Consider the following 230,686-nt stretch of genomic DNA (forward strand, 5'->3'; position numbering starts at 1 on the left):
ACTCCATTCCTTAACGGTTACCGTCCACAGTTCTACTTCCGTACAACTGACGTAACTGGCGCGATTTCTTTGAAAGAAGGCGTTGAAATGGTTATGCCTGGTGACAACGTAGAAATGTCAGTAGAACTAATCCACCCAATCGCAATGGACCCAGGTCTACGTTTTGCGATCCGTGAAGGTGGTCGTACAGTTGGTGCTGGTGTAGTTGCTAAAGTAACTGCATAATCATAGAATAGAAAATAAGCTGGAGTTTCGGCTCCAGTTTATCTACAGGCCAGTAGTTCAATTGGTAGAGCGTCGGTCTCCAAAACCGAATGTTGGGGGTTCGAGTCCCTCCTGGCCTGCCAAGTTTTTTTCAAAAGACGCTTGATGTCGGCAAAACTGGTCATATAATAAGTCGCGAAACCTACGACGAGTACAAAAATGTCGAATGATAAATCACGCGACGCATTAAGCGAAGCGGCAATTCCTCAAAGAAATAATCCTGCTGTAGATGTAAGTTCTGGTTCTCCATTAGACATTGTTCTATGGGTTATCGCCTTGATTTTATTGGTCGGTGCTATGATGGTAAACCAATATTTACCTGCATACTGGGCGCCTGCGAATGATATTTGGGTGCGCATTGGGGTAATTTTGGCTTGTATCGTTGTGGCATTCGGTTTATTATACGCCACCCATCAAGGCAAAGGCTTTGTTCGTCTTCTTAAAGATGCACGAATCGAGTTACGTCGAGTGACCTGGCCTACCAAACAAGAGACTATGACCACATCTTGGCAAGTCCTTGCTGTTGTAGTGATTGCAGCCATTGTTCTATGGTGCTTTGACTATGTTTTAGGCTGGTTAATGAAGTTTATTATCGGGTAAGAGAGCTATGAAACGTTGGTACATTATTCATGCCTATTCAGGTTATGAAAAACAAGTGATGCGTTCGCTTAATGATCGAATCCAGCGTAGCGCTGTTGCCGATAGCTTTGGTGAAGTCCTTGTTCCTACCGAAGAAGTGGTAGAAATGAAGGATGGTAAGAAGCGTAAATCAGAGCGTAAGTTCTTTCCTGGCTATGTATTAGTCGAAATGGAAATGAACGATGACACTTGGCACATCGTGAAAGAGTGTCCAAAAGTGCTTGGTTTTATTGGTGGTACGGCTGAAAAACCGGCTCCAATTACGCAAAAAGAAGCTGATGCAATCCTTGCACGTGTACGCAATACTGGTGAAGCACCGCGTCCTAAGACCATGTTTGAACCAGGCGAAGAATTACTCGTAATTGACGGTCCATTCACTGACTTTAAAGGTGTGGTGGAAGAAGTACTTTACGACAAGTCACGCTTAACGCTGACCATTAACGTATTTAACCGACCAACTCAGGTTGAACTGGAATTTCGTCAAGTCGAAAAAACAGTTTAATTTGTTCGGGTTGAAAACGCCTGATTTGCGTGCAAATCAGGCATTGTTGTTGTAACGGTATCGTTACTTGAAATCATTGGGGAGCCTAGCGGCGTTTGCACCCAGAGGTAATTTGAAATGGCTAAGAAGATTGACGGCTATATCAAGCTGCAAGTTCCAGCTGGTAAAGCGAATCCATCTCCACCGATTGGTCCTGCACTAGGTCAACGTGGTGTTAACATCATGGCATTCTGTAAAGAATTCAATGCTGCTACACAAAAAGTTGAAGCTGGTCTGCCAATTCCAGTCGTGATCACTGTGTACAACGACAAGTCGTTCACATTCATCATGAAAACTCCACCTGCTGCTGTTCTTCTTAAGAAAGCTGCTGGTATCCAAAAGGGTTCTTCTGTACCTAACAAAACTAAAGTTGGTAAGTTGACTCGTGCTCAATTGGAAGAAATCGCGACTACTAAAGAACCAGACTTAACTGGTGCTGATTTAGACGCGCGTGTACGTACCATCGCTGGTTCTGCACGTTCTATGGGCTTGGAAGTGGAGCTATAAGACATGGCAAAGTTAACTAAACGTCAAAAAGCCATTGCTGCTGCTGTAGAAGCACAGAAAGTTTACACTTTAGAAGAAGCTGTAGAAGTTCTTACTAGCCTTCCAGCTGCGAAATTCAAAGAATCTTTGGACATCGCTGTAAACCTGGGTGTTGACCCTCGTAAATCTGATCAGGTTGTTCGTGGCGCGACTACTCTTCCTGCAGGTACTGGTAAAACTGTACGCGTAGCTGTATTTGCTCAAGGCGCTGCTGCCGAAGCTGCGAAAGAAGCTGGTGCAGACGTTGTTGGTTTCGACGATCTTGCTGAAAGTATCCAAGGCGGAAACCTTGACTTCGACGTAGTGATTGCTGCTCCTGATGCAATGCGCGTTGTTGGTAAACTGGGTACGATTCTTGGTCCACGTGGCTTAATGCCAAACCCTAAAGTGGGTACTGTAACTCCTGACGTTGCGACTGCAGTTAAAAATGCAAAAGCTGGTCAAGCGCGTTACCGTGTAGACAAAGCAGGTATTATCCACGCTGCGATCGGTCAAGTAGGTTTCTCTGCTGAAGCTGTTCGTCAAAACGTTGAAGCTCTTGTAGCTGACCTTAAGAAAGCAAAACCTGCTACTTCTAAAGGTGTTTACATCCAAAAAATCACTCTAAGCTCTACTATGGGTCCTGGTCTGATCGTTGATGTAGCAAACGTTTCTAAATAAGTTTTAAACTTATACAGAATTTTAAAGCCCTGAGTAAGTTTTAAAGCACTGCTTTAAAACTTACGCAAGAAGAAACCGTTTTCGGACTGCTTGCGGACTTAGGCAGACTTTGAATTGATAAATGTAAATTTATCAGCGTCAAAGACCTCAGGCGAGGGGAGTTTTATGCTTTTCTCTTAATACTCCAGCCTGCGTAGACGCGGTGGTGTGATTTGTTCATCCTCCGCGTGTGATTTCAGAGATGAATTCACGAATTGGGAGTGTGCTTGTGATCAGGCACATAAATCACCGTTAGGAGGTTTTACAATGGCTCTTCTTATTGAAGGCAAAAAACAGATCGTAGCTGAAGTAAGTGAAATTGCTTCTACTGCATTTGCCGCTGTTGTTGCTGACTACCAAGGTTTAACAGTTGAGCAATTAACTGCTCTTCGTGTTGAAGCTCGTAAACTAGGTGTTAAAACACGTATCGTGCGTAACACTCTGGCTAAACGCGCTCTTCAAGATACTCAATTCAATATCTTGAACGACAGCCTTGTTGGCCCAACAATCTTAGCTTTCTCGACTTCTGAAGACGACATGGGTGCAGCTGCACGCTTGTTCGAAGAATTCGCAAAAACTAACAAAGCATTCGAACTTAAAGCTGCTGCATTTGATGGCAAAGTTTACGAAGGTGCTGAAGTTAGCGTAATCGCGAACCTTCCGAACCAAGAAAAAGCGCTTACTATGCTTGCAAACGTTCTTCAAGCTCCTATTTCGAAATTGGGTCGCCTTATTACTGCGCTCAAAGAGAAAAACGAGTCAGAAGCTGCATAAGCTTAAATTTATTTCCACACCATTCAATTTCCATTTGGAGTTATTCTCATGGCTTTAACTAACGAAGAAATCCTAAACGCAGTTGCAGAAAAAACTGTTCTTGAACTTGTTGAACTAATCTCTGCTTTCGAAGAGAAATTCAACGTATCTGCTGCTGCTGTTGCTGTTGCTGCTGCTCCTGGCGCTGCTGCTGCTGCTGAAGAACAATCAGAATTCAACGTTGAGTTGACTTCTTTCGGTGGTAACAAAGTTGCTGTAATTAAAGCAGTTCGTGAAGCTACTGGTCTTGGCTTGAAAGAAGCTAAAGACATGGTTGAAGGCGCACCTACAGTTCTTAAAGAAGGCGTTTCTAAAGAAGAAGGCGAAGAGCTTAAGAAAAAACTTGAAGAAGCTGGTGCTACAGTTACTCTTAAGTAATTTCTTAAAGGAGCCGGTTTTTTTATAATCGGCTCCAAAAATTGGCTGATGGCTCTTGGGTCATCAGCCTTTTTGCGTTACAATAATCGGCTCGATTTTTGTTTGCATGATATAAAATTCATACAAATTAAAAATAAACATAATGAACAAACGCTTACCAATATTTTTCATTAAAAAAATATTGTTAAGCGTTTTAATACCACTAAAAATTGCAGCATTTGTAAAGAGTGGTGGCCATATCGGCCAGCGTAATTCCTTCTGAGCCCGTTCTGCAGGCGGGCTTGGTTTACACTTTCCGAGGACTCCAGATGGCATACTCATATACCGAAAAGAAACGGATCCGTAAGAATTTTGGTAAATTGCCTAGCGTCATGGATGCTCCGTACCTGCTCGCGATTCAAGTCGACTCGTACAGAACATTCTTACAAGATGGCAAATCACCAAAAAACCGCGAAGATATCGGTCTCCAAGCCGCATTTCGTTCAGTTTTTCCTATTGAAAGTTATTCTGGCAATGCTGCTTTAGAATTCGTTGAGTATAGTCTTGGTAAGCCTGAGTTTGATGTACGCGAATGTATCCTTCGTGGCTCAACTTATGCAGCACCAATGCGCGTAAAAATTCGTTTGATCCTGAAAGATCGCGAAACTAAATCAATCAAAGACGTACGTGAACAAGAAGTCTACATGGGCGAAATGCCGCTTATGACAGACAACGGTACTTTCGTAATTAACGGTACCGAGCGTGTAATCGTATCGCAATTGCACCGTTCACCGGGCGTATTCTTTGACCACGATAAAGGCAAGACTCACTCAAGCGGTAAAGTCCTTTATTCAGCACGTATCATTCCTTACCGTGGTTCATGGTTAGACTTTGAATTCGATGCCAAAGACCTGGTCTACGTACGTATTGACCGTCGTCGTAAATTGCTTGCGACTGTGGTGCTTCGTGCGCTGGGTTATGCCAACGAACAAATTCTCGACATGTTCTACGAGAAAGTACCTGTGTATCTGGACATGGGTAGCTACCAGATTGACCTTGTTCCAGAGCGCCTGCGCGGCGAAATGGCACAGTTCGACATTGCTGACAAAGACGGCAAAGTCATTGTTGAACAAGGTAAACGTATTAACGCACGTCATGTACGTCAAATGGAAGCATCTGGTCTTGAGAAGCTTTCTGTTCCTGATGAGTACCTGTACGAACGTATCACTGCTGAAGACATCCCACTGAAAGATGGTGATGTGATTGCAGCCAATACTGTTCTGAGCCATGAAATCATGGTGAAAATTGCAGAAGGCGGCGTGAAACAGTTCAATATCCTGTTTACTAACGATATCGACCGTGGTCCGTTTATTGCGGATACATTACGTGCTGATACCACAGTAAGCCGTGATGAAGCGCTTGTAGAAATCTACAAAGTCATGCGTCCAGGTGAGCCACCAACAAAAGAAGCTGCTGAGAACCTGTTCAATAACCTGTTCTTCTCTTCTGAGCGTTATGATCTGTCTCCAGTGGGTCGTATGAAGTTCAACCGTCGTTTGGGTCGTCCTTACGAAGTGGGTACTGATCAGAAGTCACGCGAAGTTGAAGGCATTCTCTCGAATGAAGATATCACTGATGTATTAAAAACATTAGTAGAAATCCGTAACGGTAAAGGTGAAGTCGACGATATCGATCACTTGGGTAACCGTCGTGTTCGTTCTGTGGGTGAAATGACCGAGAACCAATTCCGTGTAGGTCTGGTTCGTGTAGAGCGTGCTGTTAAAGAACGTCTGTCTCAAGCTGAAACTGATAATCTGTCTCCGCAAGACCTGATCAATGCGAAGCCAGTGGCTGCTGCAATCAAAGAATTCTTTGGTTCAAGTCAGTTGTCTCAGTTCATGGACCAAAACAACCCGTTGTCTGAAATTACACACAAACGTCGTGTATCAGCACTTGGGCCTGGTGGTTTGACTCGTGAACGTGCGGGCTTCGAAGTACGTGACGTACATCAAACTCACTATGGTCGTGTATGTCCAATTGAGACTCCTGAGGGTCCAAACATTGGTTTGATCAACTCGCTATCTGTTTACGCAAAATGTAACAACTTCGGTTTCCTGGAAACTCCATACCGTAAAGTGGTTGATGGTCGCGTAACTGATGACGTTGAATACCTATCTGCGATTGAAGAAGTAGGTACTGTGATTGCACAGGCCGACTCTGCAGTAGATAAAGATGGCAACCTGTCTGAAGAATTCGTTTCTGTACGTCACCAAGGTGAATTCGTACGTATGCCTCCTGAAAAAGTGACGCATATGGACGTATCTGCACAACAGGTTGTATCTGTAGCAGCATCACTGATTCCGTTCCTTGAGCACGATGACGCCAACCGTGCATTGATGGGTTCGAACATGCAACGTCAGGCTGTTCCTACGTTAATTGCTGATAAACCACTGGTTGGTACCGGTATGGAAGCGAACGTAGCACATGACTCTGGTGTATGTGTAATCGCGAAACGTGGTGGTCGTATTGAATTTGTTGACGCTTCGCGTGTCGTGATTCGTGTCAACGAAGACGAAATGGTTGCAGGCGAAGCAGGTGTAGATATCTATAACCTGATCAAATACACACGTTCTAACCAAAACACTTGTATCAACCAGAAAGTTCTTGTGAACCTGGGCGATAAAGTAGGTCGTGGTGACGTTCTGGCTGACGGTCCATCAACTGATGGCGGTGAGCTTGCGCTTGGTCAAAACATGCGTGTAGCGTTCATGACCTGGAATGGTTACAACTACGAAGACTCGATCTTGTTATCTGAGCGTGTTCTTCAAGAAGACCGTTTAACGTCTATTCACATCCAAGAACTTTCATGTGTTGCACGTGATACCAAATTGGGTGCTGAAGAAATTACTGCCGATATTCCGAACGTGGGTGAAGCAGCGCTTTCTAAACTGGACGAGTCAGGTATCGTTTACATCGGTGCTGAAGTGACTGCGGGTGACATCCTGGTAGGTAAAGTAACGCCTAAAGGTGAAACTCAGTTAACTCCTGAAGAAAAACTGCTTCGTGCAATCTTCGGTGAAAAAGCGGCTGATGTAAAAGATTCTTCTTTACGTGTTCCATCGGGTACTAAAGGTACTGTGATCGACGTTCAAGTGTTTACACGTGACGGTCTTGAGAAAGACGAACGTGCTCAGGCAATTGAAAAAGCTCAGCTGGATGCTTACCGTAAAGACTTGAAAGAAGAATACAAAATCTTCGAAGAAGCAGCACGTGAACGTATTGTACGTCTGTTGAAAGGTCAGGAATCTAACGGTGGCGGTACTACTAAACGCGGTGACAAACTGTCTGAAGAATTGTTATCTGGTTTAGAGCTGGTTGATCTGCTTGATATCCAACCAAGTGATGAAGCAATTGCTGAACGTTTAACTCAAATTCAAGTGTTCCTGAAAGAGAAGAGCCTTGAAATTGATGAGAAATTTGCTGAGAAAAAACGCAAACTTTCTACAGGTGACGAACTGACAACTGGCGTATTGAAAGTTGTTAAGGTTTACCTGGCCGTTAAACGTCGTATCCAGCCTGGTGATAAGATGGCAGGTCGTCACGGTAACAAGGGTGTAGTTTCTAACATCCTGCCTGTTGAAGACATGCCGCACGATGCCAATGGTGTACCAGTAGATATCGTACTGAACCCGCTCGGTGTACCATCACGTATGAACGTGGGTCAGATTCTGGAAACTCACTTGGGTATGGCTGCTAAAGGTCTTGGCGATCAAATCGACAAGATGCTGAAAGAACAGCGTACAGTTCTTGAACTGCGTGATTTCCTAGACAAGATTTATAATAAGGTTGGCGGTCAGCAAGAAGATCTTGACAGCCTGACTGATGAAGAAATCTTGAAACTGTCTGGTAACCTGCGTAAAGGTGTTCCTCTGGCAACTCCAGTATTTGATGGTGCTGAAGAAGGTCAGATCAAAGAATTACTTGAGCTTGCTAGCTTGTCACGTACGGGTCAAACTGTATTGTACGATGGCCGCACTGGTGAACGTTTCGACCGTCCTGTAACTGTAGGTTACATGTACATGCTGAAACTGAACCACTTGGTTGACGACAAGATGCATGCGCGTTCTACTGGTTCTTACTCTCTAGTAACGCAACAGCCGCTGGGTGGTAAAGCACAATTCGGTGGTCAGCGTTTCGGTGAGATGGAAGTCTGGGCACTGGAAGCATACGGTGCAGCATATACGCTTCAAGAAATGCTTACTGTGAAGTCGGATGACGTTGAAGGTCGTACCCGTATCTATAAGAACATTGTAGATGGTAACCATTATATGGACCCAGGTATGCCTGAATCGTTCAACGTATTGACCAAAGAGATCCGTTCTTTAGGTATCAACATTGAACTGAAAAATGGTGACTAAGAAATCTCCCCCGACCCCTCTTTAAGAAAGAGGGGAGAAAGTCCCCCTTTATAAAGGGGGATTTAGGGGGATTCTTGAGATTCCCGAATTTCAGTAAAAAACAATATTTGTGACCCAGTCGGGAAGTGAAAATCTCCTCGACACACGGAGAAAAAAATTGAAAGACTTGCTCGATATCATGCGCAAAAAGACGGATTCCGACGGTCATGCTCCAGTAGAGTTTGATCGCATCCGTATTGGTCTTGCGTCACCAGAAATGATTAAGTCGTGGTCTCATGGTGAAGTTAAAAAGCCAGAAACCATTAACTACCGTACCTTCAAACCAGAACGTGACGGTTTATTCTGTGCCAAAATCTTTGGTCCAGTAAAAGATTACGAATGCTTGTGTGGTAAATACAAGCGCATGAAATACAAAGGCGTCATTTGTGAAAAATGTGGCGTTGAAGTAACAACTGCGAAAGTTCGTCGTGAGCGTATGGGTCACATCGAATTGGCTTCTCCAGTTGCACACATCTGGTTCTTGAAATCACTTCCTAGCCGTATCGGTCTTTTATTAGACATGACGCTACGTGATATCGAACGCGTATTGTATTTCGAATCTTATGTTGTCACTGACCCAGGTATGACTCCATTTGAGAAATACCAACTTCTTAACGATGAAGAATACTTCAATGCGTTAGAAGAACACGGTGATGAATTCACTGCGAAAATGGGTGCAGAAGCGGTTCAAGACTTGCTTAAAGATATCGATCTTGAAGCTGAAATTGCGCGTCTTCGTGAAGAAATTCCAAATACAACTTCAGAAACTAAGCTTAAAAAAGCCTCTAAGCGTCTGAAATTGATGGAAGCATTCAACGATTCGAACAACAAGCCAGAATGGATGGTGATGAACGTACTTCCTGTACTTCCACCAGATCTTCGTCCGCTTGTACCACTTGAAGGTGGTCGTTTCGCGACTTCTGATTTGAACGACCTTTACCGTCGTGTGATCAACCGTAACAACCGTTTAAAACGTCTTCTTGACCTTGCAGCTCCAGACATCATCGTACGTAACGAAAAACGTATGTTGCAAGAATCTGTAGATGCATTGCTGGATAACGGTCGTCGTGGTCGTGCGATTACTGGTTCTAACAAACGTCCTCTTAAATCTTTGGCAGATATGATCAAAGGTAAACAAGGTCGTTTCCGTCAGAACTTGTTGGGTAAACGTGTCGATTACTCTGGTCGTTCGGTAATTACCGTAGGTCCAAGCCTTCGTTTACACCAATGCGGTCTTCCTAAGAAAATGGCGCTTGAACTGTTCAAGCCATTCATCTTTGCGAAACTGCAAGCATCTGGTCAAGCAACAACCATTAAAGCTGCGAAGAAAATGGTTGAGCGCGAAACTCCAGAAGTTTGGGACGTTCTTGCCTCTGTCATCCGTCAACATCCAGTGATGTTGAACCGTGCGCCGACACTTCACCGTCTAGGTCTTCAAGCATTTGAACCTATTCTGATTGAAGGTAAAGCGATCCGTCTTCACCCACTCGTATGTGCTGCGTTCAACGCCGACTTCGATGGTGACCAAATGGCGGTACACGTTCCATTAACACTTGAAGCTCAATTAGAAGCTCGTGCGTTAATGATGTCGACCAACAACATTCTGTCTCCAGCGAACGGTGAGCCAATCATCGTACCGTCTCAGGACGTTGTCTTGGGTCTTTACTACATCACTCGTGATGCGGTAAATGCCAAAGGTGAAGGCATGGTGTTCGCGGACACTGACGAAGTAAACCGTGCGCTTGCGACTGGTCAGGTGGATATGCACGCTCGCGTGAAAGCACGTGTACACCAAACCGTGATCAACGAAAACGGCGAACGTGAACAGCAAACGATTATCGTAGATACGACTCCTGGTCGCTGTCTGCTTTGGGAAGTTGTGCCTGAAGGTATGGACTTCCAGCAAATTAACGTTGAGATGACCAAAAAGAACATCTCTAAGTTAATCAACTCTTGCTACCGTAAACTGGGTCTGAAAGACACTGTTATCTTCGCTGACCAATTGATGTACCTTGGTTTCCGTCAAGCGACTCGTTCTGGTGTTTCTGTTGGTATGGAAGACATGGTCATTCCACCACAAAAACAAGCGATTATCGGGAAAGCTGAAGCTGAAGTTCGTGAAATCGAACAACAGTTCGAACAAGGTTTCGTAACTGCCGGCGAACGTTATAACAAAGTTGTCGATATCTGGGCGCGTACAAACGACCAGGTAGCAAAAGCGATGATGGACAACTTGTCATTCACGACTGTTAAGAACAAACAGGGTGAAGACGAGAAACAGAAATCATTCAACAGCATCTACATGATGTCTGACTCTGGTGCCCGTGGTTCCGCAGCTCAGATTCGTCAGTTGGCTGGTATGCGTGGTCTGATGGCGAAACCGGATGGTTCGATCATTGAAACGCCTATTAAAGCGAACTTCCGTGAAGGTCTGACAGTACTTCAGTACTTCATTTCAACACACGGTGCACGTAAAGGTTTGGCCGATACAGCACTGAAAACAGCGAACTCTGGTTACCTTACTCGTCGTCTGGTAGACGTTGCGCAAGACTTGGTCATCACTGAGCCGGATTGTGGTACGTTGTCTGGTCTTGTCATGACTCCGTTCATTCAAGGCGGTGACGTGATCGAGAACCTGGGTACTCGAGTACTGGGTCGTGTAGTTGCTGAAGATGTGAAACGTGCAGGTACTGAAGAAGTTATTCTGCCGCGTAACACATTGATCGACGAAAAACTTGCAAACTACCTGGAAGAGCAAGGTGTCGATGAAGTTAAAGTACGTTCAGTCGTATCTTGTGAATCTACTTTCGGTGTTTGTGCGAAATGTTACGGTCGTGACCTTGCACGCGGTCACTTGGTAAACCCAGGTGAATCTGTGGGTGTTATGGCTGCTCAGTCGATTGGTGAGCCGGGTACACAGTTAACCATGCGTACATTCCACGTAGGTGGTGCTGCGAGCCGAACTTCTGCTGCAAACAGCGTACAAGTTCGTAACAAAGGTACTGTACGTTTCCACAATGTGAAAACTGTACAACATGCCAAAGGTCACTTGGTATCAACTTCACGTTCAGGTGAAATCGGTATTGCAGATGACTTAGGCCGTGAACGTGAACGTTACAAACTGCCATACGGTGCGTTTATCTTGCTGAAAGATGGCGAAGCTGTAGAAGCAGGCGGTATCGTAGCAACTTGGGATCCGCATACACATCCACTGGTTACAGAAGTTGCCGGTAAAGTTCGCTTCAGCCAAATCGCTGATGGTGTAACTGCAACATCGAAAACTGATGATGCAACTGGTATGACCACTGTTGAAATCTTGCCTGTAACAGCTCGTCCTGCGTCTGGTAAAGATTTACGTCCAGCTGTTGTGCTTGACACAGTAGACGGCGGCGAACAGTTCTACTTCTTACCACAAAACACTATTCTTTCTGTCCGTGATGGCGAAACAATTGGTGTGGGTGACGTAATTGGTCGTGTACCACAAGAATCTTCACGTACTCGTGATATTACCGGTGGTCTGCCACGTGTTGCTGACTTGTTCGAAGCGCGTAAACCGAAAGAACACGCAATCCTTGCAGAAGTGTCAGGTGTTGTAAGCTTCGGTAAAGAGACCAAAGGTAAAAACCGTCTGGTGATTACTCCGGATGATGGTTCTGAGATCTACGAAGAGCTGATTCCGAAATGGCGTACCATTAACGTGTTCGAAGGCGAACATGTGAACCGTGGTGAAACCATTTCTGATGGTCCACAGAACCCGCATGACATCTTACGTCTGAAAGGTGAAGTGGCGTTGACCAACTACATCGTGAACGAAGTTCAGGACGTTTACCGTCTGCAAGGTGTAAAAATCAACGATAAACACATCGAAGTGATCGTACGTCAAATGCTGCGTAAAGTGGACATCACTGACGGTGGCGATACAAGCTTCATCAAAGGCGAACAAGTGGATTACATCCGTGTGATGCAAGAGAACCAAGCTGTTCTTGCGCAAAACAAGTTCCCTGCGAAATTTGAACGTCAATTGATGGGTATTACCAAAGCGTCGCTTTCTACTGACTCGTTCATCTCTGCTGCATCGTTCCAGGAAACCACTCGTGTGTTAACTGAAGCTGCTGTAACAGGTAAAGAAGATGATCTACGCGGTCTGAAAGAAAACGTAGTTGTAGGTCGTCTGATCCCAGCGGGTACAGGTCTGGCTTACCACTTAGAGCGTCGTCGTCAAGAAGCAGAAGCTGCAGAATTTGAACTGCACAATGACTTCTCTGATGTAGACCAAGCGTTGAGCCAAGCATTCAGCGATGAATTTAACGGTCTGTAATTAGCCGCTAAATCATTTTAAAAAAGCCACCTTCGGGTGGCTTTTTTATTTCTCAAATTATATATATTTATATTGCTAGAAAAGATCAGATTATCTGGTAGTTACTTGTCCTAAATATGGAGAAATCATCAATAAAACATGATCTTTCATGCGCTCTTTACAAAATAAATCATGAAGGTTTCAAGATTTAACATCTTGTTATGAATCGCTCCTTAAAATCAGGTTAATCTTAAGTCAAAGCACGAAGGAAGGCCAAGATCATGAAAAAGTTAATGAGCGTAATGGCTGTTGCAACTATCTCCACTTTTATGTTGGCAGGCTGTGAAAATATGTCTGCTAAAGATCAGCGTATTGGCGCAGCTGCGCTCGGTGGTGCAGTGGGCGGTGGTGTAGGTAACAGAGTAGGTGGTGGTGTTGGTGCAGCAGTTGGCGGTGGTGCCGGTGCAGCAGTCGGTAGTAAAGCTCAAGGTGGTTCAAACCGTAATGCGACCTATAGTGGTGTCGGTGGTGCTGTAGGTTCTGCAGTGGGTAAAAGCATCTTTGGCGGTACAGGTGGGGCTGCAATTGGTGGTGCCATCGGTGGTGGTGCTGGTGCAGCGATCGAACAGAATAACCGTCGTCGTTAATCGACAGAACTATCCTCCAGATAGATTTAAAAGCGCCTCCATGGCGCTTTTAGTTTATTCAATTTCGTTATTTAGCTTCTCGAAGCTTGCCTTTGCTCTGTTTAAGGCGGATATAAACGGTCTTTTGTACCTCAGCGATACGCACACCGGAATCATCATAAATATTGAGCTGATACTGGCGATAAACCGGACTATGGTCAGCTGCCAGTTCTTTTACTGTTTGTATTTCCTGCCTGGAAATCCGGATGTCCGCATAGACCGTTCCACGTCCTGGCGCTAGAAACTGAATGGTAGAGCTTTTATCCCAGACAATGTATTTCGGACCCAGATGGTGCATCAGCAATAACATATAAAAAGGATCGACCATGGAATACAGGCTGCCACCAAAATGTACTCCGACAATATTCTGATTTTTGCGAGTCAGTGGCATTTTCACGCGAACGTGATAATTGGCAAAATCCATTTCATCAATGACAATGCCTGCTCCACGATAAGGGGCATAGCGATTCAGGATAAATTTGGATAACAAGGGCAGTTGCTGAATTTTTCGTAATAGGCTCATGCGGATATTCTTTTTTCTGGTCTTGTATGCATACTAGAACAACAAAAATAAGCTGGCATTGATAAATCGTGCCTATTTCAACAATAAAAGAGTCAATCAGCGAATAAGGATACATCTATGCAAAGACATAGCCAGTGGGTAGATACCAGCGATCATCAACGTCTCTATGTGAAAACCTGGGGCGAGCCTGAACAACCGGCTTTAATGCTGGTTCATGGTTATCCTGACCATCAGGATGTCTGGGAAGCGGTGATTTCTCACCTTGTTCAGGATTATTTTGTGGTGACCTATGATGTGCGCGGAGCAGGAGACTCCAGCGTTCCCAAGAAAATTCGGGATTATCGTCTGGAACGTCTGTGTACAGATTTAGAGCAAGTGGTCGATCAGGTCTTGCCAGGACGAGCTTTCCACCTTGCGGCTCATGACTGGGGTTCAATCCAGGCTTGGGAAGCGGTCACCGAACCTAAATTTAAAGGCCGGATTTTGTCTTTTAGCACCATGTCAGGTCCATGTCTGGATCATGCTGCTTTCTGGATGCGTGAACAGTTTAAACAGCATAAGCCCAAGTTCTTTAAACAGATGACCAGGTCCTGGTATATCGCGGTATTCCAGTTGCCTTTTATAGCGCCTACCGCATGGAATTTCTTTAATGCAGAACGTTGGGGCAAAATGATCAGTCAGCTGGAACAGCAGGAAAATCTGCCGCTAAACCAGAATATTGTCAAAGACGGAAAATATGGCGTTAATCTGTATCGGGCGAACTTTTTACCGCGTTTATCTCGACCTAGACAGCGTTTTGCAGTCTGTCCGGTACAGGCAATTGTGCTCAAGAAGGACCAGTTTGTTGGCCCAGATCTGATTGATGAAATGCCAAAATGGGTAAAAGATTTTTCCCGGGTAGAATTAAATGCCAATCACTGGGCGATTTTGAGCCAGCCGGAACAGGTGGCTCATCTAATCCATAATTTTATTCAGCAGAAATTAACAGCGACCACTTAATACGGAGATTGGGAACGTGACTCGGCAAGGGATAAGTGGAAGAATTTTTATCCGGATTTTCTGATAAAATAGCCGTTTTCTCTCATTCCCAATTCATTATGTTCGCAATTCTTGCTGCTATTGGAGTCATGTTTGGACTCTCATTGGCACGTGTACCTGTGGTTTTCGCCCTGGTCATTGGTGCTGTTACGGGTGGTTTGCTGGCAGGTCTTGGCCTCCAGGGAACTTTAGACGCATTTAACAATGGTCTGGGCGGTGGCGCTAAAATTGCCTTGGCTTATGGCATCTTGGGTGCCTTTGCTTTGGCCTTGGCACGTTCCGGTTTGCCTGACTTGCTGGCCTATAAAATGATCACTACCTTAAAAGGTGAGGCATCAGAAAAGGCACAGAATAAGGTTAAATATCTGATCTTTTGTACAGTCGCATTGGCTGCCGTTTTCTCGCAAAACGTGATTCCAGTGCACATCGCCTTTATTCCGGTTCTGATTCCACCGTTATTGCTGGTATTTAACCATCTGAAGCTGGATCGCCGTTTGGTGGCCTGTCTGCTGACCTTTGGTCTGGTGGGAACATATATGCTGGTTCCAGTTGGTTTTGGTGCCATCTTCCTGAATGATATTCTGGGCCATAACATCAATACCTTTGGTAAACCCTACGGATTTGAGATTACTTATGACCAGATTCCCGCTGCGATGGCAATTCCGGTCTCAGGTATGTTCGTGGGTTTGCTGGTAGCCATGTTTATCAGCTACCGTAAGCCACGTCTTTATAAAGATATCCATGTGGAACAGCAGCAAAGTATCTCTGCTGAACTGGGTGTAGAACAAAAATCAGCGAAACCGCAAATTGCCAAACTGACCATCTGGATGGCAGCGATCGCGGTGATTGCAACCCTTGTGGTACAGCTTTATTCAGATTCGATGATTCTTGCCGGTCTGGTCGGTGTCGCAATCTTGAGTTGTGCCGGAATCTTTAAATGGAAAGAAGCAGATGATGTGATCATCACCGGTATGCGTATGATGGCTCTGGTTGGCTTTATCATGATTGCCGCGCAAGGTTTTGCTGCCGTGATTGAGGCAACAGGACAGGTTCCTGCGCTGGTTGAAGCGTCGGTTGACTGGATTGGTAATAGCCAGGCACTTGCCGCCTTTTTAATGTTGTTGATTGGTCTGCTGATTACTCTGGGTATCGGTTCATCATTCTCTACCATTCCGATTCTGGCGATTATTTATGTACCGCTCTGTATTCAATTTGGTTTTAGTCCTGCAGCAACTATTGCGATCATCGGGACTGCGGCTGCTTTGGGCGATGCTGGCTCTCCAGCATCAGATTCAACTCTAGGTCCAACATCCGGTCTGAATATGGATGGTCAGCATGACCATATGAAGGATAGTGTGGTTCCAACCTTCATTCATTTTAATATTCCGCTTATCATTTTTGGCTGGATTGCAGCCATGGTTCTGTAAGTCCTTTTTATAATCTGCTCTGATATAAATCGGAGCAGATTTGCCTAGATTTAAAAGGCTTTGTTGCATAAAGGTTTGAAAGGCTGAGTTCCCTTAAGCTACTCAAATTTAAGAGACAACTTGGGTATGAGGGCGACCTAATTCTGTGAATTTATTCAAGACTGCCATGCGTGCATGGATCTCATTCACCTGACTTGGAAAACTCCGCGCTGTTAATTTATCGCCTAATAATTTGATGCAATGCATCTTGGTTTCAACCAAACTTCGACGGTGATAACCAGACCACTTTTTCCAAAGCGATCTGCCTAGCCGTTTGACTGTCTTTAATAATTCGTTCCGCTCTATAGACCTCGCTTGCTGATCCTTCCAAGGCTTTGCATTCTTTCTAGGTGGAATGATCGCATGTGCATCTCGATCTAAAATGACTTGTCGGCAGTGCTTTGTGTCATAAGCACCATCTGTATAAACAGAATCAATTGGTTCATCCAAGGGAATTTGAGCAAGTAAATCTTCGAGTACTTGAGAATCACTGACATTATTTGTGGTGAGTTGTACTGCACGTATTTGCAGGGTTTTAGCATCTATAGCAATGTGAAGCTTACGCCATTGGCGACGATATTCAGCCCCATGTTTCTTGCGTTTCCATTCACCTTCACCAAGAAACTTCAAACCAGTAGAGTCTACGAGTAGATGCAGTCCATCACTACTTTTTTGATAGCTAATCGCAATATCAATATGCTTTTGTCTACGACAAAGGGTGGAATAATCCGGAGCTGTCCAATCTAATCCAGAGAGTTTAATCAGACTTTGAACAAAACCTGTGACCATACGTAAAGAGAGTCGGAATAGTAATTTGATCATTAAGCAGCATTGAATCGCTGTATCGGAGTAGGTTTGATTTCGACCTTGCTTGCCTTGTGATTGTGCATACCACTGAGTCTTTGGATCAAACCAAATGGAAATATTACCTCGGTTAATTAAGGCTCGGTTATAGGATGACCAATTGGTTGTACGGTAGATTTTAGAGGCAGGCTTATTCATTTTGAAATTATATTGCTGAATAAGCTTTTGATGCTAGGTTTGTGCAACAAAGCCGATTTAAAATAAATTATAAGATGTATTTAAAATATATGTTTAAATAAAAAATTAATATAAACCTGATTATTTTGCTCTGAATATTATTATTTTAATCTGATTAATTTACTGGGTATTTAAAACCAACCAATATAGTCAATTTAAAATAAATATATAATAATTACATGTATTTAAATAATAAATGAAATTTAGTTTTATAATATCTATTGCATATTAATTTAAGCCGTGTTTATTATTAATTAAGAAATATTTTCTTAATAATTATTCTTCCCTTGGGGGTATTTTAAAATGTTAAAGCAAGTAGCTCTAATTGCATTAATGGGTCTTTCAGCATCTGCGATGGCAGGGCAATGGCAAGTGAAAGTGGGGGCTTCTGTATTAGCACCTACTCAGGAAACTGACCTGATTCCTGGTGTGGTTGAAGATGCTAAAGCAAGTAGCGAACTCAATTTTACTCCTTCAGTCGAATATTTCTTCAATGACAATATTTCAGCCGAATTATTATTGGCTACCCCGTTTAAACATGATGTTGAGATGGCGGGTGATGTGAAAATTGCATCATTAAAACATCTACCACCAACGATCACAGCCAAATATAATTTTAAAAATTCAAGCCGCTTTACTCCCTATATCGGCGTAGGTGCTACAGTATTCATTCCATGGGATGAAGAATTTAGCCAAACTGCAAAAGACGCATTAGGTGTATCAAAGCTTGATGCAGATGTTGCTTATGGTGTAGCTGGCCAAGTCGGCTTTAACTTCCAGCCAGCGGATGCAAAAAACTGGGGTGTATTTGTTGATGCACGTTATGCAGACTTAGATACAGATCTGGAAGCAAAGACTGCTGATGGTACAAAAATTAATTTGGGTGAATTTGGAATCGATCCTTGGGTTTATACGATCGGTTATAGCTATAAATTCTAAGCTCTAATTTTTTGGTTTACTTTTTCCAAAAGCCTCATCAAGAATGGGGCTTTTTTTCAAAATAACAACGATTTATAACGTATTGAAATTGAGCAGATTGGCAATACTCAAATATATTAAAACGAATAAAGTAAATATTAATTGAATACGACTTAATAATAAGGAAGATCAAAGCATGAGTTTTTTGTCGAAGAGCCTTTTGATCTTCAGCACGCTGTTTATTTCACAGAGTTATGCTGCCAGTTTTAATTGTCAGAAAGCGACAACCGCGACTGAGAAAACAATTTGTGAACATCGTTTGCTGAATGATGCGGATGTCAAAATGAGTACCAGCTATAACATCTTGCGCCGTATGGTGCCGATGGGAACACGTTCGGTGATTCAACGTGATCAGGTGAAATGGCTGCAGTTCCGTGACCGCTGCCAGGAATCCGTATCCTGCTTGAGCCAGGTTTATAACATGCGTCAGCAGCAGCTTGATCTGCATTTTGATCGTATCTATAAAATGGGGCCTTATTAAGTCTTGTCCATCCCATCAATTAAACTGATAAAAATGAAAGCCATAAAAATATTTTTTGCGAAAAAATTATTTTGAAGCTATTGAAAATTATTGAACTCACTCCATTCATATAGGCAACAGTTAACATCTGTATCTAAAATAATAGGAGTGATTCATGAGCGATTTAAGCGTACAAAAACACAGTTTCCAGGCTGAGGTAGCGCAGTTACTGCACCTCGTGACCCATTCGCTTTATTCAAATCCTGAAATTTTCCTGCGTGAATTGATTTCTAATGCTTCAGATGCGTGTGACAAATTACGTTTTGAAGGGATCAACCATCCTGAATATTATGAAAATGATCCTGATCTCCGCGTTCGTGTCAGCCTTGATCCAGAAAATAAAACTATTACCATTTCAGATAACGGGATCGGTTTAAGCCAGCAAGAAGCCATTGAAAATCTGGGGACAATTGCCAAATCAGGGACCAAAGACTTTATGTCAAAACTGACGGGGGATCAGAAAGCTGATGCGCAGCTGATTGGCCAGTTTGGTGTCGGCTTCTACTCAGGCTTTATTGTGGCTGACAAGATTACCGTAGAATCACGCCGTGCCGGTACGGATGCCTCAGAAGGGGTGCGCTGGATTAGCGGTGGTACCGGTGAATTCGAAGTTGAACAGATCACCAAAGAAGGCCGTGGTACCGATATTATTCTGCATCTGCGTGAAGATGCATTGGATTATCTGCAAAGCTATAAAGTCAAACAGATCATCAATAAATACTCAGATCACATCAGCCTGCCAATCCAGATGCAAAAAGAAGTCTGGCAGGAAGAAGAAGCTGCTGAAGGGGAAACACCAAAAGGCGGTCAATATGTGAAGACCGATGAGTGGGAAGCGATTAACTCGGCCAGCGCATTGTGGACTCGGAATAAATCTGAGATTACTGAAGAGCAATATACCGAATTCTATAAAAACCTGACTCATGATTTTGCTGCACCATTGGCTTGGGCGCATAACCGTGTTGAAGGTAGTACTGAATACACCCAACTGCTTTATATCCCAAGCAAGGCACCACAGGATATTTTTACCCGTGAAGCCAAAGCTGGCATCAAGCTGTATGTGAAACGTGTCTTCATTATGGATGATGCGGATAACCTGATTCCAAACTATCTGCGCTTTGTACAGGGCGTGGTAGACAGTGCCGATCTGCCATTGAACGTGAGCCGTGAATTGCTGCAGGAAAGCCGTGATGTGAAAACCATCCGTGAAGGCAATACCCGCCGTATTCTGACCACTTTGGATAATCTGGCAAAATCTGAAGATGAAAAAGATCAGGAAAACTTCAAAACTTTCTACCGCGAATTTGGTGCGGTGCTGAAAGAAGGTTTAGGTGAAGATTTCGGTAACCGCGAACGCATCTTGAAACTGCTGCGCTATGCGACTTCAACCAATGATGAAGTAAGCACTTCATTGGCGGACTATAAAGCACGCATGAAAGAAGGCCAGAAAGCGATTTACTACATTACCGCTGAAAGCCTGAATGCTGCGAAAAACTCGCCACAACTGGAAGTGTTCAAGAAAAAAGGCATTGAAGTATTGCTGATGTCAGAGCGTGTCGATGAATGGGCAATGAACTTTGTGCATGAGTTCGATGGTACACCATTGCAAAATGTCTCTAAGGGTGCAGTGGATCTAGGTGATCTGCAAGATGCGGAAGAGAAAAAAGCACTTGAAGCGGCTGCTGAACAGTTTAAACCTGTGGTTGAAAAGCTAACAGATTCTTTGAAAGACAAAACCAAAGAAGTACGTGTAACAACTCGTCTAGTCGACTCTCCAGCCTGCCTGGTTACAGGAGAAGGGGAGCTTTCTCCACAACTGATTCGTATGCTGAAAGATGCAGGTCAGCCTGTACCGGATGTGAAGCCGATTCTGGAGATTAACCCGGAACATCCACTGGTGAAAAAACTGGAAGGTTCTGCCCAGTTTGATGATCTGGCCAATGTGATCTTTGATCAGGCAATGATTGCAGAAGGTGGACTACCAGAAAATCCGGCTGAGTATGTAAAACGTATTAACAGCCTATTATTGGGTTAATTTTTATATTTCAAAAATCCCTCTACGGAGGGATTTTTTATGTTCTGAATTTAGCGTTTAAAACTTGAATTCCCCCTTTAATGATTTAAAAAAGCGATAGCCAGAATAAAAAAATACCTTTAGGTTTTGAATCTAAAAAATAGATAATAATTAAAATATTAATTTATAATAACGATTATTAAGTTAAGAGAATTCTCCCATGAAAAAATCACTGATGATGAGTCTGAGTACAATCATTCTGGTATCAATGAGCGCAGCCACAATGGCCGATACTGAGTCCAAAAAAGTGACTCGTAGTGATCATATTAGTTTTCAGGCACCCATGAAAAAAGAAGCGCCAAAGGTAAAACGAATGCAGCGTACAGACCGCGCAGTATGGAATATGCCACAGATGGAACAGCCTTCTTTGCAGCAAAAACGTGTGATTCGTAGTGATCGAATTACCTTTACGACGGTTGAGCACCGCCAATAAAAACTCATTGGATTCAGACATTAAAAAGCCCATATTTTATAGGCTTTTATAGTTTCGGATTTATTCAAATTTAGAAAATAGCCTCAAGACGTACCATCGCACCCAGATAATGGCTGCGGTCCAGTCGGTCATCATTCAGGTAATTTAGGTCGCCCTGGACAAAGAACCATTCACGTAAAAAAGGTTGCCTCCAGGACACATAAGGTCCCCAGCGATTTAAGCGTAAGTCTTTATCATCCAGATAGCCGCCCGTATAAATACCATAGTTAAAGCGGTTGCCCTGGAAAAATTGATGCTGCCTGAAAGTATAGTTATCCCAAGTCAGATCGTCTTCTTGCTCATCTGCATAGGTCAGACTTAACTGATTGGAAAAAAAGGCCTCATTGGGACGGGCATGAATCAGTTCCAGGTTGGTTCGCAAATAGTTTTCACTCTGCAATCCATAACGATAAATCTGTTCAGCATGAAAAGAGAAGTCATTCTGCATCGCCCAGTCTTTACTGATTTTGGCCCGTACATAAATATCATCCCCAGAACGTACCCCCAGATCCAGATCGCTATCGAAAGGTAGGCCATTTGAAAATTCTGACCAGCGTAGTGCAAACGAGCTGTTATTTTCACGGGTACGGCGAATATCCAGATTTTTATCCCGGGCATTGCCAGGATTTTCATTGGTAATTGCGACATTGGTGTCCAGTTCGTTATCCAGACTGTCATCACCAAAGACCAGACTTAACCTTTGTTCCAAGGTTGGAAGCTTGATTTTTCCTCGAATCCTCGGCTTGATTTCATAGTTTTCATATTTGTCCCAGCTATTATCCAGGATGATTCGCAAAGTCGCAGTTGCTGGCTCATCCGGGTTGGTCTGGCCAAACCAGTTATCAATCTTATGTGCGGTGCGGTCTGCCCATTCACGGATTCTTTTCTGCTTTTTGTCAGCCCAAGATTTATCTTCTGTTTCCTCAGTGGTGGGCACCATCGCTTCGTCTGACTGTTCAGGTAAAATCGTGGGCGTGGCATCGATCAAGCGTGGAATCTGATCTAAAATACCTGTACCTGTACCTGTACCTGTACCTGTACCTGTACCTGTACCTGTAGGCTGTTCTGTTTCTATAGGAGATACTTCTGCCCAAACTGGGCTACTACTTAATCCCACGCCAAATGATAGCAATAAGATTCGAGTAATTTGGTTTATTCGCATGAGTTGATTCTTGCTCTTATCGTATTTTATTTACTGCGCTAGTTTTCTAAAAAATAAGGAAAAAAAGCAAGGATAAACTACATAACTACATCAATTATTTAATGATTTGTGCCTGAATTGCCATATAAAGATCTAAAACCCGTACCGGCTGTGACAATCCTAAAACAATTTGATGAATTTTTTGCCAATTCAAATCCTTATCTCGTTTGAGCATTAAATAAGGATAAGCGATTTCCTGATCGGACAATGCTAAGCGGCGTTCCCCATGAATCACCCGAATTTTCTGATGTTCCTGTAGTAATAAAATTGGAGTAGAAAAATCAGCGGACGCTTCTTCAAAAATGATAAATTTCTTTTGATGAATACACCGAGCCGGAATATAGGCATAGCTTTCTTCAGGTATCCAGACCGTTTCGGCTTGTTGCAGATACATTTCACTGAAAAGATCTATCTGGTCAAGACAGGCACCTAAAGCTGCCCATGATATGGATTTTATCTCTATACAACGCCGTCCACGCTGCGTGCCCCAGTACTGGATACAGGAATTGGCCTGCAAGAGACTCGGTGCGCCCAAGAGCATCAGATATTTCAGACCTTGCCCTTGCTGATCGGTCTGCATGACAATATAAACAGGACGTGTCTGCCAGTGGTCTTCCTCAGCATAATATAGTGCTATTTCCAGATCAGCCGGTTGGGAAGCAGCCGGTTGTAATTCCAGGGCGCAGAGACGCCGTATAGTCGCTCCAGTATGTTCTAAGGGGTGCAGCAGGGCAGAGAATTCACCTAGCTGTATAGATTCAGGGAAAGTAATGTGTTCATCTAGCACCGGACTAGAGGATGAATTATCCGTATTGTTTATTTCTATAGACAGTTCAGCTGTTTTAACTTCTATTTCGCTGGTTGCTCTGTCTAAATCAGGTTCGATTGTTTTAGACAGTTGAGGTGCAGTGATCTTGGTCCGGATCTGCAAACTGCCCTGATGATAGCACGCGATTTCTAGGGTAAGCGTATCGAATTCGGCATCCTGAACAGATAAGGCCGGAATATCCAGTTGAGGATCGAGAGGAAAATATGCGCCTTGTTGCTGTTGCTGCAAAAGCCAGTGATGGCAATTTGCTAATTCATCCCATTCACCATGTAAAAAATCAGATTGCTCTACAGGACCCAGCCAGATTTGCCAGCCTTGTTGTGGCTGATGCAAAAAGGCCCAGCCTGTTTCTCTATGTGCAATCAGTGCCTGTTGCAGCTGGACAGGATCCTTAAAATAACCGCGATAACAATGATGAAACTGAGTGCTTGCTGCAAACTGATGTGCTGTCAGCTCAGGCTGAACACGGGATTTAAAACTTAAAATCTGATTTTTAAAAACAGGTTCATCACAGAGATGAAAAATATCCTGGAGTCGTTTTTTGGTTCGGGCGGCTTCATATAAACTGAGGGATTTATGTTCTAATTGCTGCCCCAATTCGTTTAATTCTTTAATTAATTTTGCTTTTTCTAAAGCATTCATTTTAGCTCTCTAGATATATTTGAGTGCTTTATCCAGTGTTTTGGCCATGATCATATTGACCGCAAGTTCTACCAGTTTGTATTCGGTAGAGTTGGGATCTGGATAACGCTCAGCCATTTCAATCAAAAAATCCACAGAAACCGCCTGCGGAGAAATTTTTCCCTGTATTAATGCTTGAAGCTGGTTCATAACAAGAAAGTCTGAAATCCATAAAAGATCAGGTTCTGATTATAAGCATCTGATTGACAAAATACTTGATTATTTTGAGTATTTTTTAAGCGAATTTGGTAGTTGTTTTTGAATAAAAAGTGAACGAAATCAAAATAAAATAAAAAATAATGAGGTTTTTAATGCTCGCTAAACAGAAGAGCAAGTTAGATTTTTAAAATCCGGAAATAAAAACAGGCTGAATAATTCAGCCTGCTGGGAGATTTCGCTTAAAGACTTAAGCCGCTTTTTCAGTTTCTGCAGTCGCAGTATCTGTTGCTACAGTTTCAACTGGTGCTTTGCTCACAGGGAAATCTGGAAGATAAACCACTTGAGCCATTTGTGCTGAAGCTTGTAGAGAAAAAGCCATCACAGTTGCTGCGCATAAAAATTTAACAGTTTTCATAACATGACCTTTTGATATCTGGGTGTTCAAGAGCTTGAACAAGAAAAAAGTTAGTCCTAAATCACGTGAAAATAATATCAAATGGCAATTAATAAAAAATGATCAAATCGGCAAGAAAAGCAACTAATTCTAGATAAAATACTCTATAAAACAATATATTAGAATATTTGCTCTAGATGGTTTTGGATTGTTTTTTATACATTTTTTAGATGCTTTAGAAGATTCTGGGTGAATATTTCTTTTGCGATTATTTAAAGCTAAAGGTCTCGATTTAAATTTTTTAAAGCAGTAAGGGCAGATTAGTATTTGTTCATTCCCTGTAAGTTTTTGCTATTGCTTGTTTACTACGAGCTGTAGAGAAATTTAAATCAACTAAGATAAATGCTTCTATCTTCACAGAGTGAGTGTTGAATCATGGCAATTGCAAAAGTGGTAGAAGTCAATTCAAGCAGTAGTAAAAGCTTTGAGGATGCAATTCAAAGTGGCATCGCGAAAGTCACAGAAACGATTAAAAACGTTCAAGGTGCCTGGATCAATGAACAGAAAGTCGTGATTAATGACAATAAAATTACCGAATATCGTGTCAATCTAAAGATCAGCTTCTTGGTTGACTAATCCAATCATCTATAAAAAAATCCCCATCTCGAATGGGGATTTTTTCATTTTCTTCAATTTCAATGTTTATTCAGGCTGGGTCGGAACATCACAAGCATCTGTAGAACACTGATCAGCTGCTGGCTGTTGCTCTGGCTCCTCTAATGCTTTTTCAAGGACTTGCAAGAAAACTTCCTTCGGCTGAGCACCTGCCAAAGCAATGCGTTGATCAAATACAAAGAACGGAACACCGGTAACTTTGAGCTGGTCACGTGCTACTTCCTGGTCAAATTTAACAAAGTCGGCAAATTCTTCTGAGTCCAGTACATCATCCACTTCCACCGGATTCAGGCCGATACGGGCCGCGACATCTTCCAGCGTTTCACGTTCGCCAATCGCCAGACCTTGGGTCATGTAGCTATAGAAAAAAGCTTCCTGTGCTTCGTTGCCCAAGCCTTTGCTTTGCGCGAGGTGGATGATGCGGTGCGCATTCAAGGTGTTACCTGAGTTGGCACCTTCCCAGTTAAATTCAATCCCTTCAGCTTTGGCCATTTCAGCAATATTGCGCTGCATGTCTTCAACTTCTGCGACTGAACGGCCGTATTTTTGTGCCAAGCGCTCAGAATTGGAAATTTCCTGACGTACTGGTGCTTCAGGATCTAACTGAAAACTATGCCAATGTACTTCAAGCTCAATCCCTGCTTCTTGTGCAGCGGCTTCCAGACGTTTTTTACCAATATAGCAGAAGGGGCAGACCACATCTGACCAAATATCTACGCGCATGTTATGTCTCTAATCTTAGTCTTGTTGCAAGTATGAGGGTGAAGAATCGGAATTTAAAGCCCTGCGTTCAGACTAAGCGCAGTTTAATCATTCAAAATATTTAACAAGTTTGGACTGAGGGGATCTTATGCAGATGATCACGGTCATTGATCCCACATTCACCTATAAAAAAACGCCCCGTAGGGCGTTTTCTGAAACGGTCAATTATGCAGTTTTTACCGCAGCTTCTGCTGCAAGCATGTGGCCATTTTCTTCAAAGTTAGAATGCCAAGACAGCGCTTCACGAAGCAGGTGAGGAGTATGGCCGCCTTTTGCACATGCACGGTCAAAGTAATCATTCAACGCATCGCGGTACATTGGGTGCGCACAGTTATCAATTACTGCACGTGCACGCTCACGCGGAGCCAGACCACGAAGATCTGCCAGACCTTGTTCTGTTACCAGGATGTCAACATCGTGTTCAGCATGGTCTACGTGAGACGCGAATGGAACTACTGAAGAGATGTCGCCACCTTTCGCGATTGATTTGGTCACGAAGATTGCCAGGTGTGCATTACGAGCGAAGTCACCTGAACCACCGATACCGTTCATCATTTTGGTACCACAAACGTGAGTTGAGTTCACGTTACCGTAAATATCGAATTCAAGCGCAGTGTTGATACCGATAATACCTAAACGACGTACCAGTTCAGGGTGATTAGAGATTTCTTGTGGACGTAATACAAGTTTGTCTTTGTAGTGCTCAAGGTTGTTAAATACTTTCTCGCCGTATTTTGCAGAAAGTGTAATTGAAGAACCTGAAGCAAACTTCATTTTACCGGCATCGATCAATTCAAAGGTACAGTCTTGTAGTACTTCTGAGTACATGATCAAGTCTTCGAAGTTTGAATCTTTCAGACCCGTCAATACGGCGTTTGCAATGGAACCGATCCCTGCTTGAAGAGGGCCAAGGTTTTTCGGTAAACGCTCTTCAGCTACTTCTTTTTCAAAGAAAGCGATCAAATGGTTAGCAATGCTTTGAGTCTCATCATCTGGTGCAGTTACAGTTGATGGAGAGTCATGCAATTCATTGTTGAATACGATACCCACGATTTTTGAAGGATCGATATTGATTGCATGTGTACCGATACGCTCATCCACTTGAGTCAATGGAATTGCTTGACGTGTTGGACGGTAAGTCGGGATATAGATGTCGTGCAAGCCTTCAAATGCAGGACTTAAATTCGTGTTGATTTCAACAATTACTTTTTCAGCAAAAATTGCAAAGCTTGCTGAGTTACCTACAGAAGTTGTTGGAATGATGCCGCCATCTTCAGTGATCGCAACTGCTTCAATTACCGCTACATCAGGTTTTTTCAACTGCTGGTTACGCATCTGTTCAACTGTTTCAGACAAATGCTGATCGATGAACATCACTTCGCCTTTGTTGATCGCTTTACGTAAAGTGCTATCTACCTGGAATGGTAAACGACGTGCCAATACGCCTGCTTCAGTGAGTTGCTTGTCCAAATCGTTACCGAGTGATGCACCTGTGATCAACGTGATTTTCAGTGGATTTGCTTTTGCGCGTTGTACCAAAGCTAAAGGAACCGCCTTCGCTTCACCAGCGCGAGTAAAGCCACTCATACCCACAGTCATACCATCTTCGATGAATTCAGCAGCTTGTTCAGGGCTGATGACTTTGTTGTGTAGGGAGGCTAAACGGATACGATCTAAAGACATTTCAACTCTCATAAATTCTTAAATAATGATACGGATTGTACCGATCAAAAAATGTATTTTGCATAGGTGTTAGGCTAAGGTCTAATTTTTTAGCTAAATGTAGGTATAATGAAAAATGATGTTTTTTAAGTGGTTGAATTATTGAAAATTAAAATGAATTATATAGAAATACTAAAAAGTCGTTTGTTGCTTTTATGATCACTTACTAGAAGTGATCAGTGAGCGTTTGACGAATTTTATCCAAGGTGGTTGGGGTAGCAGGTGCCTCTGAATCTGCTGTTTTCAGGGGTAAGGCGATAATGGCTTCCAGACCGCCTTCAGGCCGATTCTGGATATGCAGCTCACCTGAGTGAATATCAACAATACGTTTGACAATGGCCAGACCCAGACCACTGCCTTGTACGGTACGTGCGGAATTTCCACGAACAAAGGGTTGCATCAGCGCTTCAATCTGGTCTTCCGGAATCCCTTCACCATGATCGGCCACACTGATCATCAGTTTATGATCTTGTACATAGGCAGCAAGCTCGATCGGTTCAGCACCATAACGTTTCGAGTTATTGATCAGGTTGCCAATCAGGCGTTTCAGCGACATGCTGCGTACCTCAACCAGTGGTATCTCTTGAGGTGTAAAGCGGATATCAAGTGGCTTAAACTGCTTGACCAGTTCCTGCAACAGCACATTGACATTGGTTTCTTGCAGCTCTTCATCGGAGCCATCCCGCATATAGGAAATGAACTGGTTCAGAATGGCATCCATATCCTCCACGTCATAAATCAGACCTTCCTTGAGAAAGTCTTCATCCGGCATCATTTCTGCGCTAAGACGAATACGGGTCAACGGTGTACGCAGGTCATGTGAAATCCCCGCGAGCATGATTCGACGATCACGTTCGGTTTGATCTAAGGTATAAATCATCTGGTTAAAGGCATGATTCACCTGACGGATTTCCAGCGGACCATGATTAGTATCCAGATAAGGAGCGGAACCATTTTTACTATAGCTGTTTGCTGCATTCTGCAAGCGGCGTAAAGGACGGTTCAGCTGACGAACCAAGGTCAGAATAATAATGCCGGCAATGAGTGGCGTACCCAGTAGCCAGCCTAGAATCAGTTCAGGACTATAGTTGGCATAGGTTTTAAGAGGTTCACGTACCCAGTTGCCGTTCATTTCAGGGGTTTGAATCCAGATGCGTGGACTTGGCTTGAACTGGAAATAAACGGTCGCCTGTTCGATTCTTAATTCTTTGGCCAGTTTGGTTTCAATCTGGTTGGTAAAGAATTCGGCAATAACCTTGTCTTTTACATTGGGGTATTCAGCTGGATTGGTGACATATTCGATTCCGATCCGGTTTTTGAGCCAGGTATCAATATCGACTTCCTGTTCTTTATGATAAAGACGCAGGTCCGGATTGTTGAGAATCTCCAGCTCCATGGCCAGATAACGCGCGTGTTGCTGAATTTCAGGTAAATAAAGCGTACGCCAGAAAAACCAGATTGACATGAACAGGCTGAAACAGACCACAAAGACCACCAGTACAGTGGTTCGCATCGCTGCGGAGCGCGGTTTGATTTTGTCCAGAAAGCGTTCCCAAGGGGTACGTTTTTTTTCTGAGTAGGTGACAAAATCGGTAAATTTTTGTGGGTCGATGGGGTCGAGTTTCACTGAGCAATCCTGTGCTATGACTTCAGCAAATTATTATGAGTTGATTAAAAGGCCTTATCATACCGGAGTCAAACCATCTGTAATTTAGATATAGGTTAAAACCTTCGGTTCGACCTACTTTTGTTTCGGCAAAAGTAGGCAAAACCATCTTGCAGAGCAGTGCTCCTCATCGCAAAACTCGTCAAATTGGGGCAAGTAATCAATTTATCGCAGAAACATTAGAGATGAATACCTCCTGCCTCAAACAGTTGCGAATGAATTTGTCACATAATTCAAAACTAGATTTATAGATGGACGACTATTTTACTTTCTTCTAATAAGAAAATTATTCAGCACCATCTGGAACAAACACATAACCGACACCCCAAACGGTTTGAATATAACGCGCACGGGCAGGGTTTTCTTCAATCAGTCGACGTAAGCGTGATACCTGAACGTCAATTGAACGTTCCATCGCACCCCATTCACGGCCACGTGCCAGATTCATCAGTTTGTCACGCGTTAAAGGTTCACGTGGATGCTGAACCAGCGCTTTCAATACCGCAAATTCACCAGTGGTCAGGGTCACTACCTGGCCCTCACGAGTCAGAGTACGAGTGGACAGATCCAGTGACCATGGGCCGAACGACACCACTTCCATTTGCTGGCTAGGAGCGCCTGGCACTTCACGAACTTGACGACGCAAAACTGCACGGATACGTGCCAGCAATTCATTTGGATTAAATGGCTTAGGCAGGTAATCATCGGCACCGGCTTCCAGACCCGCAATACGATCCGAATCGCTACCACGTGCAGTGAGCATAATAATTGGAATATCAATATTCGACTGGCGTAGGCGACGACAGATGCTGAGGCCGTCTTCTACAGGCAGCATAAAATCGAGCACAATCAGAGAAAACAGTTCCCGCTGTAATAGTCGATCCATCTGGGTAGCATCATGCGCAGTTTTAACGACGAAGCCTTTATCTTCAAGGAAACGTTGTAACAGGGTACGCAGACGCACATCATCATCGACAACCAGGATGCGCTCGACCCGGTCGGTTTCGGTATGTACAGCATCGGGTTTTTCAGCAGGTACCACTAAACTCATGAGGTGCTCCTTTATTCTTTATTGTCGTCATAAACAAAAAATGAAATATGCTTTGAGTATACGATTCATTACTATTAATTGACTATGCTCTAAAGCATCAAATATTGCAGTTAAAATCAAGACATAGATACCAAATATATACATCTATATGCGAAAAAAATCGTCTCGGAACAAGAATAAAATGCAAAGTTCATGCAAACTTTAGTGGAAAAACTGGAAAACGATCGTATACGGTTATCTGAAGCTTATATAAATTAATAAAAACAATGGTGGATTTTATAGACCTGGTCTTTATAATCATGCCATTTAGTACTTATCCTTGTGGGATCAAACACGATGACTGACTTAGTTCAGCAGTTGGCAAAAGAACTTGCCGTACGTCCAAATCAAGTAGAAGCTGCCATCAAACTGATTGATGAGGGTGCCAGCGTTCCTTTCATTGCACGTTACCGTAAAGAAGTAACGCAGGGCTTAGACGATACGCAACTACGCCAGCTCGATACACGTTTATCGTATTTGCGTGATTTGTATGAACGCCGTGAAAAGGTGATCGAATCACTAAAAGAACAAAATAAATTATCTGATGATTTATTGGCACGGGTGAACGCGGCAGAAACTAAAAATGCCCTAGAAGAAATTTACGCACCATACCGTCCAAAACGTACCAGCAAATCGTTTAAAGCCAAAGAAGCCGGTTTAGGTCCGATTGCAGAAAAAATCTTTACTGAAGCCGTGGATCCAGCAGAAGCATTAGCGGGCTTTAGCCATGAAGATTATCCAGATCAGGAAAGCCAGCTTGATGCAATCCAGCACATCCTGATTGATGACTGGGCACAGAATATTGCGTTGACCACTGAGCTTAAAGCAATGTTTGCTAAAACGGCTGTGTTGAAAAGTCTGGTCGCTAGTGAAGAGAAAAAAGAAGTTGGTAAAAAATTCCGTGATTACTTCGATTTCTCTGAAAATCTGAACAAGGTACCTTCACACCGCTTATTGGCAATGCTACGTGGCCGTCAGGAAAATGTACTGGGCCTTAAAGTAGATGGTGAAGATGATGCACCATTGGCACGTATTGAAACTGAATACAACCTGGATACCATTCAGCCGCAATCTCGTCAGGATTTCTTAAAGCAAACTGCGAAACTGTTCTGGCTTGGTAAAGTTCGTCCAACGATCGAACATTCATTATTGACTGAAAAACGTCTGGCTGCTGAAGCTGAAGCAATGCAGGTCTTTGCTGAAAACCTGCGTCATTTACTGCTTTCTGCGCCTGCAGGTGCCCGTACAACTCTGGGTGTAGACCCTGGCATCCGTACTGGCGTTAAACTGGCAGTGGTGAATGAGTCTGGCGATGTATTGGCACATAGCACCATTTACCCATTTGCACCAAAAGATGATAAAGAAGGTTCACTGGCTGAATTAGCACGTCTTTGCCGCGAATTCAATGTTGACCTGATTGCAATCGGTAATGGTACGGCAAGCCGTGAAACTGAAGCATTGGTTGCTGAAATGATGGCTGCAAATGGCGACCTGAAATTGACTCGTGTTTCTGTTTCAGAAGCGGGTGCTTCTGTTTACTCAGCATCTGAACTGGCTTCTCAGGAATTGCCTGAACTGGATGTATCGATCCGTGGTGCAGTATCAATTGCACGCCGTCTGCAAGATCCATTAGCAGAACTGGTGAAAATCGATCCTAAATCCATTGGTGTAGGTCAGTACCAGCATGATGTGAACCAGACCGGTCTGGCAAAAACCCTTGAAGCAGTGGTTGAAGACTGTGTGAACTCGGTCGGTGTGGATGTAAATACTGCATCTGCTGCAATCCTGGGTTATATCGCAGGTCTGAACAAATCAATTGCACAGCAAATCGTGGACTTCCGTAAGGAAAATGGCCGTTTTGACAACCGTCAGGACCTGAAAAAAGTGCCACGTCTAGGCGAGCGTACTTTTGAACAGGCAGCGGGTTTCTTGCGTATCCAGCAAGGTTCAGAACCGCTAGATGCCTCTGCAGTTCACCCTGAATCTTATCCATTGGTATCTAAAATTGTTGAAGCGAAAGCAACGACTGTTAAAGACATCATTGGCAATACTGAAATCATTCGCCAGGTCAATGCTGAAGAGTTTGTCGATGATAAATTCGGGCTGCCAACCGTTCAGGACGTTTTGGCTGAACTGGAAAAACCTGGCCGTGACCCGCGTCCAGAATTCCGTACCGCAAAATTCCGTGATGATATTACTGAAGTGGCTCAATTGACTGAAGGCATGCAGCTGGAAGGCGTAGTCACCAATGTGACTAACTTCGGTGCTTTCGTGGATGTTGGTGTACATCAGGATGGTTTGGTCCATATTTCTGAATTAGCCAATGAATTTGTGGCTGATCCGCATAAAGTGGTAAAACCAGGTCAAATCGTACAAGTTCGTGTACTGAACGTTGATGTGGAACGTAACCGTGTCAATCTGTCGATGCGTCCTGAAGGTTCGGAAGCGCCAGCGAAAGCACCACGTCAACCACGTCGTGACAATGAGCAACGCGGTGAGCGCAAGCCACAAGGCAAACGTCCACAGCATGCGCGTCCGCAAGGTGATCGCCCACATGGCAAGAAACCTCAAGCGGCTAAACCACAAGAAAATAAAATTGGCGGTTTAGGGGCATTGTTATTGCAAGCAGGGATTAAAGGTTCGAAATAATCTTTAGGCTCTAAACGAAAAACCTCCCTTTTGGGAGGTTTTTCTTATTAAAAACATTTAAAAAATCTCAAAGAATCTAAAAATGCTAAGAAGTTATTATCAAAGTTCCATCCAAGATTTTTTATCTAGCTCAAATGACTTAATCTTAGGTAATTTGGCACAGCATCATGAATTTGCACTTGAAGATTTACAGAAAAATGCTTGGTTAGCACAAATAGATATTTTAAAAGCAACTTTAGTTGGTATAGCAAAGGGTCGTCTTTACTTTGAGTACAGCATTCCTCGAATGGGGAAGCGTGCTGATAATATTTTGATTATTCGTAATTTAATCTTTGTTATTGAGTTTAAGGTTGGGGAAAGTTTTTATTCTGCAACTGCAAAAAATCAGGTGATTGATTATTGCTTGGATTTAAAGAATTTTCATTCACAAAGTCATGATAAAAAAATTATTCCAATTCTTGTAGCTACTGAAGCGGATACAGAAGAGATCATTTGGGAGGATGTAGATGATCTTGGAGCGCCCATTTGTTGTCATCAGTACAATTTAAACCAAATGATTCTACAGGTTCTTGCGCATTATGATGTGGGTATGGACATTAATATCCAAGAGTGGAATCAAGCCAGCTATAGGCCGACACCCACAATCATTGAAGCAGCGAAAGCACTTTATCAAGGACATCAAGTTGAAGATATTTCCAGAAGTGATGCAGGGGCGATTAATTTAAAAATAACTTCAGCACGTATTGAACATATTATTGAAACAACAAAAGAAAAACGACATAAGGCAATTTGTTTTCTTACAGGAGTACCGGGTGCTGGAAAAACATTAGCAGGGCTGAATATTGCTAACCAGCGACTAAAAAAAGACGAATCAGAACATTCAGTTTTTCTCTCGGGCAATGGCCCACTTGTTGATGTGCTAAAGGAAGCACTGATTCGACAAACAGTTGAAACAGCAAAAACTGAAGGTCAACTTGAAACCAGATCAAGTGCTGAAAGAAAAGCAAAAGCTTTTATTCAAAATATCCATCACTTTCGAGATGAGTACTTAAGGTCATTAGAAGCTCCTATTGAAAAGGTGGTGGTATTTGATGAGGCACAAAGAGCTTGGCGCAAAGAACAAGTTTCTAACTTTATGAAGCAAAAAAAGGGAATTCAGAACTTTGATAAATCTGAACCACAATTTTTGATTGAGGTAATGGATCGGCACACGGATTGGTGTGTGATTATTTGTTTGATTGGTGGCGGTCAAGAGATTAACACTGGAGAAGCAGGGGTTATCGAATGGTTAGATGCTTTACAACAGCATTATCCTGAATGGCAGATTTATTATTCTGAGAAAATTTTAGAGGATCGTGTCTATATACAAGATCAAAGCCAAAAGCATCATTTAATTCAGCATGGCAATAAAGAACCTGATTTACATTTGGCGGTATCAGTAAGGTCGTTTAGAAGTGAAAGAGTTGCTGAACTTGTCCAAGCAATTTTAGATGGTGATGCGATGAAAGCACAGCATGTTTATAGCCAAGTTGTAGAATCCTATCCAATTGTTATAACAAGGAATTTGGAACAAGCTAAGTCATGGCTAAAACAACAAGCCAAAGGGACAGAGCGTTACGGCATGATTGCGAGCTCAGGCGCAAGAAGACTCAAAGCAGAGGGGATTGATGTTAAAAATAAAATCACACCATCTGATTGGTTTTTGAATTCTACAATTGATGTACGTTCTTCATATTACTTAGAAGATGTCGCCACAGAATTTGATGTTCAGGGATTAGAATTAGATTACTGCTGTGTTGCGTGGGATATTAATTTTTACTTTAAGGATGGTTGGTGTTATCAAGCATTTAAAGGAACAAAATGGCAGAACATCAATCAGATGGAAAAGCAAAAATATCTACTGAATACTTATCGTGTTTTGTTGACTCGTGCGCGTCAAGGAATGGTGATTTACCTACCGAATGTAGATGATAATGATTGGACCAGACCGAGTGAATTGTATGATTCAACATATCAATTTTTAAAAGCCTGTCATCTCAAAGAAATTTAAAAAAAGCCTCCCAATCGGGAGGTTTTTTATTTTGGATTAACTATTAATAATCGGAACAATCCAGCTGGTAATAATCAATAAAATACCCAGATGTCCCAGTTTACGTGTCACATAAACCAGTTTAGACGGTGGTTGTTCCAGCTGTTTGGCATACTCTTCCATGGTGATGCCTTGTTTGCCTTTACTGGTATATAAAAACACACCCAAATCCAGACAGATCAGAATGGTGCCAATATCTGCCACCAGTTCCATCAGCTCAAATTGCTGTGTATACAGCGACATGGTAACGCTATAAATCAGATAAAGTCCAAAGGCTATACATGCATATTGCAGGATCACTAAAAATTTCTGCATAAATCTCAACAGTTCAAAAAATTAAGGCAATTATACAAACAATTCGGACAGACTGCGCCCATTACAGACTTTGCATCACATCGGCAAAATTCTGCTTCTCGACTAGTTCCAGAAATTCATCTCCCAAGCGCTGACTTTCTGCAATACATTGCTTCCAGAGCTGAATCCGCTGGGCTTGATCTAAACCCTTCAAAGTGAAGTCCTTACGATCTGGTAAACGACCCAAAGGCAAACTTTGCAGATATTCCTGAGAGGGTGAAATTAGCAAAGTTCGTGCCTGATTTTCCGGGCTTGCCGTGCGTTTAAACAGTTTATCGAACCAGCCGGGAGTAATGCTGTCAGTAAAATGCGGATACAGCACGATGCCTTTGCTCTGAAACGGCAGGTCAATATGATAGTCAATCAAGCCACCATCACGATAATAACCTTGTGGTGCATCTGGAATATTATTGACCGCTGCCATCACGCCTGGAATAGAAGCAGAGGCCATCAGCCAGGACAAAACACTTTGCTCAGTCAAGGCATGATAATGTGTGGTAAATCCATCATCGGCAATTTTAAACTGTTCACCTGTATTCGGCTGGCTGATCACACGTTGCATAAAATGGCGGCTATGTTTACGCGCTACAGCGGTAGTTCCCACAATGCCAGCTACAGAGGCGAGTAGGGGGAGCGCCTTGTCACTCTGGAAAATGTGCTGGGCTTTAATCGATAGTACCGTCAAATGATAATCCGGATGATTCACCAGATCGGTTTCTTTGCCTTGTACCAGATCCAGCAGCATACCACGACAGACGTCACTGACTTCTTGGCGAGTCATTTTCTTGTGAAAGTACAGATGGGTATACAAGTCGGCAAGACGTTCAGTGCCTGCTTTGGCTCCCCACGCCGCGACACTGGCAAAACGCCAGCTACCAATGGATGAACCGACTAAGGTTCTACGCTGAGGAGCACGTGGGAAAAACTCGCCAAAAATAGCCTGATCCAGTCCCTGAATACCAATACCTTTGGGTCCACCTGCGGCACCTGGCACGATATCAATCTGTTCGGGTTGCAAACCTTCTTTCAAAATCAGCTCACGAGCCTGATGCCCAGCGCGGATTTTCAGAGCAGGCGCATGTTTTTGTAAAATCTGCATAAAGGTTCAACCCATATTTGGCCAATGAGGACATATTTTAAGCATTTGGTCACAGAGCCCAATGGCAAGATGTACCCTAAGGTGACTTAAGAGTCATGGCATCGGGTTAATATAAGTCAGCATAAGTTTTTTATTACGTGAGCGTATTAGAGCAAGACTTGAGCTCACAAGAATTAAGGTCGACATCGGGTAATTTGCAACAGTATAGTTATTGATCAAATAAAAACTAAACCCACAAAAAATCCATACTGCCAAAACTACTATGAGTTTTTGCTGCTTTATGAGAAATAAGCAGAAGAGGGGCATGAAATTGAATAGCGTCATCAGCCAAAAGGATGGGCTATTGATCATGCGGAATGATATTGAGTCGGTAGTGGGTATCTCAGTTAGCCATCGAAATCTATAGTTGAGATAAGTTATCAAGTCTAAGAGGGGTAAGAAACTATAAAGCAAACTATACAAAAAGGCCGACAAAGATTTTTCGCGATAAATAGCCCATAAAAAGCTATATTTCATTTGGATATTCTTGTTTTATTTTTTCAATAATTTAAGCATAAAAAAGCCTGACGAATCAGGCTCTTTAAAAATTATTTCGCAATCCGCCAGACAGCAAGTATGCTTGCCAGCACAATCAGAATCACTGACACAAACCATGGTGAAATAATCGCAATCGAAAGCAGAATGGCCATGATGCTGCCAAAAATCCAGCTACGTTTTTGCTGATGTTCCATTTGCAGGCGCATGCTTTGTAATTCATTGAGCTGTTTGGCATGCCAGGCGGACTGGTTTTTCAGACCATTCAGGCTGTCGATCATCAGGGTCGGTAAATCCTGCGCACCCAAAAGCAGATCCGGGATTTTTTGTCCCAGTTCTTTAATATTCTTTTGCGGATTCATCTGGGCTTTGACCCAATCGGTGAGGATTGGTTTAGCCAGGCTCCAGATATCCAGCTCAGGATACAAGTCTGTTCCCAGACCTTCCACATGTACCAATGTTTTCAGTAACAACATCAGTTGTGGCGGGATCTCCAGATGGAAACGACGGGCGATGTCCATGACCTGAATCAGAATCCCGGCAAAATCCAGCTCATGCATCGGCTTGGAGACCATTGGACCCACGGTACGACGCATTTCGCGTGCTAGCGCGTCCTGATCGGTACCCGGTGGAATCCAGCCGGCCTGATGCACAATCTGAATCAGCTGCATGAAGTCGCTGTTCATGACCGCCAGCAGCATACGTGCTACGGTCATCTGGTCATGCTTAGACAGCTCTCCCATAATCGCACAGTCCAGCGCAATAAAGCGCGGATTGGCCGGATTGATAGTTTCGACAAAGACATTGCCTGGATGCATGTCCGCATGGAAGAAGTTGTCACGGAAGACCTGAGTAAAGAAAATCGTCAGACCTTTACGTGCCAGATCCGCACGGTCCATACCCAGTTCATCAAAGGTGGCAATATCCGAAATCGGAACACCGGTAATCCGTTCTGCTACCAGCACGTCCTTACTGTCCATATAAACTTCAGGAACATACATCATGCTGGAGCCAGTGAAGTAATGACGCATACGGCGGGTATTGTCTGCTTCCAGCGTCAGGTCCAGCTCATTCAGAATGATCTGGCGATAGTCCTGAATAATTTCAGACAAGTGTAAAGCACGCGCTGCTTCCAGACGCTTTTCCAGAAAATCACCCAGCCAGCTTAGAATCTCAAAATCCTGCAAGATCTGTTGACGAATATTGGGGCGGGTCACTTTGACCACTACTTCACGGCCATCATGCAGGGCTGCAGTATGCACCTGTGCAATCGAAGCGGCTGCCAGTGGCTGAACATCAAATCGGGCGAACAGGGTATTTACATCGGCTTTTAATGATTCCTGAATACGCATCTTGGCGACATCATTATCAAAAGGCTTAACCTGATCCTGTAACAGGACCAGTTGTTGCAGCACTTCAGGCGGAATCAGGTCACGACGGGTCGAAAGCAACTGACCCAGCTTGATTGCCAGAGGTCCCATTTCTTCCAGTGCCAGTTTCAGCTTGAGCGGGTTTTTACGCTCACGGCTGGACCAGGCTGCCGGATGCATACGGATCAAAGATAAAATATGTCGGGCTTTCTCAGGAAGTTCTTCCGCAGGAAACAACGTGTCGAGTCTATAGTGCGCGGCGATGCGCCAAAGTTCGAGTAAACGTGAAACATGCGGAATCATAAAGCGGTGTACCTAGTATTGAGAAGGAATATGAGGTGTAGCAGGAGTAAATGGCTGATCAGTAGAATCGTCAGATTCAATCTGTGCCTGAAGCTGACGGATTTTGGCTTCGACGCGATCTAAATTCTGGTTCAGGATACGGGTATCCTGATTCAGGTCATCCATTTGCCAGCGCGGGGCAAAGAGACCACTATCTTCTTTCAGGGCATCTTCAGCGAAAAATAATTGACTTTGTAAAGTGCGTTTTAAATGCTTTGGAGCCAGCTGCAACTTGCCAATTTCATGTGCCAGAGCAGGGCCAATCCAGGGACTTAAATGCGCCGCCAGATCAAATTCAGCCTGCTGCATGATGCGCTGGATTTCTTGCAGAAGTTTGTAGTCGCCTTGCAGCGGAATATTACCGACTTCATTAGCAAGCAGCAGCTTGAGCAGCTCTACGACATTGCTCACCTGTAGCGTCGCCGTTGCTTCAGGAGTTTGAGCATTATTGGCTTCATAAGGGCGCTGTTCAAAAATCGAAGAGTCTTCAGTATGGCCGGTTGGCGTTGGTTCCAGACGAACCTTGCCCTCATCAAAGAAGACATCGATGGACAGCTGCGGTGAGGCAATGACCACCCGCAGCATTTTGCCGGCCAAAGCATTGAGCTGAATGCGGGTAATCGCATCCAGATCAATCATATGATGAATCAGGCGTTCAACGGCACCGAGTGCAAGAAGTGACCACATATCGGGTACGACCCTTAAAGCTTGAAGCCACGGTGAACGGCAACGATACCGCCGGTCAGGTTGTGGTAATCACAGTTCTGGAAGCCAGCATTTTCCATCATGCCTTTTAAAGTACGCTGGTCTGGATGCATACGGATTGATTCAGCCAGGTATTTATAACTTTCTGAATCATTCGCCACGATTTTACCCATGATTGGTAAAGCGGTGAATGAATACAGGTCATACAGTTTTGAGAATGGCTCAAAGACTGGTTTAGAGAATTCCAGAATCAGTAAACGACCGCCTGGCTTAAGCACGCGATACATCGCAGCCAATGCTGCATCTTTATCAGTAACGTTACGCAGACCAAACGAAATGGTCACCAGATCAAAGCTGTTGTCAGCAAATGGTTCTAGAGTTTCTGCATTCGCCAGAACGAAATCGACATTGGTACAGCCGGCATCAATCAGACGGTCACGGCCAACATTCAGCATGGATTCGTTAATATCAGACAGTACTACATGACCGGTAGGGCCCACTTCACGGCTAAATACTTTGGCCAAGTCACCTGTGCCGCCTGCAATATCCAGCACATGCTGGCCACGGCGTACGCCTGACATATTAATCGCAAAACGTTTCCATAGACGGTGAATACCGAATGACATCAGGTCATTCATGATGTCGTATTTGCTGGCCACCGAATGGAATACTTCAGCCACTTTTTGGGCTTTTTCGTCACTACTTACGGTCTTGTAGCCGAAGTGCGTGGTTGGACCGACGTTACCGGTATTGGCACCGCGTGGCAGGTTATATTTAGGGACAGTTCCAGTTACAGGCGTATCGGTCAGGCGTTGTTCTAGAGATTGTTGCTGACCTTGTGGAGCGCCTTGCGGAAGTGGGGTGGTTAAGAATGGGCTCACTTTGTCTGTCTGTTGTGCCGACTCGGGTGTAGGGGTAGGCGTTTGATTTTCATTCGACATTGGAGTCACTCCTAACATATCAATCGGGTTAATCTTGCATTGCCTGCATAATGACAGATTCTTGGATGTTATTCAGCAATCATGATGCAATTGTTATGAATAATATACAGAAAAATAGGAATATGGGCGGAAATCTTCACTGCCAGTGATCGAATAATTCATATGATTTATCACTGGCGATGGCCTGCCTAAAAACCTGAAAATATCAGGATCAGGCAGGACCGCAAGCCTTACTCATCATAGATGGGAAAGGAATCTATTATTGGAATGGTGCAGGATCGCCTGAATGCACCTTATCAATAATGCCACGTTCAATCGCAGTAAAGTCATGCACGAATTTTTCTGCCGATTTTAACGGTTTCATGGCCTGGAAACCGTCCTGCATAAACTCATACATCACCTGAAAATGATATTTATTGGCTGCACCTTTACACATCTTGAAAGCGGTATAAACCACAAAGGAACGCATATATTTATCCAGGCTAACACCTAGCTGATCCAGCAATGCCAGCTGTTTCAAGCGCACCTCACCCTGATCCAGTTTCAGATAGGTCACGCGCATCATTTCATCGGTCAGTGGTGTGTTGGCAGGATAATCCTCTAAAAGCTGGATTGCGACCTGTTCATCCAGTTGCACGGCCAAGATCGCCAGTTCTACGCCTGAGGTTCCGGTTTTCAGGGCATTTTCCGGAATCATTTTTTCTGCCTTGTGCGCATATTTCATCAGTCGGGCAATCTGTTCGGCCAGTGCGTCAAAGTCTGGGCCGCCATAGAGCCGATTCAGGAAATATTCGGCCATCAGCTGGTTATTTTTTTCAGAAAAATGCTGATGATGGCTGCGCTGCATCCGTGCCTTTTGCCATGCCTGCACATCCTGTAAACGGCTTAAAATTTCAGGCTGAGTGTGATACTTCAGCTGATAATACTGTTCTAAGAGTTCATCTAATCGGGCAAGTTTGGACATGTATTTTCAAATATGATTTTTCGATCTCAGAATCTTAGAGGGTGTGGCGCAATCTCGCTATGACAAATTGATCAATGATTCCTTATTTGAATGTCAATTTGCTGTTTAAACAGACAATCTAATCGTGTGAAAAACGTTGCTAACGCTATTTTTGCCTTCAAACTCCTCGCTATACTGCCCACAAGAATAAAAGATGAGGGATCTCCATGCGTACAGAAGAACAAAGTTTCCAGTTAATGGATGAAGACAAGCTATCCCTTGCGCTGATCAATGCCCAGTATGATCTAAGGAAAACCCAAGGTCAGAAAAATGGCAAAAGCCTGATTGTTCTGGTCAATGGAATTGAGCTGGCGGGTAAGGGCGAAGCAGTCAAACAGTTACGTGAGTGGGTAGATCCCCGTTATTTGCAGGTGAAGGCCGATCAGCCGCAAGTATTAGGAGAGAAACAGACCTTCTGGCAACCCTATACACGGTTTATTCCGGCCCAAGGCCAAATCATGGTTCTATTTGGCAACTGGTACAGCGATCTGCTCAGAACCACCATACAGACTGGTGCCATTGATGATGCCCAGTTTGATGCCTATCTGGAAGATATGCGTGTCTTTGAGCAGGATCTAAAAAATAACTATGTTGATGTGGTCAAGGTCTGGTTCGACTTGTCCTGGAAAGTGCTACAAAAACGCCTGGATCAGATTGATCCGAGTGAAATGCAATGGCACAAACTGCATGGCCTGGACTGGCGCGACAAAAAAAAGTACGACACCGTGCAGCGTTTGCGAGAGCGGTTTACTAAAGACGAAGACTGGCTGATCATTGACGGGGAAGATGAAAAACAGCGTGACCAGCAGTTTGCACAGCATATTTTGCAAGCTTTAAAACATTGTCCGAATCATCCGGTCCGGGCCAAGGGACGATGGAAACAGGCCAAAATTCCAGAATTATTGCAGCATCCTTCGCAAGAGCTTGCCAAGACAGAGGACTATAAGGCGGAACTGAAAAAACTGTCTCCTCAGGTGGCCAAGGCGCTGCGCTCAGACCCACGCAATGTGATTTTGCTGTTTGAAGGGATGGATGCAGCGGGCAAGGGTGGAGCGATCAAGCGGATTGTGAAAAAGCTGGATCCCCGTGAATATGAAATTCAGACCATCGGGGCACCGGAAAAATATGAACTGAATCGTCCTTATTTATGGCGTTTCTGGAACAAGCTGCAAACCGATGATGATATCTGTATCTTTGACCGCTCCTGGTATGGCCGGGTGCTGGTAGAACGGGTAGAGGGTTTTGCCAGCCCGGCAGAATGGCAGCGGGCCTATGATGAAATTAACCGATTTGAACAGAGCTTGATTAACCATCAAACCGTGATTATTAAATTCTGGCTGGCGATTTCCCAGGAAGAACAGGCCGCTCGTTTCAAGGCGCGTGAAGACACCCCGCATAAGCGCTTTAAAATCACCGATGAAGACTGGCGTAACCGGGAACGTTGGGATGATTATTTAAAAGCGGCAGCCGACATGTTTGAACGTACATCGACAGAACAGGCGCCATGGCACATTATCGCCACTGATGATAAAAACACCGCTCGGGTTGAAATTTTAAAAACAATTTTAAAGCAGCTTCAGGCAGATTAATCTGCCTGAATTTTGAAAAGTTTGGGGATAAAAAATGGGGCGGGAAATTTATTTGCTTTGAGCAATCTGTTTTTGCTGAATATTTTTTGCAGTACGATAGCAATCTTCAACATGTGCTTCAGCAATTTTTTTCATGACAAAATAACCGAGGCTCGCAGCTACCAGTTGACCACCGAGTGGAATGAATTTTGTGACTTGCTTTGTGATCACTTTCGCTGCAACATTGTTCAAAGATTTTTTGACTGCTGTACGTGCCACCACCAGACCGGAAAACTCGATTCCGCGTTTACGCAGTTCATTCCAGTGCACCTGTTTGGTTGCAGGATCAAACACACTGATCTGTTCAGGGGCCAGACCAAAGCGGGCATTGATCTCCGGAATCAGTTGCGACAGAATGCCGACATCAATGACCACGTCCAGAAATGGCACCGGAATCACAGCTGCTCCGGCAGAATAATAGGCACGTTTTTTGGTTAGCTCTAAGCACTCGTTGCGAATTCTGTCTAAATCTAAACTTGGATCGATACGATCTGGAATTTTGTCTAATTTCATGGGCATTACCTAAAGCTAGATGTTGTTTTTTTCTGTTCAAACATCAATAAGATGCTTTTTTCAAAGAACTTTTTTGACTGAAGTATGAGTTTTAAAGTGACATAGACAGTTCAGTAAGTATAGTAAATAATCTTTATCATTTTGTAGTACTGCTCCATCTCATTTTTCAGGGGAAACGATGGCAATTCATGTTATTCAGAGTCAACGCATTGATGTGCTTTTGGATAGTATGCTGCGTATCGTCAACCAGAGCGCAAAAAATCCCTTGGCCGTGTTACAGCCGCGGCATTTTATTGTACCGTCTCCTGCAGTCGAGGCCTGGCTGACCCAAAAAATTGCCGAGAAAAAGGGCATCAGTGCCAATACCCAGTTTCATCACCGGATCCGTGCCTTTCAGTGGACTTCCTATCAGTGGGTGCTGAATAACCCCAAAGAAGTTGAACAGATCCGTGAAGCCAATATTCCCCGAATTATTATTAAATGGCGGGTATTTCAGGCATTACGTAAATGTATTTTGCCTGAGCAGATTCCATTAGAGGTCGATCATCCGCTGTATTCGATTATCAAACGGATTTATGACAGCGCAGATCGTCTGGAACAGGGCACAGAGAAGCAGCTGAAAAAACAAAGCATGCTGTATTGGGTATCCGAACAGGTCTCGCGCCTGTTTAGCCACTATATGGATTACCGTGGCTATTGCGCGCGGAATTGCCCACCACAGGAATGTCGTTGTCCGACCAACTGGCTGGCGTCCTGGGGGCAGGATATTGCGCTCGATCTTGAGCAGATGATCTATATTCCTAAAGATGAAAATGGCCATGAAATTCCGGTGGCGGACTTCGTCAAGATTCAGGCACGTGAACTGGAAGCCTGGCAGCGCTGGCTGTGGCAGCATGTCTTTCAGGATGATTATGCCAAGATTCTGGACATCGAACAGATGTACTGGGAACGTCTAGAGAATGAAGATACCCAGGCACAGGCTTTAAAACGCTTACCACAACAGGTCGTGGTCTTTACCTTGCTAGAATTGCCACCGAGTCAACTGGATTTCTTGCGCCGTCTCGGTCAATACATCGATATTTATATTTTCCACTTTAACCCATCACAGGAATACTGGGCCGATAGTGTCGATCCGGACTGGAAAGCACGTTATGACCTTGGCGTGCAGGAACGTTTCATCAAGAAATTTGAAAAATCTCAGGGACGTTTGCCGACTGATATCGAAATCCAGCATTTCTTTACAGCCTTTCAGCTGAACTTTAATGCCGAAGACCGGGAATCGCGGCATCCACTGTTGACGCGCTTTGGCAAGCAGGCACGTGATCATTTCTCGTTATTGTCTAAACTGTCTTCAGGTGAAGAAGGTCTCTGGGCCGATGCTTTCGTCGATGAATATCAGGATAAGTTACTGGCCAAAATCCAGTCGGATATTCTGTACCTGCTGGAACCGGAAAAACACCAATATCCGCTCAAACCAGACGATGATTCGGTGCAGATTCATGTCTGCCATTCTTCACTGCGCCAGCTGGAAGTTTTAAAAGAACAGATGATTCACTGGCTGGCTCAAGGTACCGAAGATGTCCCACGTCAGCCGAGCGATATTCTGGTGCTGGCCCCGAACCTGAAAGAGCTGGAGCCGGCGATTCGGAGTGTCTTTGCACCCCCCCCACGAGAACGGGAAGGCAATAGCCAGCGTCTGCAAAAAGATAATCTATATTTACCGATTCAGATTGCCGGGGTGTCCCGACTCGATGTCAGCAATGCCTGGCGCGCGGTACTGGGCCGGATTCAGCTGGTGCATCGACGTTTCAGTATTGAGGATTTTGCCGACTGGCTCAGCCTGAATGCCACCCAGCAACTTTATGCGCTGGACTATACCCAAGTTGAGCGCATGTTACAGTTATTGGGTGAAGCGGGCTTTAAACGCGGTCTGGATCAGCAGCATTTACAGCAAAGCCTGACTGCCGGTGATGAAGACTACCGCTTCAGTTTTAAATTTGCATTGGATCGACTGGCACTCGGACTCGCAGTGCCAGAACATGTCCTGTTTCAGGACACCTTAAGTTATGCTCAGGTCTTGAGTAGTGATTTCCCTCTCATCTCGACTTTAATTCAGATTTATCAGGATCTGGTGCAGCGCCGTGACTGGCTGATTTTGCATGAACAGGGCCAATGTACCCCGGTAAAAACCTGGCTAGAATATCTGCGTGAAGATCTGAATGAATTCCGTGAAGCCGGGGTTGAGTCCTTAAAGACGGTTGCAGAGATTATCGACAAGCAGATGCGGATGCTGACGCTGGCCGATTATCACGATCAGGATGATCCGCAGGCCAGCCAGGAGCTGGTCGCCTTAAGTCTGCCATTGCCTTATGTACTGGAAGAAATTCAGAATACACTGGAGATGCAACTCGATCAGGCTGAACCGACCGGACAGATTACCTTTAGTCAGATCGGACAGATCCGTCCGTTGCCATATAAACTGGTGGTGATGCTGAATCTGGATACCGGTAAATTTCCGAGCCGGAATCAGCAGGTGCCATTTGACCTGATGGGCAGTCTGAAGCCGCAACTAGGGGATCGTTCCCGTCTGGATGATGACCAAGGCGCTTTTCTGGATGCATTGCTACTGGCGCAGGACAATTTATGGCTGTTCTATAATGGCTTTGATGTTGATGACGGGGAAGCGCGTGATCCATCCACTTCATTGCAGGAATTAATCCAGCATATTGCCTTGATTTGCCAGTCAGATCAGCCCGATGCTGAAGTCGATGAAACGGTTGAGATGAATAGTTTGAGTGTCGCCAAGCATATCCGTCAACTCTATCATGTACATCCATTACAGCCTTTTGACCCGATCGGTTATGTAGAGTCTCATACCCCACGTTATCAGACCCAGTGGTTTGCTGTGGCCGAATATATTCGCAGTGCAGAGGGCAAGCGCAGCAGCTGGATCAATGCCCATTATCCAGCACTGATGCAGAAAGAAATCCGGGTGCTGAAAGGGGATGAGTGGATTCGTGACATGATTTTCCCGGCACGTTTGTTCCTGAAAAGTGTCGGTATTTCCAGTGTGAGATATGCCGATCTGCCAAGTTCCCGAGAACCGTTATTGCTGAATAAACTGGAACAGTATCAGGTTCGTGATTTTCTGCTGCAACAGGATCAAGAGATTGAGCCACAGCTGATGCTGGACCGCTTGCCGGTGGGAAAAACTCAGGAAGCGACCTGGCTCAGCAGTCAGCAGGAACGGCAATCGCTAAAAGAACGTTTATTGCAGCTGAATAAAGAGCTGACGCCTGTTACTCAGCAAACTTGGCAATATAATCCTGAGCTGCTGATTCATATTACCTTGCCACAAGTACCGCACAGCAGTTACTGGCTCAGCATGCAGTCTTCCTCCGCTTCAGAAAAACGTCGGGCACAGGTCTGGCTAGAATATCTGCTCTGGTTGGCCTATCTGAATAATGATGAATTGTCTCCACAGCTGGAACGAATTGTCATTTTCAGTAATAAAACCCTGAAATTTTCCGGACTGCGTTCTAGTCAGGCACGTCATCATTTACAGGCCTGGCTGCAAGCCTGGGAAGTCGGACAGACCCAGCCGCTAGTACTGCCAGCCGAATTGCTGATGAAAAAGGCCTGGGAATGGACCGAAAATGAACAGGGACAAATCACTATTGCCGAGATGCAGGAACTGCTAAAGGCCTGGAACAACAGCTATGAAAGTGCCAAGCCTTTGGCCAGCGATGAATCCAGCCAGTTGCATCAGGACTGGCAGTTTATTTTGCAGGATCAGGACCCGGATCTGGCCTTGCAACGCTGTTGCCATGATTTTGCCCATGCGTTATATGCACCGATTCATGAACATCTGGAATGGATAAAAGAATAATGACCATGTTACCCAACCAGAACAAAAAGATTTCAACCAATCCGATTCAGGACATGCGCTTTAGCGGCCTGCACTGGATTGAAGCTTCGGCGGGAACCGGTAAAACCTATACCTTATCCAGCCTGATGGTACGGATTTTTCTGGATCAGTATTATCCGCATCAGGTCATTGCGACGACTTTTACTCGCAAAGCCACAGCTGAACTGAAAAACCGGGTGCGTCTCAGAATTGAAGAAACCTTGGCCTTTATTCAGCGTCATCAGGAGCTGAATTCGGTCGAAATCACCGCCAAAATCCAGACTGAATCGGATCCACTATTTCAGCAGGTATTAAAAGATTATGGCTCACGCATGGATTATGCCCGGCGCCGTCTGCGTCTGGTACTGAACCAACTAGATGAGCTGTTTGTCGGGACACTGGACAGCTTTAGCCAGAAATTATTGCGTGAATTTGCCTTTGAAAGCGGCAAGATTGAACGGGCGGAACTGACTGAAGATCAGGACCTGTATATCCAGCAGCTGATTCATGATGTACTACGAGAATGGATCCAGCAGCAGCCGCAATATATGGTCAATCACCTGTATCTGCAGAACCTGTTGAAACCAGTAGAACACTATACCGGGCTGGTCCGCGATGCTTTAAATTTCCGTGTGCAATACTTTCAGAAGGTAGAAAAAGTCGAATGGGATCTGGCTGAACTAGAGCACTGCATCCAGCGCCTGTTCAATGTACATGAACATGAAATTGAGATCATTCGGGAGTATTGTCAGAATTCTCCGAAGTATTTTCATAAAAGTTTTTTCACCAGATTAAGCGATGTCTGTGAAAACTTTATGACCTGGATGGCGGCACTGAAAACCAAAGGTGTGATGAGCTTTTTTGATCCAGAACTGCATACGATCTTATTGAATCTGTGTTATTTGCGCCGTAAAAAAACCGATTTTCAGCCGACGACACAAGTGTTTAACAAAAGCTGTCCGGAAGCAGAGCAGCAGCAGATTCTACAAAATAATCTGATTCAGGCCATTGATGGATTGTGTGAAGTCAAAGAGAAGATGGATGCCCAGTTGAAGCAGCTGATGACCTATCTTGAATATCATATTATTCGCAGTGTGCAGAACCGTCTGCCACAAACCCTGCAAAAACAGGGTGAAACTACATTTTCCCAACAAATTCGTACCCTGGCTGAAGCTTTACAGGGACAGCAAGGTCAGCGTTTTGCCCAGTTTGTACAGGCCCGCTATCCACTAATTCTGGTCGATGAATTTCAGGATACCAACCAGGATCAGGATGATCTGCTGGCTAAAATCTGGCGTGATCCGAATCGGGTCAAAGCCGGCTGTATGATCATGGTGGGCGATCCGAAACAGGCGATTTACGGTTTCCGTGGTGGCGACATGCTGACCTATAACAAGGCGCGTGCCGACGTGCGGCAAAAGCAGGGTCGTGAATACACCTTGATCCAAAACCATCGCTCGATAAAACCTCTGGTCGAGGTGGTAGACGCGCTGTTTCAACGCCAGATGGATTTTGGTGAGCAGGTGCATTACACCCTGATTCAGGCGGGAAGCCGGCTACATCCGGATTTAATCGATAAAACGCTGAATAATCCGCATCCATTACGCTGGATTCAGCTCGGTGAACAGGATGTTGAAGCCGATCAGGTAGTCTGGAAAATCCGCCAGTTATTGAATCAGTCTGAACAGCAGCAACTGTATTTCCAGCAGGGTGACAACGTTCAGCACTTAAAAGCGGATGATATTGCAGTCCTCAGTTTTGGCCATTATGCGCTGGAACAGGTTAAACAGCGTCTGCAACGCATGGGTATTCCCTGTTATAAGGAATCCAAGCAGAGCGTCTTTGCCAGCCCGGTGGCTCAGGATGTTGCAGCTGTTCTGACTGCGATTATGGAACCTTTTAATGAAGCCAAAGTTAAACGTGCCTTATTGACCCGTTTATTGGGCTTTAACCTGAAAAAGCTAATCGAACTGCAAGAGCAGAGTGAAGGTCTGAGCCGTTATATTGCTGATTTTGATGCCATCCGGGAAATGTGGTTTGAAAAAGGGTTTCTGACGGCCTGGAATTATGCTTTAAACCTGTTTCAGGTCTGGACCAATCTGGTTGCGAGCCAGAGCCTGGACAATGAACGGGTAGTGGTGAATTTACGTCATCTGACCGAAATTCTGTGCCAGCAAAGTGAATATTATCAGGGTGCTCAAAAGCTGTATCACTGGTATCTGCGTCAATTGCAATCACCTTCCGGCAAGGACAACGAAAAAGAACGCAAACTCTCTGGCGATCATGGGGTACAGCTCTTAACCATCCATGCTTCCAAGGGACTGGAATTCAAAGTCGTATTCCTGTTGGGTGCCGATGTACCTTTTGATGTAAATAAGGGGAATCTGAACTTTTCCCTGTCAGCTGCGGAAAATGTACTGGAACAATCCCGGGTGATTGCAGTTAATCATAAGGACTTGCATGAGCAGGCAATTTTGCAAAATGCAGCCCGGAATGCCGCAGAAAATCACCGGCTTTGGTATGTGGCACTGACCCGGGCCAGTCACCGGGTTTATGCCATGCTGCAAGATCAGAGCGGACAGGTGGATTCAGGCTTGGCATTCTGGCGTGGACAAGGTGAGGCGGTCTTTCAGCATGCCTTAAGTCTGCTGGAACCACCTCTGGCTTCTGAGCCGCCTAGAATTGTGGCACAACAGACAGACGCACCGTTACAGATGCAGGCTCATCCTTTACCGGAGCGCCAGTTCTATCCGCGGACTAAAACCAGTTTTACTGCACTATCACAGCATCTCCCGCATCAAGCGATATTGCAGGATGATCTGGTCATCGCTTCTGAACGTCTGGACAGTGCCGCAGATGAAATGAATCTGCTGGAACTGGAACAGCAATCAGCCAGTCAGCCACTGGACTGGATCAAGCTGAATTTTCCTAAAGGCACGGTGGCCGGAACTTTCCTGCACAGTATTTTTGAGCATATCGATTTTCAGGATCGCAGTTACTGGAATCTGGAAATCCGTCGCCGTTTTAAAAATACGGCGCCACAAATCTGGCAGGAACTAAAGGAGAAATTTCATCAGGCCTTTCATGTTCGTCCATTGTTACAGCAGGCATTTACTCCGGGCTATCAGACAGCCTGTGTGAATTTACAGACCCTGTTCAGGCAGATGGCTCGTCAAGGTCAAATGCAGCCGGAGAAATTGCAGCAGAGTATGCAAAAAGTACTCTCCAGCCTGAATTATAAAATCCTGACTGGAATTCGCCTGCATGATCAGAGTGAAGCTTATCGTCAGGAATGGCAGCAGTTTTTCCGTTCAGCTCAAACATTCGATCACTCTGAATGGTTGAACTTCTTAGGACAGTTTCAGCGCTATTTTACAGAACTGGATGATGAACCTTTTATCCAGTTTTTCGAACAGGAAATGGCGCAGATGACGCCTGCTGAGACAGCAGCGCAACTGGATGTAGAAGCCGTTTTTCAGCAGGCATTCGATCATTTCATTGATGAGATGATTGAAGATCTTCTGCTCAATCGGGTTCATGACTGGCTCAAAGAAATTCTGGCTGCACCCCTACAGGCAGAGTTCAGCTTGGAGCAGTTGCAGCAAGGCGCTTATCTGTCCGAATTCCCGTTTTACCTGTCTTTAACCGATGCGCCCTTACAGATTCGTCAGATCCAGCAACTGTTTGCCGAGCATGATATCCTCATGCCTGATTTTAATGAGGCAAAATCAGCACGCTATCTGACCGGGTCTATTGATTTGGTTTATTTTGATGGCCAGCGCTATCATATTGCCGATTATAAAAGCAATTTTCTCGGACCGGATCAGCAGCATTACACGGCTGAGGCCATCCAGCAGAATATGACTCACTCCAGTTACTGGCTGCAAGCGGCCTTATATCTGGTGGCATTGCATCGTTATTTAAGCGTGAACATGCAGGGGTATCACATACAGCAGCATCTGGGTGGGGCGACTTATCTGTATTTGCGCGGTATGAATGGTCAGGCTGAACAAGGTGCTTATCACTGGCAGCCCAGTCTGGAATTTATTCTGAAACTGGATGAAATTCTGGGCTATTTTGAGCAGAAAAAAACAGCATAATTTTGATGATTTATAAAATTTTAAGAGTTTAAACAGAAGATTATCCTGTGGATAACTTTGAGGATAACTGTGTGGAAAATGAGCAAATTCACGTGTCTCAGCAATCAGCCCATTTAATGGCCTGGATTGATTATCTATGTCAGCCACCATTCAGTTCGGCGACTTTTGATGCTGCCGCAAAAATGCTGATTCAGCAGCTCCTTGAAGCGATGCAGGAGGGCAATAGTTGTATTCCGGCCAGTGCCGAGCAAACCGCTCTATTGCATCATTTGGTGCTGGATCGGAGTCAGCAGGCTCAGGGTATTGCGCCCTTTATTTTTGAAAACCAGCAATTGTATTTATACCGCTACTGGCAGCTGGAACAAGCGGTCGCCACCCAGATCGCCCGGATCAAGTCACAAGCCATCACGCCAGTAAATTTAAGTGAGCGTGATCGTAACCTCCTGACAGATCCACAGCAAAAGCAAGCGCTGGAAATGGTCGCCAAGCAGGGGCTGAATATTATTACCGGTGGGCCAGGAACCGGTAAAACCTACACCTTGGCACATATGATTGCGGTGCTACATGAAGCCCTACCCAATATCCGGATTGCGATGGCTGCTCCGACGGGTAAAGCGGCGCAGCGGATGCAAGAGGCCTTGCAAAAAGCTCTACATAGTGAAAAGTTACACGCTTTTGAACTGGAGGCTTTAAAGCAGGTTCAACCCGTTACTTTGCACCGCTTACTGGGCTTGGGCCGGTTGGGACGCCCACGGTTTCATGCCAAGCAGCCTTTGCCCTATGATGTGATCGTGGTCGATGAAGCATCCATGCTGGACTTAAGCCTGTCACAGATGCTCCTTGCTGCAGTGCCAGATTCAGCCCGCTTAATTCTGTTAGGCGATGCAGACCAACTGGCCTCGGTGGATGTTGGCAATGTATTGGCAGACTTGCAGCAGACTTCTGTTCTGGCGGATAACCGGGTCAATTTAATCACGACGCGCCGTTTTGCTTCAGGCGCCCGGATTGGTGCAATGGCACACTTTATCCAGCAGGAGCATGTTCCAGCATCAGTTTTAAACCAGTTTGAACAGCAAGTGGTTGCTGCGAGTGAGCTGCAAGCGATTGCACTGGACCAGGTGGAAATTGACCAGCTGCAACTGCAATACCTGCCAGAACTAAACCCAACTACAGGTCTACAGTTAGATCAATATTATGATCAACTGATGTATGGCTATCAGGCTTATGCGGACGCGATCAAGCAGGCTCAGGATCAGACTGATTTCGAGCAATATGTGCAGCAGGCAATTCAGCACTTTGATCATTACCGGATTCTCACCGCAATCCGGCATGGTGATCTGGGTTTGAATAAAATCAATCAGCAGATTGAACAGCGTTTTCTAGCTAGTGTAGGCAAGTTAAAACAGGGCGACTGGTATACCGGCCGGCCAGTGATGATGACTTATAACGATTATCAGCTGGGTTTGTCCAATGGTGATATCGGGATCTGTTTCTGGAGAGAACAACAAGGACAGTCACAATTTGAAGTGTATTTCCCGAGTCTGGAAAAATGGGTGCTGGCGACCCGCCTGCCAAAAAGTATCGAAACAGCTTTTGCATTAACCATTCATAAATCGCAAGGTTCAGAATTTACTCATACGGCTGTAGTACTTGATCAACAGGCTAAAAATTTGCTGAGTAAGGAACTGATTTATACAGCGATTACTCGGGCCAAAAAAGTTGTGAGCTTGCTGGTAGATCGCGACGCGTTTACACAAGCACTATGTGTCAGAACCACACGAAAGAGTGGCTTAAGCGGAAAAATACTTGAACATTGCAACAATTTATTGGCAAAAAATAAATAACTTTTGTAGGTAAATGCTTACATGGATTCAGGAAATTGGCGCATGGAGCTTTTACTCGGTTTTTGAGAAGATTGGTCACACAAAAGAACTCAACACGGAAAGTTGGGTATAAATCGCATAATAAGAACAAGAATGTCACCAGACAGCGAACTTACAGTGAAGTAAGTGAAAGAGGAAACTTACAGCCGCTAAGCCTTGTAGTTTTGGGAGAGACTGCAAGGCTTTTTTATATCTGCCGTTAATGGAATTTTGCCGTAATCTTATAGAGCGATAAATTTGGCAGAATAAGTAAATTTAAGTAAATAGCGTAATCAAAAGATGTATAAGTGTAATATTTTGCAAATTTCCATGACAATTTTGTACGCAATGGCTTACAGCGAGTGAGGATAAATGCCTCTATGAGCATTTCGACAATATGGCAAAATCTACCACACAAGGAAGTTATTTTTAGTCAGGAAGATTTGAAAATAATAAAGCGTAAAACGCACTAAAAAAACAATAAATAAAAAATGATAATAGAAGAAACTACAGCGCGAAAAAGCCCGAGTTTACTCGGGCTTTTTTTTATCATTTATTTCTAAGCTCTACCAGAAATATTTTAAATATAAAAAGATCAGTTAATTTCTGCAGTTATCTAAATAGCTACTCGTAAGCCAGATCAGGTCCAATTCCTGAAATTATGTGTAAATTGAACCATATGGGATTTCTTCATATCAGCAAATAACCAAAGACATCTGGCAGCCGACACCATCAAAATTCATGATCTATTTTTGCAATCTGACGCAATTTCCCTTAAAATATGCAACTTGCTGTAGTGATGCACGGCAGTCAATGTATTGAATTCTCATTACTTTGATTTTTATCAAGATATATAAGCATCTCGGAGAAATCGAATGGCTTTAACAAACGCAGATCGCGCAGAGATCATTGCTAAATTCGCTCGCGCTGAAAACGACACTGGTTCACCAGAAGTTCAAGTAGCTCTTTTAACTGCTCAAATCAATGACTTACAAGGTCACTTCAAAGAGCACAAACACGACCACCATAGCCGTCGCGGTCTGATCCGTATGGTTAACCAACGTCGTAAGCTTCTTGACTACCTAAATGGTAAAGACCACGGTCGTTATGTTGCATTGATCGGTGCTTTAGGTTTACGTCGTTAATTCGATTTAAACTTTATTTTCGGGTTTATTGCATGCCTTGTGCTTTATTACTGAAAACTAAAGTCGGTTTAGCCTTTGGCTAGATCAGGGGAAGGGGCGAATGTTCGCTCCTTCTTTGTGTTTAAAAATAGTGTTTATTTCTGGTGAGGTCGGCTTCTAAGCTTTGTCATTTACCCGTCCATTTGGATGTGAATGCCAAACCTTAGGGGTCTCCACTAGAATAAAATCAGGAAAAAATAAAACATGTCGATGTTTAATATTGTTCGTAAAGAATTCCAATTTGGCCAACATCAGGTTGTCCTAGAAACAGGTCGTGTTGCGCGTCAAGCCAATACTGTATTGATTACCATGGGCGGCGTAACTGTATTAGTTGCTGTTGTTGCTCAGCCAACTGCTAAAGCAGGTCAAGACTTTTTCCCACTGACTGTTAACTATCAAGAAAAACAATACGCAGCTGGCCGTATTCCTGGTGGTTACGGTAAACGTGAAGGCCGTGCATCTGAAGCTGAAACTCTGATTTCACGTCTGATCGACCGTCCAATCCGTCCATTGTTCCCAGAAGGTTACTATAACGAAATCCAGGTCACTGCGACTGTTGTATCTTCTGACAAGACTATGGAAGCTGACATTGCAGCAATGCTGGGTACTTCTGCAGCACTTGCGATTGCAGGTACACCATTCCGTGGTCCAATCGGTGGCGCACGTGTGGGTTTGATCAACGGTGAATACGTTCTTAACCCGAACCATGAACAATTAAAAGAGTCTGATCTTGACCTAGTTGTTGCGGGTACTGAATCTGCGGTATTGATGGTTGAATCTGAAGCGAAAGAACTTTCAGAAGACCAAATGCTGGGCGCAGTATTGTTCGGTCATGACGAAATGCAAATTGCGATTCAAGCAATTAAAGAATTTGCTGCTGCAGCTGGTGCGAAAGAATCAACTTGGGTGGCTCCTGAGAAAAATGAAGAACTTAGTGCAAAACTGAAAGAAGCATTTGAAGCAAAAATCTCTGAAGCATATACCATTGCGGTGAAACAAGACCGTTATGCTGCACTTGATGCAATTCAAGCAGAAGCAATTGCTCAATTCGTTCCAGAAGGCGACGAAACTGGTCTTGCTGATGACGTAAACGAATTATTTGAAGAGCTTAAATACCGTACCGTACGTGACAACATCCTGTCTGGTAAACCACGTATTGACGGTCGTGATACCAAAACTGTTCGTGCCCTTGATGTACAGGTTGGTGTACTAGACCGTGCTCACGGTTCTGCATTATTCACACGTGGTGAAACTCAGGCATTGGTAACTACCACTCTGGGTAATACTCGTGATGCGTTGATGGTGGATACCCTTGCTGGTACTAAAACTGACAACTTCATGCTTCACTACAACTTCCCTGCATATTCTGTAGGTGAAACAGGTCGTGAGTCTGGTCCTAAACGTCGTGAAATTGGTCATGGTCGTCTGGCTCGTCGTGGTGTTCAAGCCGTGCTTCCAGCAGCTGACCGCTTCCCGTACGTGATCCGTATCGTATCTGACATCACTGAATCTAATGGTTCATCTTCAATGGCGTCTGTATGTGGTGCTTCTCTATCATTGATGGATGCCGGTGTTCCACTTAAAGCACCAGTTGCGGGTATCGCAATGGGTCTGGTGAAAGAAGGCGAACGTTTCGCAGTTCTTTCTGACATCCTGGGTGATGAAGACCATCTTGGTGATATGGACTTTAAAGTGGCGGGTTCTGCTAACGGTATTACTGCGCTGCAAATGGATATCAAGATCGAGGGTATTACCGAAGAGATCATGGAAGTTGCATTGAACCAGGCTTATGCAGGTCGTATGCACATCCTGAACGCGATGAATCAAGTGATTTCACGTGCTCGTCCAGAAATCTCTATGCACGCACCAACATTCCAAGTGATCAACATCAACCCTGACAAGATCCGTGATGTGATTGGTAAGGGGGGTGCAACGATTCGTCAAATCACTGAAGAAACTAAAGCTGCGATTGACATCGAGGATAACGGTACAGTACGCGTATTTGGTGAAACTAAAGCTGCTGCACAGGCTGCGATTGCAAAAATCCAGGCGCTGACTGCTGAAGTTGAGCCAGGTACCATCTACACAGGTAAAGTAATTCGTATCGTTGAATTTGGTGCATTCGTGAACATCCTGCCAGGTACTGACGGTCTGCTTCACATTTCTCAAATCTCTAACGAACGTATTGCCAACGTGGCTGACGTATTGAAAGAAGGTCAGGAAGTAAAAGTACAAGTTGCTGACGTTGACAACCGTGGTCGTATTAAATTGACCATGAAAGACATCGAACAAGTATAATTCGATGACTCTTTAAGTCTGAAAAAGCCCGCATCATGCGGGCTTTTTTATTTGGACAGATTCTTTATTTAAGAACCGAAATCATTTAATAATCACATTTTAAGTAAAACGGATGATTAAGCCTTGTATTGAAACACTCTTGGTTGAGAAAGCTGCTCTCATTCAGGTAAGCGGATCGGCTTCAGAGTTTTTCAGCATGCGATAAATCTCGTCTTTGAGTTTTAGTTTTTTGCGTTTAATCGCATCGATATCATCATTGATATGATTGACTGGATCGAGTTCCAGCTGGCTAATCTGTTTGTCCAATTCACTATGTTCCTCAAATAGTCGGGCAAAGTACGGATTTTCCTCGCGTAATTGCACAATTAAATCACGGTATTCTGGGAACATATATTTGATCTTTTTATTGCAGTCTTTGGTTTTCATAGGGATATTTATCACTCAAAAAATAAAAGAAAAAAGCAAAATATGCCCTAGTCCGCATTGATCTAACTCATGCAGACCGGACATTAAAGGGCATTACTTGAAATGCAGATGTTTCACCTCACGACGTAATTCCTGCACTTCATCAATGAGATCCAGCATCATGGCAACGGCACTAAAGGAAGCATCAAAATCACGCTGCAAACGGTAAGCGCGTTGTGCTCGAGTAATATCTTCCCCAAGGAAGGTACCTGGATGCGTTTTAGAACGGTTCGGCAAAATTCCATGTTCAATGAGTTGCATCACCCATTCCGGACTTTGGCCACATGCTTCAGAAAAGTGGAACAAATCAAAGGTACGATCATCCATGATTTCAGAGGGGATATAACCGTTGGAAAAGTTTTCTCTATATTGAATTGTAGTCATAGCTCTACTCCTTAAACAGCCAGGCTTGAGACATTCAGAAAGGAAGGTCGTCCTGAAGTAGGGGAATGCCATAATATTTTATGGCCGCTGCGCTGTGCCCTAACGGTATGGAATGCTAGTTGAACCAGCATCCTGCCTAGAAGAGGAACTCCTATCCTATGGAAATCCTGCTTGAACCTGAACAGCTCAGTCTGAGCAGGGAAACAAAGATCTAGGCGGGCATCTGTTTTTATAGTTTTATCTGTCATTTGCAAACCATCCGCTGTTTGCAACACACATTTACCCATGCCTATCAATTGAGGAATACATGTCGCATGAATACTCCGTTTCAGAGTCCTTAGCAGATTGGATTGCAGCTGAAGATAGATCATTGTGTGAATAAAAAATAACCGTCTTCAATTCATTATTATGAGTTTGGGCTAAGGGAAACAGTTTTTATTTGTACTTAATTGTTTCAAATCATAACCATTAAAAAAGCCCCTGAAACAGGGGCATGGAAAACTGACAAAAATTAGTATTTTATCCAGGTAACACTGCGTCCGATAACCGAAACGCCTACATAACCACGCAGGGTCAGGCGTTTGCCATTGGCGCTTAAACGTGCTTTACCTTTGTAAACTTTACCGCTGATTGGATCAAGTATCTTGCCATCATGGAATTCGCGAGGTTTTTTGGGGTCTGCCTTAAAATCCCAGATAAATGGTAAGCCAATAAATGGTTTATTCTTAAGCTGTCCTGGACATTTGCTACAGATTCCCAGTTTTTCTGCACCTGGCAGGCTACGGGTTTCTACGATAATTCCCTCATAGCTGCCATCTGGTTTTTTACGGATTTCGACATCAGCACGAGAATAACCGGATTGATCATCGATAGTCTTCCATTTCCCCAGTAGTGGATCTTCAGAAGCAAAGCTTAAACCTGCTGCTGTTGCCAATGTGATCCCCATCATTAAGCGATTTAAAATTTTCTTCATAACATGCCTGTTGATCAATGATTATTCGTATTAGATTTATTACTCTAATTTATTCATAAAATGTAACAAAATCAATAGTATAAAATGTGATGAGATTGGCATAAGATTAATGAATTCATGTGAAATATCACATGACGTAAAAATAAAAAAGCTCCTAAGGAGCTTTTCTTAATCATCTGAATTCGAAACTAGTTTTTAATCCAGGTCATATTGCGTCCGACCGGTGCACCTTCAGCACGGCTATGAATGGCGAGATGCCTGCCATTATTTTTCAGGCGGGCACGGGCCTGATAAAGCTGTCCAGAAACCGGGTCGAGCAGAGTGCCGTTGATAAATTCATTGCTATGGTCGGGATGACTGCTCAGTCCCTTAAGCATTGTGAGTCCGATGAGCGGCTGATCTTTCAATGCACCTTTACATAGAGTGCAAGTCTGCTGTCGAGCTGCCCCTGGAATCTCACGGACATGCACAATTTTGGCAATATAGCGGTTCTGAGCATCCTTACTAATCACCACATCTGCCAGGGAATAACCGGTACGGTCATCAATGGTTTTCCAGTGGCCAAGTAATGGGTCACTGTTGGCGAAAGCAGATAGACTGATGGCGCTTGCTGCTGTAAGAATGATAGAACAAAGCAGTTTGAATCTCATTGCCACATTACCCCATGCTATTGGAAATATATTTAATTTCTTAAAGGCATAAAAAAATTATGGGATTAATATAGCGTGAAAAATACACTAAATACTAGTCAATAATCATATTAAATTAAGAAAAATGAATATGAGTTAAAAATTACGTTCATTCATCCTGATGAGAATGAGTAATTATTTCCGTGATAAGGAATGGGAGAAAGATAATGATTTTAAGCTGTCCAAGCCTTTGATCTGGCCAGACAGCTTGCAGATGAGAATTTATAAAAAATGAGATTTATTCGACTTTCACCCAGGATACTGTACGTCCGAGCATGGGTGTACCTACATAGCCACGAAGCGTCAGCACATTGCCTCGGGAATTCAGAGTTGCCTTGCTTTTATAGATATTGCCGGTTAGTGGATCGAGAATTGATCCATTAACGAATTCATTTTTCTTTTCTGGATTTGGTTTTAGACCTGATAAGACAGATAGTCCCAGAATAGGTACGTCTTTCAGTGCCCCCTTGCATTTAGAGCAATGGGTATGTGCAGGACGATTTGGAATGGCATGGATACGAACAACTTTACCCTGATAAGTACCATCATTGAGTTTACTGATTTCAACATCAGCACGTGCATAGCCTGTTTTGTCATCAATGGCTTTCCATGTCCCCGTGATTTCGGCTGCATAGCTGAAGCTCTGCACAGTACATAACATCACACCCATTAAATATCGAAATTTCATTTAAAATCTTCCACTTATTTTTTGATTTTTTTACTTTGAAAATACCGTTGATCTTCTGATTCTATCGGTGTGCAAATTTTAATCATGTGGCAAGCTTGAAATTAAGTACACTTGTCTTTTTTTTATGAGAAATTTTGGTCAATATTTTATGAAAATATAAAATGAAAAAAGCACTCAATATTGAGTGCTTTTTCGAGTCGAACAGGGGCTGTTATTAACTGAGGTGTTCGCCAAACAAGCTCAGAGCTTCTTCAGCCGTAAAGATATAACGGCTATTACAGAACTGACAGTCCATCTCAATTGGATTCTGGAATTCTAAAGTTTCACGAACCGATTCTACACCAATCTGCTGTAAGGCAATCGCACAACGTTCTTTAGAACAGGTACAGCCAAACTGCAAATGTTCTACTTCTGGTAAGCGCACTTCTTCTTCGTTATATAAACGATAGAGAATTTCATTGGCATCCAGAGTGACCAGTTCTTCTGTTTTTAATGTTTCAGTCAGCATGGTCAGACGTGGCCATAAGTCTTCATCGACACGGCGTTGTTCTTCTTCACTGTTACGCGGTAGCAGTTGAATCAGCAAACCACCTGCACGATTGTTATCACTGGCCAGCACGATACGTGTCGGAATCTGGGCAGACAGGTCATAATATTGCATCAGACAGCCAGCCAGATTTTCCTGATCAAGCGGAACAATACCTTGATAACGTTCACCAAATTCAGGCTCGATATTGATAAACAGCACTGGATTAGTCAGTGATTTTAAAACTGTGCTGCTATCTTCTGCTGCCTGAAAATGCGGATCTTCTTCGTAATCCGCCAGTGCACGTACTTCACCGCGATGGTTACATTCAGCCATTGCCCATTTAAATGTGCCTGAAGCCTGAATTTGCAGGCTGATACGCCCTTTAATTTTCAGGGTACTGGCCAATAGTGCAGTGGCACTCAGCATTTCACCTAACAGGATTTTTACTGCAGGCGCATAGTCACGCTGGGCCAAAATTGTTTGTAAAGCTTCTTCAAGATGCACCACTTCACCACGAACAGGGCTATCTTCAATAAAAAAGCGTTGGCGTAAATCAGACATAAAATTCTCCATAACCCTGCTTTAATGGTGGCATTATTGTAAAACACAAGTTATGCCAGATCATCTCTTATGGCATCAATTCCTGAAGCGTTGTTGTCCTGTTGCGTGTCCGTATCCTGTTCCGATATTTTTTTTAGCTGATCCTGAGCAAAAAGATGCTCCAGTTCTGCCAGTGTATTCCTTGAGCCTGCGGAATTAAACGGGCTCTCCGTATCTGGTTGAAATTGACGATTGAGCAGGTTTTCATCGTGAGTATGAAACTCATGGATCTTTTGTTGCGCCTGCTCTTCAGACAGTCCGCTCAACTGACCTAACAGACACTGACTGAGTTCTAGTGCAGAAGCATAGGTTTCTCGCCAGATTTGTTCCACGCCCAGCTCCTGAAGTAAATGGACATGATGCCGGTCACGTGCCCGTACCCATAAAGACATATCAGGATAATTTAATCGCAGATGTCGGACGGTCAGCAGTGAATCTTCAATATCATCAATGGCGACAATCACATGCTGAACCGTATCCAGATGTGCCTGAGCTAAAGCCTCTGGCTCAGTCGCATTGGCCTGATAGAAGGTAATACCGTAAGAGGTCAGCAATTCAGTTGCTTCGATATTGCTGTCCATGACACTGAATTTTTGCTGCTGTTGCAGCAAGATACGGGCAATAATCTGGCCAAAACGGCCAAAACCAATTACTAGAATCGGTGCAGTATTGGGTGGAAGGCTTTCAATGTCAAAGGTCGCTGCCAAATGATTTTGCCGATCCAGTCGTGGCAGAATCTGGTTATGCAATAACCAGTAAAATGCCGGTGTAAGTAGCATGGATAAACTTGCCATCCACATCAATGGGGAGAGCAGGGGTGGAGTAATGATCTGCTGCGAAAGTGCAATGATGAGTGCCAGAAAAGCGAACTCACCACTTTGTGCCACACTGGCGGCCAGTAGCGTACTGTTGCGCCAGCTATGCTGATAATAACGTGCCAATCCTAAGGTAATCACAAATTTAATCAGGATCAGCGAAAGTGTTCCGGCAATAATCAATACGGGTTGAGTCAGTACATCGGCAAACTGCAATGACATGCCCAGACTGATAAAAGCCAACCCAATCAATAAGCCGCTAAAAGGCTGGAGACCCTTTTCGACCGAAATCCGGAAATCAGAATCTGCCAGTAACATGCCAGCAAATAATGCTGCGAGGTACAGATTCAGCCCCAGCGTATCCATCAGGACTAGTAAGCCCAGGAAAATGACAATGGCAACAATGCTATGCAATTCATGACGCCCACTTTTGGCAATCCAGCGATAAAGCGGTTGCATGAAATAGCGATTACAGAGGAATAAACCGGTAAAGGTAGCCATCATGGCAGCAAAATAAGCTATGCCATGTTCTGTTGAACTGACGCCTGCAAAGAGCGGAATCGCTGCAATGATGGGAATTGCTATCAGTGCATGAATCAGGGTGTTGGCATAAGCGGATTGACCATAACTGGTCGCCAATTGTTGCTGATTGTTCAGGAACTGGGTGACTAATGTCATGGCAGAAAGGCTGCCTGCCAGTCCGATGACAATGCTGGAAACCAGATTCTGATCGAGAAAGAACCAGGCCAGCAGGCCAAAAATCAGGGTCGTGCTCAGTACCTGTAAAATGGCCATAAACCACAGGGGTTGCCCAAGCTGAAGAATTCGTTGTGGTCTGAGTTGCAGACCAATCCAGAACATCAGGGCTAACAGGCTGATTTGAATAAAAGTCTGGATCACCTCAGGCGCAGAGATCAGCGCTAAGGCACTCGGCCCAATGATTAAACCTGTCAGTAAATAGCCCAGCACTGTTGGCAGTCCGAGTTTATGGCTTAGTGGCACCATGAACAGTGCAATCGCCAGAACCAGCGCTATTTGTAACAGTATCGACATTTTTCCGCCTTAAATTTTATTTTCATCCAGTCTTAAAGTTGAGCCTTTATCAAATGAAGATGGGCTCAATATTTTTAGCTGAGTTCTTGTGGATCAATATCCAGTGTCAGCTTCATATTGGATGGCTTATCCTGTAACAGGTTTTGCCACCAGCTACGGACATAATAATGCAAACGGGCACGGTCTGCGGACAATAGCACCATATGGGATTGATAGCGTCCGGCCTTACGTTCCATCGGGGCAGGAATGGGACCCCAGATATCCAGCACCAGATCGGGATATTGCCTGAGCAGAGCAGCATGTTTCTGTAAGAATTCAGTATTTTGTGCCTGATCTTTGGATTCACAGCGAATCAGCACGGCATAACGAAAAGGAGGCATCTGGGCGATTTGCCGTTCGGTCAAGGTCTGCTTGGCAAAAGCGCGGTAATTTTCAGTGACTAAGGTATTCAGCAGCGCATGATCAGGTCTTAGGGTCTGTAAATATACATCCCCTTTATGTTCCCCACGTCCTGCACGACCTGCGACCTGTACGATCAATTGTGCTGTACGTTCTGTGGCCCGGAAATCGACGCTAAGAAGACCAGAATCGATATCCAAAATTGCAACCAGCGTGACATAAGGAAAATGATGGCCTTTGGCCAGCATCTGGGTGCCGAGCAGAATCGCAGGCTCACTTTTCTGAATCTTGTCATAGATCTTTTGCCAACTACCGACCCGGCTGGTTGAGTCGCGATCGACCCGGATCACTTCAAAATCTGGAAAAAGCTCATTCAGATGTTCTTCAACTTTTCCAGTGCCCATGCCTAAAGTTGCCAGCTCCTGATGCTGGCATTGCGGACACTGTTCAGGCATACGATGAATGGTGCCGCAGTGATGACAATGCAGATGCTGATAAGGTTGCCGGTGCACAGTGAAATTGGCATCACAGTTCGGACACTGCGCCTGCCAACCACAACTGCCACAAATCAGTACGGGCGCATAACCACGACGGTTCAGGAAAATGAGCACCTGTTCTTTTTTGGCCAGGCGCTTTTTGATTTCTTCAATCAGATGCAGGCTGATGCCATGCTGCTTTGGTGCTACTTTTAAATCCAGAATATGGATTTTCGGCATTAGCGCTGTACCCGCGCGTTGATTCAGTTCCAGCACCTGCATTTTGCCTTGCTGCACCAGCGCATAGCTGTCAATGCTGGGTGTTGCTGAACCCAAGAGTACTGGACATTGCTGTAAATGTCCCCGGTACAATGCCACATCACGGGCATGATAGCGAAAGCCTTCCTGCTGTTTAAAAGACAGGTCATGCTCTTCATCCAGAATGATCAATCCCAGATTCGGCATCGGTGTATAAATCGCAGAACGGGTGCCAAGCACAATGGAGGCTTTACCGGTTTCAGCGGCTTGCCAGGCTTGTAAGCGTTTACTGTCATTCAGGCCAGAGTGAAGCAAGGCAATATGACAATGGAAACGGGACTGAAAGCGGCTAATCGTTTGTGGCGTCAGTCCGATTTCAGGCACCAGTACCAGTACCTGCTTGCCCTGTTTCAGTACCTGTTCCATGATCTGAAGATAGACTTCAGTTTTACCGCTGCCAGTCAGGCCATCGAGTAAAAAGGCCTGATATTGCTTGCGGTATTTCAGCACTTGCTGAATCGCATGTTTTTGTTCCGGATTGGCCGTTAATGGCATCTGGGCCAGTTGTACAGGTTGCGGGCTAAAATCCTGTGCTTCCAGGACACATTCGCAAATCCCTTTTTTTTCGAGCGCTTTTAAAGTCGCTGTTTCTATTCCGGCCAGATTTAAGAGATTCTCAGTTGTTCCCACCGGATGCAGTTTTAGAATCCGATAGGCTTCCTGTTGCCTCTCGGAACGGCGAACCTTGGCTTCAGCCTCATGATCCAGCAATTTCCAGTTTCGGGCCAGCAGGTTATAAGGTTTGCCCTGACGCAATAAGGTCGGCAAAGCAGTCTGGATCACTTCCCCGATAGGAAACTGGTAATACTGTGCTGACCAGGTCAATACACTTAAAACCTGGGAATTGATAATGGCACGGTCATCTAAGAGCTCGGTGATGGCTTTCAGTTTGAAGCTCGGATCAATCGGAGCATCTAGCGGTAATTTTTCAGTAATCACGCCGACCAGATTTTGCCGGCCAAAAGAAACCGCGACTCGGGCACCCACTTCTGCCTGCTGATATTGTTCCTGACTCAAGCTATAGTCAAAACAGTCAAACAGATGCACCGGCACTGCAACACGAACACGATAAACAGGGGCAGTAACGGGAACAGAATTTGGCATAGTAACAGAGTGGGTCCTGATGAAATTTCGTCGTGCTCAAAGTTCAGTTATGTTAGAGTGAGCAGATAATTTATATTGAAGAATATGAATGATTTTGATGGTCTGACGCAACAGCGTTAAGCAAAATTTTGGAAAATTAGAGCATTACAATGCCTGCATATCAGTTTACTGCGCTTGACGCTTCAGGGAAGCAGCAAAAAGGCGTGCTTGAGGGGGATTCAGCACGACAAATCCGGCAACAGCTTCGGGATCAGGCGCTGATTCCGGTGTCCGTAGATCCGGTTGAGAAAAAAGACCAGTATTACCGTCGCAAATGGTTTGAAAAAAGCATTACTGCTTATGATCTGGCCCTTATGACCCGACAACTCTCGGTACTGGTCGCTGCCGCAATTCCGCTGGAAGAAGCCATTCGCGCCGTCGGCAAGCAGAGCGAAAAAGTTCATGTGCAAAATCTGCTGATGTCAGTACGTTCTAAAGTGCTGGAAGGGCATAGCTTAGCTCAGGCGCTACAACAGTCTGGACGTTTTCCAGAACTATATATTGCCACCATTGCGGCCGGCGAACGTTCTGGTCACTTGGATTTGATTTTGGATCAGTTAGCCGACTATACCGAAAACCGCTTCGCCATGCAGAAAAAGATTCAAGGGGCGATGATCTATCCGATTATTTTGCTCTTGATGTCTTTTGCAATTGTGATGGGCCTGATGACCTATGTGGTACCGGATATTGTTAAGACCTTTGATCAAAGCAAAGATGCCTTGCCGTGGATTACAGTGACTTTAATGAAAGCCAGCGATTTTATCCGGATCGCGTGGCCATTTTTATTGATAGGGAGTGCGGTAGGTATTTTTCTGCTGGTACGGTTTTTAAGAACAACGGCTGGGCATTATGCTTTTGATCGTCTAACTCTGAAACTACCTTTATTCGGAAAATTATCACGCGGTATTAATGCTGCCCGTTTTGCCAGTACTCTATCGATTCTGACCCAGTCCGGTGTACCTTTGGTAGATGCCTTACGCATCGGAGCAGCGGTAAGTAATAACTGGGTGATCCGGGATTCGGTTAATCTGGCTGCTGAAAAAGTCACTGAAGGGGGGAACCTGGCTACCCAGCTGGAACGTAGTGGTTATTTCCCCCCGATGATGGTACAAATGATCAAAAGTGGCGAAGCCTCGGGGGAGCTGGATCGTATGCTGGAACGGGCATCGACCATGCAGGACCGTGAAGTGACCACGCTGATTTCGACATTACTCGCGCTTCTGGAGCCGCTGATGCTAGTACTTATGGCCAGTATTGTGCTGGTAATTGTGATCGCGGTGATGCTGCCAATCGTGAATATGAATAATATGATTTAAATAACATGTGTAACGTCTACGAAGAATTGAAAGTGCCTGAACTTTCTAAAGATGAATGAGAGATATTGAATGAAAAGGAATCCAAATCAAGCCATAGACCCTTCAACTACAGCTGTTGAACCTACCGTACGTGTGAGCCAGTTACGTGCCCATCGTGCCTCAGGTTTTACCCTGATTGAAGTAATGGTGGTTATTGTTATTCTTGGCGTACTTGCAGCGCTGATTGTTCCAAATGTAATGGGACGCGGTGAAAAGGCTAAAGTGGATACCACAGTCATTAAGTTGCAAAGTATTGCGGGTTCACTGGATCAATATAAGCTGGATAATGGCAAATATCCAAGCATGCAGGAAGGTGGTCTGGATGCGCTGGTAAATCAGCCAGCAACAGCGAAGAACTGGTTGCCAGGTGGCTATGTGAAAGGGGGTTATCCAAAAGACAGCTGGGATAATGACCTGCAATACGTGATTCCGGGAACCAATGGTCGTGCTTTTGACTTGTATTCTTTTGGTGCCGATGGGCAGGCAGGAGGCGAAGGAACTGATGCTGATATTTATTACCAACCTTAATTGATAATTATTATAAATTAGTGAGTTATTGAATATATCACTTCACTTGATTGGTTGTTTCAATATTAGGTGAAGTGATAATAACTCTCAATCATAAAATATAATATAAGCAATTGAATTTAATAATATTATTATAATATTAGTGATTTGATAGTTATAATAAGAATTATTCCCATATTTATCTATTACAATTATCGTAAAATGTGAATAAATATAGACTTTCTATTTACAAAAAATAGCTCATAATATTCTTAATGGCCCTTTTTTAGCCAAAGGAGAATGGTATGAAAGCATTAATATTGTCGGATGAAATAAACCAGTTTCATTGGTCGATGCTGAAATCTGTTCTTTTGGTTTTAAGCATTCTTCCAGCCAGTCAGGGAATTTTGCATTTATGGCAGACCACTGAAGGCAGCAGCCAGATTATGGTGGGTTTCTTTGCCATTAGCATGATGAGTACCTTATTCGTACTATGCTTCTGGTCAGCATTAAAAGCGTCTGTCGTACAGTTTGAACAGGAACAGGCTTCTGCATTTGAAAACGGAATTGTACAGGTCTATCGCTATATTCCAATGCTGTCACTGGCGAGCATGTTATCTTATCTGGTGATCCAGTTTTAATAACATATAGATAAAAAACCGAGGCATGAACCTCGGTTTTTTTATACTTAATACCTTCTCTCCATGTGGGAAAGGATTAAGGAGAGGATGAAACACATAATGACCTCTCCCTAACCCTCTCCTAAAAGGAGAGGGAATAAATACTTACCTTCTAGACTTAAAGCTGATATCCACCTTACGTGGGCGGAAGCGCCAACCCAGTAATAATAACAATACGGAGAAAATCAGTACTGGCCAGTCGCTGAGTTTCATGTAAAGCGTTTCACCCTGCATGGCGGGTAACTCACCGCGGAGTATAGCTTCTTTATCCATAGGTGCACGTTTCACAATATGGCCATTGTGGTCGATGAACGCAGTTACCCCAGTATTGGTAGCACGAATAAACCAGCGACCATTTTCCTTGGCCCGCATTTGTACCATCTGTAAATGTTGCTGTGGACCGGCAGTGCCAGTAAACCAGGCATCATTAGATACGGTCACCAGAAAATCGCTTTGGCTGGCATTACGACGAGTCAGGTTTGGATAAGCCACTTCATAGCAAATCGCTGCACCTAAAGGATGGTTTTTCACATTTAATGGTTTCTGGGTATCCGCACCACGCGAGAAACCACTCACCGAAGGGTCGTTTTGCAGAGCTGGAAGTACCCAACTGAGTGCGCCAGAGAGTGGAATATATTCCCCAAAAGGCACCAGACGCTGCTTCTTATAAAGTCCACTCGACTCATCACCGGTCGCCATGATGCTATTGTAATATTTTGGCGTGCCTGCTTCCTGTGACTCAGCTAGATCCCAGAATGGAATACCTGTGACCCAAGCTGTTCCAGATTTTTCTGCCTGAACTTTCATGGCCTCCAAGAAATGCTCGATGTCGGTCTGGAACATCGGAATCGAAGATTCTGGCCAGACAATCAGGTCACGTCCCCATTCAGTCTTGCTCAGATTGGCATAGATCAGCAGGGTTTTTACCTGATATTCAGTTAACCATTTCAGATCCTGAGGGATATTGCCCTGAATCAGAGAAACGGTGAGCGGCTTTTCATTTTTTTCTTGTACGAAAGTCAGTTGTGCAGCACCCCAGGCACCCAATAATAAGAGTGCAGAAGGCACGATCCAGAAGACCCGTTTACTTAAGATTTCAACCAGCGCACAGGCCAGAACAATCACTACAAAGGACACCCCAAATACACCAAATAAAGGCGCATAGGCATCCAGATAGAGCTCAGTAAAAGCATAACCTGCAAATAACCATGGGAAACCGGTAAATACCCAGGTTTTGGCCCATTCAAAGATCACCCAAAGTGGTGCGAAGGTAAGAGGTGTTTCTGGGAAAAATCGACGATAAATGAAAGTTTGAAGCGCAGTAAACAGTCCCATGACGATCGCCATGATCAAGATCATGATTATGCTCAGGAAAGAACTGGTATCGCCATACACATGAATAGAGGTATAGAGCCAGAATGCACCCACAAACCACAATCCAATCCCATAAGCCCAGCCAATACCAAAAGCCTGTTTCGCACTACGACCACGGACGCAAGCATACAGTAAGGCAGGAGAGAGAATCGCCAGCCACCAGTAATGATAAGGTGCTAGTGCCAGGCTAAAAATAGCGCCGGCAAATAAGGCAATCAGTACAGGATAAATCAGGGCTAACTGCTTTTGCTGCTGGGCTGGATTTAATAGCTTATCGAAATATGCTCTCATTGGCGCACAGCTCGAATTAAACGAATAGAACGTGAATCTGCCTCAAGAATGGTAAATTGCCAGTTTTCCAGTTCAATCGTCTGACCTTCCAGATCATTTACCAGACCAATTTCCTGCAATAATAAACCACCCATGGTTTCAACTTCATCGTCGGAGAAGTTGGCATCCAGCATATTGTTAAAATGCTCGATTGGCGTCAGCGCTTGTACTACCCAGGTATTTGCTGTCTTCGGGTCTTGATCCGGAACAATATATTGTGCTTCTTCATCCGCAATATCATGTTCGTCTTCAATTTCACCCACAATTTCTTCGAGAATATCTTCTAGGGTCACCAGGCCTGAAGTTGTACCGTACTCATCAATCACTACCGCAATATGAGTCTGGGTATTTTTCAGCATACGCAGAACTTGGTCGGAACGCGCACTTTCAGGCACAAACAATGGCTGACGCATCAAGGCACGAATATCGACTTTGGAAGAAGGCTCGGTCAGGAAAGGAAGCAGATCTTTGGCCAGCAAAATACCAACTACATTATCCGGTTGATCCGATGAGAACACAGGGAATCGCGAATGTGCAGATTCAACTAAAACATGCAGAATTTCCAGAAGTTGGTCATCTTCCTGCAAGCTAATCATAGACGTTCTTGGCGTCATGACTTCACGAATTTTGGTAGCTGGCAGATCCAGTACGCCTTCCAGCATTGCAACAGTATCGGGTTCTAAAAATCGACGTGAATCTTGTACTAATTTTAGCAGTTCGTCGCGAGTTTCGGGTGCAGTTCCCAGCCATTTACGTAAGCCGCGCATACCCCACGACGGGCCTGATTCCTCGTGCATGATCTTTCCTAAAGACTCTTAATATCTAAAAAAACGTGATTTTATCATACCGCAGAAAATACGCTTGTCTATTGTAATTATGCTGCGCAGACTTGATCGCGCGGGTCAGTCTGGTTTTGTGAATTGGCTCAAAGCGCAGGCTGCAATGCGATAGCCGCTTTATGCTAAAATAAGGCTGATCTTGAATTCCTGAGTCTGTCGATGTCTGAAGCCGAAATTACGCCAAGCCTGCAATTGAATACCCGTGGATTACGCTGCCCTGAGCCAGTGATGATGTTGCATCAAGCCATCCGTAAGTCTAAAGCTGGTGATGTAGTTGAAGTTTTTGCTACGGATAATTCAACCTCTTGGGATATTCCAAAATTCTGTATGCATTTAGGACATGAACTGCTGCTCCAAGAAGAACGTCTGGATGAAAATGGCAATAAAGAGTTCCACTATCTGGTGAAAAAAGGCGGTTAAAAGATTTTTTGGGCAGATGAGTGATTTATTTGCCCATATTTTTGAAAGATTAAAATTAAAAGAAAGCGGCTTTGTTGCACAAAGATTTCATAACTATATGATTTTAAAAGTTTTGATTATTTTTTGATTCAAAATTAAATTTATTTAAATCAGATGCTTACATATTTATGCAACAAAGCCATTCAATACTAAAAAAATTTAATGATGCATACTTCATAATCTTATAAATATAAAAAAAGCCTCTAAAATAAGTAATTATTTTAGAGGCTTATGCAAGCTAATTAAGCATTACATATTCGGGTAGTTCGGACCACCGCCACCTTCCGGTGTTACCCAGGTGATATTCTGAGATGGATCTTTGATGTCACAGGTCTTGCAGTGCACACAGTTCGCTGCATTGATCTGGAAGCGTTTCGAACTGTCATCATTTTCCATAATTTCGTATACACCCGCCGGGCAGTAGCGCTGAGCTGGCTCATCCCATTTCGGCAGGTTGACATCTACCGGAATCGAAGCATCAGTTAACTTTAAGTGCGCTGGCTGGTTTTCTTCATGGACTGTATTCGATACAAACACAGAAGACAGACGGTCAAACGTCAGCTTGCCATCCGGTTTTGGATAGTTCGGCTTGAAGTTCACTGCATCGACAGTTTTTAATGTCTTAAAGTCAGGCACCAGGTCATGGAGCGTGAACGGTACTTTAAATACATTCTGGTCGATGAAGTTGAACGCACCCCCCATCCATTGACCGAACTTGTGCATTGCCGGGCCAAAGTTACGCGCGCTGTACAGCTCTTCTTTCAACCAGCTGTTGTTGAACTTATCTGTATAAGACGTGAGTTCTTTCACGAAGAAGTCTTCGCCTTCAGTCACACGGGCAATCGCCAGATCACCGCCTTTTTCTACACCGGCAGCAATCGCTTCAAATACCGCTTCACCGCAAAGCATGCCGGATTTCATGGCAGTATGTGAGCCTTTGATCTTGGCAAAGTTCAGGAAGCCGGCATCATCACCGATTAAAGAACCACCCGGGAAGGTGAATTTAGGTAGAGAGTTAAAACCACCTTTGGTTACGGCACGCGCACCATAAGAAATACGTTTACCGCCTTCCAGATACTGTTTGATCAGTGGATGGGTTTTCCAGCGCTGCATTTCCATGAATGGATACATATGTGGATTTTCATAAGAAAGGTCCACGATCATGCCTAGGGTTACCTGATTGTTTTCAGCGTGGTATAACCACCAGCCACCTGAAGAACCAGTTTCAGACAATGGCCAGCCGGCACCATGCATCACCAGGCCTGGTTTATGCTTGGCAGGATCGATTTCCCAGAGTTCTTTAATGCCGATCCCGTAGTGCTGCGGATCAGCATCTTTATCCAGATTGAATTTTTGGATCAGGCGTTTACCTAAATGACCGCGGCAGCCTTCAGCAAAGATGGTGTATTTGGCATGCAGCTCATAACCCGGCGCAAAGTTATGCGTCGGTTCGCCATCTTTGCCAATCCCCATGTCACCGGTTTGGATACCTTTCACCGTACCATCTTCATGATACAGAATTTCAGAAGCAGCAAAGCCCGGGAAGATCGATACTTCCAGCTCTTCGGCTTTCTGGCCTAACCAGCGCACCACGTTACCCAGTGAGATCACGTAGTTACCATCGTTATGCATAGTTTTAGGCACCATCCAGTGCGGTGCTTCTTGTGATTTTTCATCTGAAAGAAGGAAGAAAGTTTTGTCTTCTGTGACTGGCACATTTAAAGGCGCACCTTCTTCTTTCCAGTTCGGGAACAGTTCGTTCATGGCACGTGGTTCAAGCACAGCACCTGAAAGAATATGTGCACCGACTTCGGAGCCTTTTTCTACGACACAAACGGACAGATCATTTAAATTGTTTTCAATTGCAAGTTGACGGATCTTGATTGCAGCAGACAGGCCGGCAGGACCCGCACCTACGATCACAACGTCAAACTCCATCGATTCACGTTCGATGTGTTCCATGTAGGACTCCTCATATTTCTATTCGGTGGCAACCATAATCAGATGATTGGGTGCTGCCATGAGTGTTCTGAATTCCTAGACACAAAAATAGTAGTGTCTTTAAGCATCTGGGCTAGTATAGTTTTAAACCCAGGTTAAGCCAATTGGCTGAAACATATTATTTTTCCGTCATTAAGGTCTTCTTTATATGAATAAGTCAGCACCCGAGAAAAATCCGACGAAAAAAGTAGCTTCTAGCGATGATAAAAATTTAATGGATATCGCACAATACTTAAAAGATGCACAGAGCAGTCACAAAAGGTCAATCCCGCCTTTGGATCAATGGCATCCAAAGCATTGTGGGGCAATGGATCTCAAGGTTTTGGCCAATGGAGAATGGTGGCACGAAGGTCAATTGATCAAGCGTCAGCCGATGATAGACCTGTTTTCAACGGTACTCTGGAAAGAAGAAGGAAAATTCTACCTAAAGACGCCAGTTGAAATGATTGAAATCGAAGTTGAAGATGAACCTCTGTTTGTGAATCAGGTCGATCAGGTCGAGATCGAAGGCAAGACTTACCTGCAACTGACCACCACGACCCAGGACCTCATTATTGTCGATAGTGAGCATCCTATCTTTATGCGTCAGTATCAGGATGAATTGCGGCCTTATGTGCATGTTCGGTTTGGAATCAATGCGCTGATTCAACGGTCTGCTTTTTTGCATCTGGTGGGAATGGGCGAGCTTGGTGAAAATGCTGCTGGAGAGACGATTTTAAGCTTGAAAAGTGGTGATTTAGACTTGCATTTAAGCACCTGAGGTTTAAGCTTTGTTGCAAGGTCATTTGAAACAAGCAACTAGCAACGTTATGAGCGCTATCCAACCGATTTATCCCTTAGTAGATCCCATGCCTAAAGCCAGTGCTGATGCACCTATCGGGATTTTTGATTCTGGTGTGGGAGGATTATCGGTTGCTTTGGAAATTGCCCGGTATTTGCCCAATGAACGCTTTGTCTATTATGCCGACACGGCTTACGTACCTTATGGGCCCCGTAAAGATCAGGAAATCCGTGACCTGACTGCGCGAGCGATTGAATGGCTGTATCGTGAAGGCTGTAAAGTTGCAGTCGTCGCCTGTAATACCGCCTCTGCATTTAGTCTGGATTATTTACGTGAGCATTACGGCGAAAACTTTCCGATCATTGGACTGGTGCCAGCGCTTAAACCTGCAGTCCTCAATACCCAATCCAAAACGGTGGCCGTCCTGGCCACACCTGCAACCTTTCGTGGCCAGCTAATTAAGGATGTCATGACCCGTTTTGCCGAGCCGGCACAGGTCAAAGTGATTCCAGTGACCTGTCTGGATCTGGTGCCTTTTGTAGAAGCCGGTCAGCAGATGAGTCCTGAGTGTCTGGCGACATTAACTCAGATTTTACAACCGGTTGTTGATCAGGGGGCTGATTATTTAGTGCTAGGATGTACACATTACCCCTTCCTAAAATCGTCAATTCAGTATATTTTTGGTCAAAAGCTGACATTAATTGACTCAGGATTCGCGGTTGCGAGACAAACGGCCCGAATTTTGATCAAAAATGGGTTATTATTTGAGCATGAGTGCAAGGACAGTCTAAAAATCCGACTTGTGGTTAGTGGTCAAAATGCTGAACAGCTCCAGCCGATTTTAGGGCATCTGATTCCAGCCGATATTAAATGGCAGGTCAGTAATATGGAGACAGAAGTCAGCTAGGCGACCGTCACTCATCTTATAATTTTCAAAGATATATTTTTATACTGGGGTCGTCATATTGTGTCAGGGCAGGGTTTAGCCGGCCAGATCAATGTGCAGTAAAAGAGGATAATCAATGCTCGATAAACGTTATCAGGTGTTTATCTCCACCTCTGGTGCAGAAATGCAGCCAGAGCGGATCATCTTGTCACAGACTTTGGTCGGCATGGGTTTCTTTTCCTGGGGGCTGGAACAACGCACTCCTTTAAATACTGCATTTGCGCGTCGCCAGATTGATGACTGTGATTATGTGGTGATTCTGCTGGGAAGCCAGTATGGTGAGCAGTCGGTTTCCGGTGTGGGTTATATGCACCTGGAATACATTTACGCTGTGACCAAGCAGAAACCGATTATTGTGTTTATGCATGAAGATCCGGCCTCACGTGATTCTTCATTGCACGATACCAAACCTGAATTACAGGAAAAATTTAAAGAATTTCGTCAGTTATTGCAGCAGGAAGCTGATCAGGTCTTTTGCTATCGCACCCTGCGCGATCTGGAAATGGCGGTGCGTTTGAACATGCCGCAAATGCTGGAACGTTATCCGGTAAGTGGCTGGGTACGTCCGCAGAATACTCAAGCCTTGCATGACGAGATTGACCAGCTCAAAGCCAAAGTGGCCCAACTGGAACGAGATGGCGGTACGCGTGAAGTAGACCCTTTCCTGAGCTTACCGAAAGTGTCTATGCATGAAGTTTTCTCTTTCGAATACCGTATGCATGCTTATCAGGATGGTAACTTTAAAGAGCTGAAAGTTCAGAAGAGACTGACCTGGGCACAATTGCTGGCTATTCTTGGCTCTACCTTCATTAATCCAACGCCGGAGGAATTTTTCTCCAAGCGTATGAATGAGTATTTGAATGAAACCGGTCTGGAAGATGCACGAGCGGAAATGCCGCGTGCACATGCTGTAGCCCGTGCCCAGATTAATATCCGTGCCCTACATAGCCTGAAATTGCAAATGCGCCAGAACGACTGGATTGTACCGTCGGGCCGTGATGACCGCCAGCGTCTGCTTTGGCAGATTACATCTAAGGCACAGAAACTGCTGGACAGTAACTTGCTGGATAAAGATCGTACTTTTCAATATAAGTCAGTGTATTAATCCATATAGAGAATAAGTAAAAAGCTGTTAAAGTAAGCGGGTTGATACCACGACGGGCGTACTGCATGTTTTCTACAGCTAAACCGAAAGTTACGATTATATTGGCAAATTTAGGCACACCTGATGCACCGACTGTGCCGGCAGTACGCGATTTCCTGAAGCAGTTTTTATCTGATCAGCGTGTCATTGAAATTCCCAAGCCGATCTGGCAACTCATCCTGCGTTTATTTATTTTACCGTTCCGTCCCAAGCGGGTTTCCCGTGCCTATGCACAGGTCTGGGGTCAGGATTCACCGATGCGTGAGATTCTGCTGCAGCAGGTGAGTCAAGTAAAGGCCAAGCTCATTGAACAATATCCGCAATTTGAACTGAATGTGGTGCCTGCCATGACCTATGGCAATCCCAATATTCAGGCTGTCCTTGATCAGATTTCGGCTCAACCCCAAGATCACATTATTCTGTTTCCATTATTTCCCCAGTATTCAGCGACCTCTACCGCGCCTCTGTATGATGCAGTCGCAAAATGGGTGCTGAAACAGCGCAATTTACCTGGTTTGTCGATTATCCGCGATTATTATCAACACCCTTTATTTATTCAGTCACTGGCGCAAAGTGTTCGGGATTATCAGGCGATTCATGGGCAGCCGGAAAAACTGTTGATGTCATTTCATGGTATTCCACAGCCCTATGCCGATAAAGGTGACCCCTATGCAGATCGTTGCCGAATCACAGGCAAATTGGTTGCAGAAGCTTTAGGTCTATCTGAAGATCAATATGCAATTAGTTTCCAGTCCCGGTTTGGTAAACAGGAGTGGGTTAAGCCTTATACGGATGCCTTAATTGAAGAGTGGGGCAAACAAGGCGTGAAATCAATTCAGGTGATGAGTCCGGCTTTTTCGGCTGACTGTCTGGAAACACTGGAAGAGCTGGCGATGGAAAATGGGGAGACCTTCAAGGCCAATGGCGGGGAAAGTTACAGTTATATTCCGGCTTTGAACAATCGTGAGGATCATGTGCAATTGCTCAATACGCTGTTACAGGCTAATCTTGAAGCATTGAACCAGACGCTTGCCTATTAATTTTTTGAGGTTTCTTATCCTATGTTACAAGTCAAAATTGTTCCTGTGACTGCATTTCAGCAAAATTGCTCGATTCTTTGGGATAGTGACAGTAAAGAGGCTGTTTTGATTGATGCAGGGGGCGAACCTGAAAAATTAAAAACGGAAGTAGAAGCACTGGGCTTAACGGTCAAGGCTTTATGGCTGACTCATGGTCATCTCGATCATGCTGGAGCAGTTGGTGCTTTAAAAAAAGCTTGGGGTGTGCCGGTGATTGGTCCGCATAAAGAAGATGCATTCTGGTTAGATATGATTCAGGAAGTGTCTGCCCGTTACGGTTTTCCGATTCCGGAAAAAGTAGAAGTCACGCAATGGCTGGAAGGTGGAGAGGTTCTCAAACTGGGTGATGAAGAGTTTGAAGTACGTTTTGCTCCGGGTCATACCCCAGGTCATGTAATGTTCTATAACAGGAACCATGCTTTGTTATGGACAGGGGATGTACTGTTTAAAGGCTCAATTGGACGGACAGATTTCCCACGTGGAGATCACCAACAGCTACTCGATTCGATCCAGCGCGAATGTTTCAGTCTGCCGGATGAAACCCGGTTTATTTCAGGACATGGTCCGATCAGCAATATTGGTTTTGAAAAGCAGCATAACCCTTTCGTTGCGGGAAAAGCGGGTTAAAGTAGGTAAAAAGATCAGCCTAGCTGGTCTTTTTATTTGCTAAAAGGATTATTCAAAGACTGACGGGTTTGTGTATAGATCAGCCAGGTCATAATGGCAAGCAGAACTCCAACGACAATAAATAAGCCATCCTGCTGGAAAATTCCTATTCCTAATGAAAATATCGCAAGTATTCCTACCCCAATTAAAATGATCTTTAGAATAATGTAGCCCATATTCTTGCTCTAAAATAATGTGATATTTCTGCGTAAGAACATAGTATTAAACTGGCATATGTACTGTTAACTTGTGTTGGTTTTCTACAGGCCTTTTATAAAAATCATGTGATTATTTAGGATATGCTTAAGGCGATAGGATATTTTAAAAGGTTCAGTCTTCTTCAGAAGATTCAGCCGCTGGAGCATCTTGGGTCGGCAATTTATATTCCTCACTGGCCCAAGCGCCTAGATCAAGCATTTTGCAGCGCTCCGAGCAGAAAGGACGAAATTCATTATTTTCCCAAGTGGTCAGTTTGCCACAGCGTGGACATTTTAAAGTGGTCGACATCAGCGCACTCCCTAGAAAAATAAAGCTTCGATTAGGCAAATATAACTGCACTTGTTAGACTTATACAGTTTTTATTAGTTTGATCTGATTATGTCGATTCGTCAATTTCAAGCACAGCGTATGCATGCGCCTCGTGATTTCCAAAGTATCAGTTCTGAACCGGTTTGTGTGGAAATCGGTGCGGGCAAAGGTAAACATGCTTTGCTCTTTACTCAGACCAATCCGAACAGCAAGCTGATTGCGATCGAGCGAACTCGAGAAAAATTTTTAGCTATGCAAAAACAGCATGTGCTGGAAGGACAACCGAATTTACAAACGGTTCATGCCGATGCCTTGCCGTGGATTGTGCATGCTCTCTATCCAGCGCAAGTCGAACAGTTTTTTATTTTATATCCGAACCCTGAGCCGCATAACCCGGCACAGCGCTGGCTGAATATGCCATTTTTTGAGTTTTTATTATCGCGTTTAAAAACTGGTGGCACGATTACTTTAGCCAGCAATATTCCTGAATATATTGAGGAAGCAGAACAGCAGGTTCAAAACTTGTGGAAGCTGCCTTTTGTTAAAGAAATCATTGGCCAAGACTCGGCAAGAACTCATTTTGAAATTAAATATCTAGAGCGTGGTGAGTTGTGCCAGCAATTGATTATTAGTAAACCGGAAGGCTATACAACACGTTTTGATGAGTTTCAGCCGCTACAAGGGCAGAATGTGAGTTCAGCGGAATAAGCCATGACGAAGCGCGTTGCAATTGTAGGTGCTGGCCCGGCAGGCTTGATGGCTGCAGAAGTTCTGAGCCAGTCTGATTATGAGGTGCATGTTTTTGAACAGAAGCCTTCGGCTGCACGCAAATTTCTGATGGCTGGTAAAACCGGTCTAAATATTTCTCATGCTGAGCCAGTCGAGCAGTTTGTGCAGCGTTATGATCAGGTGAACTGGTTAGAACCTTGGATCAAACGCTGGGATGCGATATGGATTCAAAACTGGATGAGAGACCTCGGCATTGAGCCTTATATCGGTTCATCAGGTCGGGTCTTTCCTACAGAAATGAAGGCCGCTCCACTATTGCGTGCCTGGCTAAAACGTCTGATCGAGCATGGCATCCAATTTCATTATCGCCATCAAATTCTAGATCTAAAAAATCATCAGCTACAGATTCATGATTTAAAAAATGATTGCGCATTCACAGAAAACTTTGATGCGATTGTTTTGGCTTGTGGTGCAGTGTCGTGGTCAAAACTCGGCAGTGATGGGAAATGGCAAGCATGGCTTGATTGCAGCGAGATTGAACCTTTCCAAGCCAGTAATGCGGGTGTGGAATATCCATGGTCCAAGTTTATGCAGCCGATCTTTGGCCAGCCCTTAAAACGGGTCGAAGCTTGGGGTGAGGGTGGCGACAAGACTAAGGGTGATATTGTGATCAGTCACTATGGTCTGGAAAGTGGTCTGATCTATAAACAGGGTCGGGGACTGCGTCAACAGCTGAAACAGGGCCAGCCGATGCAGCTGAATCTGGATCTTTTTCCGGATCAAACCGTAGAACAATTAGCTAAAAAATTACAGCCAAGTAAAAAGCAATCTTTAAATAATATCTGGCGGAAAGCAGGTCTGGATGGTGCAAAAGCTGCTCTGGTGCGTGAACTGGTACCAAAACCGCTTTGGCAAAATGCTCCTGAATTAGCACAGCAGATTAAGCAATTGAAAATTCCTTTAACCGGTTTCCGTCCTATACAGGAAGCGATTAGCTGTGCAGGTGGCGTTAAACGCGAGGTTCTGTCAGAGCAGCTTCAGCTTAAATCCAATCCACATGTGTTCTTATGTGGTGAAATGCTGGACTGGGATGCGCCTACGGGTGGTTATTTGCTGACAGCCTGTTTTGCCACTGGACGTGCAGCCGCAGAAGGGGTGCAGCACTATCTGGCTCAAGCTCAATAATACGCATTCTTCAGAAAGTGAAAGTTAAATCTCAGGACTGCATATAAAATTTCAGGAAGCATCTGCTTCCTGAAATGTATTATTTATTGTGCTGGGGCTTTATTTGCAGTGATCATCTCTGGATATTGCGAACGCCAGCGTTCCAGTTGCTCTTGGGCATGTAGATATTTGCCCAGACCTTTTACATTTTCACTGGCTTCATTTACGGTAGTGGCCTGAGATTTCGGACTATTCACCAGTTTTTCCTGATGTTCCCAGTATTGATACATCAGACCCTGAATATAACGGCCTTGTTCAGTTTTAAGCTCCAGATCTTTGAGCATATTTAGCGAAGACTGGACATGATCGCGTTGACGTTGCTGGACAAATTCCGGAGTCAGATTGTCATCATTGCGCATGCCATTGAGTTCAGCTTCCAGATCCGCGCTCATTTCCTGAAAACGTTCTTCATAGTCATTCAAGACAGCAATATCATGGGGATCATCTTCCGTTTTAGGGAAGTTTTTCACGGGTCCAGTTTTCAATTCCTGCATGATTTCCTCTGATGCAGAGTCTTCTGTTGTCTGCTGTTCTACAGATTGTGAACTTTTCTGGTCACAGGCCATCAAAAACATGGCGGCAGTGAAAAGTGCAGTTCGTGACATCAATTGAATCGTGTGCATGATTGAATCCTGTTCCTAATTATTTTTCTTGAATACATAAACATAGGTGATATAAGGGAAATTAATCATATCTTCTGCACCCTTGTCCGTATAGTTTTTGATAATTTGTTCGAATTGCTGCTTGAGCTGCTGTTGCTGTTCTTTTGGTAGTGCGGCAATAAAGCTGGTCGACAATAAGCGTTTGGAAACCACCTGTTCGACAGGGCCATGCTGTAGCTGGCACATTTGCGTTTCAGCATAAGGCTGAAAGAGATTCTGTTCTTCAAATACCTCACGCCAGGCACCACTATGATAGCGTGGCGTATCACCTTCCAGTGGTGCAATGCAATCTGCCAGGGCTTTGACCCAGTCGACTGTAATATCTCGTTGGTTCCAGACCAGTACCAGAAAGCCTTGAGGTTTAAGTACCCGATCCAGCTCCTTTAAGGTCTCAAGATTGGAAAACCAGTGAAATGACTGTGCACAAAACACGGCATTCACGCTATGATCGGGCAGGGGAAGCTGGTGGCTCATCCCTTCGAGGATATGAATATCCGGATGTGCCAGTTTTAACTGGGCCAGCATCTCAGGAACAGGATCAATGGCGGTGATGTGGCTGCTGAGTGGAAGCAAATAGGGAATAAATTTACCTGTTCCTGTTCCCAAATCAACAAGATCTGCATCTACAGGCAATGACAGTGTCTCGGCAAGCCATGGGCTAAGATCTGCCGGATAGTCAGGGCGTACCTGCTGATAAAGCTCAGCCGCTGCACTAAACCCCTGTTGAGCTGCAGGATGCAGTGATTGTGTCATATTTTGCGCTTTTTAATCTTTTTCATCGATATAAAATAGCATATTCACTTTTTCGGCCATATTCATTGAGTGAATTGTTGCCGAAAAGTTAGATTCACCAGCACGGGAAAGTTATGGATAAGCAGATTGTTTTTGAAGATGAGCATATACGCGCAATTTTTATGCCGGGGTCATCTTCAGAATTGATTTTTTCATTTGGAGATTTGATTACCCGTGCCAAGGGCTTGAGCATCAATGCCGAAAAATCATTAGCGAAATTTGAATTTAATGTTTTGGGAATCATGCCCAAACATAAATCCTGGTTTCCAAAAAGTTCCATGTGGAACATGTTGCAAGCCATTGCCGAGCTGATTGCGCCGTTTCAGCAGCGCATTGCCTATGGTGGTTCTATGGGTGGCTATGCTGCGATTAAATATTCCAATTTGCTGAATGTTCAGCGAGTGGTCGCGATGGTGCCGCAATATTCGATTGATCCGGAAGATGTCGAAGATGCCCGCTACAACATGTTCTACCAGCCCGAGCTGAATGAAGGCATGCGGATTGAGGCAGAAGATGTCAGTCCGGAACGGGAATATATTCTGGTTTATGACCCGTATTGTACCGAAGACCGGGCACATTACCTGAAACTGGAAGCCGTACTTCCGCAGCATCATGTACTGCATCTGCCATTTACCGGCCATGATGCCATCGCCGTTCTGGCCAGTTCCGAGCTGCTGTATGACTTTTTATTGCATGAATATGATGAAAGTTATTTCTACCAGAAAATGCGTCGGGTCAAGAAAAACAGCAAGTTCTACTATCGCAAGGTGATTGAGAATATCTTGCCGAGGCATCGTTTTGCTTTAGGACGTATCCTGAAAAATAATGACCTATTGCTGGATACTCAATTTTTCGATGCGGCGCAAAAACAGGTGATTTTGCGTGAATTGCTGAGTAATAAACAGGTGGATCAGCAGGATCTGCTCAAGCTTGGGATTCACGTTAATTTGCCGCAGGAAAAGCGTCAGTTATTGCTGGATGCCTATGGACATGCACTGGTCTTTAACGTCATCAGCAACAAGATCGAAAGCTATACCGGTGATGCGATTGCACTGAACCATAAATTCCTGATTCCAATTTATGCCAAAGGTAATGGCTTGCTGACCATCAATCTGAATGATGAGCGCTATCTGGTGGTAATGAATGACCGGCATATCATGAAACTGGTCAAGGAGCAGGATGAATTAAATGTAGGCATGCATCCGATTATCATGAAACGCTATGCTGATTTTTATATGTTCAGCTATAAACATCTGAATTTGCATACAGATGAATACGGCGCCTCCGGTTTCGTTGACGTAAGTGACAAAAATACACAGTTTGTGACACGAAGTGAAATGAACTAACCTAGAAATTTATCTAAAAAACAAATACTTGACTTATATTTGCTAAGGCCTAATATGGTCTTAGGCGGTATGAAAAATAGTCACACCGCTCCCGGTTGTTTATATGACAAGGGAGTAAATATATGCAATCCATACAAGTTTCAAGTATTTGTTTTATTCTTGGACTGATGCTGCCTAATTTTGCACACGCGGAAAGTGTGCATCCTGCAGTGATCTTGCTCAGTTCTTCTCTTATTTTTCTGATCTTTCTGAGTGTATATGTGATTTATAAGGTGCGCCGTTCTCTGCGTAACCATATTGATAAGCCTGTAGATTAACCACTTCTGACAGTAAGTTGCTTGAAAACCCTGCAGGACTTGTTTTAAATGGCAGAATAATTGTCTAACAAAATTGAGGGTCAGGCCGTGAAAGCCGTATATTTGGATTATGCTTCTCTGGATCAACAGGATCTCGACTTTCAGGTGCTGCATGGCGTATTTGACGAGTTAAAGTTATATCCTGCAACTTCTGCGGCTGAGCTTTTGGCACGTGTCCAGGATGCCCATGTCATCATTACCAACAAAGTCATGGTGAATGCCGAAACCATTCAGCAATGCCCTCAACTGAAACTGATTTTAATCTCTGCAACAGGTACCAATAATGTCGATCTGGCAGCCGCCAAAGCGCGCGATATTGTCGTATGTAACTGTCAGGCTTATGGCACTTCCGCCGTTGCTCAACATACCCTCATGTTAATGCTGAATCTAGCGACTTCTTTCCTGCAATATCAGCAGAAAGTACAACAAGGCGAATGGCAAAAAGCGACTCAATTCTGCCTGCTGGATGCACCAATTGTAGAACTGTCTGGCAAGACCCTCGGTATTCTCGGTTATGGCGAACTGGGTAAAGCTGTGGCGAAACTGGCTGAAGCTTTTGGCATGAACGTCATTATCGGATCATTGCCGAACCGTCCGGGTGATACCTCACGTGTCCCATTTGCTGAGCTATTGCCACAGGTTGATTTCCTGAGTCTGCATTGTCCATTGACTGAAGATACGCGTGACCTGATCAGCCATGCCGAGCTGGATGCGATGAAACCAAGTGCATTTTTAATTAACTGTGCACGTGGCGGAATCGTTGATGAACAGGCATTGGCTCAGGCCTTATGCGAAGGCAAAATTGCCGGTGCTGCGACGGATGTACTTACCGTGGAGCCACCAAAAGAAGGCAATGTATTGCTCGATGCCTCAATTCCCAACCTGATTGTCACACCGCACAATGCCTGGGGCAGCGTTGATGCCCGTCAACGCATTGTGGATCAGATGGTAGAAAATGTAGCAGCCTTTAAGCAAAGCCGGCCTATCCGTCAGGTAAATTAAAAACTGCCAAATAAAAACTAAATGCTGATCAAATTCGATCAGCATTTTTTTCGATTTTCTGGCGTAATGTATTTATCTAATAGTTTTAAAAATTCACTCTGAACCAGTGCAGACCTAGGGTTAAATATAATCTCCTGATAGACGCGCTTAAATTCGGGTACCCGTTCATCAGGACGCTTGTCATAAGATGTTCGATAATGGGTTTCAAACATATAAATCAGATGATTCTGCGAGAAATAAGCCGTTCGATAGCTATAAATGTCATCTCCCTGAGCCCCGATTCTTAATTTACACATATCCTTGATCTGATACAGGTCGGCATTATTGCCAGAGGCGGGTCTAAATTCAGCTTCATCGAGGTTTTGAATATGCTGGATTTTTTCGCCTTCGGTTTTATGGTTATAAGGATTCGCACTAGACAAGCTCGGGATGGAGGATAATTCATCATCAATCGCAGCAATTGAGGTCACGGTTTCACCTGAAACCAGTAAAGTGATGTATAGAATGGCTACGCCACACAGAATGCCGGCGATAAAGCTGAGGAGAATTTTTTTCATTTTTATTATCTTCTCATGATTTTATTTGAGTTCAGTCTAAAGAAAGACTCAACTATCTTCAATGCTTAAAAGAAAAAGCCCGTAATGGGCTTTTTTCAATGCGATGATTTAAAGATCATCTACTGCATAACTGGTCGCTGTACCGGAACCTGACTGGGGTTGTGATACCGATGAATTTTGAGTTGTGGTAGATGGTTGGCTCAAAGGCTGCTGCACGATCGGTGCCTGTTGTGAATTGCCACGCCAGACTTCTCGGGTCTGCTGAATTTTCTGACCCGTTTGCTGTGCTGCCTGAGTCGCACCCTCATCTACTTTCTGGATGGTATCTGATGCCGCAGACTTGGTATTGCCCCAGGCACGATCTACACCCGGTTTGATTTTGGCAATGCCTTTTTCAGTGACTTCACCTACTTTTTCAGCGGTATTGATAACACCTTCCTGTGCTTTATAGGCAAACACATGCAGCAGGTTCGGATTTTCACCATAAGGCGCAATCGGTTTAGTGGTCTGAGTAGTTTCGGTCTGTGCAAATGCAGGTGCGCAGAACATTAAAGCTGTCGTTAAAATAATTGGGGTTTTGATATTCATTATGGATCGACCTCGAATTCGTCAAAGAGCGGTCTGAGTTTGGCTTTCAGTGTAACGGATAATCAGCCAAAAACAATGAATAAGCTGTGAAGAGAGTATAGGTTCAGCGTAGTTTGATGCGAGGATTTTATAATTTTTAAGAGGAAGAAAGAGCAGATCAAATCAGAAGAAAGATTAAATTTCTATTCATTAAAATAAATAGCCCCATTTTCATCATAAAAACAGGGCAATTTATTTAGTCACATTGAGTCAGGGCATCTTTAGCAAAATGATTGCGCAGGGTCACAAAGTTCTTTTGTACCGCCGCATCATGCAGGTCAAATTTTTGTGCTGTGCTGGTTCCGTCGCGCTGGAAAGTCGCAGAGCCGGCATCAATCAGGGTCAGGCCTTTAAATGACCATTGCTCAACTGAACGGTTGTTGCCGATGTCGCCAGTAAATTCAATCACGCATTTGTCGAGGAATTTGGTCAGTTTCGCCTTATTGTTGGTGGTTTCTGGAATAACTTCGAGATTTTGTACTTCCTGTAATACACCTAGTTCCAGTTGTGGAATGGTGGGTTGAGATGTACATGCTGTAAGTGCGATACCCGCAAGAGTCGTCATAATGAGTGTTTGAAATTTCATGCGCTTCTTTCTTGTTGAGTGTTGTTGAGATGAGTATATGAAATATATAGGGATATGCCTATAGTTTTTGAGCTTAAGGGCTAAGGTGTATGGTCTGTTTTTTTTCGTGCATAGTTATATAGGATCACCAAAACGGTGATCATAATAAAGCTAAAAAAATGTAGCCAAAAAGTACGTTGAATCCCTGCAAATACTAAAATTTCAGTGATGATTGGGGGGATAATACCAATCATCAAATATTGAGGTATTGAAAGGGATTTTCTATTTTTCATAGTTTTATTGTGATCTTATGGGAGATGTAAAGATCAGCTAATTTGACCTTTGACCTTAAGTAATCAAGCCTGAAGGACCGATTCGATCTTCACTTAAGTAATATTCACCTTTGTAATTTAGTAAGGTTAAAATATATTTTCTTAATAGATTACTTACATTATGGAAATCATTTTCAGCTTTTTCAAAGTAATTCTCATGTCCAAATGGAAATACTAAGCCCTCATGTATCAGATCGTTTCGATTTTTAAGGGAAAACTTAACCATAGGGTTGTCTCTAGATATTCCAATGTCTTCAAACATGCGCCTAGTCATTTCTGCTGAACCAACTTGCCCGAATTTTTTATGTATATATTGTTTCGTTTTTCTGGTAGGCGGGAAATAATTTTCTAAGTCTTTAGGTGCAACATCTAAAGCAGGATAATCTTTATGTGAAAAATATCCTCTAGAGTATTTATATCCTTTATCTAAGGCAAATGTCTGCTTCAAATTTTCTATAGCAACGTAGTGAGAAATTAGAGAAATCTCATAAGCTAATGATGGGCGATATGCCTCACAAATATAGCCAAAGATTACTGTTAATTGTCTTTTCGATTTTAGTTTTTTAAATGTTGGATAAACTTGCTCAATGAAGTATCTAATGTCTTGACCTCTATTTTCTATGATATTGTTTTTATTATTTATAGTACCTAAAGTGCTATGCCAATGTTCTCCGCTATCGTATTTATAACCAGCTCTGCAAACATATGATTGCTGACAAAATGAAAGTAACCAACAAAGATCATCAATAATTTGTAATATAGATTCAATTTCCGTGGATTGAACATTCAGTATTTTTACTACTGTTGTGATTTTTTGCTGGTTTAGAAATTTATATTGGTTAAAGTGAATATCAATTTGTTTGAATTCAAAAGTATAACCGCCACATTTAATAAAAGTAGTATCTAATACGCTTCGTCCATTTACTGAATCAGAGCATTCTTCTCCCACCATGAATAAATTAATGAGAAATATTTCTAGTTTTTGCATCGTATTTATATATAGAAAAACCCCACTAATTTATAGCGGGGTTTTATATACTTTACAACTAATTAAGGCTTAGTGCTGAAGCACTGAAATATCTGCAACTTTAGTGAACAGGTCACGTAGCTGAGCAAGCAGACGTAAACGGTTTGCTTTTAGTTCAGCATCATCCGCCATCACCATTACGCCGTCAAAGAACGCATCGACTGGCGCACGCAGGGCTGCCAATGAAGACAACGCAGCAGTGTAATCTTTAGAAGCGAATAACGGCTCAACCACTGGTGTGATTTTCGCAAGTTCAGCAAATAATGCTTTCTCAGCATCTTCCACCAGATTTGCTTCAACCACAGCACCTTCAGGCGCAGCTTCTTTAGCCAGAATATTCGCCACACGCTTGTTCGCAGCAGCCAGTGCAGCAGCTTCAGGCAATGCACGGAAGTGATTTACCGCATTTACACGCTTGTCAAAATCAAGCGGAGATTTTGGTGACAACGCTTGAACAGCCTGGATCACGTCAACATCAACGCCTTGGTCTTCGTATTTCGCACGGTAACGTCCTTCAAGGAATGCAACTGCATCTGCCAAAGTCTTGTCGTGGTCTTTTAATACATCGCCATAAGCAGCTAAAGCCAGCTTGATCAGGTCTTCGATTGAAACATCAAGCTCATTTTCAGTCACCAGACGCAGGATACCAATGGCAGAACGACGTAGCGCAAATGGGTCTTTAGAACCTGTAGGTGCCTGACCAATACCGAAAATACCAGTTAAAGTATCTAGACGGTCAGCAAGCGCAATCGTTGTACCAGTTTTAGTCTTAGGTAGAACATCACCCGCGAACTTAGGTAAGTATTGCTCACCTAAAGATTCAGCCACTTCATCATTTTCACCTTCAAGACGTGCGTAGTAAGTACCCGCGATCCCTTGAAGTTCTGGGAATTCACCCACCAGCTCTGAAGTTAAGTCGCATTTTGCAAGCAGGGCAGCTTTTTCAGCATCTTCAGCTTTGGCACCTGTAATCGGAGCAAGTGCGACAGCCAGTTTGGCAATACGTTCAGACTTGTTCCACAAAGTACCCAGTTGTGCCTGGAATACCATGTTTGCCAGTTTCTCTTTACGAGAAGCCAGTGGCTGTTTCTGATCTTGCAGGAAGAAGAACTCAGCATCTGACAGACGCGGACGAACCACTTTCTCGTTACCTTCAATAATTTGAGTCGGATCTTTAGACTCAATATTTGAAACGGTAATGAAGTAAGGCTGTAATTTGTTTTCAGCATTTACCAGACAGAAATACTTCTGGTTGTCCTGCATCGTAGTGATCAGCGCTTCTTGAGGAACGGCAAGGAAGCGTTCTTCGAAGCTGGCACGTAAAGCTACAGGCCATTCAACAAGAGCCGTTACTTCGTCACGCAGATCAGCAGGAACAATGGCAATCGCATTCACTTCATCAGCCAGTGCTTTGACTTGCTGGTCGATGATCGCCTGACGTTCTTCAAAAGAAGCAATTACTTTCGCAGCGCGAAGGGCATCCAGATAAACATCTGCATTGGCTAGGATAATCGCTTCAGGCGCATGGAAACGGTGACCATAAGTCACGTTGCCTGCTTTGTGATCCTGAATGGTTGCATCAATCACATTGCTATCTTTTAACAACACCACCCATTTCACCGGACGAACAAATTCAGTACGGCTAGCAGCAGAACGCATACGTTTTGCGATTGGCAATTGATCCAGAGCATGTTGCAGAATTTGTGGCAGTAAAACGTCCAGACTTTGGCCTTTCACGTCTTTCAGGTAGCAGACTTTTTCAACTTTACCGGCCTGGAAAGTAGAAACCTGATCAACCGTAATGCCTTGACCGCGCATAAAGCCTTCAAGCGCTTTGGTCGGTTTGCCTTCAGCATCATAAGCCGCTTGAACAGCAGGGCCGTCAAAACGTTTTTGCGTATCGGCCTGAGCTGCATCAACATTTACGATTTTAAGTGCCAGACGACGTGGCGCGGCATAAGCTTCGATTGCGTCGAAAGCCAGACCCGCATCTTTTAAGCCTTTTTCAGTTTCAGCTTTTAAAGCGTCACGTAATTTTTTCAGGCTTTTTGGTGGAAGTTCTTCACAGCCAAGTTCAAATAAAACTGTATGTTTAGACATTATTTGTTCTCCGCTGATTTTTCTGCTTGAGCCGCTTCTGCTTCTACTTGAGCTTTAAGCTGAGCCAGGACTTCGTCACGTAGGTGAGGTTCTGCCATTGGGAAACCAAGTTTCGCACGTGCAGCCACATAGCTGGTCGCAATTGAACGTGCCAGAGTACGCACACGCAGGATATAACGCTGACGTTCAGTCACGGAAATCGCGCCACGCGCATCCAGCAGGTTAAAGCTGTGTGATGCTTTAATTACTTGCTCATAAGCTGGCAGTGGCAGTTCAGCTTCGATTAAACGCGTTGCTTCAGCTTCGTAGAAATCGAACAGTTCGAACATTTTTTCTACTGGTGCATATTCGAAGTTATAAGTCGATTGTTCTACTTCGTTTTGATGGAACACATCGCCATAAGTCACAGTACCAAACTGACCTTTGGTCCAAACCAGATCGTAAACTGAGTCTACACCTTGTAGGTACATCGCCAGACGTTCAAGACCGTAAGTGATTTCGCCAGTAACTGGGTAGCATTCAACACCACCAACTTGCTGGAAGTAAGTGAACTGAGTCACTTCCATACCGTTTAGCCAAACTTCCCAACCTAAGCCCCAAGCGCCCAGTGTTGGAGATTCCCAGTTATCTTCCACGAAACGGATGTCGTGAACTAAAGGATCAATACCGATCGCTTTTAAAGAATCCAGGTAAAGCTGCTGGATATTGTCCGGGTTTGGCTTAAGCACAACCTGGAACTGGTAATAATGTTGCAGACGGTTCGGGTTCTCACCATAACGGCCATCTTTCGGACGGCGTGATGGCTGAACATAAGCAGCATTCCAGGTTTCAGGACCTAGCGCACGAAGGAAAGTTGCAGTGTGGAATGTCCCTGCACCCATTTCCATGTCGTAAGGCTGTAACACGACGCAGCCTTGCTCCGCCCAGTAGTTTTGTAAGGCAAGAATTAAGCCTTGGAAGGTATCAATATGCGATATGGCGCGACTCATGGTCATCCACTTAAAATTAGAGAAAAATTGTGCTTGATTATAAGGATTTTACAGGGGAGTGGCAAAGGGTTAATACGCTGAAAATATTTTGGAAAAAATTAAAATAGTCTTTATTCATGCCAGATTTTGCGCGGCTTTGCTGCAATTTTATGCTGGATTAGCAATGGGATGAGATCCAAAAATCAGGAATAAATCAGATGTATAGCATCCTGTTCACTGAAGCGCGATAAAGTTAAACTGATCTCATACGATTGCGGTCTTAGAATTAGTTTAATCTTCACACAATATAATAATGCCTAATAATAAGGAACTTCATGACCACTTACCAAATTCAGTGCCATTTAAAATACAAGATTGTGCAACCTACCGAATTTATTTTTATGGTTCAGGTCGCCCATCATCCCGATCAAAATATTTTAGAAGAACAGCTCACCATAAATATGCCGGTCAAGTGGCATGAATTTCGGGATGCTCAGCATCAAAACCGCCATATCCGGTTGCAACTCGAACCTTGTAAAGCATTTGAACTGAATTATAGCGCGACAGTTACCCGTCAGCCGAGCATTCCGAATGATCTGAGGCAAAACTTGAGTGAAGTCAAAATTCCAGACCTGCCGGATGAAGTCCTACCTTATTTGCTGGCCAGTCGCTATTGCAATTCAGATTTATTACTAGAAATGGCAAAACGTTCATTTGGCTGGATGACGCCCGGCTATACGCGTGTAAAAGCCATTGAACAGTGGATTTATAACAATATTTCTTATGTCTCTGGCTGTTCTGACCAGTTTACGACTGCGACAGATGTGCTGGTCCACCGGGCGGGGGTATGCCGTGACTTTGCCCATTTAGGCATTGCGCTGTGCCGTGCTTTGGGCATTCCGGCACGCATGGTGGTCGGTTATGTGGAAATTGAAAAGTTTTTACCTGATTTTCATGCCATTTTTGAAGCCTATCTGGAAGGAGGATGGGTGCAGTTTGATCCGACCCGTTTAGCTCCGGTCGACGAGCTGATTCGCATTGGCACCGGGGTAGATGCCGGAGATGTGGCTTTCTCAACCTATTATGGACAGGTCGAGCTGCTCAAAATCGAACCTCTGATTAAACCGGAATGCGATAGTCGCGTTGAGACTAAAATCACCTGACATGAATTATCTTATTGAAAATCCTCTATAGAGATTGAACAGTAAAATAGGACTAGATGGATGACTGTCGCCTGGAGAGAGACTTGGCTTTTTAAACAGCATCCATTTAAGTTTGATTAAAAGATATAAAATGAATACATCTTTAAAGCGACTAGTTTTATAATGCGCAAAATCTGTAAACATTAAAATCAGGCGCGCCGTGTTCCATTCCAATCTCGACTGGCTCAATACCTTAAAACCAAATTTTAAAGTTCTTCCACTCAAAGACCGTTTACTCTGCGGTATTGGGGCACTACTGGGTCTCACGGTATCGTCATTACTGAGTTTATGGATTCTGGGTGATTTTGAAGCCTGGTATATCGCGCCGATGGGGGCCTCGTCTGTGCTGCTGTTTGCAGTTCCGGCCAGTCCTTTGGCACAGCCCTGGAATATTCTGGTAGGTAATACTATTGCGGCTGTAGTCGGTGTAACCTGCGCCTTGTTTATTGCCAGTCCAACTGAAGCTTTTAGTCTGGCGGTGGCCTTGGCCATTATCCTGATGATGACCACAGATTCCCTACATCCACCCAGTGGTGCTGTGGCCATTACCGCGGTACTCGGCGGCAATGCGGTCCATGAACTCGGCTATGCTTTCGTTTTCTATCCGGTGCTGCTAAATTCAATTTTATTGATGGTGATTGCGATTGTCTTTAACCGAATGATTGGCAAGCGTTATCCGCAGCAGGCGCAATTAAATACCCGTTCCAAAGATCCGACCCCGACCCAGAAAGTCACCATCCAGCCACAGGATATTCAGGAAGTACTGGATCAGCAAACCGAGCTGCTGGACATCAGTGAATATGACCTGCAAAAGATTATTCTAGAAGCGCAGGACCGAGCCAATGCCCGTGCGGTCAACCAGTTCACCTGTCAGGACATTATGACCAAAGATGTGGTGACCCTGCATGCCAATGATGACATTCAGCATGCACTGGATAAATTTAAAGAGATGAATCTGATGAGCCTGCCAGTGGTTAATGCGGAAGGTAAGCTGGTAGGAACGCTGGCCATGTATCAGGTGGTAGAATGGTTTAAACGTGCTGCAGATGTGCGCAGCAGCTGGGAACATCAGGTCAAACATATTATGACCCGTAAAGTGGTCACTGTGCAGCCATTGCAGCCGATTCAGGATCTGGTGCCCTATTTTGTGGAGCGTTCCTTTAACTATATTCCGGTAGTGAGCGAGCAGCGTCTGGTCGGAATTATTAGCCGCGCAGATATTATCGCTGCCCTGAATCAGGAACTGAACCATTTTAAAATGAGAGCTTAAAACTGTTTGGGATTGTCCTAAAAAAAGCACCCTCGGGTGCTTTTTTATTTGGAATCTGGATTTATCTCAACTTAGATAAAGAACCAGTAAATAAACAGGGAAACCAGCACCACACACATCACATTCAGGACAAAGCCGACTTTCATCATCTCTCTTTGAGGAATATGGCCGCTACCGAATACAATCGCATTCGGTGGGGTGGCTACAGGCAACATGAAGGCACAAGAAGCACCGATCCCGATCACAATTACCAGAATTTCTTTAGGCATACCCATCTGGTCGGCAATGGCCGCAAAGACCGGAACCAGTAAGGCAGCCGAGGCAGTATTACTGGTCAGTTCGGTCAGGAAGATGATGAAGGTTGCCACCACAAAGATAATCATTAAAGGCGAGGCATCACCAAAAGCATTTGCCAGTGTTTGACCTAAAACCAGAGAACTGCCTGAATCCTTCAAGACAGCACTTAAGGTCAAGCCGCCACCAAACAGGTAGAGCACACCCCAATCGGTATTTTCAGCAACCTGTTTCCATGTAGCCGTACCCAGAATCACTACCATACAGGCCGCCAGAATCGCGATCCAGGTATCGGGCTGTGAAATGCCGAAATTTTCAGTCAATTTTTTACTGAAAATCCAGGCAGTCGCGGTACAAAGGAATAAAATCATGGTGGCAATACGGGTCGTGGTCCAGGGAATATTTTCAGTGACAAAATTCACCTTATGATTCAGTTTTGGACGTAGCACCAGATACAGGCTTACTAACATTGCCGGCAGGATAATGAACATCATTGGCAGGCCGACTTTCATCCAGTCAGCGAAGTCATAACCGAGGGCTTTGGCTGCAATCGCATTTGGTGGAGAACCAACGATAGTGCCCAAGCCACCAATACTGGCCGAATAGGCAATCCCGAGCAGAATAAACACAAAGGTTTTACGATCTTTTTCAACATCCAGATGCGAAAGTAAACCCAGCGCTAGGGGCAACATCATGGCTGCGGTGGCGGTATTGGAAATCCACATCGACAGTGCAGCAGTCACTAAAAATATGGCCAGTACCGAAGCACCAAGATGTCCACCGGAAAGCGAGATAATCCATGTGGCAATTTTCTTATCCAGTTTCTGGATATGTAGCGCCGAGGCTAGGGCAAAACCACCAAAAAACAGGAAGATAGTGGGGTCTGCAAAAGTAGTCAGTGCTGCTTGTGTGGTAATTGGTTCCAGTTCATCGCCTTTGGCCATGGGCATGGCGAGGACGACTGCCAGTATGGGTACCAACAGGGCAGTAATGGTGATGTGAATCGCTTCGGTCAGCCATAAAATGGCGATAAAGGTCAGTAAGGCCAATCCCTTATTGGCATTTTCGTCATAAGGCAAAATATGATACAAGCCATAAGAGATCACTGCAGCGATCACAATTAAAATCCAGCCTTTGCGAATTCCTTTTGGCATGGCATCAGTCGGGGTGCGTAAAGGGTCGTTCATACAACCTCCTTGCTCAACTTTTTTATTTAAAAAGCGTTTTTGAAATTCTTATAAAAGTAAATATGTGGTTTGATTAAAAAAGATATTATTTAAACAGTATAGTAGAGTGTTGTAATAATCCCACACTTTGCCAAAGTGCGTAAATCCCCAGTCCAAATAGAAAAAACAGCACTAGATATTTGAAATGTTGCTGGGAAAGTCGATGCCGTATTTTTCCCCCTAACCAGACGCCGATGAGTGCAAATAATGTGATTCCGAGCAGGATATGTCGCTGATGGGTTTGCAAAGAAATGAGGATCGGGAAAAGTAAGGTCAGCTGAACCAGCTTGCTGGCAATAAAGTTGAGATTACTGATAATCACAATATCGGTTTTGGAGAGCTGACAGCTAAGCAGATACATCATCAGGAAGGGGGCCATGGCGTTGGTTGCGCCTCCGATCATGCCAGCCAGTAAACCGAATCCCAGCATACTGAGCTGGCTGCTACTGACCCGAAGCGGAGTAGAACGTAACTGATCCAATACATAGAAAATAATCACCAGACCCAGCAATAATTTAAGATAGCCTTCATTGATCCAGATGAGTAGTTTAACCCCTATCACGCTACCGACCAGACTGCTGAGCATGAGTGGCCAATAGCGTGAGGCATAATAGCGAATGCTCTGCAACAGGCTATGTTTTGGATCACTATTGAGCATCCAAAGATTCAATAACAGGCAGGGGAGAATCACCAGGGTGACTGCTGTACTTAAGGCATATTCACTGGATAAGGCAGCCGTACTCAGCATAGGAAAGCCAAAGCCACTGACCCCATGCAGTAATGCCGCGATCGCACACAGCCAAAGCACAATCCATTCTGCCTGCGTCATCTGAAATCCATTTCAAGAATAAAGCATCAACTTATCCTGAATAGGCGAGCAGGGTAAAGCATAAAATGGTAATAAGACCAAAACCTAAAAATCAGGCAAAAAAAACCACGATCTTTTGGGGGAAGGACCGTGGCATAAAAATTTCACCATATGAATATTTAGGTGAAAGAGGAAACGATTTTATCGGTAGTCTTTATCCTGATTTACTGTGCGCACAGGATGTTCATAATCAGTTCTACTCGCGGCATAATCAGGCATAGAATTCTTTTTTGGCATCACTAACCATAGAACCAGATAAACTAAGATACCCGGGAAAGCAGCACTCATGACCGAAATAATCACGAAGATCAAGCGTAATAAATTTGCGTTCCAACCAAAACGTTCAGCAATACCACCCATTACACCTGCAATCATGTTTGAGCGGTTAGAGCGATATAAACCAACATTGGCCATCCAAGTCTCCTGATAGAAAAAATAAGGTTGAGTCTAAAAAATGACTCGTATTTATAAGAATGGAGTTTTATCTGAATTTTTAAAGTATCTATTGAAAATAAATTCGTTAAGTAATGTTACGGGAGATTAAATAATCCTTAAAAAATCACTAAGATCATAAAAATTCCATTGAATTCATTATTAAAATTTATAATTTTTCAGTGAGTCGTCTGCCTATATAGATGTGCACCCCTTCAGGTATGTTTTTAAAATGAAATCGAATGTATCGCATCATTTAAGTGGTTTGTGCCGGCTTGGATTTGTGTTGGGAAGTGTTGCAGGACTGATTGCCTGTGATGACCATCAAAGCAAACCCTTACCTGATACTACGAAAACTTTGGCACAAGATGGCGTAGTCATCTCCGCTGCCAACGAAAGTTATGATACCCGTAATGCTAAATCGCTCACCCAGACTGCAACCTATAATGCATTGCCTGTAGAACCAAATGTCGATCCTAAACCTTTACCGGATTATGCCAAAAGCTATGTCGGGCGTTATCTTACCCAGATTGATTGTGACGGGCGGTTTGCACCTTGTACGGAAGGGAAGTCGGTGTTTATTTTGACTTTATTGCCAGATGGTACAGTGCATCGCAGTATCGTGCATTATGGCAAAGTCTTTGTGAATAATTCCAGACGGGTTCAGACCGAAAGCAATGTGACCTATCGTAAGGATCGCTGGACGATTAATCCGGAACAAACTGAACTGATCGTGGACCGTAAAGAAGGAGCAAAGTTCTACTATATGATTAAAAGCCCAACCCATCTGGTCATGAATCTGGAAAAAATTTATGACGAAAAAGAACGGGCAAACCAGCAATTATTTGATCAGGGTTATCCTGCGCCTTCTAAAGCGTATGAGCTGGTCAAAGATTCTGAATTTAAAATCACTGAATAAAAGCGATAAAGTCTCTAAAGAATTTAAAAACAGCATAAATGAAAATGGCGATTTTAAAATTGTCAGGATGAACTGCGCTTAAATAAAAAGAATGAACTGAATAATATAGGAAATATTATAAGAATATTGAAAGAAGAAAATAAATATAGAGGGGAGAATGGTGGGCCGTCCGCGACTCGAACGCGGGACCAATGGATTAAAAGTCCACTGCTCTACCAACTGAGCTAACGGCCCATTCGGGTAATCAAAGTAGCTTTGATTGAAGTTTCTAAAAAGAGATTTTAGAAATGATGGTGGGCCGTCCGCGACTCGAACGCGGGACCAATGGATTAAAAGTCCACTGCTCTACCAACTGAGCTAACGGCCCATCAGGGGATATCAAATTTAATGGTGGGCCGTCCGCGACTCGAACGCGGGACCAATGGATTAAAAGTCCACTGCTCTACCAACTGAGCTAACGGCCCTGAACCAACAATTAAGCAAGGCTTAATCGTGCAGTGCAAGAGAAACTAAAAAGTTCTGAAAGCACCACTTTGTTTGATGGAGCGTATTGTAGCAAGATCTCATTGCAGCGCAAGTAAAAAATAACAAAGTTGCCTATGTTTGATTATAAATACAACAATTCTGCTTTATCTAAACAAAAAATAGGCAACTTCAGCACTTAGAAACGATATTGATAGGCTTGAATGTTCTCAAAAATTTCTTGAGTCAGTTCACAATATGCATCGCTCCCTGGCAATAAAACCAGCAGGCGTTCATCGGTCTTGTTTGGGTCAAAAGCCTGTTCTTTCAGTTTGTTTTTCTGATACTTGAAGGTACCGGTCGTTTCTACCTGCTTTTGAATGCGTAAAAAAACCGGAACTGCATATGCAGGCAGACAGCGTTTAAAGGTGCTGACCATATTTTTCAGGTCTTGCTCATCCAAGGTGCTTCCCGGTTGCAGGGTAATCGCAGCCATGCCGGCACGGCCATTGGTATTCGGAATTTCTACGCCATAAACCACAGCTTCGATAATTTTGTCATACTCGGTCAGCATGTTTTCGACTTCAGTCGTTGAAACATTTTCACCTTTCCAGCGGAAGGTATCACCGAGACGATCAACAAACTGGGCATGACGGAAACCGATATTACGTACCAGATCGCCGGTATTGAAGTAGGAATCGCCTTTGCTGAACACGTCATGCATGATGACTGCCTTGTTCTTTTCCGGATCGGTATAGCCATCGAAAGGGGAGCGGCGGGTAATTTTACCAATCAATAAACCGGTTTCACCTTTTTTCACCCGTTTGCAGCGACCTTTGGCATCACGCACAGGCTCATTTTTATCTTTATCAAATTCGATAATGGCATAAGGTGTTGGTGAAAAACCAACAGTATTGTCAAAGTTAAAGACATTGCTGAAACCGACATTACCTTCACTTGAGGCATACAGTTCCAGTACTTCCTTGATGCCAAAACGGGATTTGAATTTATCCCAGATATTCGGGCGCATGCCATTACCAATCATCTTGGTAACGCGATGGCCTTTTTCCAGTTCAGACGGTGGCGCATCCATCAGGTAGCGGCAAAGTTCACCGACATAACCAATCGCAGAAGCATCGAACTTTTTGACATCTTTCCAGAAGGAAGAGGTAGAGAATTTACGGCGGATGGCAAAAGTACTGCTTCCGGCAATGACTCCACACCAGCACACCACAATGCCTGTCGCATGATAAAGCGGCAGGGTGCAGTACATCACATCATCTTTATTCAGGTTCAGGACGTGGCCATAGGTGCCATAGGCGAGTGTCCAGCGGCTATTGGTAAAGACCACCGCTTTAGGTAAGCCGGTGGTACCTGAAGTATAGATATAGAACAGGCCGTCTTTGCCTTGTACTAAATGCGTAGTCGGTGTATTGAATTTCGGGAACTGGTCAATCTGTTCTGCCAGGTTAATAAAACCTTCAGGTGCCTGTCCGGCATTTTCTTGTGTATTCTGATCGGCAAACCAGTGGAAACGGTCAGCAGCAATATTGAGATCATGACGGATTTCATCAACCGCAGCCCGGCACTCTTCACCGACAATGACCGCAATCGGTTTCACCAGATTAATACTATGTGTCAGGACTTTGCCGACCTGAGAAGTATTCACCAGCGCAATCGTGATGCCCAGCTTGGCTAGACCAATCACGCTGGCAATAAACTCCGGACGGTTCTCGACCATCACGGCCACCACATCACCTTTCTGTGCACCGAGAGAGAGGTAGAAATGTGCGATCTGGTTCGCCCAGCCATTTAGGTGAGCATAGGTATAGGACTGATCCTCAAAACGTAATGCAATACCTTCAGGATTACGCTGTGTTGCTTTTTCAAAAGCTAAACCCAGGCCTGCGGGCGTATTGGGAGTACGTAAATAAGCCTGTCGCAGTCCGTTCAGCAGATTAGGGACCTTACTGATGAAGGCAGGGATTTTGGCTGCGACATCTGCAATGCCAATAAGATCGGGTTGGTTCGTCTGGGTCATGGGCGTCCTATTATTTTTCGTATCCAATGCGTTTAATTTATATGCAATAAACGGATGATAGCCATCTTTTAGCGTGTTGAAACTAGAGTAATCAACCTATTCTGACAAAATCTAGCAAAAAAAACCTAGCCACCGAAATGACTAGGTTTTTTTAGTTAACTGCAATTGGGCGAATTATGACTCAGTTGCAGTATTGGTTTTTTTCGGTGGACGGCCACGTGGACGACGTGGGCGGGCAGCTGGTTTTTCAGCTTTTGCTACAGTTTCTTCAGCTTTATCGGCTTCCGGAGTTTCGGTAGGTGCAGCTTCGTTTTCTGCTGGAGTTGCTTCAGCTGTAGTCGTTTCAGTGACTTCTTCAGCTGGAGCCTGTTCAGCTTTCGCAGTTTCTACAGGCGCTTCAGCAGCTGGTTCAGGAGTTTGAGTGGCTTCAGTTGTATCAGCACTTTCCACTGCGGCTACTGGAGCTTCAGCAGGTGCAGCTTCAGCACTTTCAACTTTCGCTTCTTCCGCTGGAGCTGTTGCTTCTGCAGCAGGTTCAGCCGCAGTAGATTCTGCTTCAGCTTGTGCTTGCTGTTTAGCCTGCTGTAACGCTTGCTCGGCAGCCAGTTTAGCGAGACGGCGACGCTCACGTGGATCATTCGCCACACGTTTCTCTGAAACCGGTGCAGGCGGAGTTAAATCCAGCACAGGTGCAGGTTCTGCTTCAGGTTGTGCTTTGCTGACTTCTACATCGCGAGTTACAGGTTTTTTCTCTGTAGTCGCAGTCGAAACCGTTGCTAAAGTCGCATTATATTCCTGCGTGAACTTTTGCAATGCACGGTTGAAGGTTGGTAACAGACCAAACTGTTCAATCAGGACTGAACAGTCTTCACCATAAACATGGCGAATCAGGCTGCCAATGGTGTATTGGCCAAGTGTTGGTACCTGTGATGGTGTCAATTGCTGAGTTTTTGCCTGTTGGCCTTGTGCAGCACGGCGGTCGCGACGACGTTGACGTGGGTCATTGCTGGCACGCTGTTTTGATGATGACTGAGCTTCAGGCGTTTTCTCTGCAGGAGCAGATGCAGTCACTTCAGCCAGGAACTCTTCCGCAGCTGGTGCTTCTACAGGAGCATCGGCAGGGGCAGTCACTTCAACAGCAGGTTTTGCGACTGGAGCAGTGTCATTCAATGCCACAATTTCGCTTTTCGCCTCGTCAATATTTACCACCATTGCTGTTGGCATCACTTCTTTACGAGGAGCATCGACCAGTTCCACACGAACTTGCTTTTCATTGACTGCTGGCGCTTCAACGGCAGCAGGTGCTTGAGGTGCAGCTTGTTCATTCAGAACACTTGGATCGCGGTGGCGATTTGGACGTTCTGGACGTTGCTGGTTGCGACGGTCACGACGTGGCACGTTTTGCTGTTGCTCATTGCCGTGAGCTTCGTTTTGCTGTGCAGACTCGTTGTGGTGCTGACGGCGAGAGTTGCGTTTGTTTTCACGCGCTTCCTGACGTTGTTCCTGACGAGAAACCTGAACCACTTCTTCATGCACCTGATGTTGTGATGCATTATCAGACTGTGCCTGTTCACGTGGCTCTTTGTGCTTGTTGCTACGTGCTTTCTTGTTATGACGCTGTGATTTCTCTTCACGTTCAGCTTTTTCAGACTGATCACGCTCTGGTTTATGAGCTACGGTCGAAGGCGCTAGATAAGCATTACCGGTAGTTACCGGTGCTGCAATAGTTGCTGGCTGTGCAGATACTGCTGGTGTTACAGGAGCAACCTGGCCGAACTGACCACGACTCACTGCACCGCCATTCACCATCTGTTCGATGGCAGCAGCTGCATTATTCGCCGTGCGAGATTGATCAACAGTAGTTGCCTGTTTTTGTACGAACAGGTTTTCTAACCATGCACATGGGCTTGCTGCAGGTGCTGCAACTTGAGCAGGTGCCTGTTGTGCAACAGGTGCTTGCTGTACGTTTTGCTGATTCTGGTTATTGCGGCGTTTATTGTTTTTGCCGTTGTTTTGCTGCTGTGCAGGTGCTGGTGCAGCGGTATGCGTATGTTCTTCTTCTAAATGCCACTCAGAAGACTCATAACCCAGTTCTTTTTCGCTTGAACGGGTTGCTTCAGTACGCTCGTAACTTGTCGGTGCGAAACCTTCAGGATTATACGAAATTTCGTAATGAGGTGTTTCCAAGTGTGGATGTGGAAGTACAGTTACGCGTGTATTTGAAGTTTGTTCCAGATATACCAGACTATGACGTTTTTCATTCAGCATGAATGCTGCAATTTCTACTGGTACTTCAACCTGAACTTCACCATGACGTTCACGAAGGGCGATTTCTTCCACTTTACGCATGATTGAAAGTGAAAGAGAGCGCAGGTCACGGACCATACCCGTACCATGACAGCGTGGGCAGACATAACCAGTTGCTTCTTCTAGTGAAGGACGCAGACGTTGACGGCTCATTTCCATCAGGCCGAAACGAGACAGTTGGCCAAACTGGATACGTGCACGGTCGCTTTGTGTTGCTTCACGCAGTTTTGCTTCTACCATACGCTGGTTACGGTCTTTGGTCATGTCGATGAAATCGATGACAACTAAACCACCGATATCACGTAAACGTAATTGGCGAGCAATTTCTTCAGCGGCTTCAAGGTTGGTATTTAACGCTGTATCTTCAACGTCCTGACCACGAGTTGATTTTGCCGAGTTGATGTCGATTGAAACTAAAGCTTCAGTTTGGTCGATCACGATCGAACCGCCTGAAGGCAGTTTTACTTCGCGTTCATAAGCAGTTTGGATTTGGCTTTCGATACCGAAATGCGCAAACAAAGGCTCATTCAATGTATAAGTTTTTAGTTTGTCTAACTGAAGCGGCATTACTGCTTTAACGAAGTTATAGGCTTCGTTATAGGCCTGCTCAGAGTCAATCAGGATTTCTGCTACATCATCACGCAGGTAATCACGGATCGCACGAGTTACCACACCTGCTTCCTGATGGACCAGCATAGGTGACGGGCCTGAATTTGCAGTGCTTTGGATTTGTGCCCAAAGGTCTAGCAAATGTTGCAGATCAAGCTGTAATTCTTCTTGAGAACGGCCAATGCCTGCTGTACGAACAATGACGCTCATACCACGTGGCACATTTAAAGATGCAAGCATTTCTTTCAGTTCTTCACGTACTGAACCGGAAATCTGACGGCTGATACCGCCACCTTTCGGGTTGTTTGGCATCAGAACCAGATAACGACCAGCTAAAGAGATGAAAGTTGAAAGGGCAGCGCCTTTATTGCCGCGCTCTTCTTTTTCCACCTGAACCAGAAGTTCAGTTCCTTCAGTAATCAGTTCACGAATATTTGAAGTTTGGCGAGGATCGGCTTTGTAATAAGAGTTTGCGATTTCACGCATAGACAGGAAGCCTTGGCGACCTGCGCCGTATTCAACGAATACAGCTTCTAAAGAAGGTTCAACGCGAGTCACGTGACCTTTATAGATATTAGATTTTTTTTGTTCACGGGTACGATTCTCTAAATCGAAATCGTAAAGACGCTGACCAGTGACAAGTGCAACGCGAATTTCTTCGGCATGTGTTGCATTAATCAACATACGTTTCATGGGTGTAACACCTTATAGTGATACACAGCAAAAAATCGCTATTCACGTAGCGAACATCACACATCACGGATCAATGGCCCAGATCTCCAATGAGTTTCATTGTGGTCTGAGTCTTTTATTCCCAGCGTCTACTTGAATATAGATCAGCTTCGGTATTTTGATTCACGTATTGATGATGGCAATACGGCTTCAATCTTTAAACGATTAAAGTCACCTGAACGTTTCACTGGCGGACAAGCGGTGCATTAGATGTGAGTAACTTTCACTGTCACATTGCTCGAAGATCATCCCTTCTTTATAGAAAGTGTCTTGATACGGAATTGTCGTCGTATCTTTACAAACTGTGCAGATCCAATGCATCAAACGCTGTAGCCTGAAGTCGTCTTCAGGGTGCGACTAATCTGATGTGTATCAGTTTACGTTTAAAAACCAACTAGGTTGGCGACATATTTTTTCAGACAAACTGATTTATGTACCTGAGGTACAATTAAACGCAACAGTTTGCTTTGTTTGCCGATATAATAAGCCTTCGGCGTCGGCATAATTCTTTTGGGACCTTCCCGTATCATGTGAGTCTTTAATTGAATAATCAAGTTCAGAGAAATCTGAAATGCTTCAACTTTTACTCACAAACGATGGTTTCCGTGCGCTGACTATATCAAACCTTGCATCATCTGCCTATGGGCTAAGCTTATGTTTCTTGTGTAAAGCATAACCTAAGTGATCAGTTTTTAATCAATTTTAGTAATTTTTGGGTCATAGTAACTGTATGAATTCTACACAACAATGGCAAAGCGTCACTTGGTTTGAAGTGGATGAACATCAAGATGGACAGCGAATCGATAATTTCCTGTTCAGTCGTCTGAAAGGGGTGCCTAAAAGTCGGATTTATCGTCTGATTCGTGAAGGACAGGTTCGCGTCAATAAAAAACGCATTAAGGCCGAAACCAAACTGGCGATTGGTGACCAGATTCGTGTGGCACCGATTCGTTATGAACAAAAAGATGAGTCAGAAGCGCCGATTTCGGACAAGGTGGCTCAAGGTCTTCTGTCCCGTGTGGTATATGAAGATGAAGGCCTAATGGTCGTCAATAAACCATCGGGTATTGCCGTGCATGGCGGTAGCGGTGTGGCGTATGGCCTGATTGAAGGTTTGCGTGCTGCAACGGGGAAAAAATACCTGGAACTGATTCACCGTATTGACCGTGACACCTCTGGTCTGGTGATGATCTCGAAAAAGCGTAGTACCTTAAAAACGCTACAAGATTTATTACGTGAACATAAGATTAAAAAAACTTATGCCGCTGTCGTGAAAGGACAGGTAACGCTGGATAAGCAACTCATTGATGCACCTTTACACCGTTATGAACTTTCTAATGGTGAGCGTCGTGTACGTGTCTCTAAAGAAGGCAAAGAGTCTAAAACTCAGTGGAATGTGGCAGAGCGTTTTATGCATGCGACACTGGTGTATGCTTCTCCATTGTCTGGTCGTACCCATCAGATTCGTGTACATGGTTTAAGTATTGGTCATCCGTTAGTGGGTGATGAGAAATATGGTCACGAGACTGAATATCGTGGACCAAAACCACGTCGTTTATGTCTGCATGCGATGCGTCTGGAAATTCCGGGTTATCCAACGATTGAAGCACCTTTGCCTGAAGATATGCAGAGTCTTGTGGCTCAGCTTCGTGCACAAAAGGCAGATAAGGTGGTAACGCCTGTAGAAGATGACGAGTAATTTTTAGCTTTTTAATGAGTCTTATCTTGCTTTACTTGAGTGGGGGAATTCCTCTTTTTATTAAGGAGGGTTAGGGAATTCAAGCCAATTGTTAAATAAATGAAAGGCGGCATGGATGTCGCCGTTGCGCTGTGGTATAGAGACGTACCATCAGCGTAACAAAGGATTTTTGCTACTTTTCATCCTTGAAAAGTAGATAATACCTATACGAAAACAGTTCGTCATTGAAGCTGATCGAGGTTATGAATTAATTTAACCTCTCCTAGAAGGAGAGGGGATATTAAGAAAGCTTATTCATGTTTTGAAATTCCATGCGAGAAGTAACGAATCTTCCTCCACTGAATCAAATACTAGGAACCTTATATGAATTCATCTGTAAAACTGGTCATTTTTGATTGGGATGGCACTTTATTTGATTCAGTAGGTCAGATCGTGTCGAGCCTGCAGTTTGCCGCGCAGCAGTTTCAGCAACCGCTGACTGATGCAGATGCGAAAAGCATTATCGGGCTGGGTCTACCGGAAGTAGCGCAGCGCCTGTTCCCAACTGTAACAGAATTACATGCCGATATTTTGCAGGCCTATTCAGATCATTATGTGGCGAATTCAGTGAATGATGCCTGGTTCGATGGCGTGTCTGAAATGCTTTATGCATTAAAGGATGAAGGCATTAAATTAGCAGTCGCTACCGGTAAAAGTCGTAAAGGTTTAGACCGGGTACTCAAACAAACGAATAGTCTGGAACTATTCCATGCCACTCGTGCTGCCAGTGAAACCCGCTCCAAACCTGATCCTTTAATGCTGGCTGAAATTCTGACTGAAACTGGTGTTAATGCGCATGAAGCGATTATGGTGGGGGATACATCTTATGACCTGGAAATGGCGATGAATATTGCCATGCCAAGTGTAGGCGTGACTTATGGCGTACATACACCGGAAACTTTGGCACAGTTTAATCCACTGTCGATTGTGAATGACGTCAGCAGTTTGCATGACTTTTTATTGGCTAAAGTCCAATGGAAAGAAGCCATTTAATTCAGTATCTTAGTCATTATTCAAGATCTGGCATTTTCTGAAAAGGAAGATGCGGATCAATGCTGTAGATTTAAACAACTGGTCTTATCTTTTAGTCTAAAGTTGTGATTACAGTGGTTTTGTTCTGTCATGATTGTTGAGTTATTTAGTTGGATATAACTTAATTCATAATTATAAGATTATGTTTTTAATTAATTTTTATAAATTTAATTTATAGATAATAGCTATTGCAAAAAATAAAATAACTATTGGCATTCGCTTCCTAATTTTCAGATTCTTAGACTGTTTATTTTTATGCTCTTTTCAGGATAGGCCTATTTTCCAAATTGCAGATACTCGTATCGCGGTTTGTTGAGGTCTATTTCTGGATTTCAGCATAAGCCTCATTTTTGCAGTTTAAGGAAACATTGATGTCGAATTCTGCTGTTGTTGAATCAGTTGCACAAGCATTACGTAGCGCTGAACTCTCAAAAACTGCGATCGCACCGATCCGTCCACAACTTGGTGGTGAAAGTGCTGACGTGGATATCGCATACGCCGTTCAGGAAGTAAATACAGAGCGTGCATTGTCTGAAGGTCGCCGTTTGGTGGGTCGTAAAATCGGTTTGACATCTAAAGTTGTTCAAGCACAACTGGGTGTAGACCAACCTGACTTCGGTATGTTGTTTGCCGACATGGCTTATGGTGACGGTGAAGCGATTCCTGCAGGTCTATTGATTCAACCGAAAGTTGAAGCAGAAATTGCATTGGTGATCAAAGAAGATTTAACCAAAGCAAAACACACCTATGCAGACATCATTAGTGCAACGGATTATGCATTGCCTGCAGTCGAAGTGGTCGATAGCCGTATCGAAAACTGGAAAATCAGCCTGATTGATACCGTGGCGGATAACGCATCTTCTGCTGCATTCGTTCTGGGTTCTAAGCCTGTCAAACTGGAAAACCTTGATCTTGTGAACTGCAAGATGGTCATGACCCGCGGTGAAGAAGTGGTTTCTCAAGGCGTGGGTAAAGCATGTCTGGCGAACCCATTAAACGCTGCTGTATGGCTAGCTGACGAAATGGTACGCCGTGGCCGTCCATTGCTGAAAGGCGACATTATTTTGACTGGTGCTTTGGGTCCAATGGTCGTGGCTCAGCCGGGCGATGAATTCAAAGTTGAAATTGAAGGCTTTGGTTCAGTAACAGCTGCTTTTGCTGCTGAATAAGGGAATACAAGAGAGTACATTCATGAAAAAGATTAAATGTGCATTGATCGGTCCAGGTAATATTGGTACTGATTTGCTTTATAAACTGCAACGCAGCGAATGGTTAGAACCAGTATGGATGGTGGGGATTGACCCAACTTCTGAAGGTCTAGCACGTGCAGCAAAAATGGGTTTAAAAACCACTGCTGAAGGCGTAGACGGTTTGCTGCCTCACGTAGTTGAAGATGACATCAAAATCGCCTTCGATGCAACTTCTGCTTATGTGCATGCTGAAAACAGCCGCAAGCTGAACGAACTTGGCGTGTTAATGATTGACTTAACACCTGCTGCAATCGGTCCTTACTGCGTACCACCAGTGAACCTTGAAGCATTGCTTGAACAAGGCGAAGTGCCAAACGTTAACATGGTGACTTGTGGCGGTCAGGCAACTATTCCTATGGTTGCTGCGATTTCTCGCGTTCAGCCTGTGAACTATGGCGAAATTATCGCGACTGTATCGACTAAATCAGTCGGTCCTGGTACACGTAAAAACATCGACGAATTCACCCGTACTACTGCTGGTGCGATTGAGAAAGTGGGTGGCGCGAAACAAGGTAAAGCGATCATCATTATTAACCCTGCTGAGCCACCACTGATGATGCGTGACACTGTTCACTGTCTAGTAGAAGGTGAGCCAGATCAGGCAGCGATCACTGAATCTGTACATGCGATGATCCTTGAGGTTCAAAAATACGTACCAGGTTACAAACTGGTGAATGGTCCAGTATTTGATGGCAACCGCGTATCGATCTTCCTTGAAGTTGAAGGTCTGGGTGACTTCCTGCCTAAATATGCAGGTAACCTCGACATTATGACTGCAGCAGCTGCACGTACCGCAGAAATGTTCGCAGAACGTGTTTTAAATGCAGTTGAAGCTTAAGGAGCACCTTCATGTCTAAGATTATTATTAATGATATGACTTTACGTGATGGTATGCATCCAATGCGCCATCAAACTACACCTGAGCAAATGGTTGCGATTGCAACTGCTCTGGATGATGCAGGTGTACCTTTAATCGAGGTAACACACGGTGACGGCCTTGGCGGTAACTCTGTGAACTACGGTTTCGCGGCTGCAACTGATGAAGAATACCTGAAAGCAGTGATTCCAAACCTGAAACAAGCAAAAGTGTCTGCACTTTTACTTCCTGGTATTGGTACGGTTGATCACCTGAAAATGGCGCATGATGTAGGTGTAGCAACTATTCGTGTAGCGACTCACTCTACTGAAGCAGATGTTTCTGAACAGCACATTACTGCTGCTCGTAAACTGGGTATGGACACTGTGGGCTTCCTGATGATGGCTCACATGGCAACACCTGAAAAATTGCTTGAAGAAGCACAAAAAATGGTGTCATACGGTGCTAACTGTATCTATGTGACTGACTCTGCTGGTTATATGCTTCCGCAAGACGTGACTGACCGTGTAGGTATCTTACGTGCTAACTTAGGTTCAGATATCGAAATCGGTTTCCATGGTCACCATAACTTGGGTATGGGTGTTGCTAACTCTGTTTCTGCTGTACAAGCGGGTGCAACACGTGTTGACTTGGCATCTGCCGGTCTGGGTGCTGGTGCAGGTAATACGCCACTTGAACTGTTTGTTGCGGTTGCAAACCGTATGCAAATGGAAACTGGCGTTGACCTGTTTAAAGTACAAGACGTTGCAGAAGATCTGATCATCCCAATGATGACACACCAGATCCGTGCAGACCGTGACGCTGCAACTCTAGGTTATGCTGGCGTTTACTCTTCATTCCTGCTGTTCGCTAAACGTGCTGAAGCGAAATATGGCGTATCTGCTCGTGAAATTCTGCTTGAGCTTGGTCGTCGTGGTACCGTTGGTGGTCAGGAAGATATGATTGAAGATTTAGCATTGACTATGTCTAAAGCGAAAGAGCTTCAAGCTTAATAGTTAAAAGCTAAATTTTAAAAAAAGCGTCCGAAAGGGCGCTTTTTTATTTATTTGAATAAAATGAATAAGATATTAAAACGATGGAGTAAGATATTTTAATTATTACTATTTATTTTACGAAAATAATCAAACACATTTCCTTAAACATAAAAACGATAAATAAAAAGTTATTTTTAAATTATAAAAAAATAATGGCTGTTTATGTAAGAGAAAACATGGATTTATATTGATTATCTGGTTAATTTTTTATTTTAGTTAATTGTTTATAAATATAAGTCTTTTTCAAATTTCAGCATACTTATTCTATCTATAGAGATTAATAGAAAAAATTTAATACTGTAGTCGGATTTTTAAAAAAACTAGAGTTGAGCATGATAGCGGCATAGCTTAATTTGATTACTAGGAATAAGCCATGCGTCGTCAAAACTTATGGATAGCAATGCTTGCTGCAACAGCAAGTTTAGGAACAACTGCAGCGAATGCAGATTTTATTGACGATAGTAATGTCCAGCTTAAATTTAAAAACTTTTATCTAGATCGTCAGTATCAAGATGATTTTTCTTCACGTAATTGGGGTTCTTGGTCACAAGGTGTGACTTTGGATGCGAAGTCAGGCTATCACGATATCGGTGGTGGGGTGCAGGTTGGTGCAGATGTTTTGGTTCAACATGCAGTTAAACTCAAAGGCCGTGATCAAAATCCGGATTGGGTGTTGCCTCACGATGGTAAAGAATCTAAAGATCATTTTGGTAAAGTTGGCGCAACCTTAAAAGCTAAAGTTTCTGAGACTGAGCTGAAAGTAGGTGAATTATTGCCGGTATCTCCAGTGCTGGTATTTGATCCATCCCGTCAGCTCATCACTACTTATAGCGGTGCATGGTTAGAATCTAAAGAGATCAAAGATACCAAACTGACTTTGGCTTATATTGATAAAATTAATAACCGTTACGACAATCAGTTCCGTGATTTAGCTTTATTTTCTCCTGGTAGAACTTTACCTGATGGTACACAAGGTCATTATGACTTAGGTCCTGAATCTGATGGTATGTGGATTGCCGGTGTAGATCACCAGTTCACGCCTGAAATTGGTGGTAGCTACTGGTATGCAGATGTTCAAGACATCTACCAACAGCATTACTTGGGTGTGAATTACAAAACTGCGCTAGGTGAAAAAACCAAATTAGATAGCCATGTGCGTTATTTTGATAACTCAGATTCAGGTGACAAACTGTATGGTGATATTGATAATCAGGCATTGTCAGTAGGGGCAAAAGTTAATCATGGTGCGCATACCGTAGGTCTGGGTTATCAGCAAATGTTTGGTGATACTGCATTTCCAACACTCGGTGGCTGGGTGCCGCAGCCTTATCTGGTGAACTGGGGCGTTGCAACCTTTACTGCACCAGAAGAAAAGTCATGGAATGTTTCTTATGGCTATGACTTCTCTGAAATGGGTGCCAAAGGATTAAACGCAACTGCGGTTTATTTCAAAGGTTATGATGCTCAATCAGGTGATCAAAACTTTAATACTGATGAGTTAAATCTGATTGCGAATTACACTGTTCCAGAGGGTAAGTTAAAAGGATTAGGCATTCAAGCGATGTATATCGATGTGAATTTTGCTAATCCTACTAAACCAGATCTTCAAGAATACCGCGTAGCGACGACTTATACCCATAAATTCTAAGTTAAGCGCATTTTAAGGGCAGTCAGTATTCTGACTGCTTTTTTTTGAGTTAAGAACTTAATCAAAGCCTTAAATTAAACAGGGTTTTAAATTTAAAATAATTAATTAAAACAAATACTTAAATAATATATTTTTTGTAGTATGCAATCGTAATTTTATATCAGTTGAAGACAGTAGAGCGGTTAATATAAGACGGTAAAAAGATCATTTTTAATGAGTCAACTTGACGTCGAATTCTCGTCATCGAGGAACACGCAAGCAAGAAACTGTAAGAGGAATCATGATGAGCACTGTTCAAATCCCTGATTATAAAACAGATCCTTTCTTCGGCTTAGAAGACAAATGGATTGAAACTGCAGAAGGTGAGTTGACTCACTACCATGAAATTGGTGAAGGTACGCCTATTCTGTTCCTGCACGGTTCAGGTACGGGTGTATCTGCTGCTGCAAACTGGTGGTTAAACCTGCCTTCAATTGGTGAACAAGCACGTTGTATCGCAATCGATACCATTGGTTATGGTCAAACTGTGGTTGCACCAGGTACTGCTTATGGTATCCGTGCATGGGTCGATCACGCTGTACGTACTCTAGATGCATTAGGTATCGAAAAAACCTGGTTAGTGGGTAACTCTCTGGGTGGCTGGTTGGCATTCCAGATGGCACTTGATTATCCTGAACGTGTATTAGGTATCGTATCTATGGGTACTGGTGGTGCAAAACAGACTGCTGCGCTGAAAGCACACGCAAACCCAGTATTAACTGAAGAAGGTATCAAGAAAACTCTTTCTATGTTTGTCGTGAATAAAGACCTGATCACTGACGAACTGGTGAAAGTACGTTTTGCTTCTGCTGCCAATGACTATGCATCAAACCGTTTGATGGATGTAGTGGGCGCACGTGACCGTGACCGTTTCGAATTCCCGTTAGACTTCGAAAAAATGAAAGACATCACTGTGCCTGTATTATTGATTCACGGTACTCAAGACGTGGTAATTCCGGTTTCTCGTACTTGGGATATCCTGAACATTGTGCCAAATGCTGATGCACACATCTTCAGCCAATGTGGTCACTGGTCTCAAGTTGAAAAATCAGATGAGTTCAATACTGTGATCAAAAACTACCTGGCTGTACACGGCGTAAAATAAGTCGTACTCAGTTTAAAAAAAGGATGGCTTCGGTCATCCTTTTTTTCTTTCTAAAATATTTAATTTACAGCTGCCAAATGAACACCATTTCCTTCAGTAAATTTTTTAAACATTTTTAATGCTTTTTAGCTATTAATCAGAATTTCAAAAATTAAAATGGGCCTTAGACTTCTTATTAGACTTAAGTTGTAAAAGAAGCCTAAGTTGAGCAAAAATTAAACCTAATAAGCCATGGTCGGAGATGTTGGAAGCCAAGCTAGATATGGCCTGTCATAGGAAAAATGAATATAAAATGAAATTTTGATCAGAAAAAATAAAAACAAAAAAGCACACGTATTCTCAGAGGAAATTACGTGTGCTGCTATAAAAATAGAAAATTAATGTGGTTCGTCGCGGTTAATGTCTAGGTAGAATACGCGAGTCAGGAGTTCCAGGAACTTCTTCACTGCGACTGAATTAGTATCCTTGCGATAGCTAACATACAGATCTAAAAAGGGAAGTTCTACATCCAGCGGGCGGATCACGGTATTGTTCATGGTTAATGGCGCGATATAGCCCGGCAGGATGGTACAGCCCAAGCCCATACCAATCGAGTTGATATTGAACAGGATATTATCGGCCTTTTGGACAATATTAAATTCAATACCGTTGGCTTTGGCAAAATCCAGAATAGTATGATGCAGAGTCTGTGACTGTTCTGCAGATGGAATAATAAAATCTATGCCATTCAGTAATTTAACTGGAATTCGGTCGTATTTTGCTAAAGGATGATCCTTCGGCAAAATGAAGATCAATGGCTCACGAATCACAAACTGGCTTTCAATTTCATCACTATGGAAATTGTGACGGGTAAAGGTTAGATCCAGTTCGCCTTTCTTCAATAATCGCATTTGCTCATTATTGTTCAGACTGAGCAATTCAATTTTTAAATCAGGGTTTTGCACGCGCAGATTCGGCAGGATATACGGGAAGATTTTCATTTCCGCGACAGGGACGAAACCGATGCGCAGCATCTGCTGCTTGGCTTGTGAGACCTGACGGGCCATGGCAATCGCCTTGTCAGCTTGTGCCAGCGTCAGGCGGGCCTGTTCTAGGAATACAGCACCTTCTTCGGTCAGTTCGACTTTACGCTTGGTACGGTGTAACAGTTTGACACCGACATCTTCTTCCAAATCTTTGATTTGCTGACTGAGTGATGGCTGAGCCGTGTAAAGTTTGAGTGCTGCCTTACTGAAGTTGAGTTCTTCAGCCACAGTAATGAAGTAGCGGAGGTGTCGTAATTCCATATCATCAGCCCGTCGAGTAATCCAAAAAATGTCTTACTATAATTTCAGAAGAGTATAATCTATAAACAACTATGTCGTGAAGATTATTTTGTCATTTAGAAAGTAAATGCCTTGGAGGGAGCGATTAGTGTTTTAATATAAAAATACACGCCTAGAATAATTGCTTAAAACTATTAATTGAAACAAAAAAAATATTTCCCCAAAACCGCCCTAAAATCCATCATCGTTGAAAAGTTGAGTCTATTACTTTGTGCCATAACTGGTCACAGGAGAGCTTTTCATGAGTGGAAAAATTGATGTGCGCGAAATCGACGCTTTAGTCGATGCACAAAATGGACGTATCACGCCATCTATCTATACAGATCCTGACATTTACGAATTAGAACTTGAACGTGTCTTCGGTCGTACATGGTTATTCCTTTGCCATGAAAGCCAAATTCCTAAGGCTGGCGATTTCTTCAATACCTACATGGGTGAAGATCCAATCATCGTGGCACGCCAAAAAGATGGCTCAATCAAAGCATTCTTAAACCAATGCCGTCACCGTTCTATGCGCGTAAGCTTCGCAGACTGTGGTAATACACGTGCGTTCACTTGCCCATACCACGGCTGGTCATACGGTATTGATGGTTCTCTAAAAGACATTCCGCTTGAAGATCGTGCTTACCCACATGGTGCATGTAAAGAGCAATGGGGTCTGGTAGAAGTTAACCGCGTTAAATCATACAAAGGCCTGATCTTCGGATGCTGGGATGAAACTACGCCAGATCTAGAAGAATACATGGGCGATATCGCTTGGTACCTGGACGGTGTAGTAGATCGTCGTGAAGGCGGTACTGTGATCGTGGGTGGTGTACACAAATGGGAAATCGAGTGTAACTGGAAATTTGCAGCTGAACAGTTCGCATCTGACCAATATCACGCGTTGTTCTCTCACGCATCTGCAATTCAGGTGCTTGGTGCGAAACCAGACGACGAATCTTCTAAGAAATTAGGTGCTGCACAAACTGCTCGTCCAGTTTGGGAAACTGCCAAAGACGCGATCCAATACGGTTCACGCGGTCACGGTTCAGGCTTCTTCTTCACAGAGAAACCAGATGCAAACGTATGGGTTGATGGTGAAGTTGCAAACTACTTCCGCGAAACTTACGAAGAAGTGAAAGAACGCCTAGGTGAAACTCGTGCACTGCGTCTAGCTGGTCATAACACCATGTTCCCTACATTGTCTTGGTTGAACGGTACTGCAACACTTCGCGTATGGCACCCACGTGGTCCAAACAAAACTGAAGTTTGGGCATTCTGTATCTGTGATGCGGACGCGCCAGAAGATGTACAAGCAGCATTTGAACGTTCTGCAACTCGTGCCTTCGGTCCTGCTGGTTTCCTAGAGCAAGATGACTCTGAAAACTGGATCGAAATCCAAAAAGTTTTACGTGGTTACAAAGCACGTCAAAACAAACTCATTATGGAAATGGGTAAAGGCAACGAGAAAGTACGTGAAGATGGTATCCCGGGTATCACTAACTATATTTTCTCTGAAACTGCAGCACGTGGTATGTACCGCCGTTGGGCAGATTTATTGATTCATGAAAAATGGGAAGACGTTGAAGCTGCGGCTGACGAATACGAGAAGGAGCTTATGAAATGAGTCAAATCAGTTTAGAACTTCATCACCAAATTAGTCAGTTCCTATATCAAGAAGCCAAGCTTCTTGATGACTGGAAATTCCGCGAATGGTTAGACACGCTGGCTGAAGATATTTCTTACACGCTACGTACTACACCAAACGCTCAAACGCGTGACCGTCGTCGTTCAGTTGAACCACCTACAACTTGGGTATTCAACGATACGAAAGATCTTCTGGAACGTCGTGTTGCTCGTCTGGAAACAGGTATGGCTTGGGCTGAAGAGCCTCCATCACGTACCACTCACATGGTGAGCAACGTGATTGTTGAGCCGACTGAAGTTGAAGGCGAATACGATGTGTACGTGACATACCTTCTGTACCGTACCCAGAAAGAGAAAGACGTTACGATTTATTGTGGTAAACGTCATGACAAGATCCGCAAAGTTGAAGGCGGCCTGGGCTTCCAGATCTTCAACCGTAAGATCACGCTTGACCAAGTTACCTATAACTCACATAACCTGAGTGTGTTCTTCTAATGAATAAGATTTTTGTTTGCCAAGTTGACGAATTAGACGAAGGCGAAGCGTTAAAAGTGGATTGCGGCGTAAACGGTATCGAAGCGCTTGCAGTATTCAACAACGGTGGCGAATTCTTCGCAATGAACGACCGCTGTTCACACGGTAATGCTTCTATGTCTGAAGGCTACCTTGAAGACGACGGTACAGTGGAATGTCCACTTCATGCAGCTCGTTTCTGTTTGAAAACAGGTCAGGCACTTTGCTTACCAGCAACTGACCCAATTCAAACATTCCCGGTTGTACTTGAAGATGGTGCGTTATACGTAGAGATGGCAGGAGAGTAATCATGGGTTGGCTACAAGGCGAAGTTGCACTGATCACTGGTGGTGGTTCAGGCCTCGGTTGGGCACTGGTAGAACGTTTCCTGGAAGAGGGCGCACAAGTGGCCGTTCTTCAACGTTCACAGTCTAAAGTCGATGCACTGAACGCACATTTTGGTGACCGCGTGCTGGCAATCGCAGGTGATGTGGCCAGCTATGAAGACAACGTCCGTGCTGTTAAAGCGACTGTAGAGCGTTACGGTAAACTCGACTGTTTCGTGGGTAATGCCGGTATCTGGGATCACTATGCAGATATCGTCAATACTTCAGGTGAGCAGCTGGAAAAAGCCTTTGATGAGATTATGGGGATTAACACCAAATCTCTGATCTTAGGTGCGAAAGCTGCACTTGATGAGTTGGTAAAATCTGAAGGTTCGATCATTTTCACACTGTCAAATTCTGCATTGTATTCTGCAGGTGGCGGTCCGGTTTACACTGCATCGAAACATGCCGGTGTAGGCATTATGAAAGAACTGGCTTACGAACTTGCACCTAAAGTACGAGTCAATGCCGTTGCGCCATCAGGTATGAATGTGAACATCAAAGGTGCTGCATCTTTAGGTCAAGAAAATCTTGGCCTGCTCGATGCACGTGATCCTGAGAAAATCGCACGTGGCATGCCACTGAATTTCTTACCTGAGCCAGAAGATATGACAGGTTCATATGTGCTCTTGGCATCTCGTCAAAATAACCGTCCTTTGACTGGTGTTCTGATCAATGCAGAATGCGGTCTGGGTATTCGCGGCTTACGTCAGCCACGTGCCGGTTTCTTTGACGAATAAAAATCTAGTCTGAAATGGACTTTTCGGCAGCCTGTTCTTGGCTGCCTTCCTTTTAAGGAGTCTCTCATGGCCGTTAAACTTATTTGTGCATCGCACAGTCCTTTAATGGAATTTGCTTCGCCGCAGGAAAAACGCAAAGAACAGGCCGTTCGCGAAGCGTTTGAAAAACTGTCTGCTGAAGTAAAAGCTTACGACCCAACCCTGATCATTACCTTTGGTCCTGACCATTTCAATGGTTTTTTCTATGACCTGATGCCAAGCTTCTGTGTGGGCATTCGCGCGACTGCTGCAGGTGACTGGGACTATGGTAAAGACAATGCACACATTGATGTACCAGAAGACAAAGCACTGGGCTTGGTCCGTCGTGTACTCGATGAAGGTGTGGACGTTGCGTATTCTTACCGTATGCAAGCTGACCATGGTGTGACTCAGCCATTGCACTTCCTGTGCGACGGCAAACTTGATCGTTATCCAACGATTCCAATTTTCATTAATGGCGCTGCAGCACCGATGCCAACCACCAAGCGTACCATCGCTTTAGGCCGTGCTGTAGGTCAGTTCATCAAATCTCTGAACCTTGAAAATGAGCGTGTACTTGTTCTGGGTACAGGTGGTCTGTCACACGATCCACCAACTCCACAAATGGGTTCTGTACCTCCAGAAGTGGAAGAGTTCCTGATTGCAGGTCGTAACCCGACACCTGAAGCACGTAACGCGCGTCAGTCAAAAATCATTGCTGTGGGCCAGAGACTGGCAGCAGGCGACACCTCTGTTGCAGTTCCTCTGAATGCTGAATGGGATATCACATTGCTTGAAAAATTCAAGAATGCTGACTTCGCTGCACTGGAAGCCATGACTGAAGCTGAAATCCGCCGTGATGGTGGCCGTGGTGGTCAGGAAGTTCGTTCGTGGATGGCGGCATTTGCTGCTTTAAGCGAAATGGGCGAGTACGAAATGACAACGCACTGTTATGAAGAAATCAGTGAATGGATTGCGGGCTTCGGCATCGTATCTGCAGAGTTAAAAGGTTAAAGACATGAGCAACATCGAAACCATCGTAATTGTAGGTGCTGGCCAGGCAGGTGCAAGCGCGATTTTAGAACTTCGTGGCAACAAATACGAAGGTAAAATCATTCTGATCGGTGATGAAACGCATCTTCCTTATGAGCGTCCACCACTGTCTAAAGACGTGATTCTAAAACCTGAAGAAACCAAGATTGAAATTTTGTCAGAAGAAAAACTGGCGGAACTTGGTGTAGAAACCATTCGTGGCAATGGCGTGAAAAAAATCAACGCTGAAGCGAAAACGGTTGAACTTCAAAATGGTGACGTTGTTGCTTATGACAAACTGTTGCTTGCTACAGGCGGCGCAGCACGTCGTCTGCCAAACTTCGATGCGTTGGGCAAACACGTTTATACGCTGCGTAACCTGGAAGATTCACAGGCACTGGTGCCTGTATTGCAATCAGGCCGTCGTATTGTCTTGATCGGCGGTGGTGTGATTGGTCTGGAACTGGCTTCTTCTGCACGTTTCAAAGAGTGTCAGGTAACTGTGATCGAAATGGGTCCTATGGTCATGGGTCGCTGTTCGCCACGTATTCTGAGCGAGTTCCTGCTTGAACAACAACGTTTGGCTGGTATCGACGTTCGCCTGGAAACCAAGATTGTAGATTGCAAACTTGACGGTGAAGAAGTTGTGATTACCCTTGAAGGTGGTGAAGAGCTTCGCGCTGATGCTGTAGTTTATGGTATTGGTATCGTGCCAAATGCACAATTGGCAGTTGAAGCAGGTCTTGATGTTGATTTCGCGATTAAAGTGAATGAAAACTGCCAGACTTCAAATGCAGATATTTATGCAGCGGGTGATGTAGCAACTCAACTTCGTAAATGTGGTAACCATCGTCGTGTCGAAACCTGGGAAAATGCCAATCTGCAAGCAGGGATCTTTGCGCGCCATGTGATGGGCGTTGAACATCCGACTCCAAATCCAGCTTGGTTCTGGACAGATCAGTTGGATATCAATTACCAGTTCGTAGGTGATATGGCGGCTGCTGAATGGCAAGTTCGTGGTGAAATCAATCCAGAGCTTCGCGCTGACTCATCATTCGTGATGTTTGGGGTGACTGATGGCGTTATTGTTGGCGGTATTACTGTAAATGCGGCAAAAGAAATGCGTCACCTGAAAAAGCTGATCAGCAAGAATGCAGCGTTTGAAGCAGATAAATATTTAGATCTAAGCCAGGATCTTCGTAAACTTGTGAAATAATTTGCTTTATTGATAAGTTTACAAAAGGGCAGACCTTAGGCAACTTGGGTCTGCTTTTTTATGGCTATTGTTTTAGTAAAATTACTGTCGCTAATTACATTATGAATGGGTATTTTTTGAGTAAGTGATTCTTACTTTTCAAAGGTGATGAGAAGTATGACTTCGCAAAACAAAAATCTTTTGATGATTTAAGGATATATCCCTATATCCCAGTTTAGCGGCGGCATCCCTGCCGCCATCAGTATTGTTGATTGTGGATTTGAGCGAGAAGTTAGTTCAATTCTTTCTGATTAAAATTTAATTGAGTCTTTTATGAATTCAAATTCATCTCCCATGCTGGTGACGGCAAGTATTTATGCCTTGCTGGTGCTGATCTGGGCAGCGACGCCACTGGCGATTGTCTGGAGCGTTGCAGAAGTTCATCCGATGTGGGTGCTGATCATTCGTTATTTCGGTGCTTCTGTGCTGGCTTTGGTGATCTTGGCTGCCATGCGTAATCCATTGCCATTTGATCGAACCTCCATGATGAGCTATGTAGCAGGTAGTCTGAACCTCATTGGTGCGCAGTTATTTATCTATCTGGCTGCGAACTATTTAACTTCAGGTTTAATGGCTTTAATTTTTGGTTTCTCACCACTAGTTGCAGGTCTGATCGGGCATGTCATCCTGAAAACCAATCGTCTGATTTGGCTGCAATGGGCTGGTATGGCTGTGGCAGTCGGTGGTTTAAGTTTTGTCTTTGCGGAGTCAGCAGATAGTAAGGTGAATCCGTGGGGTGTAGTACTGATGCTGATTAGCATGGTGTCTTATATTAGCTCGATTTTCTGGGTGAAGCAGATCAATGCTCCTTTAAAACCGATGTCCCAAGCCACCGGTTCTTTGATTGTTTCCTCATTGGGATCATTACTAATCATTCCTTTTATCCGGCAATCTTTCCCAACACAAATGCCAAGTATGCAGGCACTGTTCGGCTTTGGTTTTACCATGATCCTGTCTTCGATTGTGGCGATGCTGTGCTATTTCTGGCTGATTCGCCGTCTGGCCGCATCCACCGTATCCCTCAGCAATGTGATGACGCCAATCATTGCCCTGATTCTCGGTGCAACCCTGAATAACGAAGTGATCAGCAGTCATGCCTTTGCCGGAATTGCCGTGGTGATGTTCGGGATCGTGATGTACTTCTGGAAAGAATGGCGCGAGCAGTATTTTTCTAAATCTTAAAATAGATTGTTCGAGTTAAATTTAGACCTAAAAGGAAGCTTTGGCTTCCTTTCTAGTTTTTCAATTGTAGATGCAGAATCGGGTAGGGATTACCTTCGCTATCGGTTTCTGAGCGTCTGATGATCTCAAAACCATGTTTTAAATAGAAAGCAGTCGCATCAGGGTTCTGCTCATTCACCTCCACTTCAGTCACACCCAGCTCAAGTGCATATTGCAATAACTGACTGCCAATGCCTTGCCGGAAAGCATCAGAGGAGATAAACAGCATTTCCAGTTTATGGCCGGCAATGCCCATAAAGCCCAGAACCTGCTGCTGATGTTCCACATGGAACAGTTGCACCTGATCAAAATAACTATGCTGAATAATCTGCTGGCGAATCTTCAGGATTTTCTCGTCATTCAGGAAATGATGAGAAGCCCGGACGGACTTCTCCCACAATTCTAGGAGCTGAGGATGCTGATCGGCAGAAGTAGGGACAATCACAGGCATGAAGATTCCGATTAAAAATGAGAACAACAAAACAATAAACAATTTATCGCAGCAGTTTATTAAGATGCAAACAGATAAAATGAAAAATCAAATAGATCCATCTGTTTGAGGAAAAACTAGGACAACTTTGAATGTCATCTGAATCTAATAAAATTGTGGTCTATGCAGCGTTATTTGGTAACTTGGCTATTGCGCTGGTTAAATTCGTCGCAGCCTATATTACCAATAGTTCTGCGATGCTGAGTGAAGCGATTCACTCGGTGGTCGATACCCTGAATGAAATTCTGTTGCTGTACGGCATGAAAAAGGCAGAGCAGCGTCCAGATGCCCACCATCCTTTTGGCTATGGCCGTGAACTGTATTTCTGGGCCTTTATTGTGGCCTTGATGGTCTTTGCACTGGGTGCGATTGTATCCATCTATCAAGGTATCCTGCACATCATTCATCCTGAAGAAATGCAGGATCCGATGATCAACTATATCGTGCTGGGTATTGCGATTCTGTGTGAAGGATTCTCCTGGACAGTGGCTTTAAGAACCTTCCGTAAAATGAAAGGGAAGATGGGCTATTTCGAAGCTTTTAGACGCAGTAAAGATCCGACTACCTTTACCGTATTATTTGAAGATACTGCTGCGCTAGTGGGGCTTTTTATTGCCCTGATCGGGATTTTCCTGGCTCATCAACTGAATATCCCTGAGCTGGATGGTGCTGCCTCTATTTTGATTGGTGTCGTGTTGGCGGTATCGGCCTGGTTACTGGCACGTGAAACCAAAGGTCTATTGCTGGGTGAAACAGCAGATCCTAGACTGCGTGAAAATGTACTTAACATTGCCCAGCAGGATGCTGCGGTCTATAGCGCCAATGGTGTATTAACCGAGCAAATGGGCGCGCATCAGGTGATTGCCTCCTTAAGTCTGGAATTCAAAGATGACCTGACTTCCGATGAAATCGAAGCGTGCGTTAACCGGATTGAAGCACAGATCAAACAGCTACACCCGGAAATTATTACCCTGTTTGTGAAACCTCAAACCAAAGCGGTATGGCTGGAACGGACTCAAGGTCGTATTTAAGGAAGTGAAGATTTCAGTAGATAACTTTCGTCGGATAGTCAGAAGGGCATCAAGCGTGATTACATGAATACGGGATAAAAATTTAGGTCATGAAGTCATGTACAGTCAGGTATGGAGTGGGAATTATCGGATGAATATCGATCATTCTCCAGTCTTTTTAGAAAGCAGAATGGGCACAAACTTGATCTCGAGTATTCATTTTTTTAGAAGCTTTTCATCGGTTTTAGTCTTTCCATGGGCTCGATGTTTTGCTAAAAATAACAAAAACATAAATGAATCTTAGGCACGTATTTCATACTATGCTGGAATACCGAAGTATATAAGTTTGTATGCGATTTAAAGAGATGCTCCGTTTGAAAATTCCAGGTGGATGCTGTCTTGCATATAACAAATAATAAATAGTGGATATTTATGCAAGATCTTTTCAAGACTAAAAAATTTCAGCTTGAGACTGAGTCCAGTTGGAAACATCTCTGGTCCAAGCCGGTATTTGATTATCTACATTCCGATCATTTTGATGGTGAGCGGTTTAAGAATCTGGAGCATCATTCGCTCGAGCAGAGTCGCTTTGACTTGTATAAATGGTTATTCACCAGAAAATCCAGCACCTGGGAAGTGAATCTGGAACAGGAACGTGCCGAGTTTTTTTCACGTCCGCGTGCCTTGCCACAAAATCGGCCAGAAGCCACTTTAGATGACTGGCAAATCTGGTTTATTGGGCATGCCACCGCCCTGATCCAGATCGGGCCGTATAATTTTCTGACTGATCCGGTCTGGTGTGAATATGCCAGTCCTTCTGCATCCCGAGGGCCACAGCGCGTTATTCCTGCTGGCATTGCCCTGGATGAGCTGCCGCATATTGATGCCGTATTGCTCAGCCATAACCATTATGATCATATGGATCTGGCGACCTTGGCCTGGTTGCATCAGACCTATCAAATGCCGATCTATACCGGTCTGGGCAATGGCTGGTACCTGCCTAAAGACTATAATGTCATTGAAATGGACTGGTGGGAAAACGCATTTTTTGAAGATATTCAGATTGTCTATTCGCCAGCACAGCACGCTTCAGGGCGCGGAATGCGTGATCAGAACTGTGCATTATGGGGTGGTTTTTCTTTATTGAATGGCAAGGATCATTGCTATTTTGCCGGGGATAGCGGCTATGCGCCGCATTTCAAGGAAATTCGAAAACGCCTCGGGCCACCACGAATTGCGCTGTTACCGATCGGTGCCTATGAACCACGTGAATTGATGCGCAATATTCATATGAATCCGGAAGATGCTTTCCATGCCCATCAGGACTTAATGGCACGGTGTTCAATGGCAATTCATTATCGAACGTTCCAGCTCACCGATGAAGCACGTGACCAGCCTGAAAATGAATTGCAGCATATTATCCAGCATTCCTCCAAGCTGATTAACCCGTTTTACTGTATTCGTGAAGGCAAGCGGATTATTGTCTAAGGGCTTCAGGTCATTCCTGTATAACGATTGAGTCGTTAGCTAGCATAGAGAGGAACTCTCATTTCTATGGGATTAAATCCTATGCTGAAGGGTACAGGTGCCAATCATGGTGGAAGCAAGCATGGCGTACTGACTGATCGGGTCGGTGTATTGAGCAATGATTTCTTTGTGAACCTGATGGATATGAATAATGTCTGGGTGCCGGTAGAAGAAAACCTTTATGAAATCCGTGACCGTCAAACACATGACCTGAAATGGACTGCAACCCGTGTCGATCTGGTCTTTGGTTCCAACTCAATTTTACGTGCCTATTCTGAAGTTTATGCTCAGGATGACAATAAGGAAAAATTTGTACGTGACTTTATCAAAGCCTGGACCAAAGTCATGAACGCTGACCGTTATGATGTTAAACATCAACGTGAAGCCGCTTAAATTGAAATGCCATTCATATTCCTGATGCTTTAATTTAATATCCATAAAAAACCACCCTCGGGTGGTTTTTTTATTTGCTCAAATCAAGCCGAAAAACTTAGAGAAAGCTTGGTAAGCCTTTGGCTGGATCAGTTGCGCGAGCCATCTGGGCATCAGCTACGCTCATCCCAAGAGCTTGGGCAACACCTTCACCATAGGCTGGATCACAGGCATAACAGTTACGGATATGACGGTACTTAATGAAATCAAGCGCATCACCCATTGCGGCTGCGGTATTATTAAATAGAGCCTGTTTCTGCTCATCATTCATCAGGTTGAACAGGGCACGTGGCTGACTGAAGTAGTCATTATCATCTTTGCGATAATCCCAGAAATCTGCATCACCCGTGATTTTGAGTGGTGGCTCTCTGAATTCTGGCTGTTCCTGCCACTGGCTGAAACTGTTCGGTTCATAATGCGGCAATGAACCATAGTTACCATCCATACGCCCTAAACCATCACGGTGATTTGAATGTACTGGGCAACGTGCGGCATTGACCGGAATCTGGGCATGATTCACGCCCACGCGATAACGAGCAGCATCAGCATAGTTGACTAAGCGTGCCTGTAGCATACGATCCGGTGAGTAACTAATACCTGGCACCAGATTACTTGGAGCAAAAGCAGCCTGTTCTACGTCCTGGAAATAGTTTTCCGGATTACGGTTCAGCTCAAATTCACCTACTTCAATCAGTGGATAATCACCTTTCGGCCAGACTTTGGTCAGGTCAAACGGGTGATAAGGCACTTTCTCGGCATCGGTTTCAGGCATGATCTGAACGTACATTTTCCATTTTGGATAGTCGCCACGTTCGATTGCATCAAATAGGTCAGTCTGGCTGCTTTCACGGTCTTTAGCGATTAGCTCTGCTGCCTCAGCATCAGTCAGATTCTTGATACCTTGCTGGGTACGCATGTGGAATTTTACCCAGAAGCGTTCATTTTGGGCATTGATAAAACTGTAGGTATGACTGCCGAAACCGTGCATATGACGATAGCCGGCTGGAATCCCACGATCCGACATTACGATGGTAACTTGATGTAGTGCTTCCGGCAATAAAGTCCAGAAATCCCAGTTATTGGTGGCGCTACGTTTATTGGTTTTCGGATCACGTTTTACTGCTTTGTTTAAGTCAGGAAATTTACGTGGATCACGCAGGAAGAATACCGGTGTATTGTTACCGACTAGGTCCCAGTTACCTTCTTCAGTATAGAACTTCAGGGCAAAACCACGAATATCACGTTCTGCATCAGCTGCACCGCGTTCACCAGCGACGGTTGAGAAACGGGCAAAGAGTTCAGTTTTTTTACCGACTTCCGAGAAAATTTTTGCACGGGTATATTCGGTAATGTCATTGGTTACGGTAAAGGTACCAAATGCACCTGAACCTTTTGCGTGCATACGGCGCTCAGGAATCACTTCGCGAACAAAGTTAGCCAGTTTTTCATTCAGCCATAAGTCTTGGGCCAGCAATGGGCCGCGGCTACCTGCCGTCATACTGTTCTGGTTGTCGACTACAGGTGCGCCAGCTTCAGTAGTCAGATGGGTGACAGGGCACTTTTTCATATCTTGGCTCATATTTCTCTCCAAGCGTTGAGAATTTTATTCGTTATTCCAGCATTCAAAAAAATCATCTATAAGCGCAGGAATAACATTAGGGGCTTTATTTCCAACAGATTTTTAATTAAGTGAGTTGTTGAATTGGGTGTTTTGGCAATAAGTTTGGTTTTTCTGTAACTTCAGAAAATACTGCCTAAATGAATAAAAATTAAGTCATTGAAAATAAATAATCTAATTTGAACATAAGATATTTCTAGAAATGTGACAATGTTAAAATATGCAAATTTTTCACTCAGTTTAAAATGATTAAATAAGAAAATCAGAATTTAAGATGTCTTCTCTAAGTCAGAAAAATGCTTCAATATTTCTTTTATTTTTTATAAATTGTTGAGTAAGTTATTAATTATATAAATATTTTTAAAGTAGCTAGATTTAAGATTAAAATATAAAGATTAAACAGGTAGTTAAATCAGCATTCTCTTGCTCACAATTTTCTGATTTTTACAGCAAGAATATCTACCAAATTATCTATTTTCTGGAAAATATTTAAGTGCTGATCTGCTTGAAAATTGGCCAGTCGCCCTTATAATCATTTCACATCCCGAGCGGATCATTTCCTTAGCCCAAATTAAACAGAGAGCAAGATGGCAAAGAAAAAAGCTGTAGAGGCAGTCATGCCAAACTTCGTGGCCAAACATATGCATGAAGTCAATAAAAGCCAGGTTTTTGTAGATCGGAAGAAAAATGCAAAACGTGGTTATACCAAGCACAAACAAGGGCGATATCAACAAGATGATCGCCCTTTTTTATGGGCAGCTTAGGGCGGCCAGGAAGAAGTGGATCTGTTCTGGACGGGAGCTGATTTTAAGGGATTCTGTGGAGTATAGTTAAAAGATGAATTTCTTTTCGAAGAATGCGGTGAGTTTTGTCGGGTAGTTGAAGAAGCTTCTTCGGGAAACATATTTTGAAAAAAACGGGGCAGGGTCGCAGAACTCGAAGATCTATTTGGATCAGCATCAGCCATAGGCCGGGTCTGCTGAAAACTGGCAAATTCTCCTAGCTGTTGCCGATACAGTTTCGCCGCAATGACCGATGGATCATTCTTGCCTAAACGCCATTGCTGGGTACGAGAAATTTCAATTCCCCATAAGGGACAGGCTTTAGGACGTTCAGTTTCACGGATATACTGGTGACTCGAGCTGACATTATTACGATCACGAGAAGATGTATATCTGGATTTTTGTGAACGTAAGGCTGGTGCAACAATAATAAAATAAAACGCTGCAGCTAGCATAAGCAGGATAAGCACAAATTCCATAAGTACCTCGACTGATGCAGAGGAACCTGGAAAAGTTCCTCCTTAAGCGCTGACCATACGGGTGGTGGATTTCACCATATCTCCTAAACCATGTGTTCTAAAATAATGCTCCATCCAGCTTTTTACCATGAGTGGATTGTCCAGTTTTAGTACATGTTTGAGTAATTCCTGTGCATCAGGCATCGGTACATGACAGATCGTTTTTCGGACTCTCAATATATTACTGGAACTCATGGACAGGGTATTGAATCCCATGGCCATTAATAGTACGGCCGATAGAGGATCACCAGCCATTTCACCACAGATACTGATCGGTTTGTTATTACGGTGACAGTCTTCTACCAAGCGGGTCAGGGCGCGCAGAATGGCTGGGTGCAAATGTGAATAAACGTTGGCCACACGCGGATTATTCCGGTCTACGGCAAGTAAATATTGAGTCAAATCGTTAGAACCGACCGAAAAGAAATCGACCAGTTCAGAAAACTCATCAATCTGATGCAGTACGCTTGGTACTTCCACCATAATCCCGATTTGCGGCTTGGTAATTTTGACCTGTTCTTCTTCCTGAACGGCATGATGATCACGTTCTAACAGATACAGTGCTTCTTCAACTTCACTGACGCTGGTGACCATTGGCAACAGGATATGCAGATTATTCAGGCCGATACTGGCTTTTAGCATGGCACGAATCTGAGAAGAGAAGATTTCAGGATGATCCAGCGTGAAACGGATACCGCGCCAGCCCAATGCTGAATTTTCTTCCTCAATCGAGAAATATGGCAGGTCTTTGTCTGCACCAATATCCAGTGTTCGCATCACCACCGGTTTATTGGCAAAGTGACTGAGCTGCTGCCGGTAAATGGCACGTTGTTCCTCTTCACCCGGGAAGCGGTCACGCAACATGAAGGGAATTTCAGAACGGTACAGGCCAACACCTTTGGCACCACGCTGTACACCACGAACCACGTCAATCATCAAGCCGGTATTTACAAACAGACGTACAGCAGTCCCATCCGGTGTAATTGCATCTTTGGTCTCGTATTGACGTAGATCTTTGGCAATCTGTTCTTCTTCTTTCTGAATCTCTTTATAACGGGTACGCAAACGGCGTGGTGGATTAATAAAGATGCGGCCCTGATGTGCATCGACAATCATCTCGACGTCATCCAAGGTGTTGATTGGCAGTTCGGTCACACCCACGACAGTCGGAATACCCAGCGCGCGTGCCACAATCACCATGTGTGAATTCATGGCACCTTCAGTGGTGACAATTGCTGCAATCTTATCGACAGGTAATTCCACCAGCGCAGCTGTTGAAATTTCTTCACCAATCAGGATGCTTTCATCCGTCAGTTCGCGATGGCTTTCATCAGCTTCCTGTAATTTGGCCAGAATACGGCGCCCTAGATCTTTCAGATCAGCGACACGTTCACGCAGGTAATCATCTTCCATCTGCGCAAACTGCGCGACATGGTTATCAATCACGATGCGAACTGCACCTTGCGCCCAGTGACCATCACGAATCAAGGCTTTAATTTCCGATGGCAAAGCATTTTCATCCAGCATACGCAGGAACACACTGAACAAGGCGCGTTCTTCGGCCATCAGCGCATCCTGCATTTTGTCATCCAGGAACTGAATTTCTTCACGTACCGAATTTAAGGCATTATCCAGTAAAGCCAGTTCTTCGCTAATATCATCTGCTTCACGATCCGGAACGGCACCCAGATCTGCAGGTGGATAAAGCACAATGGCGCGGCCGAGTGCGATACCGCCAGAACCGGATACACCCTGGAAGGTTTTATATGCCGGTAAATTATTTGGCTTGCGGAATACATCAATATTGCCGACTGCATGGGCGTGAGCGATTACGCCCGAAAGCTGGGCACATAGCGTAACCAGGAACGATTCAGCCGCTTCACTAAAATCTTGGGATTCTTTATTTTGGACAACCAGTACGCCCATGACCTTACGGCGATACATGACCGGAACGCCCAGAAAGGAATTATAAATTTCTTCGCCCGTTTCCGGTAAATACAGAAAACGATCATGCTTAGGGGCATTGTCGAGGTTAACGATTTCCTCTCGTTGACCCACCAGACCAACCAGGCCTTCACCGGTATGTAGAGAAACATGACCGACAGCTTCAGGCTTCAGGCCTTTAGATGCCATTAACAGATAACGCTGGTTGCGTTCATCGAGCAGATAAATGGAGCAAACATCCACATGCATGGCCTCAGCGACCTGATTGACCATAATATCGAGTGATTCATGCAAACTGGTAGACGCATTAATCTCTTGGACAATGCGTCTCAGGGTATCCAGTTGCATATTCGACATAGGAGCTGCTCCGTATTTTTTTAGAAGTCCGGTAATTTAGTTTATTTATAACAATAGCCGAGCAAAAAATCTGCACATGCACGCGATTTTTTTTAAGGTTTTTGTTGTGGTAATTGCTGACAGAGTTCAATCATGGCCTTGCGATAAACATCGCGTTTAAAATTCACCACTTGGCCTAATGGATACCAGTAACTGACCCATTGCCATTGATCAAATTCGGGCGGATCGGACAGATCAAGTTGAATGTTCTGTACGGGCGCCGTCAGTTTGAGTAAAAACCACTTCTGTTTTTGACCGATACATACCGGATCTGAATCCGTGCGAATGTATCGATACGGCAAACGATAACGCAACCATCCTTTGGTCTGCGCGATAATCTGGACGTGTTCAGGCAGTAAGCCAACTTCTTCTCTCAGCTCACGATAAAGTGCCTGCTCAGGGGTTTCTCCATATTGGATACCTCCTTGTGGAAATTGCCATGCATTATGACCAATGCGTTTTGCCCATAAAACCTGTCCAGCATCGTTTGCCAAAATGATCCCGACATTCGGTCGGAAACCTTCTGAGTCGATCATTTGGCTACCTAAAATTGTTTAATTTATGCCTTTGCTTTCGGGGAATATTATTTCTTTATCCAACTCGAAAAAAAGCAAAGTTTAAAAATGTTAAAATTGCTATGATCTTAACGAATTTCTATCGACTAGCGGAGATAGATTTACAATTTTTTTCTTAAATTTCAGTTTTTACGAGTATTTTCATGAAATTGGCGCTATTTGATCTCGATCACACCCTGTTAAACACCGATTCGGATCATTCCTGGGGGGAATTCCTGGTCAATGAAGGTCTGGTGGATCCCGTTCATCACCGCGCCATGAATGACAAGTTCTATGAGGACTATAAAAAGGGTCAACTGGATCCCTATGCCTATAATGAATTTGTGTTCCAGTTTTTGACCCAACATGACCATGATTATCTGACCGAATTACATCAACTGTTCATGCAAAAAGTCATTCGCCCACAGATGCGTCCGGAAGGTTTTAAAGCGATTCAGCGCCATAAAGATGCGGGACATGACATTGTCGGCATTACTGCAACCTCGGACTTTATTACCGCACCGATCTTCCGTGAGTTTGGCATTACTGAAATTATTGCCACCAATGCTGAAGTCATTGACGGTAAATATACGGGTAAGGTGACCAATATTGCCTGCTATCAGCAAGGTAAACTGACCCGTCTGGAACAATGGCTGGCAGGTCGTGACGTGACCGAGTCTTGGGCATATTCAGATTCAATCAATGACCGTTTTCTGCTGGAACATGCAGATCATGCCATTGCTGTGAATCCGGATGATCGTCTGGAAGCACTGGCCAAAGAACAGGGCTGGGAAATTCAGGACTGGTCGATTTAAGCAGTTCGTTCGATTTAATCAGGCACAACTTCGGTTGTGCTTTTTTATAAGCAGAAGAGGGTACTTTTTGACATGCCCGTTGCTGAATAAACATGCTATGCTTAGAACAAATAAAGCAAGTCGACAATAACGATAGCAAGCGCTGAGGTAATGAAAATGACCCAAGTTAGACCGCGTATGACTCATTTATTTGCACAGTTAGGTCTGGATTCAAGTGCAGAAGGGATTGCCCAATTTATTCATGAGCATCAATTACCCAAAGATGTGAACCTGATGGAGGCGCCGTACTGGTCAGATGCGCAGCGCCAGTTCTTGGCTGAAAAAATTGCTTCAGATGGAGAATGGGCCATTGTGGTGGATCAGCTCAATGAATCTCTGCATGAGGATGCCACTAGCGGAATTGAGTAGTGAACAAAAAGCCAATCAACTGATTGGCTTTTTTCATTTGGGGCATTACTGTATCCGTTTCCATAAAGTTACTTGGGACAGGGTATGTTGATATTTACGCGCTGTTTCCCGGATCACAAAAGGCATATCCACAGGTTCGTCCAGCATTTCAAAATGTGGGCTGAGTAAAGCTTTGATGCCCTCTAAGGTACTCAGGTTTTCTCCCGCCTGCTTAAATCCGCCGATCCATTCACTGCGTGCTGTATGTTCTTCCAGCCAGGTATAAGGCGAGGCCAGCATCAAAATGCCGCCTATATTCAGGCGATTATGAATCTCACTCAGAAAAGCTTTAGGATGATGCAGACGATCAATCAGGTTAGCTGCCAGAATAAAATCATAATCTTTAAGCTGCGGTTTCAGGTTGCAGGCATCGCCCTGATAAAACTCGACCTTATTGGCAACCTGTTCAAGTCCAAGTTCTGCCAGTGAGCAGGATTTATATTCCACCAGTTCACCTTCAACAGGAATGCTATAGCGCAGGGTCTCTCCTTGCGCCAGCACCACACCTTGCTGAATAAAACGGGCTGAAAAATCTAGACCGGTGACCTGATCAAAATCTTGGGCCAGTTCAAAGCTGGCGCGTCCGGTTGCACACCCGATATCCAGCGCTTTATGACACGGAATGTTTTGAAAATAAGGACGAGCTAATTGAATCAGGCTTTGGGCAAAGTTTGGAACAGCAAAATATTCTGCTCCATACTGGAATTCCAGATATTGGGAAATCAGCTGATCACTTTCATATTGCGAGTGAAACTGCGGTGATGTCTCTTCCGCGGCAACATAGCGAAAACCGGCATGCTGGAAAAAATGTCGCCGGAATGCATAGCGTGAACTGTGCAGGGCTTCATTACCGGCTGAAATCCAGGAACCGCCTTTAATTAGATGATGTTGGCCATCAAAAGTAGGGGTACTAAAATCATCGTAGAAGGGATGGACCTGAAAGCCTTCGAAAGGATAAATCGGGGTCTCGGTCCATTGCCAGACATTGCCCTGAACATCATAAAAATCGCCATGCTGAAAATGATCCACCGGACAAGAGCTAGGGCCATATTTTAATTCAATATTGGCTTGCTCAGGACTTGGCAATTTGGGATCCAGTCCTGAAACTGCATATAGTCGATACCATTCATCTTCAGTTGGCAGACGAATGGATTCTCCGGTCTGTGCTGATTTCCAGTTACAGAAAGCCTTGGCTTCATGATAATTCACTTCGACTGGCCAGTCCCAAGGCATCGGAACTTCTTCCAGCATCAATCTTAATGACCAACCCAGTTCCGTTTTGACCCAGAAGGTAGGATGTGTGGCTTGAGAAAATGCCAACCATTGCTGGCCTTCTTCAGTCCAGTAGTCAGCTGTCTGATAACCTTCTGCTTCTACAAAGGCTAAAAACTCCTGATTGGATACCAGATATTTGGAGGCTTCGAATTCTGCAATTTCGGCATGATGGTGGCCGTATTCATTGTCCCAGCCATAAAAAGCATGTTCAAAATTTTTATGTAAATTGACCTGACCTGCCGGTACCTTTACCAGACTATTTTCAGGTGCAATACCGGTAATGACATTGGCACGCCACTGCGGATGATTTTGTACATAACGTAACTGATGCTGGCGGATTAAAACCGAAGACGTTTCCAGATGAATCCGTTCATGCTCAATGCCCATGATGATGGTCCACCAGGGATTGTGCCAGTTTAGTGGAAGTTGTAGCGGCGCATGTTCTATCACTTTCAAGACCAGGGCACGTACCTGATGCCGGTAATCACGTACCGCCTGAATGCTAGGCCAGTGATAGTTCTGTTCATCCAGATCATCCCAGCTCATTTCATCTACACCAATCGCGAAGATACTTTCCAGATGCGGATTCAAACGTTCCGGGATCAGTTGAGCCAGCAACAGCTTATTGATAAAAAAAGTGGCAGTATGACCAAAATAAAAGATCAGCGGATGACGTAAGGCAATCGGTTTGACATAAAAGGCTTCTTCATTTTTCAGGCAGTCAAACAGTTGCTCATAGGTGTCAAAGGTATTTAGGAAATAATCACGTAATACGGCACGCGCTGTCGGTTCATCTTCAAAATCAAGGTTGGGAGTCGGGTGTAGCGTTGGTTTAAGCGGTTTCCATAAACCCATTTCTTCGAGCAGGTCATGAGAAGAAGATAATAAAGTTTTGGAGTCAGAAGATTTGATCTGCATTCTACGCTTCCTTGAATACGTTTTAATTTTTCATCTTCAGGAAAATGAATTTGATACTTTTAAAAGTACTTGAAAGGAAGCAACTGATGCGATGTATTTAGGTAACAAAATGCTGCATCGATATTGATGCAGCAGAGAAATGTGAAAATTAATTTTAAATTGACGGGCCTTGCATCAGTTGAACCAATGCTTCAGCCGCCTTCGATTGAGTACGACCCGGATGCCAGACCATCCCGAGCTGACGGTTCATTTCCAGATTCAGATCCAGTTCTTGCAGGTCATGATTGACCAGGGTTTTGGGCAAGACTGACCAGCCTAAACCAATCGAAACCAGCATCCGGATCGATTCAAGCGGATTATTACTCATGGTCGTTTTCGGCTTGATACCCTGTTTTTCAAACTCAGCCATCGTAATCTGCGTGGTATAGGTCTGCGCAGAAGGCAGCAGGCTTGGGTAATTCACCAGATCTTCAAGAGACAGGTTTTTTTGCTGAGCCAACGGATGGAACGGTGCTACCACAAAAACCAGAGGATCATTCCAGATAGTGACATATTTCAGGCGCTCATCCCCATGCGGCGGTAGCGTCAGAAAAGCCAGTTCCAGATCACCGGCAATGACCTGTTCATGTGCCTGTTCAGAATCTACAAAATGTACATCCAGGGTCACATTCGGATATTGCTGTACATATTCACGCAGATGGCTCGGTAAATGATGCAGACCAATATGATGGCTGGTGCCAATTTTCAGTTTGCCTTGTACCTGACCTTGTTCATGACTCAGGGTATAGTGAATATCACCCAGCTCGTTCAGCCAGTTTTTTACTTTAGGCAGCAGGGAATGTGCTGCATGAGTGGCCTGTACACCACGGCCCGCAGATTCAAATAATTTCACCCCGAAATATTCTTCCAGACTGTGAATACGTTTGGTCACAGCTGGTTGGGTAATAAAAAGCTGATCTGCAGCCAAAGAAATCGAACCTGTTTCCATGACTTTTACAAAGGCTTCAAAAGCTGCGAGATTCATCTTGATCACCTATAAAGTTTTTTTATGCTTAAGTTTATTATTGTAATAATTTAAGAATAAATCAAAGTAAAAATATAGAACTATTGGTTTAATGTTGAATTAATACACATTTTTAAATGTTTTATTTTATGTCATAAAAAAAGCCACCGAGGGTAGGTGGCTAAAAGAGGAAGATCGACAAAAATTTATGCGGTGATTTCCTCATCCTGTTGCTGGCTTTTTGCTTCCCAGATTTTCTCGTGGAAGAAGAAAGCAACCGCCTGTACAGTCGGTTCTAATAAACTCAAGGCAATCGCCATGGTTAAACTGCCTGTGACAAAATAGCCCACTAACATCGCGACAGTGATGTGCATGATGTAATAGCTAAATGTCTTTTTGAACATGCGCTGATTGTTGTCTACGAAACGTTGAATATGTGCCATGTTGATCTTCCTCAAAACAAATGATCTGTGCCGATGAGGAAATAATAATAATTCTCATTTAATTTGTAAAAACGAATATTCTTGATAAATTAATCGGAAAATTAGATTTTTGAAAAGAGAGCTAAACCATGATTTAATTTAAGTTTTAAAAGATTCCAAAAAGTTTTTTAACTAATAAAAATGATAAATTAGATTTATGTGAATGCAGCGATATAATCAAAATTAGCGAAAGAATTTACCCAGTCCAGTGGAGCACATCGACATGGCAGGCGAGACCCAAACAGCAAAAACATTATACGATAAGTTATGGGATGACCATTTAGTAAAACAACGAGATGATGGTTCAGCTCTACTTTATATCGACCGTCATTTATTGCATGAAGTGACTTCACCACAAGCCTTTGAAGGCTTGCAACTTGCTGGCCGTAAGCCATGGCGTTTAAGTGCCAACATCGCAACACCTGACCATAACGTACCGACCTCTAAAAAAGAGCGTGAGCAGGGTGTGGCTGGGATTGAAGATGATACTTCACGTATCCAGGTACAAACCCTGGATGACAATTGTAAGACGTTCAATATTGTTGAATTTGATATTAACGATATTCGTCAAGGGATCGCGCACGTGGTAGGTCCTGAGCAGGGCCTAACCTTACCAGGTATGACCGTTGTATGTGGTGACTCACATACTGCAACACATGGTGCATTTGGCTGCTTGGCACACGGGATTGGAACATCAGAAGTTGAACATGTATTGGCGACCCAATGTCTTGTTCAAAAGAAAATGAAAAATATGTTGGTGCGCGTTGACGGTAAATTAGGTCAGGGCGTAACACCGAAAGACGTTGTTTTAGCCATTATCGGTAAAATTGGAACTGCTGGCGGTACAGGTCACGCAATTGAATTTGGTGGTCAGGTGTTCCGTGACATGTCGATCGAAGGCCGTATGACCGTGTGTAACATGGCAATCGAAGCGGGCGCACGTGTCGGTATGGTTGCAGTCGACGAAAAAACCATTGAGTATGTCAAAGACCGTCCATATGCACCGAAAGGCGAGCAATGGGATCAGGCGGTTGCGTACTGGAATACCTTGCATTCTGATGAAGGCGCGCACTTCGATACAGTCGTGGTGTTGCAAGGTGAAGAGATTGAACCACAAGTCTCTTGGGGGACTTCTCCTGAGATGGTGATTCCGGTGTCTCACGCGGTTCCAACTTTGGAACAGGCCAAAGATGATGTACAGCGCAATGACTGGAACCGTGCTTATCAATATATGGGCTTAACCGCAGGTCAGGCTTTAGCAGATATTCAGTTAGACCGTGTATTCATCGGTTCTTGCACCAACTCACGTATCGAAGATATTCGTGCTGCGGCTGAAGTGATCAAAGGTCGTAAAGTGGCTTCTAGCATTAAACAGGCAATGGTGGTTCCGGGTTCTGGTTTGGTGAAACAGCAGGCAGAATCTGAAGGTCTGGATAAAGTCTTTATCGAAGCTGGTTTTGAATGGCGTGAACCAGGCTGTTCTATGTGTTTGGCAATGAATGCTGACAAATTGCAGCCAGGCGAACATTGCGCCTCAACTTCAAACCGTAACTTTGAAGGTCGTCAGGGTAATGGCGGTCGTACCCACTTGGTGAGTCCAGCCATGGCGGCGGCGGCAGCGATTGCCGGTCACTTTGTTGATGTCCGTTCATTTTAATTGGTACGCAGGAGCAGAAATATGAAAGCTTATACCGTTGAACAAGGTATTGTTGCACCTTTAGACCGTGCCAATGTCGATACAGATTTAATTATTCCAAAACAGTTTTTGAAATCGATCAAACGTACCGGTTTCGGTGAAAACCTGTTTGATGAGTTGCGTTATTTGGATGAAGGTTATCCGGGTCAGGATAACTCGGTTCGTCCGATTAACCCGGACTTCGTGTTAAACCAGCCACGTTATCAAGGTGCATCGATTTTAATTTCACGTGCTAACTTCGGTTGCGGTTCAAGTCGTGAGCATGCGCCGTGGGCATTGAATGAATACGGTTTCCGTACTGTGATTGCGCCAAGCTTTGCTGATATTTTCTTTAATAACTGTTTTAAAAATGGCATGTTGCCGGTGATCTTGCCGGAAGAAACGGTTGATCAGTTATTCAAGGAATGTGCAGCAGCTGAAGGCTATCAGTTAACGATTGATCTGGAAGCGCAGGAAGTTCGTACACCAAATGGCGAAAGCTTCAAGTTTGAAGTGGACCCATTCCGTAAGCATTGTTTGTTAAATGGTTTGGATGATATTGGCTTAACTTTGCAGGCAGCAGATGATATTCGTGCCTACGAAGAAAAAACCAAACAATCACGCCCATGGGTATTTGCTGAAATTCATTCATAAAACAGCAAAAATTGTCATGGCATGACTGCGAAGGCCTTGCTAATATCAGAAGATTATTAATTTTTTTTGATAGGTTAATACAGACATCATGGCAACGTATTGGAAACAGTGGCTTGCTCTAAGTGCAGTATCAGTGCTGATGACCGCGTGTCAAAGCATTGATACCTTCAAACTTAAACACGCCAAAGAAGATGCAGAAAGCAAATCCAATGCCTTGATTTATTGTGCAGGCACACCGGATTGTCAGTTTGAACGTTTAGATCGGACCATGATTGTGGATGAGTCCACCAAGCGAATCAGCCCAGAAGCGCTGGATCAGCGTCTGGTTCGTTTGCAGGCCAAAAACCTGAAACAGGATAATCCGATTTATTTATCTGTGCCGGAAGGGCAGCATGAACTGGTGGTGCGTTTCTATCCGATTAGCAAGGATAAGGCTGAGACCTTGCATCTGTTCCAGCAGTTTAAGGCGAATAAACGCTATACCCTGAAAATGTTCCGTGACCGAAATGCACGTAGCACCAGTTTATTAAATGCCTCTGCACCTGATCCATTGTGTGTGGACCTGTTGCAAGAGCAGAAAGTGATTCGTCGTTTTTGCAAACCCTATAATGTCATCAATGGCATTGCAGAGTTTGTAGAAAAAAAAATTTAACCTAGTCAGGTGGATGCCTGACCTTATAAATGGAAAAGCTCATGTCTAAACAAATTTTGATTTTAGCTGGTGACGGTATTGGTCCTGAGATTGTAAAAGCCGCAGAACAGGTGCTTACACGAGTTAATGAAAAATTCAATCTGGGTTTAACATGGGAACAAGGTCTTTTAGGCGGTGCTGCGATTGATGCACATGGTTCACCTTATCCAGAGGTAACCTCTGAACAGGCGAAAAAAGCAGATGCAATTCTGCTCGGTGCTGTAGGCGGTCCAAAATGGGATACCATTGAGCGTTCAATCCGTCCAGAACGTGGCCTGTTAAAACTACGTAGTGAATTGAATCTGTTTGCGAACTTGCGTCCAGCAATTCTTTATCCGCAATTGGCTGATGCCTCTAGCTTGAAACCGGAAATTGTCTCAGGTCTGGATATCCTGATTGTACGTGAATTGACTGGTGGTATTTACTTCGGTCAACCACGCGGGATCCGTGAACTGGAAAATGGCGAAAAACAAGGTTTCAACACTGACGTTTATGCAGAGTCTGAAATCAAACGTATTGCCAAGGTTGCGTTCGAACTTGCTGGTCTGCGTGGCGGTAAAGTATGTTCAGTTGATAAAGCCAACGTGCTTGAAGTGACTGAGCTTTGGAAACAAACCGTGACTGCACTGAAAGAAGAGCAATATCCAGACATTAACCTGTCTCATATGTATGTAGACAATGCTGCGATGCAATTAGTACGTGCGCCTAAACAGTTTGATGTGATTGTGACTTCAAACCTGTTCGGTGACATTCTATCTGATGAAGCTGCAATGCTGACTGGTTCAATCGGTATGTTGCCATCAGCATCATTAGATGAAAATGGTAAAGGCATGTACGAACCTTGCCATGGTTCTGCACCAGACATCGCAGGTCAAAACCTGGCAAACCCATTGGCAACCATTCTGTCTGTAGCCATGATGCTGCGTTATACCTTCCGTGAAGAAGCAGCCGCAAAAGCAATTGAAGATGCAGTAGGGAATGTTCTAGACCAAGGTCTACGTACTGCTGACATCATGTCTGAAGGCATGACTAAAGTGGGTACGGTAGAAATGGGTCAGGCAGTTGTGACTGCATTGAACTAAGTTACTCATTAGTTCCATGTAAAAAAACGCAGCCTTGAGCTGCGTTTTTTTATGACTGATTTTGATTAACAGGTTCGACCCGAAAGGCTGACAGAAGTTGCAATATTGTCTTTAAGCAAAAAGGTAATCTTGCATTGCAAATTCACATCATAACCTGATGCAGGGCTCACAGTGACTGGAACCGGAACTGTGCCAGTACCTGCTGCCGGAAACTGAGCAATTGGTAAGGGAACGGTCACAGGACGTTCTACGACATAGCTGAGCTGTTGGGAGCTGAGCTCAGGTTCACTGATTTGCTGATAACCCAAACGTTTCAAATCTAAATTGCGATCAATATACTGGCTGCTCTGACCAATAAATTGCTGTAAATAAGCTTCACGGTCGGTCTGGCTGATCGTGGGTGTCTGTGCACACCCTGACAGACCGAGCAACAGGATGCTCAAGCCCAATACCAGAGAAGTACCTTTGCTTAACAACATCACATCACTCCTACTCAAGGAACGCTTAAAAACAGTGTAGTCGCAAAGTGTGAGAGGAACTGTTGTAATTTATTATTAGGCAAGACAGGAATAATCAGGCAGTTAGATGTTAGCTTTAGCTGTCAAATTCAAGACAACTTAGAACGTTTTTAAGTCCACTTTAAAATGAATAAAACGCCAAAATAAGTCTTAACAGGCACGTCCGCTATATTGCACGGATTGGGCAATCCCTTGTTCTAGCTGAAAATGAATCTGACAAGGCATTTCAGCCTGATAACCCGGGCCGGGTGCAGTTGCGAGTCGTACAGGGGCGCCTATACTGACACTTTGCTGAATGGCCGGTATTCCCAGCGGAAGTTCAATGGTAGGAAGTACGGTATAACTCAGACGTTTTTCCGTTTGTACAGGTACTTTTGAGGTCTTAAAACCGAGTGCAGTTAAATCCAGATCCTTACGAATTGACTCTGCAGATTGGCCGATATATTGCTGTAGTTGCTGATCTAGTTGTCGTGATTTTGTCGAATTGGTAGTGGCGCAGGCAGTCAGGCTGATTCCTAGGATCAAAGAAAACAAGATTTTTTGCATGAATGATTCGCTGTTTTTATTAGAGGAAAAATAGAAATTATTATCTTCGGATGAAGTATAGGGAATGTGCAGGGGGAATTGATATAAAAGAAAAGGCAATAAAAAAGCCACTGGATGAGTGGCTTTTGCTTCCGCTAAAACTTAGCGCGCACGGTATGTGATACGACCCTTAGTTAAATCATAAGGTGTCATTTCGACCTTCACGCTATCGCCAGTCAAAATACGAATATAGTGTTTACGCATTTTACCAGAAATATGGGCAATTACTTCGTGACCGTTTTCTAAACGTACACGGAACATAGTATTAGGAAGCGTCTCGGTGACAACGCCTTCGAACTCGATGAGTTCCTCTTTATTGGCCATAGCCTACCTGAATGAATAAATTGGAAAGGCGCAAATTATAGTCAATTTTTTCGCAAAACACAAGGTGTAACGGGCGTTAGACTGATCATCTGTCAGTAAAATAAGCGAAGTATGAGTTTAAACTTTTTAACTAAAAAGCGTGTGGTATCTGTTGTCAGTTTGGTCAATCACAGTTAATCTAATTTCAATCTTTTTAAGTATAAATGAAGTACATACAAGGAAGGTTTTTGAGTGAGTCAGCTAACGGATGCATCAGTCGTATTGCGTTTAGGCTATCAGGCGATTCGTCGTGCAGGTTTGCCAACAGAAGAACTTCTGACAAAAGCAGGAGTCGCTTTAAATCAGGTGGAGACCAATGACCGTACTCCACTCAGTGCTCAGTATGCCTTCTGGGTTGCCGCAGAAGAGGTCAGTAAGGACCCAGATATCGGATTGCATCTGGGTGAACATTTGCCGCTCTATCGCGGACAGGTGATCGAGCATCTGTTTATTTCATCAGAGAATTTTGGTGAAGGCTTGAAACGTGCGCTGGCTTATCAGCGTCTGATCAGTGATGCTTTTCATGCCAAGCTGGTGGTCGAAGATGATCGCTGCTATCTGACCAATGGTGAGCAGCCTTTCGCTGAAAGTCTGGTCAATCGTCACTTTACCGAATGTGCGATGTCGGGTGTGTTGCGTTTCTTTAAATTTATTACTGAAGGTCGCTTTGAACCGATCTATATCGATTTCAATTTTTCCAAAGGCGCGGCAGATGAAGAATATTTCCGGGTCTATGAATGCCCGGTAAGTCTGGGGCAGAAAGAAACCCGTTTGTATTTTGATCCAAGCATTCTTGATTTCCCGCTTTGGCAGGCAGAACCGGAACTGTTGCAGCTACATGAACAGCTGGCAATTGAAAAATTACAGGAACTGGCTCGTTACGATTTAGTCGGGGAAGTACGTCGTGCAATCGGTTCTACTTTAGAAAGTGGTGAAACGACTTTGGAAACTGTAGCCGCTCAACTGAATATTACCCCACGCCGTTTACGTACCCAGCTCAGTGAGGCTAATACCAGTTTCCAGCAGATTCTGTCCGATTATCGCTGTCGTCTGGCTAAACGTTTATTGGCGAGTACCAATGAAAGTGTAGAACGTATCGTTTATCTGACTGGATTCTCGGAGCCAAGTACCTTCTACCGTGCTTTTAAACGCTGGACCAATGAAACGCCGGTGGAATATCGGAAGCGCAAGCAGCGTTAATTACTATCTTAAGTCCCTCCTTTCTTGCGCTTCAGCTTAAAGCAGTGCTTAAGCTTTGCTCAGGAGGAGAGTTCCTCCCTTTTTCAAAGGGAGGTTAGGAGGGATTTAAAAATTAAAAATAATTAGCTTATTCCGGCATATTTAACCAGTATGGACCCAAAGGTACTTTGGGTAGGTCAAAATACTCTGGATATTCAGCCTGGATAAAATACAGACCGTCCGGTGGTGCGGTAACACCGGCTGCTTTACGATCTTCTGCTGCAAAAATATGGTCAATATGGTCAACCCCATACATACCTTGGCCGATTTCCAGCAAACAGCCCATGATATTGCGTACCATATGATGCAGAAAGCCATCCGCCTGAATATCTAGAATCAGATAAGGCCCATGCGGGATCAGGCGGCAATGACGGACATGACGTACCGGTTGATTGGACTGGCAGGCCGCTGCACGGAAACTCTCAAAGTTATGCGTGCCTTCAAATTTTGCAGCTGCCTCAATCATTTTTTTGACATCAAGTGGGTAGTAAATGTGCGTGACCTGTTTATGCAGCAAGGCAGGGCGTACCGGATGGTTATAGACAATATAACGATAACGGCGTGCCTGTGCTTTAAAGCGTGCATGGAAGCCGTCATCCATCTCCTTAATCCATTGGATCGAGATATCTTTAGGTAACTGGCTATTTGAGCCCATTAACCAGCCCCGTTCAGAACGCAAGGCATGGGTATCAAAATGTGCGACCATATTGGTCGCATGCACGCCGGCATCGGTTCGGCCTGCACCATGTAGAATAATCGGTTCATCGGCAATTTTACTGAGTACCTTCTCGATGGTTTCCTGAACACTGATTACGCCCGGTTGTTGAGTCTGCCAACCTCGATAATTCGTTCCACAAAACTCAATTCCCACCGCAAAACGCTGCATAATGACCTCAAAACCTGACTAATTGTACCAATGGGCATGCCATTGCTCTACCGTGTCATATTGTAAATACATTTTTAGGGCTTTTGCATAAAGATCAGCATGGCCATAACTTTCATTGAGTAGAATTTTGCAATCATGCACCCATTCAGCAATGGCATAACGCTGATCGGTGGCACCGAAAGGCACTTGAGTAGTTAAGACCAAGATACAGCCTTTGGCATAGAGCTGATTGATAAAATCTACGATCTCTGGATTGACGGCCAGATTGCCGGTTCCAAAGCCTTGCAGGAATAGAAAATGCGGAGGATAGGCCAAAATATTTTTCAGATTATTGAACTGTTGAACTAAATCGATCGGCTGCATCATCAAGCTCATACAGTTAAAATCCAGAGCTTTGGCAATATCGTCTGCTGTAACCTGATGACTTTGCTGGTTGGCCTGAATAGCGATATGCGCATCCAGACCAGTAAAGGCATTCAGCTCAGTGGTATGTTGCTTTAAGGCAGTTTGAGCATGAATCAGTTGCTGATGAAAAGCCAGATAAACACCTGCATTACACTGAGTTACTGAAGCGAGCGCAAAGCTCAGATTGTCCATGGCATCGCTAAATTCGCGTTGCGCATCGCCTTCAGCATTCAGGAGGGGATACTGGCTGCCAGTCAGCACAATATGAGCCGAATTCCCCATAAAATGTGCCAATACTGCGCTGGCATAGCTCAGGGTATCTGTCCCGTGAATAATCACAAAATGTTGTATCTGCTGTACAGATTGCAGATTTTGGATAAATTGCACCAGTTCTAACCAGTCTGTAGCAGTACAGGCACTACTGTCCTTAATCACAGGAGCGCAGTAATACTGAATGAACGGTTGATCTGTAAGTAGCTGTTCCAGTTTTGGAATAAATAAATCGGCAGACATAGGGGCGAGCGGATCACCGACACAGCCAAAGGTGCCGCCCATATAAATCAGTGCAATATCTTTCATCATAAAAAAAGCAGCCAAATGTGACTGCTTTAGTGTAAAGGGAAATTGATTAAGATGCGATTTGATTCAGCAACTGATCGGCTTGCTGACGTTGTGCTGCTGTATATTCAGCTTCACGTTCAGCTATGACTTCACGGGCAGCTGCATAAGCGCCTAACTGGATATATTGCTGTGCCAGCTCCAGGTTAAGGTCCGCTTCATTAACTTCCATCAGTTCCGGGAAGGACTGCACCAATGGATCATGTTGATCGGTTGTTGAAGTCACAGGCGCTGTCGGAATCTCAAAATTCACCCCTGTAGAAACAGGAGTCTCTTTTACAGCTTCGACATTATCAAGTTTAAAATCTAGTCCAGATGTTTCAGTCGCAGCAGGCGTTTCAGTTGCAGGCGTTGCAATATCGAGGCTAGACAGGTCAAACTCAGTCGCAGGTTCGGCTGTTTTTTCCGCTGCAGGTGTTGGAGTGTCTAGAGAGAAAGAGAAATCTAAAGGCTGGATTTCTTCTGTTGTTGCAGGTGCTGATTCTGTTTCTAAGGATACAGATGGCTCAAGCTCAAGTTTAAAATCCAGAACCGGTGCTGACTCAGTTGCTGCTGTTGGAGCAGTCTGGGTTTCAGTAGTATTCATCTGAAGATCAAATTCAACTGAATTATCTGATACAGGCGAAGCTTCTTCCGTTTTTACTGGCTCAGCCGCTGGAATCTTCGGTTCAAAGTTGAACTCTAAGGGTTGGATATCTGGTACTGGTTCCGCTACAGCAGCTGGTTTGCTCGGTTGCAGTTCCTGTTGTAATGCATCAAATGCCTGTTCGTTTGAAGCAGGGGTGGCAACCAGGTCTGCAAAGGCATCTGTAGAAGGTTTGCTTTCCTGTACAGGAGGGGTTTGTGGCTGAGCACTTGGGAAATCAATAGTATCCTGAACAGCGACCGAAGAGTTTTCGAACTCACGCTTTTTGACCTCAGCCTGAGCCAGAATATCTTCCAGTTCCAGAGAGCGAACATGGTTAATCAGCTGTGAAATCGCAAATTCATCTTTTTGCAGGATATGAATGTCGAGTAGCAGTAAATACAACTCATGTTGAGAATTATCGCGATTCAGTGCCTGATTGATTTGCGCTTCGGCTGCAAAGAAATTACGTTCCTGAATCAGACCTTCAATTTTCTTGCGTGTCTCTGCTGATAGAGGCGTTGCTGATTTTTTAACGACTCCGGCTGGCTCGACCACTTTGGTTCTTTGGGAAGTGGATTTTGACGCAGCGCCAGGTTTTTTCGCTTTTACAGTTTTAGTTTTTGCTTTATCTGATTCTTGAGCATCTTGTCGTTTTTTTATGACAATTAATACGATGATCAATATCACTAATGGAATCACATAAATCAGCATGTTTTACCCCTTGGGGATAGAGTCATTAAGTTCGCCTATCCCAATAAATCGTCATGTGTAACTTTTTAATTAATTGGCTTTTTATCTGCCTGTTGTGCTTTAAGCTGTTGTTGCAGCTGGGCAAGACGAGCATTTAATAATTGAATTCTGTGATCCTTCTGATTGAGTGCCAATTCTAGTTCAGTTACGTTTCTCTGTAATTTAACGGTTTTTTCACGGGCTGTCATAACTTTTAATGACAACTCTTTCGAAGTTCGATTTTCTTTTGTGTTTGAGTTGGCAGAAACCTGGCCGGAATCACGCTGATTCTCGGCAACCAGGCTCATTTCAGCCTCATTCAGGCGATATTTGGTTTTTGCAGCAGGTTTGGAGGGTACTTGAGTGGACTTAATCGCTGCGGCCTGGATCGGAGTTTTCGCAGTATGAATGGTCGCTAAATTAAGCGCTGCACCTTTACGCAAGCGGTTGGCATCGCCTCCAATAAAAGCATGTTCATTCTCACGTTTGATTTGCTGCATGACCTCACTCACTGGACGCTGCTGTTCATTGGCAATCCTGGAGGCAATGCCCCAAAGCGACTCATTTGACTGTACTACATAGGTCGGTTTGACCTGGGTTGAGGTGCTTTGTTTGATGGCTGCCGGCTGTGCTTGAGTTATAGCTGCTAAATTTGGTTTGTCCTGTGCAGTAGTGGATGCCGCCTGCTTGCGTGCCTGTTGTTCTGCATATTTTTTGACAAGTGGATCACTGGACACCATCTGATTTTCAGTGCTTGTCGGTGCAGAAACTTGCGCTGAGGCTGCATTTTTATTTGTTGGATCTACTGCAACTTCAGCTGGTTTTGTTTCAGCCTGAACTTTTGTCGCTGCAGCCTGTAAGTTGGGCGTTGCATCTGCTTGAGTCACCGCTGTGTTGACTGCTTTGGATGGAGTATTTACTGGCGTAGTGTTTACAGTACTAGCCTGCTGTGAACTATGACTTGTCGCTGCTACCGCAGTTTCGGTATTAAGTTTTGTTGGGCTTGCGACTTGAGCTGCAATACTCGATGTCGGCTCATGGGTCACAGCAGCTATCGCTGTTTTAGGAATCGAGCTGGCTGATAATGCAGGAGGTGCTGTGTTTTGTAAGGCTAACGGTTTTTCTGCCACAAACGAGGTGGCTGGTTTGGATGGGGCATTGGTATAGTGCGTACTCACCGGTAAGTTCAGAGCAATATCTTTTTCACTCACGACTACGACAGGCGCGAGGGGCTGTTCAGTCTGTTTCAGGCTGGCCTGTAACAAATCAGTTTTAGGTCTTAATGCAGTACGGATATGCTGTAGGCGTGCTGCATTGCCTTCCTTGATTTTTACAATGATATTTAATTCACGATCAGTGACCGGGCGCGACGAGGTAATGGTAATAACCCCAGTACCATTACTGTTGCGACGGGTGAAAAAATTCAAATGACCCGGTGGCTGATGCGATGCACCCATAGAAATCAGGTCTTCTGGCGAGGCTAAACTTACCTCAATTGGCAAGTTAATATCTGATTGACGGAAATTCATTTCCGCATAAAGCAATTCCCCAGGTGCAGACTGGATTTGTACCGGATCTACATTAATCGCATAAATATTTTGTGAAGCAACAATGGCTAAAATGGCAAGCTTTAATTTGTTATATACAGTCATCTGTGAGCTCAGTCATTATCGCATAGCGAAAATTATAGATTAACGGGATGTTTGTTTTTTGTAAAATACTTACGCAATAGTTACACAAAAAAGCCGATCAATAAAGATCGGCTTTGTGCTTTATTTCTTGACGGAAACTTAAGAGTTTTTATAGTCAATCAAGATGCGCAGCATACGGCGTAAAGGTTCTGCAGCACCCCAAAGTAACTGGTCACCTACTGTGAATGCACCTAGGTATTCTTTACCCATGTTCAGTTTACGCAGACGACCAACAGGTACAGTTAATGTACCAGTGACTGCAACAGGAGTCAGGTCAGTCATTGATGCTTCACGAGTGTTTGGCACAACTTTAGACCAGTCATTTGCATTTGCAATGATATCTTCGATCTCATCCAGTGGAACGTCTTTGCGAAGTTTCAGCGTTAATGCCTGAGAGTGACAACGCATTGCGCCGATACGTACACAGTGGCCATCAATCGGTACAATCTGCTGGTTACCCAAGATCTTGTTGGTTTCAGCCTGACCTTTCCATTCTTCTTTAGACTGGCCGCTTTCCAGCTGCTTGTCGATGTATGGAATCAGAGAACCCGCTAAAGGCACACCGAAGTTTGCAGACGGGAAGCCTTCGCCACGTTGCAATTCAGCAATTTTAGAATCAATGTCCAGAATTGGAGAACGTGGATCATCTAGCAAGTCTTTGGTATTGTTATATAAATAACCCATGCCAGTAATCAGCTCACGCATGTTTTGCGCGCCAGCACCCGAAGCTGCCTGATAAGTCATGGAAGTTGCCCATTCCACCAGATTGTTCTGGAACAGACCGCCTAAGCCCATCAACATCAGAGAAACGGTACAGTTACCGCCCACGAAAGTTTTGGTACCTTTGACCAGACCGTCTTTGATCACATGCATGTTCACCGGATCAAGTACGATGATTGCTTCATCATCCATACGCAGGGTAGATGCTGCATCAATCCAGTAGCCATCCCAGCCTTCAGCTTTCATTTTCGGGAAAACTTCAGTGGTGTAATCGCCACCTTGACAGGTAATAATGACATCCATTTGCTTCAGACTGTTAATGTCTGTTGCATCCATAAGTGCTGGGGCAGTCTTACCACCAAATGCAGGAGCTTCACCACCTGCATTACTGGTAGAAAAATAGAATGGCTCAAAATGAGCAAAATCATTCTCTTCAACCATACGTTGCATAAGGACGGAACCCACCATCCCGCGCCAACCGACCAGACCTACTTTCATGTCACTTTGCCTCGGTGCGTTAAAAAATCAAAAGGGATTCGAGTGTATCAAAAAGGGACGTGACTGCAAGAGCTACACAATCAAAACATCAATATTCTTGAGCGAAATATCTGCTTTATGATACATACAAAATTGATAAAGCAGTTTTTCTTTTAGAAAAAATAATAACTTAGTAAAGAGTGTATCTTATGGTAGGGTTTATCCAGATCATGGCAATCGTGGTCATCTGGTTAAGTTTCTGGTCGCTGATTCCCCGAGATGAATGGTGGATTCGTGGTGCAGATTTTCCACGTTTACAGATTCTGGTTTTGGGCTTCATTGCCTTTGTTCTTTTTCTCCTGGTCGATCACCCGTGGACAGCCTTTAATCAGCTGCTTTTTGTTGGTCTGATCGCTGCTTTGGCGTATCAGCTGAAAATGGTCTTGCCTTATACCTTTGTTTGGAAAAAACAGGTCAAGCAGGTCAAGCAGGATCAGCTGGATCCGGATCGTCAGATTTCCCTGATTGTCTCTAATGTCCTTACGACCAATACTAAATATCATTTACTGATTGAACAGATCCAGACCCATCAGCCAGACTTGGTCTTAACGTTGGAAACCGATCAGGCATGGCAGGATGCATTGGCTGTCATTGAGCCAGATTATCCCTATCGGGTACCTGTGCCTTTGGATAATCTGTATGGCATGCATCTATATAGCAAGCTTGAACTGAGTGAAACCGAGGTTAAATTTATTCTGAGTGATGAAATTCCCTCCATTCATACCACGGTGATCTTACGCTCAGGACAACCGGTACAGCTCTACTGTCTGCATCCCAAACCACCTAGCCCGACCGAGGCCAAGGATTCCACCTTACGTGATGCTGAACTGTTAATTGTGGGTGATCAGATTAAAGATCTGGATGAAAGCTGTATCGTGATGGGCGATCTGAATGACGTGGCCTGGTCACGTACCACACGCCTGTTTCAACGCATTAGTGGGCTGCTGGATCCGCGGGTAGGGCGTCATTATGTGAATACTTTTCACGCAGATTATCCTTTTTTTCGCTGGTCGCTTGATCACGTCTTTCACAGTACCGATTTTGCCTTGGTACACATGGAGCGTTTACCGCATGTGGGTTCTGACCATTTTCCGGTCTTTCTGGTTTTGCAAACCGGTCGGATATTCGAGCATATTCAGGAAGAATTAGAACAAACTGATGAAGATGAGCAGGAAGCACAAAAAGCTATTGAAGAAGGTATTCAGAAAGCAGAGAAAGAGGAAAAAATAGTCACTGATGAAGTTGCTCTGGCATATAAAGAAGGGGGCAAAATCTCTTAGCTTTTTAGAAGAAAAGTGTACGATATTGCTTACAACAGTTTCCGCTTCTTGCGAATGGGCAGGGGTTGGGAATCTGGGTATTCTAGGTTTATCAGCACAGGGAGTCGAGAAAGGATATTCTCATAAGGAAGACGAAGCTGAATGAAAACATCATGGAAATGATGCTGAAAGGGAAATCACAACAACGAAGAAGCAATTATAACATATGAAAGCACAACCTCATTAGCCCGGGTTTTACAGGATGTAGAACCCGGGTTAAATTATTTTTGGCTTATTTTTTCATTATAATTATTCGATTATTAAAATAAAATTTAAATTAAAAAATGGATATTACCTGAATGGAAGTTATGATTTCCGATCATGATTCAGTCAATGAATCCGAAGTGCTACAGCTCTATCTTGTCAATCAATGGTCAGCTGCAGAAAAACCTCAATTGCTTTTACAGGCTTTGCAGCATTCTCATAGTCTGGTGACGGCACGTATCAATGGTCGGCTGGTCGGCTTGGGAAATGCGATTTCAGATGGTTATCTGGTGGTGTATTTCCCACATTTATTGGTTCACCCGGAGGTGCAGCGACAGGGTATTGGTCGTCTGATCATGCAAGAAATGCTGCAACGTTATTCAGGATTTCATCAGAAAATTCTGGTGGCTGATCAGCATGTCACTGAATTTTATAAAGCTCTAGGTTTTGAGCGTGCAGGGCATACAGAAGCAATGTGGATTTATCAGGGAACGGATCATTGAGTTGTCTTGCCAATAATACCGTTCATATTTTTTCTAGTTTTTAATAGATTTTATCATAGCCTTCAGGACGGGTCTTAAAGCGACGGTGGAACCACATATATTGCGTTGGTGCAATGCGCAACTGGCGTTCAATAATCAGATTTACCCGGGTTGCATCGTCGACTTCATCCGCACTTGGCAAGTTCTCTACCGCAGGCTCGATCAACACACAGTAACGTGGATCTTTAATATCGCCAGTCCGGTAAAAATAGAGTGGAATGGCAGCGGCCTTGGTCATTTTCAATAAGCGACGATGTGCAGTGACTGTGGCTGCAGGTACCCCAAAAAAGGGCGCCATTACACCCTGTTTTAAACCAAAATCCTGATCTGGACTGTACCAGATGGCATGGCCATTTTTCAGGTTACGCACCAGACCACGCATATCATCATGGTCAATCTGGTTGGCATAAATGGTGGCACGGCAACGGTAAATCAGCATATCAAGCAGGGGATTATTTTGTGGTCGATACACCACATCTGGCTCAAAATACTGTGCACATAAATAACCGCCGGCATCTAGCAAAGTCGAGTGGGTGCCGAGCAATAAAGCCCCTTTACCTTCTGCCTGAGCCTGCTGGATATGTTCCAGCCCTTCAATTTGTACCCGGCCTTTAAACCATTTTGGGCAATACCAGGCATTCAAGGTCTCAAATACACCGAGCATCTGGTCAATAAAGACCATACGGGTATTGTCCTGAACTTCTTGAGCTGACCATTCCGGGAAACAGACTTCCAGATTGCGAAGCGTGGTTTCACGGCGAGATTTCAAATATTTAAATGCCATCTGGCCGAGTAAATCTGCCAGACGATGCTGAATCGCCCAAGGTAAGATGGCCAGAATCATCAGAAATACAATACCCACCCAGATACCCCAGTATTGCGGTAACAGGAATGACCATTGAAATTCACCGGGTTGGTATTCTGGCGTTCGACTCATAAATTCAATATTTGAAATCAAAGATGTCAGCAGTGTAGCAGAAGAGCTTTTTGAAATAAAAAACTGCAAATTAAAAAAGCACCTGTACGAATACAGATGCTTAGTGACTAGGCGATTGAAAGATTAACCCTTGGTCATATTTTCCAGTTCGTCCCAACGTTCCATTTTTTCCAGCAAAATCTCATCAATTTCGCCTAAACGTTCAGATGCTTTAGTCGCTGCTGCGGCATCTGTGACAAACCAGGAACCATCCGCCAGTTTATCGGAAAGTTCAGCTTGTTCTTTTTCCAGTGCTTCAATTTCAGCCGGTAACATTTCCAGTTCACGCTGATCTTTATAGCTGAGTTTTTTCTTCGGAGCCGGTGCTGCAGGTGTAACCGCTGCTTCGGCTTTGGCCTGAGCTTTTTTGACTGCCATTTTCTGGTCAACCACAGTCTGATCTGGACGTTGTTCCAGATAATCCTGATAGCCACCGACATATTCATCAATATTGCCTTTGCCATCAAAGACCCAAGTCGATGTGACGACGTTGTCCATGAAGGCACGGTCATGCGAGATGAGTAGCAGGGTGCCTTTGTATTCAGCCAGCATTTCTTCTAGCAGTTCCAGCGTCACCATATCCAGATCGTTGGTCGGTTCATCCATCACGATCAGGTTTGATGGTTTCAGTAATAGTTTGGCGAGCAGAATACGGTTACGTTCACCGCCAGATAGAGCTTTAACTGGCGTACGCGCACGTTCTGGCGAGAACAGGAAGTCCTGTAAATAGCTATAGATATGACGACGTTGACCATTTACATCGACATGATCCGAACCCTCCGAAACGTTATCTTTAACTGATTTTTCCAGATCCAGCACATTACGCAACTGGTCGAAATAAGCAATTTCCAGCTGGGTTCCGGTTTTGACTGTACCGCCATGCTCGATTTCTCCCAGAATGGCTTTGATCAGTGTAGTTTTACCGACACCATTATCACCCACCAGACCGATCCGATCGCCACGCATTACCAGCGCCGAGAAATCATTAATGATCGGTGCATTGTCACCAAACTTCACGCTGAGATGTTCAATCTCGAACACCACTTTGCCTGAACGTTGGGCCTCCTGAGTCGACATGTTGACTTTACCCTGCTGGAAGCGGCGTGCTTTAGACTCTTCACGCAATTCTTTTAGAGCACGGACACGACCTTCGTTACGGGTACGGCGCGCTTTAATGCCTTGACGAATCCAGGCTTCTTCTTCAGCCAGTTTTTTCTCGAACAGGGCATTTTGCTTTTCTTCTGCTTCCAGCTGCTGAGCTTTTAGGTCGAGGTAACGGGAATAATTGCCTTCATAGCTCCGCAAAATACCACGGTCCAGCTCGACAATCCGGGTCGCAATACTGTCCACAAAGGCACGGTCATGCGAAATAAACAGTAAGGTCAGGTTGTTCTGTTCTAGCAGGAATTTTTCCAGCCATTCGATGCTTTCGACATCCAGATGGTTGGTCGGTTCGTCGAGTAACAGCACATCAGGTTGGGTGAGCAGGGCACGTGCCAACAGAACACGGCGTTTACGACCACCGGATAAATCAGCCAGATCCGCTTCCGGATCTAGTCCCATCTTACTTAGGATTGAGTTGACTTTGGTTTCTAACGCCCAGCCATCCAGCTGGTCCATCTGATGCTGCAAATGTCCCATACGGTCGCAGGCTTCCATATCACCGAGCACGCAAGCTTCACTGGCTTCATGATAGGCACGCAATACTTCTGAAGCTTCACCAGCGCCGTCGGCAACAATATCTGCAACCTTGCCAGAATCCATCGGCACGTCTTGGGCCAGCATGGAAATGGTGATGCCATTTTGTAACGAAACTTCACCACTATCCGGGAGTAAACTTCCTTCAATCAGTTTAAGTAAGGTAGACTTACCCTCACCATTACGGCCAATCAAACATACTCGTTCACCGCGTTCCAAATTAAAGTTGGCGCCGTCGAGCAAGGCAGGTCCGCCAAATGCCAGTTGGACATCCCTTAAAGTAATATAGGCCATAATGTTAATGTTTCCTGAAATCCCAAATGAGGACTTAAAATGACTAAACAACAAAATCTAAATGATCAGGCGTCATTTTCCGCACCCATTGAAGATTTGCAAGTGCGAATTGCATTTTTAGATGATTTAGTTGAACAGTTGAATCAACAGGTCACTCGCCAGAATCTGGAAATTGCCGATTTAAAAAAACAAATGCAGTTGTTATATCAACGTGTTGAGTCTGCAGATTTGTCCGAAGGAATTGATGCTTTTGATCCGGTCACCAACCGTCCACCGCATTATTAATTTACAAATAATTTTAAAAAAGAAAGCAAAAAAAGCCCTCCAGGCGCGAGGGTTTTCTTTTAAGCTGGTGAAGCTCGATAAACCTAAACCAAGTCACCATTTTTATTCCGTCCAAGATGATCTTTAAAATCTAAATATCGTCATGGAAGATGGAAACTATTTGACCTTTCACACACTTCCTACTCTAATAGTATTTTCTAGCTCAGTTTTTAATCTTGCCTTATGCGCCAAAAAGTTGTCCTTCTTGATCTCGAAAATAACTTTCCTACAGCCAAGCTGTTACGTGACATCGTTGAACATTATCCGACTTTGTATCTGTTTAACTGTGCCGGAAAATTCGAGTTTGCTTTAGAAGAACTGACTGAGTTGGCCAGCTGGATCAGCAGCGGACAAATTATTATTCTGGATGTCCCGGAAGCAGAGCATAAGGAATATGAATATGCCGTGATTGTGGGTCAGCTGATGGCTTTGCTGGAAGCAGATACTCATGTCGAGCTGATCTCTGCGATGGATAGCAGTGAAATGCTAATGCAGATGCTACAGGCTTCAGATATTGATTGCAGCCTGATTCAGGTGTTGCCAGAGAATGCATCCACAGAGACTCAAGATAAACCTAAAATCCAGTTGCCAAGTATTGAAGCCATTAAAGCTAAACCGGCTTTGCAGCTGGTGAAAAAGTACTGTGATGCGCTCGGCAAGATGAGTGGCAAACCGACCACGCTCGAAACCTTAAAAAATTCTGTCACCAATATTCTGCAAGTTTTACCAGGCAAAGCCCAGCATGTAGTTGGCATGTTAATTAATCTGAAAATAGTCAAACGCTATGATGAGCAGATCAGTTTCCGTAAAAAAGTGCTGAAACAGTGGGTGCAGCTGGATCTCAATGACAACCAACCCGCTGAAAAACCGGCTTTGAATCAGGTGATCTCGAAGCTTAATCCTGAAGAGGCTGTTGTTGCACCTGTTCAATCTCCAATTCAGTCTGCCCAGCAAGATCTGTTCAAAAACTTTAATAAAATTGATCCGGTACAGCTCGAAGTTGCACGCAAGCTGCGCGAATTACAGGGAAATAAGCCTAAAGATATTTATGAATTACGTGATTTACTTGAGCAGTTATTTCCAAAGTCAGATGTCCGTCTTTTACTTAAAGAATTGATTGAAAAAGGATATATTTATTGGAATGGTCACGAAGTGTTATATAGTCATGAGATGTTTCTGAATTAGAATAATCTCATGAGGGCATATGAAAAAAATACTGTTACTGGATATTGAAAATCAGCCTAAAACAGAAAATGAGTTACTCAGCCTACTCAAATCTTATGCCCTCGTTTATCTGGTTTATGCAAAATCACCTGTAGCCTTGAGTCTGGATGGATTGCAAAATTTGTCTGATCATGTAGTTCAAAAACGTCTGGTTTTAATTAAAATGCCAAAAACCGGACCTGATGCTGCTGATTTTGGCTTGGCATTTGTAGCCGGGCAGTTATCTGTACAAATGCAGGCATCTGAAGCTGAATTTGATGTCATGTCGAATGATAAGAAATTTGAATATATTGTCGATTTACTCAAAGTCATGGGGTTTCAGGCACAACAGAAGAAAAAAGAAATTCAGTCCACATGTTCCACTAAATTATCTTTAGAGCACATTCATCCAGAAAAAGCTGAATTCAAACTGCTTTTCGCTGCGGTTAAACTGTTAGTGAAAAATCAGCCCAAACAATTTAACTCTCTCAACAATGCCTTAAAGTCCTGGCTAAAAGGCACTTCTGCCACTATCAAGCAGGTCATTGGCCAGTTAAAAAATTATCAGCTGATTCGGATTCAGGATCAAAAAGTAAGTTATGAGCTAAACCGGATGCGCGAACTGTTAAAACTGGAAGCGCTCAAACAATCGAAACCAGTAGCCATTACTTTACCAAGTATTGCTGATATTCAGTTAAAACCTCATTTACAGCGGGTCAAAATCTATAGTGATTATCTGGCGAAGAGTGGAAGTAGCCGTCCGGCCAAAACAGCAAGTTTATTAAATTCAGTACGCTCAATCTTAGGCTTAGAACACCAGCAAGCAGCGCAAGATTTCATTCAGATTTTAAAGAAGCAGGATATTCTCAAACAGGACAATAGCAAACTGATTTATAACAGCCAGCTCATACAGGCTTGGGCTAATCTGGATGAGTCCTGCCTGATTCAAATGGCGATACAACCGCATATCATCAATCAGCCAAACACTGAAATCTTATCTTAAAACAAAGACGTAAAAGTAATAAGTACAGAGAATAAAATAGTATTTCGCAAGCGGTGCTTGCCTTTTATAGTGGGCTTATGCAAATCTAATATAAGAACATAAAGGTTGAACTATGGAAAATACCGGAATCTGGGTGGCAGTTGTCATCATCGTTTTCGTACTGGGGTCTATTTTTGGTCTGCGTGTGAGTCCTAGAGAAAAGGCATTAGGACTCATGCGTGATAAAGCCCGCAAGATGGGCTTACATCCACGTCTGGTGGTTGCACCGGACTGGACCAACATTCCCAAGGCGACTGAAAGTCGTGCCAGTATGGTGGCCTATTATAGTGTGCTGCTTCCAGATGCCCGTTTACCGCTGATGCGTGCCCGCGTGGTTGATAACAAACTTGAACTGGTGCATGGGGATGACAAATTTAAAGATTTTCCCATTGCATTAAAGGGCATTTATGCTATTGATATGCAGGCAAACTGTGTAGGACTCTATTGGGATGAAGAATCTGATCTTAGAGCCACACAACTTGATGACATCAAGGCTCTATTACATTCTTTGGCTGAACTTTAATTTTAGAAATAAACAGGATTAAACGGTTAATATGGCGAACGCTCCTCGGTCCACATCAAAAAGCAGCACGGCGAAGTCTTCCGACGCTGGAAGTAAACGTGCCTTGGTGATTGTGGAGTCGCCTGCAAAAGCGAAAACAATCAACAAATATCTCGGTTCAAACTACATCGTGAAATCCTCGGTGGGTCATGTGCGTGACTTGCCGACGGGTGGTTCTGCGAAAACTGCAGAGAAAAAACCGGTGACCCGAACCAAGCTGACTGAAGCAGAAAAAGCGGAAAAATCACAGCAGGCGTTGATTAACCGGATGGGTGTCGATCCAGAACATGACTGGAAAGCCAAATATGAAGTCCTTCCGGGCAAGGAAGGCGTAGTCGCTGAACTGAAAAAACTGGCATCGCAAGTCGATGAAGTCTATCTCGCAACGGATTTGGACCGTGAAGGGGAAGCGATTGCCTGGCATTTAAAAGAAGTGATCGGCGGTGATGATTCACGCTATCAGCGTGTGGTCTTTAACGAAATTACCAAAAATGCCATTCAGGAAGCGTTTAAACAGCCCTCACGTCTAGATACCAATAAGGTCAATGCCCAGCAGGCGCGCCGTTTCCTTGACCGTGTCGTTGGCTTCATGATTTCGCCACTGCTATGGGAAAAAATTGCCCGTGGTCTGTCTGCGGGGCGTGTACAGTCTGTGGCTGTAAAGCTGGTCGTGGAACGCGAACGTGAAATTCGTAAGTTCATTCCTGAAGAATACTGGCAGGTTTTTGCAGATACCAAATCCAAGAAAGATGATATTCGTCTGGAAGCGGTCAAGCAAAATGGCAAGACTTTAAAGCTGCATAATAAAGCTGAAACAGATGCTTTACTGAATCTGATCAAAGACGCCGAATATAAAGTTATTAGCCGTGAAGATAAACCGACCAAGGTCAATCCAAGCGCGCCGTATATCACGTCCACCTTGCAACAGGCCGCAAGTACCCGTCTAGGTTTCTCGGTGAAGAAAACCATGATGCTGGCACAGCGCCTGTATGAAGCTGGTTTCATTACCTATATGCGTACTGACTCCACCTTCCTGAGTGATGATGCAGTCAACATGGTGCGCGGTCATATTGAGTCAGAATATGGCGAGAAATATCTGCCAGCCAAGCCGAACCGTTATGGTAATAAAGCTGGTGCGCAGGAAGCCCACGAAGCCATTCGTCCATCTAATGTCGCGCTGAAAGGCGACAGTCTGGCTGGAGTGGAACGTGATGCACAGCGTCTGTATGACCTGATCTGGCGTCAGTTTGTAGCCTGTCAGATGACACCAGCAGAATACCTATCATCGACTATTTTAGTGGATGCGAATGGTGTTGAACTGAAAGCCAAAGGTCGTACCCTAGTATTTGATGGTTTCACCAAAGTTCGTGGCCAGAACAAATCTGATGATGATGTACTGTTGCCGGCAGTGAAAGTGGGCGAAGTACTGAAACTGGAAAAACTTGATCCATCTCAACATTTTACCAAGCCACCGGCACGTTTTACTGAAGCATCATTGGTCAAAGAGCTTGAGAAAAAAGGTATCGGTCGTCCTTCGACTTATGCTGCCATTATCTCGACCATTCAGGATCGTGGTTACGTAAAACTGGAGAACCGTCGTCTCTTTGCCGAGAAGATGGGTGAGATCGTCACTGATCGTCTGGATGAAAGTTTCAATAACCTGATGAACTACGACTTTACTGCAGACCTTGAAGGTCAGCTGGATAAAGTGGCAGATGGTGAACGCAACTGGAAAGATCTGTTAGACAGCTTCTATGGTGATTTCAAGAAACGTCTGACCAATGCTCAGGGTGAAAACGGCATGCGCCGTAATCAGCCTGTAGAAGTTGAAGCAGTCCATTGTAAAGAATGTGACCGTCCGATGCAGATCCGTACCGGCACAACGGGTGTATTCCTGGGCTGTTCGGGTTATAACCTGCCACCGAAAGAACGTTGTAAAGGTACATTGAACCTGACTCCGGTTGAATCTCTGGCAGCATTATCTGATGATGATGCAGCAGAAACTGCGGATCTGATGTCGAAAAAACGTTGTCCAGTCTGTGGCACTGCGATGGACAGCTATGTGATTGATGGTGGCCGTAAGCTGCATATCTGTGGGAATAACCCGGACTGCGCTGGTTATGAGCTGGAAGAAGGCGAGTTCAAGATCAAGGGTTATGATGGCCCAACCATTCCATGTGACAAATGTGATGGTGAAATGCAGCTGAAAACCGGTCGTTTTGGTCCATATTTTGCCTGCACCAGCTGTGAAAACACCCGTAAAGTCCTGAAGAATGGTCAGCCTGCGCCTCCGCGTGTTGATCCGATCAAGATGGAACACTTGCGTTCAACCAAGCATGACGATTTCTTTGTTCTGCGTGATGGCGCAGCCGGTCTGTTCCTGGCCGCGAGCAAGTTCCCGAAAGTCCGTGAAACGCGCGCACCGAAGGTCGCAGAACTGCGTACTGTGGCGGATCAGTTGGATCCAAAATATCAGTTTATTTTGCAGGCGCCAGATGTGGATCCTGAAGGAAATCCAACCTTGGTGAAATTCAGCCGTAAGAACCAGTCTCAATACATTGGTTCAGAAACCCCTGAAGGCAAACAAACCAAATGGTCGCTGGTCTATCAGGATGGCAAATGGGTTGAAGCCTAAGCTATAAGACATCAAGAAAATGCTGACGAAAGTCGGCATTTTTTTATGACTAAGTATTTTTGATCAACACAGTTCTAGGATATTCTAGGCGTTAAATAATAAAAGATTAAAATAGGAATCATCCATGACTTGGCTAGATAAATTCCTGTTCTTAAGTATCGGATTAGGATCTATCCTCTATTTCATGCTTGGAAAGATTAATGAAATGGGTATTCCTATGGATCGGGGAATGATGATTATTTTGGTGATTATTATGTCGCTGGTTACTTTGAGCTGTGTTTTATATCTACGCTCTGAAGATCAAAAAACGAAACAAAAATAACTTTTAAATAAACTCTCTATTGGCATGTTCATATGTGGAAAAAAATCCGAATCCTGATTTTATTGATGATTTTATTTGTGGTGGCAATTAACGCTTATCGGGATCAGAATCAGGACTGGAACAAACCAATCTTTGTTCTGTTGCATCCGATCAATGCAGATGGATTGGCAACCACACAGCAATATATCCAGCAATTATCTGCTCAGGATCTAAAAGGGACACAAGAATATCTGGAAAAAGCGGCCCAGCAGTACCGTGGACAGCCTACTTATTTTTATTTTAATCTGGGACGTGAACTCAAAGAATTGCCGCCTAAAGTGCCGGAGCAGGCCTCCTTACTTGGCACCATTTTATGGAGTCTAAAATTCCGTTTCTATGCCTGGCAACAGCAGCAAGGTTCAGATCCTTCCTCGAACGTTACTCTCTTTTTAAATTATTATGATCCTGTACACACCCAGCAGTTAAAGCATTCAACAGCTCTGCAAAAAGGCCGGATTGGTTCAGTTAATCTATTTGCTTCAAGCAGACAGTCTGACCAGAATAAAATTGTTCTGGTACATGAATTACTGCATGCCTTTGGTGCTTCAGATAAATATGATCTCGCCACAGGCCAGCCGATATATCCCGTGGGTTATGCCAATCCGAATCAGCAGCCTTTATTTCCCCAAACCAAAGCTGAGCTGATGGCAGGGCACATTCCAGTATCGCAAAGCACCAGTAAAATGCCGGAATCTTTAAATCAGACCCTGATTAATGAAATCACGGCAATTGAACTTGGCTGGAAAAAATAATTAACAAAGTGCTGAATAAACTGGCATAACTTACTATTTTTATAGATAAACTCAGTGAGTTTCTAACAAATTTCTCCATGATTTAAGAGCATAATCAAAGTTATAGCCAATGACTTGAGAAGAATATGAAGACTGTTGGAAATGATCTGGTTCGGCATCAATTGCATGAAAACCGTAAATGGTATTTAGGCCTGGGTGCCTTATTAGTGTTATTTGGAATCGTACTGTTAGCATCACTGCCTTTTGCCACCTTATCCGTAGTATTCCTGTTTGGGGTCCTGATGATGATAGGTGGAGTAGTTCATCTGATCGCCGGGATTAAAATCTTCGATGGGGCATTTCGCTGGCTCTGGCTGCTATTCGGTATCATCTATTTTATTGCGGGCTATTATGCCTTTAGCACGCCAGCGAAAACTGCGATTGTACTGACCCATCTGCTTGCGATTGCTTTGATTGTGGCGGGAATAATTCGCGTCTTCAATGCTTTTATCTTTAAAGCATTCCGCGGCTGGGGCTGGACTTTATTTTCCGGAATTTTGACTTTAGTTACAGGTATCCTGATTCTATTGTCACCGAATGCACCGTTCTGGGTTCTAGGTGCTTTTCTGGCAATCGATATTTTGTTCCAAGGAATTAACTATCTGACTTTGGCTTCCTATATCAAGCATCGTGTGCCAAAAAGCTCCGCAGATCTTTAAGTAAGACCAGTATAAAAAAGAGCGCGAATCAGCGCTCTTTTTTTATTGGCATATTCAGCTTTGCCTGTAAGATGGGTATGCATTTCAAATTAGTATAAAACCTATCACGCGGCCGATCATATTCATGAAAACCTTTGTTCTAGCTCCAGATTCTTTTAAGGAAAGTATGACTGCCGAGCAGGCTTGTCAGGCGATGCAGCGTGGTATTTTGCAGGTCTTTCCGGATGCAAATTGTATCACTGTACCAATGGCAGATGGTGGTGAGGGAACTGTAGATGCATTAATTTCAAGCCTAAAGGGTGAACGAGTAAAGTGCCAAGTCACCGGGCCATTAGCCAGTCAGTCGATCGAAACTTACTTTGGCTTGGTTGATGCTGGTCAGACCGCAGTGATTGAAATGGCGAAAGCCAATGGGATTCATCTGCTCGAACCTGCTCGGCGTAATCCTATGTTGACTTCTACTCATGGCACAGGGGAAATGATCAAACAGGCTCTGGATCTTGGCGTAAAGAAAATCATTATCGGACTTGGTGGTAGTGTTACCAATGACGGTGGTGCCGGGATGGCACAAGCTTTAAGAGTCCGATTCTTAAATACTGCAGGAGAATCAATTCAGGTCTGCGGTGGTAATCTGGATCAGATTGATCAAATTGATTTTTCCCAGCTTGATGCCCGTTTAAACAATACAGAAATCCTGATCGCTTCAGATGTGAATAATCCACTCTGTGGGCTGAATGGTGCTTCAATGATCTTTGGGCCGCAGAAGGGAGCAACATCGGAAATGGTGCAACAACTGGATCGGAACCTGAGTCATTTCGCTGATCTGGTTGAAAAGAGCTTAGATATTTCTTTTAAAAACTTTACCGGCGCAGGGGCAGCCGGTGGGTTAGGTTTTGGGTTGATGGCGTTTGCAGGAGCAAAGTTGCAATCCGGTGTGGCGTTAATGATGGAACAAAATAGGCTAGCGGAAAAAATTGCAGATGCAGATTATGTTTTCACTGGCGAGGGCAAGATTGATCATCAGACCGCTTTAGGAAAAACTCCATTTGGCGTGGCGCAGGTCGCCCATCAATTGAATAAACCGGTAATTGCGTTTGCCGGTCTGGTCGGTGAGAGGATTGAGTCACTGTATCAGACTGGATTTAGCCAGATTGTGGGGATTAATCCACCAGATTGTTTATTGGAAGAAGCCTTAAAGAATGCAGAAATCAATCTGGAAAAAGCGGTTGTTCAAGCTGTTCAAAATATTCAGGAACAGGGTGTTTGAGTAAGATGGTCATTGCCGCAAAAACTTTATAAAAAGATAAATATATACGCGTAAGCAGATTTTACTTTTCAGGGATGAGCATCCTCAAAATATATTTTGAGTTCGCAAGGTAACAAAAATCCTTGGCTAGGTTGAGAGTATATCCCTATACCCCCAATCCAGTAGACGGCATCCATGCCGTCAACCCTATAGCTAATTAAGAATAAAAGTTCGGTCTGTTTCAGAGCAGCTCAAAGCTATAATAAGAGTGATCTGTTAAACTACACCTATCCACAAATTGATGAGTGACCATGAGTTTAGCCTCCCTGATTGATGAACTGAATCCGCAACAAAAGCAAGCTGCGACGACAGAAGCAAAGCACAGTTTGGTTTTGGCTGGGGCAGGCTGTGGCAAGACCAAAACTATCGTGGCACGTGCAGCTTATCTGATTGATCAAGGCGTACCAGCGAATCAGATTCAGATTCTGACCTTTACTCGTCGTGCGGCGAGTGAAATCGTGGCACGGGTGGAACTGGCACTCGGTGAACAGGCCAAAGGCTTACGTGCATCTACGTTTCATACCTTCTGTATGTATCTGCTGCGCCGGATTCCAAAGGCTTTTGGTCTGGAACAGTTTTCAATTATTGACCGTGATGATCAGCTGATGATGTTCCGCCTGATTCGCGGGCGTGATGACAAGAAAAATCCGAATTATCTGCCGAAGCCACAGGAACTCTGTGACCTATATTCCTTTGCGCGGAATACCCGGCAAAAACTGAGTCTGGCTTTGGAGAAACAGATGCCGGAATATCTGGCGCTGAAAGACCAGATTGCCGACATCATGAAAGAATATGAAGCGCGTAAGCGTGCGCGTAGTTTTCTGGATTATGACGATATCCTCGCTGTGGTGGCGACTGCTTTGGCACAGTCTGAAGGTCTGGTGGACTATGTGGCTTCGATCTGTCGGCATATGCTGGTGGATGAAATGCAGGATACTAACCCACTGCAATGGGCATTACTCGAACCTCTCAAAGAACATATTAGCCTGTTCTGTGTTGGAGATGATGCGCAGTCAATTTATGGTTTCCGTGGTGCCGATTTTGAAAATATTCATCATTTCAAAGAGCGTATCCCTGATGCCCAGATTTTTAAATTAGAAAAGAATTATCGTTCAACCCAGGAAATTCTGGACTTGTCCAACTGGCTGCTGGATCAATCCGAAATCAAATATGATAAGCGTCTGGATGCGCATCGCGGTGAAGGCATCAAGCCAAAGATGCATATTTTCCCGAATGAGTTTGATGAAGCCAAATGGATCGCGATTGATATTAAAGAGCGCCACTATCTGCAAGGCAGCAAATGGTCCGATCATATGGTGCTGGTACGTTCCAGTTATGCAGCGCGACATATTGAAGCAGCCTGTATCGCGGCCAATGTTCCGTATCGATTCATCGGCGGGATGAAACTGTTAGAAACTGCACATGTAAAAGATCTGCTCAGCCTGTTGCGTGTGGTTGCCAATCCGCTGGACGATATTGCCTGGATGCGTTTTTTAACGTTGTGGAATGGCGTCGGTGATGTGGGTGCCAGCAAACTGTCTCAACAACTTTTAGCTGAGCCAGAGATGGAAAAGATTGCCGACAAGCTAGAAAAATTCGGCAAGATTCCGCTAGAAACCATTCTGATCATGAAACAAATGGCGGTACTCAAAACCGAAGTACAGGCTTGTGTTGGTTTGGCGGTACAGGCGATTGAAGCACAACTGGCCGAGAACTATAAGAAAGACTGGAGCCGCCGTCAGGGGGATTTCGAATTGGTAAAACAGCTGGCTTCCAAGCATGCACAAGTGAGTGAATTTCTGGAAGAGTATGTGCTCGATCCGGTCTCTATTTCCGAAATTGAACGCCAGTCGGATACAGATGTGGTGACCCTCATTACCATTCACTCGGCCAAGGGTACGGAACAGAAAGTCTGTTATGTGGCCAATGTCACGCCGGGACAATATCCGCATGCACGGGCGCAAGGGGATTTCGATGATGTCGAGGAAGAGCGTCGTGTGCTATATGTAGCTTTGACCCGTGCACAGAATGAACTGATTCTGACCAAGCAAAACCTGAATCACTGGGCACGTGAAACGGTGGATGAGCAGGGGCGTAAAATTGAAAGCTATTTTCTCAATGATTTGACCCGCAATTTATGTGTCACAGAAACCCATTACAAAACCCGTCAACAGACTGTGAAAAGTGCTTTAATTGAGCGCCAGTCGATTAATTTAGATTTTGGGATTGATCTCGATTAAACTATCCCTTCTGGGTTTGACGCAAAAAGTAGGGTAGGCACGTGCTTTTTGATTATTTTTGCCTATCTTCTTAAGGTTATCCGATGAAAATTTTAGTTCGTAACTTGGCACGTACAGTAACAGAAGCTGAATTGCTGACCCTGTTCCAACAGTACGGTACTGTTGAATCTTGTGCGCTAGTCATGGATGCAGAAACAGGCAAGTCTAAAGGTTTTGCTTTCGTAAAAATGCCACATGGCCGTGAAGCTGTTAAAGCAATTAAAGGTTTAAATACACTGCGCCTGCATGGTCAGGGGATTCGTGTGAAGCAAGCTGAAGAAAAGCCACAGGCTTAAATAACAGCTGATAAAAAGAGCATGTGTGATGCTCTTTTTTTTGCCTTTAAAAAGGCTTGGATTTTTTACTGAAGGGTAAATATCAGCAGTCTGAAGTATCAAGATCATGCAGAATAGAGCGGCAGCGTAGACAATCTTGCATTGCGTAATACGAGCGGACGTTTTACTTTATAAGAGCCAAAATTTGTTTTAATGCTTAGGAAATCTCGATGACACGAGTTGCTCGCTATCATGCTGACCGTACCAATCAAAAACTTTATTTCGCCCGTCTGGCCTGTCAGCAGGCTGAACAGACTGATCATGTGCAGCAGGCACAAGCTTATCGTGAAGCTGCTGTATTCCATCTGCATGGGGCACTGCTGGCCTTTTTACAGGAACTGGTACGTTATTACCGTCTGAATGACCTGAACCCGACGCTGAAATCGATTGAAGAGCTCATGGCGGCTAAGGGTCAGGTGTCACCTGAAGTGACCGTATTACAGCATTTATCCAAAGATGGTTTTTTGGCTGAACTGAAACGTGCTTACCGTCTCTGCCAATATGCGCCAGAGCCAAGTTCGCCACAACCCGAAGACGAAACTTCTTCAAATCTCATCATTAAAGTCACACAGACACCACAAGCCTGGTTACCTGATACTGCTATATTACGAGAATGGCATCGTGACCTGACGCAGCTTATTGATGGTTTTCGTAATGAGATGGTTGAATTTTAATCTGATCAGCTGTGCTTGAAATTGCGATTATTAACCCTATATCAATTACTCTAATGATGCAAAGTGCAATCGCTCTTTGCCACCATGTTGAACATGGAGGATATATGTCTATAGAACAGTTGAAAGATTTATTTGGTAATCAAGACGCGATTTTGGAACTCGTTCAACTTGAAGGTGGCGCGTTGGCATTACGAAATGCGGGCTCAAAAAAACAGCCATTAGTCATGATTCAGTTTAATGACGAGGTGAAAGCCCTGTTGGGTGATCAAACGCCTGTGATTGCACAACACATGATTCAGGCCGCTTTATATGGTTTGCTGGAACAGCAGGTCAATGAATGGCAAGCTGAAGTTGTGGATGAAGAGCCCAAATATATGAGTTAAATTGCCTACCCTGGCGAGCAGGAAAGCACACTTGAAGTGTGCTTTTTTTGTGTTTATAAAATGAAAAAAATAGAGAATAAGAGAAAAAATTAAGTCTATTAAACAGAAAAGTAATCTGAAATTTTATGGTTTAGCGATCTGATAAATTTCAGTCCAATCAATAAAAAAGAAGTTGCCAATTTTGACAACTTCTTTAAGAAATCAGCCTGAATAATGCGTAGGTGGATGGTTATGCGCAATCTCGATCTGGTTCAAAATATGATTGCTCATATTTCTCGCCATTTCCTCTTTGGCATAGTACACCTCGCCAATATTGTCACGGCGAATCACTTCAGCTTCTTCCTTGCTTTCTGCACACAGCAGAATCTGAATAGCAGGGTTTAGGGTCTTGGCAATGTCCACGATTTTGTGGATATCAATAATATCCATCGGTGAGATTACCAGCAGACGTGCATGCTGAATATGGGCTTGAATCAGCACACCAGGTTCAGTTGCAACACCAGAAACCGCAGCAATGCCTTTTTTACGCAAGTTCTCTACGATCTCACGGTTTTCTTCGGCAATCACGACCTTGATGTTTTGTTCCATCAGTGACAGGGTAATCCGACGACCGACTTCACCATGCCCGACAATCACCACCTGATCGCGCAGATAGTCCTGTGAGACTTCATCCGGTAGCATGGCGAGCGGGTCACCACTACGCTCCAATAAGCGCGCCAGAGACGAACGTTCGCGGATCCATTTTTGTACCGGTTCTACTGCCGAGAAAATAAACGAGTTCAGGGTAATCGAAATCAGGGCACCCGCCAGAATCAGGTTTTGTCCATCGAGTGACAATAGATTTAGCGATACACCAAGTGCGGCCAGAATAAAAGAGAATTCACCGATTTGTGCCAGAGATGCACCGACGGTGAGTGCCGTATTGATTGGGTAGCGGAAGAACAGCACCAGTGCCATCGCTGCGATGGTTTTACCAATCATGATAATGCCGAGTACAGCCAATACATGAAGCGGCTGATCCATCAGAATACGCGGATCAAACAGCATACCGACGGACACAAAGAACAGAATCGAGAAGATTTCACGCAGCGGTAAGGTTTCTTCTTCGGCACGGTGGCTGAAGTCAGACTCTTTCACTACCATCCCGGCAAAGAACGCACCGAGTGCCATGGATACGCCAAAGACCTTATAAGCCCCAAAGGCAATCGATACGGCTGCAGCTACGACGGTTAAGGTAAACAGCTCACGTGAGCCTAAACGTGCCACCACCTGCATGATCATTGGCACTAAACGTTTACCAATAATCAGCATGAAAGCAATAAAGCCGGCTACTTTGAGCAAGGTAATGCCTAAGGTGATCCAGACATTCTGATCGCTACTACTACCTTCCAGTGCCTGACCACCGAGCAATACTGCGGTTGCAGGTAGCAATACCAATGCCAGAACCATGACAAGGTCTTCAACCAGAAGCCAGCCGACTGCAATTTTCCCGTTAATGGATTCAAGCAGGCCACGATCGCCCAAGGCTTTGAGAAGTACAACAGTACTGGCACAAGACAGGCTTAAACCAAAGATCAGGGCAGAGCCGAAATTCCAGCCCCAGAGCATAGAGACTCCGACTCCGAGCAGTGTCGCGACTGCAATCTGCAAGACCGCACCCGGCAAGGCAATACGTCTGACCTGCATCAGGTCATTCAGAGAAAAGTGCATTCCGACACCAAACATCAGGAACATGACGCCAAGTTCGGCCAGCTGGTTCGCCAGATGCACATCTCCGACCACGCCTGGGGTGTTCGGGCTAATCAGAATCCCGGCAACCAGATAACCAATCAGTGGGGGAAGGCGTAGACGTGCAGCGATATAGCCAAAAACCAAGGCCAAGCCAAAACCGACAGCTAACAGAATAATGAGCTCTACGTCATGTGGCACTAAACACTCCTTTAAAATAAATTTTATGAAATTTCAGTTTTTTATGGGAAATAAGCACAGAAAATGCCAGAAGAAACAGAAAGTTTATCAAGTCGTATAAAAAAAATGCAAAAAAAAACGACCGGGAAGGTCGCTTTTTTCAAAAAACTAAAATTATTTGATTTTAGCTTCTTTGAAGATTACGTGTTGACGGATTTTTGGATCAAATTTTTTGATTTCCATTTTTTCCGGCATAGTACGTTTGTTCTTAGTAGTGGTATAGAAATAACCTGTACCAGCTGAAGAAACTAAGCGAATCTTATCACGCATTGTCCTGACTCCTTACTTAGATCTTTTGACCTTGAGCACGAAGGTCAGCAACAACCTTTTCAATGCCCAATTTGTCGATAATACGCATACCTTTAGTGGTTAAACGAAGACGTACAAAACGTTTTTCGCTTTCTAACCAGAAACGGTGGTGGTGCAGGTTCGGCTCGAACCGGCGCTTAGTTTTGTTGTTGGCGTGTGAGACGTTGTTACCAACGACTGGACGCTTGCCGGTAACTTGGCAAACCTTAGACATGGTGTAACTCCATTGATTTAGCCAACAGCAAATCTGTATGGCCAGTCAAAAATAAACGGATTGAATTCATTCAAGGGGCGTTTTATATCAAAAATGCGCTTAAAAGACAAGCGATTTTGTCTAAAACGAAGCATGAGCCCGTGTGATAGCTCATGCCTTGATCATTTATCGAAGAAGTGTCTTCGAAATCAGCTTATGGATCGGCTTATTAAACGGAGGCAGAATGTATTTCAAGCTATACAGCTTAGGATTCGACATTACTGACCGTTCATGCGACAAACTGAAGAAGCCTTCTGGCCCATGATATTTACCCATACCGGAAGCACCGACACCACCAAATGGCAGGTCATCCTGTGCGACATGGGTTAATACAGTATTTTGCCCGAAATGCCCTGAATGGGTACGCTGTGCGACATAATCAGCACGCGCCTGATCAAAGTCGAAATAGTATAATGCAAGTGGACGCGGACGGCTATTAATAAAGTCGATAACGTCGTCAATTTGATCATATTCCATGATCGGCAAGAGCGGCCCAAAGATTTCATGCTGCATGATTTGCATGCTTGGCATGACATTGGTCACAATAGTCGGTGCAATTTTACGCAGGTCTGCTGGCGATTCATTACGTGGATTGATTTCAATAATCTGCGCGCCTTGCTCACGGGCATCATCCAGATAACCTTGCAAACGATTGTACTGCTTGTCATTGATAATCGAGGTGTAATCCTGATTATGGCTGATGTCCGGATACATGCTTTCAACACAGGCTTTAAAATGATCGATAAACTCGGCAGTCTTGCCACGTGGCAGGAACATATAATCCGGTGCTACGCAGGTCTGACCAGCATTCCAGAGCTTGCCCACAGCGATACGCTGAGCCACATCACGCAGGTCAATCGATGGATGCACCAGTACAGGGGATTTGCCACCCAGTTCCAGGATTACCGGTACCAGATTTTCTGCAGCTGCTGCCATCACGGTCTTACCGACAGCCGTTGAACCAGTAAAAATCATCTTGTCAAAAGCCAGTCGGCAGAAGGCATCAGATACCGTACCGCCACCATTCACCACGGCAACCAGTTCTTTAGGAAAGGCTTCAGCTAAGGCTTTTTCCAGTACCTTACCGAAAGCAGCCGATGAACTTGAAATCTTGATCATGGCATGGTTGCCCGCAGCCAACGCACAGATCAGAGGACCGATAGATAATAATAAAGGATAGTTCCACGGTGCGATGATGCCGATCACGCCTAGAGGCTGGTATTGCACCCAGGCTTTTGCCGGCTGGTGAATAATACCGACATGACGCTTGGACGGTTTCATCCAGCCGGTCAGGTTTTTGCTGTAATATTTAATATGTTCAAGACAAGTCAGTAACTCGCCAATTTTGGTTTCCCCGACAGAGCGGTTACCATAGTCCTGATTAATTGCATCGGCAAATTGATCTTGATACTTAACTAAGATACGCTTAAGCCGAGCTAAACGATCGATACGTTCCTTTGCCGTCGGCAGTGGGTAGCGTAAGTAGGCGTGTTTTTGTTGAGCCAGAATTTCATTGAGGTGCTGGCTATCAAGAAAATGTGGTGTCATTGAAGTTGTTTTTGTGTGACTGTTCATGCCGCACTACCATTATTCAAAATCGATTAATTAATTTTTAGAGCAAATACTCTAATTAGTCAAGTTACTTTGTGTGTTAGCCTTACTAATGCATGAACTGAATGGTTATTTTAGGATGTCCCAAACCAAAACGTTAAAAACCAAAGAGCGTATCTTACAGCTCAGCTTGCAGTTGTTTAATGAACGTGGCGAACGATCTGTAACCACCAACCATATTGCTGCTGAACTCGGCATGAGTCCGGGTAATCTGTATTACCATTTCCGTAATAAAAATGAAATTATCAAGGAACTGATGGAGCAGTATCAGCATCAGACGCTGGAAATGCTGGCACTTCCGGAAGATCGTGCTCTGGATGCCAATGATAAGATTCATTATTTTCAGGTACTGAGCAGTCAGCTTTGGGCTTATCGTTTTCTGCATCGTGATGTTTATCATCTGGTCGAAAATAACGAAGATTTCCGCAAGCTTTATCCACGCTTTGCTGGACAGGTCATGCAGCAGGGACAAAAAATTTATAAAGCCTTCGTAAATGCCGGCTTGATGGAAATGACCGATTCAGAAATTGAAGCGCTGATCATTAACCTCTGGATTGTACTGACCAACTGGACCAACTTCCTGTATATGTCGGGGCATATTACCGATTCCAACACTCTGGAAGAAAAATGGGTCTGGCAAGCACTGCGTCAGATGGTGTTTCTGGAAGGTGCTTACCTGCGTGGTGAAAGCCGTCAAACGTATGAGAGCCTGCTCAATTCGTTTGGTTCTTCAGAGCTGTTTGCCAGTCTATCGTCGCCTAAACCGCCTGAATCTGAACAAACTATTCAGAATATCTAAGAAACGCGTTAGAATACTCGGCTTATTTTTTTAATTTAACTAATTAGTGACCTTAACCAACATGAATATGACGACTGCTAATACCGCACGTTTATTGATTACTTGTGAAGACAAGCCGGGCATCGTGCAGGCTGTTTCAAGCTTCTTGTATCATCAGGGTGCCAACATTACGGCGCTTGATCAATACGCGACAGCAGCGCAGGGCGGACGTTACTTCATGCGTGTTGAGTTTGAACTGGACAATCTGCAAAGCCGTAAAGAAAGCCTGTTGCAGACTTTTGCTGCCAATGTTGCAGAGCGCTATGGCATGCACTGGCGTCTGGCACTGGTCAGTGATGTGAAAAAGGTCGGTATTCTGGTGTCTAAAGTCGACCATGCGTTGCTTGAGCTGCTATGGCGTCATGCACGCGGCGGTCTGCCATGTGAAATTACTAAAGTGGTATCTAACCATGAGACTCTACGTGAATCAGTAGAAAACTTTGGTATTCCGTTTGAAGTGGTTCCGGTGACCAAAGAGAACAAACGTGAGGCCTATGCACAGATTGATGAACTGATGCAGGGTAACGATCTGCTGGTATTAGCCCGTTATATGCAGATTCTGGATGAAGAATTCGTAAGTAAATGGGAAATGAAAGTGATCAATATTCATCATTCATTCTTGCCAGCATTCGTAGGGGCTAATCCGTACAAACAGGCTTATGACAAAGGTGTAAAACTGATCGGTGCAACTGCACACTATGTGACAGCTGATCTGGATCAGGGTCCAATCATTGAGCAGGATGTGGAGCGTGTGAACCATGACTTTACTGTGGAACAGCTGCGTGAACTGGGTCAGGACGTTGAACGTAATGTACTGGCACGTGCAGTGAGATGGCATCTGGAAGACCGTGTCATTGTCGACGGCAATAAAACTGTCGTGTTCCAATAAGCGCTTGCACCTCTGTTTAAAAAAGGCATACTTTAAGTATGTCTTTTTTGTTTGAAACAAAAATAATGGAGAAAAGTGGGATTAGTAGTTGCAAATGAAAACACTTCTCATTTATTATTGGCGTACTTTAATTGTGCTAACCGATGAGCTTGATAGTTTGTTTCACATCATCTCTTCGAGGTAAATAGATTTAATGAGTCAAGTTGCTGCTCCCATGACACCACCACCGTCAAATCAGATGAAAAAGAAAGTCGTTTCTATTCTGGCGGCGGTTCTGGTTGGACACGTGGGTCTTTTATGGGCAGTCAGCCAGATGGAAGCACCTGAACTGAAACAAGTCGATAAAGAACCTTTAAAGGTTCGTTTCGTCAAACTTCAGGAAGCCCCAAAACCTTTACCACCGAAGCCAAAGCCGCCAGAGCCTAAACAAGAGCCACCAAAGCCGAAAGAAGTTAAAATTGCAGAAAAACCGCTGCCACCACCGCCCAAAAAAGTAGAAAAAATTGAGCAGGTGAAAAAAGCAGAAACGCCTAAACCTGTTACTGCACCGCCAGTTGAAGCCAAACCGGCACCAAGCCCCGTGGTTCCTGCGGTCGTGACTGAAACTAAAAAAGTGGCACCTGCACCGGTTGCGCCACCAGCACCTGTCGCACTGCCGGCTCCACCTGCACCGCCAGCACCGAAAAGTGTTGCAATTGGCGGCGGCGTATCCTGGCAGCGTGCACCAAAAGTGTCGCTCTCGGCAGGAGAGTTAAAATCCGCCTGTTCGCTAGTGGTAGATGTATCTGCAAATGAGCAGGGGAAAGTGGTCTCTGCGACCGCACGAAATTCGAGTTGTAGTCCGGCCGTTACGCGCAAAGTTGAATCAGCAGTACGTCGTGCACAACTGACCAAATATGTTGAAAATGGTGTGGCTTATCCAACCCGAGTGGAACAGCCTTTCGATTTTCAGATTACCAAATAACGGCTAACCCATTAGGAGTTCGAATATGAACTTTTCAGTTTATTGGCAACACGCTGATGCAGTCAGTAAAACACTGTATTTCGTGTTATTGGCAATGTCGATTGCGACATGGACCATTTTTGTGCTGCGTTTGATGGGCACTCGCCAACTTAAACAGATTGCCTATGCTCAGTTATCTAACGCATTAGGGCAATTGAAAAATAAAATGACTCCTTTGGCATTTGAACAACGTAAAGCTGTAGCTGAACAGGCTTTACTGCGTCAGATCGCATTAGAAAAAGGCAATGCAGAAAAAGGTGTATCCGTCCTGGGTACTATCGCTTCAATTTCACCCTTTGTCGGTCTGTTCGGTACAGTATGGGGAATCTTCCACGCACTGGTTGCTGTGGGTAAGAGTGGTCAGGCAGGTCTGGCACAAGTAGCCACTCCAGTGGGTGAAGCGCTGATCATGACCGGTCTGGGCCTGGCTGTGGCGATTCCTGCGGTACTTGCATATAACATCTGTGTACGTGTTAACCGCACTTTAAGCAATGAACTGCAAGACCATGCGCATAGCTTATTGATTGACACCATGTTGCAACAGGATTCTTCTGCAAAGAAGGCTGATGCAAAAGTAACACAAGACAGTTTAGTTGGAGGTCAAGCTTAATGGCTTTTCAATTGGGTGAAGACAACGATACAGGCATGAATGAGATGAATCTTATTCCCCTGATCGACATTATGTTGGTATTGATGATCATCTTTCTGGTGACAGCGACCGTTGCGAACCCATCAATTCCATTAACCTTACCGCAAACCACTGCAGAAATTATTGACCTGCCACCGGAAAATGTCACCATTAGCATCAATGCAAAAGGTGATGTAGCATGGAACGGCGATGTGCTGACTCTGGAACAGCTTGAAACCCGTTTCAATGAGGCGAGCCAGGCAGAGCGTCAACCGACCATCGTATTGAAAGCAGATAAAGAATCACGTTATGACACCGTTGCTCAAGTGATGTCACGCGCGAGTGGAGCCGGACTCAGCGATATTGCTTTTGCAACCGATAATTAATTTTTTGCTCTCAATGAAAAAAGCGACTGATCTCAGTCGCTTTTTTATTGCCTTAATTTAATAGGGCATTTGATCAAGCAGAATCCAGTTTAATGAGTTTTAAGCAGCGTCATAAACTTGTGTTGTAATTTGTTCAACTTAGGTGGAATCGCAAAATTACAGTAGCCCTGATTCGGATTCTTGGCAAAGAAATTCTGATGATATTCTTCGGCAGGGTAGAAAGTCGGTGCAGGGCTAAGTTCAGTCACAATATTCAGCCCTTCAGCTTTCAATGAATCTATTGTGAGCTGTGCAGTTTCTTTTTGCTCATCATTAAAATAATAAATCACAGAACGATATTGCGTGCCGACATCATTGCCCTGACGGTTTAATGTCGTTGGATCATGGGTTGCGAAAAAGACTTCGAGCAATTGACTATACGTAATCTGATTTTCATCAAAATCAATCAGGATCACTTCGGCATGATTGGTATCACCGCCACAGACTTGTTCATAGGTCGGATTAGGATTTTGTCCACCCGCATAGCCGCTGACGACCTTCTGTACGCCCTGAAGCTGTAAAAATACTGCTTCGGTACACCAAAAGCATCCACCACCAAATAGTGCTTGTTGCATGGTTAAGTCCTCATCATTGTAGAGTGCTGATTATTGAATGTTCATATGAGTATGAAAGATATAAAGCCTGCACGACACAGGCTTTTTGTAGTCAGAACTTAGCGAGGCTGTACTGCACTTTCTAACTGGATGAGTAAATTGCCATGACGGTCCATTAATTTCAGGGTTTTACCATAGAGCTGGTAATGAGTCACTTTGCTCAGTGCCTCCTTAAATTTCTGATCCAGACCTGCATTATCCAGACAAGCCATTTCGGTACTCGCCATCTGGCTTAAGTTAAGGGTGTCTTTGCCGGCAGTGTAACTGCCCATGATACGGTTACAGCCATCTGCGCCAGACACGCGTTGAGTCGCTGCATCGAATTGCAGACTTGGAATATTGCGTACTGTCGGTGCTGTAGTAATTTCGGTATTACCAATCTGGTTCACAATCCAGGTGCGATTTTGCAGGAGCTGTAAATTATTTTCAGTTTTGACTGACGAGGTACTCGGTACGGTTTCACAACCTGACATAGCAAAGATTGAACCTAAAATCATGATTGCCGTTAATTTTTTTAGCATGAGAGAGACTCTAATAGTGAGTTAGCTATTTGTATATAAACAAAAAAATGCAATATATGCCAGTTGATTTTGTATCTTTCTTTAAGTTGTATATTTTATACAATTATCTGGAATCCGACTCAGGTAATCCTTGACGCAGGCGTTGTGAATACTCCTGACTGGAGATCTGACCGGTATCTCTAACTCGTGGATTAACGTGTGCACGCTGATACCAGGTTTGTATATCCCAGCGCTGATCTAGCGCTTTTAAATCATATAAATAATCGGGCAAATACCCAGAAGCCAGCAAGCGGTAATCTGAAGGAAGCTGTTGCTGAGATACTGCCTGAGCCATATCAAAGACCAGCGTCGTGCAGTTACTGCTCAGGGTGTTATACCATTTAGGCTCTTTGGCCAGTTCATCAGCCTTACGCAGATATTCTTTAAATAGGGCCTGAGCTTCTGCTTGTGGCATTTTTACCGGAAAAAAGTAAACCTGTTCACCACGAATATTGCTACGCGTATATACAATATCTTTCTCATCTGAGGCGACCAGACTTAGTTCATATTTTCGGAAGAAGCCACCAATAGCAGAAAATTTCTCATCCTTTTCTTTGCGAATTTCGATCGAGAAGGCGAGCGGTTTCTGATTGGCAAAATCAAAACTGACCAGCGTATGGGCAATTTTAGGTCCCATCCAGTAGGAGGTAATAATGTTTACCCCGGTAATGTCGTTTAGATCAAAACTGCGGCTTTCCCAGCGTTCGATATACTGACCCTCTGCTTGCCAGTCAAAATTACGGATATTGTGCAAGGTGACTTGATTGCCTTGCTGCTCATAGGAGAGTAGCCGGGAAACCTCAGGATTCCAGTCCCGATCCTGACGAGGCTCCATGCTCAAATAAGCGAGTAAGCTGACCAGAAAGGCCAGCAGATAAAGCACCGTATCCACCTGTCGGGAAATCAGATGCTTGGTGAAGTAAATGCCCAAGACCACACAGGCAAACAGAAGCCAGAGACCGATCAGAATGATGCTGCCAATTTTGCCCGAGGGTTGTTGCACCCAGAGCATCAGGCTTAGCCAGAGACTTGAACACAGGACAAATAAACTAAATAGACTCCCTAATAACCACAGGCTCCAATGCTTTTCTGAATTGTCTTGTCCTTGCATGTTCAATCTTTTATAGAAAATAGGCTTTATTTTCTGTATGTTGCGAACTCAAATGCAATACCGGTTTTGTCATCGATATGTTGTTCTGATGCAACTTTTTTGAACTCGACCGGAATTTCCGGATAGTAGGCATGACCTTGTACATCTAGTTCAACATGGGTCAGTTCCAGACGATCAGCGATATCCAGAGTCTGTTTAAAGATTTCACCACCACCAATGATAAAAATAGCAGTCGGTTTTTCTGAAGTCTGCACATCGGCCACGGCTTGAGTCAGGGCATCTTCAATCGTATGCGCGACTTTGACGCCTTCAAAAGACCAGTCAGGATCCCGGGTAATGACCCAGTTCACACGTTTAGGCAGCGCACGGCCCATTGATTCAAGCGTTTTACGGCCCATCACAATCACACCACCTTGAGTGATTTCCTTAAAGTGCTTGAGATCTGCTGAGATATGCCAAGGCAAGTCATTGTCCTTACCAATACAGCGCTGCTGATCCATTGCCACGACATGAACGACTTCTAAATCCTGAAATGCCATACCCATACTCAAAAACAGATAAAAATTATTGCTATTAAAATGCAAAATCCCACTTTAAGCAAAGTGGGATTTGAATATTTTCCGAGGTTTAACCGAAATTAAACTGCAACGGGTGCCTTGATTCCTGGATGCGATTCATAACCGACAATTTCAATATCTTCAAATTTGAAATCAAACAGGTCTTTAACTTCAGGATTCAGTTTCAACTGGCATAGGCCTAAAGGCTCACGACTGAGTTGAAGTTTGGCTTGTTCAAAATGATTGGCATATAAATGTGTATCACCGCCCGTCCAGACAAAATCGCCTACATCCAGATCACACACCTGCGCAATCATATGAGTCAGCAGGGCATAGCTGGCAATATTAAATGGAACGCCAAGGAAAACGTCAGCACTACGTTGATAAAGCTGGCAAGACAATTTGCCATTATGGACAAAGAACTGGAACAGGGTATGGCAAGGCGGTAAAGCCACCTGACTCGCTTCATTTGGATTCCAGCCCGATACAATCAGACGGCGTGAGTTCGGATTGGTCTTAATTTCATTGATCAACCATTTGATCTGGTCAAAACCATCCTGATTGTAGCTACCATCTGCATTTTGAGTGGCACCAAAATTACGCCATTGATGGCCATATACTGGACCAAGTTCACCTTCTGGGCGACCAAAACGTGCGGTTTGTTCCGCAGTTGCCCATTCATCCCAGATGGTCACTTTATTATCCTGAAGATACTTTACATGGGTATCGCCTTTCAGGAACCACAGCAGTTCAATCACGATCGAACGGAAATGAACTTTTTTAGTGGTAAGTAAAGGGAAGCCCTTGGAAAGATCAAAGCGCATCTGATGACCAAATACCGAGCGTGTACCTGTGCCGGTACGGTCGCCTTTATCGCCGCCGTTGTCGAGGATATGTTGTAAAAGGTCAAGATATTGGCGCATAGGTCTCTCTTAAAATCTGTTGCAAATTGCTTTTCTTTGAATTGGGCAATTTAAAATTGCGCTCATCATAACATTTTTTTGAGTACTTCCGCATAGCAGTGAAAATGATTAAACATGAGAGAAAAGGGTATAAAAAAGCACCCATGATGGATGCTTTTTTATCATCTTTTTTTAAGCTGTTGGCTTACCGGTGTGTACCGTATGGATCAGATCGGACAGGTCATAACCCAGAGATTCAGCATAGGCCAGATATTCCTGTTTGGTTGCTTCATCTAGTGTCGGCTTACGATGCAGGAGCCATAGATATTTCATGTTTGGCTCACCAACCAATGCAGTTTCATACTTGTCATCCAGTTTGAGAATCCAGTAATCCCCTTTGGTAAAAGGTACCCAGCGCAAACCTTCAGGCAAGAAACTGACTTCCAGTTTGCCATGTTCTGCATCCACAATGGTGGCTTCCCCAATCGATTCATCCAGTTTACCCGCACCATCCAGACAACGGTTCTGGACACGGACTGTGCCGTTTTCATTCAGGCTATAGACTGCGGAAATATCAGTACTGTCTTCAGGCTGGTGTTTCATGGGCAGACGGGCAATTTCGTACCAGATCCCTAAATATTGTTCTAAATTGAAATTTGAAATAGTCTTTACATCATGACTTATATTTTTTTTCTTCCTCATCATCTCAATTTAAATTTACTAAATCAGTCTAATACGAGAGCTACTGGCCAGAATGATGTAATCCTGTAGTGAAATGTTGACTTTATTATCGTGAGTAAAATTACAGATTTAGTCAGAAAGGCGCTCAAATATTGATTTAGAAATAGTCTGAGCAGGATCGGTAGTAGATTTGAAAAGTTGTGAATTTATAACTTTTTTGTGAAAATTGTAAATTTTATAAATCTAAAAGAAATAACAAGTTAAGTAAAATTAAATAAATATGGAAAAATATATTTACATTTTTAACGTGAAAAGTAACATTTAACCGTCTAGTATTCACCGCGTGTTGAAGATTTGAAAGCCAAACTTACAGGCGAGGAGTACTTGGTCCAATATGATTTATGATCATCAAGTGAATATGAGCGAAGTGCATGCTCCTGTTCAAGCGAACGTCATAATTCGTTCCCAATCGGGACAAAATTCCAAACGTCAGCCTCAGCGCTATACCTCTGCGTCAGCTCGTAGCAAAAACTCTGAATCTCGCAAGACTTTCGGTGCAATGAACGGCCAGCGTTTCGATATTGAAAAATTCACCAGCTATCTGCAAGGCATTACCCGCAGTACCAGTACACAAAAATGTGCACGCAGTATTCGTGTCGGTTTGCAGTCTTCAGGCGCAAAAATTGTGAATCATCCTGTTGCCGCAGCTGACTGGGGCAATACTCTGCAGCAATTGGGCTATCGAAAAATCAACCTGTCTTTTGACCGTCCGAAAAAAGGTGATATCTATATTATTGACCGGACTTCACAGCATCAGTATGGTCATATTGCAGCGTATTCTGGTTCGGCCTGGGTTTCTGATTTTAAACAGAATGGCTATGCGGTCTATCGTAATTCCGATGTGAAATACACGTATTACCGTCTGGATTCATATCTTTAAATCAGACGCTGAAAATTTTAGAACGTAAAAATGAAAGTCGCGAAATGGTTCAATCTTCGAAGCGTTTCGCACGTTGATTATAAATCGACACGATAAACAGTCCAATCGCCACAAAACCCAAGCATTGTAGACCTAGCGCTATAGTTTCCCCGATCTCACCCGTTTTAGGTAAATAACCGATCAGGCTAATTACTGCCACAATCGGAATCGCCATCGTTAAAGCACGAAAACCTTCGGTATAAGGATTTTCAGGAGAAAGCTTTAATCTAAATTCACGCAAGACGTGCATCAGCATTCCAATCGCCAGACTTATTCCAACAAATATCGGACCCAGTTTCGCTACAGTCGATGCTATGTAAATTACGATACATACCGCAATAATAATGATGAGCTTGAGCTGACGGTTGCAGCGTTCGGAGTACCAGAACTCAAGCATGTGGGGAACCTGAATCCGACTTGTTCTGATTAAGCAAAGACAGAGGCGAAAACAGGCAGATCGCCAAAGCCATAAAGGCAATTCCCTGAGCGCCCGGTAGCAGAATTTCACCCTGTTTCATGTTCATAAAAATCAGGCTGATTAATAAGGCAATCGGAATCCAGGTCAGGACACGATAGAACAGGCCAGTCGGATTTTTTGCTGCGAAATGAATTTTGCAGTAACGACAAATCAGGAAAATAATTCCAGTACCAGCAAACATCAGGATGGCATCTAAAGGCAAAGGTTCCATCCAGTACAGACCTACGGCAATTGCAGCAATCACAACAAAGAACAGCAGTTTTTTCAGGAGCGACACCTGCGGATTGAACCAGAACTCAAGCATGATGATGTATGAACAGAAAAGATAAAAAGCACTTTAGCATATTTTAAATATAAAAAAGCGAGGCAGATGCCTCGCAATATTTAGGAAAATTATCCGTTATTTTTCTGTGGACCCCAGTCATAAACTTTCTTCTGATAGGCATACCAAAGCATCCACAGACCAACCAGGATCATTGGCAGGCTCAGGAATTGTCCTTTACTCATCCAGCCAATAAATAGCTGACCATTATCCGGTTCACGGAAGAACTCGACGATAAAACGGGCTAGACCATAGCCGGTCAGGAATACCGCAGAAACTGCCATACGTGGACGTGGCTTGCTACTAAACCACCACAGTACGATAAACAGAATCAGGCCTTCACAGAGCGCCTGATACAGTTGTGAGGGATGACGTACCAGTTGCAGCGGATCGGTTGGGAAAATCATGCCCAAGGCAAAATTTGGATCAGTCACTTGACGGCCATAGAGTTCACCACCAATAAAGTTACCGATCCGGCCAAACATCAGGCCTGTCGGAACGCAGGGGGCAATAAAGTCCAGCGTCTGGAACCAGGCCATTTTATATTTCTTGCACCACCATAACATCGCTAAAATTACGCCGAGGAAGCCGCCGTGGAAACTCATGCCACCGGTCCAGATCTGGAACAGCCAGAGTGGATTTTCCAAAAACTGAGAAAAACCGTAGAATAAAACGTAACCGACCCGGCCACCGATAATCACACCCAAAGCCCCAAAGAAAATCAGATCCGAGACCATATCTGGTGTCCAGCCGCGTTGTTTAGCGCGATAAGTTGCCAGTCCCCAGGCAAATAAAAAAGCCAAGAGATACATCAGTCCATACCAGTGGACTTGTAAAGGCCCGAGCGAAATTGCAACGGGATCTATGTTTGGATAGGTGAGCATTCCTGTTCCTTGTGATTCTGTTTTGCACAGATTTTAGCTGAAAGCGAAGAAAAATGTTGTACATTCAATGTGTAAAGATCGAGAGCATCAATTATGTGTATTGTGGCACTGGCTTGGCGAGTTCTGGATGAAACGCCTTTATGTCTGATTTCAAATCGTGATGAGTTCTATCAACGTCCAACCCAGGCATTATATGAATGGGAGAACAGTCCGATTATTGCCGGGCAGGATCTGCAGTCTGGTGGTACTTGGATGGGTATAACTACTTCAGGACGATGGGCAGTGATTACCAATTTCAGGGATGGTAATGACAAGAATAACTACCCAACTTCACGTGGACATATTATTCAGGAATTTCTGGAATCTGAATTGAAACCTATCCGGTTTGCTCAAGAGTTGGAAAAACGTCAATGTGATTATGCTGGCTTTAACCTGTTTGTCGGTGATCGTGATCAGGCCGTCTATATGAGTAATCGTGGTGAGGCGCCACAAGTACTGGCACATGGGGTATATGTGGTTTCGAATAGCCTGATGAGCGAAGACTGGCAAAAGACCCGGCATTTGCACAAGCGCTTTACTCAGGAGTTTCTGCCGATGCTTCAACAGCACAGCATCCCACAAGCGGATATATATCATGCTGCCTGGGATATTCTAGAAGATGAGCGTAAAGTGATTCCGGCACTATTGCCCAAAACCGGAATTAACGAGGAGATGGAAGAACTCCTATCATCTACATTTATTCAAAGTCCGGTCTACGGCACACGTTGTTCCAATTTTCTAAGATTGCATCAGCAGCATTGGCAATGGCTGGAAAAGTCCCAGCAGGGAGATAGTGCAGGACAGATCGTAGAAAAAGTCATTCAGATCATTGTATAAATAATAGTATTCATGATGATCTTGATAAAAAGATCAGTTTAAACAGTGAACTCTGAGAGTAGATAGGTGTGCTAGGATAAAGCCCATCTATCTATGCAATTTTCAGCTCTCCTATGGCACTGCTCCTTCCGCTTATTTCATTTCTGATTGGATTCTGGGGCGTTCATTATTTAAAGTCGATCCGTCCATTCATGGCGGCCTTGCTGGCACGTCTTTTGATTCCCTTGATTGTCATTTACAACATGGTGTTTTATAAGCCGGGCAGTCTGTGGCTGATCGGTTTTAGTATCTTTAGCTCACTGTTTCTGTTTGGCCTGTTCTTTCTTTTCTCCAAAGATAAGTTGAGGGCATTATGTTTTAGTTATTTAAATGGGGTCTGGCTTGGCTTTCCTTTTGCCTTAGCTGTATTTGGTCCGGATGCTTTAAATACTATTGTTGCTCTTTATATTGGCGGTTCCTTATTTGGCAATGTCAGTGCAGTGGTGGCAGTCAGTGCTGAAAAACAGGCTCCCCAATTCATTATTAAAAATATGCTGAAATCCCCGCCAGTGATTGCGCTTTCTATTGCAGCGATTTTGTCCTTCTGGGATTTCAGTGCCTATGAATCGCATCCGCTGATTCAATGGGGCTATGCAGCCAACAAGTTTCTGGTGACCTTTGCCGGGATGTGTATTCTGGGGATGTGGCTGAGTAAAGTCAGGATTCAACTGAGTGATTTAAAACGCAGTTTGATCTTGATTAGTGGTCGTTTTGTGCTGGCTCTAGGTCTGGCAGCAGGGACTTATGTGTTGTTGCCGATTCCGCATCAGGTCCTGACCTATGCTGTGATGATGATGTATTTCCTGCTTCCACCCGCAGCCAATATTGTGGCACTGGAAACCCATTATCAGGGCACAGGCTATTCAGCCAAATATATTGCTTCAGGAACGATTGCGAGTGCAATTTTGATTGGGGTGTATGGGGTGGTGATGCATACGGTGGTGCCGGGTTTATAGCAAGTCCCCCCTTTTATAAAGGGGGATTTAGGGGGGATTTTTGATAATAGGTAAATTTAAATCCCTCCCAACCTCCCTTTGAAAAAGGGAGGGGCTGAAAATGGGTTACTTCTCCAAACTTGCCTTAAACAGTTTCATCGCCTGACCACGATGGCTGATTTTATTTTTTTCTTCCTTGCTCATTTCAGCGCTGGAAATTCCTAGTTCAGGTAGCCAGAACAATGGATCATAACCAAAGCCATTTTCACCGCGTGCTGCTTCCAGAATTTCACCTTTCCAGATGCCCTGGAAAATTTGTGGCAGTGGATCTTCAGCATGCTGGACTAAGGCCAGTACACACACAAACATGCCTTCAATCGCTTCACCATCTTTGCGTAACGGTTTTAGTCTGTTTAAAAGCTTTTCATTATTGGCTGCATCATTACCATGTTCACCGGCAAAACGGGCTGAATAAATTCCTGGCATACCACCGAGCACAGGCACACAAATTCCTGAGTCATCGGCAATGGCTGGTTTACCCGAAATACGTGAAGCATGACGTGCCTTAATAATGGCATTTTCCACAAAGCTTAAACCATCTTCAATCGCATCTTCGATATTTAGCTGACCTTGAGGAATTACTTCAACCGGTAGATTAAGCTCAGCAAACATCTTTTCGAATTCCGCAATCTTGCCTTTGTTATTACTTGCCAGTACCAGAGTGCCTTGGGAGAGCCAGTCAGTTGAAGTCATATTAATTACTCATCTTTCAAATTACATATATACATAGTGTAGCAACTTGCTACAGTTTTCAGACCATAAAAAAGCACCCGAAGGTGCTCTTGAATGATTTTAACTTATTGTGCCTGAATCCATTTGTCTGCACGGTCACGTGCCTGACGGATCTGCTCTTGGGTTAAGTTGGCTGCCAGTGCAGTTTTCTTGCCTTCAGATAAAGTAATCACTTTATTGTCCAGCATGCCATCGCGGGTAGAGAGTTCATACCACTGGTAAGCACCCATGTAGTTTTTCTTCTTCTCTTCCATCATGGCCAGATTGAAGCTGGCACGGTTATCACCGCGGCTGGCTGCTTTTTCAAAGTATTGACGAGCCAGTGTTTCATCTTTTTTGGTACCAATACCATCTGCCAGCATACGGCCAACATTCAGCTGAGCCACTGCCAGACCTTGGTCAGCAGCAGCTTTGTACCATGCAAAGGCCTGACGTTCATCTTTCTGGACGTCTTTGCCATATTGATATTTGGTTGCTAAATAAAATTGTGCACCAGGCTGACCCGCTTTAGCTGCTTTAGTCAGACTATGAATGTCCATTACTGAATATTGCGCTGCTTGGCTGGCCACAGAAGGCGTTGGTGCAACGTAATCGGCATGGGCCTGCATGCCAAAAAGTCCAGCCAGTAGCGTCGTACTTAATAATAATTTTTTCATAGAGCGCTCACTCGATAAATTGCGACTTCACCAAACAGATTTGGGAGATGTTTGCTGAGCAAACTATCTTCTTGATTCCCATTTACAGCGAGTCGATTAATAATTTTTATGTTGTTTTCCGCGCATAATGCTTCAAAGTCACGGAAGGTACATAGGTGAATGTTCGGGGTGTTATACCACATATAGGGTAAGGCTTCCGAAACCGGCATTTTCCCTTTTAATGCCAAGAAAGAACGAGTCTTCCAGTGCGCAAAGTTTGGAAAGGTAATAATGGCCTGTTTCCCTACACGCACCATGTCACGCAATAATACGTCTGGTGCATCTACAGCTTGCAAAGCTTGTGCCATCACCACATAGTCAAAAGACTGGTCAGCAAAACGGCTTAAACCGAGGTTTAAGTCCTGCTGGATGATATTTAACCCGCGACTGATCGCAATTGCAATCTTTTCTTGATCAATTTCTAATCCATATGCACGAATATTGTGCTTTTTGCTCATATGGGCCAGCAGTTCGCCATCACCACAACCGAGGTCGAGGATACGTGAACCGGGCTTGATCCATTTCTCAGCAAGTTGTTGGTCAATACGCATTACACAGCCTCCTTCGGTGTTGATCGCAGATGTTCTTCACCGCCCAGGAAGGCGCGCAAGGATTTTACATACAGGGGAATCGGGAACAGGAAGGAGTCATGGCCTTGTTCGGCATCAATATCGACATAGCTGACAGGCTTATGATTGGTAATGAGGGCATCCACGATTTCAACAGAACGTGAAGGCGAGAAACGCCAGTCAGTCGTGAAAGAAACTACCAGGAACTTACATTTGGTTTGCGCCATCGCTTTGACCAGTGACTGCTGATATTCACGTGAAGGATCAAAATAATCCAGTGCCTTGGTCATGATCAGGTAAGTGTTGGCATCAAAGTTACGACTAAACTGTTCACCCTGATAACGCAAATAACTTTCCACCTGGAATTCCACATCGAAGCCATACATGAATTTGCCAGATTTTAAATCACGGCCAAATTTCTGCTTCATGGCTTCTTCAGATAGATAAGTAATATGACCAACCATACGCGCCAGAATCAGACCACGTTTTGGATAGCTGTCATTTTCCAGATAACGGCCATGATGGAAGTCTGGATCAGACAGAATGGACTGACGCGCGACTTCATTAAAGGCAATATTTTGTGCAGACAGTTTCGGTGCACTGGCAATAATCACGCATTTTTGCAGACGGTCCGGATAATCTACCGACCATTGCAAGGCCTGCATGCCCCCGAGTGAGCCGCCAATGATGGAATACCACACATCAATTCCCAGACGGTCAGACAGCATCGCCTGAGTTTTTACCCAGTCACGCACAGTGACCAGTGGAAAGTCTGGACCATATGGACGGTTATCATTTTCGGGATTAGGAGAGGTAGGACCAGTAGAACCATTACAACCGCCGATATTATTCAGCGCCACCACAAAGAATTTATTGGTATCGATTGCCTTACCCGGGCCAATACAGGCATCCCACCAACCTGGTTTTTTATCATCTTCATGATGATAACCGGCTGCATGGTGATGGCCAGACAGGGCATGACAGATCAAAATGGCATTGGACTTATCGGCATTCAGTTCGCCATAAGTTTCTACCATCAGTTCAAAACGTGGGAGGATGCGACCGCATTCAAGCTCTAACGGCTGTTCGAATTGGAACTTTTGTGGGATAACAAGGCCCACTGAGTCAGCTGGAAAAGACACGGGAATGATTCGCCTTAAATCTTTAGTATGAATAAATAAAAGGATACCATTTGCAGGTATCCTTCTAAAGTCTTTTTAATGCTATGAATTATTGCTAATTCAAATACCGGGTTTAAACGGCAGCAGCAATCACCTGTTCAGTGCTTAGCACATCCTGGTCGATCAGGCGGTTGGTACATGCAATAATCGCTTCAATTGAAGAGGTCACGATGTTGTCATGTACGCCAGCACCAAAGGCAGATTTACCTGTACCTTTTACTTGAAGTTCAACCAATGCCAAGGCTTTGGCATGTGCACCTGAGCTGATGCTACGTTCTTCATAGTTCAAGACATCAATTGGCAATTGTAAGGCATCCAAGATCGCAGAGATCGGACCGTTACCTTCACCACGCAAGTGCTGGGTTTCACCATTGACTTCAATATCCAGCTCAATCACCTGATTGCCATTTTCATCTGACAATTTGTAGTTTTTCGCAGAATAATGGGCATCTTTCGCGGCAACATATGTCTCTTTGAACAAGCTCCAGATCGCTTGTGCTGAAATCTCAGTACCATCTTCATCAGTTTTTTGCTGCACGATTTGCGAGAATTCAATCTGTAAACGACGTGGCAAGGTCACGTTGTAGTTCGATTCTAACAAGTAAGCGATACCGCCTTTACCAGACTGTGAGTTCACGCGAATGACAGCGTCATAGTCACGGCCCAAGTCTTTTGGATCGATCGGCAAGTACGGCATATCCCAGATTTCTTCGTTTTTCTGGAATTCGAAACCTTTTTTGATCGCATCCTGGTGTGAACCAGAGAATGCAGTGAACACCAAGTCACCCGCATATGGATGACGTGGATGTACAGGCAAGCCAGTACATTCTTCAACAGTCGCAATGATTTCGTTGATATTCGAGAAATCCAAGTCTGGTGCAACACCCTGGGTATACATGTTCAAGGCAATTGCCGCTACGTCCACGTTACCGGTACGCTCACCATTACCGAATACACAACCTTCAACACGGTCAGCGCCGGCCATAATTGCCAATTCAGATGCTGCGATCCCACAGCCACGGTCATTATGACAGTGAACTGAAATGATCACGCCGTCACGACGCTCGATGTTACGGTGCATCCATTCAACCTGGTCGGCATACACATTTGGTGTAGACACTTCGACAGTTGCCGGCAAGTTCAAGATCACTTTATTTTCTGGTGAAGCTTCCCAGATTTCAGTCACAGCGTCGCAAACGTCTTTCGCCACTTCCAATTCAGTTGCAGAGAAACATTCAGGACTGTACTGGAAAACAAATTCAGTTTCAGGCTGTTTCGCTGCGTATTCTTTCACTTTTTGCGCTGCATTCATCGCTAACTGTTTTGCACCTTCAACATCGACGTTCAAGACTTTTTGACGGAATGTTGGAGAGTTAGAGTTATAGATATGCACGATGGCACGTTTTGCACCTTGTAATGATTCAAAGGTACGTGCGATCAAATGGTCACGTGCCTGTACCAAAACTTCGATGTAAACGTCATCCGGAATATGACCTTCTTCGATCAATTTACGAGTGAAGTCGAAATCAATTTGCGATGCAGATGGAAAGCCGATTTCAATATGTTTGAAACCGATTTTTACCAACATCTGGAACATTTTGAACTTCTGCTCGATGTTCATTGGCTCGAAGATCGCCTGGTTACCATCACGCAGATCAGTACTCATCCAGATTGGCGCTTTAGTGATTTCATTGTTCGGCCATTGACGGTCTGGTAAGTCCACACGTTGATACATGCGACGGTATTTTTTACTTGGATCAGCCAACATCATGAGAGAGCTCCTTAGGTAGCCTGGCATACTCGCTTGGTGTAGCAGTTGCTCGGTCTACAGCATAGATTTTGTCTATATATTCGTGTACATGCAGGTGAGGATAAATTAGATCAATCCTGTATTTTTTAAGTTTTGATCATCAGGATCAACCAGACACCTGCATGGTGAACCTATAATTAAATTTTAGTCCAGAAAACGTGAAAAGTTTTTGCTTTTTCTATGGATTTTAGTCGTATCTCAATAAAGATTTTCTTATAAAGTTGTTAATTGGAAAAATATTTCTTTGATCTATTTTAATCTAGTTGGATTTTCCTGTAGTTAAGCGATAAGGCTAAAATATTTCTTTATATGATAGCTTTGTTGGAAGTTCTTAAGCAATGCGTACATGAAATCTTTCATATCAAAAAATAAAGGCTAGCCTGATGGATCCAGACTAGCCTTTAATAGCATGAAGATTGCTCAGATCAGTATTTAAAATGCAGCCCTAAAACGGCACTGATGCCTTCTGCTTCAGTGGCATAGTGGGAAGAATAGGCTTTGGTAAAATAACGCGTATCGGACAGGTTATTAATATTTAACTGCAGATCCACATTGGGGTTCACCTGATAACGTGCCATGGCATCGTAACGCACATAACCGGGAACAAATTTGGTATTGGCGGCATTGCCATAGACTTTATCCATTGCCACAGCACCGGCACCTAATGTTAGTTGAGGTAATACCTGATAGGTCATCCATAAGGTTGCACTGTTTTCTGCTACGTTCTGAACCTGATTGCCATTGTTTGTGCTTGGAGCATAAACCGGTTCTGCCGTGGTTCCAATATTTTCAAAGCCACCATCAATCAGTTCACTATCCAAATAGGTATAGCCTGCGGAAATTGCCCATTTCTCGGTAACATTTCCATTGATACCCAGCTCAATCCCATCGACACGGGTCTCACCAATATTACGGGTGGTGCCATCAGCATCGGTGGAGCGGGTATTGGTCTTTTCAGTACGGAAAATGGCGGCCGTCAGATTCAGTTTATCTTCCAGAAGGCCCCATTTAGTTCCCAGTTCCATGGTGCGGACTTTTTCAGCTTTTAGATTTTCGATAGCTGCGCTAATACTTTCAGAGCCATCACCGCCATCGACACCGACCGGATTAGAGGAAGTGGCATAGCTGATATAAACACTGCCATTTTCTCTTGGCTTAAAGACCAGACCAGCCTGATAGTTAAAAAAGTCTTCTTCATTTTCGAGGGTCAGCTGATCACCTAGGACGGCGGTAATCGGGGTATTGTTTGCGCCTGTCACCGCATTATTGAATCGTCCATAGGTCAAGGTTTGCTGGGTTTTATAATCATCCCAACGTACACCCAGATCCAGAATCCATTGCGGATGCAATTCGATACTGTCCAGTAAGTAGATCGACTTTGATTTGGTCTCAATATTATAACGGTCTGCACCATCCGTACTAATAGTCCCTGTCCACGCACCCCGGTCTGGATTGTCTACTGAGGTACACCAGCCTAAGGCCACATTGGCAGGGGTACCACAGGCCGCAAAAGAGCTTCCAGTAGCATTCAGACCATTAATAATATATTGGGTACGCTCGGTATCCTGATCTGAATATTCTGCACCTAGGTTAAAGCTGTGCTGAATAGCACCAGTATTAAATTTGCCTGTTAAAGCCAGTAGGTCAGTAAAGGTATCGGTATCTGCGATACGTGAATTGGCCCGCGCCCAGACATTGTCATTCAAAATGAAGTTCCCGCGTGAATCATCGGGGTTGGTCCAAAGATAGTCATTTTTGGAACGGTTAAATACTGCCGTATTACTCAGGGTTAGATTGTCATTCAGGTCATGTTCTAATTTTAAAGTACCAATCTGGTTTTCCTGTTTCTGGAAATCACGATCTTTCCAGCCATAGTATTGACTTGCTTTCACATCAATTGGTTTCCCATTGCCATTTAAAGCGACATTGGCATTGGTCGCTGCAAATGGATTGTTATAGGGAATGCCAGAGTCTGGAATATCATCAGTTCTTAGATAGTAATAACTGAAAGTACCACGCGTTGCGCTGTCCAGGCCGAAACTGAAGCTGGGTGCAATACCAGCACGTTTATATTCAGCACCGTCATGTTGACCGGCCTTTTCATTTTGATGGCCCATGACCGCGACACGAGCCGCCATACCATTGCCGAAGTCCTTGTTAGCATCCAAAGTGATACGGGCATACATATCTGTACCACCCGCAACAGAGCCTTCCAGTGCATCTCCTTTTTTCGCCACTTTGGAAATCATATTAATGCTGCCACCCGTGGTTCCGGCACCACCCATGGCAGAAGCAGAACCTTTGGTGACTTCGACCTGCTCAATGGCAAACATTTCCCGGTTTTGTGAAGTTGAATTCCGCACGCCATCGACATACATTGAACTTTCCGAATTATAACCTCGGATAAAAGGCCGGTCCCCATTCGGATTGCCACCTTCACCTGCGCCTAAAGTAATCCCCGGTACAGTACGCAAAGCATCAGCCAGCGTATTGACCTGCGTATCTTCAATCAGTTGTTGAGGAATCACGACCACAGATTTTGGCGTGTCGAGGAGTGGAGCAACAAACTTGCTATTTGCTGACTGATCGACTTTTAGACCCGGCACGGGTTCAGCTTGTACTTCCTGATGAATGGTCTCAAGCTGTACCACATTTTCCTGTGCAATCGCGTGTGCAGATGCAAAAGAAAGGGAAGAAACGATGGCTGAAGAAACTATTTTTTTACGAGATTTTATATAGCTCATAATCATTCTTTTTTATTTTTAAGTTTGGATTCGCAAATAATAATTATTATTGTTATCGTTGCTATCCTTCTTGCATTGATATTGGTGATGAACAAAATTTAATCAATTTAAAAAATAGATAAATTATAGTGAGCAGAGAGCATTAAAACTATGTTTTTAATATAGATTGATTAAAGACAGGCTTTATTTAGTTTTTATTGATAATAGCTATTGATATAGAAAGCTATGTTGAATTGCCCTTCAAAACACCTCAAGAAGTTAAGGATGAAAATTTAACTCATTGATTTTTCACTTTTATTTTCAATTAAATCCCAATTAATCAATTCCACTAAACAGACAGTCCGGTTGAATATCTGCCACAGTCGCTGTTCCCATTAAGGCCATGGTAATTTCAAATTCTTCTTTCAGGATTTTGATCACATGCGCGACCCCAAGTGCTCCAGCAGTTGCCAGACCATAAATATAAGGACGACCAATCAGCACCGCTGAAGCACCTAAGGCAATTGCCTTGAATACGTCCGATCCACGGCGGATACCACCATCATAGAGCAGAGGAAAATCTGCTGGCACTACCTTTTTAATCAATTGCAAGGCAATGAGAGGAGAAATGCAGGTATCCAGCACACGACCGCCATGATTGGAAATAATCAGGCCTTTTACCCCATGCTGAATCGCCAGCTGGGCATCTTGTGGGTGCACGATTCCTTTTAGAATTACGGGTAAATGGGTCTGCTGTACCATCCAGGCAACATCTTCCCAAGTCAGGGCAATTTTCATCAGTCCATTAAAAACTGGATGATCACCTTCCTTTAATTCCGGAAGGGGAATATGGGTAGGTGTATGTGGATGTTGCATGCCTTCCGGTAAATGGAAAAAGGCACGACGTTCACGATCGCGGATGCCGGTGTGTGGTGAATCCACGGTAATTACCAGCGCCATATAATTGTGTGCTTCAGCCATTTTCACCAATGCTAAAGATTTTTCCCGATCCCCCTGCCAATACAGCTGAAACCATTTGCGTGGATTGTCCTGCTTTAATGCACGCATATCAGTATTAGTAAAAGTACTGAGAATCATATTGCTGCCCATCACTTCTGCTGCGAGGGCAGACGCGGCTTCTGCTTCAGGATGAAACTGCTGCTGATGTCCAATCGGTGCCAAAAAAATTGGATACGGAAATTTTTGTCCGAATATTTCGATTTCAGTGTTGCCTTGGGTCAGATCTTTCAGCATACGCGGCAGAAGCTGAATATCCTGAAACTGCTGCAGGTTGTCCCGGACACTGACTTCATCCATGGAGCCACCTTGCAGATAGTTCCAGACCATACTGGAGAGATGTTTTTCTGCTTCGACCTCATAATCAGCGATGGTTTGTAGGTAGGCCGGGATCTGGGTTAATGGCGCCATTGGTTCACGTAACATTATAAATCACCCCACTGACGAATCAGGTTGTGATAATGATGGGTGAGTTGTAGGACTTCTTCGGTATCGCCAATCTGTTGGCGTAGTTTAATAATCGTCATGTCCAGATCAAACAGCATGCTGCGTTTGGCATCTTCACGAACCATACTCTGAATCCAGGTCACAGCCGCAATACGTTTACCTTGAGTCACCGGTTCAACCCGATGCAGGCTGGTCGATGGATAAACAATCACATCACCAGCGTCCAGTTTCACTTCATGGCAGCCATACTGGTCTTCAACGACCAGCTCGCCACCTTCATATTCATCGATTTCAGATAAAAATAAAGTCAGTGACACATCAGTACGAATGGGCTGTCCAAGTAGGGGAGAATAATGAATGGCATTATCCACATGATTGCCATAGGTACCTGAATCCTGATAACAGTTAAACAGGGGCGGCAGGATATGTTTCGGCAGGGCAGCAGAGGTAATTAAATGATGACTTTTAAGCGCCTGTAAAATGATAGGGCTAATCTGCTGATACAGGACAGAAGAAGAATCCAGCTGCAGATTCTTTTTGATTTTCTGTGCCTGACTCCCGGCACTGAGTTGCCCATTCATCCAGTGTTCTGAACGATCCAGTTGTTGTCTCAGTTCGGCAACTTGTGCTTTGCTTAATACTGCCGGGATATGTAACATCATTTTAAAAGCATTCCTGCAATTGAAAATATCGTGCATTCAAGAGAATACACGATATTGATAGATAGAGATAAAAGCTGAATTAAAATTTATAGTTCAGGGTTAAAGCTGCTGAACGTGGTTGACCCAAGATCACACGGCCACCTCCATTATTCAGCGTGCTGATGTACTCTTTGTCTGCCAGATTATAAACATTCAGGTTTAAAGAAGTCTGGTCATTAAAGGTATAACCGGCCATGGCATCAAACACCACATAGCTTGGAATGCTTGGCATATTCGCTGCTGCAGTACTGTCGGTAATCACACGTTTTTGCTCATCCACATAACGTGCCCCCAAACCTAGTTTTAAACCGGCAATGTTATAGGTTGTCCATAAAGAAGCGGTCCATTCAGGTGACCAGCGTACACTATTGGTCTGGGTCACTACACCCGTGTTGGAATTGACACTGAACTGGTCTTTTTGCTCGGTTTTCATATGGGCAATACCTGCTGAAATATTCCAGGCATCGGTAATTTTACCGACAGCGCTCAATTCGATTCCTTTAACTGTAGTTTTACCTTCCTGAACAGACTCGCGAGTAATCGGATCTTGGGTAAACTGGTTTTCATTTTCGGTGTAGTATGCAGCAGCATTTAAAGCCAGATCGTCATCCAGCAGGTCCCATTTGGTGCCAATTTCATAATGATGAGTTTCTTGAGGGTCTGCGGCTGAGCTGTTTATTCCTGTGGTTGAAAGGCTAAAGTTGCTGCTACCCGGCGGTGTCAGGGATTTGGCATAAGATGCATAGACACTGCTGTAGGCGGTTGGCTTATATAAACCACCGAGCTTCCAGCTGAATAAAGTGTCATGGGCTTTTAAATCTGTTTTGGTTTCAGTTACTGCTAGTGTCGTACTATCGGTTGAGTAACCCAGTGCATCGTAATTAGTATCGTAATAATCGACACGGACGCCACCATTGAGTTGAAAACGTTCACCAAACTTGAGCGTATCAAAAAGATAAGCCGCCGCCGTCTGGGTTTCACCATCTGAATAAGCGCCCGTATACATAGGATCAGGTAGATTCTGGTGACGATCAGGATGGTATAGATTCGCGGGTGGCGTACTGTTAGTAGGCTGCCCTGGCATTTGTGTAGCCAGTGTTCTGGAATGTTGCTGCTCTTTTAATAGTTCTACACCAGCGACCACATCATGCTCCACTGAACCGGTTTTGATATTCCAGTTCACCGTGCTCTGATTAGCCAGAATTTTATTTTCCTGATCAACACCCTGGCGTGAACGGCTTACTGTCCAGTCTTGAGGATCGGTAGAGTCATTTCTTGAAAGGCTATTAATCCCCGTCAAAGTACGCTGCATATGGGTATTGCCCAAACGGGTAATATTGGTAAATTTCAGATTTTCAGCCCAGTCACTTTCGATTTTGGCTGTATACATGTCAGCATCAACATCTTCATGGTCATCTGCATGGCCATAATAATTTTCACGGTCTACTTTAGGTGCGCTGGCGATCAGCGGGTCTGCATTCCAAAATCCTTTCATGCCAATCGTCGGAATACCGCCATCCGGAATGTTACGTTGGCGGATATGCTGGGAATAAAGATACAGGCGAGTATCACTATCCAGACCAAAGGCGATAGAAGGGGCAACAGCCCAGCCTTGATTCTCGATAAAGTCGCGGCCTTCTACACCGCCATCTTGACCCATCGCATTTAAACGGACAGCAATGCTGTCATTGATTGCCTGATTGATGTCAGTGGCAAGACGCGTATGTTCAGCCGTATTGTAGGTGGCAGAGACTTCACGACTGTTTTCTAAATGAGGCAATTTGCTGACCAGATTCACATAACCAGACGCCGTACCACGTCCACCTTCGGCACCAGCAGGGCCTTTTACGACTTCCACCTGTTCCAGGTTAAACACATCACGACTCACAGCGCCGAGGTCACGAATGCCATCCAGATAGGTGGAGCTTTGAGTTGAGAAGCCGCGCATCTGGAAGGCATCGCCAGCACTGGTATTCCCATTCTCACCAAGTTGTAAGGTAATTCCTGGCGTATTGCGCAAGGCTTCAACCAGGGTGGTTGCACCTTGTTCTTTTAATAAGTTCTTGTTGATAATCGAAACGGTTTGAGGCGTATCTACTAAAGCTTGGCTAGATTTAGCGGAACTCAATTGATCCACTTTATATTCATTTGCAGTTTTATTCTTAACTGTAATTTCTGGAAGCTGAATAACGCCTTCATTGGTGATGTTATCTGCATGAGTGATCAGTGGCAAAGTTGCAGCAAGTGCGACCAATGAAGTCTTGTAATGATGTTTCCGGCTTTTGATATGCGCCATGTGACAGAATTCCTGAAGTGAATAATATTTCCCTTACCACCTTGATATGCTCGAGTTCATCAAATAGCAGCAATTATGGAGTTATTGTTATGGCCTTTAACAATTTTGCGAATTGTAGTGATAATAATTATCATTAACAATATTCAATTAAGTCATTCTTATGAATTTATGGATGAAATTACTGTTTAATATTCAAACTTTAATCTGGGATTTCTATTAAGAAAAATTTCAAAATAAACTTATTTTTCAGTTTTTTACCTAAGATTAAAAAATGTAATTATTTTCTATTTAAAGCTTTTTATCAAAAGGTTTATAAATACAACTAAATCTAGATTTAAAGTTTTATATCTTTCAGAAAATAAAAATAGCCTCACGAATGAGGCTATTTTTTGATGAGGGAAGAAGCTAAAACTTAGTATTTAAAGTTCAGAGAAAGAACTGCGTTACGGCCTTCTGCTTCAGTTGCATAATGTGATGAGTATGCTTTAGTGAAATAACGTTCATCAGATAAGTTATTTACATTTAACTGCAGGTCAACGTTTTGATTTACGTTATAACGCGCCATTGCATCGTAACGTACATAACCTGGAACATATTTGGTGTTATCGGCATTACCATAAACTTTATCCATAGCAACTGCACCCGCACCGATTGTTAAAGCAGGAGTGAGATCGTAAGTCGTCCAAAGTGTGGCAGAGTTTTTAGCTACGTTTTGAACCTGGTTGCCATTATTTAAACTTGGCTGGTAATCAGGAACGTCAGAAGTACCTGCATTATAGAAACCGGCATCTACAATTTCGCTATCTAAATAAGTATAACCAGCTGAAACTGCCCATTTATCAGTAAGATTACCGCTTGCACCTAGCTCAATACCATCTACACGGGTTTCACCAATATTGCGTGTGAAACCATCCACGTCAGTAGAGCGTGTATTGGTTTTCTCAGTACGGAAAATGGCAGCGGTTAGATTTAATTTATCATTAAATAAATCCCACTTTGTACCAAGTTCCATAGTACGAACTTCCTCTGGTTTAAGGTTGTTCATAGCCTCAGCTTGTGCTTCAGTCGTATTACGTCCAGGAACAGAAAGTCCTTCTGATCCATCAGCCGCATCTACCCCAACCGGATTTGCGGAAGTAGCATAACTTGCATAGATAGAACCATTTTCTAATGGCTTGTAGGTTACGCCCGCTTGGTAATTAAAGAAATCACTGTCATTTGCGTATCTGGTATTTGAAGCGTGAATATTTTGTTCAGTTTCAAATTTATCCCAACGAACACCTAAATCTAATAACCACTGTGGATTTAATTCAATATTGTCTAATAAGTAGATACCAGTACTTTCTGTGTCGGTCGTACTCGCTTTTGGTGCAGCAGTGATTGAACCTAACCAAGGATCTTTTGAATTGGGATTATAGGCACTGGTACACCAATTATTTGAAGTAGCACTTGTAAAGGTACTACATGCCTTGTTTCCACTAATAATGGCTGGAAGGGTAGAGCTTGGTGCTTGGCCCAAATCTGTAAGTAAATAATTTCCTTTATCAGATTCCTGTTTTGAATATTCAGCGCCCACATTAAAGCTATGTTTTAGTGTGCCTGTATTAAATTTACCAGTTAATGAAAGTTGATCACTAAAGGTTTCAGTATCAGTAATACGTGTATTCGCACGACGAACTACTTGTCCATTAGCAATATTTGATTTCGAATCATCCGGTTGTGTCCAGATATAATCGTTTTTAGATTTACCATAAACAGCTGTATTGCTAATGGTCAGGTTATCCGTTAAATCGTGCTCTAATTTTAAAGTGCCGATTTGATTTTCCTGTTTCTGGAAATCACGATCCTTCCAGCCGTAGTAAATGCCTTGTTTAGCATCAAGTGGCTTACCAGTTGTAGTGTTATCTTTAGAGTTCCAATAAGGTACGCCTGAGTCAGGCGTATCATCAGATTTTAAGTAGTAATAGCTTAAAGTCCCACGGGTAGGGGTATCCAGACCAAAACTGATACTTGGTGCAATACCTACACGTTTATATTCAGCACCGTCTTTCTGACCAGCTTTTTCATTTTGATGACCCATCACAGCAACACGCGCTGCAATGCCATTACCGAAATCTTTGTTGCCATCTAAAGTGATGCGCTGGTAATTATCGGTACCTTGTGCAATGGAACCTTCTAAAGAATCACCAGCTTTAGCAACCTTAGAGATCATGTTGATGCTACCGCCAGTCGTACCGGCACCGCCCATTGCAGAAGAAGAGCCTTTGGTCACTTCAACCTGTTCGACTGCGAACATTTCACGGTTTTGTGAAGTCGCACTACGAACACCATCCACATACATTGAGCTTTCAGAGTTATAACCACGAATAAATGGACGGTCGCCATTCGGGTTGCCGCCTTCACCCGCACCCAAAGTAATACCCGGTACAGTACGTAAAGCATCAGAAAGTGTAGTGACTTGAGTGTCTTCAATCAGTTGCTTAGAAATGACTGATACAGATTTAGGTGTATCCAGTAAAGGCGCAACAAATTTCTTATTTGCGGAATTATCTACTTTTAAACTTGGTGCCTGTTCAGCTTTAACTTCTTGATGAATAGTTTCGAGCTTGACCACATTTTCATCAGCCACAGCATTTACGGTTACAATCGAGAGGGAAGAGGCAATCGCCGATGAAACGAGTTTTTTACGTGATTTGATAAACGACATGTGGGAACCCGAAAAAAGCATAAAATTTATGTATGCGAATAATAATAATTCTTATTTAAATTAAGAATTACTTGTCGATAGGAAATGGCGATTTTAGTATTTATATTAATTGGTTTGATCAATGTGATAGTGTATCAAAATGTTTCTAAGCTAATGTATTTAAACTAAATCTGATTAATAGATTATTATCGTTACTTTTATTGAGATTATTAGAGTCTAAAAATTTTGAAGAAAAAATACAAGAAAGTTTACTAAAAGCCCTATAAAAATCCATAAATGCAGATGAATGGGATGATCTGTCCAGTTTGAGTAATCAATATATCTACTCTTATTTGAGAGAAGGGATATTTAATCAAAGAAAACTGAATTTAACTGAATAAATTTGATTATTACAGCATCAATAAAGACGATTCAAGTATTGTGTTTTGTATATCTGCAAATGTTGTCATATAATGTGGCACATTTTTATAAACCTGTTATTACCAAATATATAGAGGAAGCCATGCAAGTAACTTCTGAAGCGGTTTCGGGCGTTGCCCGTCGTTTAAATGTTTCTGTACCGACGAGCCGTATTAATGAGCAATTTGAAGCTCGTTTAAAACGCACTGCTAAAACTGCGAAGATCAACGGCTTCCGTCCAGGTAAAGTACCTGTAAACGTAGTTCGTCGTGAATACGGCGCTGGTATCTACCAAGAAGTTGTCAACGACATCATTCGTGACACAGTATTCGAAGCAATCCAACAAGAAAAAATCAACGCTGTTGGTATGCCAAACATCGAAAAAACTGAAATGAAAGATGACGCTTTAGTTTATGAAGCGACTGTTGAAGTTTATCCAGAAGTTGAAGTGAAATTCGAAGGTCTGGAAGTTGAACGTAAAGCGTCTGAAGTAAATGACAAAGACGTTGAGAAGATGATTGAAAATCTTCAAAAACAACGCGCTTCTTGGGCTGAAACTAAAGGCATGGCTAAAAAAGACATGCAAGTAACTTTCGACTTCGAAGGTACTGTTGATGGCGAAAAATTTGAAGGCGGCGCTGCGCAAGACTTTAAACTTGTTTTAGGTTCTGGTCGTATGATCCCTGGCTTCGAAGATGGCATCATCGGTATGAAGAAAGGCGAAGAGAAAGTGATCGATGTTACTTTCCCTGAAGATTACCAGGCTGAAAACCTTGCTGGTAAACAAGCTCAATTCAAAATTAATGTAAAACTTGTTGAAAAACAAAAACTTCCAGAAATTGATGCTGAATTCCTGAAAATCTTCGGTATTTCTGAAGAAGATGGCGTTGAAAAACTGAAAGCTGACGTTCGTAAAAACATGGAACGTGAAGTGAAAAACGGCCTGCGTAACCAGGTTAAAGGCGCAACTTTCGATGCACTTGTAGCTGCAAACGAAGTTGAACTTCCATCTGCAATGGTTGCTCAAGAAATTGACCGTCAACGTCAACAAATGATCCAGCAGTTCACTCAACAGTTCGGTGCTCAAGGCGCGAAAGCATTTGATTCAAGCATGCTTCCAGATGACCTGTTCAAAGAACAAGCTGAGAAATCAGTTAAACTTGGCGTATTGGTAAGCCGTATTCTTGCTGATGCGAAAATCGAAGTAGATCAAGCGCGCGTTGAAGCTTATATCGAAGATATGGCTTCTTCTTACGAAGATCCAAACGAAGTGATCGAATACTTCAAAAACGACAAGCAACAACGTGCTCAAATCGAAGCAGTTGTACTTGAAGACCAAGTTGTTGATCACATCCTAGCATCTGCTAAAGTGACTGATGCGACTGTAAGCTATGAAGACTTATTGAAAGAGCAACAAGCTCGTCAACAAGGCTAATTCAAGCTTTCCATAAAAAGGCGCTTCGTGCGCCTTTTTTCATATTAGTAATTTCTTGACATATCTGATTTTCACAAAACTAATGCAAAAAATATGATGGAATTATTCGCGATTATTTTGCAATTTCATTGATTATCCCTCATATTGTGATTATGGATTAAGTCACAAAAATTTAGGAATAAATAAACCTATGTATGTTCCAACGATTGAAAACGCTTTAGTGCCAATGGTGGTAGAACAATCCTCTCGTGGTGAGCGTTCTTTTGATATTTATTCACGCCTTTTACGTGAGCGGGTAATTTTTCTGACAGGTGAAGTTGAAGACAATATGGCCAACCTGATCGTTGCGCAAATGTTGTTTTTAGAAGCTGAGAACCCAGATAAAGATATTCATTTATATATCAACTCACCGGGTGGTTCGGTGACTGCTGGCATGGCGATCTACGATACCATGCAGTTTATTAAACCGGATGTTGTGACTTACTGTATGGGTCAGGCAGCATCAATGGGCGCATTCTTGCTCAATGCAGGGACTAAAGGCAAACGTTACTGCCTTGAAAATGCGCGTGTCATGATTCACCAGCCTTTGGGTGGTTTCAAAGGCCAGGCATCAGATATTGAAATTCACGCACGTGAAATTCTGTTCATTAAAGAACGTTTAAACCGTTTAATGGCTGAACATAGCGGTCAGGACTATGAAAAAGTGGCACGCGATACAGACCGTGACAACTTCATGACTGCTCAGCAAGCGAAAGAATACGGTCTTGTGGATGAAGTTCTAACGAAACGTCCATAAGTTTTAGAGATTGAGATATTGGAGTAAATATGTCCGAACATCCTCAAGGACAAAAGCATTGTTCATTTTGCGGTAAAACGCAGTCTGAAGTCGGAAAGCTGATTGCAGGCGAGGACGCATACATTTGTAATGAATGTGTGGACGTATGCTTAGATTTGGTTCAAACCAGTCAACAGGTCGAAACCAATGACTGGGCGAACCGTCCTTTACCGAAACCGCATGAAATCCGTGCGGCGCTCGATCAATATGTGATTGGTCAGGACGTAGCGAAAAAGACATTATCTGTGGCCGTATACAACCATTACAAACGTCTGAAAGTACAGACCAATGGTAAGAAAGCAGATGATTCCGTTGAAATCGCCAAAAGTAATATCCTGCTGGTCGGCCCGACCGGTTCAGGTAAAACTTTACTGGCACAAACCCTTGCCCGTCTTCTGGACGTTCCATTTGCCATGGCAGATGCAACAACCCTGACTGAAGCGGGTTATGTGGGTGAAGATGTTGAAAACATTGTACAAAAGCTTTTGCAAAAAGCTGATTACGATGTCGAAAAAGCGCAAAAGGGCATTATCTATATCGATGAAATCGACAAGATTACCCGTAAATCTGAGAATCCATCGATTACCCGTGATGTATCAGGTGAAGGCGTACAGCAAGCCTTGCTGAAAATGATCGAAGGTACGGTTGCTTCAATCCCACCACAAGGTGGCCGTAAGCATCCGCAGCAGGAATTTATCCAGATTGATACCTCGAATATCCTGTTTATCTGTGGCGGTGCATTCTCAGGTCTTGAGAAGATCGTACAGCAGCGTCAGGAGAAAGGTGGTATTGGCTTTACTGCAGAAGTCCGTAATAAAGACGAAAGCAAAAAGCTGTCTGAATTGTTCCGTCAGGTCGAAGCGACTGACTTGGTGAAATTTGGTCTGATTCCAGAATTCATTGGTCGGTTACCCGTGATTGCAACTCTGGATGAGCTGGATGAAGAAGCTTTAATGCAGATTCTGACTGAGCCGAAGAATGCATTAACCCGTCAATATAAACATTTGTTTGAGATGGAAAATGTGGACTTGGTCTTTGAAGATTCAGCACTACGTGCGGTTGCGAAAAAAGCACTGGAACGTAATACTGGTGCGCGTGGCCTGCGTTCGATTCTGGAAAATTCATTGCTAGAAACCATGTATGACCTGCCGAGTCGTAGCGATGTAGGCACCGTGGTGGTGAATGAAGCGGTCATTAATGGCGAAGCTGCACCAGAATTTCGTGCTGAACGTCAACCACATGACGAGCCAGAAACAGCGGCAAAAGTTGATTTAAAGGTGGTGAATAGCAAATCTGCTTGATTGCTATTCGTCAGAAACGTGCGAAAACCCCGTGTTTTCGCACGTTTTTTATTTCCAAAAGATAAAAGCAGATGCTAATCTCAACATCTAGGCGTGGACGCCGAAAGCTATAAAAATATATCGCAAAGCACTTGCATACAAGAATAAAGACGCAGTGAGGGATAAGCATGCGTGGAGTCGCAATGATGCTCATCGGCAGTTTGGCGCTGATGGGTTGTCACGGTAAAAAAGCCGTAGTTGAGCCTACACAGCCACTCAGCACTTTAAAAAATATTGATCTTGAAAAGAAACCGGGCTTCGTCGAACAGCATCGGGTGGGGATGTTTACGATTGGTGGCTGGGTCAACCAGAAACAGGGCAATCATTTTCAGGCAGTTAAACCTCAGCATGAGGACGCTGCGATCGTTTATTTATACCGCCCGGATTCAAAATGGAACCGTCAGGAAATTGTTGCTGCCAGCCTATTTATCAATCAGCATCGTATTCCGAGTTTATTACATAATCATCATTACTGGATTGAGCTACCTGCAGGCACTTATCGCTTGAGTACCAGTCGTCCTTTAGGTGCGTTGCACTTCCAGAAACCTAAGTATCTGGACTTTACGGTAGAAGCGGGGCAATCCTATTTTATTAAGTATGATGAAGAAAATCTAAGCACCCGTCGTAGTGTTCCGGGTCCTCTGATGCTGATGCCGAGCAGTGTGGGCCTTAATGAAATTGCTTTTACCCAGTTAAAATCGGACAGTTTTAACTTTTTTGCACAGGATCAGGAAACTGGGAAAATCCGTAAGAAAGCCCAGAAAATTAAAGCGACTGAATATGATCCATCTACAGATGTACAGTTGACGACGCCATTTAAACTCTGGGATCCAAGAACCTGGTAATTAATTTTAAAACGCCAATAAAAAAGCACCCATCTGGGTGCTTTTTTTCATGCAGCTTAAATTAGCCTGCAGCAGCGTCAACTACTGGAATTTTGCCAATCTTCGCTTGCCAGATTTTTGGTGCAGTCGCGTGTACAGATGTACCATTTACATCAACTGCAACAGAAACAGGCATATCTTTCACTACAAACTTGTAGATCGCTTCCATACCCAAATCAGCAAATGCAACTACTTCAGCTTCACGAATTGCTTTAGATACGAGGTATGCAGCCCCACCAACCGCCATAAGGTAAGTCGCTTTATTGTCTTTAATTGCTTCAACAGCAGCAGGACCACGGTCCGCTTTACCGATCATGCCATAAAGACCAGTTGCTTCTAATACTTGGCGAGTGAATTTATCCATACGAGTTGCAGTTGTTGGACCTGCAGGACCTACAACTTCATCACCTACTGGATCAACAGGACCGACGTAGTAGATAAATTTGCCTTTCAGATCAACAGGAAGTTCTTCACCGTTATTCAGCATGTCTACCATACGTTTGTGTGCAGCATCACGGCCAGTATAGATTGTACCGTTTAGAAGCAGCGTATCACCTGGTTTCCAAGAGTTCATTTCTTCTTGAGTGATGTTGTCTAAGTCAACACGTTTAGAAGATGAAGAATCCCAAGTAACTGATGGGTAGTCTTCAAGGCTTGGTGCTTGAATATGTGCAACACCTGAACCATCAAGTGTGAAATGTGCGTGACGGGTTGCAGCACAGTTCGGGATCATGCCGACTGGTTTGCCCGCAGCGTGACAAGGGTAATCTTTGATCTTGATGTCTAGAACAGTGGTTAAACCGCCAAGACCTTGAGCACCAATGCCCAATGCGTTTACTTTCTCAAAGATTTCGATACGAAGTTCTTCAAGTTTGTTTTGTGGACCACGACGAAGCAATTCGTCCATGTTGATCTCTTCCATCAATGCTTCTTTTGCAAGCATCATGGCTTTTTCAGCAGTACCACCAATACCGATACCCAGCATACCAGGAGGACACCAGCCTGCACCCATAGTTGGAACAGTTTTTAATACCCAGTCCACGATTGAATCAGATGGGTTCAACATTGCCAGTTTAGACTTGTTTTCTGAACCGCCACCCTTGGCAGCAACAGTGATGTCTACTTTGTCACCTGGAACAAGTTTGTGATAGATCACAGCAGGCGTGTTGTCTTTGGTGTTCTTACGGCCAAAAGCAGGGTCAGCCAGTACAGATGCACGAAGTACGTTAGAGTTTTCAAGATAACCTTGACGTACACCTTCGTTGATCGCATCGTCCAGGCTCATGGTTAAATCAAATTTAACGTCCATGCCCACTTCAACAAATACGTTGACGATACCAGTATCCTGGCAGATAGGGCGGTGGCCTTCTGCACACATGCGTGAGTTAATTAAGATTTGCGCGATCGCATCTTTCGCAGCTTTGTTCTCTTCACGGTCGTACGCACGGCTCATCGCTTGGATGAAGTCTTGTGGATGATAGTAAGAAATGAACTGAAGCGCATCTTTAACCGATGTGATCAAGTCATCTTGCTTGATAATAGTTGTCATACAAATATCTCTTGAGCGGGCTGTTAGCTAGCGGGCTAAATTATAAGGCAAATGAATCCGGTTGTGGGTGTTTTGCAGGAACATTGGCCAAAAGTTTATAGTTTAAGCAATAAGGCATATTACTTTGGCTGAAAGATTGGTTAAAAATGACAGGTTTTTGTCATATTTACTGTCATATTTCAGCTTAAAGTTTATTTTAATATAATTAAATGTATTATAAGTATATGATTTTTATTAATTAATTAAAATTATGAAAATTTCATCATTGTCATATAACTGTCATAAAACTTTTACATAATGCGCTTATCAAATGAATGATGAGTTTTCTTTATGACCCTGACTAGTGTATTGATGGTAATTGCTTTTAGTCTTTATATCGCTGCTACTTGGTTCTACGGCCAGAAAGAAGATCAAGCTTAAGCTTTATCTTCTTTTTTACATTTTAAGAGCAAAAAATTAGCCTATCTTCAAATCTTCAAATCTTCAAATCTTCAAATCTTCAAATCTTCAAATCTTCAAATCTTCAAATCTTCAAATCTTCAAATCTTCAAATCTTCAAATCTTCAAATCTTCAAATTACCTTAATAAAAAAACAATATTTCAATCATCTTGGCCTTGCCACAACACGCCTGTGACATAGTTATTTTTCTTCATTACATTATTAACCCAGAAAAACCCAAAGCCTGAAAACCCTTACACACAGCCAATTTTTTAGGGCTTAGACTGAGGTCTCTCAACTTCTATAAATAGGGCAATTGGAATGAGTAACTTTAATACAAATGACATCAAAGAACATGCTTCAGTAATTGCTTCAGATGGTACTCAAGTTGGTAAAGTGGATCATTTAGAAGGTCAGGACAAGATTAAATTGACAAGAAGTGATGACGAGAATAATGAGCATCATCTGATTCCGATCAGCTGGGTAAGCGAAGTGAAAGATGACAGTGTGATCTTGAATAAAACAGCAGAAGATGTGCACAAAGAATGGACCACGGTATAAGCATGATCGTTGCCTGACTTATTCCGGTTTGGCTTAAATAGTCAAACTGGATGTAAGTTTTAAATAGGCAAGTCTGATCTGTTAAAGTGGTAAATGCCAGCCTGTTCGGCTGGCATTTCTTTTGTGTCATAAATCTTTTCATTTTAGTTTTATTTACTCATAGAGCGGATTAAGAACCTGCATAATTTTTTGAGCTAGATAATCTGTAGATGATAGAACGCCTAATGATTACTGAGAAAACTTATAAAATAGATCAATAAAAAAACCACCCGATCTTTTGATCGGATGGTTGTGGAGTGTTAAAGAAAATTAACTAGCTTGCTGATCTGCCTGAATCGCAGTTAAGGCTATAGTAAATACGATGTCATCGACCAGCGCACCACGTGACAGGTCATTCACCGGCTTGTTCAAGCCTTGCAGCATTGGACCGACACTCACGACATTTGCTGCACGTTGTACCGCTTTATAAGTAGTGTTGCCGGTATTTAGGTCAGGGAAGATAAATACATTGGCACGACCAGCCACTTGTGAATCTGGTGCTTTCTGACGACCCACACTTTCAACTGAAGCGGCATCGTATTGCAGTGGACCATCAATCAACAGATCAGGACGACGCTGTTTGGCAATCTCAGTCGCTTTCGCCACTTTTTCTACGTCTGCACCTGTACCCGAAGTGCCGGTAGAGTAAGAAATCATGGCAATACGTGGATCAATGCCAAAGGCTTTTGCAGAGTCAGCAGACTGAATCGCAATTTCCGCCAGTTGTTCAGCATCCGGATCTGGATTAATCGCACAGTCACCATAAACATAGACCTCATCTGGCAGCAGCATAAAGAATACTGAGGAAACCAGTGAATATTCAGGCGCTGTCTTGATCAACTGGAAAGCAGGACGAACGGTATTGGCAGTCGTATGTACTGCACCAGAAACCAGACCATCCACCTGATCAAGTGCCAGCATCATAGTGCCGAGTACCACAGTATCCTGTAACTGTTCACGCGCCTGTAATTCATTGATTTTGCCTTTACGCAGTTCAACCATTTTTTCGACATAATTCTCGCGAATCAGGTCGGGATCAATAATTTCAAGATCGTGCGGTAATTCAATATTGCGTGCTTTGGCAACTTCAACCACTTCTTCCGGTTTTGCCAATAAGATACAGTGTGCAATCCCGCGAGATTGACAGATTGCAGCTGCCTGAATGGTACGCGGCTCATCACCTTCCGGAAGCACAATACGCTTTTTCGCAGCAATCGATTTTTGTACCAGTTCATGACGGAATGCAGAAGGCGACAGACGTGGTTTGTAAGAACCATTGATTAGCTGTGCAATCCATTCTTCATTTAAGTGACTGGATACAAAACGGGTCACCTGTTCAGCACGTTCAGTATCATCACATGGAATTTCATTGCTTAAATTGGCCAGACTTTGGGCAGTTTCAAAAGTGCTGAGTGGCGTATGCAGAATAGGCAGGCCATGTTTGATTGCTGTCTGGCAGAACTCCAGTACTGCCGAATTTGGCTCATAATGTTCAGTCAGCACTAGACCTGCCAATGGAATGCCATTGCTGCTCGCCAGGCTACTTGCCAGCAGGACATCAATGCGGTCTGATGCACTGATAATCAGCTCGCCAGCCACGAATTTATGCAACTCATGTTCAATGTTGGACGCAATTAAACTGCTGTGTAAGACACGGCGCTGCTTTGCTTCACCCAAGTTCACCCAGTCTGCTGAAATATGCGCTGCCAGGTCAGAAATACGTGGCACACTTAAAGTATTGCTGAATGGAACCAGACCAATCACTGGAAGCTTTTCAGAACCAATATGGGCATGGGTTTTTTGAATATCAGCTATAAATTTGTTGGTATCACTAATCAGACGTAAACCAGGATCAATGGTCACCGGGATCTGGGCAGAATCTTCCGGTAAGCCTTTGGTGCGCATAAACAATACGCCAGCCATACGGGTAGAAGAGGACCCACCCAAATAACGTAATTGGCTTTCAACTTTTTCAGCTGCCACTTCAGGCTGGTTGATATCAGCATTGCTGACAATAATGACTTTGGCATCTAGTGCCTGTGCCAAGGCTGCATTAAAGCTTGGCGCAAAGGTATCACGGCTATTGGGTACCAAACCTTCAACAATAATCAGGTCGTGATTTTTGGCAATCTCACGATGCAGGCGTACTGCATCTTCAAGCAATTCATCTGTTTCACCAAGATTAAAGCGCTGAATCAGACTTTCATAAGCAATCGGTTCAACAGTTTCACTTTGGGATAAATGACGATAGAGTGTTGTAGTGCGATCTGTTTCCTGACTTTTTTCCTGTGAAAAAGGTTTCACAAAACCTGCTTTTACCCCTTGGCATTCTAAAGCATATACCAAACCTAAACAGGCTGAAGTTAAGCCGACGCCTTCCCCGGTCGGCACCAATAAAATCGTTTTCATAAGTAATATCAGTCGCGCAATAATAGAAATTAGGTAAAAGGGAACCGGGCTTGCTTATGCAAGCGCAGCTTCAGGTTCAGACTTTTTTGCAGTGGCTTGCTCCACTTCATGCTCTACCACATAATGAGTTTCTTTCGCGATTCGGCCTTCTTCATCAGTTGGAACTACCCAGATTTGTGGGCCTGTACCGTTATCGATCCGGCCTTCAGTACCGCGCTTCAAACTGCTATTAGCATCTTTATCCAGGTTGAAACCGAAATGTGGTAAATAAGCCATAGTTTTTTCACGGATATAAGCCGAGTTTTCACCAATACCACCGGTAAAGAACAGACCATCAATACGTGGCAGACCACAGCTTAAAGCAGCTAAAGATTTCGCCAGACGGTAGCAGAATACTTCAATCGCAAGTGTCGCATCTTCATTGCCTTGTTCTGAGGCTTCAATCAGAGTACGCATGTCATTAGACAGGTTGTCAGACAAACCAAGCAAGCCACTTTCTTTATTCAGCATCTTGTCAATTTTATATACATCCCAGCCTAGGTTTGCAGCCAGGAAGCTATGCAAACTTGGATCGACATCACCACTACGGGTCCCCATCACCACACCTTCAAGTGGCGTCAGACCCATTGAGGTATCTACACTTTGGCCATTCCACACCGCACAGGTCGAACTACCATTACCGAGATGTGCTGTTAACCAGCCACCTTGCTTAAAGCTGCCAGCCAGTTCAGAACCGCGATCGGAGACATAAGCATGGCTGGTACCATGGAAACCATAACGACGTACGCCATATTCGGTATAAAGGAATTTAGGCAGGGCATAACGGTAAGCATGTGCCGGCATGGTTTGATGGAAAGCTGTGTCGAATACTGCGACTTGTGGCAAATCTGGGAATAAACGTTTAGTCGCTTCGATCCCGATCAGGTGAGCCGGATTGTGTAAAGGCGCAAGTGGAGTTGCTTCGCGAATTTTTTCAATAATTTCGTCAGTAATCAGTTCAGCTTTGGTCAGACTGCCGCCATGTACCACGCGGTGACCAATGGCATCCGGCTTGTAGTTCGCCAAACGCTCTAAACCTACTTCTAATGCTTTTTTATGATCTGCAAAAGGAATATGAATATCGACGGGTTCATTGCCGACAGTCACACCTTTAATACGGGCATTTTCTGTGCCTAAGTTCTCAGCTAAGCCGTGAATACGGAAATTCTGTTCTTCAAGCAATAGGGCAAACTTGATTGAAGAAGAGCCACAATTAATAACTAATACTGATTTAGACACGATTGTTTACCCGATTCTAATTAAAATTCTCATCCATTTCGTTGACCTGTCTGTTGGCAAAAGCGACACAAGATAGGTCTGTGATCATGTTTTAACATGGGTTTTTTTACTGTCCTAGATAGACTTTAGCCGATTAGACTTAAGCATTATCGACCTCAGCGACAATAATAATTAAAATTTATCAGTTCATAGTTTTCATTTATAAATAAAATACTGTTAAAAAATGATCTATTAAACTGTAACTTATATTTCTTAAAAAGAATGTTTATTTATTCTATCTTTTAAGTATGGATATGAAGAAATTATATACAATTTTATAAAGGCTTTGTATTTACTTGAACATGTCTTTTATCAACTCACTGCATAAAAATCAGCCTTGCGAACAAGGCTGATTTTATTATCTATTTACTGACGAATCTGACCATCACCAAAGACTACCCATTTCTGGGAAGTCAAACCTTCCAGACCAACCGGGCCACGGGCATGAATCTTATCCGTCGAAATACCGATTTCCGCACCCAGGCCATATTCGAAGCCGTCAGCAAAGCGGGTAGAGGCATTGATCATGACTGAACTCGAATCTACACCTGCTAAAAATTCACGAGCGATGCTGTAATTCTCAGTGATGATTGAATCGGTATGATGTGAGCCATATTTATTGATATGTTCAATGGCTTCCTCAACACCCGATACGATTTTAACTGCCAGAATCGGACCCAGATACTCGGTGTACCAGTCTTCTTCTGTTGCGGCAACTACCTGATTGCCCAAGATACGCTGGGTTTCACGACAACCGCGAAGCTCTACCTGTTTTTCCTGATACAATTCAGCAATTCGAGGTAGGAAATCTTCAGCCACTTTTTCATCAACCAGCAAAGTTTCCATGGCATTACATACACCATAACGATGGGTTTTGGCATTTAAAGCAATGGGCAGTGCTTTGAGCAGATCGGCCTGTGCTTCGACATAGACATGACAATTCCCGTCCAGATGTTTAATCACAGGTACACGTGCTTCTTCAGTAATGCGTTCAATTAAGCCTTTACCACCACGCGGTACGATCACATCGACATATTCAGTCAGGGTAATCAGCTGGCCAACTGCAGCACGGTCAGTCGTATTAATCACCTGAACTGACGCTTCAGGTAAGCCTGCCACTTTTAAGCCATGCTGGATGGCAGTTGCAATGGCCTGGTTAGATTCCAGAGCTTCTGAACCACCACGCAGAATAATCGCATTTCCGGATTTCAATGCCAATGAAGCAGCTTCCAAGGTTACATTGGGACGTGATTCATAAATCATGCCCACTACGCCCAAAGGCACACGCATCTTGCCAAGCTGAATGCCGGTAGGACGGTAAGCCATATCGGTGATTTCACCAATTGGATCTTTCAAGCTGATCACATCTTTCAGGCCCTGTAACATACCTTTAAAGCGTGCGGGGTTGAGTTCTAAGCGATCAAGCAGGGCACTATCCAGATTGTTCTGGTGAGCTTTATTCATATCAATCTGATTGGCAGCCAGAATAGCGGCCTGACTGTTTTCTAAAGCGGTATAAATTGCTGACAATGTGCTGTTTTTAGTTTGGGTAGACGCACGAGCCAAAATGCGAGAAGCCTGGCGTGCCTGCTGTCCTACCGTTTGCATGTATTGTTCAATAGACTCTTGCATAGCGGTTCAATCACTTAGAAATTTCACTTTGATATTAACAGTCTGATGCCGGACAATGAAGCCCAACACTTAAAAATCATAAGCTTTTCACTGTTTCTAAACATTTTGAAATTGTTTTATCTTTAAAAGCAGATAAGTGGTTGTCGAATCAGTTGCTTGTGAAAAGCCGCTCTGTATAGAATGAAATGTAGCGACATAGATGTCATTGATATAATTACTACAGCGCAGGATGCGTGTTCAGGATAATCGGAATAATCCTGAAGCATAAGATCTGTAAATAATGACTTGCACAATAAAAATAAGGCAAGGACGGAGGAAAGGAATATGAATTCCATTATCCAGATGGATGCCCAGACATTGGACCAACATAGCCATTACGGTTTTTTTGATCTTTATGATAAGCACAGTTTCAAGCAACCAGCACGTACGACATGGATCGATGGCTGGAAAATCGAGTATATGGCCATTGCGCGTCCTGATACTTTGCATATGCGCCCAATGGTGATTATTGGGGGAGCTTTTCAGAACTTTAATTCTTACAAATATTGTGTAGAGCAGTTATTTGATGCGGGACCTATTATTTTAATTGATTTACCTTCCATGGGGGCCAACCAGCAAATTACTAACGTCGATACCGGCTTATCTGCGGGAACACTTGAACTCGAAGATCTGGCAGCGATGCTAGGTCAATGGCTGGAGCAGATGCAACTGCCTAAGGTGGCTATTCTAGGGATGTCTTTAGGTTCAGTGGTTGCTTCCTGTCTGGCAGACCAGCGTCCTGAACTGGTAGACCGTATGATTTTGATGGGTGTGATGCAAAAGACCCGCAAAAGCTGGCGCATGCTGCTGGAAGAATCTCTGCATTTAATGAAAGAACAACGCATGGATGAATTCGGCCAAGCGGTGATTCTGTATCTGGTCAATCATGCGCGTTTAAAGGAAACCCGCATGTCGCCAACAGCAAAACGGCTGTTCTTTAAGCAGATGTCAGAATTTACAGCGACAGAACAGGACCGCTATGACATTAATTGTAATCGTCTTTTAAGACTGACCAATGTACCGATTCCTCAATGTAAGGTTCTAGTCGCATGCGGGCAATATGACAGCTTTACCTTGCCACATGAAAATGCCAATTTTGCCCTGCAATGTCCAAACATGCAGTATGTGCAGATTGCTTCTGCAGATCATGTACCTCAGTTACAGCGCCGTAAAGAAACCATGCATCTATTTGCAACTTTCTTGCGTGATGAGCCGGTTGATCAGCTCGAAGGTATTATTCCGTTCACCCGTGAACAGATGCAGCAGATCGAACGGCGCGGTGAAGAGCGGATTACGGTTCAGGATCCACAGCGTTATTTAAGTCATCGCCATTCTGATCTGGTACTCAAGGCAGAAATTGTTGATATGAATTTCTTTGGGGTGTTACTGGAATTGGAACCTGGATTAACTGATCAAGCAGCCGCGTATCCACGTGATTTGGCTTTACATTTGGAAGATGAAGAAGGCGAGTTTAAGATCGAATGTTTAATCTTCGAGCATGATGGCACTCAGTTACGTGCTTTGTTCAAGCATGGCAGTTTTGATGTAGCAGAGCGTTTATTACGCTTTGTCCAGAAAGAGAAAGCCCTTCAACAGGCTGAAGTATTCGATGCAGTCATCTAATCAATAAAATTCATAAAAAAAACAGCGTAATTAAACGCTGTTTTTTTTCACTGCATGAATCATCCAGACTAAATCGCCCAAATGTTCATCCTGTTCATAATGAGGATTCTGCTGTCGAGGTTCTGCAAAATAACGTTGTGGCTGTTCGACCTCCACTTGCATAAACCCAGTTTGCTGAAAAAACTGCTGTAGTTCTTGGGGTGATTTAAAATGAAAGGTAAATGCACTGCGTGACATGAATTTTAGCAGACGGCTGCAGGTCCAGATAAAGCTTGCCAGTTTATTTTTGACCGGTTCAGGATAAATATCACTGAGATAATGCACTTCACTAAAGCCTTGACCATATTCGGTAATGCCTTTGAGTAAAGTAAACAGCATCTTTTGATCAAAGTAATTGATCAGGCCTTCACTAATAATCACTAGAGGCTGTTGTGGGTCAAAGACTTTAAAAATATTCGCCAGTTCTGCACTAAAAATATCGGCACTCAATACTTCCGGGGCATCCTGATCAATCTGCTGCAAAGCATTGGTTTTGATCCTGGCCATATCGGGCAGATCCAGCTCCCGATAATTAATCCCGGGAAACTTCTGTCTAAAATTCCAGCTGCGTGGAGAAAGACCACTGGCAATTTCCAGTACCTGTAACTGAGGATATTTACTAATTAACTGGCTTAGGTGTTCATCAATCATTTGATGACGCTGTTTCAGGGTAGTGCGCATACTACCACCTACATGACGCTCAGCCCATGACTCCAGCGGATGAACCAGTTTGGCAAGGAATTTGCCTTTAGAGGTGGCAAATACCGGATGTGAAATCCCCATTTTGTACCAGATATAGCCGGTATAATGTGCAGTAAAAGAAATATGGCGATGTTGTGAAAGAGATTCTGTCATGTCGTCCTGACCTTATTGTTGTTTTAATTCAATGCTGCTCATTAATATAGCAGTCTTTTCAACATGATAATAAAAAAGGAACACCTTGTCGTGTTCCTTTGTCGTATTCAGATCATTAAAAAATTACAGAACCAGATCTTTAAACTGGCTGATTTCATCACGGATCTGGCGCCATTCATCTCCAAGATCCAGTTCAGTGCCGATCTGAATCTCTGGAATTTTTCCACGCATACGTTCCAGACGCTGCTGATTTGGCAGCGGTAGCTCCTGAATGCCCTCAAGCGCAATACATTGTGCTGCGCGATCATTGCAGACCAATCCCATATCACAACCTGCTTTCAATGCCGCCTGAATACGAGCATCGGCACCGCCAGCCACACAGGCAGCCTGCATGCTTAAATCATCCGAGAACAGTACGCCGTCGAAGCCAAGTTCTTGGCGTAACACTTTCTGAATCCAGAATTCTGAGAAACCGGCTGGATTTGGATCTACCTGACTATAGATGACATGGGCAGGCATAAGCGCATCCAGTTGTGATTGTAACTGGATAAAAGTCTGCATATCTTTTTGCTGGATTTCTTCATAGCTGCGCATATCAATGGCAGCGGCTACATGCGAATCTGCTTTAACCGAACCATGTCCCGGGAAATGCTTACCAGTTGAAGCCATGCCAGCACGTTTCATACCTTTCAGGAAAGCACCAGCTAGTGGAATAATATCCTGAATATTTTTGGCAAAGCTGCGGTCACCAATCACATCGCTAATATCATTTAAATCCAGCACAGGCGCAAAACTAAAATCAATTCCGACAGCCAGTACTTCGGTGGCCATCAACCAGCCACATTTCTCGGCCAGTTCCAGCGCTTTTTCACGATCGGTCTGGTAAAGCTCACCAAATTTACCCATAGCAGGTAGCAGAGTAAAACCTTGTTTGAGGCGCTGTACACGGCCACCTTCCTGATCCACCGCAATCAGAATATCTGGACGGACCTGACGCATATGATCAGTCAAAGTGCGGACTTGGGCAGGAGATTCAATATTGCGACCGAATAAAATTACACCACCGACTTGTGGTGCACCCAAGAGTTCAATATCTTCTTGAGTAAGGGTAGTGCCTGCGATGTCGAGCATCAATGCGCCAATCATATGCGGAATCCATTTTAGAATTTTCGGGGAAAACAATACCTGAATTCTGCAATGATTTGCTACACTTTGTCAGCACAGAATATGATAAAACTACACGACATAAACATATTAAGTTGTTTAAGATGCTGAATACTTTAAGTTCTGCTCGAAAAGCAACACGGTCAAATTGGTCTTGAGGCCAAGGAAGTACGAATTATTTATGAAATTTCAAACAATAGCTTGTGCAGTTGCGATTGCGACAGGCGGATTATTTTTTACCCATGTGGTGAATGATGCAATTGCAGCTGATGGTAAAGAAGTAGTCAGCAAAGCAGTGCTTCAACCTTCTCAAGAACAGGCATTGGTATCCCGACAACTGGCAACTCTCGTTGATCGCCAACATTATTTGAATATGCGTCTGGATGCTCAGACTTCACAGCGTATCTTTGATTTTTATATTGATAGTCTGGATGCAGATCACAGTCTTTTTCTGGCATCTGAAATAGAAGATTATAAAAAACGCTATGGTGCTACTTTTGGTGCCAATCTGAAAGCCGGTAATTTGTCTGGCCCTTATGAAATTCATGCGCAGTATCGTGAGCGTTTAGCCCAGTTCTATACCTTTATGCTGGAAGAACTGAAAAAGCCGCAAAACCTGAACCAGAAGAATGTATATATCGAAACGGATCGCGAAAAAGCACCGTTCTTTAAAACTCAGGCTGAACAGCGTGCTCACTGGTCAAAAATGCTGGTTTCTCAGCTCATCAATCTGACTATTAGTAAGGAAGAAGAGCAGGCCAAGCAGAATGCACTCAAAGCCAACCCTGAACTGGCGAATGGTCAGGACCTGACTGGGCCGGAAGATTTAACGCCTGCTCAAACTCTGACCAAACGTTATACCCGTCAGTTAGAACGTCTCAGCCGGATCAAGAGCGATGATGTGCTGGACAAAACCCTGAATGCGATGATGCTGACTTACGATCCACACAGTAATTATTTCCCGCCTGTAGATGCGATGGAGCTGAACCGTCAGACCACCTTACAGCTGGAAGGGATTGGGGTGTCGATTCGTCCGGAACGTGGTAATGAAGATTACACCAAGATTGAAACCATTGTAGAAGGTGGGCCTGCCAGCAAATCAGGACAGGTAAAATCAGGTGACCGTATTGTTGGCGTTGCTCAAGACGGCGAACAGATGGTTGATGTGGTCGGCTGGCCGAGCAATGAAATTGTTGGCCTGATTCGTGGTAAGCGTGGCACCAAAGTAACGCTGAAGTTATTAGGCCCGGGTGCGACCATGGGACAGGCGCGTAATGTCAGTCTTGTACGTGATGTGATTCAGGAAGAAGATGCCGGGGTTAGAACCCGTACCGTTGAAATCCAGCGTGATGGTAAAAAATATCAGTACGGTGTGATTGAAATTCCATCTTTCTATCTGAACTATCGTGCCCGTCGTGCAGGTACTGACTACCGTTCTGTATCAGAAGATACCAATAAGGCCCTGAAAGAGCTGGCTGCGAAGAATGTTGCCGGTATTATTGTAGACTTGCGTAATAACCCGGGTGGTTCACTTGAAGAAGTGGCACGCATGCTAGGACAGGTGATCAAGTCGGGTCCTGTGGTTCAGATTCGTGATGGTAACGGTAATGTTAGCGTCTTTGAAGATGATGATGGCGGTGCGCAAACCTATGCTGGCCCATTGGCAGTAATGGTGAACCTGGCTTCTGCATCTGCAAGTGAAATTTATTCGGCGGCGATTCAGGATTATGAACGCGGCATCGTGATCGGTAGTACCACAACGGGTAAAGGAACTGCACAGGTTCAGCTGGATAGCTTGGCACATGGTCAGGCAACGCTGACCCAGCGTAAGTTCTATCGTGTGACCGGTGGTAGTACCCAAAACAAGGGCGTGATTCCGGATATCAAGCTGGTCGACATCTATAATGAAGAGTTTGGTGAACGTAAGGCTAAAAATGCCCTAGAGTGGGATACGATTCCAACTGCGCCATTTAAACGTGAAGGTGTGGTACAGAAATATGTACCGGAACTGGCCAAGTTATCTCAACAGCGTGTCGCTCAGAACCCTCAATTCAAGTATCTGGAACAGCGTACAGCGGCTATGAAAAAAGTCGAAGACCAAAAACGTGTAGTTCTGGATCTGGAACAGCGTAAAGCTGAGTTGCTGGATATCGAGCGTAAAGCTTTAGAAGCTGAAAATGCCCGCCGTGCGGCAACCGGCCTGAAACCTTATCCGAACTGGGAAAGTTATCAGGCTTCTCTGGATGCCATGGTTGAAGCTCGAGCGAAAATGAAAGCCAAAGAGCGTCCGGCATTACCGGAAGAAGAAGCTTTTGTACTGGAAGCCGCGCATGTCTTGGCTGACTATGCTCAAGCACAGTCAAAACAGTAACTTTCACATAAAGTAATACAGTTTCTAAAACAGCCTATCTCGATAGGCTGTTTTTTTGTGCAAATAGAATGCAATATCAATTAAATATAAAGTGCTATGTAACTAAATAAAAAAGAAAAATTTGTGATTTATGTCGAATAAAAAAGCTGGAATATTAAATTTAATCAATTGATAAAATCTCAAAGACTTCTAATATATAAGCTTAATTTTTTATTTTATCGATTCAGGGCAATTTTAAACTCCACTCCAGCTACTGAAGAGATAAAAATATTGCAATAAATTTTGTATATGGCTTCAAGTTTGAAGCAGTCGGGATGAACTCTGAAAAGAGTATTTTATTTTTTATAGGGCGTAAATTTAGCGGGGAATCGTGCGAATACAGCTGTGCAATAAAATAAAAATGATCGCCCAGATGGAACATTTTATATGATTCATGCTCATCATGATGTCAGTCTGCTCATTGGATCGATGGCTGTGGCATTTATTGCCTGCTATTTGACGCTTACGCTTGAGCAGATGCTATTTCGTAATGTGTCGCTAAGGTTGAAAACCCTTATTTTACTGTTCAGCGGTGGCTTGCTGGGACTGGCGATCTGGGGAATGCATTATGTCGGCATGACGGCAGCTCATTTTCCTGATGCTTATGATATCGATACTGCACTCACATTAAGTTCTTATGTGATTGGCTTTGTGGGAGCAACCTTTGCCATCTGGCTCACTACCCGTAAAACCTTGCCTTGTGCCCGCTTGATTCTAGGTGCTGTTCTGATGGGGCTGGGCATGTCAGGAATGCACTATGTGGGCATGCTGGGCCTGAATGTTAAAAATCATGTGACTGCCTATCATCCTTTATTAATGATTTGTTCGATCCTGATTGCAACGAGTGGAGCGGGACTCAGTTTTTGGGTGGCCTTCAAATATCGACAGGCAGTGCAAAGTACAATCCGGATGAAGCTCGTGGTCGCGAGTATGCTCACGTTGACCATTGTCGGGATGCATTATACGGGTATGGCGGCACTTAGTTTTTATGAAGATGTCCACCCACTGAGCCAGATCAGTCATTCCCACTATGACTTGCTATTTTCAGTCATCCTGATTAGTTGTCTGGTACTGGTGACTGCATTTGGCGTAGCCATGCTGGAGTTACGCTTTGAATCACGTAACCGTCAGCTGATGCTGGCCAATAAAGAACTGGCGAATCAGGCGATTCAGGATAATCTCACCAAACTGCCAAACCGTTTATATCTGGTCAAATATGCACAATTGCTATTTTCTGGCCGGCAGCAAGATACCCAGCATGAAATCGCTTTTTTATATATTGACCTAGACCGTTTTAAAGCCGTGAATGATGTGTTTGGCCATCACGTTGGGGATCAGCTACTGATTCAGCTGGCTTATCGTATTCATCAAATTCTGGGAGATGATTCCAAACTGCTACGCATCGGTGGCGATGAATTTCTGCTGGTGCTGGAAAATACTTCAGTAGAGCAGGCCTCGAAAATATCGGAAAGGATTCTGGAACTGATTCAGGAAAGTTTCCAGATCAGTGGCAAGACTATCAATATCTCGGGCAGTATCGGGATCGCGATGTATCCGAAGCATGGTCAGAATCTGCAAGATCTGCTGATCAATGCAGATGCCGCCATGTTGACTTCCAAGTATCAGGGACGAAATACCTATTCGGTTTTTAATTTCTCGACTGATCAGCATGAAAGCAAGAGCCAGAGCAAACTGATCAATGATCTGTATAAGGCAGTAGAAGAACAGCAATTTATCTTGGTTTATCAGCCAAAATTTACCCATGATGAGCAGATCTGTGGTGTAGAAGCGCTAATCCGCTGGAAGCACCCATTGCATGGTTTGCTGGGTCCAAATATGTTTATTCCGGGGGCAGAAAAAACCGGTCTGATTATTCCGATGGGCTACTGGGCTTTGGAGCAGGCCTGTAAACAGATTCAGCTCTGGGAAGCTGATTATGCTGATTTTTTCCCGATCGGCGTCAATTTATCTGCGGTTCAGTTTGAGCATAAGCATCTGATTAGTACGCTGGAGCAGCTACTCAGTCAATATAAAATTGATCCTCAACATTTGATGATCGAGATTACCGAATCGACTGCCATGCATCATATTGACTCGAGTATCCGGACTTTGCAGCAGTTGCGTCAGATGGGCATCCAGCTGGCGATTGATGATTTTGGTACCGGGCATTCCAGCTTTCTGTATTTAAAAAACCTACCTGTCGATGAGCTGAAAATTGACAAGGAATTTATTCAGGGTCTGAGTGCAGGTTCCAAGGAAGAAATGATTCTGGAAAGTATTATCCAGCTGGCCATTAAACTCGGTTTAAAAGTGACAGCTGAAGGCATTGAAACTGTACAGCAAGCGGAAATTTTGACCCGTTTGGGCTGTCAGCAGATGCAGGGCTATCTGCTGGGTAAACCGATGGATGTCGAGCAACTTGAAGCTAGGGCCTTGGTTTCTTGAACTCAGTAAATCACTATTTAGAAATTTTTATGATTAAGCTAATCAATTGTAAATTATAAAATTTATGTGATTATTGATTTATAATTTCTAGGTTGAGTAGTAAATTAAATCTGCTAAATAGACGAGCCAAAAAAATATCAGTTCAACCTGAAAAGAGAATGGGAAACTACGATTTCTCCAATTTATAGAGCTGCTTATTGGCTTCAGAAATCTGCTACAATATCGTCAATTTTTCATATTGATCGTATTTGATCTTGAGCACTGCGGTTCTGCAGTAGGTATTTTCCATGAGTTTTAAAGATGAGTTAGCGGCGCAGGTCGCTCAGCGACGTACATTCGCCATTATTTCCCACCCCGATGCCGGTAAAACCACCATGACAGAAAAACTGCTGTTATGGGGTCAGGCCATTCAGGTTGCAGGTATGGTGAAAAGCCGTAAATCGGATCGTGCAGCCACTTCTGACTGGATGGAAATGGAAAAAGAACGTGGGATTTCGATCACCACGTCTGTCATGCAGTTCCCGTTCAAGGACAAGATGATTAACCTGCTCGATACACCGGGGCATGAAGATTTCTCGGAAGATACTTACCGTACCCTAACCGCGGTAGACTCAGCGTTGATGGTGATTGATGGTGCAAAAGGTGTCGAGGAACGTACCATTAAATTGATGGAAGTGTGTCGTATGCGTGACACACCGATCATTTCTTTCGTCAACAAAATGGACCGTGAAATCCGTGAGCCTTTAGAGCTACTGGATGAAATTGAAAATGTCCTGAAAATTAAATGTGTCCCGATTACCTGGCCACTGGGTACAGGGCGTGACTTTGCAGGTGTCTATAACCTGCTTGAAGAAAAGTTCTATGTCTATAAAGCCGGTTTTGGTTCAGTAATTACCGATATCGAAGTTCGTGATGGCTATGACCATGCTGATTTACGTGAAAAAGTCGGTGAGCTGGCTTGGGCGGCATTTGAAGAATCATTGGAACTGGTACAAATGGCCAATGAGCCATTAGATCGTGAAGAATTCCTGGCAGGCCGTCAAACTCCAGTGCTGTTCGGTACAGCTTTAGGTAACTTCGGTGTCGACCATGTTCTGGATACATTTAGCGAATATGCACCGCCTCCCAAAGCGCATCCAACTCAAGACCGTAAAGTAGAGGCAGATGAAGAAGGTTTTACAGGTTTTATCTTCAAGATTCAGGCCAATATGGACCCGAAACACCGTGACCGTATCGCTTTCATGCGAATCTGTTCAGGTAAGTATGAAAAAGGCATGAAAATGAAGCATGTGCGTATCGATAAAGATATCCGCATTAGCGATGCCTTGACCTTCCTGGCCGGTGACCGTCAGCATCTGGAAGAAGCATGGCCGGGCGATATTATTGGGCTGCATAACCACGGTACCATCCAGATCGGTGATACCTTCACTTCAGGTGAAAAACTGCAATTTACCGGTATTCCGCACTTTGCACCGGAAATGTTCCGCCGTGTCCGCCTCAGAGATCCATTGAAGTCAAAACAGCTGCAAAAAGGTCTGAAAGAGCTTTCTGAAGAAGGTGCAACTCAGGTCTTCATGCCACAAAACAGCAATGACCTGATTGTTGGTGCTGTGGGTGTGCTGCAGTTCGAAGTGGTAGCTTATCGTCTGAAAGAAGAGTACAAGGTGGACTGTATTTATGAGCCGGTGAGCATCAATACAGTACGTTGGGTATCTTGTGAAGATGAGAAAAAATTCAACGAATTCAAGAAAAAAGCCCATGACCAGTTATCTGTTGATGGTGGGGGTCATTTGACTTATCTTGCACCAAGCCGAGTGAACTTACAGCTGATGCAGGAACGTTATCCAGATATCGTATTCCGTAACACACGCGAACACTAAGCCTTCAGGCTTGGAAAATGTTAAACAGCTTCTCCGGAAGCTGTTTTATTTTGTGCTACATTTAGACGACTTATTACTTATATCTCTAAAAAATCATGAAGTTTAGTAAGGAAATCCTGCTCGGTTCAGTCATTGGCTGTAGTTTGTTGCTTGGAGCATGTGATAAAAATGAAAATGAACAGCCGTCAGTAGAACAGAAAGAATCTGCAGCAGTCACCCCTGAAGAAAAAGCCAAAGTTTTGCCTTACCTGAATATTCAGGAGAAATCGGCCGATATTGCCTTGCCATTTTGTGAAACTAAAAACTGTATTAATCTGGATATTCAAACCTTAAAGACAGCCGATGCCTGGCTAAACCAGTCTATTGAAAAGCAGCAGGCAAAAGTCATTCAGGATCAGATTGGCTTAAAGCAGGATATGAGTCTGCAGCAGGCGGTTAATGCCTATGTAAAAAAATCAGATGCTTGGCAAGCCCAGCTCAAACTGAATAAGGCCTATGAGTTATCGCTATATACTCGTATTCCTTATCAGCGCAATCAATTTGTGTTAGTGCAAATTGGGGTAGATAGCACTCAGGAAAATATCCGCGTCAATGAACGCTATTATTTCTTTGTGGCTGACCGGCTGCAGCAAAAAATACTCAGTCCTCTGGATATTATCAATCCTGAGCAGCAGTTGCAGATGGATCAAATTGTGCAGCAAGCTTATCAGAAATGGTTAAAAGACAATAATGCGGAAGTCCAGCAGAAAGCTCCAAAAAAACTGTATTGGGGACAGGCGGACTGGTTCTTTGATCAGGAAGGAATTGGTCTACATTATCGTAGTCAGGAAATTAGCAAAGATGCCAAACAACTGGACATCTATTTAACCAAAGAACAAACACAACAAGTCTTGAAAGTGGATATTTATCAGAATATGTTCTAACAGGTAGGTCCTGCAAGGATAAATGATGATGTTGAACAAAGGTTAATACATGTCAAATTATAAGAATGTTTTATGTCTGTCAGTATTGGCATCAGCGGTTTTGCTGAGTGCCTGTCAGCCTAAAGAAAAAGAGCCGAAAGAGCCTGCTGCACCTGAAGTGGTACAGGCTCAGCCTGAAGTGCTGAAGCTGAGTGGTGATACTGAGAAGCTGAAACTGGCCTTGCCTGAATGTGAAGGAAAAAACTGTCCTGAGATTTCTATTGAGCGATTGAAAAGCAATCAGCCATTTATTGATGAATGGATAGATCAGCAGATTCTGCAGCAGCTACAGGGTATTTTGTCTATTGATGCAATCGAACCGGCGAAAGCATCGGCTGCCAGTAAAGCTGAAGCCGCTGCTTCCGAACCAGAAACTGCATTAGCCAATGTCAAAACTCCAAAACAGCAGCTTGAACAGCAGATTCAGCCGCATATGCAGATTTTTCTGAATCTGGACAAGGAACTGAAAGCACTCAGTGCCAGTCATAGTATTAGCCTGATGATCAAGCCTAGAATTCTGCAGTCTGGCGATCCACTCGCGACTGTGGTCTTAAATAGCACCCATTATCTCGGTGGTGCACATGGCGCTTCTGCTCAAACCTACTACAATTTTGACCTTGAGCAGAAAAAGCTGATTAAGCTGGACGATATCATTTTGCCTAAACAAAAGGCTCAACTTGAAGCCAAAGCTTATGAGGCTTTTAAAGCCTGGGTGATGGAATCCAAACTGGCCAATGATGTAGCTGAATATGAACAGGCCTGGAAATTCAAACTGACGGATAATTTCTATCTGTCTAAACAGGGATTAGCGCTGCAATATGCCGAATATGAGATTGGTCCTTATGTGGTCGGTTTACCACGTCTGGTCATTCCTTATGAACAGCTGAATGGCATTCTGAAACCTGAATATCTGCCTCAAACAGAGAACGCTGCTTCAGAAGCCGAGCCTGCAACTCCTGCCAAAGCACGCTGATGGTTTCGTTATTTGATACCCATACCCATTTTGATGTTCCCGATTTTGATCATGATCGGGAACAGCTGGCTTATGCATCCAAAGCAGCAGGGGTGGAGCATCTGGTCTTAATTGGTTTTTTACAGAGCCGGTTTAAGGATTTATTGCAGACGCATCATTTTATAAATCAGTTAGACAATGCACCACAAAGCCATCTGGCACCTGGCCTGCATCCATTCTATATTGAGCAGCATCAACCTGAGTATTTACAGGATCTGGAGCAGTTATTAAACACAGAGCCTTGCATAGCCATTGGTGAAATTGGCTTGGATACCTTCGATAAACGGCATAAACAGCCGGAACTTTTTCAGAAACAGAAGGATTTTTTTGCTGCACAGCTGGAACTGGCGCAGCAGTTTGATAAACCTGTGTTATTGCATATCCGTAAATCTCATGCCGATGTTTTACAGATTCTAAAACAGCATCAGTTTAAACAAGGCGGTATTGCCCATGCTTTTGGTGGTGGGATTGAAGAGGCAAAAGCCTTTATTAAACTGGGCTTTAAGCTTGGGATAACAGGACAAATCACCAATCCGAATGCCAAAAAACTGCATCAGGTGGTAGAACAGGTAGGACCGGAACATCTGGTGCTTGAAACCGATTGTCCGGACATGACGCCCTTATGTTGTCAGCATTCTACTGAACAGCGAACTCGCAATACACCTGCCAATCTGCCTTATGTCTTGCAAGGCTTGGCCAAGGGTCTGCATATGAATCAGGATGAACTGGCACAGCAGCTCTGGAAAAATACCCATCAGGCTTTACATCTGACGATCTAAGATAAAACCCTACATCGGTCGGAAAGCGCATTTCAATGTATGATCCAATGAAAAAAAGGCGCATTATGCAATTTCTAAAATGCTTTAGACTTGGCATCATGCATATAAATTATTTTAAGTGAGATTCACATGGCACAAGGACTATTGGCGGGTAAGCGCTTCTTGATCGCAGGTATTGCAAGTAAATTATCAATTGCTTTTGGTATTGCTCAGGCATTACATCGTGAAGGTGCAGAACTCGCTTTTACTTATCCAAATGAAAAGCTGAAAAAACGTGTAGATGATTTTGCTGCACAATTCGGTTCGGAATTGGTTTTTCCTTGTGATGTGGCTGTAGATGCAGAAATTGACAATGCATTTGCAGAACTGGCAAAACACTGGGATGGTCTGGATGGTGTCGTACATTCAATCGGTTTCGCACCAGCACATACTTTAGATGGTGATTTTACTGATGTGACGGATCGTGAAGGCTTTAAGATTGCCCATGACATCAGTGCTTACAGCTTTATCGCGATGGCACGTGCTGCGAAGCCATTACTGGCTGCACGCCAAGGCTGCCTGTTAACGCTGACTTATCAAGGTTCTGAACGCGTGATGCCGAACTATAACGTGATGGGTCTGGCGAAAGCCTCTTTGGAAGCAGGTGTACGTTATCTGGCATCTAGCCTGGGTGCAGAAGGTATCCGTGTCAATGCGATCTCAGCCGGTCCAATCCGTACATTGGCGGCGTCTGGTATTAAATCATTCCGTAAAATGCTGGATCTGAATGAAAAAGTGGCTCCACTAAAACGCAATGTGACCATTGAAGATGTCGGTAATGCAGCATTGTTCCTGTGCTCACCATGGGCGAACGGGATTACTGGTGAAATCATGTATGTTGATGCGGGTTATAACACAGTAGGCATGAGCGCTGAACTGATGCTGGATGCAGAATAAGCCTCTTTAAAAGATTAATTCTCAGCAGAGAAAAACCCTCAAGTTTTTGAGGGTTTTTTATTTTTAATTCTAATCGTCAATGATGTAAATCTAATGACAAGGGATACAAGAATTTGGATCAAAATAATTTATCTTTCAAGGCTTTCCCACTAAGATGCTTAATATAAAAACAATACAGGACAATTAAGGATGTTTAAAAATTTTTTAATCAGCATGATTTTTGTGATGGGAACTGTGGGGATCACCACGTCGAGCATGGCAGCAGACAATCACTATCATGACAATATGCATGAACTTGACCATCATTTAAAAAATTTCAAATCTGCCAAAGATAGTAAAGAGGCGCGGGCAGCATTGCAAGGCATGCAAAAATCTGTGGAAGTCTGCCAGAAAAATTTACCTTCAGGTCTGCAAAAACTAAAATCTAAAGATGCAAAAATCACAGCGTATCAGGGATTGTTAACTGACTTATTGAAAGAGATTAAACAAGCTGAACAGCTTGTTGCAGGAGATCAGTTAGCCAAAGCTCAAACCCTCACGGTGAAAATGAATCAGATTAAGAAGCAGGGGCATCAAGCCTTTAAATAAGCCATAAAAAAGACCGCAATTGCGGTCTTTTTTAACTTCAAGATCAAGTGATTAAGCTTGACCTTCAACAGCAGCAGCTTGCGCACGTTGCATGTTCGCTTCAAATTCAGCATCGAAGTTGATTGGTGTAAGCAGCAATTGCGGGAAGCTACCTTTAGTCACCATATCATTCACCGCTTCACGAAGGAACGGGAACAGGATGTTCGGGCAGTAAGCACCAAGAATGTATGGCAGACGCTCTTCTTCCACGCCATCAATCAGGAAGATCCCCGCTTGAGTCACGTCAACGATAAACGCTGTATCACCTTCATTGGTTGCTTGAACCACAACTTTTAAAGCCACTTCAAAATGAGTCGGATCAATTTTTTCTGCAGAAGAAGAAAGGTTGATGTTTAACTCAGGTTGCCATTGCTTGGTAAAAACTTGTGCCCCAGGAACTTCAAAAGAAATATCTTTAGTGTAAATACGCTCTAATGCCAATTGTGGTTGAGCTTGTTGTTCTTCACTCATTCTTTAATCCTTGATATGAGGTAGGTTTTAGTAGATTAAGCCAGTAATTCGTCTAGTTTGCCTTCACGCTCTAGGGCATAAAGTTGATCAAAACCGCCGATGAATTGTTCATTAATAAAAATCTGTGGCACGGTACGATGATTGGTACGTTGCATCAATTCAAGACGTACTTCAGGGGCTTCATTCGATAAATTAATTTCTTTAAATGCAACACCTTTGCGCTCAAGGAGCTGTTTTGCACGGATACAATACGGACATACTGTCGTCGAATAGATAGTAACTTCAGCCATGATCAATCTCCTGTTCGCAGATTATTTGCTTTTCACCAAAGGTAAACCTTGAGCTTTCCAGTTTGTAATGCCACCATCCAGACGGTAGGTATCTGCATGACCTACCTGTTGAAGTGCAGAACCTGCAACTTGCCCAAGATTACAAATGAACACCAACGGGCGATCAGATGCTTTTAACTCATCAACGTGTTTTGTAATTTGGCTATATGGAATGTTACGGCTACCACTGATGTGACCTTCACGGAAGTCTTTGGCATCACGTAAATCAATCAGCATGGCATTTTTTGCTTTAACTAAAATTCCCAGCGATTGCGGAGAGATTTTGCGACCATTACGTTGACCTTCGATAATGAAGAAGACAACCACGAGTACCGCGAGTGTTCCAAACAAGAAGGGGTGATTCCCCATAAACTCGAACCAACGTTCCACAATTCACCTAATTACAATTTTAAAATTGCCAAGAGTATAGCTCATAAATATGGTGATCAAAATCACCGCTTCAAGGGCTAAGCCTTAAGAAAATTAATTTTTTTGCTGCGCTTCGTTAATTTCGTCAATTAAACGTAAATAGCTATCCAGTCGGCGCGGCAAAATTTCCCCTGTTGATGCTGCCTGACGTAAGGCACACTGTTTTTCATGTTTATGTGTGCAGTTACGGAACTGACAGTGACCGAGCAGATTTTCAATTTCCGGAAAACCACTTTGAACTTTGTCTAAAGGCAGATGCCAGAGACCAAATTCACGGATTCCCGGTGAGTCGATGAGAGCAGCGCCATCGCCAAAGGAAATCAGACGTGTGGAGGTCGTCGTATGCTGACCCAGTGCTGAGTTTTCAGAAATGACATTGGTTTTCTGTGCAGCATTCGGAACGATCGCATTAATCAGCGTACTTTTACCCACACCAGACTGACCGACAAACGCTACAGTTTCTTCATTTAGACGAGCGGACAGTTCTGTCAGATCGCCATCGGACTGGGTTTGCATGACTTCATAACCCAAATCTTTATATTCTTTAAGCAAATCCAGAATCGGATCATTTTCCTTAAGCAAATCTGATTTATTGAGCACTAAAAGTGCTGGAATCTCTGCATCTGCACAAGCCACCAGATAACGGTCAATCAAACCCGGGGCTGGCTCAGGCAATGGTGCAAACACAATCACAATCAGGGAAATATTGGCGGCAACCGGTTTAACCTTGTGGTAACGGTCAGGACGGGTCAGCAAAGAGGTACGCGGATGAATCGCCGTAATAATGCCGAGTCCAGTATTGGGATCAGCCTGCCATTTGACTCGGTCGCCTGTTACCAGCAATTCCAGGTTGGTTCGAGTATGGCAGCGCCAGACACTACCCAGTTCAATCGGCTTCCAGAATGGCTCAGGTTCGCCTTCAGCCACGACCGGTTTTTCAGGATGCTGTTCAGGTACGGACAAGGCCTGGACCTCAAGCTGGCGGCCATAATGCTGCACGACCAGCCCTTCCAGGTCTTGAGAGGTATCGATCTCTTCCTGACGCGTTTTGTGCTGTTTTTGAATACGACGTTGTTGTTGTTCAGTTAAACGACGTTTACGTATTAAAGCCATTCAAATCCTAAAAAACCATGGGAGCGAGATGGCAAAAATAGCATGAAGCGGGGTGTCAGTTACAGCATCGACGTAATAAATTTGCTACTATAAATGTTTTATAGCCTAATAAGATTGCACATTTATGAGCAGCACCCCGGATAGCCGCCTGATTTGGATTGACCTGGAAATGACAGGTCTGGATACAGACAATGACCAGATTATTGAAGTTGCCACGATTGTAACGGACGATAACCTGAATATTCTTGCCGAAGGGCCCGTGTTAGCTGTGCATCAATCTGACCGTATCCTGAATGCGATGGACGAGTGGAATACTCGCCAGCATGGTCAGTCTGGCCTGATTGAGCGTGTGCGCCGCAGTAAATTGACTGCTCAGGATGCAGAACGTGAAACCATTGAATTCCTGAAAAAATGGGTCAATCCAAAAGTATCGCCGATGTGTGGTAACTCGATCTGTCAGGACCGTCGTTTTCTGCACCGTTTAATGCCTGAACTGGAACAATATTTCCATTACCGTAATCTGGACGTATCTTCAGTAAAAGAGTTGGCAAAACGCTGGCGCCCTGAAATCATGAGTGGCCTGAAGAAAAATGCTTCGCATCTAGCCATGGATGACATTCGTGATTCGATTGCCGAACTGAAATATTATCGTGAATATTTCTTCATTATGAATAAATAATCCGAACAGTGAAAAAGAGGCGAAAGCCTCTTTTTTTATTTGCTTGCTGAAATTCTCTTACGATAAAAGTTTTCACTACTCTCAAACAGCACCCAGGTCAGAAGCACCAGAGCAAGATGAGTCTGGGTTTCATATTGATCCAAGATAATCAAAGCAAATAATCCCAAAGTCAGGATACGGATCATGATACTGAGATAATAATTTTTCTGCTTTTTAAAGGCTAAAACATAAAGATACAGCACGAACAGTAAAACCATCAGGGCAAAAAGGGCGTTAAATAGCATGCTGATCTGACTCTCTTTAAGACAATAATAATTCAAATATTGTGAAGTTTATGATGGTTGTAATTTGATCAATTTTACGTATTTCAGCGATGGCACAAGAAAGCTTTTTTGACTGATTTTGTATCTGAATTTTAGTGGCAGTAAAGTGCCCATGATTTTGCTAAAATGCTCTGGTGTTTTTCTTGCTATTGATGACCTATGACTGATCTGCTTCAAGATGATGAGTATGACCGCCGTTTTGCGGGTGTAGCCAAAATTTATGGTGACGATAGCTTTCATCATTATGAAAACAGTCATGTGATGGTGATCGGAATTGGCGGTGTTGGTTCATGGGCAGTCGAAGCACTGGCACGTACCGGGATTGGCGAGCTCACACTGGTTGACATGGATGTGGTGGCAGCATCGAACATTAACCGTCAGTTACCAGCCATGACGGCGACGCTAGGATGTGAAAAAATCGAAATCATGGCGGAACGCTGCCGTTTGATTAATCCCCGAATCAAGATCAATCTGATTGACGATTATCTGACACCAGAAAATGTGAAAGAAATTCTGTCAGGAAAGCCTGACATCATTCTGGATTGTATCGATGACGTCAAAGCAAAGTTTGCCTTGATGCTGCATTGCCGTTTTAACAAGATTCCTTTGATTGTGTCAGGTGGGGCAGGCGGTAAACTGGATCCTTTAAAAATCCGGGTAGCTGATTTATCCAGAACCGAACAGGATCCAATGCTGGCAAAATTACGTGCGCAATTACGTGCTAAAGGCATCTGTAAAAAGCCAAAAGAAAAATTTGGTATCACTTGTGTCTATTCTATCGATAACCCATTTTCCAGTGCGGATGTTTGTGCAAGCGCAGGCTTACGCTGTGGTGGTTATGGGTCTGCAGTGGTAGTGACCTCTAGCTTCGCTATGGTTGCGGTATCGGAAGTATTGAAAAAGCTTGATAGCAAAAGACTTAAAGCCTGATTGAGTCAAAAAAAGCACACGATCTGTGCTTTTTTTTATGCTAAGTTTAAAATGAATTTTTATACATATAACAAAAACAATCTTTTGGTTTTGGAGCAGCTATGTGGTTTTTGCTAGTGCTGGTTTTGGGGATTGGGGCTTTAGCAATCTGGATGTGGAAACGTCCTGATCCGGTGAAACGTGATCAGGCCAAAGCCGTGCATCATGATCTATGGATTGAGCAGATTGATGCTCAATTGAAGTATGCGGCGCGTCTAAGTACGGATCCACATCATCCGGATTATGAACGTGCCTATCAAATTTATCACGGGTTAGCCCAGCAGCAGGACTTGCCACAGGCTTATGTGGGCATGGCTCTAATGCATTTAAACGGACAGGGTCGTGAGCAGAGCACGGAAAAAGCCATTAGCTTTCTTGAAAAAGCTTATAGTTTAGGTGGTGAGGATGCGGCCTATCATTTAGGCCAGATCTATGATTGTCATCAATACCAATTAAATGACCCTGAAAAAGCCTTGTACTGGTATCGGCATGCGGTCGCGCGCGGTCATCTGGATGCGCAGTACCGCATCACTGAACTAGCTGAATCTGATCATGACACTGCAGAACAGCAACGTCTGCAACTGTTAATTCAAAATGCCGAGCAGGGACATGCCAATTCACAGTATCAGTTAGCCCAATATTATTTGGCAGATGGTGCAGCGCAAGATTTAAGTTTGGGGATCCACTATCTGTTTCTGGCAGCACAGCAGGATCACTTGGCGGCCAATCAGGATATTGCCGAAGCCTATGCAAATGGCAAAGTCTTGCCCAAAGATCAACAGCAGGCTTTGAATTTCATTAAACGCTGTATTCATCTGGGTGATCAGAGCGGTTTATATGATTACTATGCCGGCGTGTTACTCGGCACTATTGATCCTGATCAACGCCAACGGGTGTTTCGGCATCTATTACAGCAGTCCAAAGAGTATAAAGATGCACAGGCCAAAACCCTGATCGGTCTGGCCTATTTTCATGGCTGGTATGTACAAAAAAATGAAACCATGGCATTTCGCTACTGGTCTGAAGCAGCACAAACTCAGCATCCTCAGGCCTTGAGTCTGATTGCCGCACTATATTTTGAATCCTATCTGGTCGCACATGAACCGGAGAAAGCATTTGAACTCTATCAACATGCCTTGCAAAGTGATCCTGATCATGGCTTTAGTCAGATGGGTCTGGCACTCTGCTATTTAAACGGAGTAGGTGTAGCCAAAGATACGGCTAAAGCCACCCAAATGATTCAGGCAGTTGCACAGCAAGAGCAACTTGTAGCAAAGTCTGAAGCTGATCTGATTTATATAGTGGGACGTTTTTATGGCTTGCCTGAATATCCGCTGTCGACCCGAGAAAAGGCAATTCAATATTTGAATCAGGCGGTGGCGAAAGGATCAAGTAAGGCTGCCTGGTATTTGTATCAGGCTTATAGTGGTCTTTATCCAGTCTTTGAAGTGAATGAGGAACAGGCCAAACGTTATCTGCATCAGGCAGCTCAATTGGAAGATGCACAAGCACAGGCCGAATTAGGCTTGATGTATTTAAAGGGCAAGAAGGTGGAGCAAGATACGGCTTTAGGACTGAAATATCTGCAACAGGCTTTGAGCCAGCATAATGGTCTCGCACTAAATGCTTTAGGTGAGGCTTTGGAACAAGGAATTGGTACTGAAGCCAATTTGGAGCAGGCAATCCAGTGCTATCGTAAAGCGGCTGCGCAGGTCAATGCCGATGCCTATAGTCATCTGGGGCGCTTATATACCAAAGGCATTGGTGTAGAGCGTGATATTGCAATTGCCCGTGAATGGCTGGAAAAAGGCAGCTTGTTGGGACATGAACCTTCTATTGAACAGCTCAACAATGTAAATGCTTATCTGCATATGTAAACTTCAAAAAAAACCGCTGACTAACAGCGGTTTTTTATTGAGTCAAACATGTTGCTTAAGGCAGTTGCTTGATCGGACTACCACCCAAAGCTTGCATCAGGGTCACATAAGCATTGTATTGGCTTTGTCGGGTTTGCACCAAAGACAGACGGGCATTCCGCGTGGTTTCCTGTGCATCCAGCAGATTTTTCAATGCTACTGCACCATTACGATAACGTACTTCGGTCAGACGTTCAGTACGTTCAGCCAGTTCAACATTACGTTGTTGTAACGCAACCTGTTTGGTGAGTTCAGTACGATTAGACAGGGCATTCTCTACATCGGCAAAAGCTTCGTACATGGTCTGACGATACTGGATAATTGCCTTTTCATATTCCAGCTCATTCA

The 230,686-nt window shown here is 43.9% G+C and carries 204 protein-coding genes, 4 tRNA genes and 1 pseudogene (2 of these 209 running past the window's edge); 108 read left to right on the forward strand and 101 right to left on the reverse strand.

The genetic code is table 11. From position 1 onward, the window contains the following. The 8 genes from tuf to rplL form a co-directional block, all read left to right on the forward strand. A protein-coding gene (gene tuf, locus AC4MBN_RS01100; protein ID WP_491876263.1) for an elongation factor Tu crosses the window boundary here: on the forward strand, positions 1 to 225 show its 3' portion. The gene continues 966 nt to the left of window position 1, outside the view; the window shows 225 of its 1,191 coding nt (coding positions 967-1,191); its start codon lies beyond the left edge, outside the window; its stop codon occupies positions 223 to 225. A gap of 46 nt (positions 226 to 271) precedes the next feature. After that, positions 272 to 347, forward strand: a tRNA-Trp gene (locus AC4MBN_RS01105). Positions 348 to 423: 76 nt separating this feature from the next. Further along, positions 424 to 864 (forward strand): preprotein translocase subunit SecE, encoded by a 441-nt coding sequence (gene secE / locus AC4MBN_RS01110; RefSeq protein WP_491880510.1) that lies wholly within the window; start codon positions 424 to 426, stop codon positions 862 to 864. A 7-nt stretch (positions 865 to 871) separates the two neighbouring features. Then, positions 872 to 1,405, forward strand: coding sequence for a transcription termination/antitermination protein NusG (gene nusG, locus AC4MBN_RS01115; protein ID WP_005232530.1), 534 nt, complete (start codon positions 872 to 874; stop codon positions 1,403 to 1,405). A 117-nt stretch (positions 1,406 to 1,522) separates the two neighbouring features. Next, positions 1,523 to 1,951, forward strand: coding sequence for a 50S ribosomal protein L11 (gene rplK / locus AC4MBN_RS01120; protein WP_004781668.1), 429 nt, complete (start codon positions 1,523 to 1,525; stop codon positions 1,949 to 1,951). A 3-nt stretch (positions 1,952 to 1,954) separates the two neighbouring features. After that, positions 1,955 to 2,650, forward strand: coding sequence for a 50S ribosomal protein L1 (gene rplA, locus AC4MBN_RS01125; RefSeq protein ID WP_004781669.1), 696 nt, complete (start codon positions 1,955 to 1,957; stop codon positions 2,648 to 2,650). Positions 2,651 to 2,956: 306 nt separating this feature from the next. Continuing rightward, positions 2,957 to 3,463, forward strand: coding sequence for a 50S ribosomal protein L10 (gene rplJ, locus AC4MBN_RS01130; RefSeq protein ID WP_004781671.1), 507 nt, complete (start codon positions 2,957 to 2,959; stop codon positions 3,461 to 3,463). Between the two features lie 48 nt (positions 3,464 to 3,511). Then, the gene (gene rplL / locus AC4MBN_RS01135) at positions 3,512 to 3,880 is read left to right on the forward strand and encodes a 50S ribosomal protein L7/L12 (RefSeq protein ID WP_159123444.1); all 369 of its coding nucleotides are present in this window, start codon (positions 3,512 to 3,514) and stop codon (positions 3,878 to 3,880) included. A 63-nt stretch (positions 3,881 to 3,943) separates the two neighbouring features. Here rplL and AC4MBN_RS01140 read toward each other — a convergent pair whose 3' ends face one another. Next, a complete protein-coding gene (locus AC4MBN_RS01140; protein WP_034170979.1) occupies positions 3,944 to 4,195 on the reverse strand; it encodes a hypothetical protein in 252 nt (83 codons plus the stop codon). Here AC4MBN_RS01140 and rpoB point away from each other — a divergent pair. From rpoB to AC4MBN_RS01155, 3 genes are all read left to right on the forward strand, one after another. Next, a complete protein-coding gene (gene rpoB, locus AC4MBN_RS01145; RefSeq protein WP_491880511.1) occupies positions 4,189 to 8,277 on the forward strand; it encodes a DNA-directed RNA polymerase subunit beta in 4,089 nt (1,362 codons plus the stop codon). The genes AC4MBN_RS01140 and rpoB overlap by 7 nt on opposite strands. Positions 8,278 to 8,434: 157 nt before the next feature. Continuing rightward, complete coding sequence (rpoC, locus tag AC4MBN_RS01150; RefSeq protein ID WP_180104691.1) at positions 8,435 to 12,634, forward strand: DNA-directed RNA polymerase subunit beta'; 4,200 nt, start codon at positions 8,435 to 8,437, stop codon at positions 12,632 to 12,634. Positions 12,635 to 12,894: 260 nt separating this feature from the next. Further along, positions 12,895 to 13,260, forward strand: coding sequence for a YMGG-like glycine zipper-containing protein (locus AC4MBN_RS01155; RefSeq protein WP_034170980.1), 366 nt, complete (start codon positions 12,895 to 12,897; stop codon positions 13,258 to 13,260). Positions 13,261 to 13,327: 67 nt separating this feature from the next. On the opposite strand, the gene AC4MBN_RS01160 is transcribed toward AC4MBN_RS01155, so the two are convergent. Next, positions 13,328 to 13,822 (reverse strand): DUF4442 domain-containing protein, encoded by a 495-nt coding sequence (locus tag AC4MBN_RS01160; RefSeq protein WP_419363868.1) that lies wholly within the window; start codon positions 13,820 to 13,822, stop codon positions 13,328 to 13,330. Between the two features lie 117 nt (positions 13,823 to 13,939). Between AC4MBN_RS01160 and AC4MBN_RS01165 the strand changes: the two genes are divergently transcribed. Continuing rightward, a complete protein-coding gene (locus AC4MBN_RS01165; protein WP_419363865.1) occupies positions 13,940 to 14,821 on the forward strand; it encodes an alpha/beta fold hydrolase in 882 nt (293 codons plus the stop codon). A 98-nt stretch (positions 14,822 to 14,919) separates the two neighbouring features. Beyond that, the gene (locus AC4MBN_RS01170) at positions 14,920 to 16,287 is read left to right on the forward strand and encodes a Na+/H+ antiporter family protein (RefSeq protein WP_159123440.1); all 1,368 of its coding nucleotides are present in this window, start codon (positions 14,920 to 14,922) and stop codon (positions 16,285 to 16,287) included. Between the two features lie 108 nt (positions 16,288 to 16,395). On the opposite strand, the gene AC4MBN_RS01175 is transcribed toward AC4MBN_RS01170, so the two are convergent. Then, entirely contained in the window at positions 16,396 to 17,328 is a 933-nt protein-coding gene (locus tag AC4MBN_RS01175) for an IS5 family transposase (RefSeq protein WP_005103080.1), read from the reverse strand. A gap of 342 nt (positions 17,329 to 17,670) precedes the next feature. Between AC4MBN_RS01175 and AC4MBN_RS01180 the strand changes: the two genes are divergently transcribed. From AC4MBN_RS01180 to AC4MBN_RS01195, 4 genes are all read left to right on the forward strand, one after another. Beyond that, positions 17,671 to 18,306 carry an OmpW/AlkL family protein gene (locus AC4MBN_RS01180; protein ID WP_491876261.1) on the forward strand — a complete coding sequence of 212 codons (636 nt, stop codon included), beginning with the start codon at positions 17,671 to 17,673 and terminating at the stop codon, positions 18,304 to 18,306. Positions 18,307 to 18,481: 175 nt separating this feature from the next. After that, the gene (locus AC4MBN_RS01185) at positions 18,482 to 18,826 is read left to right on the forward strand and encodes a lysozyme inhibitor LprI family protein (protein ID WP_034170983.1); all 345 of its coding nucleotides are present in this window, start codon (positions 18,482 to 18,484) and stop codon (positions 18,824 to 18,826) included. Between the two features lie 154 nt (positions 18,827 to 18,980). Next, positions 18,981 to 20,900, forward strand: coding sequence for a molecular chaperone HtpG (gene htpG / locus AC4MBN_RS01190; protein WP_180025230.1), 1,920 nt, complete (start codon positions 18,981 to 18,983; stop codon positions 20,898 to 20,900). A gap of 199 nt (positions 20,901 to 21,099) precedes the next feature. Next, positions 21,100 to 21,372, forward strand: a complete 273-nt coding sequence (locus AC4MBN_RS01195; RefSeq protein ID WP_419363858.1) for a hypothetical protein — start codon at positions 21,100 to 21,102, stop codon at positions 21,370 to 21,372. 70 nt (positions 21,373 to 21,442) lie between these two features. Here AC4MBN_RS01195 and AC4MBN_RS01200 read toward each other — a convergent pair whose 3' ends face one another. The 4 genes from AC4MBN_RS01200 to AC4MBN_RS01215 form a co-directional block, all read right to left on the reverse strand. Then, on the reverse strand, positions 21,443 to 22,573 hold the full coding sequence (locus AC4MBN_RS01200) for a hypothetical protein (protein WP_491880512.1): 1,131 nt from the start codon (positions 22,571 to 22,573) through the stop codon (positions 21,443 to 21,445). Positions 22,574 to 22,667: 94 nt separating this feature from the next. Beyond that, a complete protein-coding gene (locus AC4MBN_RS01205; protein WP_491880513.1) occupies positions 22,668 to 24,083 on the reverse strand; it encodes a hypothetical protein in 1,416 nt (471 codons plus the stop codon). Positions 24,084 to 24,092: 9 nt separating this feature from the next. Further along, entirely contained in the window at positions 24,093 to 24,272 is a 180-nt protein-coding gene (locus AC4MBN_RS01210; protein ID WP_419363850.1) for a hypothetical protein, read from the reverse strand. Between the two features lie 256 nt (positions 24,273 to 24,528). Continuing rightward, entirely contained in the window at positions 24,529 to 24,696 is a 168-nt protein-coding gene (locus AC4MBN_RS01215; protein ID WP_004781698.1) for a hypothetical protein, read from the reverse strand. Between the two features lie 414 nt (positions 24,697 to 25,110). Here AC4MBN_RS01215 and AC4MBN_RS01220 point away from each other — a divergent pair, with 414 nt between their 5' ends. Beyond that, positions 25,111 to 25,311: a dodecin family protein gene (locus AC4MBN_RS01220; RefSeq protein WP_419375046.1), complete on the forward strand. Its 201-nt coding sequence runs from the start codon at positions 25,111 to 25,113 to the stop codon at positions 25,309 to 25,311. A gap of 66 nt (positions 25,312 to 25,377) precedes the next feature. On the opposite strand, the gene AC4MBN_RS01225 is transcribed toward AC4MBN_RS01220, so the two are convergent. The 4 genes from AC4MBN_RS01225 to ompR all read right to left on the reverse strand — a co-directional run bounded on the left by AC4MBN_RS01225 (position 25,378) and on the right by ompR (position 30,551). Continuing rightward, a complete protein-coding gene (locus tag AC4MBN_RS01225; RefSeq protein ID WP_491880514.1) occupies positions 25,378 to 26,073 on the reverse strand; it encodes a DsbA family oxidoreductase in 696 nt (231 codons plus the stop codon). 204 nt (positions 26,074 to 26,277) lie between these two features. Next, complete coding sequence (scpC, locus tag AC4MBN_RS01230; RefSeq protein WP_491880515.1) at positions 26,278 to 27,795, reverse strand: succinyl-CoA:acetate CoA-transferase ScpC; 1,518 nt, start codon at positions 27,793 to 27,795, stop codon at positions 26,278 to 26,280. A gap of 205 nt (positions 27,796 to 28,000) precedes the next feature. Next, positions 28,001 to 29,461, reverse strand: a complete 1,461-nt coding sequence (locus AC4MBN_RS01235; RefSeq protein WP_491880516.1) for an ATP-binding protein — start codon at positions 29,459 to 29,461, stop codon at positions 28,001 to 28,003. 325 nt (positions 29,462 to 29,786) lie between these two features. Beyond that, positions 29,787 to 30,551 (reverse strand): osmolarity response regulator transcription factor OmpR, encoded by a 765-nt coding sequence (ompR, locus tag AC4MBN_RS01240; RefSeq protein WP_004781707.1) that lies wholly within the window; start codon positions 30,549 to 30,551, stop codon positions 29,787 to 29,789. A 336-nt stretch (positions 30,552 to 30,887) separates the two neighbouring features. On the opposite strand from ompR, the gene AC4MBN_RS01245 reads away from it, so the two are divergent. Together AC4MBN_RS01245 and AC4MBN_RS01250 are read left to right on the forward strand one after the other, a co-directional pair. Further along, positions 30,888 to 33,239, forward strand: a complete 2,352-nt coding sequence (locus tag AC4MBN_RS01245; protein WP_491880517.1) for a Tex family protein — start codon at positions 30,888 to 30,890, stop codon at positions 33,237 to 33,239. Between the two features lie 82 nt (positions 33,240 to 33,321). After that, on the forward strand, positions 33,322 to 35,289 hold the full coding sequence (locus AC4MBN_RS01250) for a DUF2075 domain-containing protein (protein WP_491880518.1): 1,968 nt from the start codon (positions 33,322 to 33,324) through the stop codon (positions 35,287 to 35,289). A 36-nt stretch (positions 35,290 to 35,325) separates the two neighbouring features. On the opposite strand, the gene AC4MBN_RS01255 is transcribed toward AC4MBN_RS01250, so the two are convergent. The 6 genes from AC4MBN_RS01255 to AC4MBN_RS01280 form a co-directional block, all read right to left on the reverse strand. Then, a complete protein-coding gene (locus tag AC4MBN_RS01255; RefSeq protein ID WP_034703563.1) occupies positions 35,326 to 35,643 on the reverse strand; it encodes a hypothetical protein in 318 nt (105 codons plus the stop codon). 61 nt (positions 35,644 to 35,704) lie between these two features. After that, the gene (locus AC4MBN_RS01260; protein ID WP_491880519.1) at positions 35,705 to 36,781 is read right to left on the reverse strand and encodes a patatin-like phospholipase family protein; all 1,077 of its coding nucleotides are present in this window, start codon (positions 36,779 to 36,781) and stop codon (positions 35,705 to 35,707) included. Between the two features lie 587 nt (positions 36,782 to 37,368). Next, complete coding sequence (locus AC4MBN_RS01265) at positions 37,369 to 38,988, reverse strand: ABC1 kinase family protein (RefSeq protein ID WP_180031125.1); 1,620 nt, start codon at positions 38,986 to 38,988, stop codon at positions 37,369 to 37,371. 12 nt (positions 38,989 to 39,000) lie between these two features. Beyond that, the gene (locus AC4MBN_RS01270; protein WP_491880520.1) at positions 39,001 to 39,714 is read right to left on the reverse strand and encodes a ubiquinone biosynthesis accessory factor UbiJ; all 714 of its coding nucleotides are present in this window, start codon (positions 39,712 to 39,714) and stop codon (positions 39,001 to 39,003) included. A gap of 14 nt (positions 39,715 to 39,728) precedes the next feature. Then, positions 39,729 to 40,673 (reverse strand): bifunctional demethylmenaquinone methyltransferase/2-methoxy-6-polyprenyl-1,4-benzoquinol methylase UbiE, encoded by a 945-nt coding sequence (gene ubiE, locus AC4MBN_RS01275; RefSeq protein WP_005232491.1) that lies wholly within the window; start codon positions 40,671 to 40,673, stop codon positions 39,729 to 39,731. 259 nt (positions 40,674 to 40,932) lie between these two features. After that, on the reverse strand, positions 40,933 to 41,637 hold the full coding sequence (locus AC4MBN_RS01280) for a DUF8198 family protein (RefSeq protein WP_491880521.1): 705 nt from the start codon (positions 41,635 to 41,637) through the stop codon (positions 40,933 to 40,935). Positions 41,638 to 41,843: 206 nt separating this feature from the next. On the opposite strand from AC4MBN_RS01280, the gene pap reads away from it, so the two are divergent. Beyond that, positions 41,844 to 43,265, forward strand: a complete 1,422-nt coding sequence (gene pap, locus AC4MBN_RS01285; RefSeq protein ID WP_419363831.1) for a polyphosphate:AMP phosphotransferase — start codon at positions 41,844 to 41,846, stop codon at positions 43,263 to 43,265. Between the two features lie 48 nt (positions 43,266 to 43,313). On the opposite strand, the gene AC4MBN_RS01290 is transcribed toward pap, so the two are convergent. Beyond that, positions 43,314 to 43,817, reverse strand: a complete 504-nt coding sequence (locus AC4MBN_RS01290; protein ID WP_004781723.1) for a hypothetical protein — start codon at positions 43,815 to 43,817, stop codon at positions 43,314 to 43,316. 178 nt (positions 43,818 to 43,995) lie between these two features. Between AC4MBN_RS01290 and AC4MBN_RS01295 the strand changes: the two genes are divergently transcribed. From AC4MBN_RS01295 to pnp, 5 genes are all read left to right on the forward strand, one after another. Next, a complete protein-coding gene (locus tag AC4MBN_RS01295) occupies positions 43,996 to 47,706 on the forward strand; it encodes an exodeoxyribonuclease V subunit gamma (RefSeq protein WP_491880522.1) in 3,711 nt (1,236 codons plus the stop codon). Beyond that, positions 47,706 to 51,824 carry a UvrD-helicase domain-containing protein gene (locus AC4MBN_RS01300; protein WP_491880523.1) on the forward strand — a complete coding sequence of 1,373 codons (4,119 nt, stop codon included), beginning with the start codon at positions 47,706 to 47,708 and terminating at the stop codon, positions 51,822 to 51,824. The genes AC4MBN_RS01295 and AC4MBN_RS01300 overlap by 1 nt, the downstream gene beginning before the upstream one ends. Before the next feature lie 71 nt (positions 51,825 to 51,895). Then, positions 51,896 to 53,668, forward strand: a complete 1,773-nt coding sequence (gene recD / locus AC4MBN_RS01305; protein ID WP_491880524.1) for an exodeoxyribonuclease V subunit alpha — start codon at positions 51,896 to 51,898, stop codon at positions 53,666 to 53,668. Positions 53,669 to 54,561: 893 nt separating this feature from the next. Then, complete coding sequence (rpsO, locus tag AC4MBN_RS01310; protein WP_004637724.1) at positions 54,562 to 54,831, forward strand: 30S ribosomal protein S15; 270 nt, start codon at positions 54,562 to 54,564, stop codon at positions 54,829 to 54,831. Between the two features lie 249 nt (positions 54,832 to 55,080). Continuing rightward, positions 55,081 to 57,168: a polyribonucleotide nucleotidyltransferase gene (gene pnp / locus AC4MBN_RS01315; RefSeq protein ID WP_491876865.1), complete on the forward strand. Its 2,088-nt coding sequence runs from the start codon at positions 55,081 to 55,083 to the stop codon at positions 57,166 to 57,168. A 162-nt stretch (positions 57,169 to 57,330) separates the two neighbouring features. Here the strand turns inward: pnp and AC4MBN_RS01320 are convergent, their stop codons facing one another. The 8 genes from AC4MBN_RS01320 to AC4MBN_RS01355 form a co-directional block, all read right to left on the reverse strand. Then, complete coding sequence (locus tag AC4MBN_RS01320; RefSeq protein ID WP_004781728.1) at positions 57,331 to 57,594, reverse strand: HP1242/YdcH family protein; 264 nt, start codon at positions 57,592 to 57,594, stop codon at positions 57,331 to 57,333. Positions 57,595 to 57,687: 93 nt separating this feature from the next. Then, a complete protein-coding gene (locus AC4MBN_RS01325; RefSeq protein WP_004781729.1) occupies positions 57,688 to 58,017 on the reverse strand; it encodes a chaperone modulator CbpM in 330 nt (109 codons plus the stop codon). A gap of 511 nt (positions 58,018 to 58,528) precedes the next feature. Next, positions 58,529 to 58,990 (reverse strand): DUF2147 domain-containing protein, encoded by a 462-nt coding sequence (locus AC4MBN_RS01330; RefSeq protein WP_419375055.1) that lies wholly within the window; start codon positions 58,988 to 58,990, stop codon positions 58,529 to 58,531. A 188-nt stretch (positions 58,991 to 59,178) separates the two neighbouring features. Continuing rightward, entirely contained in the window at positions 59,179 to 59,640 is a 462-nt protein-coding gene (locus tag AC4MBN_RS01335) for a DUF2147 domain-containing protein (RefSeq protein ID WP_491880525.1), read from the reverse strand. Positions 59,641 to 59,917: 277 nt separating this feature from the next. After that, the gene (locus AC4MBN_RS01340; RefSeq protein ID WP_491880526.1) at positions 59,918 to 60,367 is read right to left on the reverse strand and encodes a DUF2147 domain-containing protein; all 450 of its coding nucleotides are present in this window, start codon (positions 60,365 to 60,367) and stop codon (positions 59,918 to 59,920) included. A 214-nt stretch (positions 60,368 to 60,581) separates the two neighbouring features. Next, positions 60,582 to 61,457: an Hsp33 family molecular chaperone HslO gene (gene hslO / locus AC4MBN_RS01345; protein ID WP_159123419.1), complete on the reverse strand. Its 876-nt coding sequence runs from the start codon at positions 61,455 to 61,457 to the stop codon at positions 60,582 to 60,584. Between the two features lie 50 nt (positions 61,458 to 61,507). Then, positions 61,508 to 63,364, reverse strand: coding sequence for a cation:proton antiporter domain-containing protein (locus tag AC4MBN_RS01350; protein ID WP_491880527.1), 1,857 nt, complete (start codon positions 63,362 to 63,364; stop codon positions 61,508 to 61,510). 74 nt (positions 63,365 to 63,438) lie between these two features. Next, the gene (locus tag AC4MBN_RS01355; protein WP_180011868.1) at positions 63,439 to 65,661 is read right to left on the reverse strand and encodes a primosomal protein N'; all 2,223 of its coding nucleotides are present in this window, start codon (positions 65,659 to 65,661) and stop codon (positions 63,439 to 63,441) included. A gap of 149 nt (positions 65,662 to 65,810) precedes the next feature. Here AC4MBN_RS01355 and gspF point away from each other — a divergent pair, with 149 nt between their 5' ends. The 3 genes from gspF (at position 65,811) to AC4MBN_RS01370 (ending at position 68,203) form a co-directional block, all read left to right on the forward strand. After that, complete coding sequence (gene gspF, locus AC4MBN_RS01360; protein WP_491880528.1) at positions 65,811 to 67,016, forward strand: type II secretion system inner membrane protein GspF; 1,206 nt, start codon at positions 65,811 to 65,813, stop codon at positions 67,014 to 67,016. Between the two features lie 183 nt (positions 67,017 to 67,199). Next, positions 67,200 to 67,583 carry a type II secretion system major pseudopilin GspG gene (gspG, locus tag AC4MBN_RS01365; RefSeq protein ID WP_240904185.1) on the forward strand — a complete coding sequence of 128 codons (384 nt, stop codon included), beginning with the start codon at positions 67,200 to 67,202 and terminating at the stop codon, positions 67,581 to 67,583. A gap of 284 nt (positions 67,584 to 67,867) precedes the next feature. Then, positions 67,868 to 68,203: a hypothetical protein gene (locus tag AC4MBN_RS01370; RefSeq protein ID WP_104426673.1), complete on the forward strand. Its 336-nt coding sequence runs from the start codon at positions 67,868 to 67,870 to the stop codon at positions 68,201 to 68,203. 144 nt (positions 68,204 to 68,347) lie between these two features. Here AC4MBN_RS01370 and lnt read toward each other — a convergent pair whose 3' ends face one another. Together lnt and AC4MBN_RS01380 are read right to left on the reverse strand one after the other, a co-directional pair. After that, positions 68,348 to 69,907 (reverse strand): apolipoprotein N-acyltransferase, encoded by a 1,560-nt coding sequence (lnt, locus tag AC4MBN_RS01375; RefSeq protein ID WP_491880529.1) that lies wholly within the window; start codon positions 69,905 to 69,907, stop codon positions 68,348 to 68,350. Beyond that, entirely contained in the window at positions 69,904 to 70,743 is an 840-nt protein-coding gene (locus AC4MBN_RS01380) for a CorC family transporter (protein WP_004781742.1), read from the reverse strand. The genes lnt and AC4MBN_RS01380 overlap by 4 nt, the downstream gene beginning before the upstream one ends. Positions 70,744 to 70,944: 201 nt before the next feature. Between AC4MBN_RS01380 and tusA the strand changes: the two genes are divergently transcribed. Continuing rightward, on the forward strand, positions 70,945 to 71,205 hold the full coding sequence (tusA, locus tag AC4MBN_RS01385) for a sulfurtransferase TusA (RefSeq protein WP_004781744.1): 261 nt from the start codon (positions 70,945 to 70,947) through the stop codon (positions 71,203 to 71,205). Between the two features lie 288 nt (positions 71,206 to 71,493). On the opposite strand, the gene AC4MBN_RS01390 is transcribed toward tusA, so the two are convergent. Next, positions 71,494 to 73,206, reverse strand: a complete 1,713-nt coding sequence (locus AC4MBN_RS01390; RefSeq protein WP_491880530.1) for an electron transfer flavoprotein-ubiquinone oxidoreductase — start codon at positions 73,204 to 73,206, stop codon at positions 71,494 to 71,496. A 187-nt stretch (positions 73,207 to 73,393) separates the two neighbouring features. Between AC4MBN_RS01390 and AC4MBN_RS01395 the strand changes: the two genes are divergently transcribed. From AC4MBN_RS01395 to AC4MBN_RS01415, 5 genes are all read left to right on the forward strand, one after another. Beyond that, positions 73,394 to 74,005, forward strand: coding sequence for a DUF1285 domain-containing protein (locus tag AC4MBN_RS01395; RefSeq protein ID WP_491880531.1), 612 nt, complete (start codon positions 73,394 to 73,396; stop codon positions 74,003 to 74,005). Between the two features lie 49 nt (positions 74,006 to 74,054). Continuing rightward, positions 74,055 to 74,933, forward strand: coding sequence for a glutamate racemase (gene murI / locus AC4MBN_RS01400; protein WP_166138033.1), 879 nt, complete (start codon positions 74,055 to 74,057; stop codon positions 74,931 to 74,933). 115 nt (positions 74,934 to 75,048) lie between these two features. Beyond that, positions 75,049 to 76,077 carry a DUF4062 domain-containing protein gene (locus AC4MBN_RS01405; RefSeq protein WP_491876239.1) on the forward strand — a complete coding sequence of 343 codons (1,029 nt, stop codon included), beginning with the start codon at positions 75,049 to 75,051 and terminating at the stop codon, positions 76,075 to 76,077. 65 nt (positions 76,078 to 76,142) lie between these two features. Then, on the forward strand, positions 76,143 to 77,156 hold the full coding sequence (hemH, locus tag AC4MBN_RS01410) for a ferrochelatase (protein WP_491876238.1): 1,014 nt from the start codon (positions 76,143 to 76,145) through the stop codon (positions 77,154 to 77,156). Between the two features lie 21 nt (positions 77,157 to 77,177). Further along, a complete protein-coding gene (locus AC4MBN_RS01415; protein ID WP_491880532.1) occupies positions 77,178 to 77,822 on the forward strand; it encodes an MBL fold metallo-hydrolase in 645 nt (214 codons plus the stop codon). A 32-nt stretch (positions 77,823 to 77,854) separates the two neighbouring features. Here AC4MBN_RS01415 and AC4MBN_RS01420 read toward each other — a convergent pair whose 3' ends face one another. Continuing rightward, the gene (locus AC4MBN_RS01420; protein ID WP_491880533.1) at positions 77,855 to 78,037 is read right to left on the reverse strand and encodes a hypothetical protein; all 183 of its coding nucleotides are present in this window, start codon (positions 78,035 to 78,037) and stop codon (positions 77,855 to 77,857) included. Positions 78,038 to 78,191: 154 nt separating this feature from the next. Beyond that, a complete protein-coding gene (locus AC4MBN_RS01425) occupies positions 78,192 to 78,368 on the reverse strand; it encodes a DNA gyrase inhibitor YacG (RefSeq protein ID WP_419363792.1) in 177 nt (58 codons plus the stop codon). 84 nt (positions 78,369 to 78,452) lie between these two features. Here AC4MBN_RS01425 and AC4MBN_RS01430 point away from each other — a divergent pair, with 84 nt between their 5' ends. Together AC4MBN_RS01430 and AC4MBN_RS01435 are read left to right on the forward strand one after the other, a co-directional pair. Continuing rightward, a complete protein-coding gene (locus AC4MBN_RS01430; RefSeq protein ID WP_491880932.1) occupies positions 78,453 to 79,097 on the forward strand; it encodes a class I SAM-dependent methyltransferase in 645 nt (214 codons plus the stop codon). Between the two features lie 3 nt (positions 79,098 to 79,100). Next, the gene (locus AC4MBN_RS01435; protein WP_491880534.1) at positions 79,101 to 80,303 is read left to right on the forward strand and encodes a TIGR03862 family flavoprotein; all 1,203 of its coding nucleotides are present in this window, start codon (positions 79,101 to 79,103) and stop codon (positions 80,301 to 80,303) included. A gap of 83 nt (positions 80,304 to 80,386) precedes the next feature. On the opposite strand, the gene AC4MBN_RS01440 is transcribed toward AC4MBN_RS01435, so the two are convergent. After that, positions 80,387 to 80,965: a hypothetical protein gene (locus tag AC4MBN_RS01440; RefSeq protein WP_491880535.1), complete on the reverse strand. Its 579-nt coding sequence runs from the start codon at positions 80,963 to 80,965 to the stop codon at positions 80,387 to 80,389. A 15-nt stretch (positions 80,966 to 80,980) separates the two neighbouring features. Continuing rightward, complete coding sequence (locus AC4MBN_RS01445) at positions 80,981 to 81,757, reverse strand: class I SAM-dependent methyltransferase (RefSeq protein WP_491880536.1); 777 nt, start codon at positions 81,755 to 81,757, stop codon at positions 80,981 to 80,983. A gap of 113 nt (positions 81,758 to 81,870) precedes the next feature. On the opposite strand from AC4MBN_RS01445, the gene AC4MBN_RS01450 reads away from it, so the two are divergent. The 3 genes from AC4MBN_RS01450 to AC4MBN_RS01460 all read left to right on the forward strand — a co-directional run bounded on the left by AC4MBN_RS01450 (position 81,871) and on the right by AC4MBN_RS01460 (position 84,500). Continuing rightward, positions 81,871 to 83,142, forward strand: coding sequence for a hypothetical protein (locus AC4MBN_RS01450; RefSeq protein WP_419375064.1), 1,272 nt, complete (start codon positions 81,871 to 81,873; stop codon positions 83,140 to 83,142). Between the two features lie 122 nt (positions 83,143 to 83,264). Continuing rightward, the gene (locus AC4MBN_RS01455) at positions 83,265 to 83,459 is read left to right on the forward strand and encodes a hypothetical protein (protein WP_419375065.1); all 195 of its coding nucleotides are present in this window, start codon (positions 83,265 to 83,267) and stop codon (positions 83,457 to 83,459) included. Between the two features lie 87 nt (positions 83,460 to 83,546). Further along, complete coding sequence (locus tag AC4MBN_RS01460; protein ID WP_491880933.1) at positions 83,547 to 84,500, forward strand: 2-hydroxyacid dehydrogenase; 954 nt, start codon at positions 83,547 to 83,549, stop codon at positions 84,498 to 84,500. Positions 84,501 to 84,538: 38 nt separating this feature from the next. Here the strand turns inward: AC4MBN_RS01460 and AC4MBN_RS01465 are convergent, their stop codons facing one another. The 6 genes from AC4MBN_RS01465 to glyQ all read right to left on the reverse strand — a co-directional run bounded on the left by AC4MBN_RS01465 (position 84,539) and on the right by glyQ (position 90,697). Next, positions 84,539 to 85,057 carry a hypothetical protein gene (locus AC4MBN_RS01465; protein ID WP_491880537.1) on the reverse strand — a complete coding sequence of 173 codons (519 nt, stop codon included), beginning with the start codon at positions 85,055 to 85,057 and terminating at the stop codon, positions 84,539 to 84,541. 108 nt (positions 85,058 to 85,165) lie between these two features. After that, positions 85,166 to 85,645, reverse strand: a complete 480-nt coding sequence (locus AC4MBN_RS01470; RefSeq protein WP_491880538.1) for a hypothetical protein — start codon at positions 85,643 to 85,645, stop codon at positions 85,166 to 85,168. 235 nt (positions 85,646 to 85,880) lie between these two features. Continuing rightward, positions 85,881 to 86,270 carry a hypothetical protein gene (locus tag AC4MBN_RS01475; protein ID WP_104426657.1) on the reverse strand — a complete coding sequence of 130 codons (390 nt, stop codon included), beginning with the start codon at positions 86,268 to 86,270 and terminating at the stop codon, positions 85,881 to 85,883. Positions 86,271 to 86,597: 327 nt separating this feature from the next. Then, on the reverse strand, positions 86,598 to 87,569 hold the full coding sequence (locus AC4MBN_RS01480) for a hypothetical protein (protein WP_491880539.1): 972 nt from the start codon (positions 87,567 to 87,569) through the stop codon (positions 86,598 to 86,600). A gap of 69 nt (positions 87,570 to 87,638) precedes the next feature. Beyond that, complete coding sequence (gene glyS / locus AC4MBN_RS01485) at positions 87,639 to 89,708, reverse strand: glycine--tRNA ligase subunit beta (protein WP_491880540.1); 2,070 nt, start codon at positions 89,706 to 89,708, stop codon at positions 87,639 to 87,641. Further along, entirely contained in the window at positions 89,708 to 90,697 is a 990-nt protein-coding gene (gene glyQ, locus AC4MBN_RS01490; RefSeq protein ID WP_005232423.1) for a glycine--tRNA ligase subunit alpha, read from the reverse strand. The genes glyS and glyQ overlap by 1 nt, the downstream gene beginning before the upstream one ends. A 314-nt stretch (positions 90,698 to 91,011) precedes the next feature. Between glyQ and AC4MBN_RS01495 the strand changes: the two genes are divergently transcribed. Both AC4MBN_RS01495 and AC4MBN_RS01500 read left to right on the forward strand, forming a co-directional pair. Beyond that, positions 91,012 to 91,839 carry a transglutaminase-like domain-containing protein gene (locus AC4MBN_RS01495; RefSeq protein ID WP_419375040.1) on the forward strand — a complete coding sequence of 276 codons (828 nt, stop codon included), beginning with the start codon at positions 91,012 to 91,014 and terminating at the stop codon, positions 91,837 to 91,839. Positions 91,840 to 92,038: 199 nt separating this feature from the next. Then, positions 92,039 to 93,148, forward strand: a complete 1,110-nt coding sequence (locus tag AC4MBN_RS01500; RefSeq protein ID WP_067728170.1) for an HPP family protein — start codon at positions 92,039 to 92,041, stop codon at positions 93,146 to 93,148. 71 nt (positions 93,149 to 93,219) lie between these two features. Here AC4MBN_RS01500 and AC4MBN_RS01505 read toward each other — a convergent pair whose 3' ends face one another. The 3 genes from AC4MBN_RS01505 to AC4MBN_RS01515 form a co-directional block, all read right to left on the reverse strand. Further along, positions 93,220 to 94,629, reverse strand: coding sequence for an SLC13 family permease (locus AC4MBN_RS01505; protein WP_419363773.1), 1,410 nt, complete (start codon positions 94,627 to 94,629; stop codon positions 93,220 to 93,222). Between the two features lie 85 nt (positions 94,630 to 94,714). Then, on the reverse strand, positions 94,715 to 95,497 hold the full coding sequence (locus tag AC4MBN_RS01510) for a sulfite exporter TauE/SafE family protein (protein ID WP_419375038.1): 783 nt from the start codon (positions 95,495 to 95,497) through the stop codon (positions 94,715 to 94,717). Positions 95,498 to 95,677: 180 nt separating this feature from the next. Further along, entirely contained in the window at positions 95,678 to 95,950 is a 273-nt protein-coding gene (locus AC4MBN_RS01515) for a PspC domain-containing protein (RefSeq protein WP_419363769.1), read from the reverse strand. A gap of 250 nt (positions 95,951 to 96,200) precedes the next feature. On the opposite strand from AC4MBN_RS01515, the gene AC4MBN_RS01520 reads away from it, so the two are divergent. Continuing rightward, on the forward strand, positions 96,201 to 96,887 hold the full coding sequence (locus tag AC4MBN_RS01520; protein WP_491880541.1) for a hypothetical protein: 687 nt from the start codon (positions 96,201 to 96,203) through the stop codon (positions 96,885 to 96,887). Positions 96,888 to 97,045: 158 nt separating this feature from the next. On the opposite strand, the gene AC4MBN_RS01525 is transcribed toward AC4MBN_RS01520, so the two are convergent. From AC4MBN_RS01525 to AC4MBN_RS01545, 5 genes are all read right to left on the reverse strand, one after another. After that, a tRNA-Lys gene (locus tag AC4MBN_RS01525) sits at positions 97,046 to 97,121 on the reverse strand. Positions 97,122 to 97,178: 57 nt separating this feature from the next. Continuing rightward, a tRNA-Lys gene (locus AC4MBN_RS01530) sits at positions 97,179 to 97,254 on the reverse strand. A 21-nt stretch (positions 97,255 to 97,275) separates the two neighbouring features. Continuing rightward, positions 97,276 to 97,351: transfer RNA gene (locus AC4MBN_RS01535), tRNA-Lys, on the reverse strand. Positions 97,352 to 97,548: 197 nt separating this feature from the next. Then, positions 97,549 to 99,390 (reverse strand): long-chain-acyl-CoA synthetase, encoded by a 1,842-nt coding sequence (locus tag AC4MBN_RS01540; RefSeq protein ID WP_419363766.1) that lies wholly within the window; start codon positions 99,388 to 99,390, stop codon positions 97,549 to 97,551. A 174-nt stretch (positions 99,391 to 99,564) separates the two neighbouring features. After that, a complete protein-coding gene (locus AC4MBN_RS01545) occupies positions 99,565 to 102,999 on the reverse strand; it encodes an Rne/Rng family ribonuclease (RefSeq protein ID WP_491880542.1) in 3,435 nt (1,144 codons plus the stop codon). A 769-nt stretch (positions 103,000 to 103,768) separates the two neighbouring features. Here AC4MBN_RS01545 and AC4MBN_RS01550 point away from each other — a divergent pair. The 7 genes from AC4MBN_RS01550 (at position 103,769) to AC4MBN_RS01580 (ending at position 111,761) form a co-directional block, all read left to right on the forward strand. Further along, a complete protein-coding gene (locus AC4MBN_RS01550; RefSeq protein WP_419363762.1) occupies positions 103,769 to 104,737 on the forward strand; it encodes an RluA family pseudouridine synthase in 969 nt (322 codons plus the stop codon). A gap of 363 nt (positions 104,738 to 105,100) precedes the next feature. Next, complete coding sequence (locus tag AC4MBN_RS01555) at positions 105,101 to 105,769, forward strand: HAD-IA family hydrolase (RefSeq protein ID WP_491880543.1); 669 nt, start codon at positions 105,101 to 105,103, stop codon at positions 105,767 to 105,769. A 410-nt stretch (positions 105,770 to 106,179) separates the two neighbouring features. Next, positions 106,180 to 106,977: a 2-keto-4-pentenoate hydratase gene (locus tag AC4MBN_RS01560; protein ID WP_099337551.1), complete on the forward strand. Its 798-nt coding sequence runs from the start codon at positions 106,180 to 106,182 to the stop codon at positions 106,975 to 106,977. 22 nt (positions 106,978 to 106,999) lie between these two features. Then, positions 107,000 to 107,896, forward strand: coding sequence for an acetaldehyde dehydrogenase (acetylating) (locus AC4MBN_RS01565; protein ID WP_004781810.1), 897 nt, complete (start codon positions 107,000 to 107,002; stop codon positions 107,894 to 107,896). 11 nt (positions 107,897 to 107,907) lie between these two features. Next, positions 107,908 to 108,927 carry a 4-hydroxy-2-oxovalerate aldolase gene (gene dmpG / locus AC4MBN_RS01570; protein ID WP_125279391.1) on the forward strand — a complete coding sequence of 340 codons (1,020 nt, stop codon included), beginning with the start codon at positions 107,908 to 107,910 and terminating at the stop codon, positions 108,925 to 108,927. A 415-nt stretch (positions 108,928 to 109,342) separates the two neighbouring features. Continuing rightward, entirely contained in the window at positions 109,343 to 110,617 is a 1,275-nt protein-coding gene (locus AC4MBN_RS01575) for an OprD family outer membrane porin (protein ID WP_125279392.1), read from the forward strand. A gap of 283 nt (positions 110,618 to 110,900) precedes the next feature. After that, complete coding sequence (locus tag AC4MBN_RS01580) at positions 110,901 to 111,761, forward strand: alpha/beta fold hydrolase (protein WP_004781813.1); 861 nt, start codon at positions 110,901 to 110,903, stop codon at positions 111,759 to 111,761. A gap of 377 nt (positions 111,762 to 112,138) precedes the next feature. On the opposite strand, the gene hcaR is transcribed toward AC4MBN_RS01580, so the two are convergent. Then, the gene (hcaR, locus tag AC4MBN_RS01585) at positions 112,139 to 113,047 is read right to left on the reverse strand and encodes a DNA-binding transcriptional regulator HcaR (RefSeq protein ID WP_419363753.1); all 909 of its coding nucleotides are present in this window, start codon (positions 113,045 to 113,047) and stop codon (positions 112,139 to 112,141) included. Positions 113,048 to 113,327: 280 nt separating this feature from the next. Between hcaR and hcaE the strand changes: the two genes are divergently transcribed. The 7 genes from hcaE to AC4MBN_RS01620 all read left to right on the forward strand — a co-directional run bounded on the left by hcaE (position 113,328) and on the right by AC4MBN_RS01620 (position 119,841). Further along, positions 113,328 to 114,695, forward strand: a complete 1,368-nt coding sequence (hcaE, locus tag AC4MBN_RS01590; protein ID WP_004781815.1) for a 3-phenylpropionate/cinnamic acid dioxygenase subunit alpha — start codon at positions 113,328 to 113,330, stop codon at positions 114,693 to 114,695. After that, positions 114,692 to 115,210, forward strand: a complete 519-nt coding sequence (gene hcaF / locus AC4MBN_RS01595) for a 3-phenylpropionate/cinnamic acid dioxygenase subunit beta (protein WP_004781816.1) — start codon at positions 114,692 to 114,694, stop codon at positions 115,208 to 115,210. Before hcaE ends, hcaF begins: the two co-directional genes overlap by 4 nt. Then, the gene (hcaC, locus tag AC4MBN_RS01600; RefSeq protein ID WP_004781817.1) at positions 115,210 to 115,536 is read left to right on the forward strand and encodes a 3-phenylpropionate/cinnamic acid dioxygenase ferredoxin subunit; all 327 of its coding nucleotides are present in this window, start codon (positions 115,210 to 115,212) and stop codon (positions 115,534 to 115,536) included. The genes hcaF and hcaC overlap by 1 nt, the downstream gene beginning before the upstream one ends. Positions 115,537 to 115,538: 2 nt before the next feature. Next, on the forward strand, positions 115,539 to 116,354 hold the full coding sequence (gene hcaB / locus AC4MBN_RS01605) for a 3-phenylpropionate-dihydrodiol/cinnamic acid-dihydrodiol dehydrogenase (RefSeq protein WP_004781818.1): 816 nt from the start codon (positions 115,539 to 115,541) through the stop codon (positions 116,352 to 116,354). Between the two features lie 66 nt (positions 116,355 to 116,420). Next, on the forward strand, positions 116,421 to 117,386 hold the full coding sequence (locus AC4MBN_RS01610) for a 3-carboxyethylcatechol 2,3-dioxygenase (protein ID WP_419363750.1): 966 nt from the start codon (positions 116,421 to 116,423) through the stop codon (positions 117,384 to 117,386). Positions 117,387 to 117,390: 4 nt separating this feature from the next. Further along, positions 117,391 to 118,620, forward strand: coding sequence for a 3-phenylpropionate/cinnamic acid dioxygenase ferredoxin--NAD(+) reductase subunit (gene hcaD, locus AC4MBN_RS01615; RefSeq protein WP_491876218.1), 1,230 nt, complete (start codon positions 117,391 to 117,393; stop codon positions 118,618 to 118,620). A 312-nt stretch (positions 118,621 to 118,932) separates the two neighbouring features. After that, positions 118,933 to 119,841: a DMT family transporter gene (locus tag AC4MBN_RS01620; protein WP_491880544.1), complete on the forward strand. Its 909-nt coding sequence runs from the start codon at positions 118,933 to 118,935 to the stop codon at positions 119,839 to 119,841. 52 nt (positions 119,842 to 119,893) lie between these two features. Here the strand turns inward: AC4MBN_RS01620 and AC4MBN_RS01625 are convergent, their stop codons facing one another. Next, the gene (locus AC4MBN_RS01625) at positions 119,894 to 120,331 is read right to left on the reverse strand and encodes a GNAT family N-acetyltransferase (RefSeq protein WP_491880545.1); all 438 of its coding nucleotides are present in this window, start codon (positions 120,329 to 120,331) and stop codon (positions 119,894 to 119,896) included. A gap of 131 nt (positions 120,332 to 120,462) precedes the next feature. Here AC4MBN_RS01625 and AC4MBN_RS01630 point away from each other — a divergent pair, with 131 nt between their 5' ends. From AC4MBN_RS01630 to AC4MBN_RS01640, 3 genes and pseudogenes are all read left to right on the forward strand, one after another. Beyond that, on the forward strand, positions 120,463 to 121,401 hold the full coding sequence (locus AC4MBN_RS01630) for a cation diffusion facilitator family transporter (protein ID WP_034169853.1): 939 nt from the start codon (positions 120,463 to 120,465) through the stop codon (positions 121,399 to 121,401). 411 nt (positions 121,402 to 121,812) lie between these two features. Beyond that, complete coding sequence (locus AC4MBN_RS01635; protein ID WP_159123646.1) at positions 121,813 to 122,868, forward strand: MBL fold metallo-hydrolase; 1,056 nt, start codon at positions 121,813 to 121,815, stop codon at positions 122,866 to 122,868. Between the two features lie 96 nt (positions 122,869 to 122,964). Next, positions 122,965 to 123,300 (forward strand): annotated as a pseudogene (locus AC4MBN_RS01640) (catalase-peroxidase 2); the annotation flags it as partial. A 97-nt stretch (positions 123,301 to 123,397) separates the two neighbouring features. On the opposite strand, the gene AC4MBN_RS01645 reads toward AC4MBN_RS01640, so the two are convergent. Further along, positions 123,398 to 124,918, reverse strand: coding sequence for a catalase (locus AC4MBN_RS01645; protein WP_312209195.1), 1,521 nt, complete (start codon positions 124,916 to 124,918; stop codon positions 123,398 to 123,400). Positions 124,919 to 125,544: 626 nt separating this feature from the next. On the opposite strand from AC4MBN_RS01645, the gene AC4MBN_RS01650 reads away from it, so the two are divergent. Next, positions 125,545 to 125,721 (forward strand): DUF7230 family protein, encoded by a 177-nt coding sequence (locus AC4MBN_RS01650; RefSeq protein ID WP_004781833.1) that lies wholly within the window; start codon positions 125,545 to 125,547, stop codon positions 125,719 to 125,721. Here the strand turns inward: AC4MBN_RS01650 and AC4MBN_RS01655 are convergent. The 3 genes from AC4MBN_RS01655 to AC4MBN_RS01665 all read right to left on the reverse strand — a co-directional run bounded on the left by AC4MBN_RS01655 (position 125,718) and on the right by AC4MBN_RS01665 (position 129,133). Beyond that, complete coding sequence (locus AC4MBN_RS01655; protein WP_491880546.1) at positions 125,718 to 126,218, reverse strand: hypothetical protein; 501 nt, start codon at positions 126,216 to 126,218, stop codon at positions 125,718 to 125,720. The two genes, AC4MBN_RS01650 and AC4MBN_RS01655, sit on opposite strands and share 4 nt — an antisense overlap. A 42-nt stretch (positions 126,219 to 126,260) precedes the next feature. Further along, a complete protein-coding gene (ptsP, locus tag AC4MBN_RS01660; protein WP_323713735.1) occupies positions 126,261 to 128,558 on the reverse strand; it encodes a phosphoenolpyruvate--protein phosphotransferase in 2,298 nt (765 codons plus the stop codon). A 92-nt stretch (positions 128,559 to 128,650) separates the two neighbouring features. After that, a complete protein-coding gene (locus tag AC4MBN_RS01665; RefSeq protein ID WP_004781838.1) occupies positions 128,651 to 129,133 on the reverse strand; it encodes an RNA pyrophosphohydrolase in 483 nt (160 codons plus the stop codon). 182 nt (positions 129,134 to 129,315) lie between these two features. Between AC4MBN_RS01665 and AC4MBN_RS01670 the strand changes: the two genes are divergently transcribed. Together AC4MBN_RS01670 and AC4MBN_RS01675 are read left to right on the forward strand one after the other, a co-directional pair. Then, positions 129,316 to 129,966: an HAD family hydrolase gene (locus tag AC4MBN_RS01670; RefSeq protein WP_419375024.1), complete on the forward strand. Its 651-nt coding sequence runs from the start codon at positions 129,316 to 129,318 to the stop codon at positions 129,964 to 129,966. Positions 129,967 to 130,122: 156 nt separating this feature from the next. Further along, positions 130,123 to 130,374 (forward strand): DUF2789 domain-containing protein, encoded by a 252-nt coding sequence (locus tag AC4MBN_RS01675; RefSeq protein ID WP_005232362.1) that lies wholly within the window; start codon positions 130,123 to 130,125, stop codon positions 130,372 to 130,374. A 45-nt stretch (positions 130,375 to 130,419) separates the two neighbouring features. Here AC4MBN_RS01675 and ovoA read toward each other — a convergent pair whose 3' ends face one another. The 3 genes from ovoA to AC4MBN_RS01690 form a co-directional block, all read right to left on the reverse strand. Further along, positions 130,420 to 132,543, reverse strand: coding sequence for a 5-histidylcysteine sulfoxide synthase (gene ovoA / locus AC4MBN_RS01680; RefSeq protein ID WP_491880934.1), 2,124 nt, complete (start codon positions 132,541 to 132,543; stop codon positions 130,420 to 130,422). Positions 132,544 to 132,760: 217 nt separating this feature from the next. After that, complete coding sequence (locus AC4MBN_RS01685) at positions 132,761 to 133,630, reverse strand: LysR family transcriptional regulator (protein ID WP_004781845.1); 870 nt, start codon at positions 133,628 to 133,630, stop codon at positions 132,761 to 132,763. Between the two features lie 185 nt (positions 133,631 to 133,815). Next, a complete protein-coding gene (locus AC4MBN_RS01690) occupies positions 133,816 to 134,052 on the reverse strand; it encodes a DUF2061 domain-containing protein (protein ID WP_159123642.1) in 237 nt (78 codons plus the stop codon). A gap of 262 nt (positions 134,053 to 134,314) precedes the next feature. Here AC4MBN_RS01690 and leuC point away from each other — a divergent pair, with 262 nt between their 5' ends. The 4 genes from leuC (at position 134,315) to leuB (ending at position 138,193) form a co-directional block, all read left to right on the forward strand. After that, the gene (gene leuC / locus AC4MBN_RS01695; RefSeq protein WP_491880547.1) at positions 134,315 to 135,748 is read left to right on the forward strand and encodes a 3-isopropylmalate dehydratase large subunit; all 1,434 of its coding nucleotides are present in this window, start codon (positions 134,315 to 134,317) and stop codon (positions 135,746 to 135,748) included. Positions 135,749 to 135,769: 21 nt separating this feature from the next. Further along, entirely contained in the window at positions 135,770 to 136,420 is a 651-nt protein-coding gene (gene leuD / locus AC4MBN_RS01700; protein ID WP_005232352.1) for a 3-isopropylmalate dehydratase small subunit, read from the forward strand. Between the two features lie 88 nt (positions 136,421 to 136,508). Then, complete coding sequence (locus AC4MBN_RS01705; protein WP_005232350.1) at positions 136,509 to 137,072, forward strand: hypothetical protein; 564 nt, start codon at positions 136,509 to 136,511, stop codon at positions 137,070 to 137,072. Between the two features lie 41 nt (positions 137,073 to 137,113). Then, positions 137,114 to 138,193 carry a 3-isopropylmalate dehydrogenase gene (gene leuB / locus AC4MBN_RS01710; RefSeq protein ID WP_180104565.1) on the forward strand — a complete coding sequence of 360 codons (1,080 nt, stop codon included), beginning with the start codon at positions 137,114 to 137,116 and terminating at the stop codon, positions 138,191 to 138,193. 65 nt (positions 138,194 to 138,258) lie between these two features. Here the strand turns inward: leuB and AC4MBN_RS01715 are convergent, their stop codons facing one another. The 3 genes from AC4MBN_RS01715 to infA all read right to left on the reverse strand — a co-directional run bounded on the left by AC4MBN_RS01715 (position 138,259) and on the right by infA (position 139,620). Further along, a complete protein-coding gene (locus tag AC4MBN_RS01715; protein ID WP_312307389.1) occupies positions 138,259 to 138,672 on the reverse strand; it encodes a hypothetical protein in 414 nt (137 codons plus the stop codon). A 189-nt stretch (positions 138,673 to 138,861) separates the two neighbouring features. Continuing rightward, positions 138,862 to 139,257, reverse strand: a complete 396-nt coding sequence (locus AC4MBN_RS01720; RefSeq protein WP_419375019.1) for a nucleoside phosphorylase-I family protein — start codon at positions 139,255 to 139,257, stop codon at positions 138,862 to 138,864. A 141-nt stretch (positions 139,258 to 139,398) separates the two neighbouring features. Next, complete coding sequence (infA, locus tag AC4MBN_RS01725) at positions 139,399 to 139,620, reverse strand: translation initiation factor IF-1 (protein WP_001284370.1); 222 nt, start codon at positions 139,618 to 139,620, stop codon at positions 139,399 to 139,401. Positions 139,621 to 139,851: 231 nt separating this feature from the next. Between infA and AC4MBN_RS01730 the strand changes: the two genes are divergently transcribed. Further along, a complete protein-coding gene (locus tag AC4MBN_RS01730) occupies positions 139,852 to 140,859 on the forward strand; it encodes an AraC family transcriptional regulator (protein ID WP_004781856.1) in 1,008 nt (335 codons plus the stop codon). A gap of 127 nt (positions 140,860 to 140,986) precedes the next feature. Here AC4MBN_RS01730 and truA read toward each other — a convergent pair whose 3' ends face one another. The 5 genes from truA to asd form a co-directional block, all read right to left on the reverse strand. Beyond that, on the reverse strand, positions 140,987 to 141,784 hold the full coding sequence (gene truA / locus AC4MBN_RS01735; RefSeq protein WP_491880548.1) for a tRNA pseudouridine(38-40) synthase TruA: 798 nt from the start codon (positions 141,782 to 141,784) through the stop codon (positions 140,987 to 140,989). Positions 141,785 to 141,802: 18 nt separating this feature from the next. Further along, positions 141,803 to 142,771, reverse strand: coding sequence for an asparaginase domain-containing protein (locus AC4MBN_RS01740; RefSeq protein ID WP_491880549.1), 969 nt, complete (start codon positions 142,769 to 142,771; stop codon positions 141,803 to 141,805). Between the two features lie 46 nt (positions 142,772 to 142,817). Continuing rightward, on the reverse strand, positions 142,818 to 144,146 hold the full coding sequence (fimV, locus tag AC4MBN_RS01745) for a T4P machinery localization factor FimV (RefSeq protein ID WP_491880550.1): 1,329 nt from the start codon (positions 144,144 to 144,146) through the stop codon (positions 142,818 to 142,820). 65 nt (positions 144,147 to 144,211) lie between these two features. Further along, on the reverse strand, positions 144,212 to 145,816 hold the full coding sequence (locus AC4MBN_RS01750) for a FimV/HubP-related protein (protein WP_491880551.1): 1,605 nt from the start codon (positions 145,814 to 145,816) through the stop codon (positions 144,212 to 144,214). Between the two features lie 138 nt (positions 145,817 to 145,954). Then, positions 145,955 to 147,073 (reverse strand): aspartate-semialdehyde dehydrogenase, encoded by a 1,119-nt coding sequence (gene asd / locus AC4MBN_RS01755; protein WP_166136231.1) that lies wholly within the window; start codon positions 147,071 to 147,073, stop codon positions 145,955 to 145,957. A gap of 188 nt (positions 147,074 to 147,261) precedes the next feature. Between asd and AC4MBN_RS01760 the strand changes: the two genes are divergently transcribed. Together AC4MBN_RS01760 and AC4MBN_RS01765 are read left to right on the forward strand one after the other, a co-directional pair. Further along, the gene (locus AC4MBN_RS01760) at positions 147,262 to 148,392 is read left to right on the forward strand and encodes an endonuclease/exonuclease/phosphatase family protein (protein ID WP_491880552.1); all 1,131 of its coding nucleotides are present in this window, start codon (positions 147,262 to 147,264) and stop codon (positions 148,390 to 148,392) included. A gap of 338 nt (positions 148,393 to 148,730) precedes the next feature. Continuing rightward, positions 148,731 to 149,138 carry a GNAT family N-acetyltransferase gene (locus AC4MBN_RS01765; protein ID WP_419375014.1) on the forward strand — a complete coding sequence of 136 codons (408 nt, stop codon included), beginning with the start codon at positions 148,731 to 148,733 and terminating at the stop codon, positions 149,136 to 149,138. 40 nt (positions 149,139 to 149,178) lie between these two features. On the opposite strand, the gene AC4MBN_RS01770 is transcribed toward AC4MBN_RS01765, so the two are convergent. Both AC4MBN_RS01770 and AC4MBN_RS01775 read right to left on the reverse strand, forming a co-directional pair. Beyond that, positions 149,179 to 150,114 carry an LpxL/LpxP family acyltransferase gene (locus AC4MBN_RS01770; protein WP_491880553.1) on the reverse strand — a complete coding sequence of 312 codons (936 nt, stop codon included), beginning with the start codon at positions 150,112 to 150,114 and terminating at the stop codon, positions 149,179 to 149,181. Positions 150,115 to 150,237: 123 nt separating this feature from the next. Further along, the gene (locus AC4MBN_RS01775; protein ID WP_419363708.1) at positions 150,238 to 152,145 is read right to left on the reverse strand and encodes an ATP-binding cassette domain-containing protein; all 1,908 of its coding nucleotides are present in this window, start codon (positions 152,143 to 152,145) and stop codon (positions 150,238 to 150,240) included. Between the two features lie 39 nt (positions 152,146 to 152,184). On the opposite strand from AC4MBN_RS01775, the gene AC4MBN_RS01780 reads away from it, so the two are divergent. The 13 genes from AC4MBN_RS01780 to AC4MBN_RS01840 all read left to right on the forward strand — a co-directional run bounded on the left by AC4MBN_RS01780 (position 152,185) and on the right by AC4MBN_RS01840 (position 164,699). Continuing rightward, positions 152,185 to 152,430 (forward strand): SlyX family protein, encoded by a 246-nt coding sequence (locus AC4MBN_RS01780; RefSeq protein ID WP_004781873.1) that lies wholly within the window; start codon positions 152,185 to 152,187, stop codon positions 152,428 to 152,430. Between the two features lie 222 nt (positions 152,431 to 152,652). Further along, the gene (locus tag AC4MBN_RS01785; RefSeq protein ID WP_491880554.1) at positions 152,653 to 153,654 is read left to right on the forward strand and encodes a hypothetical protein; all 1,002 of its coding nucleotides are present in this window, start codon (positions 152,653 to 152,655) and stop codon (positions 153,652 to 153,654) included. A gap of 19 nt (positions 153,655 to 153,673) precedes the next feature. After that, positions 153,674 to 154,675 (forward strand): PIN domain-containing protein, encoded by a 1,002-nt coding sequence (locus AC4MBN_RS01790; protein ID WP_419375011.1) that lies wholly within the window; start codon positions 153,674 to 153,676, stop codon positions 154,673 to 154,675. Positions 154,676 to 154,787: 112 nt separating this feature from the next. After that, positions 154,788 to 155,237: an ammonium transporter gene (locus AC4MBN_RS01795; protein ID WP_004781877.1), complete on the forward strand. Its 450-nt coding sequence runs from the start codon at positions 154,788 to 154,790 to the stop codon at positions 155,235 to 155,237. 31 nt (positions 155,238 to 155,268) lie between these two features. Then, the gene (gene topA / locus AC4MBN_RS01800; RefSeq protein WP_491880555.1) at positions 155,269 to 157,911 is read left to right on the forward strand and encodes a type I DNA topoisomerase; all 2,643 of its coding nucleotides are present in this window, start codon (positions 155,269 to 155,271) and stop codon (positions 157,909 to 157,911) included. A 124-nt stretch (positions 157,912 to 158,035) separates the two neighbouring features. Continuing rightward, positions 158,036 to 158,233, forward strand: coding sequence for a hypothetical protein (locus AC4MBN_RS01805; RefSeq protein WP_034169867.1), 198 nt, complete (start codon positions 158,036 to 158,038; stop codon positions 158,231 to 158,233). A gap of 32 nt (positions 158,234 to 158,265) precedes the next feature. After that, positions 158,266 to 159,024: a hypothetical protein gene (locus AC4MBN_RS01810; RefSeq protein ID WP_419375009.1), complete on the forward strand. Its 759-nt coding sequence runs from the start codon at positions 158,266 to 158,268 to the stop codon at positions 159,022 to 159,024. Between the two features lie 125 nt (positions 159,025 to 159,149). Next, on the forward strand, positions 159,150 to 159,722 hold the full coding sequence (locus AC4MBN_RS01815) for an HdeD family acid-resistance protein (RefSeq protein WP_419363698.1): 573 nt from the start codon (positions 159,150 to 159,152) through the stop codon (positions 159,720 to 159,722). A 124-nt stretch (positions 159,723 to 159,846) separates the two neighbouring features. After that, positions 159,847 to 160,989, forward strand: coding sequence for a glycerate kinase (locus AC4MBN_RS01820; RefSeq protein ID WP_491880556.1), 1,143 nt, complete (start codon positions 159,847 to 159,849; stop codon positions 160,987 to 160,989). 290 nt (positions 160,990 to 161,279) lie between these two features. Continuing rightward, positions 161,280 to 163,268 carry an ATP-dependent helicase gene (locus AC4MBN_RS01825; protein WP_491880557.1) on the forward strand — a complete coding sequence of 663 codons (1,989 nt, stop codon included), beginning with the start codon at positions 161,280 to 161,282 and terminating at the stop codon, positions 163,266 to 163,268. 83 nt (positions 163,269 to 163,351) lie between these two features. Further along, entirely contained in the window at positions 163,352 to 163,603 is a 252-nt protein-coding gene (locus AC4MBN_RS01830) for an RNA recognition motif domain-containing protein (RefSeq protein WP_491880558.1), read from the forward strand. Between the two features lie 209 nt (positions 163,604 to 163,812). Then, positions 163,813 to 164,316, forward strand: coding sequence for a DUF6586 family protein (locus AC4MBN_RS01835; RefSeq protein WP_180012678.1), 504 nt, complete (start codon positions 163,813 to 163,815; stop codon positions 164,314 to 164,316). Positions 164,317 to 164,420: 104 nt separating this feature from the next. Beyond that, a complete protein-coding gene (locus tag AC4MBN_RS01840) occupies positions 164,421 to 164,699 on the forward strand; it encodes a hypothetical protein (RefSeq protein ID WP_004781893.1) in 279 nt (92 codons plus the stop codon). Between the two features lie 201 nt (positions 164,700 to 164,900). On the opposite strand, the gene AC4MBN_RS01845 is transcribed toward AC4MBN_RS01840, so the two are convergent. From AC4MBN_RS01845 to AC4MBN_RS01860, 4 genes are all read right to left on the reverse strand, one after another. Then, on the reverse strand, positions 164,901 to 166,628 hold the full coding sequence (locus AC4MBN_RS01845) for a cation:proton antiporter (RefSeq protein ID WP_005232299.1): 1,728 nt from the start codon (positions 166,626 to 166,628) through the stop codon (positions 164,901 to 164,903). A gap of 153 nt (positions 166,629 to 166,781) precedes the next feature. Beyond that, on the reverse strand, positions 166,782 to 166,937 hold the full coding sequence (rpmG, locus tag AC4MBN_RS01850; RefSeq protein ID WP_001205031.1) for a 50S ribosomal protein L33: 156 nt from the start codon (positions 166,935 to 166,937) through the stop codon (positions 166,782 to 166,784). Positions 166,938 to 166,953: 16 nt separating this feature from the next. Next, on the reverse strand, positions 166,954 to 167,190 hold the full coding sequence (gene rpmB / locus AC4MBN_RS01855) for a 50S ribosomal protein L28 (protein ID WP_000048256.1): 237 nt from the start codon (positions 167,188 to 167,190) through the stop codon (positions 166,954 to 166,956). Between the two features lie 165 nt (positions 167,191 to 167,355). After that, positions 167,356 to 168,804, reverse strand: a complete 1,449-nt coding sequence (locus AC4MBN_RS01860; RefSeq protein WP_180012677.1) for a coniferyl aldehyde dehydrogenase — start codon at positions 168,802 to 168,804, stop codon at positions 167,356 to 167,358. 115 nt (positions 168,805 to 168,919) lie between these two features. Between AC4MBN_RS01860 and AC4MBN_RS01865 the strand changes: the two genes are divergently transcribed. The 5 genes from AC4MBN_RS01865 (at position 168,920) to AC4MBN_RS01885 (ending at position 172,584) form a co-directional block, all read left to right on the forward strand. Then, the gene (locus AC4MBN_RS01865) at positions 168,920 to 169,639 is read left to right on the forward strand and encodes a TetR/AcrR family transcriptional regulator (RefSeq protein WP_034580311.1); all 720 of its coding nucleotides are present in this window, start codon (positions 168,920 to 168,922) and stop codon (positions 169,637 to 169,639) included. A 61-nt stretch (positions 169,640 to 169,700) separates the two neighbouring features. Then, positions 169,701 to 170,567 carry a formyltetrahydrofolate deformylase gene (purU, locus tag AC4MBN_RS01870; RefSeq protein ID WP_005232297.1) on the forward strand — a complete coding sequence of 289 codons (867 nt, stop codon included), beginning with the start codon at positions 169,701 to 169,703 and terminating at the stop codon, positions 170,565 to 170,567. Positions 170,568 to 170,760: 193 nt separating this feature from the next. Then, the gene (locus tag AC4MBN_RS01875) at positions 170,761 to 171,531 is read left to right on the forward strand and encodes a TonB-dependent receptor (protein WP_491880559.1); all 771 of its coding nucleotides are present in this window, start codon (positions 170,761 to 170,763) and stop codon (positions 171,529 to 171,531) included. A 25-nt stretch (positions 171,532 to 171,556) separates the two neighbouring features. Further along, a complete protein-coding gene (locus AC4MBN_RS01880; protein ID WP_419363687.1) occupies positions 171,557 to 172,180 on the forward strand; it encodes a MotA/TolQ/ExbB proton channel family protein in 624 nt (207 codons plus the stop codon). Next, on the forward strand, positions 172,180 to 172,584 hold the full coding sequence (locus AC4MBN_RS01885) for an ExbD/TolR family protein (protein WP_034702344.1): 405 nt from the start codon (positions 172,180 to 172,182) through the stop codon (positions 172,582 to 172,584). Before AC4MBN_RS01880 ends, AC4MBN_RS01885 begins: the two co-directional genes overlap by 1 nt. 89 nt (positions 172,585 to 172,673) lie before the next feature. On the opposite strand, the gene msrA is transcribed toward AC4MBN_RS01885, so the two are convergent. The 6 genes from msrA to AC4MBN_RS01915 form a co-directional block, all read right to left on the reverse strand. Continuing rightward, a complete protein-coding gene (gene msrA, locus AC4MBN_RS01890) occupies positions 172,674 to 173,198 on the reverse strand; it encodes a peptide-methionine (S)-S-oxide reductase MsrA (RefSeq protein ID WP_004781907.1) in 525 nt (174 codons plus the stop codon). 98 nt (positions 173,199 to 173,296) lie between these two features. Beyond that, a complete protein-coding gene (locus AC4MBN_RS01895) occupies positions 173,297 to 173,758 on the reverse strand; it encodes an META domain-containing protein (protein ID WP_491880560.1) in 462 nt (153 codons plus the stop codon). A 103-nt stretch (positions 173,759 to 173,861) separates the two neighbouring features. Further along, positions 173,862 to 174,908, reverse strand: coding sequence for an Lnb N-terminal periplasmic domain-containing protein (locus tag AC4MBN_RS01900; protein ID WP_491880561.1), 1,047 nt, complete (start codon positions 174,906 to 174,908; stop codon positions 173,862 to 173,864). A gap of 26 nt (positions 174,909 to 174,934) precedes the next feature. Further along, positions 174,935 to 175,447: a trimethoprim-resistant dihydrofolate reductase DfrA40 gene (gene dfrA40 / locus AC4MBN_RS01905; RefSeq protein ID WP_419363679.1), complete on the reverse strand. Its 513-nt coding sequence runs from the start codon at positions 175,445 to 175,447 to the stop codon at positions 174,935 to 174,937. 98 nt (positions 175,448 to 175,545) lie between these two features. Then, a complete protein-coding gene (gene thyA / locus AC4MBN_RS01910; RefSeq protein WP_034169878.1) occupies positions 175,546 to 176,388 on the reverse strand; it encodes a thymidylate synthase in 843 nt (280 codons plus the stop codon). Positions 176,389 to 176,559: 171 nt separating this feature from the next. Beyond that, the gene (locus AC4MBN_RS01915; protein WP_180002393.1) at positions 176,560 to 177,051 is read right to left on the reverse strand and encodes a lipocalin family protein; all 492 of its coding nucleotides are present in this window, start codon (positions 177,049 to 177,051) and stop codon (positions 176,560 to 176,562) included. 391 nt (positions 177,052 to 177,442) lie between these two features. On the opposite strand from AC4MBN_RS01915, the gene AC4MBN_RS01920 reads away from it, so the two are divergent. After that, positions 177,443 to 177,988: a CHAP domain-containing protein gene (locus tag AC4MBN_RS01920; protein WP_419363677.1), complete on the forward strand. Its 546-nt coding sequence runs from the start codon at positions 177,443 to 177,445 to the stop codon at positions 177,986 to 177,988. 49 nt (positions 177,989 to 178,037) lie between these two features. Here the strand turns inward: AC4MBN_RS01920 and AC4MBN_RS01925 are convergent, their stop codons facing one another. From AC4MBN_RS01925 to lgt, 3 genes are all read right to left on the reverse strand, one after another. After that, on the reverse strand, positions 178,038 to 178,424 hold the full coding sequence (locus AC4MBN_RS01925) for a hypothetical protein (RefSeq protein ID WP_419363675.1): 387 nt from the start codon (positions 178,422 to 178,424) through the stop codon (positions 178,038 to 178,040). Further along, positions 178,417 to 178,809: a hypothetical protein gene (locus AC4MBN_RS01930; RefSeq protein ID WP_159123610.1), complete on the reverse strand. Its 393-nt coding sequence runs from the start codon at positions 178,807 to 178,809 to the stop codon at positions 178,417 to 178,419. The genes AC4MBN_RS01925 and AC4MBN_RS01930 overlap by 8 nt, the downstream gene beginning before the upstream one ends. Positions 178,810 to 178,898: 89 nt before the next feature. Continuing rightward, positions 178,899 to 179,711 (reverse strand): prolipoprotein diacylglyceryl transferase, encoded by an 813-nt coding sequence (gene lgt, locus AC4MBN_RS01935; RefSeq protein WP_180033533.1) that lies wholly within the window; start codon positions 179,709 to 179,711, stop codon positions 178,899 to 178,901. A 93-nt stretch (positions 179,712 to 179,804) separates the two neighbouring features. Here lgt and AC4MBN_RS01940 point away from each other — a divergent pair, with 93 nt between their 5' ends. Both AC4MBN_RS01940 and AC4MBN_RS01945 read left to right on the forward strand, forming a co-directional pair. Then, positions 179,805 to 180,587: an NRDE family protein gene (locus tag AC4MBN_RS01940; RefSeq protein ID WP_491880562.1), complete on the forward strand. Its 783-nt coding sequence runs from the start codon at positions 179,805 to 179,807 to the stop codon at positions 180,585 to 180,587. Positions 180,588 to 180,700: 113 nt separating this feature from the next. Beyond that, a complete protein-coding gene (locus tag AC4MBN_RS01945) occupies positions 180,701 to 181,582 on the forward strand; it encodes an AEC family transporter (protein ID WP_491880563.1) in 882 nt (293 codons plus the stop codon). Positions 181,583 to 181,687: 105 nt separating this feature from the next. Here AC4MBN_RS01945 and rdgB read toward each other — a convergent pair whose 3' ends face one another. From rdgB to AC4MBN_RS01995, 10 genes are all read right to left on the reverse strand, one after another. Further along, positions 181,688 to 182,314: an RdgB/HAM1 family non-canonical purine NTP pyrophosphatase gene (rdgB, locus tag AC4MBN_RS01950; protein WP_419363669.1), complete on the reverse strand. Its 627-nt coding sequence runs from the start codon at positions 182,312 to 182,314 to the stop codon at positions 181,688 to 181,690. A gap of 104 nt (positions 182,315 to 182,418) precedes the next feature. Continuing rightward, positions 182,419 to 183,009, reverse strand: coding sequence for a tetratricopeptide repeat protein (locus AC4MBN_RS01955; RefSeq protein WP_004781974.1), 591 nt, complete (start codon positions 183,007 to 183,009; stop codon positions 182,419 to 182,421). Next, a complete protein-coding gene (gene metW, locus AC4MBN_RS01960; RefSeq protein ID WP_004781976.1) occupies positions 183,006 to 183,599 on the reverse strand; it encodes a methionine biosynthesis protein MetW in 594 nt (197 codons plus the stop codon). The genes AC4MBN_RS01955 and metW overlap by 4 nt, the downstream gene beginning before the upstream one ends. Further along, positions 183,599 to 184,759 (reverse strand): homoserine O-succinyltransferase MetX, encoded by a 1,161-nt coding sequence (gene metX, locus AC4MBN_RS01965; RefSeq protein WP_419363664.1) that lies wholly within the window; start codon positions 184,757 to 184,759, stop codon positions 183,599 to 183,601. Before metX ends, metW begins: the two co-directional genes overlap by 1 nt. Positions 184,760 to 184,871: 112 nt before the next feature. After that, positions 184,872 to 186,569: a 2-isopropylmalate synthase gene (gene leuA / locus AC4MBN_RS01970; RefSeq protein WP_419363662.1), complete on the reverse strand. Its 1,698-nt coding sequence runs from the start codon at positions 186,567 to 186,569 to the stop codon at positions 184,872 to 184,874. A gap of 464 nt (positions 186,570 to 187,033) precedes the next feature. Continuing rightward, positions 187,034 to 189,352 carry a TonB-dependent receptor gene (locus AC4MBN_RS01975; RefSeq protein ID WP_491880564.1) on the reverse strand — a complete coding sequence of 773 codons (2,319 nt, stop codon included), beginning with the start codon at positions 189,350 to 189,352 and terminating at the stop codon, positions 187,034 to 187,036. Positions 189,353 to 189,667: 315 nt separating this feature from the next. Further along, positions 189,668 to 190,774, reverse strand: coding sequence for an alpha-hydroxy acid oxidase (locus tag AC4MBN_RS01980; protein ID WP_491880565.1), 1,107 nt, complete (start codon positions 190,772 to 190,774; stop codon positions 189,668 to 189,670). Next, positions 190,774 to 191,457 (reverse strand): Fe2+-dependent dioxygenase, encoded by a 684-nt coding sequence (locus AC4MBN_RS01985; RefSeq protein WP_346795142.1) that lies wholly within the window; start codon positions 191,455 to 191,457, stop codon positions 190,774 to 190,776. Before AC4MBN_RS01985 ends, AC4MBN_RS01980 begins: the two co-directional genes overlap by 1 nt. Positions 191,458 to 191,536: 79 nt before the next feature. After that, positions 191,537 to 193,792, reverse strand: coding sequence for a catecholate siderophore receptor Fiu (locus tag AC4MBN_RS01990; RefSeq protein ID WP_419363657.1), 2,256 nt, complete (start codon positions 193,790 to 193,792; stop codon positions 191,537 to 191,539). Between the two features lie 412 nt (positions 193,793 to 194,204). Further along, a complete protein-coding gene (locus tag AC4MBN_RS01995; protein WP_491880566.1) occupies positions 194,205 to 196,499 on the reverse strand; it encodes a TonB-dependent receptor in 2,295 nt (764 codons plus the stop codon). Between the two features lie 502 nt (positions 196,500 to 197,001). Here AC4MBN_RS01995 and tig point away from each other — a divergent pair. The 4 genes from tig to AC4MBN_RS02015 all read left to right on the forward strand — a co-directional run bounded on the left by tig (position 197,002) and on the right by AC4MBN_RS02015 (position 201,353). Next, the gene (gene tig, locus AC4MBN_RS02000) at positions 197,002 to 198,333 is read left to right on the forward strand and encodes a trigger factor (RefSeq protein WP_005232218.1); all 1,332 of its coding nucleotides are present in this window, start codon (positions 197,002 to 197,004) and stop codon (positions 198,331 to 198,333) included. 190 nt (positions 198,334 to 198,523) lie between these two features. Further along, positions 198,524 to 199,129, forward strand: coding sequence for an ATP-dependent Clp endopeptidase proteolytic subunit ClpP (clpP, locus tag AC4MBN_RS02005; protein ID WP_004781985.1), 606 nt, complete (start codon positions 198,524 to 198,526; stop codon positions 199,127 to 199,129). Between the two features lie 29 nt (positions 199,130 to 199,158). Further along, positions 199,159 to 200,469: an ATP-dependent protease ATP-binding subunit ClpX gene (gene clpX / locus AC4MBN_RS02010; RefSeq protein WP_004781987.1), complete on the forward strand. Its 1,311-nt coding sequence runs from the start codon at positions 199,159 to 199,161 to the stop codon at positions 200,467 to 200,469. A gap of 167 nt (positions 200,470 to 200,636) precedes the next feature. After that, entirely contained in the window at positions 200,637 to 201,353 is a 717-nt protein-coding gene (locus AC4MBN_RS02015) for a DUF2846 domain-containing protein (RefSeq protein ID WP_179992399.1), read from the forward strand. A 61-nt stretch (positions 201,354 to 201,414) separates the two neighbouring features. On the opposite strand, the gene AC4MBN_RS02020 is transcribed toward AC4MBN_RS02015, so the two are convergent. Continuing rightward, complete coding sequence (locus tag AC4MBN_RS02020) at positions 201,415 to 202,941, reverse strand: fumarate hydratase (protein ID WP_491880567.1); 1,527 nt, start codon at positions 202,939 to 202,941, stop codon at positions 201,415 to 201,417. 760 nt (positions 202,942 to 203,701) lie between these two features. Between AC4MBN_RS02020 and AC4MBN_RS02025 the strand changes: the two genes are divergently transcribed. Beyond that, positions 203,702 to 203,941 (forward strand): DUF2171 domain-containing protein, encoded by a 240-nt coding sequence (locus tag AC4MBN_RS02025; RefSeq protein WP_004781996.1) that lies wholly within the window; start codon positions 203,702 to 203,704, stop codon positions 203,939 to 203,941. A 309-nt stretch (positions 203,942 to 204,250) separates the two neighbouring features. On the opposite strand, the gene pta is transcribed toward AC4MBN_RS02025, so the two are convergent. From pta to AC4MBN_RS02040, 3 genes are all read right to left on the reverse strand, one after another. Next, a complete protein-coding gene (gene pta, locus AC4MBN_RS02030; RefSeq protein WP_419363650.1) occupies positions 204,251 to 206,389 on the reverse strand; it encodes a phosphate acetyltransferase in 2,139 nt (712 codons plus the stop codon). A 54-nt stretch (positions 206,390 to 206,443) separates the two neighbouring features. Further along, a complete protein-coding gene (locus AC4MBN_RS02035; RefSeq protein ID WP_286740017.1) occupies positions 206,444 to 207,667 on the reverse strand; it encodes an acetate/propionate family kinase in 1,224 nt (407 codons plus the stop codon). Between the two features lie 405 nt (positions 207,668 to 208,072). Then, positions 208,073 to 209,338 (reverse strand): glutamate-5-semialdehyde dehydrogenase, encoded by a 1,266-nt coding sequence (locus tag AC4MBN_RS02040; RefSeq protein WP_419363648.1) that lies wholly within the window; start codon positions 209,336 to 209,338, stop codon positions 208,073 to 208,075. Positions 209,339 to 209,662: 324 nt separating this feature from the next. Between AC4MBN_RS02040 and AC4MBN_RS02045 the strand changes: the two genes are divergently transcribed. After that, positions 209,663 to 211,000, forward strand: coding sequence for an alpha/beta fold hydrolase (locus AC4MBN_RS02045; protein ID WP_419363646.1), 1,338 nt, complete (start codon positions 209,663 to 209,665; stop codon positions 210,998 to 211,000). 30 nt (positions 211,001 to 211,030) lie between these two features. Here the strand turns inward: AC4MBN_RS02045 and AC4MBN_RS02050 are convergent, their stop codons facing one another. Both AC4MBN_RS02050 and nagZ read right to left on the reverse strand, forming a co-directional pair. Beyond that, positions 211,031 to 211,894 (reverse strand): class I SAM-dependent methyltransferase, encoded by an 864-nt coding sequence (locus AC4MBN_RS02050; RefSeq protein ID WP_419363645.1) that lies wholly within the window; start codon positions 211,892 to 211,894, stop codon positions 211,031 to 211,033. A gap of 123 nt (positions 211,895 to 212,017) precedes the next feature. After that, positions 212,018 to 213,040: a beta-N-acetylhexosaminidase gene (gene nagZ / locus AC4MBN_RS02055; RefSeq protein ID WP_419363643.1), complete on the reverse strand. Its 1,023-nt coding sequence runs from the start codon at positions 213,038 to 213,040 to the stop codon at positions 212,018 to 212,020. Positions 213,041 to 213,239: 199 nt separating this feature from the next. On the opposite strand from nagZ, the gene AC4MBN_RS02060 reads away from it, so the two are divergent. From AC4MBN_RS02060 to AC4MBN_RS02095, 8 genes are all read left to right on the forward strand, one after another. Continuing rightward, positions 213,240 to 215,429, forward strand: a complete 2,190-nt coding sequence (locus tag AC4MBN_RS02060; protein ID WP_419363641.1) for a carboxy terminal-processing peptidase — start codon at positions 213,240 to 213,242, stop codon at positions 215,427 to 215,429. A 426-nt stretch (positions 215,430 to 215,855) separates the two neighbouring features. Next, a complete protein-coding gene (locus tag AC4MBN_RS02065) occupies positions 215,856 to 217,913 on the forward strand; it encodes a bifunctional diguanylate cyclase/phosphodiesterase (RefSeq protein ID WP_491880568.1) in 2,058 nt (685 codons plus the stop codon). Between the two features lie 287 nt (positions 217,914 to 218,200). After that, a complete protein-coding gene (locus tag AC4MBN_RS02070) occupies positions 218,201 to 219,793 on the forward strand; it encodes a peptide chain release factor 3 (protein ID WP_419363637.1) in 1,593 nt (530 codons plus the stop codon). A gap of 95 nt (positions 219,794 to 219,888) precedes the next feature. Further along, complete coding sequence (locus tag AC4MBN_RS02075; RefSeq protein ID WP_491880569.1) at positions 219,889 to 220,716, forward strand: hypothetical protein; 828 nt, start codon at positions 219,889 to 219,891, stop codon at positions 220,714 to 220,716. A gap of 49 nt (positions 220,717 to 220,765) precedes the next feature. After that, positions 220,766 to 221,728, forward strand: a complete 963-nt coding sequence (locus AC4MBN_RS02080; RefSeq protein WP_491880570.1) for an RsiV family protein — start codon at positions 220,766 to 220,768, stop codon at positions 221,726 to 221,728. Further along, complete coding sequence (locus tag AC4MBN_RS02085; RefSeq protein ID WP_491880935.1) at positions 221,725 to 222,546, forward strand: TatD family hydrolase; 822 nt, start codon at positions 221,725 to 221,727, stop codon at positions 222,544 to 222,546. The genes AC4MBN_RS02080 and AC4MBN_RS02085 overlap by 4 nt, the downstream gene beginning before the upstream one ends. Positions 222,547 to 222,675: 129 nt before the next feature. Continuing rightward, the gene (locus AC4MBN_RS02090) at positions 222,676 to 223,482 is read left to right on the forward strand and encodes an enoyl-ACP reductase FabI (RefSeq protein ID WP_004782067.1); all 807 of its coding nucleotides are present in this window, start codon (positions 222,676 to 222,678) and stop codon (positions 223,480 to 223,482) included. 189 nt (positions 223,483 to 223,671) lie between these two features. Then, positions 223,672 to 224,070 (forward strand): cytochrome b562, encoded by a 399-nt coding sequence (locus AC4MBN_RS02095; RefSeq protein ID WP_491880571.1) that lies wholly within the window; start codon positions 223,672 to 223,674, stop codon positions 224,068 to 224,070. Between the two features lie 51 nt (positions 224,071 to 224,121). Here AC4MBN_RS02095 and secB read toward each other — a convergent pair whose 3' ends face one another. The 4 genes from secB to rsgA all read right to left on the reverse strand — a co-directional run bounded on the left by secB (position 224,122) and on the right by rsgA (position 226,451). After that, the gene (secB, locus tag AC4MBN_RS02100) at positions 224,122 to 224,580 is read right to left on the reverse strand and encodes a protein-export chaperone SecB (protein ID WP_004782070.1); all 459 of its coding nucleotides are present in this window, start codon (positions 224,578 to 224,580) and stop codon (positions 224,122 to 224,124) included. A gap of 35 nt (positions 224,581 to 224,615) precedes the next feature. Beyond that, on the reverse strand, positions 224,616 to 224,870 hold the full coding sequence (gene grxC, locus AC4MBN_RS02105; protein WP_004782071.1) for a glutaredoxin 3: 255 nt from the start codon (positions 224,868 to 224,870) through the stop codon (positions 224,616 to 224,618). Positions 224,871 to 224,891: 21 nt separating this feature from the next. Next, the gene (locus AC4MBN_RS02110; RefSeq protein WP_491880572.1) at positions 224,892 to 225,299 is read right to left on the reverse strand and encodes a rhodanese-like domain-containing protein; all 408 of its coding nucleotides are present in this window, start codon (positions 225,297 to 225,299) and stop codon (positions 224,892 to 224,894) included. A gap of 93 nt (positions 225,300 to 225,392) precedes the next feature. Next, positions 225,393 to 226,451: a ribosome small subunit-dependent GTPase A gene (rsgA, locus tag AC4MBN_RS02115; RefSeq protein ID WP_034703218.1), complete on the reverse strand. Its 1,059-nt coding sequence runs from the start codon at positions 226,449 to 226,451 to the stop codon at positions 225,393 to 225,395. 124 nt (positions 226,452 to 226,575) lie between these two features. On the opposite strand from rsgA, the gene orn reads away from it, so the two are divergent. Further along, the gene (orn, locus tag AC4MBN_RS02120) at positions 226,576 to 227,130 is read left to right on the forward strand and encodes an oligoribonuclease (protein ID WP_004782074.1); all 555 of its coding nucleotides are present in this window, start codon (positions 226,576 to 226,578) and stop codon (positions 227,128 to 227,130) included. Between the two features lie 35 nt (positions 227,131 to 227,165). Here orn and AC4MBN_RS02125 read toward each other — a convergent pair whose 3' ends face one another. Beyond that, positions 227,166 to 227,414, reverse strand: a complete 249-nt coding sequence (locus AC4MBN_RS02125; RefSeq protein WP_419363629.1) for a hypothetical protein — start codon at positions 227,412 to 227,414, stop codon at positions 227,166 to 227,168. 198 nt (positions 227,415 to 227,612) lie between these two features. Here AC4MBN_RS02125 and AC4MBN_RS02130 point away from each other — a divergent pair, with 198 nt between their 5' ends. Both AC4MBN_RS02130 and AC4MBN_RS02135 read left to right on the forward strand, forming a co-directional pair. Beyond that, on the forward strand, positions 227,613 to 228,383 hold the full coding sequence (locus AC4MBN_RS02130; RefSeq protein ID WP_419363627.1) for a tRNA threonylcarbamoyladenosine dehydratase: 771 nt from the start codon (positions 227,613 to 227,615) through the stop codon (positions 228,381 to 228,383). 101 nt (positions 228,384 to 228,484) lie between these two features. Next, entirely contained in the window at positions 228,485 to 230,299 is a 1,815-nt protein-coding gene (locus AC4MBN_RS02135) for a tetratricopeptide repeat protein (protein WP_419363625.1), read from the forward strand. Positions 230,300 to 230,354: 55 nt separating this feature from the next. Here AC4MBN_RS02135 and AC4MBN_RS02140 read toward each other — a convergent pair whose 3' ends face one another. Then, a protein-coding gene (locus AC4MBN_RS02140; protein WP_419374810.1) for an efflux transporter outer membrane subunit crosses the window boundary here: on the reverse strand, positions 230,355 to 230,686 show its end. 1,081 nt of this gene lie beyond the right edge of the window; the window shows 332 of its 1,413 coding nt (coding positions 1,082-1,413); its start codon lies off the right edge, out of view; the stop codon is at positions 230,355 to 230,357.

Source organism: Acinetobacter sp. CAU_H_60 (genome assembly GCF_058599385.1).

What these genes read in the sequence shown, in the direction of transcription:
- AC4MBN_RS01380 (WP_004781742.1), bottom strand. Translation starts at nt 70,743, where the DNA reads ATGCACGAGGAATCAGGCCCGTCGTGGGGTATGCGCGGCTTACGTAAA.
- AC4MBN_RS01205 (WP_491880513.1), bottom strand. Translation starts at nt 24,083, where the DNA reads ATGAATGCTTTAGAAAAAGCAAAATTAATTAAAGAATTAAACGAATTG.
- AC4MBN_RS01835 (WP_180012678.1), top strand. Translation starts at nt 163,813, where the DNA reads ATGACACGAGTTGCTCGCTATCATGCTGACCGTACCAATCAAAAACTT.
- AC4MBN_RS01895 (WP_491880560.1), bottom strand. Translation starts at nt 173,758, where the DNA reads ATGCTAAAAAAATTAACGGCAATCATGATTTTAGGTTCAATCTTTGCT.
- AC4MBN_RS01440 (WP_491880535.1), bottom strand. Translation starts at nt 80,965, where the DNA reads ATGCACACGATTCAATTGATGTCACGAACTGCACTTTTCACTGCCGCC.
- tusA (WP_004781744.1), top strand. Translation starts at nt 70,945, where the DNA reads ATGTCTGAAGCCGAAATTACGCCAAGCCTGCAATTGAATACCCGTGGA.
- secB (WP_004782070.1), bottom strand. Translation starts at nt 224,580, where the DNA reads ATGAGTGAAGAACAACAAGCTCAACCACAATTGGCATTAGAGCGTATT.
- AC4MBN_RS01830 (WP_491880558.1), top strand. Translation starts at nt 163,352, where the DNA reads ATGAAAATTTTAGTTCGTAACTTGGCACGTACAGTAACAGAAGCTGAA.
- AC4MBN_RS02040 (WP_419363648.1), bottom strand. Translation starts at nt 209,338, where the DNA reads ATGCAAGAGTCTATTGAACAATACATGCAAACGGTAGGACAGCAGGCA.
- AC4MBN_RS01510 (WP_419375038.1), bottom strand. Translation starts at nt 95,497, where the DNA reads ATGACGCAGGCAGAATGGATTGTGCTTTGGCTGTGTGCGATCGCGGCA.
- murI (WP_166138033.1), top strand. Translation starts at nt 74,055, where the DNA reads ATGAGCGCTATCCAACCGATTTATCCCTTAGTAGATCCCATGCCTAAA.
- leuD (WP_005232352.1), top strand. Translation starts at nt 135,770, where the DNA reads ATGAAAGCTTATACCGTTGAACAAGGTATTGTTGCACCTTTAGACCGT.
- AC4MBN_RS01420 (WP_491880533.1), bottom strand. Translation starts at nt 78,037, where the DNA reads ATGGGCTACATTATTCTAAAGATCATTTTAATTGGGGTAGGAATACTT.
- AC4MBN_RS01740 (WP_491880549.1), bottom strand. Translation starts at nt 142,771, where the DNA reads ATGATGAAAGATATTGCACTGATTTATATGGGCGGCACCTTTGGCTGT.
- AC4MBN_RS02060 (WP_419363641.1), top strand. Translation starts at nt 213,240, where the DNA reads ATGAAATTTCAAACAATAGCTTGTGCAGTTGCGATTGCGACAGGCGGA.
- AC4MBN_RS01165 (WP_419363865.1), top strand. Translation starts at nt 13,940, where the DNA reads ATGCAAAGACATAGCCAGTGGGTAGATACCAGCGATCATCAACGTCTC.
- pap (WP_419363831.1), top strand. Translation starts at nt 41,844, where the DNA reads ATGCGTACAGAAGAACAAAGTTTCCAGTTAATGGATGAAGACAAGCTA.
- AC4MBN_RS01670 (WP_419375024.1), top strand. Translation starts at nt 129,316, where the DNA reads ATGAAATTGGCGCTATTTGATCTCGATCACACCCTGTTAAACACCGAT.
- AC4MBN_RS01760 (WP_491880552.1), top strand. Translation starts at nt 147,262, where the DNA reads ATGGTAGGGTTTATCCAGATCATGGCAATCGTGGTCATCTGGTTAAGT.
- AC4MBN_RS02080 (WP_491880570.1), top strand. Translation starts at nt 220,766, where the DNA reads ATGTCAAATTATAAGAATGTTTTATGTCTGTCAGTATTGGCATCAGCG.
- AC4MBN_RS01560 (WP_099337551.1), top strand. Translation starts at nt 106,180, where the DNA reads ATGTCGAATTCTGCTGTTGTTGAATCAGTTGCACAAGCATTACGTAGC.
- thyA (WP_034169878.1), bottom strand. Translation starts at nt 176,388, where the DNA reads ATGCGCCAATATCTTGACCTTTTACAACATATCCTCGACAACGGCGGC.
- AC4MBN_RS01955 (WP_004781974.1), bottom strand. Translation starts at nt 183,009, where the DNA reads ATGAAAAAATTATTATTAAGTACGACGCTACTGGCTGGACTTTTTGGC.
- rpmG (WP_001205031.1), bottom strand. Translation starts at nt 166,937, where the DNA reads ATGCGTGATAAGATTCGCTTAGTTTCTTCAGCTGGTACAGGTTATTTC.
- topA (WP_491880555.1), top strand. Translation starts at nt 155,269, where the DNA reads ATGGCGAACGCTCCTCGGTCCACATCAAAAAGCAGCACGGCGAAGTCT.
- leuA (WP_419363662.1), bottom strand. Translation starts at nt 186,569, where the DNA reads ATGATGTTGGCTGATCCAAGTAAAAAATACCGTCGCATGTATCAACGT.
- AC4MBN_RS01390 (WP_491880530.1), bottom strand. Translation starts at nt 73,206, where the DNA reads ATGGAACACATCGAACGTGAATCGATGGAGTTTGACGTTGTGATCGTA.
- pnp (WP_491876865.1), top strand. Translation starts at nt 55,081, where the DNA reads ATGTTTAATATTGTTCGTAAAGAATTCCAATTTGGCCAACATCAGGTT.
- rdgB (WP_419363669.1), bottom strand. Translation starts at nt 182,314, where the DNA reads ATGACTTCAACTGACTGGCTCTCCCAAGGCACTCTGGTACTGGCAAGT.
- AC4MBN_RS01625 (WP_491880545.1), bottom strand. Translation starts at nt 120,331, where the DNA reads ATGCCTGTGATTGTCCCTACTTCTGCCGATCAGCATCCTCAGCTCCTA.
- AC4MBN_RS01795 (WP_004781877.1), top strand. Translation starts at nt 154,788, where the DNA reads ATGGAAAATACCGGAATCTGGGTGGCAGTTGTCATCATCGTTTTCGTA.
- leuC (WP_491880547.1), top strand. Translation starts at nt 134,315, where the DNA reads ATGGCAGGCGAGACCCAAACAGCAAAAACATTATACGATAAGTTATGG.
- AC4MBN_RS02135 (WP_419363625.1), top strand. Translation starts at nt 228,485, where the DNA reads ATGTGGTTTTTGCTAGTGCTGGTTTTGGGGATTGGGGCTTTAGCAATC.
- AC4MBN_RS01370 (WP_104426673.1), top strand. Translation starts at nt 67,868, where the DNA reads ATGAAAGCATTAATATTGTCGGATGAAATAAACCAGTTTCATTGGTCG.
- secE (WP_491880510.1), top strand. Translation starts at nt 424, where the DNA reads ATGTCGAATGATAAATCACGCGACGCATTAAGCGAAGCGGCAATTCCT.
- AC4MBN_RS01185 (WP_034170983.1), top strand. Translation starts at nt 18,482, where the DNA reads ATGAGTTTTTTGTCGAAGAGCCTTTTGATCTTCAGCACGCTGTTTATT.
- AC4MBN_RS01940 (WP_491880562.1), top strand. Translation starts at nt 179,805, where the DNA reads ATGTGTATTGTGGCACTGGCTTGGCGAGTTCTGGATGAAACGCCTTTA.
- rplA (WP_004781669.1), top strand. Translation starts at nt 1,955, where the DNA reads ATGGCAAAGTTAACTAAACGTCAAAAAGCCATTGCTGCTGCTGTAGAA.
- AC4MBN_RS01885 (WP_034702344.1), top strand. Translation starts at nt 172,180, where the DNA reads ATGGCTTTTCAATTGGGTGAAGACAACGATACAGGCATGAATGAGATG.
- lgt (WP_180033533.1), bottom strand. Translation starts at nt 179,711, where the DNA reads ATGCTCACCTATCCAAACATAGATCCCGTTGCAATTTCGCTCGGGCCT.
- AC4MBN_RS01480 (WP_491880539.1), bottom strand. Translation starts at nt 87,569, where the DNA reads ATGCAAAAACTAGAAATATTTCTCATTAATTTATTCATGGTGGGAGAA.
- hslO (WP_159123419.1), bottom strand. Translation starts at nt 61,457, where the DNA reads ATGTCTGATTTACGCCAACGCTTTTTTATTGAAGATAGCCCTGTTCGT.
- AC4MBN_RS01495 (WP_419375040.1), top strand. Translation starts at nt 91,012, where the DNA reads ATGACCACTTACCAAATTCAGTGCCATTTAAAATACAAGATTGTGCAA.
- rplL (WP_159123444.1), top strand. Translation starts at nt 3,512, where the DNA reads ATGGCTTTAACTAACGAAGAAATCCTAAACGCAGTTGCAGAAAAAACT.
- AC4MBN_RS02075 (WP_491880569.1), top strand. Translation starts at nt 219,889, where the DNA reads ATGAAGTTTAGTAAGGAAATCCTGCTCGGTTCAGTCATTGGCTGTAGT.
- AC4MBN_RS02090 (WP_004782067.1), top strand. Translation starts at nt 222,676, where the DNA reads ATGGCACAAGGACTATTGGCGGGTAAGCGCTTCTTGATCGCAGGTATT.
- AC4MBN_RS02130 (WP_419363627.1), top strand. Translation starts at nt 227,613, where the DNA reads ATGACTGATCTGCTTCAAGATGATGAGTATGACCGCCGTTTTGCGGGT.
- AC4MBN_RS01520 (WP_491880541.1), top strand. Translation starts at nt 96,201, where the DNA reads ATGAAATCGAATGTATCGCATCATTTAAGTGGTTTGTGCCGGCTTGGA.
- AC4MBN_RS01580 (WP_004781813.1), top strand. Translation starts at nt 110,901, where the DNA reads ATGAGCACTGTTCAAATCCCTGATTATAAAACAGATCCTTTCTTCGGC.
- AC4MBN_RS01340 (WP_491880526.1), bottom strand. Translation starts at nt 60,367, where the DNA reads ATGAAATTTCGATATTTAATGGGTGTGATGTTATGTACTGTGCAGAGC.
- hemH (WP_491876238.1), top strand. Translation starts at nt 76,143, where the DNA reads ATGTTTTCTACAGCTAAACCGAAAGTTACGATTATATTGGCAAATTTA.
- ovoA (WP_491880934.1), bottom strand. Translation starts at nt 132,543, where the DNA reads ATGGGTTTATGGAAACCGCTTAAACCAACGCTACACCCGACTCCCAAC.
- AC4MBN_RS01455 (WP_419375065.1), top strand. Translation starts at nt 83,265, where the DNA reads ATGCAATCCATACAAGTTTCAAGTATTTGTTTTATTCTTGGACTGATG.
- hcaR (WP_419363753.1), bottom strand. Translation starts at nt 113,047, where the DNA reads ATGGAATTACGACACCTCCGCTACTTCATTACTGTGGCTGAAGAACTC.
- AC4MBN_RS01930 (WP_159123610.1), bottom strand. Translation starts at nt 178,809, where the DNA reads ATGCTTGAGTTCTGGTTCAATCCGCAGGTGTCGCTCCTGAAAAAACTG.
- AC4MBN_RS01985 (WP_346795142.1), bottom strand. Translation starts at nt 191,457, where the DNA reads ATGATGTTACATATCCCGGCAGTATTAAGCAAAGCACAAGTTGCCGAA.
- hcaD (WP_491876218.1), top strand. Translation starts at nt 117,391, where the DNA reads ATGAGCAACATCGAAACCATCGTAATTGTAGGTGCTGGCCAGGCAGGT.
- AC4MBN_RS01335 (WP_491880525.1), bottom strand. Translation starts at nt 59,640, where the DNA reads ATGAGATTCAAACTGCTTTGTTCTATCATTCTTACAGCAGCAAGCGCC.
- AC4MBN_RS02125 (WP_419363629.1), bottom strand. Translation starts at nt 227,414, where the DNA reads ATGCTATTTAACGCCCTTTTTGCCCTGATGGTTTTACTGTTCGTGCTG.
- AC4MBN_RS01225 (WP_491880514.1), bottom strand. Translation starts at nt 26,073, where the DNA reads ATGCGCGTAGATATTTGGTCAGATGTGGTCTGCCCCTTCTGCTATATT.
- AC4MBN_RS01270 (WP_491880520.1), bottom strand. Translation starts at nt 39,714, where the DNA reads ATGTGGTCACTTCTTGCACTCGGTGCCGTTGAACGCCTGATTCATCAT.
- AC4MBN_RS01790 (WP_419375011.1), top strand. Translation starts at nt 153,674, where the DNA reads ATGAAAAAAATACTGTTACTGGATATTGAAAATCAGCCTAAAACAGAA.
- AC4MBN_RS01825 (WP_491880557.1), top strand. Translation starts at nt 161,280, where the DNA reads ATGAGTTTAGCCTCCCTGATTGATGAACTGAATCCGCAACAAAAGCAA.
- AC4MBN_RS01575 (WP_125279392.1), top strand. Translation starts at nt 109,343, where the DNA reads ATGCGTCGTCAAAACTTATGGATAGCAATGCTTGCTGCAACAGCAAGT.
- AC4MBN_RS01820 (WP_491880556.1), top strand. Translation starts at nt 159,847, where the DNA reads ATGAAAACCTTTGTTCTAGCTCCAGATTCTTTTAAGGAAAGTATGACT.
- AC4MBN_RS01170 (WP_159123440.1), top strand. Translation starts at nt 14,920, where the DNA reads ATGTTCGCAATTCTTGCTGCTATTGGAGTCATGTTTGGACTCTCATTG.
- dfrA40 (WP_419363679.1), bottom strand. Translation starts at nt 175,447, where the DNA reads ATGGCATTTCAGGATTTAGAAGTCGTTCATGTCGTGGCAATGGATCAG.
- AC4MBN_RS01260 (WP_491880519.1), bottom strand. Translation starts at nt 36,781, where the DNA reads ATGCAGATTTTACAAAAACATGCGCCTGCTCTGAAAATCCGCGCTGGG.
- ubiE (WP_005232491.1), bottom strand. Translation starts at nt 40,673, where the DNA reads ATGTCGAATGAAAATCAAACGCCTACCCCTACACCCGAGTCGGCACAA.
- AC4MBN_RS01880 (WP_419363687.1), top strand. Translation starts at nt 171,557, where the DNA reads ATGAACTTTTCAGTTTATTGGCAACACGCTGATGCAGTCAGTAAAACA.
- AC4MBN_RS01805 (WP_034169867.1), top strand. Translation starts at nt 158,036, where the DNA reads ATGACTTGGCTAGATAAATTCCTGTTCTTAAGTATCGGATTAGGATCT.
- AC4MBN_RS01975 (WP_491880564.1), bottom strand. Translation starts at nt 189,352, where the DNA reads ATGAGCTATATAAAATCTCGTAAAAAAATAGTTTCTTCAGCCATCGTT.
- AC4MBN_RS01665 (WP_004781838.1), bottom strand. Translation starts at nt 129,133, where the DNA reads ATGATCGACTCAGAAGGTTTCCGACCGAATGTCGGGATCATTTTGGCA.
- gspF (WP_491880528.1), top strand. Translation starts at nt 65,811, where the DNA reads ATGCCTGCATATCAGTTTACTGCGCTTGACGCTTCAGGGAAGCAGCAA.
- AC4MBN_RS01320 (WP_004781728.1), bottom strand. Translation starts at nt 57,594, where the DNA reads ATGAAAACCAAAGACTGCAATAAAAAGATCAAATATATGTTCCCAGAA.
- truA (WP_491880548.1), bottom strand. Translation starts at nt 141,784, where the DNA reads ATGCAGCGTTTTGCGGTGGGAATTGAGTTTTGTGGAACGAATTATCGA.
- AC4MBN_RS01280 (WP_491880521.1), bottom strand. Translation starts at nt 41,637, where the DNA reads ATGTCCAAACTTGCCCGATTAGATGAACTCTTAGAACAGTATTATCAG.
- gspG (WP_240904185.1), top strand. Translation starts at nt 67,200, where the DNA reads ATGGTGGTTATTGTTATTCTTGGCGTACTTGCAGCGCTGATTGTTCCA.
- AC4MBN_RS02095 (WP_491880571.1), top strand. Translation starts at nt 223,672, where the DNA reads ATGTTTAAAAATTTTTTAATCAGCATGATTTTTGTGATGGGAACTGTG.
- AC4MBN_RS01155 (WP_034170980.1), top strand. Translation starts at nt 12,895, where the DNA reads ATGAAAAAGTTAATGAGCGTAATGGCTGTTGCAACTATCTCCACTTTT.
- AC4MBN_RS02025 (WP_004781996.1), top strand. Translation starts at nt 203,702, where the DNA reads ATGAGTAACTTTAATACAAATGACATCAAAGAACATGCTTCAGTAATT.
- AC4MBN_RS01945 (WP_491880563.1), top strand. Translation starts at nt 180,701, where the DNA reads ATGGCACTGCTCCTTCCGCTTATTTCATTTCTGATTGGATTCTGGGGC.
- AC4MBN_RS01245 (WP_491880517.1), top strand. Translation starts at nt 30,888, where the DNA reads ATGACTGACTTAGTTCAGCAGTTGGCAAAAGAACTTGCCGTACGTCCA.
- AC4MBN_RS01195 (WP_419363858.1), top strand. Translation starts at nt 21,100, where the DNA reads ATGAAAAAATCACTGATGATGAGTCTGAGTACAATCATTCTGGTATCA.
- AC4MBN_RS02015 (WP_179992399.1), top strand. Translation starts at nt 200,637, where the DNA reads ATGCGTGGAGTCGCAATGATGCTCATCGGCAGTTTGGCGCTGATGGGT.
- AC4MBN_RS01405 (WP_491876239.1), top strand. Translation starts at nt 75,049, where the DNA reads ATGCTCGATAAACGTTATCAGGTGTTTATCTCCACCTCTGGTGCAGAA.
- asd (WP_166136231.1), bottom strand. Translation starts at nt 147,073, where the DNA reads ATGAAAGTAGGTCTGGTCGGTTGGCGCGGGATGGTGGGTTCCGTCCTT.
- AC4MBN_RS01355 (WP_180011868.1), bottom strand. Translation starts at nt 65,661, where the DNA reads ATGCCAAATTCTGTTCCCGTTACTGCCCCTGTTTATCGTGTTCGTGTT.
- AC4MBN_RS01330 (WP_419375055.1), bottom strand. Translation starts at nt 58,990, where the DNA reads ATGAAGAAAATTTTAAATCGCTTAATGATGGGGATCACATTGGCAACA.
- AC4MBN_RS01415 (WP_491880532.1), top strand. Translation starts at nt 77,178, where the DNA reads ATGTTACAAGTCAAAATTGTTCCTGTGACTGCATTTCAGCAAAATTGC.
- AC4MBN_RS01475 (WP_104426657.1), bottom strand. Translation starts at nt 86,270, where the DNA reads ATGAAATTTCAAACACTCATTATGACGACTCTTGCGGGTATCGCACTT.
- AC4MBN_RS01780 (WP_004781873.1), top strand. Translation starts at nt 152,185, where the DNA reads ATGACTAAACAACAAAATCTAAATGATCAGGCGTCATTTTCCGCACCC.
- AC4MBN_RS01265 (WP_180031125.1), bottom strand. Translation starts at nt 38,988, where the DNA reads ATGATTCCGCATGTTTCACGTTTACTCGAACTTTGGCGCATCGCCGCG.
- grxC (WP_004782071.1), bottom strand. Translation starts at nt 224,870, where the DNA reads ATGGCTGAAGTTACTATCTATTCGACGACAGTATGTCCGTATTGTATC.
- hcaC (WP_004781817.1), top strand. Translation starts at nt 115,210, where the DNA reads ATGAATAAGATTTTTGTTTGCCAAGTTGACGAATTAGACGAAGGCGAA.
- rplJ (WP_004781671.1), top strand. Translation starts at nt 2,957, where the DNA reads ATGGCTCTTCTTATTGAAGGCAAAAAACAGATCGTAGCTGAAGTAAGT.
- rpmB (WP_000048256.1), bottom strand. Translation starts at nt 167,190, where the DNA reads ATGTCTAAGGTTTGCCAAGTTACCGGCAAGCGTCCAGTCGTTGGTAAC.
- AC4MBN_RS01540 (WP_419363766.1), bottom strand. Translation starts at nt 99,390, where the DNA reads ATGACCCAGACGAACCAACCCGATCTTATTGGCATTGCAGATGTCGCA.
- AC4MBN_RS02070 (WP_419363637.1), top strand. Translation starts at nt 218,201, where the DNA reads ATGAGTTTTAAAGATGAGTTAGCGGCGCAGGTCGCTCAGCGACGTACA.
- AC4MBN_RS01720 (WP_419375019.1), bottom strand. Translation starts at nt 139,257, where the DNA reads ATGCAAAAAATCTTGTTTTCTTTGATCCTAGGAATCAGCCTGACTGCC.
- dmpG (WP_125279391.1), top strand. Translation starts at nt 107,908, where the DNA reads ATGTCTAAGATTATTATTAATGATATGACTTTACGTGATGGTATGCAT.
- AC4MBN_RS01445 (WP_491880536.1), bottom strand. Translation starts at nt 81,757, where the DNA reads ATGACACAATCACTGCATCCTGCAGCTCAACAGGGGTTTAGTGCAGCG.
- htpG (WP_180025230.1), top strand. Translation starts at nt 18,981, where the DNA reads ATGAGCGATTTAAGCGTACAAAAACACAGTTTCCAGGCTGAGGTAGCG.
- AC4MBN_RS01435 (WP_491880534.1), top strand. Translation starts at nt 79,101, where the DNA reads ATGACGAAGCGCGTTGCAATTGTAGGTGCTGGCCCGGCAGGCTTGATG.
- AC4MBN_RS01765 (WP_419375014.1), top strand. Translation starts at nt 148,731, where the DNA reads ATGGAAGTTATGATTTCCGATCATGATTCAGTCAATGAATCCGAAGTG.
- AC4MBN_RS01550 (WP_419363762.1), top strand. Translation starts at nt 103,769, where the DNA reads ATGAATTCTACACAACAATGGCAAAGCGTCACTTGGTTTGAAGTGGAT.
- AC4MBN_RS01395 (WP_491880531.1), top strand. Translation starts at nt 73,394, where the DNA reads ATGAATAAGTCAGCACCCGAGAAAAATCCGACGAAAAAAGTAGCTTCT.
- AC4MBN_RS01325 (WP_004781729.1), bottom strand. Translation starts at nt 58,017, where the DNA reads ATGACTACAATTCAATATAGAGAAAACTTTTCCAACGGTTATATCCCC.
- AC4MBN_RS01565 (WP_004781810.1), top strand. Translation starts at nt 107,000, where the DNA reads ATGAAAAAGATTAAATGTGCATTGATCGGTCCAGGTAATATTGGTACT.
- AC4MBN_RS01470 (WP_491880538.1), bottom strand. Translation starts at nt 85,645, where the DNA reads ATGAATATCAAAACCCCAATTATTTTAACGACAGCTTTAATGTTCTGC.
- AC4MBN_RS01450 (WP_419375064.1), top strand. Translation starts at nt 81,871, where the DNA reads ATGGATAAGCAGATTGTTTTTGAAGATGAGCATATACGCGCAATTTTT.
- AC4MBN_RS01255 (WP_034703563.1), bottom strand. Translation starts at nt 35,643, where the DNA reads ATGCAGAAATTTTTAGTGATCCTGCAATATGCATGTATAGCCTTTGGA.
- AC4MBN_RS01685 (WP_004781845.1), bottom strand. Translation starts at nt 133,630, where the DNA reads ATGAATCTCGCAGCTTTTGAAGCCTTTGTAAAAGTCATGGAAACAGGT.
- AC4MBN_RS01505 (WP_419363773.1), bottom strand. Translation starts at nt 94,629, where the DNA reads ATGAACGACCCTTTACGCACCCCGACTGATGCCATGCCAAAAGGAATT.
- ompR (WP_004781707.1), bottom strand. Translation starts at nt 30,551, where the DNA reads ATGAGTTTAGTGGTACCTGCTGAAAAACCCGATGCTGTACATACCGAA.
- AC4MBN_RS01300 (WP_491880523.1), top strand. Translation starts at nt 47,706, where the DNA reads ATGACCATGTTACCCAACCAGAACAAAAAGATTTCAACCAATCCGATT.
- AC4MBN_RS01995 (WP_491880566.1), bottom strand. Translation starts at nt 196,499, where the DNA reads ATGTCGTTTATCAAATCACGTAAAAAACTCGTTTCATCGGCGATTGCC.
- clpP (WP_004781985.1), top strand. Translation starts at nt 198,524, where the DNA reads ATGTATGTTCCAACGATTGAAAACGCTTTAGTGCCAATGGTGGTAGAA.
- AC4MBN_RS02020 (WP_491880567.1), bottom strand. Translation starts at nt 202,941, where the DNA reads ATGACAACTATTATCAAGCAAGATGACTTGATCACATCGGTTAAAGAT.
- AC4MBN_RS01635 (WP_159123646.1), top strand. Translation starts at nt 121,813, where the DNA reads ATGCAAGATCTTTTCAAGACTAAAAAATTTCAGCTTGAGACTGAGTCC.
- AC4MBN_RS01180 (WP_491876261.1), top strand. Translation starts at nt 17,671, where the DNA reads ATGTTAAAGCAAGTAGCTCTAATTGCATTAATGGGTCTTTCAGCATCT.
- AC4MBN_RS01815 (WP_419363698.1), top strand. Translation starts at nt 159,150, where the DNA reads ATGAAGACTGTTGGAAATGATCTGGTTCGGCATCAATTGCATGAAAAC.
- AC4MBN_RS01350 (WP_491880527.1), bottom strand. Translation starts at nt 63,364, where the DNA reads ATGTCGATACTGTTACAAATAGCGCTGGTTCTGGCGATTGCACTGTTC.
- rplK (WP_004781668.1), top strand. Translation starts at nt 1,523, where the DNA reads ATGGCTAAGAAGATTGACGGCTATATCAAGCTGCAAGTTCCAGCTGGT.
- AC4MBN_RS01295 (WP_491880522.1), top strand. Translation starts at nt 43,996, where the DNA reads ATGGCAATTCATGTTATTCAGAGTCAACGCATTGATGTGCTTTTGGAT.
- hcaE (WP_004781815.1), top strand. Translation starts at nt 113,328, where the DNA reads ATGAGTGGAAAAATTGATGTGCGCGAAATCGACGCTTTAGTCGATGCA.
- AC4MBN_RS01645 (WP_312209195.1), bottom strand. Translation starts at nt 124,918, where the DNA reads ATGAGCCAAGATATGAAAAAGTGCCCTGTCACCCATCTGACTACTGAA.
- AC4MBN_RS01555 (WP_491880543.1), top strand. Translation starts at nt 105,101, where the DNA reads ATGAATTCATCTGTAAAACTGGTCATTTTTGATTGGGATGGCACTTTA.
- ptsP (WP_323713735.1), bottom strand. Translation starts at nt 128,558, where the DNA reads ATGTCGAATATGCAACTGGATACCCTGAGACGCATTGTCCAAGAGATT.
- orn (WP_004782074.1), top strand. Translation starts at nt 226,576, where the DNA reads ATGAGCAGCACCCCGGATAGCCGCCTGATTTGGATTGACCTGGAAATG.
- AC4MBN_RS01785 (WP_491880554.1), top strand. Translation starts at nt 152,653, where the DNA reads ATGCGCCAAAAAGTTGTCCTTCTTGATCTCGAAAATAACTTTCCTACA.
- AC4MBN_RS01980 (WP_491880565.1), bottom strand. Translation starts at nt 190,774, where the DNA reads ATGTTACGTGAACCAATGGCGCCATTAACCCAGATCCCGGCCTACCTA.
- rsgA (WP_034703218.1), bottom strand. Translation starts at nt 226,451, where the DNA reads ATGGCTTTAATACGTAAACGTCGTTTAACTGAACAACAACAACGTCGT.
- AC4MBN_RS01290 (WP_004781723.1), bottom strand. Translation starts at nt 43,817, where the DNA reads ATGAAATTAGACAAAATTCCAGATCGTATCGATCCAAGTTTAGATTTA.
- AC4MBN_RS01860 (WP_180012677.1), bottom strand. Translation starts at nt 168,804, where the DNA reads ATGAACAGTCACACAAAAACAACTTCAATGACACCACATTTTCTTGAT.
- rpsO (WP_004637724.1), top strand. Translation starts at nt 54,562, where the DNA reads ATGGCTTTAACAAACGCAGATCGCGCAGAGATCATTGCTAAATTCGCT.
- AC4MBN_RS01690 (WP_159123642.1), bottom strand. Translation starts at nt 134,052, where the DNA reads ATGGCACATATTCAACGTTTCGTAGACAACAATCAGCGCATGTTCAAA.
- AC4MBN_RS01140 (WP_034170979.1), bottom strand. Translation starts at nt 4,195, where the DNA reads ATGCCATCTGGAGTCCTCGGAAAGTGTAAACCAAGCCCGCCTGCAGAA.
- metW (WP_004781976.1), bottom strand. Translation starts at nt 183,599, where the DNA reads ATGCGTATTGACCAACAACTTGCTGAGAAATGGATCAAGCCCGGTTCA.
- AC4MBN_RS01705 (WP_005232350.1), top strand. Translation starts at nt 136,509, where the DNA reads ATGGCAACGTATTGGAAACAGTGGCTTGCTCTAAGTGCAGTATCAGTG.
- AC4MBN_RS01650 (WP_004781833.1), top strand. Translation starts at nt 125,545, where the DNA reads ATGGCAAAGAAAAAAGCTGTAGAGGCAGTCATGCCAAACTTCGTGGCC.
- infA (WP_001284370.1), bottom strand. Translation starts at nt 139,620, where the DNA reads ATGGCCAATAAAGAGGAACTCATCGAGTTCGAAGGCGTTGTCACCGAG.
- AC4MBN_RS01210 (WP_419363850.1), bottom strand. Translation starts at nt 24,272, where the DNA reads ATGAACCAGCTTCAAGCATTAATACAGGGAAAAATTTCTCCGCAGGCG.
- AC4MBN_RS01810 (WP_419375009.1), top strand. Translation starts at nt 158,266, where the DNA reads ATGTGGAAAAAAATCCGAATCCTGATTTTATTGATGATTTTATTTGTG.
- AC4MBN_RS01465 (WP_491880537.1), bottom strand. Translation starts at nt 85,057, where the DNA reads ATGAAAAAAATTCTCCTCAGCTTTATCGCCGGCATTCTGTGTGGCGTA.
- nusG (WP_005232530.1), top strand. Translation starts at nt 872, where the DNA reads ATGAAACGTTGGTACATTATTCATGCCTATTCAGGTTATGAAAAACAA.
- AC4MBN_RS01160 (WP_419363868.1), bottom strand. Translation starts at nt 13,822, where the DNA reads ATGAGCCTATTACGAAAAATTCAGCAACTGCCCTTGTTATCCAAATTT.
- AC4MBN_RS01900 (WP_491880561.1), bottom strand. Translation starts at nt 174,908, where the DNA reads ATGCAAGGACAAGACAATTCAGAAAAGCATTGGAGCCTGTGGTTATTA.
- tig (WP_005232218.1), top strand. Translation starts at nt 197,002, where the DNA reads ATGCAAGTAACTTCTGAAGCGGTTTCGGGCGTTGCCCGTCGTTTAAAT.
- AC4MBN_RS02045 (WP_419363646.1), top strand. Translation starts at nt 209,663, where the DNA reads ATGAATTCCATTATCCAGATGGATGCCCAGACATTGGACCAACATAGC.
- glyS (WP_491880540.1), bottom strand. Translation starts at nt 89,708, where the DNA reads ATGTCTAAACATACAGTTTTATTTGAACTTGGCTGTGAAGAACTTCCA.
- AC4MBN_RS01770 (WP_491880553.1), bottom strand. Translation starts at nt 150,114, where the DNA reads ATGAGTCGAACGCCAGAATACCAACCCGGTGAATTTCAATGGTCATTC.
- AC4MBN_RS01175 (WP_005103080.1), bottom strand. Translation starts at nt 17,328, where the DNA reads ATGAATAAGCCTGCCTCTAAAATCTACCGTACAACCAATTGGTCATCC.
- AC4MBN_RS01630 (WP_034169853.1), top strand. Translation starts at nt 120,463, where the DNA reads ATGTCATCTGAATCTAATAAAATTGTGGTCTATGCAGCGTTATTTGGT.
- rpoB (WP_491880511.1), top strand. Translation starts at nt 4,189, where the DNA reads ATGGCATACTCATATACCGAAAAGAAACGGATCCGTAAGAATTTTGGT.
- AC4MBN_RS01220 (WP_419375046.1), top strand. Translation starts at nt 25,111, where the DNA reads ATGGCAATTGCAAAAGTGGTAGAAGTCAATTCAAGCAGTAGTAAAAGC.
- AC4MBN_RS01610 (WP_419363750.1), top strand. Translation starts at nt 116,421, where the DNA reads ATGGCCGTTAAACTTATTTGTGCATCGCACAGTCCTTTAATGGAATTT.
- AC4MBN_RS01200 (WP_491880512.1), bottom strand. Translation starts at nt 22,573, where the DNA reads ATGCGAATAAACCAAATTACTCGAATCTTATTGCTATCATTTGGCGTG.
- AC4MBN_RS01515 (WP_419363769.1), bottom strand. Translation starts at nt 95,950, where the DNA reads ATGGCCAATGTTGGTTTATATCGCTCTAACCGCTCAAACATGATTGCA.
- msrA (WP_004781907.1), bottom strand. Translation starts at nt 173,198, where the DNA reads ATGCAACAAGCACTATTTGGTGGTGGATGCTTTTGGTGTACCGAAGCA.
- AC4MBN_RS01250 (WP_491880518.1), top strand. Translation starts at nt 33,322, where the DNA reads ATGCTAAGAAGTTATTATCAAAGTTCCATCCAAGATTTTTTATCTAGC.
- AC4MBN_RS01620 (WP_491880544.1), top strand. Translation starts at nt 118,933, where the DNA reads ATGAATTCAAATTCATCTCCCATGCTGGTGACGGCAAGTATTTATGCC.
- hcaF (WP_004781816.1), top strand. Translation starts at nt 114,692, where the DNA reads ATGAGTCAAATCAGTTTAGAACTTCATCACCAAATTAGTCAGTTCCTA.
- AC4MBN_RS01865 (WP_034580311.1), top strand. Translation starts at nt 168,920, where the DNA reads ATGTCCCAAACCAAAACGTTAAAAACCAAAGAGCGTATCTTACAGCTC.
- AC4MBN_RS01425 (WP_419363792.1), bottom strand. Translation starts at nt 78,368, where the DNA reads ATGTCGACCACTTTAAAATGTCCACGCTGTGGCAAACTGACCACTTGG.
- hcaB (WP_004781818.1), top strand. Translation starts at nt 115,539, where the DNA reads ATGGGTTGGCTACAAGGCGAAGTTGCACTGATCACTGGTGGTGGTTCA.
- AC4MBN_RS01775 (WP_419363708.1), bottom strand. Translation starts at nt 152,145, where the DNA reads ATGGCCTATATTACTTTAAGGGATGTCCAACTGGCATTTGGCGGACCT.
- AC4MBN_RS01750 (WP_491880551.1), bottom strand. Translation starts at nt 145,816, where the DNA reads ATGACTGTATATAACAAATTAAAGCTTGCCATTTTAGCCATTGTTGCT.
- leuB (WP_180104565.1), top strand. Translation starts at nt 137,114, where the DNA reads ATGTCTAAACAAATTTTGATTTTAGCTGGTGACGGTATTGGTCCTGAG.
- AC4MBN_RS02050 (WP_419363645.1), bottom strand. Translation starts at nt 211,894, where the DNA reads ATGACAGAATCTCTTTCACAACATCGCCATATTTCTTTTACTGCACAT.
- AC4MBN_RS01715 (WP_312307389.1), bottom strand. Translation starts at nt 138,672, where the DNA reads ATGTTGTTAAGCAAAGGTACTTCTCTGGTATTGGGCTTGAGCATCCTG.
- nagZ (WP_419363643.1), bottom strand. Translation starts at nt 213,040, where the DNA reads ATGATTGGCGCATTGATGCTCGACATCGCAGGCACTACCCTTACTCAA.
- fimV (WP_491880550.1), bottom strand. Translation starts at nt 144,146, where the DNA reads ATGCTGATTTATGTGATTCCATTAGTGATATTGATCATCGTATTAATT.
- AC4MBN_RS02065 (WP_491880568.1), top strand. Translation starts at nt 215,856, where the DNA reads ATGATTCATGCTCATCATGATGTCAGTCTGCTCATTGGATCGATGGCT.
- AC4MBN_RS01875 (WP_491880559.1), top strand. Translation starts at nt 170,761, where the DNA reads ATGAGTCAAGTTGCTGCTCCCATGACACCACCACCGTCAAATCAGATG.
- AC4MBN_RS01925 (WP_419363675.1), bottom strand. Translation starts at nt 178,424, where the DNA reads ATGCTTGAGTTCTGGTACTCCGAACGCTGCAACCGTCAGCTCAAGCTC.
- purU (WP_005232297.1), top strand. Translation starts at nt 169,701, where the DNA reads ATGAATATGACGACTGCTAATACCGCACGTTTATTGATTACTTGTGAA.
- clpX (WP_004781987.1), top strand. Translation starts at nt 199,159, where the DNA reads ATGTCCGAACATCCTCAAGGACAAAAGCATTGTTCATTTTGCGGTAAA.
- AC4MBN_RS01840 (WP_004781893.1), top strand. Translation starts at nt 164,421, where the DNA reads ATGTCTATAGAACAGTTGAAAGATTTATTTGGTAATCAAGACGCGATT.
- AC4MBN_RS01545 (WP_491880542.1), bottom strand. Translation starts at nt 102,999, where the DNA reads ATGAAACGTATGTTGATTAATGCAACACATGCCGAAGAAATTCGCGTT.
- AC4MBN_RS01655 (WP_491880546.1), bottom strand. Translation starts at nt 126,218, where the DNA reads ATGGAATTTGTGCTTATCCTGCTTATGCTAGCTGCAGCGTTTTATTTT.
- scpC (WP_491880515.1), bottom strand. Translation starts at nt 27,795, where the DNA reads ATGTCTTTAGATCGTATCCGTTTAGCCTCCCTACACAACAAAGTCATC.
- glyQ (WP_005232423.1), bottom strand. Translation starts at nt 90,697, where the DNA reads ATGAGTCGCGCCATATCGCATATTGATACCTTCCAAGGCTTAATTCTT.
- AC4MBN_RS01675 (WP_005232362.1), top strand. Translation starts at nt 130,123, where the DNA reads ATGACCCAAGTTAGACCGCGTATGACTCATTTATTTGCACAGTTAGGT.
- AC4MBN_RS01990 (WP_419363657.1), bottom strand. Translation starts at nt 193,792, where the DNA reads ATGGCGCATATCAAAAGCCGGAAACATCATTACAAGACTTCATTGGTC.
- AC4MBN_RS01920 (WP_419363677.1), top strand. Translation starts at nt 177,443, where the DNA reads ATGATTTATGATCATCAAGTGAATATGAGCGAAGTGCATGCTCCTGTT.
- AC4MBN_RS01215 (WP_004781698.1), bottom strand. Translation starts at nt 24,696, where the DNA reads ATGAAAACTGTTAAATTTTTATGCGCAGCAACTGTGATGGCTTTTTCT.
- pta (WP_419363650.1), bottom strand. Translation starts at nt 206,389, where the DNA reads ATGAAAACGATTTTATTGGTGCCGACCGGGGAAGGCGTCGGCTTAACT.
- lnt (WP_491880529.1), bottom strand. Translation starts at nt 69,907, where the DNA reads ATGAGAGCATATTTCGATAAGCTATTAAATCCAGCCCAGCAGCAAAAG.